The following is a 223,077-nucleotide window of genomic DNA, read 5'->3' as shown; positions in this document are numbered from 1 at the left end:
CCACCGCCCTGCCGGCCTCGGGCCGGGAGATCATGCTGGTGATGGACCTCTCGGGCTCGATGGAGCGGCGCGACTTCGCCCTCGACGGCCAGACCGTGACCCGGCTCGCCGCGGTCAAGCGCGTCGGCACCGACTTCATCCGCCGCCGGGCCGGCGACCGCATCGGCCTCGTCATCTTCGCCAACGAATCCTACGTCGCCGCGAGCCCGAGCTTCGACACCGCCACCGTCGCCCGCGCCCTCGACGAGGCGACCATCGGCCTCGTCGGCCGCTCCACCGGCATCGGCGACGGTCTCGGCCTCGCCCTCAAGCGCCTGACCCCGGCCGGGCCGGGGGCCGAGGGCGCGCCGGCCGCCACCGCCAAGGTGGTGATCCTGATGACCGACGGCGCCAACAATGCCGGCCAGACCACGCCCCGGGACGTGGCCGGTCTCGCCAAGGAGCTCGGCGTCCGCGTCCACACCATCGCGCTGGGCCCCCGCGACCTCTCCAACGCCGACGGCGAGCAGGACGTCGTCGACACCGAGACCCTGCGGGACATCGCCGACCTCACCGGCGGCCGGATGTTCCGCGTGAAGACCACCGACGACCTCGTCGCCATGGCGGAGGCCATCGACGCGATCGAGGGCGGGCGCGCCAAGGCGCCGCCGGTGCCCCTGCGCAAGGACCTCTGGCCCTGGCCCGCCGCCCTCGCCTTCCTGGCCGCGGCCGGCCTCCTCGCGTCGCGGCGGACCGCATGAGCTTCCTCGACACCCTCGCCGTCCTGCGGCCCTGGTGGCTGGTGGCGATCCCCCTCGTGGCCGCCCTGGCGCTGCGCGCCGCCTGGCGCTCGGCACCGCTCGGCGACTGGACCCGGGCCGTCGATCCCGGCCTGATGGCGCTGCTGGCCCGGCGCGGGGCGGTGCTCGGTGGACGCCGGCAGGCGAACCTCGCCGCGGCGATCGCGGCCGGGCTCGTCGCCCTGGCCCTGACCGGCCCGGCGGTGGAGCGCCCGGACGCCGCCACCTTCCGCAACCTCGACGCGACCGTGGTGGTGGTCGACCTGTCGCGCTCCATCGCGGAGGGCGGGCACCTCAAGGACGTGCGCCAGGTCGCGCAGGGGGCCGCCGAGGCCGCCGGCACCCGCAGCGTCGCGGTGGTGGTCTATGCCGGCGACGCCTATCTCGCCGCGCCGCCGACCACGGACCGGGACGCCCTGTCCTCGACCCTCTTCGCCCTCGACGGCGACACCGTGCCGGACCGGGGCACCCATCCCGAGCGCGGCCTCGCGCTCGCCCGCCGCACCCTGGAGGAGGCCGGCGTGATCGCGGGCGACGTGGTCCTCGTCACCGACGGCGACGGCATCGGCGACGCGGCCCTGCGCGAGGCCACCGCGATCCGGGCCAAGGGCTGGCACCTGCACGGCCTCTTCGTGCCCGACGGCCCCGGCCTGCCGGCGGGCTCGCCCAAGCCCGACCGGGGCGCCCTCGAGCGCCTGGCCGATGCCGGCGCGGGCCGCTTCGCCCTCCTGGACAGCCCGGCCGCGGTGCTCGACGCGGTGGGCGCCAGCACCGCCCAGCACCTCGCCGTCGGGGGCTACACCGTGCTGGCCTTCGCCGATCTCGGGCGCTGGCTCGTCCTGCTGGCCCTGCTGCCGGCCCTCGTCCTGTTCCGCAGGAGCGCCTGATGGCGACCGGTTCGTTGTCCGCCCGCCTGCCCGCCCTTCCCCGCGGCTGGACCCGCTGGGCGCGCCTCGCCGCCCTCGGGCTCGCCGGGGCCGGCATCCTCGGCCTGACCGCCACGGCGCAGCCGCGCACCAGCCTCGGCCGCGCCCTGATGGGGGCCGGCCTGCCCGGGGCCGCGGCCCGGGTGTTCGACGATCCGGCCTGGCGCGGCCCGGCCCTCTATCAGGCCGGGCGCTACACGGAAGCCGCCGCCCTGTTCCGCGCCGGCGGCCGGCGCAACAGCTACAACCTCGGCAATGCGCTGGCGAAGTCCGGCGACCTGCAGGGGGCGCTGGATGCCTACGACGCCGCGCTCCAGTACAACCCGCGCGATGCCGACGCGCAGGCCAACCGCTCGCTGATCGCCCGCCTCGTCGACGAGGGCGCCGGCGATCCCGGCAAGGGCGGGGGTGTCGCCAACGCCACCGCCACCGTGGGCGCGCGCTACAACAAGACCTCGAACCAGGATCCCAACGACGACACCCAGGCCACCTCCAGCGGCGAGGGCCTGGCCGGCAACAAGGAGGGCGGCACCACCTCCTCGACGCCGGGCAACAGCAAGGTCGCCCGGCGCGGCAAGGCCGAGCAGGTCTCGGTGGATTCCGGCAAGGGCGAGGCCCGGGGCTCCGCCAGCGACGCGGCCGGGCGCGGCCGCACGGGGGCGGGCTCGGCCATGGTCGCGGCGGCCCCCGAGCGCGAGGTGCGCCGGGTGACGAAGAGCTTCGAGGCCCACGAGATCCGCCCCGACCGCCTCTGGCTGCAGACCCTGCCGGACGATCCCGGACGGTATCTCAAGCTGCGCCTGAAGGCGGAGCAGGCGGCCCGCATCGAGGCCGGCACGGCGGTGCCGGGGGGAAGCAACCCATGGTGAATGTGATGCAGCCCCCCCGCTCCCCCGCGCGGGAGAGGGGTTTGACGGCGTGTCTCGCCCTGGTCCTCACCTGCCTCGCGCCCCTCCCCGCCCGGGCCGAGATCGGCCCCGGCGACCTCACCCTCACGGTGACCCCGGAGCGCAACGGCAACGCCGATCCGTTCTCCCGCGAGATGGTGCTGCTGCGCATCCACGGGGTCTACCGGCAGCCGATCCTGCTGGAGGAGGTGATCCAGCCGTCGCTGGCCAATTTCAGCTGGACGCAGCTCGGCCGCGACGCCTGGTCGAAGACCCGGCTGCCCGACGGGCAGGTGGCGATCGCCTTCGACCGGGTCGTGGCGATCTTCCCGCACCATCCGGGCGACTTCACCATCGATCCGTTCCTGCACCGCCTCACCGTCAACGACGGCGGCCAGCGGGTCGTCGTCGACGTGCCCTCGGCCCCGGTGACGCTGCCCGTCGCCACCTGGACGAAACCGGTCGGCGGCCCCGACGCCAAGGAGCCGTGGTGGCTGCCGGCCAAGGACGTCACGATCACCGATTCCTGGAGCCCCGATCCCGAGACGGTGAAGCTCGGCGAGACCACCCGGCGCATCGTCACCCTGGAGGCGCAGGGCATGGTCGCCGAGGGGCTGCCGCCCCGCCCGGTGATGCGCACCCGCGGCATCCTCACCTTCGCCGGGCCGGTGACCCGCGAGACCCTGATCACCCCCGCCGGACCCGTGGCCCGCGTGACCTACCAGTGGGACGTGCGCCCCGCGATCGAGGAGATCATTCCCCTCGACGCGATCGTCATCCCGTGGTTCGACACCGTCTCGCGCACCCTGCGCGAGGCCGAGATCCCGGCCCGCCAGATCGGCGGCGGCCTGCCCGACCGGGACGACGAGGCGAAACCCGTCCTGCCGGCCTCCCCCCTCGTGGTGGCGACGGCGGCCCTCGGCGCCTTCGGCCTCGGCCTCGCCCTGCTTGGCTTCGGCACCGGGAGCCGCCCCGGACGCCGGCGCCTCGACGCCCGGACGCGCCGGGCGCTGGGCCGCGCCGCCGCGGCCCGGGATGCCCGGGCCTTCCGCGCCCATCTCGATCCCGTGCTCCTGGAGCAGCCGGACCTCGCCCGCGCCTGGCGGGCCGAGCCGGAGATCGCCGCGGGCCTCGAGGCTCTCGATGCCAGGCTCTACGGGCCCGGCCCCGCGACCGCGCTGGACCTGCCGGACCTCGCCCGCGCCCTGGGACGTCCCGTCGTCGCGACCGCCCCGGCCGCGGCGGCACCCACCCGCCTCGCCCCCCTCGACGGACGGGCGCGGACCGCACCGTGACCTCGCCGCGACCGTTCTGGAATCCCATGCGCCTGACGCGACGGACCCTCCTCGGGGCGGGGACCCTCCTGCCCGCGCTGCCGCGGCCGGGGGCGGCGCAGGCCCGGCCGGATCGCGGAACCGCCGGCCGGTTCGCCGAGGCCGAGGCGGCGCTCGCGCGGATCGCCGGAGAACTCGGCGGCCGGGCCGGGATCGCCGTCCTCGACACGGGCGGCGGACCCGCCCTCCTGCACGACGCCGAGGCCGCCTTTCCGCTGTGCAGCACCTTCAAGCTGCTCCTCGCCGCGGCGATCCTGGCTCGTGTCGAGGCCGGCCGCGAACGGCTCGACCGGCGCCTCGCCTACGGCGCGGCCGACCTCGACGCCTACGCTCCCGTCACCGGGGGCGCGCTGAGGGCGGGCGGCCCGGAGGCCGGGGGGATGTCGGTGGAGGCCCTGTGCGCGGCCGCCATGGTCTGGAGCGACAACACCGCCGCCAACCTCCTGCTCGGCGCCCTCGGCGGGCCCGCGGCCCTGACCGCCTGGTGCCGGGACCTCGGCGACCCGGCGACCCGCCTCGACCGGACCGAGCCCGACCTGAATTCGGCCGTGCCCGGCGATCCCCGCGACACCACCCGGCCCGCCACGATGGCGGCGACCGTCGCGAAGATCCTCCTCGGCCCGACGCTGACGGAGGCCGGCCGTGCCCGCCTCGAGGGCTGGATGACGGCCTCCCGCACCGGGACGAAGCGCCTTCGGGCCGGGCTTCCGGCGTCGTGGGGCGTCGGCGACAAGACCGGCACCGGGTCCAACGGCACCGCCAACGTGGTGGCGCTCCTGCGCCCGCCGGCCCGGGCGCCCCTGGTGGCGGCGGTCTACCTGACGGGATCGGACGCCCCGAGCGAGGCCCGCGACGCCGCCCATGCGGCGATCGGCCGGGTCATCGCGGAGACGTATGGTTAACGCTCGGTTCACGCCTGCCTGCCACCCTCGTCCGGCGAGGAGTGGACCCGATGCGGCGTGGCTTTGTGGCGATCAGACGGGGCGGCCCGGTGCCGGCGCTCGTGCTCCTGGCCGGGCTGGTGGCGGTCCCCGCCGGTGCGGCGGATTTCGGCGGTCTCGCCTTCCCGACCCCCGGCCGCGCGGCCGAGGGCTACGCGGCGGAGCCCGAGGGCCTGCCGCGCTACTTCCCGCGGGCGGAGGAGGAGGGCGGGGTGGTCCACCGCGCACCGGTGCCGCGCCGGCGGCTGGCCGGCTGCATTCCCCGCCGGGTTCCGATCCCCACCGACGCCCCCGGCGACCCGAGCTACGTCGGCTCGGCCTACGGCCTCGGCAAGCCGAGCTATTACGGCTTCACCCCGCCCCTCGGAGTGGACGATCCCTACGGACGGCCGCTGCGGCCCTATTGTCCCTAAGGCGTCTGGCATCCCCGCGGCGGTGCGATTAGGTCTCGCGCCCGAGGCGCGATTCCCGCCGAAGTTCTGCCGAGGACGAGGTGCCGATGTCCGATCCCACTCCCCTGCTCCGGTTCACGGCCGTCGCTCCCTTGCGGGCGGAGGTCGCCGCCTGGCGGCTTGCCGGCGAGCGGGTGGTGCTGGTGCCGACGATGGGGGCGCTCCATGCCGGCCACGTCGCCCTGATGGCGCGGGCGCGCAGCCTCGGCCGGCGCGTGGTGGCGAGCATCTTCGTCAATCCGACCCAGTTCGGTCCGAACGAGGATTACTCGCGCTATCCCCGCGACACCGCGGCGGACCTCGCCCGGCTGGCGGAGGCGGGCGTCGATGCGGCCTATCTGCCGGAAGTCTCCGGCATGTATCCCGAGCATTTCGCGACCCGGATCGAGGTCGGCGGCCTCACGGAGGGTCTGTGCGGCGCCTACCGGCCCGGCCACTTCTCCGGCGTCGCCACGGTGGTGACCAAGCTCCTCAACCAGGTCCAGCCGGACTGCGCCCTCTTCGGCGAGAAGGACTACCAGCAGCTCCTGGTGATCCGCCGCGCCGTGCGCGACCTCGACCTGCCCGTGGAGATCCTGGGCGTCCCGACCCTGCGGGAGGCGGACGGCCTCGCCCTGTCCTCGCGCAACCGCTACCTCGCGCCCGAGGAGCGGTCCCGCGCGCCGCGCCTCCATGCCGTCCTGACCGAGATCGCCGCGGGCCTCGCGGCCGGCGCGGACGCCGGTCCCCTGATCGAACGGGGCCGGGCCGCGCTGGCGGCGGCGGGATTCGAGCCGGTGCAGTATCTCGAAGTCCGCGATGCCGAGACGCTGGCGCCGGTCGAGCGCGCGACCCGACCGGCCCGAGTGCTGGCGGCGGCCTATCTCGGCCGCACGCGCCTCATCGACAACGTGGCGGTGGGCTGACCCGCCGGACGCTCAGGCCCGGCCCGCCGCCAGGGGATTGGCCCGGAAGAAGTCGAGCATCGCCCGCGTGGCATCCGGTCCGCGCGGATCGGTGTAGCTGCCGGCCGGGCTGCCGCCGGACCAAGCATGGCCGAGGCCGCGCACGATCCAGCCCTCCACCGCGACCCGGCCGTCCGCGTCGGCGTAGCGGGTGCGGGTGTAGGGCAGGCCGCCCGGGCTCACCGCCTCGGCCGCCTCGGGCGTCAGCCCGTCGATGCCGGCCTGGGCCAGCGCCTGCTCGCCGTTGCGCGGGTTGACGGTGCCGTCGCTCTCGCCGTGGAACACGATGGTGGGCACCCGCACCGCGGACGCCGCACAGTCGGCGGCGGCCACGGGGCCCAGGCGCATCACCGTCAGCGCGGTCGAGACGTCGCGGGCACAGCCCGCCGCGAGGCCGGAATGGATCCCCACCGCCGCGTACAGGTCGGGATAGGCCCGGGCGATGTTCACCGCCGCGGCGGCACCCGCCGACAGGCCGGCGATGTAGACGCGCGCCGGGTCGACCCGGTGCTCGGCGATGATCGCGCGGGTGAGCCCGGCGATGATCCCGGCCTCGCCGGAATCCCGGCCCTGGTCGACGGGCTGAAACCAGTTCCAGCAGCGCTGGCCGTTGGCACGCCCGCTCTGCGCCGGATAGGCGACGAGGAAGCCCTCGGCCTCGGCGAGGGCGTTCATGCCGGTGCCGGCGGCAAAGTCGTCCGGCGATTGGGTGCAGCCGTGCAGCATCACCACCAGGGGCAGGTCGGGACGGACGTCGCTGGGAACGAAGAGCTTGTAGTCCCGCGCGCCGGCCGCATTGGCGAAGCTGTGCTCGGTGAAGCTGCCGCCCTCGGTAAGGGGCGCACGGGCCTGGTCAGTGCCCGACGAGCCGAGGCCGCCGGCAAGCCCCGAGACGAGGGTGCCGAGATTGCCGACGAAGCCTCCGCCCGGAAGTCCGGAGCCTGCGGGACCCGAGGCGCCCGGGTTCGGGATGCCGTGGCCAGCCTTCCCGAGGCCGCCGAGAACCGGGGCGATTCCCCGCGTCACCGTCTCGACGACCTTGCGCAGCCTCTCCGGCAGGATCGCGGCGAGACCGGCCTCCTCGCCGGCGGCCGAACCCGGTTTGGAGAAAGCAGCCTTGGAGGAACCCGGCTTGGAGGAAGGATTCGCGGCGGCCTTGACCGAGGCCCCGGACCGGTCGGGGGTGGTGCGCTGGACGGCGGGACCGGTCTCGATGCGCTCGGCCACTAGGTCGATGGTGTGGGGTTCGGCGGCCGGAGCGGTGTGCCCCGCCTGGGGCCGGGACGCGGGCGATGCGCCGGTGAAGCCGCGCTGCAGCAGGTCCGTCGCGTCCTGCAGGCGTCCGGCCGCAGTGAGGCGCGTCGCCTCCATCATGTCGGCGAGGCGGTTCTGCATCCGGTTCGAAGGGTCGGTCTTCGAAGAATCGGTCATGGGTTTCGCTTTCCGGCTCGACGGGGCGTCGAACCATGCGAGGTCGGGAACGCGGGTTGGGACGCAGTCTAGAGAAAGCGGTCGGCGAGGGCCGCCTTCACACCCGGGGTCGCCTGCAGGCTTCCCATGACCTCGATCGACGCGATGGCGTCGCGGGCCAGTTCCGGGCTGACGTCGGGCGCGATGCTGGCGAGCCCGAGGACGCGGATGTCGAGGCGGATGCCGCTGGCGCGGGCCGCCTCGAGTTCGGCCCGCTCGTAGCGGCGCAGGCCGAGTTCGACGCCCTTGCGGGCGACCGATTGTCGTGTGACGTCGCCGTGGCGGGCGATCTGGTTGCGCACGGCCGTGCGGATGAAGTCGCTCCGGTTGGCGTAGACGCTCTCGGACACGAGAAGGTCGATGTGGCCGAGGTCGACGTAGCCGAGATTGATCGTGATCTTCTCGGTGTCACCGACCCGGATCGGCGCCCTGGGCTTGTCCTCGAGATCGAGCATCGTACCTTCCCGCTACCATCCACCAGGATGGTATATGGGAGGTCTTCGCTGCGATGCAACATGGCGGCACGATGCATCGCAGCATCGTGGGACGCCGGATCCGCACCGGTGCGGGCAGGTTCGGCGGCCCCTAGGCCGTCTCCTCTCCGCCAAGGTAGTCGCTCCAGACCGCCCCGCCGCCGAGGGTGGCGATGAAGGTCGCGTGCCGGGCGCGCTCGGTCTCGCTGAGGCGGTGGCGCAGCTGGCGCGGGCCGACCGGCACGGCCTCGCCACCATCCCCGATCACCACCACCGCCTCGACCTCCGTCATGGCGAGCCCGAGACTGGTCTGCTTGCCGCCGAGGAGCTCAACATAGACCTCGGCCAGGATCTGCGCGTCGAGGAGCGCGCCGTGCTTGGTCCGCCGCGTGGTGTCGATGCCGTAGCGCGAGCACAGGGCGTCGAGGTTGTTGGCGGCCCCCGTGTGCTTGCGGCGGGCGAGCTGCAGGGTGTCGACGACGTCGGCGAGGTCGATGGGCGGAGGGGCGGCCGCGCCGAGGCGGGCATATTCCATGTTGAGGAAGCCGACGTCGAAGGGCGCGTTGTGGATCACCAGGGGCGAGTCGCCGCAGAAGTCGCGGAATTCGTCGACGATGTCGGCGAAGAGCGGCTTGTCGGCCAGCATGGCGTCCGAGATACCGTGCACCGCGAAGGCGCCCTGTGAGACCGGCCGGGTCGGATTCACGAGTTTGTGGAAGACTTTGCCGGTCTGGACGTGGTTGATCAGCTCGACGCAGCCGATCTCGATCAGGCGGTCGCCGTTCTTGGCGTCCGTGCCGGTGGTCTCGGTGTCGAGGACGATCTCGCGCAGCATCGAAGGATCCTGGAGGGTGGCGTTCGGCCACCGGACCATGCGCCCTCCCCAGGCCGCGTCAAGGCGCAACCGGCACCGGTCCCGCGGTGAGGTTCCGGATGATCGCCGCCACCTCGGCCTCGGCGTGGTCGAAGCCCAGGCTGGTGTCGAGGACGAAGTCGGCCCGGGCCCGCTTCTCGGCATCGGGCAGCTGCTTGGCGCGGATCGCCTCGAAGGTCGCCGCATCCATGCCGGGCCGGGCGAGCACCCGGGCGCGCTGCACGTCCAGGGGTGCCGTGACGACCAGCACCGCGTCACAGCGGGCATCGGCCCCGGTCTCGAACAGGAGCGGGATGTCGAGGAGTACCAGGGGCGCGTCCGCGTGGCGCGCGAGGAAGTCGCGGGCCGCGGCCTGGGCCAGGGGGTGGACCAGGGCCTCCAGGGCGGCGAGGCGGTCGGGCGCGCCGATCACGGCCTCGCGCAGGCGCGTCCGGTCGACGGCACCGTCCGCGTCCAGGGTGCCGGGGAAGGCCGCGCCGATGGCTGCGGCGGCCGCGCCGCCGACGCCGTAGAGGGCATGCACGGCCGCGTCCGCGTCGTGGACGGGCACTCCGTGGCGCGCGAAGATCGCCGCCGTGGCCGACTTGCCCATGCCGATCGAACCGGTGAGCCCGAGGATGACGGACCGGCTCACGCGGGTGCCAGGTCGGCGACGATGCGGGCGCGCAGGGCCGGCGTCACGCTCGGCGTCGTCCGGAACCAGCGCGCGAAGCCCGGCACCGCCTGGTGCAGCAGCATGCCGAGGCCGTCGACGGCGGGCAGTCCCCGCGCCCGAGCCGCGGCGAGGAGGGGCGTCTCCAGGGGCGCGTAGACGATGTCGGCCACCGTCGCGTCCTCGGGCAGAGGCAGGAGGTCGAGATCGAGGGGCGGGTGGCCGACCATGCCGAGGGAGGTGGTGTTCACGAGGAGTCCCGTCCGCGCCATGGCGTCGGGCAGGTCGTGCCAGGCCACGGCCTCGACCCGGGCGGGATCGAGCGCCGCGAGGGCCTCGGCCCGGGCCAGCGTCCGGTTGGCGACCCAGATCCGAGAGAGGCCGCGCTCGAGCAGGCCGACCACGATGGCGCGGGCGGCTCCGCCGGCACCGAGCACCAGGGCGGTGCCGGCGCCGCGCTCGGTCCAGCCGAGGCCGAGGCTCTGATCGAGATGGGCGATGAAGCCCGGGGCGTCGGTGTTGTCGCCGCAGAGGCGCTCGGACCCGTCGAAGAACAGCGTGTTGACCGCCCCGATCTTCTCCGCGCGCGGCGTCCGGGATTCGACGCGTTCGAACGCCGCCTCCTTGTGCGGGATGGTGACGTTGCCGCCCGCGAATCCCTTCTCGCGCAGGGACGCCAGGAAACTCGGAAAGGCCTCCGGCGCCACGTCGACCCGCTCGTAGCTGCCGTCGATGCCGTGCTCGCCGAGCCAATGGCCGTGGATCAGGGGCGAGCGCGAATGCGCGATGGGATGGCCGACGACGAAGGCGCGGATCATGCGGTGCAGTCTCCGGCGAGCGCGCAGGCGGGGCCGCCCGCCTCCTCGATCTGCAGGGTGGCGTGGCCGATGCCGAAGCGCGTTCTCAGCTCGGCGGCGGTGGCGATGAGGAAGCCGTTGCCCGGGTGTCCCTCCGCCATCACGAGATGGGCCGTCAGGGCGATCTCGGTGGTGCTCATCGGCCAGATGTGGAGGTCGTGCAGGTCCGAGACGCCGGCGCGGTCGCGCAGGTAGGCCCCCACCGCCGCCGGGTCGATGCCGGGCGGCACCGCCGAGAGGGACATCACCACGCTGTCGCGCAGGAGGCCCCAGGTCGCCCAGACGATGAGGCCGGCGATGACGAGGCTGACCAGGGGGTCGATCCAGGCCGCCCCCGTCAGCACGATGATGAGGCCAGTCACCACCACGCCGGCCGAGACGGCGGCATCCGCCACCATGTGCAGGTAGGCACCGCGGATGTTGATGTCGCTGCCCTTGCCGGACATGAAGAGCCAGGCGGTGGCGCCGTTGATGAGAATGCCGATGCCGGCCACCACCATCACGGTCAGGCCCGCCACCGGCTGCGGCTCGGGGGCGATCAGGCGGGCGACCGCCTCCCAGGCGATGGCGCCGGTGGCCACCAGCAGGAACACCGCGTTGAACAGGGCGGCCAGGATCGAGGAGCCGCGCAGGCCGTAGGTGAAGCGGGCGGTGGGCGCGCGCTTGACCAGCACCGAGGCGATCCAGGCGACGACGAGCCCGAGCACGTCCGAGAGGTTGTGGCCGGCATCCGCCACCAGGGCCATGGACTCGCTGGCGAAACCGTAGACCGCCTCGATGATCACGAAGACGATGTTCAGGCCGATGCCGATGGCGAAGGCCCGCCCGAAAGTGGCCGGCGCATGGGAATGGCCGCCATGCGAATGCCCACCCCCGTGGCCGTGCCCGGCATGGGCGGGTGCAGGCCCGTGATGCGCGTGGTCGTGTTCGTGGTGATCGTGCGTGTGCTCAGCCATCGGTCCTGCCTTCAGTCCCGCCTCGGGCCGTGGCGGCCCGTCGGTTCCCCCGTGCCCGGCCGGCCCTTCCTCCCGGGTTCACCGCATCCCGTCGTCCTGTGATCCCGGGAAGAAGGGCGACGGCCCTCATCCGAAACTCGGCTTCACGGCGGCCAGGATCACGATCAGGATCATGAGGAGCGTCGGCACCTCGTTGAGGATGCGGTAGAACTTGTGGCCGCGGGTGTTCCGGTCGGCGGCGAAGTCCTTGACCATCCGGGCGAGCCAGCCGTGGATGCCGCTCATGGCGAGCACCAGGACGACCTTCGCCTGGAGCCAGCCGGCGGCGTAGTAGCCGCTCATCCAGGCGAGGATCAGCCCGAAGATCCAGGTGGCGATCATCGCCGGGGTCATGATCGCCTTCAGCAGCCGCCGCTCCATGACCTTGAAGGTCTCGGACTGGGCCGCCGCGTGCGGCCCCGGCGCCAGGGAGGCGTGATAGACGAACAGGCGCGGCAGGTAGAGCATCGCCGCCATCCAGGAGATCAGCGCGACGAGGTGCCCGGCCTTGAGCCAGGGATAGAGGCTGTCCACCGCCGCCTCAGCCCCGCAGCCGGGCGAGCATGCGCTCGACATGGGCGATCGGGGTCTGCGGGGTGATGCCGTGGCCGAGGTTGAAGATATGCGGCAGGCCTTCGGTGGCGGCGAGCACCCCGTCCACCGCCGCGTCGAGGGCCGCCCCGCCCTCGATCAGCGTCTCGGGATGGACGTTGCCCTGGGTCACCGTCGTGGCGGGCACCCGGTCGCGCAGGGCCTTGAGGTCCACCGACCAGTCGACGCCGACCGCGTCGGCGGCGGTCTCGGGCACCACGCGGGCATGGCCGTCGAGGCCGGAACCGCGGGCGAACACGATGATCCTGGCCCCCGGCACCCGGGCGCGGACCCCGGCGATCATCCGGGCGATGGGCTGGAGCGACCAGCGGGTCAGGGCGTCGCGCTCCGCGGATTCGGGCAGCGCGCTCTCGGCGACCTCGTTGACGGCCGCCTCGCTGGTCTCGCCGGCGCCGCGCGCATCGGGCAGCGCGCCGGCATGGGACTCGAAGATCTGCACCGCGTCGGCCCCGGCCTTGAGCTGGCGCACGAGGTACTCGGTCTGCACCGTGACGAGGCGGTCGATCAGCGCCTCCACCAGGGCGGTGTCGTGCCGGGCCAGCGCGCGGGCGGGGGCGAGGTCCGGCGTGCCGCGACCGCCGATCATGTAGCTCGCCACCGTCCAGGGCGCGCCGCAGAAGCCCAGCAGCGTGGTCTCGTGGGGGAGCTCGGCGCGCAGGCGCCGCACCGTCTCGAAGACGGGTTCGAGATGCGCGAAGATCGCCGGATCGCCGGCCTCGCGCAGGCGCTCGAACTCGGCCCGGCCGGCCATGGCGTCGAGTCGCGGCCCCTCGCCCTCCACGAAGCGGACGTTCTGGCCCAGCGCGTCCGGGATCACCAGGATGTCGGAGAACAGGATCGAGGCCTCGAAGCCGAAGCGCCGGATCGGCTGCAGCGTGACCTCGGTGGCGAAGTCGGGATTGTAGCAGAGGTCGAGGAAGGAGCCGGCCTTCGCCCGAACCTCGCGATATTCCGGCAGGTAGCGCCCGGCTTGGCGCATCATCCAGGCGGGGGGACGGGGCAGGGCTTCGCCCGCGAGAACCCGCAGGACCGCTCGATCCCCTGGAACGCGGTCCCCTGCAACTGCCTGGCTCATCCGATCTCCGACGTCCCGTTCCCTGAGGGCCGGTATGTAGCACCGAAGCGTCGGATGTCCTCCTCTCGAAAACCCTTCCCTCCGAAATCCCTTTCGCTTGAAACCTCCTGCTCTCGCTCGGGTCCCGGAAGGGGGCTTCCGCACTCGTCCCCACACCGGCTCTCTAAAAGGAAAGAGAGATTCTAGGACTCTGTTTTTTCTTTTAGAGGGGCGGATGACGGGAGCGAGAAACCGTCCACAGGGCGTCCCCGCGGTCGCGGCGTTAATCAGGCTTTAACGGATTGGGTCCAATGTCCCGGATAGGTGATGGCCTACAGTGCCTTGCCCATGCCCGGCCGCTGGCGAGGGGGGCTCGGTCCCGGATTCTCCCAAAACCGCGCGGGAATCGCGCCGGTGTGATCGCGTGTTGACGCCGGAGTCGACAAGCCGGCTCGGTCAGCCGCTGGACCGTTCGGGCAAGCCGGCTTATCCACCCTTATCGACTCCCCTGACCGAGCCCGGTGGACAAGACCCTGCGGCGCGCCGTCATGGATCCTCTCCGCCGGGCCGGAGGAGACTGCCTCTCGATGAGCCGTAGCTATTTTCACCTGCACCTCGTCTCGGATTCCACCGGCGAGACGCTCATCAACGTGGGCCGCGCGGCCGCCGCCCAGTACGAGGGCGTCTCGGCGATCGAGCATGTCTATCCCCTGGTGCGCTCCGGCCCGCAGCTCGAGCGGGTGATCTCCGAGATCGAGGCCGCGCCGGGCCTCGTGCTCTACACCCTGGTCGGCCACGATCTCACCGAGCGGCTGGAGGCGGCCTGCCGCGAGACCGGCTCGCCCTGCCTCTCGGTGCTGCAGCCGGTGCACGCCCTGCTGCAATCCTATCTCGGGGCGGATTCGACGGCCCGGCCCGGCGCGCAGCACATGCTCAACGCCGAGTACTTCAAGCGCATCGACGCGATGAACTTCACGCTCCTGCACGACGACGGCAACCTGCCCCTCGACGTGGACGAGGCCGACGTGATCCTGATCGGCGTCAGCCGCACCTCGAAGACCCCGACGGCGATCTACCTCGCCAATCGCGGCCTGAAGACCGCGAACTTCCCCCTGGTGCCGGGCATGCCCCTGCCCGAGAGCCTGGAGACGGCGCGCAAGCCGCTCCTGGTCGGGCTCCTCGCCAGCCCGGAGCGCATCGTCCAGATCCGCCAGAACCGCCTCCTCAGCCTGAAGGCCGACGATTCCTCCCTCTACGTCGACCGCAGCGCCGTAGCCGACGAGATCGCCGCCTGCCGGCGGCTCTGCGCCAAGCACCGCTGGCCGACCATCGACGTGACCCGGCGCTCGATCGAGGAGACGGCCGCCGCCATCCTCGACCTGCACCGCGAGCACCGCCTGAAATTCATCGCCTCGTGAGTGGCCCGAGCCGCCCGATGCCCGCCTCGCCCTGGCGCGGAAGCCGGCCCCTCCTCCTCGCCTCCACCAGCGCCACCCGGCGCGCGCTTCTCGCGAGCGCGGGCCTTGCCGTCGACACCGAGAGCCCGGGCATCGACGAGCGGGCGGTGGAGGCGGCCTGCGCCGGTCTCCCGCCCGAGGCCCTGGCCCGCCGGCTGGCCGAGGCCAAGGCTTCGGCCGTGGCGGCCCGCCGGCCCGAGCGCGTGGTGGTCGGTGCGGATCAGGTCCTCGAATGCGACGGCACCCTGTTCCACAAGCCGGCGGACCTCGCCGCCGCCCGCGCCCAGATCGGCGCCCTCGCGGGCCGGACCCATGCGCTGCGCGCGGCGGTGGCCCTGGCCGTCGACGGCGCCGTGGTCGAGACCTTCGTCGAGACCGCGCAGCTGACCATGCGGCCCCTCGATGCCGCGGCGATCGCCGCCTATGTCGATCTCGCCGGACCCGAGCGGGTGTGCTCCAGCGTCGGCGGCTACCAGCTCGAGGGCCTCGGCATCCACCTGTTCGCGGCGGTCGCGGGCGAGCATTCCACCATCCTCGGCCTGCCGCTGCTGCCGCTCCTGGCCCGTCTGCGGGCGCGGGGCTGGCTCGGCATCTGACGTTCCTCCCGCCCTCGCGAGGCCTGATCCATGGTGACGTTTCTCCGCCCGCTGCTCGGTGTCGTGCTCCCCGTCCTCGCGGCCGGCTCGGCGCAGGCGGCGAGCTTCTCCTGCGAGAAGGCGGAGACCGCCGACGAGAAGGCGATCTGCGCCCACCTGTCCCTGAACGACCTCGACGTGGAGATGGCGACCCGTTTCGAGATCCTGCGGGCGATGCTGCCGATGGGCGGCAACGCGAAACTGCGCGAGGACCAGGAGACCTGGCTCACCGAGCGCCGCGCCTGCGCCGCCGACGTCGCCTGCCTGAGGCAATCCTACGAGGACCGGCTGAAGGTCCTGCGGGCGGTGTTCTCGGAATTCGCCAAGCAGGGTCCGCTCTGAGGCCGGGTCCGGACCGGACGTTCCCGGTCTCAGCCGAGCTGCCAGTCGATCGGAGTGACGCCGTGGGCGGACAGCCAGGCATCGGCCGCGTCGAAGGGGCGCGAGCCGGGAAAGTCCCGCGCCCGGTTGAGCGGCGAGGGATGGCCGCATGCCACGATGCCGTGGCGGCCGGCATCGACCAGGGCGGCGCGGGCGCGCGCCTGTGCGCCCCAGAGCAGGAACACCGCCGGCTGCGGACGGGCCGAGACCGCCGCCACCGCCTGGTCGGTCAGGGCCGACCAGCCGTAACGCAGGTGCGCCCCGGCCTTGCCGGCCTCCACCGTGAGGGCGGCGTTGAGCAGGAGCACGCCCTGCCCGGCCCAGGGCGTGAGATCGCCCGTCCGGGGTCTGGCCGGCGGCGCGCCCGGTTCGGCGAGCTCGGCCAGGATCACCTTGAGCGAGGCCGGAAGTCGGCGCGGGCCCACATACGAGAAGGCGAGGCCGTTGGCGTCGCCCGGCGTCGGATAGGGGTCCTGTCCGAGGATGACGACCTTCACCCGCTCGAGGGGTGTGAGCGCGAGGGCGTTGAAGATGTTCTCCGGGGCCGGCAGCACCGTGGCGCCGGCCGCGATGCGGGCATCGACCCGGGCGGCCACCGCCTCGGCGGCGCCGTCTTCGAAGAACGGCAGGGCGAGCCAGGACGAGCCGCATCTCCGGAAGCGGGCGAGGGCGTCGGCGACGGGCGTCTCGGGCATCAGCGGACCAGGATGCGGCCCTCCGCGGGGGCGGGGAGCGGGGCGTTGGCACGGATATAGGCCATCACCGCGTTGGCCACGAGCTGGCCGTCGGTCCGGCCGATCAGGGTCCGGCCGCGGGCGAGGTCGCCGTAGCCGTTGCCCCCGTCGTACAGGAAGTTGTTCGACGCCACCGTAAAGGTCGCGTCGGATTCGACGGGCACGCCGTCCGCGCTCAGCGCCAGGATCCGCTTGCCCACCGGCGCGGCGGGATCGAGGGTGACCACGAGGCCGGAGACCTGGGGGAAGCGCCCCGCCGGGCGCCCCCAGTCGGCGAGCGCCCCTTCGAGGAGGGCGCGGAGGCGCGCGCCCGTCAGCGACACCAGCACGATCGTGTTGCCGAAGGGCAGCTCGGTGAGGATGTCGCGCCGGGTCAGGGTCGTGCCGGCCGGATAGAGCCGGTTGCCCCGGATGCCGCCGCCGTTGGTGATCGCGACCTGCGCCCCGGTGGCGGCCCGCATGGCGTCCGCGACCAGGCTGCCGAAGCTCGCCTCGCGGACCCGCACCGTGGCGATGCGGCTGTCGAGGGGCGCGCGGGTCACGCCCACCGGCACGTCGAGCTCCCGCGACAGCTCGCTCTGCAGGCGCTGCACCACCGCCAGGGTCTCGGGGTCGGGGGTGACCTGGGCGGAGTCGTGGATGCGGAAGCTCGGGCGCCACGCCACCCGGCGGTCCCGCCCCGTCCCGGTCACCGTCGCGGTGACGTCGATGGCGGTGACGTAATGGGCGTCGAAGCTCGATTCCGCCATCACGGTCTGGCCGTCGTAGCGCACCACGAGATCGTGGTCGTGGCCCGAGAGCAGGATGTCGACGAGGCGGGCGGCCACGATGGCGTCGTCCGTCGGCCGGGCCGTGTGGCAGACGCCCACCACGAGGTCGACGCCCTCCTCCCGCAGGACCTGGACCTCGCGGGCCAGGGTCTCGATCTCGGGGAAAAAGCGCAGGTCGCCCGCCTGCGATTTCTCGGGCGTGCTCGCCAGGGCGATTCCCACCACGCCGACCCGGATGCCCCCGAGGGTCACCACCATCCGGTCGCGCAGGCCCGCCAGGGGCCGGCCGGCCCCGTCGCGCAGGTTGGCCGCCAGGACCGGGAAGCTCGCCTCGCCCATGCGCTGGGCGAAGGTCGCCGGGCCGAAATCGAACTCGTGGTTGCCCGGCACGAACACGTCGGGCGGCGCGCGGTTGAGGAGCTCGACGATGTGAGCGCCGCGGTCGAAGCCCGACAGCAGCGACGGCGAGAGGGTGTCGCCCGCATGGGCATAGAGCATCGGCACGCCCCGGGCGCGCTCGGCCTTCACGATGGCGGCGAGGCGCGCGAAGCCGCCCCGGCCGTCGACCTCGGCCATCTGGTAGAGGTCGTTGACGAGAAGGAGCGTGAAGGTCGGGTCGGGTGCCGTCGCGGGCGCGGCCTCGGCCGGGCTGCCCAGAGCGACGGCGAGACCCGCCCCGAGGGCGAGGGTCTGGCGCCGGTTCGGAACCGGTCCGGCAAGATTCGTTGTGCGAGGATTCGTTGTGTCAGGATTCGTCGAGGGAGCGTTCGTCACGGCGGCGTCTCAGGCGTCGGGCGGGCGGCCGGATGCCGCCGCCCGATCCCGTGTTCTAGGACGCCGTTCGCGAAGGGCCTACGACGGCCGGCCGCCGCCGTGCGAGGGTCCGGCCCCCGTGTCAGGGTTCCGCGGCCGCTTCAGCGCGACACGAAGGTATCGCGCACCGCCTTGGCGTTGCGGCGGACCATCGGCCAGAGCCAGGCGCCGGAGGCCAGGAAGACGGCGGGCGGCATCGGTTTCAGCTCCACGGCCAGACGCTCGGCGAGCCCGGGATTGGCCAGGGTCACGGGCGGGGCGTCGGTCTTGGCGTAGACCACCGCGGTGTTCTCGCGCGGATAGTCCGGATGCGGCACGAGGCCGGCCCGGCGGGCGGTGAGGTCGAAGGTCTCGCGCACGAAGCCGTGGACATGGGCGAAGTGGAAGCGCTCGTGCGCGGGCTTGCCGGTGGTGGCCATGTCGGGCACGGCGGCGAAGAGCACGCCGTCCGGCTTCAGCCAGCGCGACAGGCGCTCCATCACGTCGGCCGGATCGCGCAGGTGCTCCAGCACGTGCCGGGTGGTGATGACGTCGAAATGCGCCTCGGGGAAGCGCTCGTCATCGGCATCGTCCAGAACCTCGACGCCGTGGTGGGTGCGGGCATAGTTGGCGTAGTCCCGCCCCGGCTCGATGCCGATCGCCTCGCAACCCTTCGCGCGGACCTCGGCCAGGAACTCGCCCGAGCCCGAGCCGAAATCGAGCACCCGGGCGCCGGGCTTCAGCTTGGGTGCCAGGAGCCCGGTGCGGAAGGCGGCCTCGCGGGCCGAGCGCTTGAGGTGGACCCGCGGCGGGCCGCCCGCGAAGGCGAGCTGGTAGTCGGCCCGGTAGGCGGTGGCGTAGTAGTCCGCGAGCTCGGCCGGTGTCGGCATCGGATCGGTGCGGATGAGGCCGCACTGGCGGCAGGCGATCGAGCGCAGGGTCTTCAGCCGGCGGTCGCTCTCGGCCACCACCACGGATTCCGCCGAGCCGCAGAGATTGCAGGCGGTCGGCCCCCCCGTATAGGGATAGCCCGTGAAGGGCATGAAGTGGTTGAGGAAGTACCGGGGAGACGGCATGTCGCGCCTTCATCCATCGTGTGATCGCTGGAAGGCTCCGTGCTCTAGATAGATATCCCCCACGACACAACCTTTGTGAACCCGCCGCTCTCAAGCGCTCCCCTCCAGAGCGATACGGAAACCCGATGAACGAACGCGTCGCACCGCCGCTCCCGCAGGACGGCCTGTCGCTCCCGACCCAGGCGGGCGTGCCGCAGGGCGCGCCCCTGCCGTCCGAGCATCCGCCGGTGCGCTGGGGCCGGGTCGGCGTCCTCCTGATGAATCTCGGAACGCCGGAAGGTACGAGCTACTGGCCGATGCGCCGCTACCTCAAGGAGTTCCTCTCGGACCGCCGGGTGATCGAGGTCCCGCGCCTGATCTGGTGGCCGCTCCTCAACCTCGTCATCCTGACCAAGCGCCCGGGGCCGAAGGGCCGCGACTATGCCAGCGTGTGGAACAACGAGCGGGACGAGGGCCCTCTCAAGACCATCACCCGCGGCCAGGCCGAGCGCCTGCAGGCGGCCATGGGTGATTCGGTCGTGGTCGATTGGGCCATGCGCTACGGCAAGCCGGAGGTCTCCGTGCGGATCCAGGCCCTGCTCGACCAGGGCTGCGACCGCATCCTGCTGGTGCCGCTCTATCCCCAATACGCCGCCGCGACCTCGGCCACCGCCTGCGACCAGGCCTTCAAGGCCCTGATGCAGATGCGCTGGCAGCCGACCGTGCGCGTCTCGCCGCCCTATCACGACGACCCGGTCTACATCGAAGCGATGGCGACCTCGATCCGTGAGGGCCTGGCCAAGCTCGATTTCGAGCCCGAGGTGATCCTGACCTCGTTCCACGGGGTGCCCAAGAGCTACCTCCTGAAGGGCGACCCCTACCATTGCCAGTGCGTGAAGACCGGGCGCCTGATCCGCGAGGCGCTGGGCTTCTCGACCGAGCGGATGCGCACCACCTTCCAGTCGCGCTTCGGCAACGAGGAATGGCTGCGGCCCTACACCGACGAGACCGTGCAGACCCTCGCCAAGAGCGGCGTCAAGCGCATGGCGATCGTGGCGCCCGGCTTCACCGCCGACTGCCTCGAGACCCTGGAGGAGCTCGACGGCGAGAACCGCCACTACTTCGAGGACAATGGCGGCGAGCAATTCGCCTACATCCCCTGCCTGAACGACAGCGACCTCGGCATGACGGTGATCGAGACCGTGGTGCGGCGCGAATTGCAGGGCTGGGTCTAGGCGCCCCGGCCGGAGGCCGTCGCCAAAAGCCATCGCCAAGCGCAGGCCCGGTTGCTACTAGAGCCCGCGACGAGGCGGCAGGCGAGACGATGACGAGACCGGAGGCAGGCGCGGGCACCGCGGGGGAACGATCGCAGGACCACCTGCGCCTGCTCGCGCATTTCCAGGAGGCCGGCTACGGCGCGGTGACGCCGCCGGTGCTGCAGCCGGCGGAGCCGTTCCTCGAACTGTCGGGCGAGGACATCCGCCGGCGCATCTTCGTGACCCAGGACGCCTCGGGCAGCGAGCTCTGCCTGCGGCCGGAATTCACGATTCCGGTCTGCCGCCACCACCTCGCGCACGCCCCGAAATTCTCGGCGCCCTCGCCGTCCGCCCCGCAGGGCGCCGATTACAGCTATCTCGGGCCGGTCTTCCGGCTGGCCGGCGACGAGCCTGACGAGTTCCTCCAGGCCGGCATCGAGTCGGTCGGGCGCACCGACACGCCGGCCGCCGATGCCGAGGTGATCGGCCTCGCCCTGGAGGGCCTCGCCCTGCTCGGGCGCAGCGACGTCGCCGTCCGCCTCGGCGACATGGGCCTCGTCGACGCCCTGCTCGACGCCCTCGGCGTGCCCCCCACCGCCAAGCGCCGCACCCTGCGGGCGCTGGCCGCCGGCCGCTCCCTCGACGCGGTCACCAACGGCCTGCGCACCGAGGACCCGCATGCGGGGCTCCTCGCGGCGATCCAGGGCCAGAATCCCGGCGGCGTGCGCGCCTTCGTGGAGGACGTGCTGTCGATCGCCGGCATCTCGCGGGTCGGCGGCCGCAGCGCCGGCGAGATCGCCGAGCGCTTCCTCGCCAAGGCCGCCGCGCAGGCGAGCGGCGGCTCAGGCCTCAACCCCGAGAACCGCGCCATCGTCGACCGCTACCGCGCCATCGAGGGCGACCCCGACAGCGCCGCCGCCGCGGTGCGGGCCCTGGTACAGGAGGCCGGCCTCGACCACCCGCCCCTCGACGCGGCCCTCGACCTGTTCGAGGAGCGCACCGGCTTCATGGCCGCCCGGGGCCTCGCCGTGGAGCGCTTCCGCTTCTCCGGCGGCTTCGCGCGCAACCTCGACTACTACACCGGGTTCATCTTCGAGGGCACGGCGCCGGGTGCGCCGAAGCTGCCCCTGGTGGGCGGCGGCCGCTACGACGGCCTGCTCCAGCATCTCGGAAGCCCCGTGCCCGTGCCCGCCGTCGGCTGCGCCGTCTGGCTCTCGCGGGTCGCCGCGAACGCTCCCAGCGAGAAGGACGCGACCGTTGGCTGAACCGGATTCCCTCGTCCTCGCCGTTCCGTCCAAGGGCCGGCTGCAGGAGAACGCCGCCGCCTTCTTCGCCCGGGCCGGCCTCAAGCTCGCCCAGAACACCGGCGCCCGCGACTATCGCGGAAAACTCGTCGGCGTGCCCGGTGTCGAGGTGCGCTACCTCTCGGCCTCCGAGATCGCGGCGCAGCTCGCCAGCGGCACGGCCCATCTCGGCATCACCGGCGAGGACCTGATCCGCGAATCGCTGCCCGACGCCCGCGGCCAGGTCGAGCTCCTGACGCCGCTCGGTTTCGGTCAGGCCACCGTGGTCGTGGCCGTGCCCCAGGCCTGGATCGACGTCCGCGCCATGAGCGACCTCGACGAGGTCGCCGCCGAGATGCGGGTCCGCCACGGCAAGCGCCTGCGCATCGCCACGAAGTACGTCAATCTCACCCGCCGGTTCTTCGCCGAGCACGGGGTCGCGGATTACCGCATCGTCGAGAGCCTGGGCGCCACCGAGGGCGCGCCGGCCGCGGGCTCGGCCGAGATCATCGTCGACATCACCACCACGGGGGCGACGCTCGCCGCCAACGCCCTGAAGATCCTGGAGGACGGGATCATCCTGCGCTCGGAGGCGAACCTCGTCGCCTCCCTGAACGCGCCCTGGGGCGAGCCGCAGCGCCGGGCGCTGCGCGCCGTCCTCGGCCGCATCCAGGCGGAGGAGCGTGCGCGCACCACCCGCGAGGTCCGTGCCGCCATGCCGGACGACGGCGACATCGACCTGGCCGGCATCGCCGCCCTGCACGATGCCGCCCTGCCCTACGGCGCGCCCGAGGGCCGCGGCGAGATGGTGCTGCACTGCCCGGTCGACGCGGTGTTCGATCTGGCCGACGCCCTGGTCAAGGCCGGGGCGGGCGCCGTGAGCGTGCGCAAGGTCGACTACGCCTTCACGCCGGACAATCCGCTGATGGACCGGCTGCTGGGCCGGCTCGGCTGAGGCCGGGCGTTTGACGCCGGACGCCCGGGGCCTATCTCAGCGCGCAAGCGGAGCGTGAAGCCTCCGCGCCTGAGGAAACCCCACGCATGTCCGCTCGTCCCCCGCTGGCCGCAGGCCTCGCCGCTTGCCTCGCCACCTGTCTCGCGCTGCCGCCGGCCGCGCAGGCCCAGATCCGCAACGCGCCCTCGCCGCGGGCGCTCGAATTCGCCGCCTACATCTTCGCCGCCGCCAATGTCTGCGGCTACCGCATCGGCACGGAGGAGTTCGACGCCCTCCTCGAGAAGCAGAACGTGCGCGCCGCCGACGTCAGTCCGCGCGGGCCGTTCGGCGGACGGGTGCAGACCATGTTCGCCCTGATGTCGAACCAGATGCAGCTCAACCGCGAGCAGGCCTGCATCGCGGTGGCCGGGGAATACGGTCCGGAGGGCAGCATCAGCAAGAACGTCCTCCGGCCCGCGCCGCCCGCCGAAAATCCCGCTGCCGAGAATCCCGCTGCCGGCGCGCCGCCGAGCGAGGCCAAACCGGCGCAATAGGCGATCGCCGGCCGGGCGGTCCCCGCCGGCCGGCCCGTCGGGCGATCCGGGCGGAAGCCCGAAGCGGCGGCGCCGGATCGCATGAGTCCGGCGCAGCCCGTCCCGCATTCGCGTTTTGGACCCGAATCCCCTATACCGGACCCATTCCAAGTCCGAAGGTTCATCCAGATCATGGCGACGGCGTCGTTCGACACCGCCCGGCGCGACGCGAGCGCCGTTCCCGCAATCGAGAAGCTGCCGGAGTTCGAGCCGCAGGCCGGAAACCAGGCGCCGCCCCCCGGGCGCGCGTCCCTGGTGGGGCTCACCCGCGAGCAGCTGAAGGCCCGGCTCGGCGCCATCGGCGTCTCCGAGCGCGAGCAGCGCATGCGCTCCGGCCAGATCTGGCACTGGCTCAACGTGCGCGGCGCCAAGGCCTTCGACGAGATGACCAATGTCGGCAAGGGCCTGAAGGCTCAGCTCGCCGACGCCTACACCCTCGACCGGCCCGAGGTGATCACCGAGCAGGTGTCCCGCGACGGCACCCGCAAGTGGCTGATGCGCATGGCCCCCATGGGCAAGCACGACCACAACCGCGGCGCCGAGATCGAGTGCGTCTACATCCCGGGGCGCGGGCGCGGCACCCTCTGCGTCTCGAGCCAGGTCGGCTGCACCCTCACCTGCTCGTTCTGCCACACCGGCACCCAACGCCTCGTGCGCAACCTGACGGCGGCCGAGATCACGGCGCAGCTCGTCGTCGCCCGCGACCACCTCAACGACTGGGCCGGCCAGAACCCGACCGCCCCCGGCGAGGACGAGACCCGGCGCAAGGTCACCAACATCGTCTTCATGGGCATGGGCGAGCCCCTCTACAACCTCGACAACGTCGTCGACGCCGTCGGGGTCATGGCCGACCAGGAGGGCCTCGGCCTCTCGCGCCGGCGCATCACCGTCTCGACCTCCGGCGTGGTGCCGCAGATGCAGCGCCTCGGTGACGAGGCCCATGCCATGCTGGCGATCTCGCTCCACGCGGTGCGCGACGACCTGCGCGACACGCTGGTACCCCTGAACCGCAAGTATCCGCTCGCCGAGCTGCTGGCCGCCTGCCGGGCCTATCCGGGCCTGAACAACGCCCGGCGCATCACCTTCGAGTACGTGATGCTCAAGGGCATCAACGACACCGACGCCGACGCGCGCGAGCTGGTGCGCCTGCTCAAGGGAATCCCGGCCAAGATCAACCTGATCCCGTTCAATCCCTGGCCGGGCAGCGCCTACGAGTGCTCGGACTGGGAGCGCATCGAGCGCTTCTCGGAAATCGTCTACGAAGCCGGCTATGCGTCCCCGGTCCGGACGCCTCGCGGCCGGGACATCCTGGCCGCCTGCGGCCAGCTCAAGAGCGAGACCGAGAAGCTGCGCGCCCGCGCCCGGATGATGCTGGAGGACGGCATCGGCGCCGAGGGCGTCTATGCGGGCGCCGACGACGGCGACGAAGACTGACGGGTGCGTCTCCTCGGCGACCTGTTCATCGCGAGCCTCGCGCTGGTCCTGGCGATCCCCTGCGGGGCGGCCGTCCTGGCCCTCGGCGCGCTGCTCGACCCGGCCACCAGCGAGACCCTGTCCCGCCTCGGGCTCGTCGGGCTGTTCTCCGGGCTGACGGACCTCGCCTCCGGGATCGGCCCCGAGACCCTGCTGTTCGCCCTCGCCGCCATCGCCCGCGCACTGTTCGTGCTCCTGGTGGTGCCGCCCGTCCTGGTGGCCGTCCTCGGCGCCGTCCTGAACTGGCGCGCCGCCACCTGGTACGGTGCCGGGACGGGCCTCCTCACCGCCGCCGTGCCCTGGCTCGCCCGCGGCCTGTCGCGCACCGGGGCGAGTCCCGAGGCCCTGGCCCTGGAGGGGCGCATCACCGCGGTGCTGTTCCTCACCGGGGCGGCCTCGGGCCTCGTCTACTGGTCGATCGCCGGGCGTCATCACGGCGCGCCCGCTCTCCCGCCCCGCGGCAACGGACGCGCCTGACATGCGGCTGACCCCCTCGCGCATCGCCCTCGCCCTGGTCCTGGCCGCCACCGGGTCGGGTTTCGCGCAAGGGACCGCCGGCTCCACACCGGGCTCGCCCGAGCCGCCGCCGATCCAGTCCGACGATGCCCGCCTGCTGCCGGTGCTCGGCGCCCGGGGCATGGTCGCCTCGCAGGAGGCGCGCGCCACACGGGTCGGCGTCGCGATCCTGCGGGCCGGCGGCAACGCCATCGACGCCGCCGTGGCGGTGGGCTTCGCCCTCGCCGTGACCCTGCCGCGGGCCGGCAACCTCGGCGGTGGCGGCTTCATGATGATCCACCGGGCGGCGGGCGACGAGACGATCGCCCTCGATTACCGCGAGACCGCCCCGGCCGCCGCCCGCTCCGACATGTTCCTCGACCCCAAGGGCGAGCCCGACCGCGCCGCCTCGACCCGGACCGGCAAGGCGGTGGGCGTGCCCGGCACCGTGCGGGGCCTGGCCGAGGCGCATCGGCTCTACGGCTCGGGCCGCTTCACCCTGGCCGACCTGATCGCCCCGGCCGAGGCGCTGGCCCGCGAGGGCATCCCCGTGGAATCGGGCCTCGCCGATTCGCTGCCCCGGGCCGCCGGCCTGCTCGGCCGCTGGCCATCCTCGCGAAAGATCTTTTTTGCCGGCGACAGGCCCCTACAGCGCGGCGAACGGCTGATCCAGGCGGATCTCGCCGACACGCTGGCGGCCATCGCCAGATCCGGTCCCGACGCCTTCCACACGGGCGCCATCGCCGAGCGCATCGCCGCTGCCGTGCGCGCCGCGGGCGGGGTGATGACGGCCGAGGACCTGGCCGCCTATCGCCCGGTGCTCCGCGAGCCCGTGCGCGGCACCTACCGGGGCTACGCCATCGCCTCGATGCCGCCGCCGAGCTCCGGCGGCATCCACCTCATCGAGATCCTGAACGTGCTGGAAGGCTTCGACCTCGCCCGCATGGGCTCGGGAAGCGCCGATGCCCTCCACATCCTGGCCGAGGCGATGAAGCCGGCCTATGCCGACCGCGCGACCTGGCTCGGCGATCCCGCCCGCACGCAGGTGCCGATCGAGGGCCTGATCGCCAAGTCCTACGCGGCCACGGTGCGGGCCGGCATCGATCCCGCCCGCGCCCGGCCCGCCGCCGAGGTCAGGGCCGGCGATCCCCTCCCCTTCGAATCCGACCAGACCACGCATTTCTCGGTGGTCGACGGCGCCGGCAACGCGGTCTCGAACACCACGACCCTGAACTTCTCCTACGGGCTCGGCCTCGTGGCGGAGGGCACGGGCGTGCTCCTGAACAACGAGATGGACGATTTCTCGGCCAAGCCCGGCGCCCTCAACGCCTACGGCCTCGTCGGCAGCGTCGCCAACGCGGTCTCGCCCGGCGCCCGGCCGCTCTCCTCGATGACTCCCGCCTTCGTCTTCCGCGACGGGCGGCTCGTCCTGGTGACGGGCAGCCCCGGCGGCAGCCGCATCATCTCGACGGTGCTGCAGGTCATCGTCAACGTGCTCGACTTCCGCATGAACCTCGCCGAGGCCGTGGCCGCGCCGCGCATCCACCACCAGTGGCAGCCGGACGTGCTGATGGCCGAGGAAGGCCTCTCCCCCGACACCCTGGCCCTGCTCCGGGCCCGCGGCCACACGGTCCGCGTCGGGGCGACCTCCGGCTCGGCCAACTCCGTGCAGGCCGGCGACGGGCTGCTGGCGGGCGCCGCCGATCCGCGCCAGCGCGGGACCCTCGCGGCGGGCGACTGACGGTCCGGATCGTCCCGCGCCCGGATGGCCTGGGACGAGATCGCACGCTACACGGGAGCTGGGCCGCGCCCTGTTCCGGGCTGTCTCATCCAGGTTCCCGATGCTCCTCGTCCGTTCGCTCGCGTTCAATCTCGCTTTCTATGCCGCGACCACCCTGATCGCGATCGGCGGATTGCCGACCCTCGTCTCCCGGCGGGGCGTGATCCGGCTGGCACAGGCCTGGGGGCGCGTGACCCTGTGGCTCCTGCGGGTGGTGGGCGGCATCACGGTGGAGTTCCGGGGCGTGGAGAACATCCCGCCCGGTCCCCTCCTGGTGGCGGCCAAGCACCAGTCGGCCCTGGAGACCCTGGCCCTCGTCACGGCCTTTCCCGACTTCGCCTACATCCTCAAGCGCGAGCTGCTCTGGATCCCGCTGATCGGGTGGTTCCTCTCGCGCTCCGGCATGGTCGCCATCGACCGCAGCAAGGGCGCCCGGGCGATGGCCGCCATGAACGAGGCCGCGGCCCAGGCCATCCGGGACGGGCGCCAGCTCATCATCTTCCCCGAGGGCACTCGCCGCCCGCCCGGTGCGTCCCCCGCCTACAAGCTCGGCATCACCCACCTGTACGCGGCCCTCGGCGTGCCCTGCCTGCCGGTCGCCCTCAACACGGGCCTGCACTGGCCCCGCCGCAGCCTCGTGCGCCGGCCCGGCACCTCGGTGATCGAGTTCCTGGCGCCGATCCCGCCGGGCCTGGACCGGACCCGCTTCCTCGAGGTGGTCCAGGGGCGGATCGAGACCGCCTCGGACGCGCTGCTGGCCGCCGGCCGGAACGAGCTCGCGGCGGCGGGGCACGCCGTCCCCGATGCCGCTCCGGCGTCCCGGACCAAGGCCGAGCGGAACGGATCGCCCGTCGCCTGAGGGGGCCGCCGGACGCGGTTCGACCCTGTGCATGACTTGTGGATAACTCCCGTCGTCCCCATCTGATTGGAAGCCGGGGCGTCGTCCTTGACGCCAACGAAACGTTAAGATTAATGTGGAACAAATGGCGAACAAGAGAGCCCTGTCCTGGTCGGCCGCACTCCGCGACCTGAAGGACGATCGAGCACGGAGACAGGAAGTGCGCGAGGAACGTCTGAGGACGACGGCCGGCCTGCGCGGGACCCCCGCCCTGGTGCTCAGCGCCTGGCGCGGCCGGTCCGGCCGCCGCTACGTCGTCGGCATCCATGAGCTGGCCGAGCCCGAGCTCGACGACATGGGCGAGGCCGTGGTGATGGCCGTGCGTCGCGACGCGGCGGGCGTCGGCGAGCTGGTCTCGGTGGCCTCCGCCGGGCAGAGCCCGCGCGAGCGCCTGCACCGCAACTGGATCGCCCGTGCGCGGCACAAGGGCGCGACCGAGATGCATGTCCACCGGCTCGCCGAGGACGAGGCCGAGCGCGAGGCCATCGTGGCCGATCTCGGCAGCGCGCAGAACGCCGACGCCGCGAACTGATCGCGGCATCGCGCCCCGACGGGCCGCGGCGCCTGCGTTTTGCGGCGTGAGGGCGGCGCCCGCCATGCTTTCGCCGCCGAGACCCTGCCAAGCCTTGCATCCGGGCCGCCCCGACGACGGCTGCAGGTCCGTGACGCGAGCGCAGGATACAGAAGACGCGATGGCGCAGAGCCCGACTCCGACCCGTTCCCCCTCGCGCAAGGGGCTGTTCCTCCCCTACATCCTCCTCGCCATCCTCGTGATCGCCTGGTCGCTCGGCTGGTTCTACATCCGCCACCGGGCCGCTTCCGAGATGGATGGCTGGCTCGCCCAGGAAGTGGCCGCGGGCCGGACCTGGACCTGCGCCGACCGCAGCATCACCGGTTATCCGTTCCGGATCGAGCTGCGCTGCGCCTCCCTGGCCTTCAGCCGCTCCGACAGCCGCTTCACCCTCGGACCCGTGACGGCGGTGACCCAGGTCTACCAGCCGCGCCAGGGCATCCTCGAGGTCGGCGGACCGTTCCACGTCGAGCAGGGCGACCTGACGGCGGATGCGACCTGGACCTCCCTGGAGGGCAGCTTTCACGGCGCCTCCGACGGCTTCGTGCGGGCCTCCGTGGTGGCCAATGGCGCCAAGGGCGTCGTGCACGGCGCCGGTCCCGAGCCCATCGACTTCGATACCCAGCACCTCGAGCTTCATGCCCGCCCGACCCCCGGCCGCTTCGCGTCGGAGGGGGCCATCGACACCAGCCTCCGGGTGAACCGGATCCGCCTGCCCCTGGTCGATGCGGCTTTGGGCAACGCCGACCCGGCCGACCTCGCCCTCGATGCCACCGTGAGCCGCGCCACCGTCCTCGGCACCGGCACCGTGGCCAGGGAACTCGAGGATTGGCGCCAGGCCGGCGGCGGGCTCGACATCGCGCTCCTGTCCCTGGCCAAGGGCGAGCGCCGGATCCAGGCCAAGGGCCGCCTCGACCTCGATGCGGCGCACCGGCTCCAGGGTCAGCTCGACCTGTGGGCGGCCGGCGTCGAGGCCCTGGTCGGTCAGGTCATGGGCCAGCGCTTCGGCGCGGAGAAGGGGGCGCTGATCGGCAGCCTCGTCGGCCAGCTCCTCGGCCGCCGCAGCCAAGCCCAGACCGAGGCCGGCGTCGCGGCCCCGGCCGACGATGCCCTCAAGCCCCTGCCGCCCCTGCGGCTTGCCGAGGGCCGCCTGATGCTCGGGCCGTTCCCGATCCCCAACGTGCAGCTGCCGCCGCTCTACTGAGCAGCGGCGCGGCGTCAGGCCGCCGGGTCGCTCGGGCGGCCGCGCCCGAAATCGGCCTCGGCCGTCTCCTGCCCCATGGCGACGATGCCGCGGCGGATGGCGCGGGTGCGGGTGAAGAGGTCGTGCAGGGCCTCGCCGTCACCCCAGCGGATCGCCCGGGCGAGCGCCGCGAGGTCCTCGTTGAAGCGTCCCAGCATCTCCAGCACCGCGTCCTTGTTGGTCAGGAACACGTCCCGCCACATGGTCGGGTCGGAGGCGGCGATGCGGGTGAAATCGCGAAAGCCGCCGGCGGAGAACTTGATCACCTCGGACTGGGTCACGGCCTCCAGGTCGGCGGCGGTGCCGACGATGTTGTAGGCGATGAGGTGCGGCACGTGGCTGGTGATCGCCAAGACGAGGTCGTGATGCTCCGGCGTCATCGTCTCCACGATGGCGCGCAGGCCCTCCCAGAAGGCCTGGACCCGGGCGGTCGCCGCCGGGTCGGTGTCCTCGGCGGGGGTGAGGATGCACCAGCGTCCGGAGAACAGGGTCGAGAACCCGGCATCCGGCCCGGAATACTCGGTGCCGGCCACGGGATGCGCCGGCACGAAATGCACGCCGGCGGGCAGGTGCGGCGCGACGGCGGCGACCACCGAGGCCTTGACCGAGCCGACATCGGACACGATGGCCCCCGGCTTCAGGGCCGGACCCATGATTTCCGCCACCGCACCCACGGCGCCGACCGGCACGCACAGGATGACGAGGTCGGCCCCGGCCACGCCGGCGGCGAGGTCGTCCGTGGCCGCGTCGGCGAGGCCGAGCGCCCGCACCCGCTCCAGCACCGCGGCGTCGCGGTCGATGGCGACGATGCGGCGGGCGAGGCCGAACTGCCGGGCGCCGCGGGCGATCGACGAGCCGATCAGCCCGAGGCCGACGATGGCGAGGGTGTCGAGGGCGAGGGTGTCGATCTCAGGCACGGGTCTCGCCCTGCACGAAGGCGGTCAGGGCCTGGAGGAAGGCGGTGTTCGCCGCCTCGCCGCCGATGGTGACCCGCAGGGCCTGGGGCAGGCCGTAGGACGAGACCCGCCGGGTGATGACCCCCCGAGCCGAGAGGAACGCGTCGGCCTCGGCGGCCGTTCGGCCTGGCGCGTCGGGGAAGTGCACGAGGATGAAGTTCGCGACGCTCGGCGTCACGGTGAGGCCGAGCCCCTGCACCGCCCGCGTCATCGCGGCGAGCCAGTGGTCGTTGTGGGCGACCGCCGCGGCCACGTGAGCGTCGTCCGCGATGGCGGCCGCGCCCGCGGCGATGCCCGCTCCCGACAGGTTGAAGGGACCGCGGATGCGGTTGATCGCGTCGACCACCTCGGCGGGGCCGACCATCCAGCCGATCCGGAGCGCGGCCAGCCCGTGGATCTTCGAGAAGGTCCGGGTCATCACCACGTTGCCGGCCTCCAGCACGAGGTCGAGGCCGGCGCTGTAGTCGTTCGCCCGCACGTACTCGGCATAGGCTCCGTCGAGGACGAGGAGGACGTGGGGCGGCAGGCCCGCCTGCAGGCGCCGGACCTCGTCGAAGGGCAGGTAGGTGCCGGTCGGGTTGTTGGGGTTGGCGAGGTAGACGATCTTCGTGCGGGGCGTGACGGCGGCCAGCAGCGCGTCGACGTCGGCGCGCAGATCGCGCTCGGCCACCACCACGGGGGTGCCGCCGGCGGCCAGGATCGCGATCCGGTAGACCAGGAAGCCGTGCTCGGTGAAGATCCCCTCGTCGCCGGCGCCGAGATACGCATAGGCCAGGAAGGACAGGAGCTCGTCCGAGCCGGCGCCGCAGACGATCCGGTCCGGGTCAAGGCCGTAGCGGGTGGCGATCGCCTCGCGCAGCACCCGCGAGGTCCCCTCCGGGTAGAGCTCGAGCTTGGCCGCTTCCGCCCGCATCGCCGCCACCGCCTTCGGGCTCGGGCCCAGCGGCGTCTCGTTCGAGGAGAGCTTGTGCACCTTGGCATGGCCGGGCGCGCCGCTCTTGCCGGGCACGTAGGCCTCGATGGCGAGGACGCCGGGGCGGGGCACCGGGCGTGAGGGGGCGAGGGTGGCAGAGGACATGGGGAAGACCTGGCGGCCGCCGCTGGATCGGCGAAGCGCCCGTCTAACAAAGCTCGCCCGGCTTTGCGAGCGGGCCTCGTCGCCCAGGCCCTCTTGCTCAGGCCCTCTTGCTCAGGCCCTCTCGGCTCGGCTTCCCTCGCCTCAGACCCGGAAGCGGGCGGCGTGGCTGCCAATCTCGTCGAGGGTCCGAGGCGCGGCGCCGGCGCGGGTCAGCGCCTCGTGCAGCTGGCGGGCACTGACGCCACCGGGGACGGCGAGGAGCAGGCCGTGCCCGTCCGGTCCGGCCGCGCGGGCGACGACCTCGCCGTAGAGGTCCTGCAGGGCGCGCATGGCCTCCGGCTCCCAGGCGGCCACGCGGGTGGCGTGCAGGACCCAGTCGCGCTGGGCCGCGGCCGGGTCGTCCAGCGGGTTCGAGACCACGAGGACCGGGGTGCCGGCCGGATGGGTGGGCCGCTCGATGAAGGGCAGGCGCGCGATGACCTTGGGGCGTCCCTCGCCGACGAGCCCCTCCCACCAGGGCGCCGCGTCGGTGGCGGCGCCCGAGCCGTCGGGATCGAGGCGGAAGATGCCGAGGTCGCCGCGGGAGGCGGCCACCGCCGCGATCACCGCGAGGCAGGTGGGGTGGGGCCGGTAGGGCACCGTGAAGCCGAAGTGGAAGCGGGCGGAATCGCGCATCGGCGCATCCCCGCCCGAGATGTCGGCATGCACCGAGAACGGCGCCTGCACGTAGGTGAAGGTGGCGATGATGACCCGCCAGATGCCCTCCACGGTGTCGAGGGGCAGCAGCCCGCGATGGCGCTCGGCCACGCGCCGCATCATCGAGGCCTCGCGTCCGGGCCGGAAGGCTGACCCGCTGGCCGAGGTGCGCTTGACCGCGATCAGCCGGTCGATGATCGACCCGCGCTGGATCAGCAGCGCGTGCATCTCGGCGTCGATCCGGTCGATCTCGGCGCGCAGGTCGCCGAGGTTGTCGAGGGGCGGCGCGGGTCTCGTCGTGAAGCGCATCGGGGGCTCGCGAGGCTGCGGTGGGAACGGTCGGGAGAGCCGGCGCCGGGGTCTCGCCTCCCGGGCGCCGCCGCCCGGTCTACGATCGCGCGCGCCGGAGGGCCAGAGCCGTTTGCCCCGAAGCGGATCGACCGCGCGGTTCTGAAACTCCGCGCCGCGCGTGACTCCGGCGCCCTTTCGTTGACGCGTGAGGGAGCGCACACTACCTCAACGCCTCACGACGCATGGTCCGATCTCCGGACGGCGCGGCGAGCCGTCCCTTCCGTCCCGCCCCGACCGATGCGCCGTCTCCTCCAACCCGTTTCATGACCATGTCGCTGGATACCGCCCTCAAGCCAGGCACGCCCGAAGACGAATCGGCGCGCGCCGACGCGCCGGGCGCCGAGCTGTCGCAGGCCCGCGAGCCGAAGGGCCTCGTGGCGCAGTTCGGCCTGGACGAGCCCCTGGCGATGGATGCCGGCGTGCAGCTCGCGCCGTTCCAGATCGCCTACCAGACGGCGGGCACCCTCAACGCGGACCGCTCCAACGCCGTCCTGATCTGCCACGCGCTCACCGGCGACCAGCACTTCGCCCACACCCATCCGGTGACGGGCAAGCGCGGCTGGTGGGAGACCCTGGTGGGACCGGGCAAGCCCGTCGACACCGACCGCTACTTCGTCGTCTGCTCGAACGTCGTCGGCTCGTGCATGGGCTCCACCGGCCCGGCCTCGATCGACCCCTCCACGGGCCGCGCCTACGGGCTCGACTTCCCTCTGGTGACCATCCGCGACATGGTCCGGGCCCAGGCCATGCTCCTCGACCGGCTCGGCATCCGCGACCTGTTCCTCTGCATCGGCGGCTCCATGGGCGGCATGCAGGTGCTGCAATGGGCGGCGAGCTACCCCGAGCGGGTCTTCGCCGCGATGCCGATCGCCACCGGCCCGCGCCACTCGGCGCAGAACATCGCCTTCCACGAGGTCGGCCGGCAGGCGATCATGGCCGATCCGGCCTGGGCGGAGGGGCGCTACCTTGAGGCCGGTACCCGGCCGGCCAAGGGCCTCGGCGTCGCCCGCATGGGCGCGCACATCACCTACCTGTCGGAGCCGGCCCTGCACCGGAAGTTCGGGCGCCGCTTCCAGGGCGGCTCCGCGCCGACCTTCTCGTTCAACGCCGACTTTCAGATCGAGAGCTACCTGCGCCACCAGGGCCTCAGCTTCGTCGAGCGCTTCGACGCCAACGCCTATCTCTACCTCACCCGGGCGATGGATTACTTCGACCTCGCCGCCGACCAGGGCGGGGTTCTGGCCAACGCCTTCAAGGGCACCAGGACCCGATTCTGCGTGATGTCGTTCACCTCCGACTGGCTGTTCCCGACCTCGGAATCCCGCGCCATCGTCCATGCCCTGAACGCGGCCTCGGCCCCGGTCGCCTTCGTGGAGGTCGAGAGCGACAAGGGCCACGACGCCTTCCTCCTCGACGAGCCGGCGATGTTCGCCGCCGCGCGCGGCTATATCGACGCCGCCGCCCGGGACCGCGGCCTGTGACGGGATCGCAGATGTCCGCCCACCGGCCCTGGGAGGCGGCGGAGACCCTGCCGCGGGGCGAGGCCGGCAACACCCGCGTCGATCACCTCGTGGTGCTCGACCTCGTGCCGGCCAATGCCCGGGTCCTCGACATCGGCTGCGGCGACGGCGCCCTGCTCGCCCTGCTGCGGGACCGGCGCGGCGTCGACGGACGCGGCATCGAGCTGTCGCGGGAAGGCGTGAACGCCTGCCTCGCCCGCGGCCTGCCGGTGATCCAGGGCGACGCCGACACCGATCTGGCGAATTATCCCGACGATGCCTTCGACGTGGTCGTCCTGTCCCAGACCATCCAGGCGACGCGCAACCCGCGCATCGTGCTGGAGCACCTGCTGCGCATCGGCCGGCAGGTCATCATCTCGTTCCCGAATTTCGGCCACTGGCGCGTGCGCTCGGAGCTCGCCCTGCGCGGGCGCATGCCGGTCACGGCCCTGATGCCCGAGGAATGGTACGAGACCCAGAACATCCACCATTGCACGATCCGCGACTTCGTCGGGCTGTGCCGGACGGTGAACGCGGAGATCGAGAAGGCCACCGCCCTCGACGCCAGCGGCCGGCCGATGCGGTTCGCGATGCCCTGGTGGGTCTGGAACCTGATGGGCGCGCAGGGCGTGTTCCTGCTGCGCCGAGGCACGGGCGGCGCCCCCAGGCCCATGGCCCGAGACGCTGTTGCACGTGAAAACCCTTAACCCTGTCGGTCGCGTCGGATGAACAGGGTCACGACCTCGTAGGTGACCCGCGCGCCCGTCTCCTCGAAGCCCCGCAGCACCCGCCGCATCGCGCCGGGCGAGAGCGTTCCCGACTGGCCCGGCGTCCCGGCGCCGATCCTCCGCAGGGCGCCGAGGAAGGCGCGGCCATCGGCATGGGCCTCGACCAGGGGGTCGACCGAGACGGCGAGCGTGCAGCCGGGAAACGGCAGCGCGGCGAGGGCGTGCCGGGTCGGATAGAGGGGCGTCGCCGCTTCGAGGCCGAGCGCCGCATGCGCCGCCCGCCACTCGGCGAAGGTGCCCGCGCCCAGGGTCGCCACCGCCAGCAGGCCGCTGGGCGCTAGCAATGCGGCGAGGCGCGCGAGTGTTCCGGGCAGGTCCTCGAACCATTGCGCCGCGAGGCTCGACGCGATGAGGTCGAAGCCGGGCGTGAGGGCGGGCCGCTCGGCATCCATGACGACGACGGCGAGGTCCGGCGCGCGCGCGAAGCGGGCGCGGCAGCGCCGGACCATGGCGGGAGCGATGTCCGAGGCGACGAGGCGGCCGTCCGGCAGGCGCCGGCGCAATTCTGCGGTCAGCAGGCCGGTGCCGCAGCCGATCTCGAGGATGCGCGGCGCCGGCGCCAGGGGCTCGGCCCCGATGCGCTGCGCGAGACGCTGCGCGACCTCGGCCTGGATCGCAGCCGCGCCGTCATAGCCCTCGGCCCCGTCGAAGGCCCGGGCCACGGCCTGCTTCCAGGAATGCATCGGGGCGACCCTCGGTGGCACGGGCGGGAACGAGGGGGCGATAGACTTAGGGCAGTGTCGGCTCAAGGCGCCCGATGCTGAGCCGCCAGCGCCTGCTCGATCATCCGCGCGACGGCGAGGGCCCGGCCGTCGTCGCCGAAGCGGGCGACGACCTGCACGCCCAGCGGCAGGCCGTCGCCAGGAACCGGGACGGTGACGCAGGGCACGCCCATCAGGGTCCAGAGGCGGTTGAAGCGCGCATCGCCCGTGGTGCCGAGGCCGGCCGGTGCCCGGCCCGGGGCCGACAGGGTCAGGATCGCGTCGAAATCCCCGAACAGGTCCTTCAACACGCGCCGGGCCCTATGGGCGGCGCGGCGCGCCGCATCGTACTGGGCGGCGACGAGGCCCTGGGCGGCGTCGAGCTGCTCGCCGAGCTCCGGGCTGAGCTGCGCCCGGTGATGGGCGTATTCCCAGGCCAGCGCCTGGCGCGCCTCGTAATCCTGGATGACGGGGTGCTGGACCCAGGCCTCCGGCAGCGGCGCCGGCAGGACGAGATCGATGATCCGCGCGCCGGCGGCCTCGGCCGCGCGGGCGGCCCGCTGCAGGGCGGCGAGGGCGTCCGCATCGGGGGCGTCCGCGAAACCCTGGAGGCAGAGGCCGAGGCGTGGCGCCTGGGGCGGCGCGTCGAGATCGAGGCCGGGCCGGTCGGCGATCAGGCTCAGGCCCTGGGCGATGTCGCGGATGCCGGCCCCGAACAGGCCGACGGTGTCGAGCGCCCAGGAGAAGGTCTTCACGCCGACCGTCGGCAGCAGGCGGAAGGACGGCTTGATCGCCGCCACCCCGCAGAAGGCCGCCGGGCGGATCACCGAGCCGCCGGTCTGGGTGCCGAGCGCCAGGGGCACCATGCCGGCGGCGACGGCCGCGGCCGAGCCCGCCGAGGAGCCGCCGGGGGTATGGCCCGAATCGCGCGGGTTCACGGTCGCGGTCGGGTCGTGGCTGGCGAAGGGCGAGGTCGTGGTCTTGACCAGGGGCAGGGCGCCGAGCGTCCGCAGGCGCGCCACGATGGCGGCATCCGCCCTCGGCTGCCAGCCGGCATAGATCGGCGATCCCATCTGGGTCGGCAGGTCGGCGGTGTCGATGATGTCCTTGACCCCGACCGCGATGCCCGCCAGCGGCCCCGAGCCGGCGACGACCGGAGCGGGATTTCGGCTGACGATCGCCCCGATGCCGGGGTCGCGGGCGGCGATGGCGGCCTCGGCGAGGCGGATGGCGCCGGCGGGGTCGAGGGTGCCGGCGGCGATGCGGGTGCGGAGATCGACGAGGGAGAGCATGGGGCTTGGTCCGGCCTCGGCCGCCTCCTGTCAACACCCGTCCACAGGGACGCCGCCCGCACCGCATCGTTGACGCAACGTTTACGGAACCCGGCGCATCGTCCGCATCATGTGGCGTAGCGTATTCGCGTTCTCGGCCCTGACGCTGTTCGGCGCGGGCCTCACCGGCTGTGCACTCAACAAGTTTGAGCAGCGCGAGCCCTGGCGTGACCAGACCGAGCAGGCCTGCAACGCCAAGCGTCTCGTCGAGACGACGGAGTTCGTCACTCCCGTCAAGGAGATCAGCGGACCGGGCGTCTGCGGCATGCTGCAGCCCTACCGCGTCACGCGCCTCGGCAAGGGCACCGTCGCCCTGAAACAGCGGGTGACCCTGGCCTGCCCGGCGCTGACCGAGGCCGAGGCCTGGCTCGCCGACACGATCCAGCCGGCCGCGAACCTGTATTTCGGCCAGCCCGTGGCCGAGATCAACGCCGGCACCTATGCCTGCCGGGGCCGCAACAACCAGGCCGGCGCCAAGCTCTCCGAGCATTCCTTCGGCAACGCCCTCGACATCATGTCGTTCAAGCTCGCCGACGGCTACGTCATCACCGTGAAGGGCGGCTGGCGCGGCACCGAGGCCGAGCAGGGCTTCCTGCGCGAAGTCTTCCTCGGGGCCTGCGCCCGGTTCTCCACCGTGCTGGCGCCGGGCTCGAACGTGTTCCATTACGACCACATCCACGTCGACCTCGCCCGCCACGACCCGCGCGGCCTGCGCCGCATCTGCCAGCCGCTGATCAAGTTCACGCCGCAGCTCGGTGCCGACGGCGTGCCGCGCGCCACGGCCCGCCCGCGTCCGCCCGAGCGCCTGCCCGCCCCGCCGCAGGCCCCGATCGACGTCGAGGAGGACGATCCCTACGGCGTCACCCCGATGTCGGCGCGCCAGCCCGCCCGGCCGCCCGCCGCGCAGCTCGCGCACGGACCGGCTCCCGTTGGCCGGTCCGCGCCGCCGGTGGCCTATGCCGCCGCCCCGCGCGCGCCCGTCGCCCGATCCCCGGCGCCTCGGGTCGCGGCCGCCCTGCCCCCGGAGGACTTCGCCGCCGAACCGCTCTCGCTCACCGCGCCCGGTCTCGACGAACCGATCTACTGAGGCCGCGCCGAATCCCGCATCCGGGGTGTGCCCGGCGCACCCCAGGGAGCCCGGAAAGCGACGCCGCCCCCGGTCCCATGCTTGACAGGGCGGTCCGAGGCGCCATCGTTCCGGCACGCTTCACGGACTCCAGCGGAACAAAGACGCCGGCATGCGCCCGAATCCTCTCTCCACCGCCTTCGCCCTCGGCCTCGTCCTGGCGGGCGCCCTCCAGCCGGCGCTCGCCCGCTCCGGCCGCGAGGAGATCACGCCCGCCGAGGAGCGCGAGTTCAACTACGACGCCAACATCCCGGGCTGCCAGGCCCCCGAGGTGCTGGAGCGGCTTTCGACGCACTTCGCCGAGAAGGAGGCGAAGTTCTGGAACTCCTCCCTCACCATCCTGCGCTACGAGCATATCGAGCGCACGGCTTGGCGCCCCTGGGGCCTCGACTACGTGCCGCGCCGCTTCTGCAGCGCCGTGGCCACCACCTCGGACGGCATCCGCCGCAAGGTGGACTATTCGGTGCGCGACGGGCTCGGGATCATCGGGGCCGATTGGGGTATCGAGTTCTGCGTCCACGGCCTCGACCGCAACCTCGCCTACGCCTATTCCTCGGCCTGCCGCGAAGCCCGTCCGTGAGCCGCGCCTCCCGGCGCTCGCGGCGCCTCGCCGGTGCGGGTCTCGTCCTCGCGCTGACGGCGCCGGGCGCCCTGGCTCAGGGCTTCGAGCCCGGCGGCACGCCGGGATCGTTCGACTTCTACGTCCTGGCCCTGTCCTGGTCGCCGACCTACTGCGACGGCCCCGGCGCCCGGCGCGAGGCGGAGGGCCAGTGTCGGCCGGGGCGCGGCCTCGGCTTCGTCGTGCACGGGCTCTGGCCGCAATACAACCGCGGCTACCCTTCGAACTGCTCCTCCGTCGTGCGCGCGCCGACCCGGCAGGCGATCGAGGTGGCGGGCCAGGTCTATCCGAGCGAGGGACTGGCCCGGCACGAGTGGCGCAGCCATGGCACCTGCTCCGGCCTCGACCCGGTCGCGTACTTCCAGGCGGCCCGGGACGCCCGCGCGGCGGTGACCATCCCGGATGCCTTCAAGGGACTGGAGCGCGACACCCGGATGGCGCCGATCGAGGTGGCCCGGCAGTTCGTGGCGGCCAACCGGGGCCTGCGCCCCGACATGATGTCGGTGACCTGCCGGGCCGGCCAGCTCCAGGAGGTGCGGATCTGCTTCGCCAAGGACCTGCGCGGCTTCACCCCCTGCCCCGAAGTGGCGCGCCAGAACTGCCGCACCGGCGAAGTTGCCATCGACGCCGCGCGGTAGATGATGCCGCGCTCCGATCCCGGGCCCGATCGCCGGGGTCCGCGGTGAGACAGGCCCGGACGCCATGAATTACCGCCACGCCTTCCACGCCGGCAATTTCGCCGATGTCCTGAAGCACCTCGTGCTCAGCCGCGTGCTGGCCCATCTCTGCCTGAAGCCCACGGGGTTCCGGGCGATCGACACGCATGCGGGCCTCGGATTCTACGACCTCACCGCCGACGAGGCCGGGCGCACCGGCGAGTGCCACGAGGGCTGGGGCCGCCTCGCGACGCCGTTTCCCGAAGCGGTCGAGGCCCTGCTCGCCCCCTACCGGGCGGCGGTGGCGGCGGTGCAGGAGCGGCACGGGCCCGAGACCTATCCGGGCTCGCCCGCGATCATCCGCGAGTTCCTGCGCCCCAGCGACCAGGGTGTGTTCGTGGAGTTGCACCCGGCCGATGCCGAGACCCTGCGGGCGCGCTTCAACCAGGATTCCCTCTCGAAGGTGATGCATCTCGACGGCTGGACGGCGCTCAACGCGATGATCCCGCCGCCGGAGCGCCGCGGCCTCGTGCTGATCGACCCGCCCTACGAGGAACTCGGCGAGATCGACCGCCTCGGGGCGGCCTTGGCCCGGGCGGTGCGCAAGTGGCCGACGGGAATCTATCTCGGCTGGTACCCGATCAAGGACGTCGCCAAGGTCGACCACATGGTGGCCCAGCTCGACCGGGACCTCGCCCGCCCGGCCCTGCGCCTCGACCTGATGGTCTCCGAGCCCGACCCGACGCGCCTCAACGGCACCGGCCTCGTGGTCATCAACCCGCCCTGGCGCCTCGGCGAGGAGGCGATGCTGTTCCTGCCGGCGCTGGCCGAGCGCCTGGCCCGCACCGATTACGGTGCGTTCCGCTGTGAGGCCTTCGGCGCGGAGGCCTGAGGCCCAGGATCCCGAGGCCCGGAATCCCGAGGGCTCACGCGACCAGGCGCCCCTCCAGAGGGAACACCTTGGCGGGGTTCATCAGCCAGTTCGGGTCGAAGACGTTCTTCACGCGCATCTGCTGCTCGAGATCGGCCTGGGCGTACTGGAAGCGCATGAGTTCGCGCTTCTCGATGCCGACGCCGTGCTCGCCCGTGAGGCAGCCGCCGACCTCGACGCAGAGCTTGAGGATCTCGTCGCCGGCCGCCTCGGCCTTCTCCATCTCGCCGGGCTTGTTGATGTCGAACAGGATCAGCGGGTGCAGGTTGCCGTCGCCGGCATGGAACACGTTGGCGACGCGCAGGCCCTTCTCGGCGCAGATCGCGCCGATGCGCTCCAGCACCCCGGGGAGCTGGCCGGTGGGGATGGTGCCGTCCATGCAGATGTAGTCCGAGATCCGGCCGGTGGCGCCGAAGGCGGACTTGCGGCCCTTCCAGATCGCGGCGCTCTCGGCTTCCGATTTCGAGACCCGGATGCTCGTCGGGTTGAAGTCGCGGGCGATGGCCTCGATGCGGGCGAGCATCGCCGTGCACTCGGCGTCCGACCCTTCGACCTCGATGATCAGCATGGCCTCGGCGTCGCGCGGGTAGCCGGCCTGGGCGAAGTCCTCGGTGATCAGGATCGCCTCGCGGTCCATGTACTCGATCGCCACCGGGATGATGCCGGCGCCGATGATCGCCGCCGTGCAGGCGCCCGCATCCTCCACCGAGCCGAAGCCCACGAGGGCCGGACGCGCGCCCTCCGCCGCCCGCAGGATGCGCACGGTGGCCTCGGTGACGATGCCGAGCTGTCCCTCGGAGCCGCAGACGAGGCCGAGGAGGTCGTAGCCGGGCGCGTCGAGGTGCTCGCCCCCGATCTCCACCACGGTGCCGTCGTTCAGCACCAGGGTGACGCCCAGGAGATTGTTGGTGGTCACCCCGTATTTGAGGCAATGCGCGCCGCCGGAATTCATCGCGATGTTGCCCGCGATGGTGCAGGCGAGCTGGCTCGACGGGTCGGGCGCGTAGAAGAAGCCCTCGTGGCTGACCGCGCCCGAGATGGCGAGGTTGGTGATGCCGGCCTCGACCCGCGCGGTGCGGTTCTCGTAATCGACCTGCAGGATGCGGTTCATCTTGGCGACCCCGAGAATCACCGCGTCCTCCTGCGCGATCGCGCCGCCCGCCAGCGAGGTGCCGGCGCCCCGCGGCACCACGCGCACGCCGTTGGCGTGGCAATAGGCCATCACGGCCGAGACCTCGGCGGTGGTGGAGGGCAGCACCACGGCGAGGGGCATCCTGCGATAGGCGGTGAGCCCGTCCGTCTCGAAGGCACGGCGCTCGTCCTCGGTGATCACCAGGGCCTCCGGCGCGACCAGGGGGGCGAGGCCCGCGATGATGGCGTCGCGGCGGGCGACGATGGCGGCATCGGGCACGGGAAAGGCGATCGACATGGGCGTGTCCTCCGGGCGGCGCGACGCCTTCAGCATCCGCTCAGCCGCGACCGCCTATGCGTGATCGGCGGGGAGAGACTGGCGAACGGGGCGACGCCTTGATGGGAACCCTAGGACAAACCGCGGCGCGGTGCATCCGGTTCGTGGCGGCGAGTTCGTGGCGGCGGAACCGATCGGGTCCGCCGAAGCTTCCTTTGGCCGCAGCGCATCCCGGCGCGCCTCGCACGTTCCTGTCTCAATCTGTTCTAAACGGGTAAGCTCTGCCATAAGCTAGCGGCCTAGACCGCTTCCAAGGAGGAAACACACGATGCGTCACGTCCTGTTCGGCGCCGCCCTCGCCCTGCTGCTGCCCCTGTCCGCCCATGCCGAGGGCGATGCCGCCGCCGGCGAGAAGGCGTTCGCGCCCTGCAAGGCCTGTCACAACTTCGAGAAGAACGGCGTCGGCCCGACCCTGAAGGGTGTCGTCGGCGCGAAGGCCGGCGAAGGAGCCGACGGCTACGCCTTCTCGGCGGCCATGAAGAATTCCGGCATCACCTGGGACGAGGCCAACCTGCACGAGTGGCTGACGGATCCCAAGAAGAAGATCCCGGGCACCAAGATGGTGTTCCCGGGCGTCAAGGATCCCAAGAAGGTCGACGACATCATCGCCTACCTCAAGACCAAGTCCTGAGTCCCGTCAGGTCCCGCGTTCCATCGGGACCCCAGGTCGGCCCGTCCTCCGACGGGCCGACACCAACTCGGTCAGGACGCCGTTCCCGCCCGCGCGGGGACGGCTTTTTTCGTGGTCCGCCCCGCGTCGGGCGATTCCGGACCGGCCTCGCCCGTGCCCGCGTGCAGCGCGCCGCGCAGGTTCATCAGGATGTCGAGGAGCGCCCGGCGTCCGTCGAGATCTAGGCCGGTGAGGCCGCCGACCTCGTCGGGCACGCATTCCATCTGGCCCTTCAGCGCCCGGCTCTTCTCGGTCAGGAAGATGCTGACCTGACGCTCGTCGGCCCGGTCCCGGGCACGCCTGACATGGCCGGCCGCCTCGAGGCGCTTGAGCAGGGGCGTCAGGGTCCCGGAATCCAGGAACAGGCGCTGGCCGATCTCCTTGACCGCCAGCCCCTCCTCCTCCCACAGGACCAGGAGCACGAGGTATTGCGGGTAGGTCAGGTCGTGGGCGGCGAGGAGCGCGCGGTACGTCCGTCCGAAGGCGTGCGCCGCGGCGTAGACGGCAAAGCAGAGCTGGCTGTCCAGGCTCAGGGCGTCGGAGGAGTTCGACGCCGCCACCGGATCCTGGGGCGTGCGGGTCCGCCGTCCCGACATATCGAGCTATCCTTCACGATGCGCGTACGCCCGACAGCGGGCTTCGGCCGCGATCTTATGCAGATTTCATATTGCGCACAATCAAGTTCTGTGCGAGTGAAGAACTAGATTGCGCGCAATCGATATGATCCGGTCCTGGGCCGGGCCATGGCGCCCGATCCGTTCGTTCGACCAGCAGGAGAGACCGACATGAAGGCACTCTACACCGCCCATGCTCATGCCACCGGTGGCCGCGAGGGCTCCGCCGCGACCGACGATTCCAAGGTGGACGTCAAGCTGTCGACTCCGAAGGAACTCGGCGGCGGCGGTGGCGCCGGCACCAATCCGGAGCAGCTCTTCGCGGCCGGCTACGCCGCCTGCTTCCTCGGTGCGATCAAGTTCGTCGCCGGCAAGGACAAGATCCAGGTGTCGGAGGATTCGAAGATCGAGTCGAGCGTCGGCATCGGCCCCCGCGACGACGGTACCGGCTTCGGCCTCGTGGTCGCCCTCAAGGCGACCCTGCCGGGCCTCGACCGGGCGGTGGCCGAGGATCTCGTGAAGCGCGCCGACGTGGTGTGCCCCTACTCGCACGCCACCCGCGGCAACATCCAGGTCGACATCTCGGTCGCCTGATCCCGCGCCGGCCGTGGAGCCCGCCTCCACGGCCCTGAATCGCGCCTGGGACGTCAGAAGTGGCGTCCCAGGACCTCGCGCACCCGCTCGACCATCTCGGCCGTCGGCACCGAGAACTGGGCTGGGCGCGCGGCCTTCCACGCGGCGTTGCTGGTGATGGCGGCGGCCGCCTTGGCGCCCTCGATCAGGTCCTTGATCTGGACCTCGCCGGCCTCGCGCTCGTTCGAGCCCTGGATGATGGCGCAGGGGGATCCGCGCCGGTCGGCATACTTCATCTGTGCCTTCATGCCCGAACCGCCGAGATAGAGCTCGGCCCGGATGCCGGCCTCGCGCAGGCTCGAGACCAGCCGCTGGTAATCGGCGATGTTGTCCCGGTCGAGCACCAGCACCACCACGGGCCCGGGCTTGGCGATGCCCTCCAGGAGCGGGCTCTTCACGAGCTGCAGGGCGGAGAACAGGCGCGAGACGCCGATCGAGAAGCCGGTGGCCGGCACGGGCTCGGTGCGGAAGCGCCCGACCAGGCCGTCGTAGCGCCCGCCCCCCGACACCGCGCCGAAGCGCACGGTCTGGCCCTCCTCGTTGGTGACCGGGAAGGTCAGCTCCGCCTCGTAGACCGGGCCGGTGTAGTATTCGAGCCCGCGCACCACCGAGGGATCGATGCGGATGCGCGCATCGTAGCCGGCCGCCGCGAACAGGGCGGCCATCTCGGCGAGCTCGCGCACGCCCTCCAGGCCGACGGCGCTGCCCGCGAGCGACGTCTCGAAATTGGCCAGGGTGGTGGCGTTGTCGGCGGGGGCCGATCCGGTCCCGGTCCAGCCCGTGAAGGCCAGGACGCGCCCGATCGCCTCCTCCGCCAGGCCGGCGCCCTTGGTGAAGTCGCCGCTCTCGTCCTTGCGGCCGGTGCCGAGCAGCTCGCGCACGCCCGCATCGCCGAGGCGGTCGAGCTTGTCGATGGCGCGCAGCACGGTCAGGCGCTGGCCGGCCTTGTCGGGACCGCTGAGCCCGATCGACTCCATCAGGCCGTCGAGCACCTTCCGGTTGTTGACCTTCACCACGTACTGCCCGGTCAGCCCGAGCTTCTCCAGGGTGTCGGCCATCAGCATGCAGATCTCGGCATCGGCCGCCACCGAGCCGGCGCCCACGATGTCGGCGTCGAACTGCATGAACTGGCGGAAGCGGCCCGGCCCCGGCTTCTCGTTGCGGAAGACGTAGCCCGCGCGGAAGCTCCGGTAGGGCTTGGGGATCCCGTCGAAGTGCTCGGCCACGTGCCGGGCGAGCGGCGCGGTCAGGTCGTAGCGCAGCGAGAGCCAGGATTCGTCGTCGTCCTGGAACGAGAACACGCCTTCGTTCGGCCGGTCGAGATCGGGCAGGAATTTGCCCAGCGCCTCGGTGTATTCGACGAAGGGGGTCTCCAGCGCCTCGAAGCCGTAGAGCTCGAAGCTCTGCCGGATCGTCTCCAGCATGCGGTGCTGGGCGGCGATCTCGTCCGCGCGCCGGTCGACAAAACCGCGCGGCAGGCGCGGCTTCAGGGTGTCGGCCTTCGTTGAATCGGCCTTGGCCATGGTGATCTTCGCGTCCGTCGGGGCTGTTCGGGGTCCCGGGGGCTCTATCGCGGGTGGCCGGGGGCGGCAAGCGCGCCGGGAGCAAGCGCTCCGGGCCAACAGGCGCGCCGGGCCTCAGAGCGCCAGGGCGAGCAGCGCCGCGAGGCTCAGGATGGCGATCGGGATCTGCACCGGGCGCAGACGGGCGAAGAACAGCGGCGCCTCCCCGCGCCGGGCCGCGATCGGATCGAGGACGGCGATCGCGCTGAAGCCGAGGAGGAGCAGGACCAGGGCCGGTACGGCCCGGTCGAGGGTTGCCAGCACCAGGGCGGCGAAGCCGAGGCCGAAGAGCCCGATCATGGTGGCGATCTGGACGATGGTCGCCCCGCCCTCGGTGCGGAAGCTGACGCCCCGGCGCACGCCGGAGAGGAACAGCAGGATGGCGCAGCCCCACAGGACGGTCAGCGCGGCCGCGGCCTGTCCGAGAGGGGCGCCGCGCCAGCCCCAGGCGACGAGCGCACCGACCGCGAAGGGCAGCATGGGGCCGTAGCCGAACACGATGCTGAGCCAGGGCACGGCGCGCGGTTCGGTGACCCGCAGGGTCCGTCCGTCGGGTCGTTCGTCCATCGTCGGGGGCTCCGGTCGGTGAGGCTCTCTCGCCAAACCGGGGCGGCCGCCCGCTGTTCCGCGGGGCGTCGATCGGCCCTCAGGCCGTTTCCGGCCGCGTCTCGCGCCGGGACCGGCCGGGTCCGGTCGCGCGCTCCCGGGACGGCTCCGGCGGGGCCTTGCGCTTGCGCCCGCCGCGGCCCTCACTGGTGGTGTCGAGCCAGAGGACGAGGGCGAGGGCGAGGAGCGCTGGGGCACCCAGCGCCAGGAAGGCGCCGGTCCAGCCGAGCATCGCCTGGGCGAGGCCGCCGTACCAGGCCGAGAGCGCGCCGCCGATGCCCTGGATGGCGTTGAGGGAGCCCAAAGCCGTCTGGGTGCGGCCGGAGCCCCAGGTCAGGTCGGCCACCACCACCGGCACCGCGACGCCGATGATGCCGGAGGCGACGCCGTCGAGGATCTCGGCCGAGATCAGCCAGAGGGGATCGTCGATGAAGGCCGAGAGCGCGGCGCGCACCGGCAGCACCGCGCAGGCGGCGATGAGGAGCTGGCGCCGGCCGCGCCGGTCGGCCAGCGAGCCGGCGAACAGCGCCACCGGGATCATCACCAGCTGCGCCACCATGACGTAGCGCGCGGTCCAGCTCGTCGCGTCGACGGCGGTGGCCACCAGCTTCTGGCCCAGCAGCGAGAGCATGCCGCCGTTGCCGAGGTTGAACAGGGCCAGGGCCACGGCCAGCACGAGGAGCCGGCGGTCGCCGACGATGCTGCGCAGGCCGGCGCGCTCCGGCTTGTCGTCGGAATCCTCCTGCCAGCCCACGGCCCGGCGCTCGCTGTAGCAGTGTCCCGGCGTGGTGACGGTGGCGACGATGGCCAGGACCGCCATGCCGCCGAGCACCCAGAAGGCGATGGCCGGGCCGAACCAGCCGGTGCCGAGGCCGATGCCGCCGGCCGCGAGCAGGATGCCGAGATGGTTGAAGGCCTGGTTGCGGCCCTGCTGCCGGGGGAAGCGGTCCTTGCCGACGATGCCGAGGGTGAGCGCGGTGACCGCGGGCAGCAGCAGCGTGCCGCCCGCGGCGGCCATCATCTGCGCGGCGAAGACCGGGATCACGCCCCGGGCCGGCAGCAGCAGCAGGGTTCCGCACAGGATCGCCCCGCAGGCCAGGGCGATCAGCAGCCGGGGCCGGCCGAGGCGGTCGACCAGGGCGCCGAAGGGCCCGCTGAGGAGGAGGGAGCCGATGCCCACCAGGGTGGTGACGAAGCCCACTCGCGCGGGACTCCAGGAGGCGGCCTCGGCGAGCCAGGTGCCGAGGAACGGGCCGAGCCCGCCCTGGATGTCGCCCGTGAAGACGTTGATCAGGGCGAGGTGATGCGTAGCGAGCATGCGATCCAGGGGCTGGAGCGATCCGGCGACCGGCGGCGCACGGGCCGCGACCGGACGGGCTCCGAGTAACGGCCAAGTCCGGCCTTCGATCCTCCGGCCTTCGATCCTCCGGCTTGGGGTCGCACGGGCCTCCGGGCCCGCCCCGGGCGCGGGCGCGCGCCGGCGGGGCGGGCCCGGAGGGACGGGGCGCCCTTACGAGGCGAGCGGGCCGGTCTCGCCCTGGGCCTGGGCCTCCATGGCCTTCTGGCGGTAGAGGCCGACGAAGTCGATCGGGTCGATGTAGAGGGGCGGGAAGCCGCCGTTGCGGACGGCCTCGGCGACGATCTGGCGCGCGAAGGGGAAGAGCAGGCGCGGGCACTCGATCATCACGGCCGGATGGAGCTGATCCTGCGGGATGTTGCGCATCCGGAAGATGCCCGCATAGGTCAGCTCGAAGGCGAACAGCACCTCGTTGGCGATCTTGGCATCGCCTTCCAGGGTCAGGTCGACCTCGAAATCGAACTCGGCGATCTGCTTGGCGTTGACGTTCACCTGGATGTTGATCTGCGGCCCGCTCTCCTGCGGCTGCAGCGAGCGCGGCGCATTCGGATTCTCGAAGGAGAGATCCTTGGTGTACTGCGCGAGCGAGTTGATCGTCGGCGTCGCGTCGTCGGTCTGCGCCGTGGCGCCACCGTTGCCGTTCGGTGCCGGAGTATCGGCCATGGCGTTCTGTCCTCTTCCTGGGTCGTCGGGGCGCGGTGCGGCCTGGGTCTTCTGCGCTCGGATCCTGAGGGCGAGCCCGTGACAGGCGCCGGTCCCGGTCGCTCCGAGCCGGGCGGACCGGGCCGCACACCGACACGCCGTCACCGCTCGGTCGGCGCGATAGCGCGCTATCACGCTCGTCCGCACGGGACAAGGCGAGGCGGGTCAAGGCGGCGCAGGCGCACGTCCTCGCCTGGAATCGGCGTCCGCGATATCCATATCTCCGCACGACCCCGGAGGTTCGACCCCGATCGAGACTCCGCGCGTGAGGAGCCGGCCCGCGCCTTGCGCAGGAGCCGGCAACTGCGCGACATGGTCGGGACCATTTCGGCCGGGACCGGCTCGGCGGGGCTTGTCCGGGCCGGGCGTGTCTCGGCCACGCTTGTCGGCCGAGGACCCGGGCCGGGTTTCCAGAGCCCCGTGAAGTAACGTATTCGTGCCAAGGCCACGATCGGATCAGTGATGCAGGACTCCTTCGACTTGACGACCCTGATCTTCCTCGCCCTGGCGGTGTTCGTCATCTGGCGTCTGCGCTCGGTACTCGGGCAGAAGACCGGCACGGAGCGCTCGCCGTTCAAGCCGGTGGACCGCAGCCGCACCGAGCCGCCGGCCGCGCGCGGGGACGGCGACAACGTCGTGCGCCTGCCGGGTGCCGACCGGGTCCAGCCCCAGGCCGATCGCGGCCAGACCGCGGTGAAGACGGATGTGCGCGACTGGCGCGGCATCGCCGAGCCCGGCTCGGCCATCGCCCAGGGCCTCGAGGCCGTCGTCCAGGTCGAGCCCGCCTTCGATCCGCGCGCCTTCGTGGAGGGCGCCCGCAGCGCCTACGAGGCCATCGTGATCGCCTTCGCGAAGGGCGACCGCAAGACCCTGCGCAGCCTGCTCTCCCGCGAGGTCTGCGAGGGCTTCGAGCGCGAGATCGATGCCCGCGAGGCCCGCCGCGAGACCGTGGAGACCACCTTCGTCTCCCTCGACAAGGCCGAGATCGTGGCCGTCGACGTGAAGAACCGCGTCGCGCAGATCACCGTGCACTTCCTGTCCCACCTCATCACCGCCACGCGCAACGCGCAGGGCCAGGTGACGGACGGCAGCGCCGAGGCCGTGGTAGAGGTGCCCGACGTCTGGACCTTCGCCCGCACCCTGGGCACCCGCGACCCGAACTGGCAGCTCGTCGCCACGGAAGCTGGCGCCTGAGCCCGACGGTGCACAAGGTCGCGTGAACCGGTTCTCCCGTCCCGCGGCGGTCCTCCTCGCCGCCCGGCTCGGCCGCCCCCGCGGCCGAGCCGTTTCGCGTGGGCGAGGCGGTGCTGGAGCCCGTCGAGGCCGCGACCCTGCCGGGCTTTCCCGGCCCCGACGCCGCCGGGGCGCTCGCGGCCTTCCGCCGGACCTGCCGGACCCCGCCGGCGACGCCCCAGCCCCCCACCGTCACGGGGGCGCCCGAGGCGCTCCGGGCCGCCTGCGCCCGGGCCGAGACCGTGCCCGAGGCCGACGCGGCGCGCTTCTTCGCCGAGGCCTTCACGCCCTACCGGGTCGTGCGCCCCGCGGCCGGAGGCAACCCGGAGCGGCGCACGGGCTTCCTCACGGGTTACTTCGAGCCGGAGCTCGTCGGGTCCGCCACCCCGAATGCGGATTTCACCGCCGCGGTGCTCGCCCGCCCGGACGATCTCGTCGGCCTGGAGCCCGGCGAGACCCGGCCCGGCCTCGACCCGTCCTTGCGCGCCGCGCGCCGGGTCGGCGACGGGTTCGAGCCCTATCCCGACCGGGCCGCCATCGAGGACGGCGCCCTGGGCGCCCGCGCGCGGCCCCTCCTCTACCTGCGCGACGCGGTCGACCTGTTCGTGCTCCAGGTTCAGGGCTCCGGCCGGGTCCGCCTGATCGACGGGCGCTCGGTCCGAGTGCTCTATGACGGCCGCAACGGCCGGCCCTACACCTCCATCGGCAAGCTCATCGTGACGGAGGGGCACCTGCCCCTGGACGGCCTCACCCTGGCGCGCTGGACCGGCTGGCTGCGAGCGAACCCGCAGCATGCCACCCGGCTGATGCGGGCCAACGCCTCCTACATCTTCTTCCGCCTCGCCGAGATCGACGACCCGAATCTCGGGCCGCCCGGCGGCGCCGGCGTGCCCCTGAGCCCCGGCCGCAACCTCGCGGTGGACGCCACCCTCTGGCGCTACGGCCTGCCGTTCTGGCTCGAGGGCCGGATCGCCGGGTCCGCCGATCCAGGGCGGCTCGTCGTCGCCGCCGATACCGGCTCGGCCATCGTCGGCCCGGCGCGGGGCGACCTCTACCTCGGCACCGGCGCGCAGGCCGGGATCGCCGCCGGCAATCTGCGCGACGCCGTCGGCTTCGTCGTGCTGCTCCCGAGATCGGGGACCGGATCCGCCCCATGAAGACGCCCCGGCGCCCGCGCGGCCTCTCCGGCGAGGACGCCTACCTGTGGGGCGAGATCGCCCGGCTGATCACCCCCCTGCGCGGCCGCATCACGGGGCGGGGCGCGACGGGCAAGCCGCCCGCCGCCACGCCCGTTCCGGCGCCGACGCCCGCATCGACCAGGGGCGCGCCACTCAAGCCCGTCGCCGCGAAGCCGGTTCCGGCGAAGCCCGCACCGCCCAAGCCGATGCCGCGGACCCTCGCCAAGCGCGCAGCGCTGAAGCCGAGCCCGCCGTCGGCCCTTCCCGCGCCCGTCCCGGCACCGCCGCCGCCGATGGCGCCGGGCCTGGAGCGCCGCGCCCGCCTCGCCCTGCGCCGGGGCGCCCTCCAGGTGGATGCCCGGATCGACCTCCACGGGATGTACCAGGCGGAGGCGCACGGCGCGCTGGTCGGCTTCCTGATGCGGGCGCGCGCGGCCGGCCATACCCACGTCCTCGTGGTCACCGGCAAGGGCGGCCCGACCTACGACGACGCCTTCTCCGAGCGCGGCGTGCTCCGCCGCAGCGTGCCCCACTGGCTGCGCGCGCCGGAGCTGCGCACCGTGGTCCTCGGCTTCGAGGAGGCGGCCCGCCATCACGGCGGCGCCGGGGCTCTCTACGTCCGCCTGCGCCGCCGCTGAGAGGTGCCGGGCGGTCTCCGGCGGACGGACCTTGCGAAAAGCCGCGAAACGCGCTACCGCTGGGGCCTCTCCTCGTTACGCCGCGTTGCATCCGTGAGCCCCTGGCTCCGCCAAGACGATGCGCGGAGCCGTCTTTCCCCAAGGCGGACCGACTGATCGGCGCCGAAACGGCGCCCGGCGACCAAGCTCCCCGACTGCCATTTCCGACCCTCTGCCCCGCCTCGCCCTTCCCGCCGGTTCTGAATCCCCCATGACGTCACCGTACGAGACCCTCCCCGTGGAAAGCCCGGCCGAGGGCGGAATCGTCGCCGCCGATCTCGACGGCATGCGCGAGGTCAAGCTCCAGGACCTCAAGTCCAAGACGCCGACCGACCTGATCGCCTTCGCCGAAGAGGTCGAGGTCGAGAACGCCTCGACCATGCGCAAGCAGGAGCTGATGTTCGCGATCCTGAAGCAGCTCGCTGCCAAGGAGGTCGAGATCATCGGCGCGGGCACCGTCGAGGTGCTGCAGGACGGCTTCGGCTTCCTGCGCTCGTCCGATTCGAACTACCTGCCGGGTCCCGACGACATCTACATCTCGCCGACGCAGATCCGCCGCTTCGGCCTGCGCACCGGCGACACCGTCGAGGGACCGATCCGCGGCCCCAAGGACGGCGAGCGCTACTTCGCGCTGCTGAAGGTCAACACGATCAACTTCGAGAACCCGGAGAAGATCAAGCACAAGGTCCATTTCGACAACCTGACGCCGCTCTTCCCGACGCAGCGCTTCAAGCTCGAACTGGACAATCCGCCGAAGAAGGATTTCTCACCGCGGATCATCGACATCGTCGCCCCGATCGGCAAGGGCCAGCGCGCCCTGATCGTGGCGCCGCCGCGCACCGGCAAGACCGTGCTGATGCAGAACATCGCGCAGTCGATCACCATCAACCACCCGGAATGCTACCTCATCGTGCTGCTCATCGACGAGCGCCCCGAGGAAGTGACCGACATGATCCGCTCGGTGAAGGGCGAGGTCATCGCCTCGACCTTCGACGAGCCGGCCACCCGCCACGTGCAGGTCGCCGAGATGGTGATCGAGAAGGCCAAGCGCCTCGTCGAGCACGGCCGCGACGTGGTCATCCTGCTCGATTCGATCACCCGCCTCGGCCGCGCCTACAACACCGTGGTGCCGTCCTCCGGCAAGGTGCTGACCGGCGGCGTCGACGCCAACGCCCTGCAGCGCCCGAAGCGCTTCTTCGGTGCGGCCCGCAACATCGAGGAAGGCGGCTCGCTCTCGATCATCGCCACCGCGCTCATCGACACCGGCTCGCGCATGGACGAGGTGATCTTCGAGGAGTTCAAGGGCACCGGCAACTCGGAGATCATTCTCGACCGCAAGGTCTCCGACAAGCGCATCTTCCCGGCCATCGACATCACCCGCTCGGGCACCCGCAAGGAAGAGCTCCTGGTGCCGCCGGATGCGCTCAAGAAGACCTACGTCCTGCGCCGCATCCTCAACCCGATGGGCGTCACCGACGCGATCGAGTTCCTCATGGACAAGCTGCGCCAGACCAAGAGCAACAACGATTTCTTCGACTCGATGAACACCTGAGACCGACCCGGCCGACCCCGGGACCATCATGTCCCGGGTCCGCCAACCCTTTACTTTTGTTCAACGATTTCTGGCCGAAACCAGTTTATTAGCTGGTTAACGATAGATTGACGGCGACTGGTGTCGGCGTCCGGGGCGTCGCTCCCATGCCCGAACAGACCACCCTCTTCGCGCCCGCCACCGGCTCTGGCCGGTCGGCCGTCGGCGTCATCCGCATCAGCGGGCCGGCCTCGACCGCGGTGATCCGCTCCCTCGCCGGTCCCCTCCCCGCCCCCCGCCGCCTGTCCCTCCGCACCCTACGCGCGCCCGACGGCACGCAGCTCGACCAGGCCCTCATTGCCTGGATGCCGGCGCCCGCGAGCTTCACCGGCGAGGACATGGTGGAACTCCACCTGCATGGCGGCGTCGCGGTCCGTGGCGCGGTCCTGCGGGCGTTGGCCGAGATTCCCGGCTGCCGGCCGGCCGAGCCCGGGGCCTTCACCCGCCGCGCCTTCCTCAATGGCCGCCTGGACCTCACCGAGGCCGAGGGGATCGCCGACCTGATCGATGCCGAGACCGAGGCGCAGCGGCGCCAGGCCCTGCGCCAGCTCGACGGCGCGCTCGGCAAGACCGTGGCCGACTGGCGCCATCGCCTGGTCGACCTGCTCGCCGGCGTGGAGGCGGCCCTGGATTTCTCGGACGAGGGCGATGTCGACGACGCGGCCCTGGACGCCACCCTGGCCGACGCGGCGCGGACGATCCGGGACGAAATCTCGGCGGTGCTCGCCGATGCCCGGCGCGGCGAGCGCCTGCGCGACGGCTTCACCGTCGTCCTCGCCGGACCGCCCAATGCCGGCAAATCCACCCTGCTGAACGCGCTGAGTCGGCGGGAGGCGGCCATCGTTTCCCCGACGCCCGGGACGACGCGCGACGTCATCGAAATCCGCTGTGATCTCGGCGGCCTTCCGGTGATCCTCGTCGACACGGCGGGCCTGCGGGACGCGGGCGATGCCATTGAGGCGGAGGGCATCCGCCGGACCCGTATGCGCATGGAACAGGCCGACCTCGTCGTCCTGCTGGAAGGCCCGGAGGGGGAAGCGGGGGTGGACATGCCGCCGCTCGACGGGTCGGTCCTGCGCGTCCGCAGCAAGCGCGACCTCGTGCCGGCCGGAGCCGTCCCGGACACCCAGATCGGCATTTCCGCGTTGACGGGGTCGGGGCTCGATCGGCTGATGGCGGCGATCGAGGCGCGGGCCGCTGAGGCCGTCGGAAGCGGCGATGCCCTCATCACGCGCGAGCGTCACCGGCTCGGACTGACCCGCTGCCGCGCGCATCTCGACCGTCTCCTGGCCGGCGTCGCCTTGCCCGAGCTCGCCGCCGAAGACCTGCGGCTCGCCGTTCGGGCTCTCGGAGAGGTAGCCGGGCATGTGGGTGTCGAGGAGATGCTGGACCGGCTGTTCTCCGGCTTCTGCATCGGCAAATGAGCGAGCCATTCGGCGCCCTGTGACCGCGGGGGCACGAGGCTCCGGTTTCACGTGAAAACCACGCTGCGGCGCATCCATGCGTTGACCATCCGCACCCCAGCCGCTTAATCGATCCCATGCACCACATACCTGATTCCTACGACGTCATCGTCGTCGGTGGAGGCCATGCCGGCGTCGAGGCCGCGGCCGCCGCCGCACGGATCGGAGCCCGCACGGCCCTCGTCACCCATCGAGCCGCCACCATCGGCGCGATGTCCTGCAACCCGGCCATTGGGGGCTTGGGCAAGGGCCACCTCGTGCGCGAGGTCGATGCCCTGGACGGGCTGATGGGCCGCGCCGCCGATGCCGCCGGGATCCAGTTCCGCCTGCTCAATCGGCGCAAGGGGCCGGCCGTGCGCGGCCCGCGCACCCAGGCCGACCGTAAGCTCTATGCCCGCGCCATGCAGGCGGCCATCGCCGAGACCGCGAACCTGCGCGTGATCGAGGGGGAAGTGGCCGACCTCACCCTTGCCCAGGGGCGCGTCTCCGGCGTCATCCTCGCCGATGGGCGCACGCTCCCCTGTGCCGCCGTCGTCCTGACCACCGGCACCTTCCTGCGCGGCCTGATCCATATAGGCGAGACTCGGATCCCGGCCGGCCGCGTCGGCGAGGCCCCGTCCGTGGGCCTGGCCCAGACCCTCGACCGCACCGGTTTCGCCCTCGGCCGCCTCAAGACCGGAACGCCCGCACGCCTCGATGGCCGCACCATCGACTGGTCAGGCCTGGAGATGCAGTCGGCGGACGCGGACCCGGTCCCGTTCTCGACCCTGACGGAGCGGATCACCACCCCGCAGATCCAGTGCGGGATCACCCGCACCACCCAGGCGGTGCACGATCTCATCCGCGCCAACCTGCACCGCTCGCCGATGTATTCCGGCGGCATCGCCAGCCGCGGCCCGCGCTATTGCCCGTCCATCGAGGACAAGGTGGTGCGCTTCGGCGACCGCGAAGGCCACCAGATCTTCCTCGAACCCGAGGGCCTCGACGACCCGACGATCTACCCCAACGGCATCTCCACCGCGCTTCCCGAGAGCGTCCAGCGCGACGTCATCGCCCTGATCCCCGGCCTGGAGCGCGCCGCCATCCTGCGGCCGGGCTACGCCATCGAATACGACTACGTCGATCCCCGCGAGCTCGACGCCACCCTCCAGGCCAAACGCCTGCCGGGCCTGTTCCTGGCCGGACAGATCAACGGCACCACGGGCTACGAGGAGGCGGCGGGGCAGGGGCTGGTGGCCGGCATCAACGCGGCACGCCTCGCCGGCGGCTGGGCGCTCACCACCTTCGACCGGGCCGAGTCCTATCTCGGCGTGATGATCGACGACCTCGTCACCCACGGGGTGAGCGAGCCCTACCGCATGTTCACCTCGCGCTCGGAGTACCGGCTCTCCCTGCGCATCGACAATGCCGACGAGCGCCTGACGCCGAAGGGCGCGGCCCTCGGCTGCATCGGGCAAGATCGAGCCGCCCATTTCGCCGTGGCGCAGACGGCGCTCGACACCGCGCGCGCCCGGCTCGACAGCCTGAGCCTGACCCCGAACCAAGCGCGGGCCGCCGGGATCGAGCTCAACCAGGACGGCATCCGCCGCTCCGCCTTCCAGCTCCTGTCCCACCCCGACATCGACTGGGCGCGCCTCTGCGCGGTCTGGCCGGAACTGTCTCCGGTCCCACCCCGCGTGGCCGAGCGGCTCTGCACGGATGCGACCTACGCCGTCTATCTCGACCGGCAGCAGGCGGACATCGCCGCCTTCCGCCGCGACGAGGCGGTCGCCCTGCCGATCCGCCTGGATTATGCCGGCATCCCCGGGCTTTCGAACGAGATGCGTCTGAAGCTCGAAGCCGTACGGCCGGGGACGTTGGGGCAGGCGGCACGGATCGAGGGCGTCACGCCGGCCGCCCTCACCCTCCTGGCCGCCCATGCCCGCCGGGCGGAGCGCGGGGCCGGCCATGGCCTCTGATCGCGACCGCGACCGCGACCGAGATCGGGTCCTGGCGACCGCGGGTGTTTCACGTGAAACAGCACGGCGCCTCGACCTCTATGTCGAGCAGCTGCGGCGCTGGCAGAATGTGAAGAACCTCGTCGGGCCTGCGACCCTCTCCGAAGTCTGGACCCGCCACATCGCCGATGCGATCCAGCTCCTGGAGATCGCCCCGGAGGCGGAGACCTGGCTCGACCTTGGGGCCGGGGCCGGTCTGCCCGGCCTCGTCCTCGCCATCGCGGGTCACGATCGCCCCCGGTTTCAGGTCGATCTCGTGGAGAGCAACGCGCGCAAATGCGCCTTCCTCACCGAGACCGCCCGCCTCACCGGCGCACCGGCGAAAGTCCACAACGCCCGGATCGAGGGGGTCATCGACGCCCATCGCGGCGTCGCGGTGGTCTGCGCCCGGGCACTCGCGCCCCTCGCCCAGCTGCTCGCCTGGGCGGAGCCGCTGTTGACAACCGGCACGGTCGGCCTGTTTCCGAAAGGACGGGATGTCCAATCGGAATTGACCGAGGCCGCGCAACGGTGGAGATTCGTTTACGATCTCGTGCCGAGCCGAACCGAGTCGGAAGCGCGGATCGTCCGCGTCACGACCCTATCTCGCGTGGATTCATGACAAGCGATCCGACTCCCGTACCGACGACCGGAGGCCATCCGGATCGGCCGCTGCGCATCCTGGCCCTCGCCAACCAGAAGGGCGGCGTCGGCAAGACGACGACCGCGATCAACCTCGGCACGGCTCTGGCCGCCATCGGCGAGAGCGTCCTGGTGATCGATCTCGATCCGCAGGGCAACGCCTCGACGGGCCTCGGCATCGACCGGCGCCAGCGCAAGGTCTCGACCTACCACGTGCTGGCGGGCGAGGCGTCCCTGGGTCAAGCCTGCATCCCGACGGTGGTGCCGCGCCTGATGGTGGCGCCCTCCACCATGGACCTCCTCGGCCTGGAGCTGGAGATGGCGAGCGCGCCCGACCGGGCCCACCGCCTGCGCAACGTCCTGAAGGGCGTCGGCGAATCCGGTGCCACGGGGGGGGTCACCTACGTGCTGATCGACTGCCCGCCCTCCCTGAACCTCCTCACCATCAACGCCCTGGCCGCCTCCGACGCGGTGCTGGTGCCCCTGCAATGCGAGTTCTTCGCCCTGGAGGGACTGAGCCAGCTGCTGCGCACGGTCGAGCAGGTACGCGGCGCGCTCAATCCGCGCCTGACCATCCAGGGCATCGTCCTGACCATGTTCGATCCGCGCAACAACCTCTCGGCGCAGGTGGTGGCCGATGTGCGCAGCTTCATGGGCGAGAAGGTCTACGAGACCATGATCCCGCGCAACGTGCGCGTGTCCGAGGCGCCCTCGCACGGCAAGCCCGTGCTGCTCTACGATCTCAAATGCGCGGGCTCGCAGGCCTATCTGCGCCTCGCCTCCGAGATCATCCAGCGCGAGGGGCGCCTGCCCGTCGCCGCGTGACGATGCGGGGGCGCCCTGCCCCCTTGTGTGACGAGCGTTTCCCGAAGGTTCGGAGTTGAAGCAGGTGGCGATGGCGGATGATGTGGTGCGGCCCCGGCTCGGGCGCGGCCTCGCGGCCCTGATCGGCGATTTCGGCGACGACAACGCGGAGGCGAACAAGTCCCAGGCGCAGCGCAAGGTTGCGGTCGAGTTCCTGCGCCCGAACCCGCGCAATCCGCGCCGCCGCTTCAACGAGGCGGATCTCGAGGAGCTGTCGGCCTCAATCAGGCTGCGCGGAATCATCCAGCCGATCGTCGTTCGGGCCATGCCCGGCGTGCCCGACACCTACGAGATCGTGGCGGGCGAACGCCGCTGGCGCGCGGCCCAGCGGGCCGGGCTCCACGAGGTGCCGGTGGTCACCGTGGAGATCGACGACCGGACCTCGCTCGAATTCGCCATCCTGGAGAACGTCCAGCGCACCGACCTCAACGCCATCGAGGAGGCCGCCGGTTACGAGCGGCTGATGAGCGAGTTCCAGTACAGCCAGAGCGAGCTCGCCGAGATCCTCGGCAAGAGCCGGAGCCACCTCGCCAACACCCTGCGTCTGCTCCAGCTCGCCCCGGCCATCCAGGACCGCGTCGTGGCCGGCGAGATCACGGCCGGCCACGCCCGTGCCCTGCTGGCCGTGCGCGATGCCGAGGGCGTCGCCCGCCGGATCGTGGAGGAGGGCCTGTCCGTCCGCGAGGTCGAGGCGCTGGCCTCCGCCGAGGTGCCCGAGGGCGATGGCCCCCGCCCCGGCCGGCCCCGTCGCGCGGCCGAGAAGGACGCCGAGATCCGGACCCTGGAACAGGCCATGGCCCGGGCGCTGGGCATGACCGTCGCGGTGAAGTCCAAGGTGGCGGGAGCGGGCGAGATCCGCATCCGCTACGAGACCGCCGCCGAGCTCGAGGCCCTGTGCCGGCGCTTCGACGTCGGGCAGGCAGAGGCCTGACGGCCTGACCCCTATCGCCGCCGGGCGGCCTCGGTGGCGATGCGCAGGAGCGTGCTCGATGCGTGGGCGTGGGCCAGGTCCGGGTCCGCGCGGCGGCAGGCGAGCACGGAATCCTGCAGCAGCTGGATCGCGTGCCGCAGGGCCGGGGGCGACCAGCGGGCGAGCTGCGTCTCGACCAGCGCCTTGCGCCGGAAATGCAGGCCGCGCCAGTTGGCCACCATCACACCGGCGCTCTGCCCCTCCCCCGCGAGCCGCGTGGCCAGCAGCGTCAGGGCGTGCCGAAGGGCCGAGCCGAGCATGACGGAGGGGTCCATGCCTTCGTGGCGGAAGCGCCGGTAGTCGCGCTCGACCTCGCCGCTGCGCCCGGCGAAGGCGGCGTCGATCAGCGTATTGAGGACGCTGCCGGCGACGTCGCTGACCACCGCCTCGACGTCGTCGAGGCTGACGCTGCCCTGGCCCCGCGCGTAGAGGGCGAGCTTCTCGATCTCCGACAGGCTGGCGCCCCTGTCGCCGCCGAGGCTGGTGGCGAGGACGTCCCGGGCTTCGCGGGCGATGTGCAGGCCCTGGTCCTGCAGGGTGCGGTCGATGAGGTCGCCGAGCGCCCGTTCGTCGTCCGGGTAGCAGGGCAGGGCGAGGGCCTTCGGGGATTTCTCGCAGAGGGTCCGCAGGGGCGCGCTCTTGGCGAGGTCGCCGCCCTCCACCACGATGCGGGCGTTCCGGATCTCGGCCTTGAGGGCGGCCTCCACGGCGGGGGCGTAGTTGCGGCTCCCGGAGCGGACCCAGATCGTGCGGGTGCCGCCGAACAGCCCGACGGTGCCGGCTTCGTCCACGAGGCGGCCGGGATCCTGGGCCAGCACGTCGCCATCGATCTTCACCAGGGCGAAGGGATCGCCCGGATCGCTGACGAAGGCTTCCGCCAGCGCCTTGGCACGGGTGAAGACGAGGCCCGTATCCGGGCCGTAGACGAGCAGGATGGCGATGCGCGGGTCGGGCCCGCGGCGGATCAGGCCGTCGACGTCGCTGGCCTTGACGGCGGTCACGGGGCGGTCCGGCTCAGGGCTTGGTCACCAGCACGGAGGCGATGCGGGTCTTGATCTGCTCGGCCAGGACCTTGGCGAGGCGGATCTCGGCGTCGCGGGCGGCCCGCAGGCTGGCGAAGCGCTGGATCGAGCGGTCGTAGGTGGCGGTCGAGGTCGCCACGCCCTCGCTGATGATCTTCGTGCCGCTGAGGTCTTCCAGGGCGTACTTCACCGTTCCCACGATGGTGCCGGCCTCGGCGCGGCCGGTCTGCGAGGACACGATCGGGGTCTGCACCGATTCGCTGCCCTGCATCTTCAGGCGGTAGCGCTTGGTCGAGGGCTGGCCCGAGCCGTCGAGGTCGAAGATGAGCTCGCTGCGCAGGTAGTGCCCGAGGCGCTCCTGGCCCTGCGCCATCGCCACGTCGTCGACCTGGACGGAGGCGAGGAGGGCGGCCATCGGCTCGCCCGAGGCGGTGGGGCCGTAGAGGGGGCGGAAGCAGGCCGACAGGTTGAGCGCCAGGACGGCGACGGCGGCGACCCGCACGGCCCGGCCGACCGTGCCGGCCACCGCTGCCCGAACCGCCCCTGCCCCGTTTGCCAAGCGCATCATGCCCGCCGCCGTCCCGCTGTCTCGTCCCGCCCGTCTGTACGGCGAACCGAGGTCCGACGACAGCCTATTCGGCGCAAGCTTTACGTTTCCTATCCGGCAGGATCGTGGTCGCCGGATCGGGGGTGTGGACAGCGGGGGCGTCCCCCTCCCTCGTGGGGGAGGACAGGAACCCGCTCAGACCACGAGATTCACGATCCGGCCCGGGACCACGATGACCTTCTTCGGGTTGCGTCCCTCCAGGGCGCGCTGCACCGCCTCGTCGGCGAGCACCAGGGCCTGAACCGCCGCGACGTCGGCGCTGCGGGGCACGGTGACGTCCGCGCGCTTCTTGCCGTTGAGCTGGACGGGGAGGGTGACGCTGTCCTCCACCAGGAGCGCCCGTTCGACCTCCGGCCAGGCCGCCTGCGCCACCAAGCCGTCGCGGCCCAGCGCCCGCCAGCATTCCTCGGCGAGGTGCGGCATCATCGGGGCGATGAGCTGGGTGAGGATGCCGGCCGCCTCCCCGGCGACATTCCGCGAGACGCTGCCCCGCAGCGCCTCGTCGAGGGCATTGGCCAGGGTGTAGATATGTGCCACGCAGCGGTTGAAGCGCAGGCGCTCCACATCCTCCTCCACGGCGGCCAGGGCCTTGTGGGCGGCCTTGCGCAGGGCGGCGTCGCCCGCGCCCTCCGCCGTCTCCACGGCACTGGCCAGGGAGACGAGGCGCCAGACCCGCTGGACGAAGCGGGCCGCGCCCTGCACGCCGTCCTCGGTCCAGATCACGTCGCGCTCGGGCGGCGAGTCGGAGAGCATGAACCAGCGCGCGGTGTCGGCGCCGTAGCTGGCGATGATGTCGTCCGGATCGACGACGTTCTTCTTCGACTTCGACATCTTCTCGATGGCGCCGATGGAGATCGGCTCCGCCGTTTTCACGTGAAACGCTTCGCGCGTCCCGGATTCGGCCGAGATCCGAATGTCGGCGGGCGGCACCCAGGCCCCGGCGCCGTCCTTGTAGGTCTCGTGAACGACCATGCCCTGCGTGAACAGGCCGTCGAACGGCTCGGAGACCCCCGACCAGTCGGTGGCCTTCATCGCCCGCATGAAGAAGCGGGCATAGAGCAGGTGCAGGATCGCGTGCTCGATGCCGCCGATATACTGGTCGACGGCGAGCCACTGGTCGACCGCCTTGCGGTCGGTGGGCGCGTCCTGCAGCCAGGGCGCGGTGAAGCGGGCATAGTACCAGGACGAATCCACGAAGGTGTCCATGGTGTCGGTCTCGCGCCGCGCCGACTGCCCGCAGGTGGGGCAGGGGACGTTGCGCCAGGCGTGGTCCCGCTCCAGCGGGTTGCCGGGCACGTCGAAGGAGACCGCGTCGGGGAGCTTCACCGGCAGGTCGGCCACCGGCACGGACACGGGGCCGCAGGCCTCGCAATGGATGATCGGGATCGGGCAGCCCCAGTAGCGCTGGCGCGAGACGCCCCAGTCGCGCAGGCGGAACTGCACCTTGCGCTGCGCCACCGGCGCCCCGTCGAGGATCTCGGCCTCCAGGCGGTTGGCCACCGCGTGGAAGGCCTCGTCGGTGGTCATGTCGTCGAGGAAGCGCGAATGGATCATCCGGCCGTCGCCGTCATAGGCGGTGTCGGTGATGACGAAGCTGCCGGCATCCTGGTCCTCCGGGCAGACCACGGGCGTGTTGCCCAGCCCGTACTTGTTGGAAAAGTCGAGGTCGCGCTGGTCGTGGGCCGGACAGCCGAAGACGGCGCCGGTGCCGTATTCCATGAGCACGAAGTTCGCGACGTAGACCGGCAGCAGCCAGGACGGGTCGAGCGGATGGCGGACCGTCAGGCCGGTGTCGAAACCGAGCTTCTCCGCCGTGTCGATGGCCGCCTGGGCCGTGCCCGTGCGCCGGCATTCCTCGATGAAGGCCTGGAGGGCCGGGTGGGCCGGGGCCAGGGCCGCCGCGATCGGGTGGTCGGCGGCGATGGCCAGGAACTTCGCCCCGAACAGGGTGTCGGGCCGCGTGGTGTAGACCTTCACCTCGGGATCGACATGCGCGGGCGCCGCCGCCAGGGCAAAGCGGACCTCGAGTCCCTCCGAGCGGCCGATCCAGTTCTTCTGCATCACCCGGACCTTCTCGGGCCAGCGCTCCAGGCCGTCGAGGGCGTCGTAGAGGTCCTGGGCGAAGTCGGTGATCTTGAAGAACCACTGGGTCAGCTCGCGCTGCTCGACCAGGGCACCCGAGCGCCAGCCGCGCCCGTCGATCACCTGCTCGTTGGCCAGCACGGTGTGGTCCACCGGGTCCCAGTTCACCTTGGCGGTGCGGCGCGTCACCAGCCCCTTGGACAGGAAGTCGAGGAACATGCGCTGCTGGTGCTTGTAGTAGTCGGGGTCGCAGGTCGCGATCTCCCGGCTCCAGTCGAGCGACAGGCCCATGCTCTGGAGCTGCCCGCGCATCGTCGCGATGTTGGCGTAGGTCCAGTCGCGCGGGTTGACCTTGCGCTCCATGGCGGCGTTCTCGGCCGGCAGGCCGAAGGCGTCCCAGCCCATCGGATGCAGCACGTTGAAGCCGCGCGCCCGCTTGTAGCGCGCCACCACGTCGCCCATGGCGTAGTTGCGCACGTGGCCCATGTGGATGCGCCCCGACGGGTAGGGGAACATCTCCAGCACGTAGTATTTCGGACGGCCGTCGTCGTTCTTCGTGGCGTAGATGCCCGCCTCGGTCCAGGCCTGCTGCCAGCGCGGCTCGGTCTCCTTGGCGTTGTAGCGCTCGGGAGCGGGTTTGGGGGCGGGGGTGGTCGTCATGGGCCGGGCGCCGGGGTTCTGAGGGTGAGGGGCGGCCCGCGCGGCGCGAGCCCGCCCTGAGAGGCTGGGGGTCGGACTACCACGGAGAGGGGAGGGGTCAACACGGGCCGCGCGGGTCGCATGCGGGAGCCTCGTCCCGCCCTCCGCGTTCCTTCGCCGAACCGTGCCCCGATACGCGCGCCCCTGCCCGCGGGCCGCTTGCTGAGGCTCCCCTGCTCGCGGCGCCCTTGCGGCGCCCGTCCGGAATGGTAGTCCCCGGGCCGACCGCTTCACCGAACGCATCCCACCGAGGCAGCATGGCCGACACGATCTCCGACGCCGTCCCGACGCCCCCGAACGCCGCCGACGTCGTGGCCGGGCTGGCGGCGGTGCGCCACCAGATCGCCCAGGCGGCGGCGGATGCCGAGCGCGATCCCGCCGCGGTCGCCCTGGTGGCGGTCTCGAAGACGATCCCCGCCGAGGGCATCCTGCCGGCGCTGGAGGCCGGGCAGCGCCTGTTCGGCGAGAACTACGTGCAGGAATCGAAGGCCAAGTGGCCCGCCCTCCGCGAACGCTACCCGGACGTGGAACTCCACCTCGTCGGCCCGCTGCAATCCAACAAGGCCCGGGAGGCGGTCGAGCTGTTCGACGTCATCCATGGCCTCGACCGGCTCTCCCTGGCCGCGGCCCTGGCCAAGGAGATCGAGCGGGCAGGGCGGGCGCCGAAGCTCCTGATCCAGGTCAATACCGGCGACGAGCCGCAGAAGGGCGGCATCGCGCCGGCCCAGGTCGACACGCTCCTCTCCGAATGCCGCGAGACGCACGGCCTCGCGATCCAGGGGCTGATGTGCATCCCGCCGGCGGAAGCCCCGCCTTCGCCGCACTTCGCCCTGCTGGCCCGCATCGCCGAGCGCCACAACCTGCCGATCCTCTCGATGGGCATGAGCGCCGACTATCCCGCCGCCATCCAGATGGGGGCGACGCATGTCCGGGTCGGCACCGCGATCTTCGGCGCGCGCCCGCGCAAGGGATAGGACCCCGCCTCACACCCGCCGCACCACCCGTGCCAGGGCGGCGCGGAGGTCGCAGGCCGCCTCGGCGCCGTAGCGCGCCTCGAACCCCGCCTGGGCCACGCGCCAGAGGGGTTCGGCCTCGGCGATGCGCCGGTGGCCGGCCTCGGTGAGGTGGAGCGCGCGGGTCCGCCCGTTCGGCCCCGGCCCGATGGCGAGGAGGCCGTCGCGCTCCAGGGGCTTGAGCGCCCGTCCCATAGTGGTGCGGTCCATCGCCATGGCATCGGCGAAGGCGTTGATCGCGATCGGTCCGAGCCGGCGCAGGCCCACCAGCATCGAATATTGCGAGGTTCGCAGGCCCACCGCCGCCAGATGGCGGTCGTAGAACTGCGTCACCTGCCGGGCGCCCTGGCGGATCGCGTTGCAGTGGCAGAGCCCGACAGGGGGTGGAGGTTCGTCCATCGGTCCGTTCCCGCGATCGCGGCGCGTGCGATCCTGGCCCTTGTCCATCGTGGCCCTTGTCTATCCTGGCCCTTGTCTAAAGCGTGCATATGCGCCTATGCAAGTCCGGCACTCGCACGGCGAGGCTTCGGAGACGTGCCATGGCCACCGACCCCACCCTGCGGCTCTCCGATGCCGTCGCGACCGGCCTCGCCCGCCGCGGCATCCATTACGGCTGGGCCGTCGCCGCCGTGACCTTCCTGACCATGCTGGTGACGGCGGGCGCGGTCGGAGCCCCCGGTGTCCTGATCCTGCCGCTCCAGAAGGAGTTCGGCTGGGACACGGCGACGATCGGCTCGGCGCTCGCCGTGCGCCTCGTCCTGTTCGGCCTGATGGGTCCCTTCGCGGCCGCCCTGATGAACCGCTATGGCCCGCGCCGGATCGTGCTCATGGCCCTCGCGCTCATCGCGGGCGGGCTCCTCGCGTCCCTCGGGATGACCCGGGTCTGGCAGCTCGTCCTGCTCTGGGGCGTGGTGGTCGGCATCGGCACCGGGCTGACCGCCCTGGTGCTGGGCGCCACGGTGGCGACGCGCTGGTTCTCGCGGTCGCGCGGTCTCGTCGTCGGGCTGCTCACCGCCAGTTCCGCCACGGGGCAGCTCGTCGTCCTGCCGCTGCTCGCGGCCCTCACCGAGGCCCTGGGCTGGCGCGCGGCCCTCCTGGTGATCTGCGCGCTGCTCCTCACGGCGGGCCTCGGCGTCGTCGCCCTGATGCGCGACCGCCCGGAGGACCTCGGCCTGGCGCCCTACGGCGAGACGCGGCCGCCCGCCGCTCCGGCTGCTTCGGCCGCGCCGGGTCCGAGCGCCGGTGGCGCCCTCTCGGCCCTGCGCGAGGCCGCCGCCACCCGCGTGTTCTGGGTGCTGTTCGCCACGTTCTTCATCTGCGGGGCCAGCACCAACGGGCTGATCCAGACCCACTTCATCCCCCTCTGCGCCGATTACGGCATCGGGCCGGTGCAGGGCGCCAGCGTGCTCGCGGCGATGGGCGTGTTCGACTTCGTCGGCACCGTCGCCTCGGGCTGGCTCTCCGACCGCTACGACAACCGCTGGCTCCTGTTCTGGTACTACGGCCTGCGCGGCCTCTCGCTGATGTTCCTGCCGTTCTCGGACTTCTCCTTCGTGGGCCTGTCGCTGTTCGCGGTGTTCTACGGCCTCGACTGGATCGCCACGGTGCCGCCGACCGTGCGCCTGACCGCGGCGCGGTTCGGGCGCGAGCGCGCCAACCTGGTCTTCGGCTGGGTCTTCGCCGGCCACCAGCTCGGCGCGGCGACGATCGCCTACGGGGCCGGCCTCTCGCGCGCGGAGCTCGCGACCTACCTGCCGGCCTTCTTCGCCGCCGGGGCCCTCTGCCTCGCGGCCGCGCTGCTGATCCTCACCCTGGGCCGGCCGGCCGCGCCGGGTGTCCCCGCGGCCACACCGGCCCGCGCCTGAGCCGCGCAGCGGCCCGCCTGCCCGGGCTCTGGTCCGGATGATGCTAGGGGGCGGGCACCGATGTCCCGCCCAGGTTCCCCTTCGAATCGATCCGTGGCCGTCGGTCCGCCCAACCCGGGCGGGCCGGCGGCCTTTGCGCGCCGCAAGCCGGGATCTGCCCGGAAAAGCAGCAAATCTCTGGAAATGTCAGGGAGGGACCGGGGCGCGACCCTCCAGGCCCTGGACCTTCCGGCCAAGGTCTCGGCACTGTCCGACACAGCACCGCCACATTCACGGGCGCTCGCCCGCACCTTCGCCACGGGCGCTCGCCCGGATGCCCGATCACAGGGGACGACGACGCGATGAACTACAACTGGAACTGGGGCATCTTCCTCGAACCGTCCCCGGAAGGGACGGGCACCTACGCCGACATGCTGCTCTCGGGCCTCATGTGGACCGTGGTGACGGCGCTCTGCGCCTGGGTGATCGCCTTCTTCCTCGGCTCGGTCATCGGCGTCATGCGCACCCTGCCCTCGAAGCTCGCCAACGCCATCGGCACGACCTACGTCGAGCTGTTCCGCAACATCCCGCTCCTGGTGCAGATGTTCCTCTGGTACTTCGTGCTGCCGGAGGTGCTGCCGGAAACCTGGGGCGGCTGGATCAAGCAGCTGCCGAACGCCCCGTTCTACACGGCGGTGGTGTGCCTCGGGTTCTTCACCGCCTCCCGCGTCGCCGAGCAGGTGCGCGCGGGCATCCAGGCCCTGCCGCGCGGGCAGAAGATGGCCGGCACCGCCATGGGCCTGACCGTCTACCAGACCTACCGCTACGTGCTCCTGCCCAGCGCCTACCGGATGATCCTGCCGCCGCTGACCTCGGAATTCCTGAACAACCTCAAGAACACCTCGGTCGCCCTCACCATCGGCCTGCTCGAGCTCACCGCCCGCGCCCGCGCCATGCAGGAATTCTCGTTCCAGGTGTTCGAGGCCTTCACCGCCGCCACCGTGCTCTACGTCCTGATCAACGTCGTGGTGATCTTCACCTCCGGCTGGATCGAGCGCCGCGTCGCCGTCCCGGGCCATCGCTGAGGGCACGCCCTCCGCATTCTCTTCCTCAAGGATTGCTCCTCCTCAAGGATTGCCGCGATGCTCGCGAATTTCGACTTCTCCGTCATCACCTCCGCGCTGCCGTACCTGTTCCTGGACGGCATGCGCTTCACCCTGACGCTGACGGCCCTCGCCGCCCTCGGCGGCATCGTGCTCGGCACGCTCATCGCCATGATGCGGCTCTCCAGCATCCCGGTGATTCCGCAGGTGGCCAAGGGCTACGTCAACCTGATGCGGTCGCTGCCCCTCGTGCTGGTGATCTTCTGGTTCTACTTCCTGGTGCCGTATCTCGGGCAGTGGGTGACCGGGGCCGACCGGCCGATGACGGTGGGCGCCTTCACCTCGTCGCTGGTGACCTTCACGCTGTTCGAGGCGGCCTACTTCTCCGAGATCATGCGCGCGGGCATCCAGTCGATCCCCAAGGGCCAGGCGGCGGCGGCCTCGGCCCTCGGCCTGACCTACTTCGCCTCGATGCGCAGCGTGATCCTGCCCCAGGTCTTCCGCAACATGACGCCGATCCTGCTCACCCAGACCATCGTCCTGTTCCAGGACACCTCGCTGGTCTACGTCCTCTCGATCACCGACTTCCTCGGCGCGGCCTCGAAGATCGCCCAGCGCGACGGCCGCCTCGTGGAAATGTACCTGTTCGCGGCCGTGGTCTACTTCGCGGTCTGCTTCGTGGCCTCCATGGCGGTGCGCCACCTCCAGAAGAAGATCGCCATCATCCGCTGACGCTCCCTGCCGAGGCGTCGCCGCATCCCAGACGAGGATTTCCGCCATGACCACGTCGCTCAACACCGCCCAGGCCCCCGTGACCACGGGCCCGATGATCACCATGAAGTCCGTCAGCAAGTGGTACGGGGACTTCCAAGTCCTCACCGACTGCACCACCGCCGTGAACAAGGGCGAGGTCGTGGTGGTGTGCGGCCCCTCGGGCTCCGGCAAGTCGACCCTGATCAAGTGCGTCAACGCCCTCGAGCCCTTCCAGAAGGGCGAGATCGTCGTCGACGGCACCCCGGTCCACAGCAAGAAGACCGACCTGCCGAAGCTGCGCGCCCGGGTCGGCATGGTGTTCCAGCACTTCGAGCTGTTCCCGCACCTCTCCATCACCGAGAACCTGACCCTGGCGCAGAGGAAGGTGCTCAAGCGCGACGAGGACACCGCCCTCAAGACCGGGCTCGCCCTCCTCGACCGGGTCGGCCTCTCGGCCCATGCCAAGAAGTTCCCCGGCCAGCTCTCCGGCGGCCAGCAGCAGCGCGTGGCCATCGCCCGGGCGCTCGCCATGAATCCAGTGGTGATGCTGTTCGACGAGCCGACCTCGGCCCTCGACCCCGAGATGGTGGGCGAGGTGCTCGACGTCATGGTGCAGCTCGCCCGCGAGGGCATGACCATGATGTGCGTGACCCACGAGATGGGCTTCGCCCGCAAGGTCGCCAACCGGGTGATCTTCATGGACAAGGGCGAGATCGTCGAGGACGCCACCAAGGAGGACTTCTTCGCCAATGCCCGCTCCGAGCGGGCGCAGAACTTCCTCTCCAAGATTCTCGTGCATTGATCCGCGTTCCGGGATCCTCCGCACGGATCCCGCCGCAGCGAGGCGAACGGCCGCGAGAGCCGGTTCCGGTGAGACGGAACCGGCTCTCTGTCGTCACAACTCCCGGTTCCGCGCCCCGGTCCGACTCCCCGGATGCGCGAAACGGTCTATGCCGGAAGGGCCGGAATCGACCGGCGGGCGGCTCTCGCGACCCCGGGCAACGGGGCGGGGCGGGCACGCACCTTCAGGGAGAGACACGAACCATGCGGACACGCACGACGACCACCCTGGCCGCGCTCGCCGCGGCCGGCCTGCTGTCCGGCCCGGCCCGGGCCGAGACGCCGGCCTCCCTGAAAGGGCTCTGGAAGCTGGTCTCCTACGAGGTCGAGGCCCGGGCCGACGGGCGGACACGGCCGGTCATGGGCGAGCACCCCACCGGCTTCGCCTACTTCACGCCGGACGACCGCGTGTTCTTCCTGCTCACCGGGGAGGGCCGCAAGCCCGCCGAGACCGATGCCGAGCGCGCGGCCCTGATGAAGACCCTCGTCTCCTACACCGGCAAGATCACGCTGGCGGGCGACCAGTGGACCGCGAAGCTCGATGCGGCCTGGGACCCGAAATGGGTCGGGACCGAGCAGACCCGCAGCTTCACCATCGCGGGCGACCGCCTGCGCGTGCTGACCCCCTGGCGGGTGATGCCGAACTGGGCCGACCAGGGCGAGACCCGCAGCATCGTCACCTTCGAGCGCGCCCGGGACTGAGGGACGCCCTCGCCCGGAGCCCGAGGCCCCGGGCGCCGCTTCCCGGACGCTCCCCGCCGGGCCTGGACTGCCAAAGCCGGCCGGCCGCGTCCGGAAAGTCGGACAAAAAAATTGAAACCCGTAACAAACTTCGCAGACCAAAAACTTTCCGCTCTGCCGAAGCCATTGCCACATAAGACAAAAAGCGCTTGGTTGGCGTTGGCACGAACGCTGCTCAAGGGTGGCGAGTCAAAGAGCGGCCCGTGAGAGCCGCAAAATAATCCCAGGAGGATGCCCATGGAGCGTAGCCGCGACCTCGACCCCGTCGAGACTCAGGAATGGCTTGATTCGCTGGACGGCGTTCTCGACGTCGACGGGCCGGAACGGGCCCATTACCTGATCGAGCAGGTCATCGACGGCGCCCGCAAGAAGGGCGCCCCGGTCCCGTACTCGGCCAATACGGCCTACCTGAACACGATCCTGCCCGAGAAGCAGGATCCGCATCCCGGCGACCGGGCGATCGAGCACCGCATCCGCTCGGCCATCCGCTGGAACGCCATCGCGATCATCCTGCGGGCGAACAAGGATTCGTCCGAGCTCGGCGGCCACATCGCCAGCTTCCAGTCCGCCGCGACCCTCTACGACACCGGCTTCATGCATTTCTGGCGCGCGGCCGATGCCAGCCACGGCGGCGACCTCATCTACGTGCAGGGCCATTCCTCGCCCGGCGTCTATGCCCGCGCCTTCCTCGAGGGGCGCCTCACCGAGGAGCAGCTCCTCGGCTTCCGGCAGGAGGTCGGCGGCAAGGGCCTGTCGTCCTATCCCCATCCCTGGCTGATGCCGGATTTCTGGCAGTTCCCCACCGTCTCCATGGGCCTCGGCCCCCTGATGGCGATCTACCAGGCCCGCTTCCTGCGCTACCTGCACCACCGCAACCTCGCGCAGACCGACGGCCGCAAGGTCTGGGCCTTCATGGGCGACGGCGAGATGGACGAGCCGGAGAGCCTCGGCGCCATCGCGCTCGCGGCCCGTGAGAAGCTCGACAACCTCGTCTTCGTCATCAACTGCAACCTGCAGCGCCTCGACGGGCCGGTGCGCGGCAACGGCAAGATCGTCCAGGAGCTGGAGGCCGACTTCCGCGGCGCCGGCTGGAACGTCATCAAGGTGCTGTGGGGTTCGGGCTGGGACGCCCTGATCCAGCGCGACGGCTCCGGCATGCTGGCGCGCCTGATGGAGGAATGCGTCGACGGCGAGTACCAGGACTTCAAGTCGAAGAACGGCGCCTATATCCGCGAGCACTTCTTCGGGCGCTACCCCGAGACCGCGGCGCTGGTCGCCGACATGAGCGACGACGACATCTGGCGCCTCACCCGCGGCGGCCACGACCCGCGCAAGGTCTTCGCCGCCTACAGCGCCGCCTCCAAGCACAAGGGCCAGCCGACCCTCATCCTCGCCAAGACCGTCAAGGGCTACGGCATGGGCGAGTCCGGCGAGGGCCAGAACATTACCCACCAGCAGAAGAAGATGGGCGAGGCGGTCCTCAAGCAGTTCCGCGACCGCTTCCAGATCGACCTGACCGACGACCAGCTGAAGGAGATCCCCTTCATCAAGTTCCCCGAGGGCAGCCCCGAGCACCGCTACCTGATGGCGCGGCGGGAAGCGCTCGGCGGTCCCCTCCCGGCCCGGCGGCGCAAGTCGCAGGCCCTGGAGATCCCGCCGCTCTCGGCCTTCTCGGCCCAGCTCAAGGAGACCGCGGGCCGCGAGATCTCCACCACCATGGCCTTCGTGCGCATCCTCAACACGCTGCTGCGCGACAAGAACATCGGCAACCGCATCGTGCCGATCGTGCCCGACGAGAGCCGCACCTTCGGCATGGAGGGCATGTTCCGCCAGTTCGGCATCTTCTCCCAGGTCGGCCAGCTCTACCGGCCGGAGGATGCCAACCAGCTGATGTACTACAAGGAGGACAAGAACGGTCAGATGCTCCAGGAGGGCATCAACGAGCCGGGCGCGATGTCGTCCTGGATCGCGGCCGCGACCTCCTACTCGCATTCCGACGCGCCGACGATCCCGTTCTACGTCTACTACTCGATGTTCGGCTTCCAGCGGATCGGCGATCTCGCCTGGGCGGCGGGCGACATGCGGGCGCGCGGCTTCATGATCGGCGGCACCGCCGGGCGCACGACCCTGAACGGCGAGGGCCTGCAGCACGAGGACGGCCACAGCCACCTCATGTCGTCGACCATCCCGAACTGCGTCTCCTACGACCCGACCTTCTCGTACGAAGTGGCGGTGATCGTGCAGGACGGCCTGCGCCGGATGTATGCCGAGCAGGAGGACGTGTTCTACTACATCACCGTGATGAACGAGAACTACGAGCACCCCGGCATGCCGGAGGGCGCGGAGGCCGACATCATCAAGGGCATGTACCTCTTCAAGGAGGGTGCCAAGGAGAAGACCGAGGGTCACCGGGTCCAGCTCCTGGGCTCGGGCACCATCCTGCGCGAGGTCATCGCCGCGGCCGAGCTGCTGGAGCAGGATTTCGGCATCAGCGCCGACATCTGGAGCTGCCCGAGCTTCACGGAGCTGCGCCGCGACGCCATGGCGGCGGAGCGCTGGAACCTGCTGCATCCGCTGGAGGGCAAGCGCCTCTCCCACGTCGAGACCTGCCTGACCGGCCGCACCGGCCCGGTGATCGCCTCGACGGACTACATGCGCCTGTTCGCCGACCAGATCCGCACCTGGGTGCCCGGCCGCTACCGGGTGCTCGGCACCGACGGCTTCGGCCGGTCCGACTACCGGGTCCGCCTGCGCGACTTCTTCGAGGTCAACCGGCACTGGGTCGTGGTGGCGGCCCTGCACAGCCTCGCGGAGGACGGCGTGATCCCGGCCCAGACCGTGGCCGACGCCCTCGCCAAGTACGGCATCGACACGGACCGGCCGGCACCCTGGACCGTCTGATCCGACCCGGCGCCGGCCGCCTCCGCGGCGGCCGGCGCACCAGACTTCCCGACCTTTCACCGAACACACCACCGGACGAGGGAGCCCGCGAGAGGCTCCGACTCAGCCAGGGAGAACGCGCAGTGGGCATCGAGATCCAGATTCCGGACATCGGCGACTTCAAGGACATCCCGATCATCGAGATCCACGTGAAGGAGGGCGACACGATCGGGCCCGACGACCCGCTGGTCTCGCTGGAATCCGACAAGGCGACCATGGACGTGCCCTCGCCGAGCGCCGGCGTGGTCGAGAAGATCCTGGTCAAGCTCGGCGACAAGGTGAGCGAGGGCTCGCCGCTGCTCGTGTTCAAGGGCGAGGCGTCCCAGGGTGGCGCCAAGGCCGCCGAGAAGGCCGCCGACGCGCCCGCCGGCGCCGACAGCGCCGCGCTGCTGGCCAAGCAGGAGCCGGCCCCGAGCGCCGCCCCGGCCGCCCCTGCGCCCGCTCCGTCGGCCGCGCCCGCCGGCAACCTCCCCGACTTCTCCCAGGTCCATGCCAGCCCCGGCGTGCGGCGCCTCGCCCGCGAGCTCGGCCTCGACCTGACGGCGGTGAAGGGCACCGGCGAGAAGGGCCGGATCACCAAGGAGGACGTGAAGGGTCACCTCACCCGCTCGGCGGCCCCCGCCGCCGCCTCCGGCACGGCCGCCTTCTCGGGCGGCGGCATGGGCATCCCGGAGATCCCGGCCGTCGACTTCTCGAAGTTCGGCCCGATCGAGACCCAGCCCCTCTCGCGGATCAAGAAGATCTCCGGCGCGCACCTGCACCGGTCCTGGCTCAACGTGCCCCTGGTCACCCACCAGGACGAGTCGGACATCACCGAGACCGACGCCTATCGCAAGGAGCTCGACAACCAGGGCAAGGAGCTCAAGGACAAGGGCTACCGCGTCACCCTGCTGGCCTTCCTGATCAAGGCCGCGGTCTCGGCCCTGCGCAAGCACCCCGAGTTCAACGCCTCGCTCTCGCCCGAGAAGGACGCGCTGATCCTCAAGCGCTACTACAACATCGGCGTGGCGGTCGACACGCCGGACGGCCTCGTGGTGCCGGTGATCAAGGATGCCGACCGCAAGGGCATCATCGAGATCAGCCGCGACCTCGGGGCGATCTCGGCGAAAGCCCGCGACGGCAAGCTCGGGGCGGCCGACATGCAGGGCGCCACCTTCTCGATCTCCAGCCTCGGCGGCATCGGCGGCACCTCCTTCACGCCGCTGGTCAACGCGCCGGAAGTCGCGATCCTGGGCGTCGCCCGCGCGAAGATGAGCCCGGTCTGGAACGGCACCGAGTTCAAGCCGCGCCTGATCGTGCCGCTCTCCCTCTCCTACGACCACCGCGTCATCGATGGAGCGCTCGCCGCGCGCTTCGCCCGCCACCTCGCCCACGTCCTGGAGGACGTCCGGCGCCTCGTCGTCTGACGGGGCCCGGTTGCGCGGACAAACGAGTGAGGTGAAGCGATGAGCAGCAACGACGTCCACCTGCCGGATATCGGCGACTTCAAGAACGTGCCCGTGATCGAGGTCAGCGTCAGCCCCGGCGACGTGATCTCGGTCGACGACGTGATCATCGTGCTGGAATCCGACAAGGCCACCATGGACATCCCGTCCCCGGTGGCCGGCACGGTGGCCGAGGTGCGGATCAAGCCGGGCGACGCGGTGAGCCAGGGCGACCTGATCCTGGTGATGGCCGAGGCCGCCGGCGCCGGCGCGCCGAAGCCCGCCGTCACCGACACCACCAAGGCCGCCGCGGGTGCGCCCGCGAACGGCGCCGGTGCGCCCGTCCACGCCCCGGGCGAGGGCCAGGCCGGCTACGGCTCCTCGGCCACCGCCACCGGCGGGGCGGCGCCCGCGCCAGCCCCGAAGGGAGCGGCCCCCGTCTCCGGCGAGGAGATGCGGGCCCAGGTCCTCGTCATCGGCGCCGGCCCCGGCGGCTACACCGCCGCCTTCCGGGCGGCCGATCTCGGGCAGTCGGTGGTGCTGGTCGAGCGCTGGCCGAATCTGGGCGGCGTCTGCCTCAACGTCGGCTGCATCCCGTCCAAAGCCCTGCTGCACGCCGCCAAGGTCATCGACGAGAGCCACGCCATGGCGGCGCACGGCATCAGCTTCACCGCGCCGCAGATCGACATCGACAAGCTGCGCGACTGGAAGGACGGGGTGGTCAAGCGCCTGACCGGCGGCCTCAACGGGCTGGCCAAGCAGCGCAAGGTCACGGTGGTGACGGGCGAGGCCCGCTTCGTCAGCCCGAACCAGGTCGCGGTCGAGCACGAGGGCAAGACCCGGGTGATCGGCTTCGACCACGCCATCATCGCGGCCGGCTCCGAGCCGGTGCAGATGCCCTTCATCCCGCACGACGACCCGCGGGTCCTCGACTCGACCGGGGCGCTGGAACTCGACGGCGTGCCGGCCCGCCTCCTCGTGATCGGCGGCGGCATCATCGGGCTGGAGATGGCCACCGTCTACCACGCCCTCGGATCGAAGGTGACCATCGTCGAGCTGATGGACCAGATCATCCCCGGCGCCGACAAGGACATGGTCACGCCGCTGATGAAGCGGATCAGCAAGCAGTACGAGGCGATCCACCTCAAGGCCAAGGTCACCGCCGTGGAGGCGACGCCGGAGGGGCTGAAGGTCTCGTTCGAGGGCGGCACCGCGCCGGCCAGCGACACCTTCGACAAGGTGCTGGTCTCGGTGGGGCGGCGCCCGAACGGCAAGCGCATCGGCGCGGAGGCGGCCGGGGTCGCCGTGGACGAGCGCGGCTTCATCGCGGTGGACAAGCAGATGCGCACCAACGTGCCCCACATCTTCGCCATCGGCGACGTGGTCGGCCAGCCGATGCTGGCCCACAAGGCGACGCACGAGGGCAAGGTCGCGGCCGAGGTGGCCGCCGGCAAGGCCAGCGCCTTCGACGCCAAGGTCATCCCCTCGGTCGCCTATACCGACCCGGAGGTGGCCTGGGTCGGCCTGACGGAGAACGAGGCCAAGGGGAAGGGCATCAAGGTCGGCAAGGGCGTGTTCCCCTGGGCGGCCTCCGGGCGCTCCCTGGCGCTGGGGCGCGAGGAGGGCCTGACCAAGGTCCTGTTCGACCCCGAGACCGACCGCATCCTCGGCTGCGGCATCGTCGGCCCCTCGGCCGGTGACCTCATCGCCGAGGCCGCGCTCGCCATCGAGATGGGGGCGGATGCCGAGGATATCGGCCTGACCATCCACCCGCACCCGACCCTGTCGGAGACGATCGGACTGGCGGCCGAGGCCTTCGAGGGCACCATCACCGACCTCTACATGCCCCGGAAGGACGGTCCGAAGAAAGCCGGTCACTAGGCCGGTCATTCGGGACCGGTCTTCGAGGCCGACCCCCGCGGATCGCGGGCCGCATCGGGAAGACAGGACCGCGCCGAGGCCGGTGCGGTCCTCGCGGAGCCCATTCCGGCTCCGGCTTCGGGAGACGCGCTGATGTCATCGAACGAGCCCGCATCCGACCCGGCCCTCCGGCGCGCCGAGGCCGCCCGCGATGCCGTCACGGAGGCCGTCGAGAGCACCCTCGACCGTCTCGCCACGATGCGCCGCGCGGCGCGCGCCGACGTCGACGCCGACCTGCAGGCCGCGGGCCGGCTGATGGCCCGCAACATCCACCGGCAGATCGCCGCCAACCTCACCCTGGTGCACGGGCTGATGTCGGCGCGCAGCCTGCCGGCGATGCTGCGGCTCCAGCAGGATTACCTGCACCGCCAGATGAGCTGGGCCCGGCGCGACTGGGACCTGGCCCGGGCGCAGGTCCTCGACCTTCTCGCCGAGGGGCGCCGGGCGGCCGCGGGCGGACCCGATCCGGCCCCGCCGGCGGCGGGACCGCCGGAGCCGCCCGAGCCCGAGCCGCCCGAGCCGGAATCGCCGGCGGATCCCGGTCCGTCCTGAGCCGCCGACGCGCAGGACGCCTCCCCCGTCTCCACCCTCCCCATCCGGATGCCACCGTCCCCGCCCTCGGCGGGGCGGACGGCGCCTGTCACCCGAAACCGAAGGATCGCACCATGAGCAAAGACACCGACCTGCGCACCGCGGGCGCCGCCGCGAATGCCGATGCCGGCACCGAGGCCGCCCTGACCCGGGCCGCCCTCGACTATCACCGCTTCCCGACGCCGGGGAAGATCACGGTCCAGCCGACCAAGGACATGAGCACCCAGCGCGACCTCGCGCTCGCCTATTCCCCGGGCGTCGCCGCCGCCTGCATGGCCATCCACCACGATCCGGAGGAAGCCTACAGCCTGACCTCGCGCGGCAACCTCGTGGCCGTCATCACCAACGGCACGGCCGTGCTCGGCCTCGGAAACATCGGCGCATTGGCCGGCAAGCCCGTGATGGAGGGCAAGGGCTGCCTGTTCAAGAAGTTCGCCGGCATCGACGTGTTCGACATCGAGGTCGACGAGACCGACCCGGAGAAGTTCATCGAGACCGTCGCCCGGCTGGAGCCGACCTTCGGCGGCATCAACCTCGAGGACATCAAGGCCCCCGAGTGCTTCGTGATCGAGACGAAGCTGCGCGAGCGCATGAAGATCCCGGTCTTCCACGACGACCAGCACGGCACCGCCATCGTCGCCGCGGCCGCCCTGATCAACGCGCTCCAGGTGGTGGGCAAGCCGATCGAATCCGCCACCCTGGTCTGCTCGGGCGCGGGGGCGGCCGCCATCGCCTGCCTCAACATCCTGGTGGGCCTCGGCCTGAAGCGCGAGAACATCCTGGTCTGCGATTCCCGCGGCGTGGTCTCCACCGACCGGATGGCCTCCCTCGACGAGCAGAAGCGGGCCTATGCCCGGGACACCGCGGCGCGCACCCTCGGGGACGCCGTCAAGGGCGCCGACATCTTCCTCGGCGTCTCCCAGGGCGGCGTGCTCAAGCCCGAGATGGTCGCCGGCATGGCCGACAAGCCGATCATCCTGGCGCTCGCCAACCCCGACCCGGAGATCCTGCCGGCGCTGGCCAAGCAGGTCCGGCCGGACTGCCTCATCGCCACCGGCCGCTCGGACTACCCGAACCAGGTCAACAACGTCCTGTGCTTCCCCTTCATCTTCCGGGGCGCCCTCGACGTCGGCGCCACCGAGATCAACGAGGCGATGAAGCTCGCCGCCGTGCGCGCCATCGCCGACCTCGTCCATGCCGAGCAATCCGACGTGGTGGCCGCCGCCTACGGCGCCCACGACCTGCGCTTCGGCCCCGACTACCTGATCCCGCGCCCCTTCGACCCGCGCCTGATCACCACCGTCGCCCCGGCGGTGGCCCAGGCCGCCATCGACAGCGGCGTCGCCGCCCGGCCGTTCAAGGACATCGAATCCTACCGCCGCTCCCTGGAGCGCCTCGTCTACACCTCCGGCACGGTGATGCAGCCCGTCTTCGCCGCCGCCTCGGAGGCCGGCGCCAAGCGGATCGCCTATGCCGAGGGCGAGGAGGACCGCGTGCTGCGCGCCGCCCAGGTGGTGGTCGACGAGCGCCTCGCCACGCCGGTCCTGGTCGGCCGCGCCGAGGCCATCGCGAGCCGGATCGCCAGCCTCGGCCTGCGCCTGCGCATCGGCACGGACGTCCACGTCGCCGAGACCGGGCCGGAGACCGGCGCCACGGTGCGGGCCGCCCGGCTCCTCGCCGCCGGCGAGGTCGACGGCATGCTCTGCGGCACCACCGGCACCTACCCGGCCCACCTCGCCGAGGTGACCGGGGCGATCGGCCTGAAGCCCGGCGTCCCGGGCCTCGCCGCCATGGGCCTGCTGCAGCTGCCCCGGCACACGCTGTTCATCTGCGATCCCTACATCCACCGCGACCCGAGTGCCGCGGAGATCGCCGGGATGACGGTGCTGGCCGCCGAGGAGATGCGCCGCTTCGGCCAGACGCCCCGCGTCGCCCTGGTCTCGTCGGCGAATTTCGGCAGCGTCGACGATCCGGTGTCGCGCAAGATGCAGGAGGCCCTGCGCCTCATCCGCGCCCAGGCGCCGGATCTCGCGATCGACGGCGAGATGTCGGCCGACACGGCGCTGAGCCCGACGATCCTCGGCCGCCTGCGGCCGGACTCGGCCCTCACCGCCGAGGCCAACCTCCTGGTCATGCCGAACCTGGAGGCGGCCAACATCACCTTCAACGCCCTGAAGGTGGTGGCCGGCCAGAGCGTCTCCGTCGGCCCGATCCTGCTCGGCGCGGCCAGGCCCGTGCACATCCTCACCCCCACCGCCACCGTGCGCGGCATCGTCAACATGACGGCCCTGACGGCGGCCTCGGCCGAGGCGTCGGCCTGAGGGAAGGAGGGGAGGGACCTTCGCCTCTCCCCCTCGCGCCGGTCGCGTGTGCGGGCGCTCCATCCCGTCGGGTGGGGCGCTCGCCGATCGCGCCGCATCGTCGTTCCGGGGCGCCGCGGCAGGCTCCGATCCTGCGCCCCTCGCATGTCCGGATCCTGGGCTCCGCTGCGCGGCCCCGGGACGACGCGGTGCCGCGCGAGATTTCCTCGGATGCGGGCGCCGCACAGAGCCAATATTGCGAAGCCGGCTATTCCAAGTACTGAGCCGGCAACTCGATATAGGTCCGCCGCCGGATGGTCGAGCGGAGCACGCTCCGCCGCCCTGCGCGCCCGGGCGGCCCGAGGCGCTTCAGCCGATCCGCATCCGGGTGCCCGGGCCGACCCGGCGCAGCAGGCGCACGAGGTCGGCCCGGCGCAGGGCGACGCAGCCCTCCGTCGGCAGGAAGCCGCCCCGCGCCACGTGCAGGAAGATCGCCGAGCCGCGGCCGGGCCGGATCGGCCCGCGATTGTAGTCGAGGTCGACCACGAGGTCGTAGAGCCCGTCCTCCCGCCACATCCGCTCGTGCCCGACCCCCGGGGCGGGCAGGCGGATCGGCCGGTTGTAGCGCCGGTCCCGGGCGTCGTCGCACCAGCCGTCGCCGGGGGCGCTCGCCCGCAAGGGGAGGGGGCTCGCCGGCCGGCTCGCGAAATGGTCCGGCCGGTAGACCCCGCCGCGCAGGCGGAACGTGCCGCGCGGCGAGGCGCCGTCCCCCTCGCGCTTGTCCTGTGTGATCCCGCCCCGCCCGAGGGCGCAGGGGAGGACGGCCGTGCCGGCGAGGAGCTGGCCGCGGGTCCGGTCGGTCACGAGCGCGCGCACGCGCAGGCGGGGAAGGATGGTCCGCTTCATGAGGGCGCTTATCGCCCGGCCGCGCAAAGCTGCCAATCCGCTGGTCGACCTGAAACTTTTCGCAGGTCCCGGCCGTTTCGCGGGGGTTAGGCTGCGCACAACCGTATTGTGCGCGGCCGGAATTCTTGGTTTAATGTGCGCGATGCGATTTACATACGGCAAGATAGTGGCCCCGTGTCATCATGGTGCCGTCGAAAGTCGCCGCAACCGTTGATCCTGTTCGCCACCGCCCGCCGATGGTCCTCAGGGACCAGCGGCACGTCCTGCAAACTGCCTGAAAGTCCTTCGGTCGATGCCGAATACCCATCGCCTGCTGATCTGCGACGACGACGCCTCGCTGCGCGAGACGCTGATGGAGCAGCTCGATCTGTACGATGAATTCACCGTCCTGACGGCCCTCGACGGGCAGAGCGCGATCACGCGCGTCACCGAGGACCGGATCGACCTCGCGGTGATGGATGTCGGCCTGCCCGACATGGACGGGCGCGAGGCCGTGCGCGCCATGCGCCGCAGCGGCTATCGCGGACCGGTCATCATGCTGACGGCGCAGGATTCCGAGGACGACACGGTCGAGGGCCTGGAGGCCGGCGCCAACGACTACGTCACCAAGCCGTTCAAGTTCGCCGTCCTGCTGGCGCGCATCCGCGCCCACCTGCGCAGCCACGAGGCCAGCGAGGACGCCGTGTTCCAGATCGGCCCCTACACCTTCCGCCCCGGCGCCAAGCTGCTGGTGGGCGAGCGCGGCTCGAAGCTGAAGCTCACCGAGAAGGAGACCGCGATCCTGCGCTTCCTCTACCGGGCGGGCCGCGAGGTGGTCGGCCGCGACACCCTGCTCGCCGAGGTCTGGGGCTACAACGCGCAGGTCACCACCCACACCCTCGAGACCCACATCTACCGCCTGCGCCAGAAGATCGAGCCGAACCCAGCCCTGGCCGCGATCCTCGTCACCGAGGGCGGCGGCTACAAGCTGCTGCCCTAGGGCCGTGCCCGACCGGGTCTCGCGACCCGCGTCGTGACGCGCCCTCTTTCGGCAATCCGATCCGTCGACCGCGCTATTCGCGCGACGTCCGCGGCATCGGATCGTCGTCGACGGCCTCCGTCGCGTGCCGGATCAAGCGCGCAGGGGCGCGCCGCGGGGCGAACGCTCGGTTCCCGGCATCGGAAACCCCGCCGTTTCACGCGCCCGGCGCTTCGGCTAAGCTGGTCCGGCAGCGCGGCACTGGAAGGGCGGCAGGTGGGGCTCGACGACGACATCGCGATTCTGAGCGCCGCCCCGCTGTTCGGCTTCATGGGCCGGGACGCCCTGCGCCTGCTCTCCTTCGCCGCGGAGCGCCGCAGCCTGGCCGCGGGCGAGCGCCTGTTCGCGCAGGGGGAGCGCGGAGACGGCGGCTACGTGGTGATGTCGGGCAGCCTCACGCTGACCCCGCGGGGCGGACGCGCGGCCCCCGTCACCGTCGGCCGGTCGGGCCTGATCGGGCGCCTCGCCCTGTTCCAGCGCGGCGAGCGCCCCTGCGACGCCGACGCGGCGAGCCCCGCCGAGGTGGTCCGCATCACCCCGACCCTGATGCGCCGGGTGCTGGAGGAGTTTCCCGACGCCGCCCAGGCGATCCACGGCGAGCTCAGCGCCGACCTCGCCACCTTCGCGGGCGACCTCGCCGGGTTGAGCGACCGGTTCGACCGGATCGCGCCCTGAGGAGCAGGGACGGGCCTGCCGGACGCGTTCGGCCGGGAGATCCGAGCCCGCGGGCTTTCGAAAGCCCGGCGCCGTTCCCGATCTCCCGAACGCGACGAACCTCCCGATTTCCGAAACCATTTGTCATGATTTTCGGTGCAAGCTCGGCCCTGCGCGTCGTCCGGCGTGCGGGCGAAGCCATGTCCCGCGCCCTCCGGGCGGCGCCGGCCTGGCCCGCGGAGGTGTGTGACTGCGATGGCGCAAGCCGCTGAGGAGAAACCGAAGGGATGGGCCGCCCAGGCGGCGGTCATCACCTTCTTCGCGACGGCGGTCGCCGGCGGGGGCTACCTGCTCTACGAGCAGTCGACCCGGCTGCTGATCTGCTACGAGACCAACGCGACCCTGCCCGACGAGGCCTATGTCGACATCATGATCCGCGACATCGTCAAGAACGGCGATCACGGCGGGCGGGCCTATGCCAACCGGCTCGACTATCTCGGGGACAAGACCGAGTGCTGCACCATCGAGCGGGTGCCCAGCGCCATCACCGAGGGGCGGCCCGCCAAGCGCGAGGTCTCCGTCTCGGCCAAGTACTTCAACACCACCATGAAGGACTACTTCTTCATCGAGCGCCGCTACGACGCCTGCGGCCATGCCAGCTCCAAGCCCATGACCGCGGGGTGAGCCCGGCCGCCCGGCGCCGTCCCGACGCGCGCCGCCGCGAAGGTGACAGGCCGGACGGGCTTTTGTAAGCACGGGGCCCGTCCCGATCCGTTGCCGGAACCTGCCCCATGTCGCACCACGCGTCCCCCGCCGACCTCGCCGCCACCATCGAGACCGCCTGGGAGGAGCGCGCCGGCATCGACACCGGCACCAAGGGCGCCGTGCGCGAGGCCGTCGAGGAGGCCCTGACCCTGCTCGATTCCGGCAAGGCCCGGGTCGCCGAGAAGGTCGGCGACGACTGGCAGGTCAACCAGTGGCTCAAGAAGGCGGTGCTGCTCTCCTTCCGCCTCAACGACATGGAGATCATCCATGGCGGCCCCGACGGCGCCACCTGGTGGGACAAGGTGCCCTCGAAGTTCGAGGGCTGGAAGAAGAAGCATTTTCGCGAGGCCGGCTTCCGGGCGGTGCCCGGCTGCGTGGTGCGCCGCGGCTCCTACATCGCCCCCGGCGCGGTGCTGATGCCGAGCTTCATCAACCTCGGCGCCCATGTGGGCGAGGGCACCATGGTCGACACCTGGGTCACCATCGGCTCCTGCGCCCAGGTGGGGAAGAACTGCCACATCTCCGGCGGCGCCGGCATCGCGGGCGTGCTCGAGCCGCTCCAGGCCAACCCGGTCATCATCGAGGACAACTGCTTCATCGGCGCCCGCGCCGAGGTGGCCGAGGGCGTGATCGTCGGCGAGGGCAGCGTGCTCTCCATGGGCGTCTATATCGGCGCCTCCACCAAGATCATCGACCGGACCACCGGCGAGGTGATGTACGGCCGGGTGCCGCCCTACTCGGTGGTGGTCTCCGGCACCACGCCGGGCAAGGACCTGCCCGACGGCAGCCCCGGCCCGGGCCTCTACTGCGCGGTAATCGTCAAGCGCGTCGACGCCGGCACCCGCTCCAAGACCGCCATCAACGAGCTCCTCCGCACCTGATCCCGGGGCATCGCCGGATCGATCGACCCGGCTCCGGGCGAAGCCGCTTCCCGAGGCGTCGCCGGATCGCGTCACGAGTTTCCGAGCGAAGCCTCTTTCGGGGCGTCGCCGGATCGCGTCACGAGTTTCCGAGCGAAGCCCCTTTCGGGGCGTCGCTCGGTCGCGTGCCGGTGCGGCCGGCCATGCCCCATCTGGTGCCGGTGGAATCGTCCCGGAAGCGAGGAAGAGGCGTACGATGATCGACCCGGCCCATTCCGCCCGGAGCTTCGCGCTGAAATTCGCCGGGCGCCGCGTCCCGACCCCCTACGACGTCGTGGGCAGCGGCCCCGACGCTCTGCTGCTGCCGGCCCTGTCCTCGATCTCGGCCCGGGTCGAGATGCGGCCCCTGGCCAAGGATCTCGGCCACGCCTATCGCTGCCTCGTGCCGGACTGGCCGGGCTTCGGCGACCATGTCCGCGCCCGGGTGCCGATGAACCCGGAGACGATGCACGCCTTCCTCGACGCCCTGCTGGCGGAGGCCCCCGGGCCCTACGCCCTCGGCGTCGCGGCCGGCCACGCGGCCGGCTACCTCGTGGCCGCCGCCCGGCGCCACCCCCGGGCCTTCGCGCGCCTCGTCCTCGTCGCCCCGACCTGGCGCGGGCCCCTGCCCACCGCCCTCGGGCCGGAGCGCAAGGGCCTGTTCGCCGGCCTGCGCCGGGCCGTCGAGCTGCCGCTCCTGGGCGACGCCCTCTACCGCATCAACATCAGCCGCCCGGTCATCGGCCGGATGATGCGCGCCCACGTCTATGCCGACCCCGACCACGTCACCCCGGGCGTCATCGCCGACAAGCACGCCATCACCCGCCAGAACGGCGGCCGCTTCGGCACCGCCGCCTTCGTCACCGGCGGCCTCGACCCCTTCGCCAGCCGCCGGGACTTCCTCGACCTGTTCGACGCTCCCGGCCTGCCGCCGGTCCTGGTCCTGCGGCCGGAGCGGGCGCCGCGCCGCTCCGGCGCCGAGATGGACGCGCTGATCGCCACCGGCCGGGTCGCCCGGGCCTCGGTGCCGGGCGCGCTCAGCCCGCACGAGGAGTATCCGGGCGAGGTCGCGGCCGCGATCCGCGCCGCCTGAGCGGCGCGGGGCGAAAACCCCGCGACCTCGACACGACCCCGCCGGTATACCGGCGCGTCCGGAGCCTCACATCTGCTGGGTCTGCGCACCGCTGTCGGGCCGCGCCGGACCGAGATCGGGCACCTCGCCCATCGGCTCGTTCTGGACCACCGTGAACGTGCCCTTGCCGTCGAGGGACGGCCCGCTGGTCCAGCGCCCGGCCGGCGGCGGGGCGCCGTCGCGGGTGGTGGCGAAGAAGTTGTAATTGAACTTCTCGTGTTCCTTGCTCTGCGGGAAGCTGTTCGGGATCGGCAGGTTGCCTTCGTCGCCGCCGAGCTCCTCGATCACCGCGAGCCATTGCTGCTGGTGCATGGTGTCCCGCGCGATGAGAAAGTGCAGCATGTCCTTCATGCCGGCATCATGGGCGGCGTTGAACAGGCGAACCGCCAGGACACGGCCCGTCGTCTCGGCGGCGACGTTGCAATACATGTCCGCCGCGAGATTTCCACTGGCGTAGACATGGCTCATGTCGAAGGGCACGCCGTCGCAATTGGCCGGGTAGGCCGCCAGGCCGGTGGAGAGCACGTGCCGGTGCAGCATGCCCTCGATGGCGTGGCGCGGGTTCGCCCCGCCCATCACGGCTCCGACGACGCCATCGGCCGCCCCCTCCTCCTGCAGCGCCGTCGGCGCGGTCTCGAGATTCAGCGCCACCGCGGTGGCCAGCATCTCGATATGGCCGATCTCCTCCGTCGCGGTGTTGAGCAGCATGTCGCGGTACTTGGTCGTCGGTCCGCGCGCCCCCCAGCCCTGGAAGAAGTACTGCATGCAGACGCGGATCTCGCCCTCGATACCGCCGATGGCCTGCTGCAGCATCCGCGCGAAGATCGGGTCCGGACTGTCGACCTTCACGGGGTATTGGAGGCGCTTATCATAGTACAACATGCGGAGATCTCGCCATTCTCGAACAAGAAGAGCCCATTCGTCACGCTGGCGGCGGTGCGATGGGCGTGTACACGGAGACATCGGCCTCCGGATAACCCGAGAACCGACGGGCGCACGTCGTGTTCAGTTTTTGACGGAATGCATTTTATTTCGACAAAGGGAGCCTCTAGCCTCAGGCTCCGGGCATCATTTCACAGAACTCCGCTCCGCAATCGCGGTTGATCCAGACCGGCCCGTCCAGGGCCGGCGGTGGACAAGAGGGGAGGGGATCGTGAGCGAGTGGCGTGCGCGCCCCGGCGCGCCTCGGCGCGCACCAGCTTCACCGCTTCATCCTGGCCCAGCATCCGGGCGAAGGCCGCGGCACCCGAGGCGGCTAGCACCGGCACCGACCTCGATGCCCGCCCGCGGACGCGCGGCATCGACACCCTGGCGATGCCCGGACGAGGCGCACGACGCCCTGCCGACGACGTGTCATCGCCGCGACGGCCAGCAGGTCCACCCCGTGACCACCGAGGAGGTTCTCCTCGCCTGGACGTGACGCGGCTCAGCCCCGTCCGAGCAGGCGTCCGCCGGCGAGGCTGTTGCCCGCGATCACGAGGCCGACCACGAGCGCATGGAGGGCGAGGTCCGTCGCGGTGGCGTCGTGCGGGTGAAACGGCACGAGGAGTGCCGCCGCCGCCGCCGCCGCCGAGAGTCCTGCCAGGGCCGCCGTGAGGTTGGGACGCAGGGGGCAGGCCCGCCGCAGCATCCAGACGAGGACCAGCGACAGCGGGATCGAGACGGTGAGCAGGAAGGCGACGCATCCGCCGGTCTGGTGCATGTCGGCCGAATCGGCCCCGGGCACCACCCAGTCGCGCAGGCAGCCGGCACCGCTGGCGCCGATCCAGAGGGCGACCGGCGCCAGGGGCAGCAACGCCCAGGCGGAGGAGCGTCCCGGCACGCTGGTCTGGAACGCCGCGACGACCGCCGCGACGGCGGTCAGCACCGCGCCGAGGGCGGCGTAGCGCAGGTCGGCCACCGCCATGCGGGCGCGAAGAGCCTCGAGATCGGCGAACGGCATTAGCGCGAGGCCCAGCCCGAGAGCGGCCGCGCACCAGGCGAGCGCCCGCAACGACGGCGCAGGCAGGCGCCGGACCGGCCGCAGACCGCCGGCGAGGGTGTCCACGAGGCGGTCCTGCGCGGGCGTGCGGGGCGCATCAGGCATCGTGGTGTCCTCGCTCGTCCGTCCGGGGGCCACCGGCCGCGTCCTGATCGGTGGATCCCGGCCCGAGCGTCCGGCGCAGGGCCTTGAGCGCCCGGTGCAGGTTCACCTTCAGGGCGCCCTTGCTGCGTCCCGTCAACGCGGCCGTCTCGTCCAGGCTGCGCTCCTGCAGGGCGAGATGCTCCACCGCCTGGCGCTGTCCTTCGGGCAGGGCGGCGACCGCCCGGGCGAGGCTGCGCTGGCGGTCGCGCGCCTCCAGTCCGTGCTCCGGAGCGGGGCCGCGATCGACCTCCGCCTCGTAGGCGATGGGATCATGGACCTCCCGCGGGCGTCGGCCGGCCCGGCGCATCCGGTCGATGGCCCGCCGCTGGGTGATGGCGCGCAGCCAGGGCAGGAAAGGCCGGGCCGGGTCGTAGGTCGCCCGCGCCCGATGGATCGTCAGCAGCACGTCCTGAACGACGTCGTCCACCGCCTCCGGCCGGACGCCCTGTGCCCGCGCCATCCCGGCGATCACCGGCAGGCAGTCGCGCAACAGGCAGCGATAGGCCTCCGCGTCACCTGCCTGGGCGGCCGCCATGCCGGCCGCGAGAGCTTGGTCCGGGGTCATGCGCTCCAGCAGTCCACCACGCACCGCCGGGTGTCGGGGGCTTCGGGGCCAGCCGAAGGCATCGCGGGCACGCGGGGCGGGCAGGACGTGTCCGGCCGGGACGGCACAGGCCATCGGGTGTGCTCCATGATCCGGGGGGTCGGGCCTCCCGCATCACGCTTGTTCGCGCCGGCATCTCCGAAGGTTACGGAGCGCATGGGACCGACCCTCGCCCTGTCCGATGTCTCACGTGTCCATGTCTCACTCGGCAAGACGGAAGCGATCGACGTCGCGCAGGAGTTCGAGGAAGGCTTTTGCGCCATGGTCGAGGGCAAGGGTCCCCGCCTCCGCCGTACCGAGCCGGGCATCGCCGATGGCACCGGCCGGGTTGAGGTCTTCCGCCCGCCAGGCGAAGGCGGCGGGGCGACCGGCGCGCAGGTGCGTGAAGGTCCGCGTCATCGCCAGCGTGCGCGGTGTGAAATCCGTGATCTCCTGACGCCGCACCAGGTCCGGCCGCAGGGCCAGCATCAGGGCGGTCTCGATGCCGCCGCCATGGATGCCGTGAAGAATCTCCAATTCGGGAAACAGTTGATCCGGGTAGCCGAACCGACTCCAGGCGGTGGTCACCGCCACCATCGCGTGGCGCCCGCGCAAGTCCCCGGCCAACAGGTCGATCAGGCCGCTGTTGCCGCCATGCGAGGTGACGATGACGAGCTTGGAGCAGCCGGCCCGGCGGACGGCATCGCCGATCCCGGCCCAAGCCTGCAGGGCCGTCGCCGTGGTCAGCGACAGGGTGCCGGGAAAGCTCTCGTGCTCGTCGGATTTGCCGATCACCTGGATAGGCAGGAGCAGCACGTCGAGATCGTCGGCCGGCAGCGCCATCAGGCGCGCGAGATAGCCCTCGGCGATGATTGCGTCGGTGGCCAAGGGCAGGTGAGGGCCGTGCTGCTCGATGGCGGCGACGGGCAGCACGGCAATGGCGCAACCCATGTCACGATCCCGAATCTCGTCCGTCGTCAACTCGGCCCAGTGGCGTATCGGCATCCCCGCTCTCCTCGGGCGGAGCGATTGAATCGCCGCGCGTCGCCCTGCGTGCCACGGAAACCATCCCTCATCCAAGGGGCGCGATGCCGAACCGTTCGACACGAAGAAGGCCGGGACGCATGGGCGCCCCGGCCTTCGTCAGGTGGTGAATCGACGGCTCAGCGGGTGCGGCGCAGGAGCCATCCGGCGCTGAAGGCGGCAGCGGCCACGAGAAGAAGCGTGGTGGCCTTGTTCTCGTCGGCCCGGCGGGCAACGGCCCGCCCACGACGTATCGCCTCGTCCTGGTAGATCCGGCCGCGCTCCTGCAGGTCGCCGGCGATCGCTCGGCCCCGGTGACGCGCCTCGTCGACGAGGTGGGCTCCATCGCGCTGCAACTCGTCGGCGGTATCCCGGGCTCGGCCATAGGCGTACTGGACGGCGCCGGCAGCCTGATCGTAGGCGCCTTCGGCCTGCGGACGAACCCGCCCGGTCACGGCGCCGAGTGCGGAGCGCCCGCGGCCCCGAATGTTGCGAATTCCGCCCTCGATCTGATCGCGGTTCATGCTGAATCCTCTTCGTCTCGGCCTCTGCCGGAACGCCGAAGCTCTCGTGAGTGGTCGTTCCGGCCGGGCCTCTGTCCATGGCGCGGCAGAGTCAGCCGCGCCGCTCGATCCCCCATCCGTCAGCGGCTGAGGGCAGGGAGACGGATCGCTCAGATCTTCTTGACAGCGTCGGCAGCGCTCTGTGCCGCGCCCTTGATGCCGTCCTTGGCCTCACCGACGGTCTTCTGAGCTTCGCCCTTCAGTTCCTGGGCCTTGCCCTCGGCCTGAAGCTTCTCGTTGCCGGTCGCCGAACCGATGCCTTGCTTGATGTTGCCGACGGCCTCGTTGGCGAGACCCTTGATCTTGTCCGTCGTGCTGCTCATCAAACGCTCCATGAAGCTTGTGTCGGGTTGAACGCCGGGCCGCAGGCCGCAACCCGGCGTCGTCTGGCAAGCGTAACGGTGTGCACTGCCGTTGGTTCCATTCCCGACAGTTTCGCGACGGCCGGGAGACGGCCGGCGGCATGTCGCACCACTGCACCGCAGACGTCGCCTTCGCAGCGCAGCGGGAAATCCAGCTTCGACGCGCATCAGCGTAGCATCTCAAATTTTTTACGGGCTTAACCCAAAAATTTTGCAGAAGAAGTGCAGGTTTGGTCGAGGTGCAGATCCTTGAATTCAAAATAATTACCGATAAAACCAAAACTCGCAAACAAGAGTTGATCCGAGGAAGACGCCCATGACCGCGCGCACTGCTGCGCCCGCTACGCGCGGGGCACCATCGATCGCGCCTGCGGATGCCCACGCCGCCAGGGTCGATGCTCCCGTGAAGGTGGATACGCCGCCTCTCGGCCGCTGGGGACAGCTTGTCCTCGGCGTGCTGTGCATGTCGATGATCGCCAATCTACAATACGGCTGGACGTTGTTCGTCGATCCGATCCAGCAGAAATTCGGCTGGGAGCGCACCGCCATCCAATGGGCCTTCACCATCTTCGTCGTGATGGAGACTTGGCTGGTGCCGATCGAGGGGTGGTTCGTCGACAAGTACGGCCCGCGCCTCGTCACCATCTTCGGGGGCGCCCTCTGCGCCCTCGGATGGGTGATGAACTCCTACGCGGATTCCCTGGGCATGCTGTACGCGGCTGCCGCCATCAGCGGCGTCGGAGCGGGTGCGGTCTACGGCACCTGCGTCGGCAACGCCCTGAAGTGGTTTCCCGACCGTCGCGGCTTCGCGGCCGGCCTCACCGCTGCCGGTTTCGGCGCGGGCTCGGCTCTGACCGTGATCCCGATCGCCAACATGATCCGCGATTCCGGCTACCAGCACACCTTCTTCGTGTTCGGCCTCGGCCAAGGTCTGATCGTCATGCTGGCGGCCCTGCTCCTCGTCTCGCCGAGCGCCGCCTTCAAGGACCGGATGCTCGCCGGCCGCACGGCAATCGTGAACACCGTCACCCGGCGCCAGTACTCCACCGCCGAGATGGTCCGGACGCCGGTCTTCTGGCTGCTCTACCTCATGTTCGTGATGATGGCCGCCGGCGGCCTGATGGCCGCGGCCTCCCTCGCGCCCATCGCCAAAGACTTCAAGGTCGCGGGGGTCGAAGTCTCGCTCATCGGCATCACCCTGCCGGCCCTGACCTTCGCGCTCACCATCGACCGGGTGCTCAACGGTGTGACCCGACCGTTTTTCGGCTGGGTCTCGGACAAGATCGGCCGTGAGAACACCATGGTGATCGCCTTCATGATCGAGGGCGCCGGTATCCTGGCGCTCGGCATGTTCGCACACATCCCGATGGCCTTCGTGCTGCTCACCGGTCTCGTGTTCTTCGCCTGGGGCGAGATCTACTCGCTGTTTCCCGCCACCTGCAGCGACACCTACGGCGACAAGAACGCGGCGGCCAATGCCGGCCTCCTCTACACCGCCAAGGGCACCGCCGCCCTGCTGCTGCCGATCCTCCTGATGATCCAGGCCAAGACCGGCAGCTGGCAGAACGTGTTCTACGCCGCCTCCGGCATGGCCTTCCTGGCCGGGTTCCTCGCGCTCTTCGTCCTGAAGCCGATGCGCGCCCGGTTCATCGCGCGGAGCTGACCCGATGGCTCATTGGCTTCGCTATCTCCACGACGGCGCGAGCGGTTTCGGCCGTCTCGACGGCGAGACCATCGCGGTCCACGAGGGCGACCTCTTCGTCGACCCGGTGCCCACCGGGGCGACCCTGCCGTTGTCCGAGGTCATCCTCGACCTGCCGTGCCGGCCCTCGAAGTACATCGCCCTGTGGAACAACTTCCACGCCTCGGCCAAGAAGCAGGGCCTGACCCGGCCCGAGATGCCGCTCTATTTCGTGAAGCCGGCGAGCTGCTACCTCGCCAGCGGGCAGACCGTCACGGCGCCGGAGGGCGCCGGCCGGCTCCTGTTCGAAGGCGAACTCGGGATCGTGATCGGCCGGCGCGGCCGCGACCTGACCCCCGAGACGGCGGGCGCGCACATCTTCGGCTACACCTGCGTGAACGACGTCACCGCGCTGGAGGCCTTGAAGGCCGATCCGAGTTTCGTGCACTGGACGCGCTCCAAGGGATACGACGGGTTCGGCCCCTTCGGCCCGGTGATCGCCACCGATATCGATCCGGAGGCTCTCGAGGTCGCGGTGCGGGTCAACGGGCGCGAGCGCCAGCGCTATCCCCTCGCCGACATGATGCGCCGGCCCGCCGAACTCGTGGCGGAACTCTCCCGGAGCATGACCCTGGAGCCCGGCGACCTCATCGCCTGCGGCACCTCGGTCGGCGCCGGGCCGATCCCCAAGGGTGCTACGGTCGAGGTCGAGATCGACGGCATCGGCGTGTTGTCGAACGGGTTTTCGTGAGACACCCGAATCGCACGAAGCGGACGTGATCAGGACAGGTTTAGGGACACCCACATGAGCATCGCGATCGTCGGCGCCGGCGCCATCGGAGGATTTCTCGGCGTGCGCCTCGCCCATGCGGGCGAAGACGTCACCTTCATCGCGCGCGGCGCCAACCTCGACGCCATCCAGCGGAACGGCATGCGGCTGATCGAGGAAGACGGCTCCGAGATCCACGTCACGAACCTCAAGGCCACCAAATCCATGGCCGAGGCGGGCCAGCACGACATCGTGCTTCTCACCGTCAAGGCGCATCAGGTCGGGCCGATCGCGGCCGACCTCCACCACCTCATCGGACCCGACACGATGGTGGTGACGATGCAGAACGGCATTCCGTGGTGGTACTTCTCGCAAGGGCACGGCGGAGACCTGACGGGAACGCACCTGGAGACCGCCGATCCGGGCGGTCTCATCGCCAAGCACCTCGATCCCAAGCACGTGATCGGCTCGGTGGTGTACCCGGCCGCCGTACTCACCGAGCCCGGCGTGGTGCAGGTGGTCGAGGGCCACCGCTTCGGCCTCGGCGAACTCGACGGCTCCATGTCCGCGCGCGTGCAGTCCCTGGCCCAGACCTTGATCAAGGCGGGCTTCCGTGCGCCGGTGACCAGCGACATCCGGGCGGAGATCTGGCTCAAGCTCTGGGGCAATCTCAGCTTCAATCCCATCTCGGCCCTGGCCCACGCCACCCTGGTGGACATCTGCCAGTTCCCCGAGACCCGGGCGCTCGCCGCCGACATGATGCGCGAGGCCGAGACCATCGCCAACCGCCTCGGCGTCACCTTCAAGCTCGGCATCGAGCGCCGCATCGCGGGGGCCGAGAAGGTCGGCGCGCACAAGACCTCGATGCTGCAGGACGTGGAGGCCGGCCGGCCCATCGAGCTCGAGGCCCTGGTCGGCTCGATCATCGAACTCGGGCGCCTCACCGACACCCCGACACCGCATATCGACACCGTCTACGCCCTGATGCGCCTCCTCGCCCAGAGCCTGGAGCGGGCGCAGGGGCGCCTCTCCATCACACCGGCCTGAACCCCAGCCATTCGAGGACGATGACCATGGCCGAGACCGCCGCACCGACGACCGCCGCCACCACCCTCCACGCCCTGATCCGGGCCGGAGCCGAGGAGGCCACCGCCCTGTCGAGCCCCGGTGGCGTGCCGCTGACCTTCGGACAGCTCCGTGCGCTCACCGACCGGACGATCGCGGCCCTGAACGGGCAGGGCATCGGGCGGAACGACCGGGTCGGCATCGTCCTCGACAACGGACCCGAAATGGCGGCCGCCTTCATCGCCATCGGAGCGGGCACGACGGCCGCTCCCCTCAACCCGAGCTACAAGGCGGACGAGTTCACGTTCTATCTCTCCGACCTCAATGCCCGCCTGCTCGTGGTCGCGGAAGGCTCCGAGAGCCCGGCCGTGGCAGTCGCCGAGCGCCTCGGTGTCCCCGTGGTCCGCCTGACTCCGACTCCGGCGGAAGGGGCGGGCAGCTTCACCCTGTCCTTCGAGGGCTCCGCCGCAGCCCCGGCCGCCCAGGGCGGCCCGGCCCAACCCGACGACATCGGCCTCGTGCTGCACACCTCGGGCACCACTTCGCGCCCGAAGATCGTGCCGCTGAAGCAGTCGAACGTCTGCGCCTCCGCCCGCAACATCCGCACCACCGTGGCCTTCACGGCCGAGGATCGCGGCCTCAACATCATGCCGCTGTTCCACATCCACGGGCTGATCGCCGGCATCCTGGCTCCGCTCTCGGCCGGCGGCCAGGTCTGCTGCACCCCGGGCTTCAACGCCCTGAAGTTCTTCGGCTGGATGAGCGAGGTTCGCCCGACCTGGTACACGGCGGTGCCGACGATGCATCAGGCGATCCTCGGCCGCGCCTCGCGCAACCGGGAGATCATTGCGGCCAACCCGCTGCGCTTCATCCGCTCGTCCTCCTCCTCCATGCCGCCGCAGGTCATGAAGGAGATCGAGGAGGTCTTCGGTGCCCCCCTGATCGAGGCCTACGGCATGACGGAGGCGTCCCACCAGATGGCCTCGAACCCGCTGCCGCCGCGCCCGCACTACGCCGGTTCGGTCGGTCTCGCGGCCGGCCCCGAGATCGCGATCGTGGACGAGGACGGCGAGCCCCTGCCGGCCGGCGAGACCGGCGAGATCGTCATCCGCGGCGACAACGTGATGTCGGGCTACGAGAACAACGACAAGGCCAATGCCGAGGCCTTCACCAAGCAGGGCTGGTTCCGTACCGGCGACCAGGGATCGCTGTCACCCGAGGGCTACCTGACCATCACGGGGCGTCTCAAGGAGATCATCAACCGGGGCGGCGAGAAGATCTCGCCCCGCGAGGTCGACGAAATTCTGATGGACCATCCCGCGGTATCGCAATGCGTCACCTTCGCAATGCCGCACGACAAGCTCGGCGAAGATGTCTGCGCCGCGATCGTCCTGCGCGAGGGGCATCACCTCGTCGAGAAGGAACTGCGCGGCTTCGCCTCGGAGCGGCTGGCCGCCTTCAAGGTGCCGGCCAAGATCATGATCCTGGACGAGATCCCGAAGGGCGCCACCGGAAAGCTCCAACGGATCGGCCTCGCCCAGAAGCTCGGGCTGGTCTGACGCGGGAACGATCGCGGCGAGCTCTGGGGGGGGCGGGACCTGCTGCCCGAAGTCTCGGAGGATCGCGCCGATCAGGCCGACAGGACCCTGCCGACGCGGCCCTCGATCGCATCCCATACGGAGACCGCCAGGTCCGGGCCGCCGAGGCGTTTGATCGCCCGGATGCCGGTCGGCGAGGTCACGTTGATCTCCGTCAGGTTGCCGTCGATGACGTCGATACCGACGAGGATCAGGCCCCGGCGCTTCAGCTCCGGGCCGATGGTGGCGCAGATCGTGCGCTCGCGTTCGGTAAGATCCGATGCCGCGGCGGCCCCGCCCCGCACCATGTTCGAGCGGATGTCGTTGAGCGCAGGCACCCGGTTGATGGCGCCCATCGGCTCGCCGTCTACGAGGATGATGCGCTTGTCGCCTTCGGTGATGCGCGGCAGGAAGCGCTGCACCACCCATTGTTCGCGGAAGGTCACCGAGAACAGGTCGAACATCGAGCCGAAATTCGCGTCCTCCGGCAGGACCCGAAAGACTGCTGCCCCGCCATGCCCGTGCAGGGGCTTCATCACGATGGCGCCGTGCTCGGCACGGAATGCCTCGATCTCCGCCTTGTCGCGCGTGATCAGGGTCGGCGGCATCAATTCGGGGAAGTCGAGGACGAACAGCTTCTCCGGCGCGTTGCGAACCTCGACAGGGTTGTTCACCACCAGGGTTCGCGGATGGATCCGCTCCAGCATATGGGTCGCGGTGATGTAGGCCATGTCGAAGGGCGGGTCCTGGCGCATCAGGACCACGTCGACGCTCGACAGGTCGATGCGCTCGATCGGCCCGAGGCTGGCGTGCGCGCCCTCCACGTCTCGGACCGTGAGGGCCTCGACGCGCGCTGTCACGGCCTTACCCTGCATCGACAGTCGATCCGGCGTGTAGTGCAACAGGCGATGCCCGCGTGCCTGGGCCTCGAGCAGGAGCGCGAAGGTGGTGTCCCCGGCAATCCGGATCGCCTGGATCGGGTCCATCTGCACCGCGACGGTCAGGGTCATGCTGTCAAACCTCTGTCTTGAGACGGGCATTGTCGATGCCCGTCTCGACCGTGACGCGGTGTGCCGTGTGGCACCTTACTTCTGTGATTTTCCACCGGTGCGGCGGTCATAGTCGCCGATGGCGGCCTTGCACTCCGGTGAGAGGCGGGCGCGATTGCGGTCCATGCAGCGCTCCGCATCCTGGCTGTTGGGATCGACGCCGGCACAGAGGCGGAAATAGTCGTTGGCGCATCCCAGCTGAAGGCCCTGGTCCTCGCGCTGGGCCTGAGCCGGGCTGACCGCCACCATCAGGAGAGCGAATGGCGCGATCCTCAGGGCCTTGCTGAGCCCTTTGGCCGAGCTCAAGAGTCGGGAGATAACCACGCGCATCCGGCGGTGTCCTTCAATCGGAAGTGAGGTGTGCAAAAAGTAGAATGCCTAGGATGGAAGAGTGCGTTCGCGAAAAGGCTGGTCGTTCGATGGGAAGCGACACGGCATATCGGGCGCGACCGGCCCTTAGCAAGCGCTCCGGCCGCCGCGTGTTCCATGGTCGCGGTGCTGGATCCGGCAGCCGTATCAAGATCGCGCCAGCGTCCATCCCGCAAAAAAGCCCCGCTCGCCGGGCGAGCGGGGCCGAGTACAAGGGAGGAAATGCCCGCCATGGGCAGCCCACTGCGAAGCAAGTCGCGGGCCATGCCATGAGTCGCCGACCGTGGCAGGGAAGCCACGCACGCTGCATCCGCCATCGCGTGTTGAGGGAAGACGGGACCGGCCGCAGCATCGCAAGATTCCGTTAACCACCCCATGCTGATCTCTGCGGGCAACACCCCGACACCGGAACGGCCCGGAAGCGGCGGTGGCAGGCCGATAACGGCTCGCCTCAGAGATCGAATGGAATCGGAAATCAGCCGATGAACAGCCACAGGTTGCCCGATGCCGGCGGCATCGATCGCCGTCCCGAGCGTCCGACGGCCACGGTCGTCACGTTCCCGGCCACGGCACGCCGCTTCCGGCGGGCCGACGCGGATACGCCGCGGGGCGCGATCCTGCTCTTCACCGGGATCCGCTACGAGCGCATGCCCGAGCCCGAAGCGCCTGCGCAGCGCTTGCGCCGCCGCTCCTGAAGCCACGACCAGAGCGCGGTCCCGCATGGTGCCCTTCCCCCGGACCGGACGCCGGCACGCCGCGTGGCTGCGCCCGGTAGGCCTGATGCCGCTCGCGACCCTGGCACTCCTCGCCGGCTGCGCGCAGGAGGGCGATTTCGGACGGCCTAAGGCCGGCGCCTGGAACAGCCTGATCGAGACCACGGGAACCCTCGCCGCGCGGGAGCGCGAGGAGCCGGTTTCCACCTTCCCCTTCACGGACGAGGAACGCACCCTGCGCGACCGCGCCTGGCGCTTCCTGATGCCGGCGGCTGGCCATGATGCCTTCACGGACGTCCTCGCCAATCTCACGCGTACCCGCGTGCTGCCCGCCTCCTGGCGGATCGACGATCCGGCGGCCTATCACGACACCTTGATGGCAGAGCGCTTTCGGTCGCCGGTCTCCCGCTACCGGCGCCTGTCGGAGGATATCGCGACTGACGCCCGGCTCATCCCGCAATTCGCCGCCCTGGCTCTGCGGGTGAAGGAGGGCGATGCCCTGCGCCTGCGCAGCTTGCCCTTCGCCAAGAGTCTGGACGACCGCGACGTCCGCCAGGCCGCCATGCGGGTGGCCGAGAACCGCTGCCTCATCGCCTGGGTCCGCTTCGAGACCGGCCGCCGCTCTCATCGCTACCGCTACGCTCTCGAGCATCTGCTGATCGAGGCGCCGGGACCCGAGGCCGTGTCGGTGGAACGGACGCTGGCCGCCCTCGATGGGCGGCGTCCCATGCTCGATCCGCTGGTGCCTCCGGAGGCCGAGGCGCGGTGTGGGCTCCTGCCCGAGGCGGAGATCGCGGTCGCCGCGGCGAGGCCGATCGTCGTCAAGGATTGAGGGCGGCCTCCGGCCGCGAGGTCGACGACGAGTGGCGGCGTCAGCCGCCGGTCCTGTCATCACTGGGGCTGTCGACGGTGCAAGAGACCGCCTGCACCGCTGCATCGGCCGCTGCGCGCTGGCTCGGCAGGGCCGCGATCACACGCACGACCACGAATCCGCGGACCTCACCGGCGACGATGCGGACGTCGTGGCTGACCTCGTCCTCGTCGGCATTGGCGAGCGCCTCGTCATATTGTGCCCGTGTGAGCACCACGAGGTCTAGGGCGCCGCGGACTGCCGCTTGATCGGTCACCGCGTAGAAGGCGCCGCGCGGCCCGTGCACCGCGAGCGACAGCATCAGTGTGCCGGTGCGCGCCGAGACGCGCATGGGTCCCTCGCCGAGATTGTAGGCGCAGAGCCCGACCGCCACCGCAGGATCGGGAATCGGAAGCCAAGCCTCGATCGGCGGAGCGGTGTCGCCGGTGGCCACCGTGTTGACTGCCAAGGGGTGGTCGAGGCTCTCTCCGGAGCGCGCCCGCGACAAGGCGTCGGACTGCGCCAGACCCGGGATGAGCAGCACCGTGGCCACGTGCACCAGGCCAGCCAGCACCAGCCCCGACAGGGTGGCGACGAGAAAGCGTCCCCGCGGCGTCATGGGGTGCATCCGGTACGGGTGATGGCCGGCACCGAGGTGCGGTCGAGGTTTCCCGCGCTGGCCGCCACGGGCGTGTCGTAGAGGCGCAGGGCCAGGCGCACGGCCCCCTTGGCGCGCGGCATCGGCAGCCAATTGCCTGCCTGCACCTCGGGCGACAGGGTGATCACGAACTGCCCGTCGGTCTCGCGCAGGATCTCGGTGGCGGTGAAGCCCTCACGCATCGGCGCGGCCTCCGAATCGCGCGGGCCGCGCCCGGCCACCGTCACGGTCCAGGCGCGGGCCGGCGGTGTCACCCCCGCCACCCGGTAGGTGCAGGTGGCGTCGAGCCCGCGGCCGGACTCGTCCTGCTCCGCTGTGAGAAGCATGCCCTCGCCGACCGCGAGAGGGATTTCGCCCCGCCGGGCATTGACCGCCCGGCTGTAGGGGTCGGCGCCCACCGAGCCGACTTTCGGCCACGCTGTCCAAGCCCCGACCCTGACGCCGCCGAAGGGATAGCCGCCGCGCGTAGCATAATCGGCGGTGACAAGGCCGATCCCCGCGCCGAGGGCGAGGGCATAGAGCACCAGGGACAGGATCGAGGCCCGGTGCACTCCCTGCCGCAGCACGTGCATCGTGCGCTCGCCTGCCTTGGCATCGCCCCCCGGGCTCGTGGTTGCAGAGGAGGGCGTTCGGGTCTGGTCCGGGCGCAACCGCGCGACGACCGTCTCGGCCAATGTCATGCGCATGATCGCCGCTTACGGTGTGCCCATGCGGCCGCCGACGGCGCGGACCCCCTCGGCCACCGCGCCGGGCGCGTGCATCGGCTCGAGGGCCGAGGTCTTCTCGGGCGCCTTGGCGGAGGTTTTCTCCACTTGGCGGAACAGCCCGTTCATGCTGCCGATGACCTCGAAGGAGCGCCGGGAGAGCTTGCCGGCCGCACTCGCCGCCGCGTTGACCGGCGCCGCGCTCTGGCTCGACTGTGCCACCGCGCGCCCCGGATCCTTCAGACCGGGCATCGGCTTCAGCTCGATGCCCTGATGAGCGACTTCCATCACGTCGTGCCAGGTCATGGCGGGGAGCGAGCCGCCGGTCATCTTGTTGGTGGATGTGTGGTCGTCGTTGCCGAACCAGACGGCACCGACGTAATTGCCCGTGTAGCCGACGAACCAGGCGTCGCGATAGGCGTTCGTGGTGCCGGACTTGCCGGCGACCTTGATGCCCTCCAGCGCCGCGCGCTTGCCCGTACCCTCCTCCACCACCTTGGTCAGCATGTAATTCATGTCGGCGACCACCTGGGTGGAGAGGACCTGCTGCACCTGCTCGTCGGCGTGGCGGTAGATCAGATCGCCGGACGAGTTGCGCACCTCCATGGCCGCGTAGGGCTTGGCTCTGCGCCCGCCATTGGCGAACACGGCGTAGCCAGCGGCCTGATCAATCACGTTCACCTCCGCCGAACCGATGGGCAGGGAGACGGAGTCGGTCAACTGCGTGGTGATGCCCATGGCGTGGGCGGTCTCGATGATCTTCTTGCGTCCAGCGGCCGCCGCCCGCGCTTCGTGGGAGATGCCCATCGCTTTGCCCAAGGCGATCGAGACCTGGATCGGAATGGTGTTGATGGATTTCGCCACCGCGACCGTGAGCGTCGTAGCGCCCGAGAACGAGCGTCCGTAGTTCTGCGGGCACCAGTTGCCGATGCAGACGGGCCGGTCGACGACGCGGGTATCCGGGCGGTAGAGGCCTGCGGCTAGACCGGCGGCGTAGACGTAGGGCTTGAAGGACGAGCCGGGCTGGCGGAGCGCATCGGTGGCGCGGTTGAACTGGCTCTCGCCGTAATCGGCGCCGCCGACCATCGCTCGCAGGGCGCCGTCGGGATCGAGGATCACCATGGCGGCCTCGTCGACCTCGTACTGGTCGCCGAAGCGGCGCAGGGTGTTCTGCACCGCCTCGTCTGCCCGACGCTGAATGGTCAGGTCGAGGGGCGTCTTCACGGTGAGGACGCGGTCGTTGCGGAAGCGGCCGGCATCGGCCATCTGCTTGATCTCGCCGAACGCCCAATCGAGGTAGTAGTCAGCCGTGATGTCGCGCGTCCGGGTCACCGGCGTCGCCGGATTGCGCAGGGCGGTCTGGATCTGACCTTCCGTGAGGAAGCCGGCCTCGACCATGTTGTGCAGCACGTCGGCCGCGCGGGCGCGCGCCGCCGGCAGGTTCACGTGGGGCGCGTACTTCGTCGGCGCCTTGAACAGGCCGGCGAGCATCGCCGCCTCGGCCAGGGTGATGTCCTTGAGCGGCTTGCCGAAATAATAGTCCGCCGCCGCCACGGCGCCGAAGGTGCCGCCGCCCATGTAGGCCCGGTCGAGGTAGAGCTTCAGGATCTCGTTCTTGGAGAGGTGGCTCTCCAGCCAGAGCGCCAGGAAGGCCTCGTTGACCTTGCGCTCGAGGGAGCGCTCGTTGGTGAGGAACAGGTTCTTGGCGAGCTGCTGCGTGATCGACGAGCCGCCCTGGGTGTTGCCGCCGCCGCGCGAATTCGACACCAGGGCGCGGGCGGTGCCGATGGGATCGATGCCCCAGTGCTCGTAGAAGCGCCGGTCTTCCGTCGAGACCAGGGCCTTGATCATGATGTCGGGGAAGTCGTCGAGCTTCAGCGAGTCGTCGTGCTTGATGCCCCGCCGTCCGACCTCCGTGCCGTAGCGGTCGAGGAAGGTCACGGCGAGGTCCTGGGCCTTCAGCCAGTTGTCGCTGGTGAGGTTGAAGGCGGGCTGCGCCAGAGCCAGCATCAGCACGGCGCCGCCGGTACCGAGAGTCACCCCCTCGCTGGTCAGGTCGAGGGCGAACCGCTTCCAGCCCCGAACCGCGAAGACGTTCATGCGCTCCTGGAAGCGCTCGTAGGTCTCGCCGGCCGAGCGGCTGCCATCGTACAGGCTGGCGTTCACCCAGGCATCGAAGGCAAGGGCGGCGCGCTTGATCCGTGTCGTGAGGGACTTCGCTTTGGGCAGGCGCACCTGAGTTCCAGTCCTTCCGCACCCTGATCCGGCACGACGCCGATCCGCGCGATCCTACCAACACCTGCGACCCGCCGCGAGGCTTCGTTGACGGGAACGCTCGACAAGGGCAAGCGTCCCGCCGCCGCAGGCCATAACCTGTTCTTAGCCTTGATGCCGGAATGGGGCGGGCCAGTGGCGTGGGAAGTCCGACCCCGCGCGTGGCGTCATGCCCTGCGCCGGCAACGCTTGCTCCGGGCTCCGCGTTGCGGCACAGGGGCGGATCACCCGGATTCTCGCCGCTCCCAGCCCAAGGTGTTCCCCATGCGGGACCGCTCGGCCGCGCGTTCCCCAACGCCGCGGGCCTTTCCAGAAACCGCACCGTCCAAGAGCTCCGCTCCGGCCTCGGAGCCGTTCTGGCGGACCAAGAGCCTGGAGGCGATGTCGCCGGCTGAGTGGGAGAGCCTGTGCGACGGCTGCGGCCGCTGCTGCCTCCTCAAGCTCGAGGACGAGGACACGGCGGAAGTCTACCACACCGATGTCGGCTGCACCCTCCTCGACGGCCATGGCTGCCGCTGCCGGGACTATGCCCGGCGCCAGAAGCGGGTGCCCGACTGCGTGCGCCTGACGCCGGAAGCTGTCCGTACGATCCCGTGGCTGCCGCCGACCTGCGCCTATCGCCTGATCCGCGAGGGCCGCGACCTCTACGACTGGCATCCCCTCGTCTCCGGCCGCGCCGCCAGCGTGCACGAGGCCGGCATCTCCGTGCGGGGCCGTGTGTCGGGCAACGAGGAGGAGTTCACAGCCGACGAACTCCTCGACCGGATCGTGACCTGGCCCAATCGCACACCCGAGACCGAGGACGACGCGGACTGAACGCGCCGCAGGCCGGATCCGGGCGGTCCCGGTGATCGGACCACCATCGGATCAGGCGTCGAACATCGAGGGCACCACGTCCTCGGCGATGATCCGGCGGGCCTCCGCCGCGTCGCGATGCATCTGGGCGATCAGGGCCTCCGCTCCGTCGAAGCGGACCTCGCCACGGATGTAGCCCAGGAACTCCACCGCGATCGTCCGGCCATAGAGATCGCCGGAGAAGTCGAACAGGTTGACCTCCAGGAGCGGAGCGCCGTCATCGAAGGTCGGGCGCCGGCCGTAGCTGGCGACCCCGTCCGTCACCCGGCCGTCGGGCAGGCGCACGCGGACCGCATAGATGCCGTGGGCGAGATTGCAGGCGGTCAGCGCCACGTTGGCGGTGGGATAGCCGAGGGTGCGCCCGCGCTTGTCGCCGTGGCGGACCTTGCCGGAGACGAACCAGCGGTAGCCCAGGAGGGCATTGGCCCGGGCCACCACGCCCTCGGCCAGGGCCGCCCGGATCGCGCTCGACGAGACCGGCTCCGCCCCCGCGCTCAGGCCCACGGGCGGAATGATGCGGCAGCTCAGGCCCGCCTGCGCACAGAGGTCGGCGAGCAAGGCAGGCGTACCCTCGCGGCCTCGTCCGAAATGGAAGTCGTGGCCGATGACGACCCCGGCCACCCCGAGGTCGCGCACCAGCAATCTCTCGACGAACTCGCGCGCACTGGTCCCCGCCAAGCTCGCGTCGAAGCGGCGCACGATCAGCCCGTCGAGGCCGAGATGGGCGAAGACGATCTCCTTGGCGTCCGCGTCTGTGAGGCGGAACATGGGGAGATGTGGCGCGAAATAGGCGCGCGGATGCGGCTCGAAGGTGAGGGCGACCGCCGGGCGGGCGGCCGCCCGGGCAGTCTCGCGGACGGCGGCGATCAGGGCGCGGTGGCCGAGATGCACCCCGTCGAAATTGCCGATCGCCGCGATGGGGCCGGCGATCGCGGGCGGCACCGGCTCGTCCTCGCGGCAGATCGTGAAGCGTCGCTCGGGCGCGGATGCGGCGGGCGGAACGGTGGATTCGTCGCCAGACGACATCGGATCTCAGGAGTTGCAGCGGTCGGGGTCGGGAGCTGTGGCGGCGGAACCTGTCGAAAACCGGTCGGGGGGTCAAGCGCGCGGGCTGAGTGCGGAGCTCGCGGTGCGGCCCGTCCCCGCTTGCACGCGCCGCCGTGCCTTCGCCGCGCGGCGCCCGATGTAGAGCAGAAGTCCCGTCACCAGGAAGAGCGGCATCAGCAGGGCCGCGACGAGGAAGATCGGCGGCCCGAGGAGGCCGAAGATGCGCCCGCTGTGCACGTCGAGCATGTTGGCGGCGATGCGGACGCCGAGCGGGCGCTCCCCTCCGATCTCGCGCACGAGGATGCGCCCGCTGGATGCCTCGATCCGTGTGTCGTCGCGCCATCCGTTCCGATTCTCGGAGCGGATGCGCACCGGCCCGGTGAGGCCCGCGGGCAGGAGCAGGGTGGCACGGGTGAAGTGTCCGTCATCCGCCGTGCGGAAGGCCGACCAGGCGGCGTCGAGCGACGGCGCCCCTGCGCTGCCCAGCCCCTCATCCGTTCGACGGCCCCCACCTGCAACCTCTCCCTTCGCCGCGGCGTCCCTCCGACCGGCGGCCAGCCCGTTCGTCTTCTCTGCCGGCGGTTTGCCGTCCGCCATCCGGGTGATGGTCTCGCCGCGGGTGAGGAGGGCGGTGACGACCTCGCGATAGCCGTCGAAGGACCACCACAGCCCGCTCAGGGCAATGACGAGGTAGACCGGCAGCACCCAGGTTCCGGCCACCGAATGCAGCGACCAGTAGGTCGGCCGGCCCCATTGCCGGAGATGGGGCTTCAGCCAGATCCGCAGGGACATCACCTTCGGCCAGCGCAGGTAGAGACCGGTGCAGAGCAGCACGAGGAGCGCGATGACGCTCGCGCCGGTCAGGGTCCGGCCCCAGCCCTTGCCGTCGCCGGGCAGGAGCAGCCATCGGTGCAGGCGCCGGATGGTAACGAAGGTCTCCTCCATCCGCGCTGCGCCCCGTACGGTGCCGTCATACGGGTCGAGGTAGAGGGAGGGCGGCCGCTGGCCGGTGGCGGGATCGCGCCCGAGCCGCACCATCGCGGCGGTGCCGGGCTCGGCCGAGAGCGTGAGGTTCGCCACCGTGTCGGGACGCTGGGCATGGAAGCGGGCCAGGAGGGCATCCGGCGTGAGCGGATCCTCCGCCCGGGGGGCGACCCGGATCAGGTCCGCGTCGAAGGCTTCGCCGATGGCGTCCTCGTAGCTCAGGAGGGCGCCGGTGACGCCCGCCACGGCCAGGATCAACCCGGCCCCGAGCCCCAGCAGCCAGTGCAGCTGGAACAGGACGGCGCGCAGGTGCCTCACCACGCCACCCGTGCGGTCACCAGGGCCTGGAAGGGCTCGCCCACCGCCACCAGCAGGTTGCTGCCGCCCGAGGAGGGATAATAGGTGCGGTCGAACAGGTTCTTGAGATTGAGCTGGAGCGTGGTCGGCAAGCCGTTCACCTGGGTGTTGTAGGCGAGGAACGCGTCGCAGACGACGTATTCGGGCAGGGAGAAGCTGTTGGCGGCGTCCCCCGGTCGGGCGCCGACATAGCGTGCGCCGAAGCCCGCTTCCAGGAATCCCGCGCCGAGGCGCGTCGCGCCGAACTCGGTCGCCTCGGCGATCGCGCCGAACTGGTGCGTGAGAAAGGCCGAGGCGGTGACCCGCGGGGTGTTGAGGAGTTGCTTGCCCGCCAGCACCGGGTCCTGGGTGACTTCCGCCTGGGTGAAACCGTAGCTGGCGATCACCGCCCAGTCGGGCAGGATCTGGCCGGCGACGTCGAGCTCGAACCCGCGCGAGCGCACCTTGCCGGCGGTGGTCGCCACGGTGAGGCCCTGGCCGTTGACCTGCGTCACCAGCACGTTCGCCTTGTCGATGTCGAACATCGCGCCCGTCACCGTGAGTCCGGCGGCGACGTCCGCCTTCACGCCGACCTCGAAGGCCGCACCCTCCTCGGGCGGGAGGGCGCCGACGATGTTGGCCAGCGACGTGTTGGGTTTGAAGGATTGCGCGTAGCTGCCGTAGAGCGAAAGGTTGGGAGCGAGCTTGTAGACGAGGCCGACCCGCGGCAGGACCCGCACCCCGTCGATGTCGGTATAGGCCACCGCCGGCGTCCCCTTGGCGCCGAACTGGTCGAAGATCTGCGCGCTGACCCCGGCCACCAGGATCCACTGGTCGGTGAGGTGGAGCGAGTCCTGCAGATAGAGGCTGGTATTCACTAAGCGTTCGCGCAGGTTGCTGTCGGCGGGCGAGATCACCGACACCGCCGCGAGGCTGCCGTAGACCGGCCGGAACGGGTTGAACCCCGCCCGGTTCGGACCCCGGATGATGTCGGGCCGGCCGTAGTCGATGTTCTCGTAGGTCACCCCGGCCAGGAGGTCGTTGCGCAGGCCGAAGGCGTCGAAGCTGCCGGTCAGGTCGAGGCGGGCGACGTGGGCGTTGAAGTCCGCGTTGCGGGTGCCGTCGGCCCGGCGGGTGAGGAGGCCGGTGGCCGGGAAGTAGGTGACCGGCCGGATCTGGTCCTCGTCGTAGCCGAGATGGGAGTAGGTGTAGCCGAAATGGAGCTTCCAGGCGTTGTCGAAGCGGTGGTCGACGTCGAGGGTGGCGAGATGGCTGGTGGCCGCGTGCTCGCTCGAACGTTCGTCGAAGCGGCGGTCGCGCGCCACCCGCAAGGCGCGCCCGGTGCGGGGATCGAAGATCGTGCCGCGATCGTAGGGCACGCGGTAATGGCCGAACTCGTAGCCCACCGTCACGGTGGTGTCGTCGCCCTGCCAGGTCAGCGAGGGGGCCACGACCTGCCGGCTGAGATGGCCGAAATTGCGCCAGTAGGCGTAGCTCTGGATGTCGGCCACCATCCGGTAGGCGAGGTTGGTGCCCGCGATCGGTCCGGTGAGGTCGCCCTGCACGAGGCCGCCGTCGAAACTCGTCCCCGTGAGGTTGAGCGAGCCGTGCGCGGTGAACTCGGGCCGCTTCGAGACGAGGTTGATCAGGCCGCCCGGGTCGGTGATGCCGTAGAGGAGCGAGGCCGGGCCCTTGAGCACCTCCACGCGCTCGATGGCGTAGCTGAAGTTCTGCTGCAGGACGGTGCGGCGCCCGTCCCGCAGGATCGAGTCGTCGCGGAAGGTGCCGAAGCCGCGCCGCACCACCGCCTCCTGCGTGCCGCCGACGCTGTTGGTCTGGGCGATGCCGCTGACGTTGCGCAGGGCTTCGTCGAGCGAGATCACGCGCTGGTCGCGCAGCACCCCGGCGGAGACCACGGCGATGTTGGCCGGCGTGTCGAGGATCGCGGTGTCGGCGCCCGCCCCGAAGGTCGAGCGCCTGGGCTGGTAGCCGACGGTGGCGAGTCCGTTGCCCAGACCGGCCACGCTGAGTTCCTCGAGGGTGACGGCGGACGGCGACGCCGCCTGGTCCGAAGCGCCCTGGGCCTGCACGGCGGTCCCGGTGGCGAGGAGCAGGAGAAGGCCGGTCGGCAGGGGCCGCCGCGTGGCGGCGAACGGGCGGGGAGCGGAAGGCATGACGGGTCCGTGCGGAGAAGCCGGTACCTCTACCGGCTCCCCCGCGGAATTTCCATTGTGGATACCAAGATTAGAAACATTCAAAAACAGAAGAGAAGTTGAGCTCTGGAATGATTCTTGGATCTCGTGCAGTGAAAGCAAGATCAGCCCGGCCGGTTCGTCCCGGTATCAGAATCCGAGGTGACCCGGCATCCCGCCCGGCTTCGGCGCACCCGCTCACCAGGCGACGCGGGCGGTGACCAGGGCCTGGAAGGGCTCGCCCACCGCCACCAGCAGGTTGCTGGCGCCGGCGGAGGGATAATAGGTCTCGTCGAACAGGTTCTTCAGGTTGAGCTGCAGGGTGGTCGGCAGGCCGTTCACCTGGGTCCGGTAAGACAGGAACGCGTCGCAGACCACGTAGTCCGGCATGGTGAAGCTGTTGGCCGCGTCTCCGGGGCGGACCCCGACGTAGCGGCTGCCGAACCCGGCCTCCAGGAAGCCAGGGCCGAGGAGGGTCGAGCCGAACGCCGTCGCGTCGGCGACGGCGCCGAGCTGATGGGTGAGGAACAGCGAGGCCGTGACGCGCGGCGTGTTCTGGAGCTGCTTGCCGGCGAGCACCGGATCCTCGGTGACGACCGCCTGGGTGAAGCCGTAGCTGCCGATCACGGCCCAGTCGGGCAGGATCTGCCCCGCGAAATCGAGTTCGAAGCCACGCGAGCGCACCTTGCCCGCGGTCGAGCCGAAGCGGGTGCCGTCGATCACCTGGGTGATCAGAACGTTGCTCTTCTCGGCATCGAACATCGCGCCGGTGATCAGGAGGCCGTCGGCGACCTCCGCCTTGACCCCCACCTCGTAGGCCGTCCCCTCTTCCGGCAGCAGCGCCCCGGTCACATCGAGGTCGGTGACGTTGGGGCGAAAGGACTGCGTGTAGCTTCCATAGAGCGAGAGATTGGGCGCGAGCTTGTAGACGAGCCCGGCCCGCGGCACCGGCTTCACGCCGTCGATGGCGGTCGAGATCACGGCGGGGCGGCCCGCATAGGCGAGCTGGTCGTAGATCTGAGCGCTGATCCCGCCCACCAGGATGAGCCGGTCGGTGAGGTGGAGCGAATCCTGAAGATAGAGGCTGGTGTTGCTGAGTCGGTCGCGGTTGTTGCTGGCCGCCAGCGAGACCCGGTCGGAGGCGCCCATCAGGCCGTAGACGGGGTCGAACGGGTCGAACCCGCCGACGTTCGGTCCCCGCACGCTGGTCTTCCGATAATAGTCGATCCGCTCGACCATCGCCCCGGCGAGGAGATCGTTGCGCAGGCCGAAGGTCTCGAAGCGCCCCGTCAGGTCGAGGCGGGCCACGTGGGCCTCGAAATCCCCGCCGCGCGTCGCGTCCGCCCGGCGCGTCAGGAGGCGCGTGTCGGAATTGTAGGCGACGGGTCGGATCTGGTTGTCGTCGTAGCCGAGCCGCGAATAGCTGTAGCCGAAGTGAAGCCTCCAATCCGCGTCGAACCGGTGGTCGACATCGATCGTGGCGAGATGGCTCTCGGCGTCCACCTTGCTGACGCGCTCGTCGAAGCGGCGGTCGCGGGGCACGCGAAGGGCGCGCCCGGTGCGCGGGTCGAAGGTGGTGCCCCGGTCGAAGGGGATACTGTAATGCGTGAACTCGTAGCCCACCGTCACGGTGGTGTCGTCGCCGCGCCAGGTCAGCGACGGGGCGACGACCTGCCGGCGGATCTGCCCGAAATTGCGCCAGTAGGCATAGTCCTGAAAGTCGCCGACGACCCGGTAGGCGAGGTTGGTGTCCTGGATCGGGCCGGTGAGGTCGGCCTGGACGAGACCGCCGCCGAAGCTCGTCCCGGTCAGGTCGAGGGAGCCGCGAGGCGTGAAGTCCGGACGTTTCGAGACGAGGTTGATCAGGCCGCCGGGCTCCGAGATGCCGTAGAGGAGCGAGGCCGGACCCTTCAGGACCTCGACCCGCTCGATGGCATGGTTGAAGTTCTGCTGCAGAACCGTGCGGCGCCCGTCCCGCAGGATCGAGCTGTCGCGGGAGAAGCCGAAGCCGCGCCGGATGACGGCCTCCTGCGTTCCGCCGAGGCTGTTGGTCTGCACCACGCTGCTGACGTTGCGCAGGGCCTCGTCGAGGCTCAGCACCCGCTGATCGCGCAGCACGGCGTTCGGCACGATGGCGATGTTGGCCGGTGTGTCGAGGAGGGGCGTGTCGGACCCCGCTCCGAAGCTCGTGCGCCGGGGCTGGTAGCCGATCACCGCCCCGCCGTCGCCCGCGACCCGGATCTCATCAAGGGCGACGGACGAGAAATCGGGCTGCTGCGCGGCCGTCGGCCCGGCCTGAAGCAGGAGCGCGGCACCCGAGATCCATCCCGCCGAAATCCACCGCGTCGAGATCCATGGCGAGATCCATGCGGCCGGACCCGCAGGTTTCCGGACGCAGGACGAGATGCGGTGATGACGTCGGGCCTGACGGGACATGATCGCTCCTGGTCGGGGGTCGATCTGCCGTAGGATAGTCTTGATTTCATAACAATAGCCATCGCGTATATTGGAATATATCTAAGTCTGCTGTTATATATGTCAGGATATCAATATATTTCACAAACTAAACTTCATGCCGAATGATCCCGGGTCCCGTGCGGAGCATCGCGCCCCGCCTTGACCCGGGGTCTGCGCCGGCCCATCCCCTGCGGGTCATGGACAGCCCGCACATCCAACATCTCTGGCGGCCCTACACACAGATGCGGGGGGCGGCCCCGCCGCTGGAGGCCGTGCGCACGCACGGGTCGCGCATCGTGCTCTCCGACGGGCGCGAGCTGATCGACGGCATCGCCTCGTGGTGGACGGCGGCCCACGGCTACAACCATCCCCACATCCGCGCCGCCGTGGCGGCGCAGCTCGAAGCGATGCCGCACGTGATGTTCGGGGGATTCACCCATGCCCCCGCGGAGCGCCTGGCCGCGCGCCTCGCGGCCCTGCTTCCGGGCGATCTCGATCACGTCTTCTTCACGGATTCCGGCTCGGTGGCGGTCGAGGTCGCCCTGAAGATGGCGGTCCAGATGTGGATCAACCGGGGCGTCGCCGGCCGCACCCGCATCCTGGCCTTCCGGGAGGGCTATCACGGCGACACCCTGGGGGCGATGTCGGTCTGCGACCCCGACGAGGGCATGCACCGGCGCTTCGGCGCCTACCTGCCGACCCAGGTCTTCTGCGATCTGCCCCGGACGGCGGCGCAGGCCGCCGCCCTCGACGCGACCCTGGCGGCCGAGCGCGAGAGCCTGGCGGCGGTGATCGTGGAGCCCCTGGTCCAGGGCGCCGGTGGCATGCGGATGCACCCCCCCGAGGTGCTGGCGACGGTGGCGCGGCTGGCGGCACATCACGGATTGCCGCTCATCGCCGACGAGATCTTCACTGGTTTCGGGCGCACCGGGACCCTGTTCGCCTGCGAGCAGGCCGGCATCGTGCCGGACATCCTCTGCCTGTCGAAGGCGCTCACCGGCGGCACGATGGCGCTGGCCGCCACCGTGGCCACGCGGGCCGTGTTCGAGAGCTTCCTCTCCGACGATCCGGCCGCCGCCCTCATGCACGGACCGACCTTCATGGCGAATCCGCTCGCCTGCGCGGCGGCCGATGCCAGCCTCGACCTGTTCGCGCGCGAGCCGCGCCTCGCTCAGGCCGCCGCCCTCGCGGCGGCCCTCGCGGACGGGCTCGAACCCCTGCGGGGCCTGCCGCACGTGGCCGACATCCGGGTCCTCGGAGCGATCGGGGCGGTGCAGTTCCGCGAGGCTCCCGATCTCGCGGACTTGAAGCGCCGCTTCCTCGCGCGCGGCACCTGGGTGCGGCCCTTCGGCGACATCGTCTACCTGACGCCCGCGCTGACGATCGCACCGCAGGATCTGGCCGAACTCCTCGACGCCATGCGCGCGGTGGTGCGGGAGACCGCCGCCTGACGGCGAGACCCCGCGCCCGGTGCAACCCACGCCCCCGTCGCTCGTTGGGATGACGTTGCGCTGGCCCCATGTCCAGAATCTCCGGAATCCCCGATCGCGTCCTGCGAGCCTTCCGGCTCCACGCGAGGGGTCCGGTCCCGGGTGGGGCCCGCGGCCAGACAGGCTGGAGGGTGCATCGTGGTGGATGAGGCGAAGGCGAACGACGACCGGCCGGTGATCCTGCTGGTGGAGGACGAGGCCCTGACGATCATGGACCTCGGCGACGTTCTCGAGAATGGCGGCTACGAGACCGTGCAATGCGCCTCGGCCGAGCGGGCACTCGGCATCATCCAGTCTCGCCCCGACATCTGCGGCCTGGTCACGGATGTCGAACTGTCCGGCAAGACCAACGGCTTCGAACTCGCGACGGCGGTGTCCGAGGCCCGCCCGCAGCTGCCCATCGTCATCGTCTCGGGCCGTGCCGCTCCCGATCCCGAGCGCATGCCGAAGGGCGCCAAGTTCATCGCCCGGCCCTGCACCGGCGAGGACATCCTGTCCCAGCTCAAGGGCCTGCTGCCCTGCTGAGGGCATGACCCCTCAGCCTGGCGCGCTCCCCCGGGCGCGCCACCAGGCGACGGTATCGTCGAGGCCGCGCGGCAGATCGAAATGCGGCCGGAAACCGACGGCTTCCGTCAGGATGCGGGTCCCGGCCGCGATGATGGGCGGCTCCGTCGCGCTCAGGGGCCGGGCGCCGAAATCCAGGTGCTCGGCGCCGCCGAGCCGGGCGGCGAGCCCTTCGAGGAGCGCGCGCACCGGAATCGCCGTGCCCGAGCCGATGTTCACCGGTCCGCTCGCGTCGCCCGCCACCAGGGCGGCCAAGGCCTCGGCGGCATCCGCGACGTGCAGGAAGTCGCGGCACTGGCGCCCGTGCGAGGTCGGGAACGCGGTGCCGGCCATCAGCGCGTGGACCGCATCCGATACGAGCCGCCCGCGGCGCTCGCCGGGGCCGTAGAGGTAGAACAGCCGACCCCAGGCGAAGCTCAGGCCGTGCTGGGCGGCATGAGCCGCCAGGATGCGCCGGGTCCCGTCCTTCGCGGCGCCGTAGAGCGTCGCGGGCCGGCAGGGGGTCGTCGCCTCGTCGAAGCGGGGGGCGCCCCAGGCGTACTCGGCGCAGCTGCCGACGCCGACGAAGCGGCGGCCCCCGGCGGCCGTGAAGGCCTGTGCCAGGTCGAGGGTGGCCGCGACCCAGTCGAGGTTGCGGGCCGAGGTCCAGTAGCGGCCGGGCTCCGCGTCCCAGGCGAGGTGGAGGAGATGGCTCGGGCGGATCTCTGCGACCAGCGCGCGCCGGGCCTCGGGCACCAGCAGGTCGGCCGCGTGCCAGTGCGCCTCCGCCGAGGCCGCGCGCCCGACGCCGTGGACCTCGAAACCGCGCGCCCGCAGGGCCGGCACGGCGTGGCGCCCGACGAAGCCGGCCGCACCGGTGACGAGGACGCGCCCGCTCATCGCACCCAGTCGGGATAGGCGAGGTCGCGCTCGGCGATCACCGTGACGGGCTCCGGCCAGACGAGGTCGAGGCTCGGATCGTTCCAGCGCAGGCCCCGGGCGCTGCCGGCCACGTAGGGGCGGTCGATCATGTAGAGCACTTCCGCGCCGTCGCTGAGGGCCTGGAAGCCGTGGCCGAAGCCGGCCGGGATGTAGAGGGCGTGACGGTTCGCGGCGCTGAGCTCGGTCCCGTAGGCCCGGAGATAGGTGGCCGAATCCGGCCGCAGGTCGACGACGACGTCGTGGATCGCTCCGGCCGTGCAGCGCACCAGCTTGGTCTCCCCGTGGGGCTCGGCGGCGAAGTGCAGCCCGCGCACGGTGCCGCGCCGGGCGTTGTAGGAGATGCTGGATTGCGCGAAGGCGCCGATCAGCCCGCGCGCGGCGAAATCCTCCGCGCAGGCGGTGCGGGCGAAGAGGCCGCGCGCGTCGGCATGGGGTTCGGGGACGATCCGGTACGCGCCGGCGAGCGGCAGGGCCTCGAAGCGCATCGGTTCAGAACACGGCCAGATGCGGGATCGCGGTGACGAAGCGCCCGTCCCAGGCACGGATCGCGGCCATCTCGGCCGCGATCTCGTCGCGCAGGTTCCAGGGCAGGATCAGGACGGAATCCGGCCGCAGTCCGAGCAGCGCCTCCGGCGAGACCACTGGGATGCGGCTGCCGGGGAGCAGCATGCCCTGCTTGTGCGGCGAGCGGTCGGCCACCGCCCGCACCAGCTCGGGGCCGATGCCGCAATAATTGAGGAAGGTGTTGCCCTTGGCCGCCGCCCCGTAGGCGCAGACCGTCCGGCCCGCCTCCCGCTCCGCGATGAGGAAGCGGAGCGCCGCGCACTTGATGTCGGTCACCGCCCGCCCGAAGCCCGCATAGCCGGCGGGCTCGAACAGGCGGGCCGCCCGCTCGGTCCGCACCACGCGCTCCAGGGCCTCCGTCGGGGCGTGGGCGGCACCCTCGCGACAGGCGAAGACGCGCAGCGAGCCGCCATGGGTCGGCCATTCCTCGACGTCGAACACGCGCAGGCCGTGCCGGCCCAGGACGCCGATCACCACCCCGAGGGAGAGGTACGAGAAGTGCTCGTGGTAGATCGTGTCGAACTGACGCTGCTCGATCATGCGCAGGAGATGCGGGAACTCGAAGGTCGCGACACCCTCGGGCTTCAGGAGGATGGCGAAGCCGGCCACGAAGTCGTGGAGGTCGGGCACGTGGGCGAGCACGTTGTTGGCCGCCATCAGGTCGGCCGCGTGACCCGCGGCGCGAAGGCGCCCGGCGGTCTCGGCTCCGAAGAACGCGACCTCGGTCGGCACGCCCCGCGCGCGGGCCGCCGCCGCCACGTTGGCGGCGGGTTCCACCCCGAGGGCCGGGATGCCCCGCGCGACGACGTATTGCAGCAGGTAGCCGTCGTTGCTCGCCACCTCCACGACCTTGCTCCCGGCCCCGAGGCCGAAGCGCGCCTGCATGGCGGCGACATAGGCCTCCGCGTGGGCGAGCCAGCCCGCCGAGAAGCCCGAGAAGTAGGCGTAGTCCGAGAAGATCGCCTCCGGCGTCTCGAAGGCTTCGAGCTGCACCAGGAAGCAAGCGTCGCAGACATAGGCGTGGAGCGGGTGGAAGGTCTCGCCGCGGTTGGCCCGGTCCGCCGGCACGTAGGCGTTGGCGAGCGGCGACAGCCCGAGGTCGATCAGGCTCCGGTCGAGAGGCGCGCCACAGGCGCGGCAGGGACGATGTGCGCTCACGCCGGTCACGCTCCGAGAGCCTCGTAGGCGCCGATCTGCGCCAGGGTCAGGTCGCGGGCCGAGCCGCCGCCGGCCTGCGCCCGGTGCCAGGCCGCGGTCCAGGCGAGCGCCGCGTCGAGGCGCAGGCGCCGGTCCCAGCCGAGATGGGCGCGGGCCTTGGCCGAATCGACCTTGAGGAAGGTCGCCTCGTGCGGATGGATCGCCTCCGACAGGTGCCAGAGGGCATCCGACCCCCAGGCCTGGGCGAGCGCGTCGACGAGGTGGGCCACCGGCCGGCAATCCTCGTCGGCGGGGCCGAAGTTCCAGGCCTCGGCGTAGCGGGCTCCCGCCTCCCCGGACAGGCATTCGGCGAGGCGGAGATAGCCGCTCAAGGGCTCGAGCACGTGCTGCCAGGGCCGCGTGGCGTGGGGCGCGCGGATCTCCACGGATTCGCCCCGCGCGAAGGCGCGGACGATGTCGGGCACGAGCCGGTCCTCCGACCAGTCGCCGCCGCCGATGACGTTGCCCGCCCGGGCGGTGGCGACCCGGCAATCGCGCTCGGCGAGGAACGCGTCGCGATAGGCCGCCGCCACCAGCTCGGCGCAGGCCTTCGAGCTGCTGTAGGGGTCGTGCCCGCCGAGGGCCTCCTGCTCGCGGTAGCCCCAGGGCCATTCGCGGTTCGCGTAGGCCTTGTCGCTCGTCACCACCACGACGGCCCGGACGGAGGCGGTCGCCCGCACCGCATCCAGCACGTGGGCCGTGCCCATCACGTTGGTGGCGTAGGTGGCCAGCGGATCGCGGTAGGAGGCGCGCACCAGGGCCTGGGCCGCCATGTGGATGACGATCTCGGGCTCCGCGGCGGCGAGGCACGCGCGCACCGCCGCCGCGTCGCGGATGTCGCCGAGGTGCGAATCGAGGTCGGCACCGATGCCGGCCGCTTCGAACAGGCTCGGCGTGGCGTCGGGGGGCAGTGCCAGCCCGCTCACCCGCGCGCCCAGGCGCTCCAGCCACAGGCAGAGCCAGCCGCCCTTGAAGCCGGTATGGCCGGTGACGAGCACCCGCCGCCCGGCCCAGAAGGCGGGATCGGGATTCGGGTCGCGCGTGCGCGGCAGGGGGAAGGGCGAGGGCTGCACGCTCTGAAACGATCTCCGGTGGTGCGCCAGACTACCAGCACTTCCAGGGCGGCGCGTCCCCGGCCCACAGGGCTTCGAGGTGGTTCTTGTCCCGCAGGGTGTCCATGGCCTGCCAGAAGCCCGCATGGACGTAGGCCGCGAGCTGCCCGTCGGCGGCGAGGCCCTCCAGGGGCTCGGCCTCCCAGACCGTGGCGTCGCCCGCGATCCGGTCGAGCACGCGCGGCGAGAGCACGAAGAAGCCGCCGTTGATGGTCGCCCCGTCCCCGGCGGGCTTCTCGCGGAAGCGCCGCACGGTGCCGTCCTCCAGCTCCAGCGCCCCGAAGCGGCCCGGCGGCGTCACCGCCGTGAGGGTGGCGAGCTTGCCGTGCGCCCGGTGGAAGGCCGCCAGGGCCGTGAGGTCCACGTCGGCCACGCCGTCGCCGTAGGTCATGAAGAAGTCGTCGTCGCCGAGATAGTCGCGCACCCGCTTCAGGCGCCCGCCCGTCATCGTGGTCTCGCCGGTCTCGATCAGCGAGACGCGCCAGTCCTCGGCGGTGCTGCGGTGGAAGTCCACGTGGCCGCGCCCGATGTCGACGGTCACGTCGGACAGGTGCAGCCGGTAGTTCAGGAAGAACTCCTTGATGACGTAGCCCTTGTAGCCGAGGCAGATCACGAACTCGCGCACCCCGTGGGCGGCGAAGATCTGCATGATGTGCCAGAGGATCGGCCGGCCGCCGATCTCCAGCATGGGCTTGGGGCGGGTCACCGTCTCCTCGGAGAGGCGCGTGCCGAGACCGCCTGCGAGGATGACTGCCTTCATGGGGGCCTGCGGGGTCTTCGAATCCTGAGGAATCTCCGGGTCCCGAGAGGTCTTCGCAGATCCCGGGGAGCGTCGGCGGCGGTCCGCAACGCTTAATCGAGGGGTCGGGTTTCGTCCAGGCAGGCGCCCGAACGGACCCTTTAGCCGACTTTTCCCACCCGGACGGCCCCGATCCAGGGGCACTGTCATCGCAGCTTCATACGGCCCGGTCATGCCCCCATCGCGGGGAACGGTCACGGATGCCGGTGGATGCGCCGGGATGGACCGGCGCGGGCCAACCACCCGCGGGTTATCATGTCGGAGAGGATGAGCGATGCGGGCGGCTGACGAGCGCGGGATGGCCGAACCCGGCGAGGGCTCGGCCCGCGCGGCGATGGCCTCGCTCCCCGAGACGAGCGATGACAGGGATAGCGAGCGGAGCATGAGCAAGTCCGACAAGCGCCTGCGGCCTCCGGGCTCGAAGAGCGTCGGCTGGGCCCTGGTCCAGGCTGCCCGTCTGCATCGTTCCCGCGTCGGTGATCGCCTGGCCGCCCTCGACCTCTTCGCCGGGCAGGAACAGGTGGTGCAGGCGCTGGCTGCGGCCGGAACCATGACGATGGGCGACCTCGCCGCGACCCTGCGGGTGCGTCCGCCGACCGCCTCGAAGACCATCTCGCGCCTCGCTGCCCTCGGGTTCGTCGAGCGCCGCGCCGAGGCCGGCGACGGCCGGATCGTACGGGTGCGCCTCACCGAGACGGGCCTCGCCAAGGCCGCGGCCATCGAGCGGCTGTGGGACGATGTCGAGGCCGAACTCCTCGACGGCTTCGACGGCAAGGAGAAGCGCCGGCTGCGCAAGCTGCTGCGCAAGGCGGCGCGCAACCTCGCCGAGGTCTCGGGTGTCACCGGCCACGAGGTCGAGGGCGATTCCGAGATGGACGAGGACGAGCCGGACACCCTGGCGCTGCCGGGCGCCCTGTAGCGCGGCCCGTCGCCGGGGCGGCGACGCTCGATCGGGTGGCAGGCGAGAGCGCGGGGGCGTCTCGGCCTTAAGACGCCTTGGCTTTCGGCACCTTCGCCTTGCGCATCATGCCGGAACCCGCGTGCACGGCCTGCCGGCGCGTAAACAAACGTGCGCCACTCCGCTCCAGGAGAAAGGCCAGGCGTGTGGCGGCCCGGTCGAACAGCCAGATCGCCGCACAGAGCACGATGACGATCGCGCAGCCGAGGCCGATCAGCAGGCCCAGGATCCCCGGCGCGGGTAGAACCATCAGGCAGATCAGCCCGAAGGTGGCAAGCAACGGTATGGCCTTTGCCATGGATGGCCCTCCGCCAGCGACATTCCGGCGACGATGAACCGGACATCGATAAGAAAGCGTGCAGGTGGGGCGATTTCCCCGTGCGCTCGCAACCGGAGGTTCGCGCCGGCACGCGAAAGCGAGGGTCGATGCTTCCGGACCAGGGCGGACCCGAGCCCGACGCGGGTGTGCGCCGCCGCGGCCCTGCTCTAAAGCTTGCCCCTCTTCAGTTCAAACCGGGCGGAATGCCGCCCTGGATCGGGATCGGGTCGTTGGAGTCAGAAACAGGGGGCGCCGCGTCGAAGAACCGGCGCCTGGCCGGCATCGCGCTGATGTGCGGCACGCTGGCGTTCTTCGCCTGCCTCGACGCCTCGGCCAAGACTCTGGCCGGCCGCGGCGTCGATCCGCTGCTCTCGACCTTCATGCGCTACGCCGTCAACGTCACCCTGGTGCTGATGGTCCTCAATCCGATCCGAACCCCCGGGGTGGCGCGGACGAACCGGCTCACGCTTCAGGTCCTGCGCTCGCTGCTGCTGTTCGGCTCGACGGCCCTCAACTTCCTGGCCCTGCGCAAGCTCCAGCTCGCCGAGACCCTGTCGATCCAGTTCGCGACGCCCCTGATGGTGGCGCTGCTCGCGGGTCCGCTGCTGGGCGAATGGTCGTCGCCGCGGCGCCTCGTGGCGGTGGCGGTCGGCTTCCTCGGCGTGCTGGTCATCGTGCGGCCCGGCGTCGACGCATTCCAGCCCGCGGTGCTCCTCAGCATCGGCAACATGCTGTGCTACGCGTTCTACGTGCTGACCACGCGCAAGCTCGCGAGCGTCGATTCGACGGCCACGACGGTGTTCTACTCGGGGCTCGCCGGGCTCGCGGTGATGAGCCCGCTCCTGCCCTGGATCTGGACGACGCCGACGGCGTGGAGCACCTGGGCGCTGCTGGTCGGGGTCGGCCTGTTCGGCACTCTGGGACACTGGCTGCTGGTGCTCGCGCATGCCCGGGCACCCGCCAACGTGCTGGCGCCGTTCATCTATACCCAGCTGCTCTGGTCGGTGATGCTGGGCTACCTGATCTTCGGCGACGTGCCGAACCGATGGACGCTGATCGGCGCGTCCATCGTCATCGGGTCCGGGCTCTACCTCCTGACCCAGGAATCCACCCCCCGTGCGCGGCGCCGGCCGGACGCACGGCCCGCCACGCAGGATCCCGCATCCCCTCAGCGGTGACGGCGGTGATGGGAGTGGCGGCGGGACTTCATGCGGGTGCGGTAGGCGCGACGGCCCGGATCGATGCCGAGCGCCCCGTTCACGGTTCCCACCGCGCCGCCGACCGCGCCGCCGACGATGCCGCCCACCGGACCGGCGACCCGGTCACCCTCGGCCGCACCACGGCGGATGCCGCCCGGAAGGCCCTGCGCTTCGGCCGCGCCCGACAGGGCGAAGGCGGACAGGACGAGGCTGGCGGCGAGCAGAGTTTTTCTCATGATCGTATCTCCCAATGACGCCGCGTCTCGGTCACCCCTATCGGCGTGGTTCCCGGCGGACCGCCGGACGGCACCCGAACGCGTGCGGGACAACGGCCGAGCTTGAAAAAGGTCCCGAGGAAAATGCGCGGCGCGCGGAAGGCGGAAAGCTCGCTGGTCTCGCGCCTGCGCCGCTGCTAGAAGCCGGCGCATGTGCGTTGATGGTGATCCGCGCGGGCGGTTCGGCGTGCCGAGCGCGTCCCGGCCTCGAATTATGAGCCCGGCCTGCGCCTGAGGGCCGCCGCGGCGGACCGATGCGAAGGCCGGGAGGGCGACGACTCGCCTCCGTTCCGCCGGCCCCGGGGGCAGTCCTGCCCACCGACCGCCTCAATGACGACCTGCGCCGAAGACCCCACAGACATCCCATGAGCGACCAGACCTCCCCCGCCGCGGCCCCCGCCCGCGACTATTCGAAGACCCTGTTCCTGCCCCAGACCGAGTTCCCGATGCGGGCCGGCCTGCCGGTGCGCGAGCCCCTGCTGCTGGAGCGCTGGGCCGCCACCGACCTTTATGGGCAGATCCGCGCGCAGGCCGCCGGGCGGCCGAAATTCGTGCTGCACGACGGTCCGCCCTACGCCAACGGCAACATCCACATCGGCACGGCGCTCAACAAGATCCTGAAGGACGTGATCGTCCGCGCGCAGGGCACGCTCGGCTACGACGCCAACTACGTGCCGGGCTGGGACTGCCACGGCCTGCCCATCGAGTGGAAGATCGAGGAGCAGTACCGCGCCAAGGGCCGCAACAAGGACGACGTGCCGGTCATCGAGTTCCGCCAGGAGTGCCGGACCTTCGCGGCCCATTGGCTCGACGTGCAGCGCGGCGAGTTCAAGCGCCTCGGCGTGACCGGCGACTGGGACCATCCCTACGTCACCATGTCGTTCCCGGCCGAGGCCGCGATCGCCCGCGAGCTCATGACCTTCGCGATGACGGGCCAGCTCTATCGCGGCTCAAAGCCGGTGATGTGGTCGGTGGTGGAGAAGACCGCCCTGGCCGAGGCCGAAGTCGAGTACGAGGACGTCGTCAGCGACGCGATCTTCGCCGCCTTCCGGATCACCGAAGGGGCGACGGAAGATCTCGCGGCGGCACGGGTCGTCATCTGGACCACGACGCCCTGGACGATACCCGCCAACCGGGCGGTGGCCTATTCGCGCAAGGTCACCTACGGCCTCTATCGCGTCGTGGCGGCGGCCGAGGACAACTGGGCCAAGGTCGGTGACCGCTACGTCCTCGCCGACGCCCTGGCCGCTTCGGTCTTCGCGAGCGCCCGGGTCGAGGCCTTCGAGCGTCTGCGCGAGGTCGCGCCGGCCGAACTCGCCGGCCTGACCCTGAGCCATCCCCTCGCCGGCCACCTGTCCGGCTACGACTTCGCCGTTCCCCTCCTCGATGGCGAGCACGTTACCGACGAGGCCGGCACCGGCTTCGTCCATACGGCTCCGAGCCATGGCCGCGAGGATTTCGAGGTCTGGATGGCCAATGGACGCGCCCTCGCCCAGCGCGGCATCGAGACCCGCATTCCCTACACCGTGGATGCGGACGGCGCGCTGACCGAAGAGGCCCCCGGTTTCACGGGAAAACTCGTTCTTAACCACAAGGGCGAGAAGGGCGACGCCAACAAGGCGGTCATCGCCGCCCTCACGGAAGCCGGCACCCTGGTGGCGCGCGGCACGCTCAAGCACAGCTACCCGCATTCCTGGCGCTCGAAGAAGCCGGTCATCTTCCGCAACACCCCGCAATGGTTCATCGCCCTCGACAGGCCGGTCGAGTCCCTCGGCGAGAAGACCCTGCGCGACGTGGCGCTGAAAGCGATCGAGGAGACGCAGTGGGTCCCGCCCCAGGGCAGGAACCGCATCAACGGCATGGTCGCCAACCGGCCCGATTGGGTGGTCTCGCGCCAGCGCGCCTGGGGGGTGCCGATCACGGTCTTCGTCAAGCGCGGCACCCACGAGGTCCTGCGCGACGAGGCGGTGAACGCGCGCATCGCGGCGGCCTTCCGCGCGGAGGGCGCGGATGCCTGGTTCACCGATGCCGACGGCGCCCGGTTCCTCGCCCCCGACTACGATCCGGCCGCGTACGAGAAGGTCACGGACGTCCTCGACGTCTGGTTCGATTCCGGCTCGACCCACGCCTTCGTGCTGGACGATCCGGAGCAGTTCCCCGGCCTGTCCGGCGTCAGGCGCCGCCGCGACGGCGGCGCCGACACGGTGATGTACCTGGAGGGGTCGGACCAGCATCGCGGCTGGTTCCAGTCGTCCCTGCTCGAATCCGCCGGGACCCGCGGCCGTGCCCCCTACGACATCGTCCTGACCCACGGGTTCGTCCTCGACCCCAAGGGACTGAAGATGTCGAAGTCGAAGGGCAACGTCGTCGCGCCGCAGAACGTCATCAAGGATTCGGGCGCCGACATCCTGCGCCTGTGGGTGGCGGCCTCCGACTATGCCGACGACCTGCGCATCGGTCCGGAGATCATCAAGACCTTCGCCGAAACCTATCGGAAGCTGCGCAACTCGATCCGCTGGATGCTCGGATCGCTGGCGCATTTCGAGCCCGGTAGCGAGATCCCCCACGCGGAGCTGCCCGAACTGGAGCGCCTGATCCGGCACCGGCTGTCCGAGCTCGACGGCGAGATCCGCGAGGCCTACGCCACCTTCGACACCAAGCGGGTGGTGGCGCTCCTCAACGGCTTCATGACCGGCGACCTCTCGGCCTTCTACTTCGACGTGCGCAAGGACGTGCTCTACTGCGACCCGGCCTCGTCGCCGGTGCGCCGTGCCGCGCTCCAGGTGATCGACGAGACCTTCCGCCGGGTCACGATCTGGCTCGCGCCCGTGCTCGCCTTCACGGCCGAGGAGGCCTGGCTCGATCGCTACCCGTCGGAGACCGGTTCCGTCCATCTCCAGACGCTGCCGGAGACGCCGGCCGCCTGGCGGGACGACGCCCTCGCCACCCGCTGGCAGACCATCCGCCGGGTCCGCCGCGTCGTCACCGGGGCCCTGGAGATCGAGCGCACGGCCAAGCGCATCGGCGCCAGCCTCGAGGCGGCGCCCACCGTGTACGTCGCGGATGCCGAATTGCGCGCCGTGGTCGAGGGCGTCGACTTCGCCGATATCTGCATCACCTCCGCCATCCGCATCGTGGACGGCGAGGGGCCGGCCGAGGCCTTCCGCCTCGACGACGTGCGCGGCGTCGCCGTGGTGCCGGCCCTCGCCGAGGGCCGCAAATGCGCCCGCTCCTGGCGGGTGACGCCCGCGGTCGGCAGCGACCCGGACTATCCCGACGTGACGCCGCGCGATGCGCGCGCCCTGCGCGAGTGGGACGCCGCCCATGCCGGCACGAACGCCGCGTGACGCCCCCGCCGCGCCCTCCCTTCGCCCGCCTCGGGGGGAGGACCCGAGCTTGCGCATGACGCCCTTCCGCCTGGGGCTCGCGGCGCTCCTCGTCACCCTGGTCCTCGACCAGGCCTCGAAGCTCTGGCTCTACCTCGGCACCGACCTCGTGCTGACGCAGCCCTGGCGGATCGCGCCCTTCGCGGAGTTCCTCGTCGTGTGGAACCGGGGCGTGTCCTACGGGATGTTCCAGCAGGAGGGCGGCCTCGGCCGCTGGGTGCTGGTGGGCGTGTCCTGTCTCGCGGCCATCGGCCTGACGCTCTGGATGCGGCGGGCGGAATCGCGCCTGCTGGCGGTGGCCCTGGGCCTCGTCGCGGGTGGCGCCATCGGCAACGCCATCGACCGCGCCGCCTACGGGGCCGTGTTCGACTTCGTGCACCTGCACTGGCGCACCTGGTCCTGGTACGTCTTCAACATCGCCGATGCGGCGATCGTCGCGGGCGTCATCGGCCTCATCCTCGACAGCCTCCGGCCCGCACCCCGGAGCACCGGTTCCGGCTTCTGATCCGTCACCGGCATTTCCGCCCGACCTGTGATCCGTAAACCACAACGGGGATCGTTGTGCCGGCAAGGCTGGTGCACTGCGGTCAAGGCGCCATACGATCGCCCGAAACCGGGATCAGGCCGAGTGAGGTCGGATCAGGATCGCTGCACAAGGCGACCATCCGGGCTCGGGGAACCGGGACCCACAACCGGGCGGAGAGCGGGGATAGCATGATCGGGCATCGCGGTTTGCTGATGGTGGTGGCGGGCGTCCTGACCGCCGGGAGCGCTCAGGCGCAGCAGGGCGTGTTCATGCGCGACGCCCTCAGCAATATCGGCCTGATCGAGCCGGAGAAGCCCGCGATCACCTACCGCGAGCGTGCGCCCCTGGTGATGCCGCCCAAGCTCGACGGCAAGTCCCTGCCGCCGCCGCGCCAGCCGGAAGCCTCGGCGCAGTGGCCCAAGGATCCCGAGATCGTCCAGCGCGAGCGCGAGCGCGAGGAGGCCCGGAAGCCGATCGTGCGCGGCGCGCAGGGCCGGATGAACGACAACAACATGACCCTCTCCATCGACGAGATGCGTGGCGGGCGCCGCGCCGGCGCCCAGACCCGCACCGAGCCGGGCCGGCCCGAGGGCGAGAACGACGACCGCAACTCGTTCTGGGCGAACCCCTTCGGCCTGCGCGCAGCCGAAGTGGCGGAGCCTTCGGCGGTGGAGCCCGACCGCGACGTGCTCACCGATCCGCCGACCGGCTATCGCAAGCCGCCGCGCAAGGTCGCCAAGACCAACGGCGACCCCGTGAACAACCCGTACCGCGAGCGCGAAGAGTCCGATCCGGCCGCCTACATGCGGGCACGGTCCGCGAACTGAACCGCGGGTCCGGCTCGGCGCCGCGCGGGTCGCGTGCGCCGCGGGAAAACCCGTTTCCTGCCCCTCCGACGCACCCCAGTGGTACGGAGCCGGCGCAATGCCAACATGACGGATGGCCCTCGCAAGCGGCCGACCGCGGAAGGAAGAGCTTCGATGCACCTGTTCAGGAAGGACATGCCCCTCTTCGGACCGGCGCGCGGCCACGCGAGCGCGGGCCGGGCGGAAGCCGCGCCCTTCGGGCGCTCCGAGGCGGGCGGTCCCGAGGTCAGTGCGTTCGCGCTCGACAATGGCCTCGACGTCGTCGTCGTTCCCGATCACCGCGCCCCGGTCGTCACCCACATGGTGTGGTACCGCAACGGCTCGGCCGATGATCCGTTGGGCCAGTCGGGCATCGCCCACTTCCTCGAGCACCTGATGTTCAAGGGCACCGAGCAGCACCCGATCGGCGCCTTTTCGAAGGCCGTCTCGGGGCTCGGCGGCCAGGAGAACGCCTTCACCTCCTACGACTACACCGCCTATTTCCAGCGCGTCGCCCGCGACCACCTTCGGACCATGATGGAGTTCGAGGCCGATCGCATGACCGGCCTCGTCCTCGACGATGCCGTGGTGGCGCCCGAGCGCGACGTGGTGCTGGAGGAGCGCCGCATGCGGGTCGAGACCGACCCCTCGGCGCAGCTCTCCGAGGCGATGGCTGCCTCCCTGTTCGTGCACCACCCCTACGGCACGCCGATCATCGGCTGGATGCACGAGATCGAGGAGCTGAACCGCACCCACGCCCTCGATTACTACAAGCGCTTCTACACGCCGGAGAACGCCATCCTGGTGGTGGCCGGCGACGTGACGCCGGACGATGTCCGCCGCATGGCCGACGACACCTACGGCCGCGTCACCCCCCAGGGCACGCGGCCCGTGCGCATCCGCGCCAAGGAGCCGGAGCCCCGGGCGCTCCGCCGCCTCGCCGTGGCCGATCCGAAGGTCGAGCAGCCGACCCTGCAGCGCCTCTATCTCACCCCGTCCTGCATCACCGCGCGGGACGGCGAATGCCACGCCCTCGAGCTGCTGGCCGAGGTGATGGGCGGTGGCTCCACCTCCTACCTCTACCGCAAGCTGGTGATGGAGCTCGGCGTCGCCGTGAATGCCGGCGCCTGGTACATGGGCTCGGCCATCGACGACACCCGCTTCTCCGTCTACGCGATCCCCGCCGAGGGCGTCAGCCTGGAGAAGCTGGAGGAGGAGGTCGACCGCGTCCTGCGCCGCGTCCCCTCCGAGGCCCTGGAGCCCGAAGCGATCGAGCGGGCCAAGACCCGGCTCGTGGCCGAGACGGTCTATTCCTCCGACAGCCAATCCTCGCTGGCGCGCATCTACGGCTCGGCGCTGGCCATCGGCGAGAGCATCGAGGAGGTCCGTCGCTGGCCCTCCGACATCGAGGGCGTGACCAAGGCCCGGCTCGCGGCGGTGGCCGAGCGCTACCTGACGCCGTCCCGGTCCGTCACCGGCTACCTGACCAAGGCCCGCGAGGCCGACGCGGCCTGAGGCCGCTCCCGGCCTCGGGGCCGGGCCACGCAATTCGAGAGGCCGCGGCGCGCGTCGCCGCGCCCCGCGCACAGCATGAGGTTCCCATGAACGTGGCCACCACCGACCTGCTCGACACCTCCGCCACCCGGTCCGCGACCTCGCCGACGCAGGCGGTCCCCGTCGCGGCGGCGCCCGGCATCGAGGCGTGGCACGTCGAATCCCCGGTGGTCCCGCTGATCGCCCTGGCCTTCACCTTCGAGGGGGGCGCGGCGCAGGACCCCGAGGGCAAGGCCGGCGTGGCCCAGATGCTCGCCCGCCTCCTCGACGAGGGGGCCGGCGACCTGTCCTCCGACGCCTTCCAGGAGCGCCTCGCGGCCCGGGCCATCGAGCTCTCCTTCCATGCCGGCTCCGACGCGCTCGGCGGCTCCCTCAAGATGCTGGTCAAGCACGCCGACGAGGCCATCGACCTCCTGGCCCTGGCCCTGGCCAAGCCCCGCCTCGACCCCGACGCCATCGAGCGGGTCCGGGCCCAGACCCTGGCCGGCCTGCGTTACCAGCAGAACGATCCGGGCGTGATGGCCTCGCGCCGCTTCTTCGCCGAGGCCTATGCCGGCCATCCCTATGCCCGCCCATCCTCCGGGACGCCCGAGAGCATCGCGTCGATCACCCGCGACGACCTCGTGGCGATGCATCGCCAGATCATCGGCCGCGGCGGCGTGAAGGTCGCGGCGGTCGGCGCCATCGACGCGGCGCGCCTCGCGGAGAGCCTCGACCGGGCCTTCGGCAGGCTCGACATGGCGGCTCCCCTCAAGGCGGTGCCCCAGACCCGGATGCAGAACATCGGCGCGCGCCACGTGGTCGATCTCGACGTGCCGCAATCCGTGATCCGCTTCGGCATGAACGGCGTGCCGTGGTGCGACCCGGACTTCATCCCGGCCTACGTGCTGAACCACATCCTGGGTGGCGGCTCCTTCACCTCCCGCCTGTTCCAGGAGGTGCGCGAGAAGCGTGGCCTCGCCTACTCGGTCGGCACCTCCCTCGTCAGCCATCGCGCCGCTTCGATGACCTGGGGCTACACCGCCACCAAGAACGAGCGCGTCGGCGAGGCGCTGTCGGTGATCGGCGAGGAGATCGGTCGCCTCATCACGGACGGTCCCTCGGACGAGGAGCTGCAGAAGGCCAAGGACTACCTGACCGGCTCCTACGCACTCGGCTTCGACACCTCGACCAAGATCGCGCACCAACTCGTGCAGATCGCCTTCGAGGGCCTCGGCATGGACTACATCGCCCGCCGCAACGATCTCGTCGCCAACGTGACCCAGGCTGATATCCGCCGCGCCGGGGCCCGTACCTTCGCGGACGGAAAGATGCTCGTGGTCGCCGCCGGCCGGCCCACCGACTTCTGAGGTCTCGCGCGTTTCGGACGGCTCCCGGCCTTCCCGGGAGCCGCGGACGAACCGCCGCGCCGGGCGGCGGCTTCGCGGGACTGTACGCGGGCACGGCGGTTGCTAGTTTCCGCCGGGGCGGCGACGATGCTGCACCGCTGGTTTTCAAGCTCGGGACAGTCCGGATGACATCACGCCTCGCCTCCCTGCCGGCTCGCCTCGCCCTCGTCACGGCGATGGGCATCGCCGCGACGCCGGCCCTGGCCCATCCCGGCCATGAGGCCGCCGCCGGCCTGACGCAGGGCGTCCTCCATCCCCTGAGCGGCCTCGACCACGTCCTCGCCATGGTGGCGGTCGGGCTGATCGCGGCCCGCATCGGCGGTCGCGCCCTCATCCTCGTGCCCCTGTCCTTCCTCGGCATGATGGCCGTCGGCGGTGCCCTCGGGGTCGCGGGCATCGGCCTGCCCTTCGTCGAGATCGGGATCGCCCTCTCGGTAGTGGTGCTCGGTGCGTCCCTCGCCCTGCGCCCGGCCCTGCCGGTCGCCGGCGCCATGACCCTCGTGGGGGCCTTCGCGGTGTTCCATGGCCATGCCCACGGCGCCGAGATGCCGGAGAGCGGGTCGGGCCTCGCCTACGGCGTCGGCTTCCTCGGCGCGACGGCGCTCCTGCACGCGGTGGGCCTCGGTCTCGGCCTCTCGGCCGGCCGGTTCGTGCGGAGCCTCACCGCCCTGCGGGTGGCGGGTGCGGGCCTCGCCGTCGCGGGTCTCGGCCTCCTCGCCGGCGCTCTTTAGACCTCCCTCTGCCCCCGATCGTCGAACGGCCCCCGTGAGGGGGCCGTTCTGTTTTCGGGCATGCCGCCCCATCTGACGGGTCCGCCCGCCGTCCAGGGATCAGCCGATGCAGCTCACCGGAATCCATCACCTCACCGCCATCACCGCGCGGGCGGCCGACAACCTGGCCTTCTACACGCGGGTCCTCGGCCTCCGGCTGGTGAAGAAGACGGTGAACCAGGACGACGTCTCGGCCTACCACCTGTTCTACGCCGACGGCCTCGCCTCGCCCGGGACCGACGTCACCTTCTTCGACTGGCCGGCGCCGCCGGAGCGGCGCGGCACCAACAGCATCAGCCGCGCGGCCCTGCGGGTCGCGGGCGCCGACGCGATTGGCTGGTGGCGCGAGCACCTGGCCCGGCAGGGCGTCACCCATGCGGTGCCCGTGGAGCGCGACGGCCGCCTGACCCTCGATTTCGAGGATGGCGAGGGCCAGCGCCTGATGTTGGTGGATGATGGCGGCACCGGCGAGGCCCATGCCTGGGCGCAGAGCCCGGTGCCGACCCAGCACCAGATCCGCGGCCTCGGACCGATCCGCCTCAGCGTGGCCCAGATCGAACGGACCGAGGCGGTGCTCACCGAGATCCTCGGCATGAGCCACGACCGCAACTATGAGCTTCCCGAGGGCGAGGTCCGCGTCTATCGCATGGGTGCGGGCGGTCCCGCGACCGAACTCCACCTCTTGGCCGAACCGAACCTACCTCTCGCCCGCCAGGGCGCCGGGGCCGTGCACCACGTCGCCTTCCGCATCCCGGATGCCGATCATGCGGCCTGGGCCGACCGTTTGAAGCAGCGGCGCATGCCCTCCAGCGGACCGGTGGACCGCTACTATTTCCGCAGCCTGTACTTCCGCGAACCCAACGGAATCCTGTTCGAGATCGCCACCGACGGGCCGGGCTTCGCCACCGACGAGCCGATGGAGAGCCTGGGCGAACGCCTGGCCCTGCCCCCCTTCCTCGAGCCCCGCCGGGCGGAGATCGAGGCCGGGCTGAAGCCGATCTGACCGGCCCGGACGGAATTAAGAACGATTCCAGGCCGCTGCGCGGTCGTGCGCCTGCGTACGCACGCCGCCTTGACGGGCCTACCGCAGGTGCGAGAAGACCCCACCCAAAGCTTCGAGATTCGAGCGAAATTCGAGACGGACCGTCGATGAGCAAGTTCAACGAGGAGCGTGTGCTGAGCGTCCACCATTGGACCGACACGCTGTTCTCCTTCCGCACCACCCGGGATCCCGCCTTCCGCTTCCGCAACGGCGAGTTCGTGATGATGGGTCTCGAGGTCGAGGGCCGGCCGCTGCTGCGCGCCTACAGCGTCGTCTCGGCCAATTACGAGGAGGAACTGGAGTTCTTCTCGATCAAGGTTCCGAACGGCCCGCTCACCTCGAAGCTGCAGCATCTCAAGGTCGGCGACCCGATCATCGTCGGCAAGAAGCCCACCGGCACCCTGGTGCTCGACAACCTGATGCCGGGCAGGAACCTCTACCTCCTCGGCACCGGCACCGGCCTCGCGCCCTTCATGTCGATCATCAAGGACCCGGAGACCTACGAGCGCTTCGAGAAGGTCGTCCTCGTCCACGGCTGTCGTCAGGTGCAGGAACTCGCCTATGGCGAGACCATCACCCAGGACCTGCCGAACCACGAGTTCCTCGGCGAGGTGATCAGCGCCGGACTGATCTACTACCCGACCGTGACCCGCGAGCCCTTCCGAAATCGAGGCCGCATCACCGACCTCATGACCTCGGGCAAGCTGTTCGAGGATATCGGCCTGCCGCCGATGTCTGTGGAGAACGACCGCTTCATGCTCTGCGGCTCGCCCGACATGATCCGCGACACCCGCCAGCTGCTGACCGACGGCGGATACGAGGAGGGCAATCACGGCGAGGCCGGCCACTACGTGATCGAGAAGGCCTTCGTCGAGAAGTGAGCGACCCCCGCGCCGTCTTCATCGCCGGCGCCGGGACCGAGATCGGCAAGACCTACGTCACCGCCGCCTTGACGCGGCGGCTGTGCGCCCTGGGCCACGGCGTGCGCACCCTCAAGCCCCTGGCGAGCGGCGTTCCGCCCCTCGATGCCGCGGACTTCGCGCAGAGCGACACCGGGCGTCTGCTCGCGGCGCAGGGGCTGGCCGTGACGCCCGAGACGGTCGCCGCCTGCTCGCCCTGGCGCTTCGCCGCCCCGCTGAGCCCCGACCTTGCCGCTGAACGCGAGGGCCGGGCCCTGGCCTTCGACGACCTGGTCGGCTGGTGTCGGGCCGAGATCGCGGCCACGCCGCCTGACGCCACTCTGCTGATCGAGGGCGTCGGCGGCGTGATGAGCCCCGTGACCGGGGAGGCGACCGGCCTCGACTGGCTCAAGGCGCTCCGCCTGCCGGCACTCCTCGTCTCCGGGTCCTATCTCGGCGCGATCAGCCACGCGCTCACGGCCGCCGAGACCCTGCACGCGCACGGCGTCCCGCTGCTCGGGCTCGTCGTCTGCGCCAGCCCGGATGCCCCGGCGCCCCCCGGCTTCGTCGCGGCGGCGATCGCCCGCCACCAGGCCGCCCCGGTCGTCGTCATCGCCCGCGACGGCGATTGCCCGGCCGCACTCGTCGCTCTGGTGCGCCCGCCCTCCGCAGCCTGAACCGGCGTATCGCCTCACAGCACCCGAAGCGCGAGCGCTCCGGCCGGGCAGATCCGCAGCACGCGCGGGCGCTCCGGCAGCACGTCCCAGATCCGCGCCTCCGCGTAGCGAAGCAGCACCGCGCCCTCCGGTCCGGGCCCGTGGAAGCACTCCTCCAGGGCGACCACCAGGGTCGGGCGGGGCGGATGCGGACGCAGGGTGACGTCGACCGCGAGGGTGAAGGTGTCGGCCGCCGCAGCCGGGAAGGTGTCGAGGCTTTGGACCAGGCCGTCGATCTCGTTCCCGTCGAGGGTCAGCACGAGGCAGAGCCGGGGCAGGAAGTCGGGGCAAACCGGGACCGGCACGTCCCGCCGTAGGGTCAGGGCGAAGCGGGACGAGCCCTGCGCCGGATAGGCCCAGCGATGGGCCTCGCGCACGCCCTCGAAGGGCACCCACGCCTCGGGCTGCGAGGCGGACGGGGCGGCGACGCGGCCCTCCGCCCGGCCGTCCTGCCGGTAATGCACCAGGGGGTTGACCCCGGCGCGCCCGACATCGGGGTAGCGCGCCACGTACATCAGGGTGCTGAAGGCGGGGTTCGGGTCGAGGCCGGCCTTCGCCCCCACGCGCAGGTAGTGCCGCACCGGGTCGAGGCGGGTCGGGCCGCTCTGGCGCCTGTAGAAGGCGGTGTCGAAATCGGCGCTGGGATCGCGGTCCTGCGCCGCGCCGCGCCAGACGTAATGCAGGAACGGATCGATGCCGGAGCGGGCCACGTCCGGGTGGTTCGCCCGGTAATAGGCCGCGTCGAACAGGCGGGGGACGCGGCCGAGGATCGCCCGGCGAAGCAGGGTCGTGGCGATGCGGACGGCGCGGGAGGGGAGCGGAAGCGTCATGTGAAGGTCGGCGCCTCGCACAGGCGGCGCAGGACCGCGCGGTAGGCCTCGGCATCCTCGTCGCGGCCGACCTGGGCGAGGCCGGCGCGCTGCACCTGCGTCCAGGCCGCCTCGGTCTCGTGGAGATGGGCCAGAGCTTCGGCGAAGCCACCGGGATCGTGCCAGTCGCGGATCCGGTATCCGGTGCCGTCGGGCCAGCCCATCTGCCCGGCCAGGACGGGGGTGACGACGCTCGGCAGGCCGCGCGCCACGGTCTCCAGGACCTTGTGGGGAATGCCGGCGGCGAAGCGCGTCGGCGCGAGGGCGACGCGCGCGGCGTCGAGGGTCGGGCCGATCTCGTCGATGCGGCCCAGCACGGTGACGCCGGGGCGGGCCAGCCGCTCGGCGATGGAGGGGGCGACCGTGCCGACGATGGTGACGTGCGCCTCCGGCAGGATCGCCCGCAGGGCCTCCCAGGCCTGACCGAAGAACCAGTCGAGGGAGTCGATATTGGGCTCTCCCTCCCGGGCGAGGGAGCCGAGGAAGACGAACCCCCGGCGCTCCGCGAAGCCGGGCGGGTTCGGATGCGGCGTCTGGACGTGGCCGAGGACCACCGGATCGGCGACGCCGGCCCGTCGCAGCAGGCGCGCATCCGCGGGAGAGACGCAGACGACCCGGTCGGCCGCCGCGATCGACCGAAGCTCCAGGGCGGTGGCCCGGGCGAGGGCCGGCCCCGGTGCCGGCCGGCCCTTGAGGGCGTCGACGACGAACTCGCGCAGGGCATAGAGGGATTCGGAATCGAACACGACGCGGGAACGGCCGACATCCCGCGGGCTCAGGCCGAGATCCGCCAGGACCTCGCACACCATGCGGATGTGCGGCGGCCGGCTGACCCAGAGCACGTCGTAGGCGCCCGCGCGCTCGGTGATGAGCCGCCGGAAGCCCTCCCGACCGCAGGGCTCGATGATCTCGATGCGCTCCGAGAGGTCGCGGTAGGTCGCCGCCGGCTCCTCGCGCTCGCCGTAGACCGAGCACACCGTCACCGCGTAGCCGAGACCGGCCATCGCGTTGAGGATGGTGTTGGCCCGCGGCAGTCCGGCCCCGAGATCCTGATGGGGCGCCCGGTCGTCGACGTAGAGGACGCGCAGGGCGAAGGGGGAGTCGTCGCGGGGGCCGAAGCCCGTGCGCTGCGGCCCCTGCCCGAACAGCCAGGCTCCGTGCCGTTCGCGGAAGCGCACCCGGTTGCGGTCGAGGAGCGCCTCCACGTCGGCGCGCCGGACGCTGGTGGCGCTCTCCACGTGGATCGCGATGGCGCGCGGCTGGTAGACGACCCGCCGTCCCGCCTGATGGCAGCGCGCGCACAGGTCCGTGTCCTCGAAATAGGCCGGCGCGAAGAGGTCGTCGAAGCCGCCGAGCTCCGTGAACAGCCGCGCCTCGATCATCAGCAGGGCCCCGGAGACGTAGCCCGCGTCGCGGGTATAGGAGGCCTCCGGCGCGAAGGGATCGAGGCCACCGCGGCCGGCCGGATGGGTCAACTGCGGATCGTCCTGGAAACCCGCCCCGGCCTCCTGCAGGATGCCCCCGGGAAACACCAGGCGGCCGCCGACGATGCCGACGTCGTCGGGCTCCGTGAAGGTGCCGACGAGGGCCGCCAGGGCACCGGGCATCAGGGCGATATCCGGATTGAGGAAGAGCAGGTAGCGGCCGCGGGCTTCGGCGGCGCCCTGGTTGCAGGCGGGGCCGAAGCCGGTGTTCTCCGGGTTGAGGAGGATCCGGGCGCCGTCGAGCCGCCCGAAGAGCGTCCGGGTCTCGGCATCGGAGGCGTTGTCGACCAGGATCACCTCGAAGGACGGCCCGGCGAAGGCCTGCTGCCCGGCGAGCTTGGCCAGGGTCCAGGCGAGGAGGTGCCGGGCGCCGCGCGCGACGATCACGACGGAGATCAGGGGCTCGGCTTCCGCCCGGAACGCGATGCGGATGTCGTTGAGAAACAACGCGTTCCAGATCAGGGCGGCCTCGACCAGGGCGGCCTTCCGGCCCGCGGGGGCGTCGAGGATGTCGGGGGCCGCCATCATGGCAGGGGCTCCGGGATCGGCGCGGTGTCGGCCAGGACCGTGATGCGGCCGATGAGGTCGTCGTGCAGGAACAGGATCGTGGACGCCTCCGCGTGCGCCGCGAGGCCCGCGAAGGTGACGGCCGCCGGTGCGCCTGGGAGGTCCGCACGGGTCGTGGCATACATTAGACCCTGGCCGGTATTCAAAAGGGTGACGCGTCGGAGCGCGAGTTCCCGCGTCGGCGCGCCGATCTCGAAGGCGGCGTTGGGGTGGAGTCCGGATGCCAGGTGACGGGGCAACGTGAGAACCAGGATCGTCCCCTCCGGGGTCGCGCCGACGCGGCGCGCCTGCGCCTCCCAATCCGGCGCGACGGGCGCGAACCGGGTCGCGAGATCCGCCCGGAGGGGTGGGGGCAGGCGCCGGTCGCGGACCCATTCCGGCGACAGGGCGAGGCGGAGCCCGGCCAGGCCGGCCTCCGGGCCAGCGTCCGGCACGCCGTCCCCGGCCTTGGCGAACCAGCGCCGGCGCACGGGCGTATAGGGGGCGTTCCCCGGCGGGGCGACGCGCTCGGTGGCGACCAGGAGCCCGAGGTCGTCATCCGCGCGCAGGTTCGACCGCAGGGAGGTTTCGCAGGTGAGGCATCCGCTCGCGAGGGGCGTGCGTACGCGAATCGGCTCGGACGCCGGCAAAGGATTTTCGGCGGGGGAAGGGTCCGTTCCGGGTTCCGGAAGCATTGCCAGCAAAGCGGTCTCCGCGCACTCCGCGCGCTCGTTGTAGCCGGCAAATAGATCCGTGCAGGCGCGGGTGAGCGCCTCGAGACCGGCCGGATCCGCGGCCAGGGCGAGCACCCGATCCTTGACCGCTTCGGCATCGCGAAGGCAGTGGTCCGGGCACACCGGGTCGAAGCCCTCGAAGCCGAGGGCCGTGCCGATGACCGGCTTGCCGAAGGACAGGGCCTCGGCGACCTTCATCTTCAGGCCGCTGCCCATCAGGATCGGCGCCACCACGAGGTCGACGCCGTCGTAGAAATCCTCCAGCGCGGGCACGTAGCCGGCGAATTTCACGCCGGGCCGCGCGGCCGGGCCGAGGCTGTCGCCGATCTCGCCCGCGATCACGAGTTCGGGCCGGGCCGGGGTCCAATCCGTGCTCCAGGCGGCGGCGAAGCGCCGGATCGAGAACAGGTTCGGGTCGTTGCCGTGCCCGAGGAAGCCGATCCGCTCCACCCGGGCCGGGGCCGCGAAGGGCCGGCGCGCGGGAAAGCGCGGCGGCAGCAGGTGGACGCGCCGGTCGGTGATCGTCCGGAAATAGGCCGCCTCCTCGGACTGGATCGCCAGCACGATGTCGGCCCGGGCGAGGCCCGCCGCCTCGCCGGGGCGGTCGGTGTAGAAGAAGTTCGGCTCGGCCCGGAACGGCCGGTACTGCCGCTGCCGGTCGGCGAAGCGGTCGTGGGTGTCGATGAGCGTCAGCAGGCCCGGGGGCGCCGCCTCCAGCGCCCGCGACAGGAACACGTAGTTCATCAGGATCGCGCGGGTCTCGGGATAGGCTTGCCCGTACCAGGCCACGAAGGCCCCGACCTCCTCGGGACACCAGGCGTCGATGGGAAAGCACCGCGCCCGGGTGGTGAGCGGGATGGTCCCGCGTGGCTCGATCCGGAAGGTGTGCCGGAACAGGCCCGCCGCGGCGGCCTCGTCGGTGGGCGGGTGCTGCCCGAAGCGGCGGTAGATCTGGTCCTCGTGGGCGTAATAGGCGAGGTCGACGGCGTAGCCGCCGCGCTGCAGGGCGGCGCAGGTGGTGAGCAGCCGGCGCCGGTTGCCGGCGCTGGTCGGGAAGGCCGGCATCGGCGCCACCACGAGGATCGCGGGGCCGCTCACCGGCCGCCCTCGCGGCGCAGGGCGGCCGGCGTGACGCGGCCCGTGCCGAGAAGGAGCGCGGTCTCCACGGTGGCGCCGCGGGGATTGCCCCAGGCCGGCGCCAGGGTGAGGCCGATCTCGGGGGCCGGGCCGAAGCGGAGCTCGGCCGCCGCCACGCGGGCGCAGCTCCAGCTGGTCCCGGCCCGCAGCAGCAGGTAGTTCGGCACCGTGGAGCCGGAGAGCGTGGCGCGGTCCGCATCGTCGCCCGCGAGGCCGAGGCGCGGCGCCGCCTCCGGCAGCGCCGCGTCGGCGACGGCGGGCGCCAGCAGCGGGAACAGCGTCGCGAGGACGTCGAGCGTGTCCGGCGTCACGGCCGCCAGCACCGCTGCGCCGAGGGCGGCGCGGTCGGGCCGCGCCAGCTCCGCGACGGGCCGGGGCCTCGGGCCGACGAGCGCCTGATCGCGGAAATGCGTCTCCAGGGTCAGGGCACCGCCCTCCGCCAGCGCCGCCCGCGCATCGTGCAGGACGAGGAGCCCGGCGGGATCGGGCTCGGGGCCGCCGAAGCCGGTGAAGGCCCAGGTCAGGAGGCTCAGGCCGGGCGGCTCCGTGACCGCGAGGGGGATCGGCAGGTCGGTGCCCACCGGGTAGCGGCAGACCAGCACGCCGTGCCCGGCCGCGAACAGGCGGGCCTCGGTGGGCGTGGGATTGGCGGGGGTGGCGGTCATGCGGCCTTGGGACTCGGGCGGAGCGTGGATCCGCGGATCGCGGACGGTCGAAGGTCGCCCGATCCTCCCCGCTCGGCGGAGGCTCGCGCCCCGTCTCGCGCCGGTCGGCGACGGCGCGTCGTCTTGCGCGTCCCCAGGGGGGGCGGCCCCAAGCTCCAGGCTGGGACGCCGCGCGTCACGGGAGACGACGGGGCCGCTCAGCCGGCCCGCTGCCCGCCGAAGGCCGCCAGGATGCGGGCCCAGGAGCGGGTGCCCTTGTGGAAGCTGTTCAGGTCGTACTTCTCGTTGGGCGAGTGGATGCGGTCGTCGTCGAGGCCGAAGCCGATCAGGAGCGTGTTGCGATCCAGCAGGCGCTTGAAGTCGCCCACGATCGGGATCGAGCCGCCGGCGCCGATGGTCACGGCGGGCACGCCCCATTCCTCGGCCAGCGCCGCGCGGGCGGTCTCGAGCTCGGGCATGTCGAAGGGCAGGCTGATGGCGCGGCTGCCCTTGTAGCAGATCACCTCCACCGAGCAGTCGGCCGGGATTCTCTCGCGCACGAAGGCCTCGAAGGTGCGGGCGAGCCGCTCGGGATCCTGGTCGTCGACGAGGCGGAACGAGACCTTGGCGCTGGCTTCGGCAGCGATCACCGTCTTGGTGCCCTCGCCGGTATAGCCGCCGATGATGCCGTTGACGTCGCAGGCGGGGCGCGACTGGATCAGCTCGATCAGCATGCGGCCGCGCTCGCCGGCCGGCTCCGACAGGCCGATGGGCCCGAGGAACGTCTCGGCCGTGAAGTCGAGGCCGCGCCACTGCTCCAGCACCTCCGGCGGCGTCTCGCGCACGCCCTCGTAGAAGCCCGGCAGCGCGACCTTCCCGTCGGCATCGTGCAGGTCGGCGATGATCTTGGACAGGACGTGGATCGGGTTGCGCGCCGCACCGCCGAAGAAGCCCGAATGCAGGTCACGGTCGGCGCAGGTCACCTTCACCTCGAAATAGGCGAGGCCGCGCAGGGAGGTGGTGATGGCCGGCGTGGTCGGATTCCACATGCTGGTGTCGCACACGAGCACGATGTCGGCGGCGAGCTTGTCCCGGTTGGCCGCGACCCATTCGGGCAGGCCCTGCGAGCCGTTCTCCTCGGCGCCCTCGATCAGGATGGTGGCGCCGCAGGGCAGCTCGCCCGCCATCGCCAGATGCGCCCGGCAGGCCTCCACGAAGGTCATCACCTGACCCTTGTCGTCGGACGCGCCGCGCCCGACGATCTGCTTCTCGCCCTTGGCGTTCAGGGCGAGGCGCGGCTCGAAGGGCGGGGTCTCCCAGAGGGCCAGGGGGTCCACCGGCTGCACGTCGTAGTGCCCGTAGAACAGAACGTGCGGGGTGCCGGGCTTCGGCCGATGGGCCAGCACCACCGGGTGCAGGGAGGTCTCGTGGATGCCGGTCTCGAAGCCCAGGGCCGTCAGGGTGCCGGCGAGCCAGGTGGCGGCATCGCGGCACTGGGGCGCGAAGGCCGGATCGGTGGAGATCGAGGGGATGCGCAGGAAGGCGAAGAGCCGCTCCAGGGCGTTGTCGAGGTCGCGGTCGATGTCGTTGAGAACGGGAGCGAGCGCGGTCATCGGGCGTCCTTGATCGAAGGCGGGCGGCACCGGGTTAGCCCATGGGGGATGGGCCAAGCAACCGCTCCAGAGCACCGCTCCAGGCAACCGCCCGAGGCAAGCGCTCCAGGGCACCGCCTCGGGCCATGCGGCCGAGGGACCGGACCTGTCGAGCGGATCGGCGCGCCGGACACCTTAAGTCACCGGTGCGCGTCGACGCCACCCCGCAGCGTATCCGCCGGACCTGCGCGGCATCGGCCCGTGCACGCCCGGCGGGAACACCGGCTTTTTGGAACTGTTATCGAGTGGACCGGCCCGGGGCGGATGATTTTTCCCCGCCACGGCCCCTGCGACCCTGTCTCGAAATCCAGCGGTGCCGTGCCCGTCCCGGCCCGCAAGTCACGGATACCGCCATGCTCATCGAAAGCGGTTCGCCCTCCGCGGCGAACACCATCGGCATCACCCTGACGATCAACGGCGAGGCCCGTGCGCTGCAGGTCGCCCCCTGGACCACCCTCCTCGACCTCCTGCGCGAGGATCTCGACCTCACCGGCACCAAGAAGGGCTGCGACCACGGCCAGTGCGGCGCCTGCACGGTGCTGGTGAACGGCACCCGCATCAATTCCTGCCTGACGCTCGCGGTGATGAAGGACGGGGCCAGCATCACCACCGTCGAGGGATTGGCCGGGACTGAGGGGCTGCACCCGCTCCAGGCCGCCTTCGTCGAGCACGACGCCTTCCAGTGCGGCTACTGCACGCCCGGCCAGCTCTGCTCGGCCGTGGGCATGCTCGCCGAGGGCCACGCCCAGTCGCGGGACGAGATCCGGGAGGCGATGAGCGGCAACATCTGCCGCTGCGGCGCCTACACCAACATCGTCGACGCCATCGAAGACGTGATGCACGCGGGAGCCGCGAAATGAACCGCTTCGACTACGTCCGCCCGACCACCGTGGACGAGGCGGTTCGCGCGATCGCCTCCGGCGCCCAGGCCCGCTTCATCGCGGGCGGCACCAATCTCGTCGACCTGATGAAGTACAATGTCGAGCGCCCGGAGCGCCTCGTCGACATCACCCGCCTGCCCCTCGACCGGATCGAAGCGCGCGACGGCGGCCTCAGCCTCGGTGCCCTGGTGACGAATTCGACCGTGGCCTACGACGCGCAGGTGCAGGCCCGCTATCCGCTGCTGTCGAGCGCGATCCTGGCCGGCGCCTCGGGCCAGCTGCGCAACGCCGCCACCACTGGCGGCAACCTGCTGCAGCGTACCCGCTGCTACTATTTCTACGACGACGCCACGCCCTGCAACAAGCGCGAGCCCGGCACCGGCTGCGCCGCCATCGGCGGGGTCAACCGCATCCACGCCATTTTCGGGACGAGCCCGTCCTGCATCGCCACGCATCCCTCCGACATGTGCGTGGCGCTCGCCGCCCTCGAAGCCCAGGTCCGCGTCGCCGGGCCGGGGGGCGAGCGCACCATCCCGTTCGCGGAGTTCCACCGCCTGCCGGGCGACATGCCGGAGCGGGACACCACCCTGGCGGCCGACGAGATCGTGCTCTCGGTCGACCTGCCCGACGAGGAATTCGGCGCCCACCACACCTACCTGAAGCTGCGCGACCGGCTCTCCTACGCCTTCGCCCTGGTCTCGGTGGCGGCCGTGATCAAGCTCGACGGCGACACCATCCGGAGCGCGCGCTTCGCCCTCGGGGGCGTCGCCCACAAGCCCTGGCGCGATGCCCAGGCCGAGGCCTTCCTGGTCGGCAAGCCGGCCACCCACGAGACCTTCGCCGCCGCCGCCAACATCGTGGTGGCCGAGGCGCGACCCCAATCCGAGAACGGCTTCAAGATCGAACTCGCGCGGCGCGCGCTCATTCGCGGCCTCGCCCAGGCCGCCGCCGGCACGCCCCAGTCGCAGTCCGACAAGCGCATCGCCTGAAGGAACCCCCATGGCCCACAGCATCAGCACCTCAGGCACCGACACCTATGTCGGCACCGCGCAGAGCCGCGTCGACGGCCCGGCCAAGGTCACCGGCCAGGCGAAGTATGCCGGCGAATTCGCCGCCCCCGGCCTGACCCACGGCTACGTGGTCTCGAGCGGCATCGCCCGCGGCCGCATCCTCTCCATCGACACGGCCGCCGCCGAGGCGGTGCCCGGCGTCCTCAAGGTCTTCACCCACGCGAACCGGCCGCGCACCGCCTGGCTCGACTACAATTACCAGGACCAGGTCGCGCCCCCCGGCTCGCCCTTCCGGCCGCTCTACGACGACAAGGTCCATTACAGCGGCCAGCCCGTGGCCCTGGTGGTGGCGGAGGATTTCGGCACGGCCCGCTACGCCGCCTCGCTGGTGAAGCTCACCTACGAGGCCGATGCGCCGACCACCGACCTGCGGACCCTGGAGGACGTGGCCTACGTGCCGCCGAAGAAGCGCTCCGGCATCAAGCCGCCGCCGGCGCCCTGGGGCGATGCGGACGGCGCCTACGAGGCCGCCCCGGTCCGGCTCACCAACCACTACCACATGGCCGTGGAGCACCATAACCCGATGGAGCCCCACGCCTCGACCGTGGTCTGGGAGGGCGGCGGCAAGCTCACCGTCTACGACAAGATCCAGGGCGTCTCGAACAGCCTCGGCTACATCACCGGCGTGTTCGGGATGAAGAAGGACGACGTCCACGTCCTCAATCCCTATCTCGGCGGCGGTTTCGGCTCGGGGCTGCGCCCGCAATACCAGCTCTTCCTCGCCGTGATGGCCGCGCGGGAGCTGGAGCGCTCGGTGCGGGTGACCCTGACCCGCGACCAGATGTTCACCTTCGGCTACCGGCCCGACGTGCGCCAGACCATCGCCCTCGGCGCCGAATCCGATGGCGCGCTGACCTCCGTCCGGCACGAGGCGATCTCCGGCACCTCCGGCTTCGAGGATTACCAGGAGGTGGTCGTGAACTGGTCGGGCATCCTCTACGACTGCCCGAACGTCGCCCTCGACTACCGCCTCGCCAAGATCGACACCTACACCCCCTCCGACATGCGCGCGCCGGGGGCGGTGACGGGCGTGTTCGCCCTCGAGATCGCCATGGACGAGCTCGCCTACGAGACCGGCCAGGACCCGATCGACCTGCGCCTGCGGAATTACGCCGAGAAGGACCGGACCCAGGACAAGCCGTTCAGCTCCAAGTCCCTGCGCGCCGCCTATGCGCAGGGCGCCGAGCGCTTCGGCTGGTCGGCCCGCAACCCGGAGCCGCGCTCCATGAAGGAGGGCCGCGAGCTCGTGGGCTGGGGCATGGCCACCGGCATCTGGGAGGCCCTGATGCAGCAGTCGAGCGCCCAGGCGACCCTCACCGCGGACGGCAAGCTCGTGGTTGGCAACCAGACCGGCGACATCGGCACCGGCACCTACACCATCCTGACCCAGATCGCCGCCGACGCGCTCGGCCTGACGATGGCGGACGTGACGACGAAGCTCGGCGATTCGAAGCTCGCCGACGCGCCCATCGCCGGCGGGTCCTGGACCGCGGCCTCCTCCGGCACCGCGGTGATGCGGGCCTGCCGCGACATCGCCGCCCAGGTCTTCACCCTCGCCCGCGGCCTCGACGATTCGCCCCTGGCCAACGTCGATTTCGACCGCGCGGTCTTCAAGGCGGGGCGCATCTCCGTGGCGGGCGACCCGTCCCGCGGCATCGCGATCACGGAGGTGATGGCGAAGGCCGGGATGGACAGGATCGAGGCCACCGGCTCGGCCGGCCCGGATTCCAACCATTCCCAGGAATTCGCCGGCTACACCCACTCGGCGATCTTCGCCGAGGTGAAGGTCGACGAGGATCTCGGCGTGGTGCGCGTGACCCGCGTCGTCTCGGCGATCGCGGCGGGCAAGATCCTCAACACCAAGACGGCGCGCAGCCAGATCCTCGGCGGCGTGGTGATGGGCATCGGCTCGGCGCTGGAGGAGGAATCCATGCTCGACCACACCATCGGCCGGTTCATGAACCACAACCTCGGCGAGTACCACGTGCCGGTGCATGCCGACATCCACGACATCGACGTGATCTTCGTGGACGAGGACGACAAGGCCAACCCGATGGGGGTGAAGGGCCTCGGCGAGATCGGCATCGTCGGCACGGCGGCGGCGGTGGCCAACGCGGTCTTCCACGCCACCGGCAAGCGCATCCGCGAGCTGCCGATCACGATCGACAAGATCATCGGCTGACCCCGGACCACCCGACCCGACGAACGGGCGCCGCGTCCCCTCGGGGGCGCGGCGCTTTCTTATCGCGTGGCGCGGCCGAACAGGCGCTCGGCGAAGGTCGGGCCCGCATCGCCGCGGCCGGCGACCACGACGAGGCGGCGGACCTCGCCGCGGAGATAGGCCTGGAGGAAGCGGTTGTAGTCCTTGAACGAGACGCAGCCGTTCGAGGCGCCGCTGGGGCCGAGCATGTAGGTGTGGGCCAGGATGCCGTCGCGGCCGTGGATCGCCGCGCTGCCGCCCACCGGGTTGAGCCGGATCGCCCGCACGCCGTGGAACAGGGCCTCGCGCTCGGTGAGGTCGTAGGTGCCGGGCGGGGTCGAGCCGCGCATCCGGCGGTGGACGTGGCGCGGATTGTCCATGCTCTCGCCGAGGCCGGAATGGGCCTCGAGGCGCTCCCCGCTCGGCAGGGTCACGGTGCGGGCGGTGATGTCGTAGACGGCCGTGCCGGCGCCGACCGCGGGGCTGCTCTCGATCACCCGGCGCGGACCCGGATCGACGCTGGGGTCCACCGCCGCGTAGGCGAGGGTGGTCCGCGGCTGGGGCTCGGGGTCGGGACGCGTGCCGAACACCGTGTCGAAGAACGAGCGCTCGGCCGCGGCATCGGCGCTGGCGCGGGCGACCTGGGTCCGGCGGGCGGCGAGCGAGCGCAGGGCCGGGGCGGAGCGCAGGGCCAGGCGCGCCGGCTCGGCCTGCGCCACGAGGCCGGCCGGGCGTGGCACCGGCAGCGGGATGGTCTGGGGCAGCGCCTGCGCGATCCGGACCGGGGCTGCCGCCGGAGCGGGCGCCGGGCGCGGCGGCGCCATCGCCAGTATTGACCTGTCCGCACGGGCGGGCGGCACCAGGGCGGCGCTGAGCGGGGCGGCCCGGGTCAGGCCGCGCGCCGCGGTGCCGAGGGCCGGGGTCGGGTCGAGCATCCAGGCATAGGCGCCGGGCGCGGAGACGGTGGCCAGCGCCGGCCGGCCCGGTCCGGCCGGGACGGGACCGTCCGGCGCGGTCAGGTGCGGGAAGGCGGCGCAGAGGAGGGCCGCCGCGGAGGTCCGCAGGAGCCCCTGCCCGTGGGTCCGACGACGACGGCGGCGGAGGCGGCGGCCGAGCGGGTACACAGCGTCGTTCATGCGGGCGAACTCGGATACGCGGTTCCCGAACCGGCACCCCCTCCCGCCGCGCAGACCTCAAGAAAAGGTTAAGCGACGACGCGAAGTGCAGCAGGTGCCTGTTAGGAAAACATCAACCTTAACTGACGCTATTCAGCCGCAACTTGGTTAATCCGAGATAAACCGCGGCGCATCTTGTGGAGAATTCCTGTTTTCCGCTTCGTAACGCTGGGGGCGGCGCCCCGCCCACGCGATGACGCCGGGGGCGGCGGCCGAGGGCCGGCGCGCGGATCGGTGCGACCGCCGGGCCGTGCCCTGTGAACCTCGGGGGTAAGCCGCGCTCGGCCGGCGAACCGGATGCGTTCGAGGCGTATCCTGTGCGCAGGGCCGGGCCGGCGGCCGGCTTCAGGGAGAACATGCCCGCATGGGGTTTCTCATCGTCTTTCTCGGGGCCGGCCTCGGCGGCATGGCCCGGCACGGCGTCGGCCTCGCCGCCCTGCGCTTCGGCACCGCCTTTCCCTACGGCACGATGGGCATCAACATCCTCGGCTCGATCCTGATGGGGGTACTGGCGGGCTGGTACGCCATGCGCAGCGGCAGCCAGCCCGTGCGGCTGTTCCTGGCCACCGGCGTGCTCGGGGGCTTCACCACCTTCTCGTCCTATGCCCTCGACGGCATCCTCCTGCTGGAGCGCGGCGAGGTGGCGGCGGCCATCATCTACATCCTCGGCTCGGTGGTCCTCGGGTTCGCCGGCCTGCTTCTCGGCCTGATGGTCATGCGGATGATCCTGTGAGGCCGGCCGGACCCTCGTCATGCTGAGCGCGCTGCTGCAATCCTGGCGCTTCTGGGCCCTGCTCTCGGCCGTCTTCGCCGCCCTCACCGCCATCCTGGCGAAGGTCGGCGTCACCGGCGTGCAGCCCGACGTCGCGACCTTCGTGCGCACCGTGGTGATCCTCGCCCTCACGGGCGCGATCCTGGTCGGCACCGGGCAGGCGCCCGGCCTCACGGCGATCCCGGGCCGCAGCGTCGGCTTCCTCGTGGCCTCGGGCCTCGCCACCGGCGCTTCCTGGCTCTGCTACTTCCGCGCCCTCGCGCTCGGGGACGCGGCGCGGGTGGCGCCCCTCGACAAGCTCAGCGTCGTCCTGGTGGCGATCCTCGGGGTGATTCTGCTCGGCGAGAGCCTGACCCTGCCGAACTGGATCGGCGTCGCCCTGATCGCGGCCGGTGCGGTCCTGGTGGCCTATCGCGGCTGAAACTCGCTCCTGCCCGCCCCGTCGCACGGTCAAGCATCGGCCGGCACGCGGCTTTTCCCTTGCGGATGGAATTCTTCCAAATCGAGAACAATAGAAGGTTCGGATTACGGAAGATTCAATCGATTCCAATGTTTGGCGAATTGCTTGCCAAGCGGTGTTTAAGCTTTCAAACCCTCTCCACGGAGCGCCGATCGCAAGAGGAGAGCGGATGATGGAACGCACGCTGGATTGGCTGCGCGGCTACGCGCGGATCGCCTGGTGGGACGGCTCGGCCCTCGACCTGCGCCTGCACCGCTTCTCCGACCTCATCGATGTCCTGGCGGGGGCGCCCGAGACGGATCCCGCCCTGGTGCCCGCCCATTGGCGCGAACGCCTGTCCGACCGCTCCTCGGGATTCCGGGCATGAGCGGGCCGGACGAACGGATGGACGCCGCGTCCCGCGCCGCGCCGGCCTGCGCCGAGCCGGCCTCGCCCGAGGCCCATCTCGACGAGGCCCTGCGCCGCGCCTTCTGGCAGAGCCTGAACCGGGCGCCCCTGCCGGCCATGTCGGCGCTGGAGGTGGCGGCCCGGGTCGTCGGCGCCCTCTACCGGCAGGTGGCCCAGGCGCATGAGGGGCCGCAGGGCTGCCGCTGCGGCTGGGAGCCGGACCCCGATTGCGACCTGATCGTGCTGGAGGCCAACCTGGCGGCGGCCCTGATGCAGCCGCCGGAATCCGATCTCGCCCGCATGACGCCCCTCGGGCGGGCCTGAGCCCGCGCGGTTACGATTCCCTCATACTCCCGGGCCGAACATGCTCCCGGGCCGAACATGCGCCCAGCCGAACAGGGACGGCGCGACGCCGTCGGCGGCCTCGCGTCAGCGCGCCGGGAGTGTGAGATGGACGGGTTCTATCGCGGCATCGAGACGAGCCTCCTCGCCCTCAGCCTCGTCCTCGGGCTCGGCGCCCTGGTCCTGTCCGACCGGGCCCCGCCGCGCCCGGCCGCGACCCAGATCGCGGTCACGCTGCCGATGATCGCGGTCTCGGCGATGCCCTGAACGTTCATCCGGGCGGCCCGAGGATTCCCGATCGGCCGACCTCCTCGACTGCAACCCTTCCGACCTCTCGCGACTTAACAGTCCAAGACGCAGCGCATCCCGCTGCAACATCCTGACATGTTGAGGGCACGTCCGCCGAGGGATGTGCGAGCGAGACTTTCCGATGGTAGCGAATCGACTGCGCATGTCCGTCCTGGCGGGCACCGTTTTCTTGGCCGGCGCCGTTTCGGTCGCGGCCTTCGTTCCCGCTGTGGTGGCCGCCCCGGTCGCCAACCAGGGGCCGGACAAGGCCTCCGTCGCGGTGCCCGCCGTCACCCCCGTGGCGGCCGTCACCGAATCGGACGACGACGCCGTCAATTGCAGCCGCTCGCGCAAGCGCCTCTGGGTCGAGGGCGAGGGCTGGATCGTCCGTCGGGTCACCACCTGCCGCTGACGCCGAAGCCGAAGGTCGAGACGGCGACATTCGAAGCGGTGAAACCCGAACCGGCTCGGGCAGGTCGCCCGATCCCCGTGGCACCCGGCCCCCGCTCGCTTCTTGGAGGCCGGTCCGGACCCGCCGCGGCGCCCCGGTGGCGCGACCGACGGTCGGTGCGTCGGCCCCTTTCGTGGACGACCTACCTCCGGCGCGGACGGAGCGGACCGTAGAAGCCGCTCCATTCCATGCCCAGGGCCTGCGCGCGTTCGGCCAGCAGGCCGGGCACCGACAGCAGGCTCATCACCGGCGAAGCCACGATGTCCGGGTCGTTCAGGAGGCGCCCGACCTGCCGTCCCCGCCACCAGAACAGCCCGTACAGCAGGGCGAGCATCAGGAGCAGGCCCCAGGTCACGAGGCCCTGCCCGAACACATAGACGCCGTAGGGAGGCGCGAGGGCCGTACCGAGCCGGGACAGGCCGATGCAGACGATCGGCAACAGGATCAGGAAGCCCAGCAGCTCCAGCGGCAGCCGGCGAAACACCCGCAGGGCGGCGTTCAAATCCTCGACCGACACAGAGTCGAGCGACAGCTTCTCATCGTTCACACCCGGATTCATACGGCCTCCTGGCTTCGGTCCTGCCTTCGACCATGCCGCGCCCCCATTCCCGGAAGCAAGGCTCCCCGGGGTTTCCGGCCTCCCGGTCCGGATCCGATCGAGCGGGCTCGGACGAGACGGGCCGCAGTTCGATCAACCGGTCCCGGCCTCGGCCCCTTTCGCCGGCCTCCTCGCCCGACCCTTCCCCGCTTCTTGCCCGGCTCGGCGAGCCCCTAAGCAGTCTTCGAGGCTGGAAGCCGGCCGGATTTCTGGAACGACGGGTGTCTCCGCCGGTTCTCTCCCGAATCAGCCAGCGCGGGAGTCCGGCGTCGCATGACCACTCGATCCAAGGTGTCGCCCTCCGGGCTCGTCCCGCTCCGTCTGGCCGGCCTCGCCGGTACCCTGATCCTGTGCGGCCTCGCCGGCACGGCGCAGGGCCAGGATCCGACCTACGGCCGGCCGGTGGCCTACGAATCCGGTTACGCGGGCGGCTACGCCGGCCCGCTGATCCACGGCGACTATGTCGGTGCGCCGCTCACTCGCTTTCCCCGCCCGAGCGAGCTCGTGCCGAGCGCCTGGGGCTACGGCACCTACGGAATCCCCACGGTGGCGGGCATCCGCAGTGCCGCGGTCGGCACCCCGACGGTCTATGTCATCGACGCGCCGCCCTCCGCCCTCCGGGCGGCCGCCGCGGGCCGGTCCCGGGTCCTGACGCGCGGCCGGCAGGGGCGCTGGTCGGGCGCGCCGGAGCGCCCGGCGACCCGGGGCGAGGCCTTCCAGGCGGCGCCCCCGTCCGCCGAGATGAGCGGCGGCGCCCGCGTCGTTCCGGTGCGCGTCTCCCACCGCTGAGCCCCCGCGCCGCGGCCGATCCATCCGGGAGGGCTTTCGCAAGCGGTTAATCTGTTCGTGCCATCCTCACGTCAAGAACCGTGAAGGTGGTCAGGCCGCGCCATGCATATCGTCCTCGTCGATACCAGCCGGGTCGTCCTCAAGATGATCGCGGCGCTGCTCGAACCCAACGGTCATACCGTCTCGGCCTTCACCGACTCGGCGGAAGCGCTCGACTTCGTGGAGAACACCGGCTCGGTGCGGGTGCTGATCACCAGCCTCGAGGTGCGGCCCCTGGGCGGCCTCGAGCTGTGCTGGTCCGCCCGCCTCCTGGCGGAGGCCAACCGCCCCCTCTACGTCATCACCATGTCGTCGGCCAAGAACGCCCGGAACCTGGCCGAAGCCCTCGACAGCGGCGCCGACGACTTCATCGAGAAGCCGCCGGGACCGGAGGAACTGCATGCCCGCCTGCGGGCCGCGGAGCGCCTCACCACGATGCAGAGCGAGCTGATCCGCCTCGCCGACACGGATTCCCTGACGGGCCTGCTCAACCGGCGTGCCTTCCTGCAGAAGTCGCGCGATGCCGCCGAGCGCGTGGGCGACCACGGCAAGATGTCGGCCATCCTCCTCGACATCGATCACTTCAAGCGCATCAACGACGAGTACGGGCACGATGTCGGCGACGCGGCCATCCAGGCCGTGTGCCGCGAGCTGGCCGTCGACGGCATCGTCGGACGCCTCGGCGGCGAGGAGTTCGGCATCATCCTGCCCCACCGCTCCGGCACGGATGCCGAGGGCATGGCGACCCGCCTGCGCCGCTCGATGGAGGCCCTGCGCATCCGCGGGGGCCGGGTGCCGATCCGCCTCACCTGCAGCTTCGGCGTCAGCGAATGGTCCGAGGGCGACACCATCGAGGGGCTGCTCAAGCGGGCCGACATCGCCCTCTACGAGGCCAAGACCACGGGCCGCAACCGCGTCGTGAGCGCCGCCTCCGACCTCGTTCTCGCCCGGGCCGGCTGAGCCCGCGCCTGTCCCGAATCGAGGACGGCCGCAGCTTGGCCGTTGTACCGTAGCGGTACGCCGGGCCGGACGTTGCGCTCGCGCGTCCGTCGCGTTTACCAAAGTCTTGCCGAATTAACCGTGAGTCCTCTTCAGTCTTCGACCAATCCGGCCGGAATCGTCGCCGAGTCTTGGCGAGTAAAGCGCTGGAACGAAACTTGATCTGACTCTCCCAGGGATCGCTGCGGTGTGTCGCGGTGAGACAATGGGGAGTACAGCGGCATGAATGACGCCGTGGGAGTTTTGATCGTCGGCGAGCCCCTCGGAATCGAGCCGGCCTTTCGCGCCGTCATCGAGCACGAGCCGCGCCTGCACACCTTGAGCGAGACCGAACTCTCGCAGGGACCGGCGCGCAGGGTCGCCCTGGTCTTCGTCGGATCGGAGCCGGAGCCGGGTCTCGTCGGGCGGATCGCGGCCCTCAAGGCGCGCGCGCCGGACCTGCACGTCCTCGTCGGTTTCGATGTCCTGCGGGCCGACCTCCTGACCCGGCTGATCGAGGTCGGGGCCGAGGCCTTCATCGCCCGCACGGCGACGCCGCGCGACATGTGCGGCGCGCTCCTGAGCCTCGCCGCCGGCGCCGCCGAATCGGTCCCGGGCGAGGACGCCCCGGTTCCCGTCGCGCCCGTCGACGGCCTGACGCCGCGCGAGGCCGAGATCCTGCGCTTCCTCAGCGCCGGCTTCAGCAACAAGGAGGTGGCGCGCCGCCTGAACCTCAGCGTGCGCACCGTGGAGACCCACCGCCTGAACCTGCGCCGCAAGACCCAGACCGGGCGCCTGAAGGACCTCGTCGCCCTGGCTCGCCACCTCGGTCTCGCCCCGGTGGTCGATGCCGGTCCGGTCCGCGGCAGCGGCGGCGACCGCCCCCGGAGCCAGCTCACGAGCGCGTGCGCGGCCCGGCTCTGAGCCGGGCCGCGATGCCCCTCAGGCGGGGGTGAGGCTCTCGTCGACCGCGGACAGAGGGCGCTTGGGCTTCTGCGCCACGTCGCCGCCGCGGATGGCTTCCTCCAGGGGCTCCGGCCCTTTGCGCAGCAGCTTGGCGAGGTAGTAGCTGCCGAACCCGAAGATGAAGGTGTAGGCGATCAGGAAGGCGATGAGCGAGGTGGTCACCGCGTTGACCGTCAGGGGCGAGTGCGCGTCCGCCGTGCGCAGCTGCCCGTAGACGATGTAGGGCTGGCGCCCGATCTCGGCGGTGAACCAGCCGAACAGCACCGCGCCGAAGCCGGACGGCGTCATCAGCATCGCCGCGTTGAGGAACCAGCGGTTCGTGTAGAGCGTGCCGCGCCAGCGCAGGTAGAGGCTCCACAGGCTCAGGCCCAGCATGGCCATGCCGATCGCGACCATGATGCGGAAGGAATAGAACACCGGCCAGACCGGGGGGCGCTGGTCGCGGGGCACGTCCTTCAGGCCCGGCACCACGCCCGAGAAGTCGTGGGTGAGGATGAAGCTGCCGAGCCGCGGGATGCCGATCTCGAAGTCGTTCTTCTCGGCCTCCATGTTGGGGATCGCGAAGAGCAGCAGGGGCATGTTGTCCTGCCGGTCCCAGTTCGCCTCGATCGCGGCGAGCTTGGTCGGCTGCAGCTTGAGCACGGCGAGGCCGTGGGTGTCGCCGACGAAGATCTGGATCGGCGCGAAGATCACCGCGAACCAGAGCGCCATGGAGAGCGAGAGCCGGGCGCCCGCCACCTTCTCGGCCGGCTCCTTGCGCCCCCGCAGGATCATCCAGGCCGACATGCCCGCCACCGCGAAGGCGGTGGTGAGGAAGCAGCCCAGCACCATGTGGGCGTAGCGGATCGGGAAGGACGGGTTGAAGATCACCTTCCACCAGTCGGTGGCGATGGCCCGGCCGTTCTCGACGGTGAAGCCGTCCGGCGTCTGCATCCAGGAATTGGCCGACAGGATCCAGAAGGCCGAGATCAGGGTGCCGATCGCCACCATACAGGTCGAGACGAAGTGCAGCCGGTCGCCGACCCGGTCCCAGCCGAACAGCATGATCCCGAGGAACCCGGCCTCCAGGAAGAAGGCCGTGATGACCTCGTACTGGATCAGCGGCCCGAGCACGTTGCCGGTGAAGTCGGAGTAGCGCGACCAGTTGGTGCCGAGCTGATAGCTCATCACGATGCCGGAGACGACGCCGAGGCCGAACGAGACCGCGAACACCTTCACCCAGAACCGGTAGAGGTTCCGGTACATCGGGTCGCCGGTCCAGAGCCACTGCGCTTCCAGCCGGGCGAGGAAGCTCGCCAGCCCGATGGTGAAGGCCGGGAAGATGATGTGGAAGGCCATCGTGAAGCCGAACTGGATGCGTGAGAGCAGCAGCGCGTCGACTTCCATAGCGAACCTCGTTCGAAGCGGGACCAGAGAATCAGCGGCCCGCGGAGACAGCTATAGCGTGAAGGCGCCGGAGCTGCACCCGTTTCGCGAACGGCGCCGGCGTCGCATGATCCCCCGGCCGATCAGCGCCGCGGCAGCAGGCGGCGCGGGGCGCGCGCCAGGGTCGCCACCCCGACGAGACCCAGGGCCACCACCCCCGTGAGGCCGGCGACGAGCAGGTCGCGGTCGCGGCTCGTCCAGTAGGCGCTGCGCGTGGCCTTGGTCCGGTCCGAAAAGCGCCCGTCGATGCCGACATGTCCCGGGACCGGCGCGAACAGGTTGCCGGCCTTGTCGGGGGCGGGTTCGTCGGTGAGCTGGGCCGACCACATCGTGGCGGCCTTGGAATCGGCGTAGCCCGGCATCAGGGCCTGGGCGGCGGCCATCATCACCGTGCTGTGGCCGACCCAGACCTCGCGGCTCGGCCTCTCGGCCGTGGCGACGATGGCCTCGGCGCAGAGGCGCGGATCGTAGACCGGGTCGGGGGCGTACTGGCCGTGGCCGGTCCGGTTGCGGGCCCAGTTGAACTGCGGGGTGTTGACGGCGGGCAGGTAGACCACGCTGAGGGAGACGTCCACGCGATCGTGGATCAGCTCGGAGCGCAGGGCGTCAGTGAAGCCCGAGACCGCGAACTTGGCCGCGCAGTAGGGCGCCTGGAGCGGGGCCGCACGGATGCCGAGGCCCGACGAGACCTGGACGATGGCGCCGCGGTTGCGCGGCTTCATGTGGCGCAGGGCCGCCAGCGTGCCGTAGACCTGGCTGAGATAGGTCGTCTCGGTGACGCGCCGGTACTCCTCGGGCGTGATCCGGTCGGCCGGGTTCACGATGGTCGCCATGGCGTTGTTGACCCAAGCCCGGATCGGACCGAACGCGCGCTCGATCCGGGCGGCGGCGGCGTCGATCGCCTCCGCATCCGTGACGTCGGCCGAGATCGCCAGGACGCGACGGCCATAGGCCGTTAGGTCGGCCTCCGCGTCGCGCAGGCGGTCGACGTCGCGGGCGATGACCGCCACGGCCCAGCCCCGCCGGGCGAAGAGATGGGCGGTGGCGAGCCCGATTCCGGCGGTTCCTCCGGTGACGACCGCGACCTTCATGATGTTCCCGTTCCCGTTCCACGACACCTCGCGGCAACGGCCCAGGGGAGCGGCCGTTGCCGCGCGGCCCGCGTGCCCAATCGACACGGGGAGGGCGGTATCCGTGCGGAGGCGGATCCGGGCCTTCCCTCCGCCGGCGATCGGATCGCCACGACGGGGACAGAGCCGACCGCCCTCGGAAAACGGATCGCGAAGGCTCGTCGGCCACCCGCGCGAGGCACGACGGTGATCCCTCTCCTTCCAGGAGAGGGGACCTGCACCGCCCGCGCGATGCGTGAACAAGGCGGCCCGCAGAGGCGGGAGGGCGCCGCGCCGAGGCGGGCCTCCTCGGACCCTCGGATCAGGCGGCGCGGCCCTGCGGCGCGCCCGATGCCGTCGCGCCCGGCTTCCGGGACCGGGCGGACGCCGCCCGCTTCGCGCCCGTCTTCGCGACGGCCTTTCCAACATCCTTGGCAACATCCTTGGCGACCGCCTTGCCCGCCTTCGCGTCCGAAAGGTCGCGGCCCCTGCCGTTCTTCACCGCGGCGAGGCGTGCCTGGAGCAGGCCGAGCACGGCGGCCTCCTCGGGCTTGAGCCCGGTCAGGTCCGCGCGCAGCTCGTCCTCCACCGCGTCCTTGATCTGCAGGAGGAGGGCGCCCTCGAGGTAGCAGTCGAGCACCTCGGGGTGGATGTAGCACTTGCGGCAGATGGTCGGCGTGTTGCCGAGCCGGGCGGCGACGCCCTCGATGGCGGCGCGCAGGTTCTTCTTGGCCTTGGCCTCGCTGTCGAAGGCCTCGAATTCCTGCAGCGCCAGGGCCGCCAGCACCGTCCCGGCCCAGGTCCGGAAATCCTTGGCGGTGATGTCCTGGCCGGTGATCTCGCGCAGATAGGCGTTCACGTCGGCCGAGGTCACGTCGCGCACGGCCCCGTCGGCGTCGCGGTACTGGAACAGCTCCTGGCCCGGCAGGTCCTGGCAGGCCTTGACGATGCGGGCGACGCGCCGGTCCTTGAGGCCGAGATCCCAGGTCTTGCCGCTCTTGCCCTTGAACCGGAAGCTCAGCTCCGAGCCCGCGATCCGGGCGTGCCGGTCGCGCAGCGTCGTCAAACCGAAGCTCTTGTTGGTGCGGGCGTAATCGTCGTTGCCGACCCGGATCAGCGTGGTCTCCAGGAGGTGGACCACGGTGGCCAGCACCTTTTCACGGGGGAGGTCGCGCCGGCCCATGTCGGCATCGACCCGCGCGCGGATGGCCGGGAGCGCGTCGGCGAAGGCCATCACGTGCTCGAATTTGGTGAGGTCGCGGGCTGCCCGGAAATCCGGGTGGTAGCGGTACTGCTTGCGCCCCTTGGCGTCGCGGCCCGTCGCCTGGATGTGGCCGTTGGCCCGCGGGCAGATCCAGACGTCGGTATAGGCGGGCGGGATCGCCAGGGAGCGGATGCGCGCCAGGGTCTTGGCATCCCGCACCGGCTGGCCCCGGGCGTCGCGATAGGCGAAGCCCGTCCCGCTCTTCCGGCGCGTCAGGCCCGGCATGGTGTCGTCGACGTAGCGCAGGCCCGCCTCCTCGGCGGCGTCGCGCGGATCGGCGACCGTGCCCTCTTCGTCGCGCGCCGTGGCCATGCGGGTCCCGTCCCTGCGGTGTCTGGTTCGTCGTCAACGGGTGCGCGCCATGCCCTGTTCCGGACGGGGCATGCTACATCCCGTCCGATGGATACCCCCGCTTCCGGCGCCGCACCCCGCCGCCTCGTCCTCCTCGCCCCCGACGATGCGGGCTTCGCGGCCCGCTTCCTGCCCCTGGTCGCGGCGGCCCGGTCCGCCGGGATCACCGCCACGGTGGTGACGCGGGTGGACGCCCATCGCGGGGCGATCGAGGCGGCGGGCGCCCGGGTGGTGCCCTTCGCGCTGGGGACCTCCCGGCTCAACCCGATGGCGGCGGGCTATGCGGCGGGCCAGCTCGCCGGCATCCTCAAGGCCCTGGAGGCCGACCTCCTGCACGCCCTCGGCCTCCGGGCGATCGTGGTCGGCGGCACGGCGGCTGCGATGTCGGGCATCGCGGCGCGGATCTACCAGCCCGACGACCTCGCGGCCCTGACTGCCCGCACCGATGCCGGCGGGCGCCTGACGCGCTTCGGCCTGCGCAAGGCCCTGCGCGGCCCGCTCGCCACCCGGACCACCCGCTACCTCTGCGAGACCCCGGCCGAGGCCGCCGCCCTGGGCCTCGACCCGGCCGATACGGCCCTCGCGCTGGTGGGCGCCGACGGGCTCGGAGCCGCCGCCGGCACCCTCTACGGCGAGTTCGCCCGCGCATGACGCCCTCGGCCGATCCCCTCGCCTTCATCCGGGCCAACACCCGGCTGCGCCCGGTGCCGCACGCGCCCGAGATCGTCCTGCACGTGGCCGACGAGGCCACCGCGCTGTGGCAGAAGACCGAGGACGAGTTGGAGGCGATCGGCCTGCCGCCGCCCTTCTGGGCCTTCGCCTGGGCCGGCGGGCAGGCGCTCGCCCGCTACGTCCTGGACAATCCCGGCCTCGTGGCGGGACGCCGGGTGCTCGACTTCGCCTCGGGCTCGGGCCTCGTCGCCATCGCGGCGGCCCGGGCCGGCGCGGTCCACGTCACCGCCAGCGACCTCGACCCCTTCGCGATCCCGGCCATCGGCCTCAACGCCGAGGCCAACGGCGTCGCGGAGCGGATCGAGGCGGTGGCGCGGGACCTCATCGGCTCCGATCCGGGCTCGGCCGTGGTGCTCGCCGCCGACATCTTCTACGAGCGGGACCTCGCGGCCCGCGTCACCGGCTGGCTCTCCGGCCTGCACGCGCGGGGCGCCACCGTGCTGGTGGGCGATCCCGGCCGCTCCTACCTGCCCCGCGACCGGCTCACCGAACTCGCCACCTACACGGTGCCGGTGAGCCGCTCCCTGGAGGATGCCGAGATCAAGCGCAGCAGCGTCTGGCGCTTCGGCGCCTGAGCCGCCCCGGGGGAGGCCGGCTCAGAACCGGCCGCGGCGCTGCGCGTCGAGGCTCCAGGGGCCGGCGCCGGCGGCGGCGAGGTAGAGGAAGACGAAGCAGAACAGGATCGCGGCATCGCCGCCGTTGAGCGCCGGGAACGGGCTCTTGGGATGGTGGGCGATGAAGTACGCGAAGGCCATCTGCCCGGAGAGCAGGAACGCCACCGGCCGGGTGAACAGGCCGAGGATGACGAGCGCGCCGCCCAGGGTCTCCAGGACGGCGGCGAACCACAGCAGCGACAGCATCGCGGGGCCGGCCCCGCCGCCCATCCGCACGGGGAAGCCGAACAGCTTCTGGGTGCCGTGCTCGAGGAAGAGCAGGCCGGCCACGATGCGCAGGACGCTGAGGAGGCGCGGGGCCCAGGTCGTCGAGAGGCTGGCGAGGGACATGGGCGGGGGATCTCCGGCGGGGGGCGCGCCGTGCGGACGGCGCCCGCGCGAAGCCGTCGAGCCATAGCGCGCGGCACGGGACGGGGCGAGCCTCGGCGGGCAATCCCGCGGGGATATCCGGCTCCGCTTCCCGCCTACATCCCGTCGTCGAAGTCCGGCGGGCCGAGGCGGCGCCAGGCGGCGGCGATGCGCTCGGGCTTGACGTCGAGGGCCTCGGCGCAGGCGAGCAGCGTCGTCTCGTCGCCCATGATATGGTCGAGGATGCCCGCCAGGAATCCGGGGTCCTGCGCGCTGGCCCGCAGGGTCTCGGGCGTCGCCCCGGTGGCGTTGAGGAAGGCGAACAGGCGCTCGTCGTCGGTCGCCATCCAGGCGAGGGCCGCCAGGGCCAGGCCCTCGGCGGAATCGTCTGCGCTGTTGGGTTTGCGTTTCGTCAACATGTATCCGCTAAATCTCCTGGGGCGGGGCATGCGTCGAACGACAATGGGCCGTCCACGCACCGGGAACAACGGGCCATGAAGAAGACCGTGCTCATCGTCGAGGACAACGAACTCAATATGAAGCTCTTCAACGACCTGTTGGAGGGACATGGCTACGCCACGCTGAAGACGGCCAACGGCATCGAGGCGATCGAGCTCGCGCGGGCGCACCGCCCCGACCTCATCCTGATGGACATCCAGCTGCCCGAGGTCTCCGGCCTCGAAGTCACGAAGTGGCTCAAGGAGGACGACGACCTCAAGGCGATCCCGGTGATCGCCATCACGGCCTTCGCCATGAAGGGCGACGAGGAGCGCATCCGCGAGGGCGGCTGCGAGGCCTACCTGTCCAAGCCGATCTCGGTGGCGAAGTTCCTCGCCACCGTCCGCCAATACCTCGGCGACGCCAGGACCGCCTGAAGCCGCCGCCTCGCTGAGACCGTCCCCGACGGCCCAGTGGAACGACCCTGCGCGAGGAACGATGTCGGCCCGAATCCTGATCGTCGATGATCTCTTCCCGAACGTGAAGCTCCTGGAGGCGAAGCTCTCCCTGGAATACTTCGACGTCGTGGCGGCGATGAACGGCCCCGATGCGCTGACCATCTGCGAGAAGGGCCTCTGCGACCTCGTCCTCCTCGACGTGATGATGCCCGGCATGGACGGCTTCGAGGTCTGCCGCCGGCTCAAGAGCAACCCCAACACGGCCCACCTGCCCGTGGTGATGGTCACCGCCCTCGACCAGCCCTCCGACCGCCTGCGCGGGCTCGATGCGGGCGCCGACGACTTCCTGACGAAGCCCATCGACGACACGGCCCTGTTCGCCCGCGTGCGCAGCCTCGTGCGCCTCAAGGCGGTGACGGACGAGCTGCGCTCCCGCGCCATGGCCTCGCGGGATTTCGGAATCGGCGATCCTCTCGCCCTCGCCGCCGCCGAGACCGGCCTCGACGCCTCGATCCTCCTGGTCGAGGACCGCCCCGGCTCGGCCGACCGCCTCGGGGCGGCCCTGGGCCAGCACCACACGCTCACGGTGGAGGCCGACCCGCACAAGGCCCTGGTGCTGGCGGCGGAGGGCGCGTTCGACCTCGCCCTGGTCAGCCTCGACATCCAGGGCTTCGACGGCCTGCGCCTGTGCAGCCAGCTGCGCTCCCTCGACCGCACCCGCCTGATGCCCGTGATGATGATCGCCGAGGAGCACGACCGCGCCCGGGTGATCCGGGGCCTCGAATTCGGCGTGCACGACTACCTGATGCGGCCCGTCGACCGGAACGAGCTCGTGGCCCGGGTACGCACCCAGGTCCGCCGCCGCCGCTTCTCGGATGCCCTGCGCGGCGCCGTCCAGGCCTCGATGGAGCTCGCCGTCACCGACGGCCTCACGGGCCTGCACAACCGGCGCTACCTCGACAGCCATCTCGGCGCGCTGTTCGGCGAGGCGGCCCTGCGCAACCGCCCGGTGGCGGCCCTGATGCTCGACATCGACCGCTTCAAGACGATCAACGACACCTACGGCCACGAGGCCGGCGACGAGGTGCTGAAGGCCTTCGCCGAGCGCATCCGCACCCATACCCGCGGCATCGACATCGTGGCCCGCTACGGCGGCGAGGAGATCGTCATCATCCTGCCGGACGCCGAGGCCGAGGGCGCCTACGCCATCGCCGAGCGCATCCGCGAGCGCATCGAGGCGGTGCCGTTCGCGATCCACCGCGACACCCGCACGGTGCCGGTGACCGTCTCCATCGGCGTGGCCTGGCGCCGGGCCGAGGATGCCGGGCCGGCCGACATGCTCAAGCGCGCCGACCTCGCCCTGTACCGGGCCAAGAGCACCGGCCGGAACCGCGTCGAGGCGGCCGCGGCCTGACGGCCCGGCGTCCCCTCCCGGTCCCTCTACCCGCGTCCTGGCCGCGGGCCGCTACTGCAGCTGGTGGCCCTTCTTGGCCATCTCGGCGCGCACCCGGACCATGATGTATTCCGACACGTCCTGGGTCCAGGTCTGCATGGCCTGGACCATCTCGTCGAGCACCTGCGGCTGGGTCTCGACGTAGCGCTTGCCGGCGGGCGAGCGGAAGAAGGTCGCGATCTCGTTCAGCTCGGCCTCGGACAGGCGCGAGGCGTAGATCCGGGCGGCGATGTCGATCATCGACTGCTTCTGCATCTCCATCTCGGGCTCGAGGGCGGCCAGCACCCCGTCGAGGTCCTTGGTGAGCTCGGGCCGGGTCACGGAGCCCTGGCGGATGCGGTCGCTGAAGGCCGGGATGATCGAGTCGAAGGACCGGGCGATGCCGGAATTCAGCATGACCTCGCGGGCGAGGGCGAGGTGGTTCGCCGAGTAGGCCGGCGTCTGCGCGGCGGGGGTGCTCGGTGCCGGTGCGGCGGCGGGGGTCGGCGGCTTGGCGCCGGGCTTGGCCGCCGGCGGCTTCTGCGCCGGGGCTTGGGCCAGGGCGCTCAGGGGCGTGCTGGCGAGGACGAGGGCGGCCAGGGCGGCGAGGCGGGGGGACATGGCGGACGCTCCGGGATGGGTTCTAGGAAGGGGACGAGGTGGGGGAAGTGGGACGGCCACCCGCGTTCAGACGGTGCCGAGCCGGCTCACCACCGCCTGCCCGTCCCGCGCCTCGGCCAGGATGGCGCCGGTGGCGAGGCCGAGGAACAGGCCGTGCTCGACGACGCCCGGCACGGCCCAGAGGGCACCCGACAGGGCCTCGGGATCCGGGATGCGCCCGAGATGGGCGTCGAGGATGTGGTGGCCGCCATCGCTGACGAAGGGCGCGCCGTCCCGGGACCGCAGGACGAGTTCGCCGGTGCAGCCGCTCGCCCGCAGGGCGGCGGCGACCGCGCGCCGGGTGGCGCCGAGCCCGAAGGCGTTGACCTCGATCGGCAGGGGAAAGGCGCCCAGGGTCTCGACGCGCTTGGCGGCATCCGCGATCACGACCATACGCCGGCTGGCGAAGGCGACGATCTTCTCGCGCAGCAGCGCGCCGCCGCCGCCCTTCACGAGGCGCATCGCCCCGTCGATCTCGTCGGCCCCGTCGATGGTGAGGTCGAGCTCGGGCATCTCCTCCAGGGTGGCGAGGCGGATGCCGGCGGCCTCCGCCGCGACCCGGGTCGCTTCCGAGGTCGGCACGCCGACGACGTCGAGGCCGGCCCGGACGCGGGCGCCCAGCAATTCGACGAAGACGTTGGCGGTGGAGCCGGTGCCGATCCCGAGCCGCATCCCGGGGGTGACGAGCTCGACGGCGACCTCGGCCGCCGCGCGGCGCAGATCCGGGCCGCTCACGCGAAGGCTCCGGTGTCCGGGTAGGGAAGGGCGTGCGGCATGGGACGGCTCAGGCGTGGGACGAGGCGGCGGGAAACGGACCGAGCGGCGCGCCGCCGCTGGGCGGGCGCGACCGGGTGCCCCTAGCACGCCGGGCCGGCCGGTCCAACGCGGCGCGCGCCGGGATCGGGGGAGGGGGCGTCAGGGACGCGTGCCCTGGGGCGGCGTGGCGCTCGGGCCGGCCCGGCCCGGGGCGGCGCCGGTGGCCGGGGCCTCGTCGGCGCCCGGACCCGCCGGGTTCGCCTGCGCGGTGCAGACCACGGCCTCCTTCTGCAGCTGCACGTAGCAGATGCTCATCTCGCCCGTGCGGTAATTGACCCGGAACACCCCCGCCTCGCGGGTGTGGCGGGAGGCCACGAGGCCGTATTCCGAGGGCGCCTGCGCGCTCGCCCCCTCGCCGGCGCCGTAGCAGACGGTGACGCCGACGCTGCCCACCGCGCCCTCGCGCAGGCCGTACTGGCAGGATGTCACCTCTCCCGTGACCTTGTCGACCCGGTAGACGCGGTTGAGGTCGATCTGGGGCGCCGGCACGAACTCGAAGGAGGCGGCCCAGGCCGGTGCGGCGAGCACCGGGAACAGGCCGGCCGTCAGGGCGAGGACCCGGGCCGGGCGGGAGGACGGCGGACGCAGGAACGAACGCATGGGAATCGAACGCATCGGGGGCCTTCGTGAATGCTGGGGTGCGCGGGGCGGCGGGTTTGGGACGAAAGACGGTGCTGCGCTAGCGCGGCCTTGCGGCGCAACCGTGGCCCGCCGGATCGCCGCGCGCGCGAACGCGGATCGTCGCCGCGGCGGGGAAGCCGGTGAAAACGCGGTTCGATCCCGCACCCGTGCGGCGCCCGCGCGGCGAACCTGCTGGCGTCATTCCGCCAACATGCTAACGGGGTTGGCCATGTTCGACGCCGTCGCCGCCCTCAACGACATCCTCCAGAACCTCGACCGCGACGCCCGCGAGGCGACGCGCCTGCGGGCGGTGCTGGTGCCCGAGCTCAGGCGGGTGATCGAGCTCGGCCGCGCCGATGCCGAGGAACGCCTCCTGGAGGAGCGCGACGGCATCGCCTGCGCCCGGCGCCTGAGCCGGCTCACCGATGCGGTGATCCGCACCATCCACGACGCGGTGGTCTGGCGGCTCTATCCGAACGACAACCCCTCCACCGGCGAGCAGCTCGCCGTGGTGGCCACGGGCGGCTACGGCCGGGGCACCATGGCGCCGGGCTCGGACATCGATCTCCTGTTCCTGCTGCCCTACAAGCAGACCGCCTGGTCCGAGAGCGTCGTCGAGGCGATGCTCTACGTGCTGTGGGACCTCAAGCTCAAGGTCGGCCACGCCACCCGCTCGGTGGAAGAGTGCCTGCGCGAGGGCCGGGCCGACATGACCATCCGGACCTCGCTCCTCGAGGCCCGCTACCTGTTCGGCACCCGCGCCCTGTTCGAGGAGCTGGTCACCCGGTTCGACACCGAGCTGGTGATGTGGACCGCGCCCGAATTCGTCGAGGCCAAGCTGCGCGAGCGCGACGCCCGGGTCTCGAAGGCGGGCGCGTCGCGCTACCTCGTCGAGCCCAACGTGAAGGACGGCAAGGGGGGCCTGCGCGACCTCAACACCCTGTTCTGGATCGCCAAGTACACCTACCGGGTCCGCGACCAGAGCGAGCTCGTGGCCGCCGGCCTGTTCACGCCCGAGGAGTACCGGGTGTTCGAGCGCTGCGACGAACTCCTGTGGCGGGTGCGCTGCCACATGCACTTCGTCACCGGCCGGGCCGAGGAGCGCCTGTCCTTCGGCCTGCAGCCGCGGATCGCCGAGCGCTTCGGCTACGAGCCGCGCGGCGGCCTCTCCGGCGTCGAGCGCTTCATGAAGGCGTATTTCCTGATCGCCAAGGAGGTCGGCGACCTCACCGCCATCGTCTGCGCGGCCCTCGAGGCGCGCCACGCCAAGCGCACGCCGGTGCTGGACCGCTGGATCGGCCGGTTCCGGGACCGCTTCCGCGCCACCGCCATCGAGGCGGAGGACTTCGTCGACGACCACGGCCGCATCAACCTGCGCGACGCCGACGCCTTCAGCCGCGATCCCGTGAACCTGATCCGGCTGTTCTGGCTCGCCGACCGCCACAACCTGCCGATCCACCCCGACGCGACGCGGGCGGCCAACCGCGCCCTGCGCCTCATCGGCCATTCCCTGCGCGCGGACGAGGAGGCCAACCGGCTCTTCCTCGACATCCTGACCTCGAAGAACTCGCCCGAGACCATCCTGCGGCTGATGAACGAGGCGGGCGTGCTCGGCCGCTTCATTCCGGATTTCGGCCGCATCGTCGCGATGATGCAGTTCAACATGTACCACCACTTCACGGTGGACGAGCACCTGCTGCGCGCCATCGGCGTGCTCTCGGCGATCGAATCGGGCCGCGCCGAGGAGGAGCATCCGCTCGCGAGCCGGCTCATCGACACGATCAGCCACCGCAGGGCGCTCTACGTCACGGTGCTCCTGCACGACATCGCCAAGGGCCGGCCGGAGGACCATTCCATCGCGGGGGCGGCGATCGCCGAGAAGCTCGGACCCCGCTTCGGCCTCACGGCGGCCGAGACCGAGATGGTGGCCTGGCTGGTGGAGCACCACCTGCTGATGTCGATGACCGCCCAGAGCCGCGACCTCTCGGACCCCAAGACCATCGAGAAGTTCGCCGGCGTCGTGCAGACCCTGGAGCGCCTGAAGCTCCTCACCATCCTGACGGTGGCCGACATCAAGGCCGTGGGTCCCGGCGTCTGGACCGCCTGGAAGGGGACCCTGATCCGCACCCTCTACGACGAGACCGAGGTGGTGCTGTCCGGCGGCCATTCCGAGATCGCCCGCACCGACCGGGTGCGCCTGATCCAGATGGCCCTGCGCGAGCAGCTCAGCGACTGGCAGTCGGAGGCGTTCGACGCCTACGCGGCGCGGCACAACCAGGCCTACTGGCTCAAGGTCGACACCACGCGCCAGTTCAAGCACGCCGGCTTCGTCAAGGCGCTGACGGCGGAGGGACGCACCGTGGCGACCGTCGCGGAGACCGATCCGGTCCGCGGCGTCACCGAGCTGACGATCTACTCGCCCGACCATCCGCGCCTGCTCGCCATCGTCACGGGGGCCTGTGCGGCGTCCGGCGGCAACATCGTGGACGCGCAGATCTTCACGACCACGGACGGCTTCGCCCTCGACTCGATCTTCGTCTCGCGCGCCTTCGAGCGCGACGAGGACGAGCTGCGCCGGGCGAGCCGCATCACCACCGCCATCGAGAAGGCCCTGCGCGGCGAGATCCGCATCGCCGACCTCGTGGCCGACAAGCACCCCCCGAGCGAGCGGGCGCGGACCTTCCTGGTGCCGCCCGACATGGCGATCGACAACGCCCTCTCGAGCCGCGAGACCGTGATCGAGATCACCGGTCTCGACCGGCCCGGCCTTCTCTACGAGCTGACCACGGCGCTCAGCCGGCTCAGCCTCAACATCACCTCGGCCCACGTGGCCACCTTCGGCGAGCGGGCGGTGGACGTGTTCTACGTGACCGACCTCACCGGCACCCGGGTCACCCAGCCCGACCGCCAGGTGGCGATCCGGACAGCCGTGATGGAGGTCTTCGCCGGCGACGTTGCGGCCCTGCGCGCCGAGGGGCTCGACGCGCTGATCGACTCGCCGCCCCCGCGCGAGGCCTGAGCCGGCGCGGGGGCGGCGCGGTTCTCCGCGCCCGGGCGCCCCGCGCTTGATTTCACGGCGGCACAGCCTGATATCAGCGCGAACCCCGACATTCCCCGACGAACCCACATGATGGCGAACGACATGCACGACGAGCGGCGCGACCCGGCCCAGACGGTCGAGGAGACCCAAGGAGCCGCGCAAGCTGGGGCCGCGCAGGCCGAAGGTCCGGTCTCCGGCGAGGCGCCGCAGGCCGACGCCCTGGCGCCCCTCCTGGCCGAGCGCGACGAGCTGAAGGACCGCACGCTGCGCACCCTGGCCGAGATGGAGAACCTGCGCCGGCGCACCGAGCGCGAGGTCGCCGATGCCCGCGCCTACGCGGTGACGAACTTCGCCCGCGACCTCCTGAATTCCGCCGACAACATCCGGCGCGCCCTGGAGAGCATCCCCGAGGCGGACCGCGCCAGCGCCGACGGCGCCTTCAAGGCCCTGATCGACGGCATCGAGCTCACCGAGCGCGACCTCGCCAAGACCCTGGAGCGGCACGGCGTCAAGCCGATCGAGCCGAAGGGCCAGCGCTTCGACCCCAACCGCCACCAGGCGATGTTCGAGGTGCCCGATCCCGAGGTCCCCACCGGCACCGTCGTGCAGGTGATGCAGGCCGGCTACATCATCGGCGACCGGGTCCTGCGCCCGGCCCTCGTCGGCGTGGCCAAGGGCGGACCGAAGCCGTCCGCCGGCCCGGCCGACGCGGCCTGAGGGCGCGTCTGCGCCCGACCGTCTCGTCGGACGTTCGCGGTCGAACGGCGCCTTGCCGGAGGCCCGCCGCCAGCCCTGCGTCATCCCGGGGCCGCGCAGCGGAGCCCGGGATCCGGAAACGCAGGCGGTGCAGGACCCTACACCGTCGGCGGCGCTCGATCGCACGCCGCCGGCGCGCCCCTGCGGGTCCGGGCGCGCCCGCGGCGCTCCGGAATGACGGCGCGGCATCATCCGCAATCGGCCGCGCCCGCCTGAGGGATTGCGGGTGGAGGTAGGCTCACCTGCCTCCCTGCCGTGACGGACGATGCGACCGTCCCCGCCCGCGGGAGGGGACGCGTGCCCCTACCGCAGCTGCACGCTGTCGACGACCTCGCGGAACTTCGCCAGCACGCCCTCGCGATTCTCGGCCTTCACGACGCCGACGGCGCGCAGGTAGCCGTCGGGGGCGAAGCGGATCGTCTGCGAGATGACCACCGGCGTGCCCGAGGCCGAGTCCACCGCGCGGGCCACGATCTCGTGCCAGTCGACGCCGTTCTGGCGGTAGCTCTGGGCCCGCTCGATCACGAAGTCCTTCATGGTCTGGTTGGAATAGAGCGCGGCGCGCGCGAAGGCGTCGCGCTGCTCCGTGGCCGGCGGCGGCTGCACCGCCTGGGCCAGGACCAGGATCGGCTGCTCCAGGCCGAGCATCTCGTCCTTCGCCCCTTGCGTCAGCAGCACCGAATTGCCGGCCAGGACCCGCACCGGGCGGAAGCCCGCGTCGTTGCCGATCCGGAAGGGCAGCGCGGCGACCTGCTGCTCCAGGGTGAGGGCCGGGCGGATGTGGATGCCGGTCAGCAGCCGCTTCATCGTCTCCTCGGTCTCGGCATCGGGCGTCGCCTGCGCGATGATGATGCCGGTCACGGTCGGATCGCCGACGAGGAGCATCCACTTCTTGATCGCCGGGGTGCCGGCCGATTCCACCGCGGGCTGCTCGCCTGTGAACAGCACCGCGTCGACGTCGCCCGCCACCTTGATGGCCTGCCGGGTGGTGACGACGAAGCCCTGGGCCTTCAGGTTCTCGTCGGTGAAGTTGGTCTCGAGGTCGGCGAAGGCGTTGGCCGGCAGTTCCACCACCGAGACGGTCGCGCCGCCTTCCAGCCGCTCCAGGCCGGAGAAGCGCTTCGAGGAGACCATGTCGGAGGGCGGATCGAAGCCGAAGCGCGAGCTCGGCGGGAAGACCGGGTCGGCCGCCAGCGCAGGCCCCACCAGTCCCAGGGCGAGGACCAGGATGGAAACCGGACGGACGAGGTTACGCAGACGCATCGAATCGGTTCTCCGCAAGGCCCCGGTCTGGTGCCGGGCAGGTCCGCCGGGCCACCCCGCGCGGGGCAGGCCGCCGGTGAGGCTGACGATGGGTCGACCCACGCCCCGCCGCTGTCAAGCGTCCGGGGGCCGGGTCACGCGTCGCAGGGTCAGGTTGCAGCGCCCGCCCGGCGGAAGGAAATCCGGTAGTGGCCCGGGGGCGGCGCCCTGGAGCAGGTCCGGCACCTCCGCGACGAGGCGGTCGACCCCGTGATGGATCAGCCGGGCCGGGCCGCCGATCACGAGCGCGTCACCGGCCCGCAGGCGCAGCGAGCGGGTCGGGTCCGAGCGCTGCGGGCCGCCGTAGCGGAAGAGGGCGGTGGCGCCGAGGGACAGCGAGACGACGGGCGCGTCGCGGGCGTCCTCGTCCCGGTCCTGGTGCAGGCCCATGCGGGCGCCGGGCTCGTACAGGTTGACGAGGCAGGCCTCGGGCGGGGCGCGATAGCCCGACAGGGCCTCCCAGGCGGCGAGGGCCACGGGCGGGATGGCCGGCCAGGGCGCCGCCGTCACGGGGTGATGCGGCTGGTAGCGGTAGCCCGCCCGGTCGGAGACCCAGCCGAGCGGCCCACAATTCGACATCCGCACCGAGAAGGGCCGGTCGGTGCGGGGCATCCGCGGCGTGTAGGGCGGCGCGGCCGCGAGCGCGACCGCGAGTTCGGCGGCGAGGCGCGCCTGCGCCGCGCCGTCCAGGTAGCCGGGGACGTGGACCAGGCCGGGAACCAGGGCGATCCCGGCCGGCACGCGGGCGGCGACGGACGCCAGCGGTCAGACCTTGTGGTCGATGTCGTGCTCGAGCACCGTCTTGCTCTCCACCGTGGTGTCGGCCTTGAGCTGGTAGACGAGCGGGATGCCGGTGGCGATCTCGAGGCTGGCGATGGTCTTCGTGGTCATGCCGTCGAGCACCATCACGAGGGCGCGCAGCGAGTTGCCGTGGGCGGCCACCAGGACGCGCTCGCCCGCCATCACGCGGGGCAGGATGAACTGGATGTAGTAGGGCAGCACCCGGGCGGCGGTGTCCTTCAGGCTCTCGCCGCCGGGGGGCGGCACGTCGTAGGAGCGGCGCCACTGATGCACCTGGGCGTCGCCCCAGCGCTCGCGGGCATCGTCCTTGTTGAGGCCGGAGAGGTCGCCGTAGTCGCGCTCGTTCAGGGCCTCGTTGCGGATCGTCTCGATCCCGCCGAGATCCATCTCCTCCAAGATCAGCGCGCAGGTGCGCTGGGCGCGCTTCAGGTTGGAGGTGAAGGCCACGTCGAAGCCGTAGCCCTGCTCCTTGAGCCAGCGCCCGGCATTGCGGGCCTCCTCGACGCCGAGATCCGTCAGCTCGGGATCACGCCAGCCCGTGAACAGCTTCTTGAGGTTCCAGTCGCTCTGGCCATGGCGAGCGAGGACGAGAAGGCGATCCATCGGGGGATGATCCTCTTGGTCATTGAGACGGCACGGCCTCGGCGAAGGCCCGGGCGGCGGACGATGTTGCAGCGCAGCGAACGCGCATGCGCCGGCTCATGCGCGCGTCAATCTGAACGGCAGATGACGAAACCTACCTGCCGAACGTGGGCTCCGTATCAAAGCCCGAAGACGTCATCAAAGCCCAAGGATGTCATCAAAGCCCGAGGACGTCGTCCATCCCGTAGAGGCCGGGCGGCCGGGCAAAGGCCCAGAGCGCCGCCCGCACGGCGCCGCGGGCGAAGATCGCGCGGTCCTCGGCATGGTGGCCGACGGTGATCCGCTCGCCCGGGCCGGCGAAGACCACGCTGTGGTCGCCCACCACCGTGCCGCCCCGCAGGGTGGCGAAGCCGATGTCGCCGGGCCGGCGCGCCCCGGTATGCCCGTCGCGGGTGGAGACCCGGGAGTCGGCGAGCGAGACGCCGCGTCCCTCCGCCGCCGCCTCGCCGAGGAGGAGGGCGGTGCCGGAGGGCGCGTCGACCTTCATCCGGTGGTGCATCTCGACGATCTCGATGTCGAAATCCTCCCCGAGGGCCGCCGCCATCCGGCGCACGAGGCCGGCGACGAGGTTGACCCCGAGGGACATGTTGCCCGAGCGCACGATGCGGGCGTGGTGGGCGGCCGCGCCGAGCTTGGCGAGATCGGCCTCCTGCAGGCCCGTGGTGCCGACCACGTGGACGATGCGGGCCTGCGCGGCGAGCTCGGCGAAGAAGGTGGTGGCGGCGGGCGCCGTGAAGTCGAGGACCCCCTCGGCCGCCGCGAAGACCGGCAGGGGATCGTCCGTGACCGCGACGCCGAGGGGACCGAGGCCCGCCAGCGTGCCGGCATCCTGCCCCAGCGCGGGGGAGCCCGCGCGCTCGATGGCGCCCGACAGCGTGCAGCCCTCGGTCTCCGCCACCGCGCGGATCAGCATCCGCCCCATGCGCCCGTCGGCGCCGACCACCACGAGCCGCATGCTTGCCCTGCCTCCGTGTCCCTCGCGCGTTGCGGTACAGCCTCCGGCCGCACCGGACAAGGATCAGCGCCCCGCCTGCGCCAGCAGGGGGCCGAGCACGTCGGTGACGCCGTTCACGGTGATCTGGGTGCCGACGCAGAGCAGCAGGAAGGCGAAGAGGCGCCCGAGCACCCGCGCGCCCACGGGGCCGATCCAGGTCACCACCCGGTCGGCGGAGCCGTAGGTGAAGCGCACCAGCACGGCGATGGCCAGCGCCGCCAGCGACATGCCGATGTAGAAGCCGATCCGGTCCGGTCCCGGCGCGGGCCGGTTGGAGCCGAGCGCGATCGCCACCGCGATGGTGCCGGGACCGGTGGTGAAGGGCAGCGTCAGCGGGAAGAACGCGATCTCCGCGAGGTTGCCGGCGGGTTCCCGGGTCGCCTCCGCCTGCTTGCGCGCCTCGCGCGCCTCGGGCGCCGTGAGCAGCGTCCAGGCCGAGGCCGCCACCACGAGGCCCCCGGCGATGCGCAGGGCCGCCAGGGAGACGCCAAAGAAGTTGAGGATCGGCGCGCCCGCCCAGAGGGTCGAGAGCATGATCAGGGCAGCGTAGAAGCCGATGCGCTTGGCGAGCTCCAGCCGCTCGGCATGGGAGTTCAGGGCCGTCACCTGCGCGAAGATCAGCGACGAGCCCACCGGGTTCACGATGGAGAACAGCGAGGAGAAGGCGAGCACGAAGCTCTGGAGCGCCGCCTCGGGCGCGATGAGATCCAGCATCCGTTCAGCCCGGGGAGGGGGCGGGCACCAGCACGCGGGCCGGTGCGAGGCGGGTCGCCCGGCGCACCCGGCGCACGGCGACGGGGCGGTAGAGCTGCTTGGTGGCGTCGACCACGTGCAGGCCGGCGAAGGGCAGCGACAGGCTGGTGCCCATCCGCTCCCAGGCGCTCGCCGTGCGCAGCAGCAGCCGGTTCTCCACCGGCGGCATGTAGAGGGTCTCGGCCCAGCCCTCGGGGGAGAACTGGGTGGTGCGCATCAGGCGGGCGAGCTGCGAGCGGCTGTAGGGCTGGCCGTGGCCGAACGGCGTCGCGTCGCGCCGCGCCCAGACGCCGCGCCGGTTCGGCACCACCAGAATCATGCGCCCGCCCGGGGTCAGCACCCGCCAGACGTCCTGCAGGAGTTCCGTCGGGCTCTCGACGGATTCGAGGGCGTGGACGAGGATCACCCGGTCCACCGCCGCCTCGGGCAGGGGCATCATGGTCGGGTCGGCCAGCGCCGAGCAGGAGCGGCCGCTGCCGGGCCAGTTCACCACCCCCTGCGTCGCCGGCATGAAGGCCAGGGTGCGCTCGGCGATAACGTGGACGGGGCCGAGATAGGGCGTGGCGTAGCCGAGCCCGAGCACGCGCAGGCCGGAGACCGAGCCGAGGAAGCCGTGGATCGCGCGCGCCACGATGCGGTGCGTCACGCCCCCGAGGGGACTCGCGTAGAAGGCGCGCAGGTCGGTGACGTCGAGGCGCATGGATCGGGTTTCGGTACGGTCGCTCGGCGCGGGGAGCCGGCCGGGAGGCCCGCGTTGCGAGAAAGGCCCGCCCGCATCAATGGGGGCCGCGACCCGGCACGACAAGCCCGGATCGGCGGGGGTCCGCGAAGGACCGGGGGAAACGGCCCCTGGACCTGCCCGGTCCCGCACCCATTTCGCCTCGTACCGAACCTGTCCGCGCCGAGGGGCCGCCGCACGTCGCAGCCCCCGCGTCCCCGATCCGGAAGGAAGCCCCATGACCGCCCAGAGGCCCGAGATCCGCACCTTCCTGTGCCGCAGCGACAATATCGGCGTCCTGATCCGCGACCCCGCCACCGGCGCCTGCGCCGCCATCGACGTGCCGGAGGCCGGCCCCGTGCTGGCGGCCCTCGACGCGGCCGGCTGGACCCTCACCGACATCCTCGTCACGCACCGGCACGGCGACCATGTCGAGGGCATCCCGGAGGTGAAGCGCCGCACCGGCGCGCGGGTGACGGCGCCCCTGAAGGCGGGGGAGGCCGTGCCGGAGGTCGACGTCACGGTCTCGGAAGGGGACGTGGTCCGGGTCGGCGACCTCGCGGCGCAGGTCTGGGAGACGCCGGGGCACTGCGCCGACCACGTCACCTACTGGTTCGAGGGGGCCGGCGTGGTGTTCGCCGGCGACACCCTGTTCACCCTCGGCTGCGGCCGGGTGATGGAGGCCGAGCCCGCGACCCTGTGGCGTTCCCTGGAGCGCTTCCTGCCGCTGCCCGACGCGACCGCGGTCTATAGCGGGCACGACTACGTGCTCTCCAATGCCCGCTTCGCGCTGGCGGCCGAGCCCGGCAACGCGGCCCTCGCCGCCCGGGCGGCCGAGGCCGAGCGCGCCGCGGTGGAGGGCCGCTTCCTGATTCCCAGCACCCTGGGCGCGGAGCGCGCGACCAATCCGTTCCTGCGCGCCGGCGAGCCGAGCCTCGCTCAGGGAGTGGATCTGGCGCCCGGCACCCAGCCCTCGGTTGTCTTTGCTGCATTGAGGGCCTGGAAGAACCGGTTCTGACTCGCTAAAGGGGCGTTACAGCGAGGCTGGTGCTGTCATTGATATTGGCCGCGTTGGACTTTCGGACGAGAAACCCACTTCTCCCGAAGTGGACATGTCCGGGAGGTGTCGTCCCGTCCCTCCACGAGCCCTGGTGTCCGATTTGATGCAGCCGCCCGGCCCGCCCTTCGCCTTCGGGCACGAGATCGACCTCAGCGAGAGCCGGGGAAGCGAACCGTCCGAGGATCAGACGGCCCCGGAGAGCGCCGTCCGCATCACGGTGCCCCGCGTCGCCCGTCCGGCGCCGCGGACCACGGCACCCCTGGCGGTCGATGCGCGCCTGCTCGCCGTGGCCACCGAACACCTCCGCCGCCTCGGGCCGAAGCGGGTCACCGTGGTGGCCGTCGCCGCCGAGGCGGGCATGACGCACGCCAACGTCTACCGCTACTTCCCGTCCAAGGACGCCCTGCTCGACGCGGTGGCGGGGCGCTGGCTCCGCGACGTCGAGGCGGAACTCGCCCGCATCGCCGACGCGCCGGATCCCGCCGACGACAAGATCGAGCGCCTGCTCACCGCCCTGGCGAGCGTCCAGCGCGAGACCCTGGTCCACGAGCCGAACCTCTTCGCCGTTCACCTCGACGCCACGGTGGGGGCGCGCCCGATCGCCCGGCGCCACCGGGTGCGCCTGCGCAGCCTCGTCGAGCGCGTGGTCGAGGAGGGCATCGGCGCCGGCGCCTTCGTCGCCCGGGACCGCGAGCGGGCCATCGCGCACATCTTCGACGCCAGCTACCGCTTCACCCATCCGCTGGCGATCCAGCACGATGCCGACCTGCCGCGCGACCTCGTGGAGGCCCGCCTCGGCGCGGTGATTCTGGCCATCCAGAAGGTGTTGCGGACCGGCACCCTCTGAGCCTCCGTGACAGAATTTTGCCTCTGTCACTTGGCCTTGGCTGCAGCGCCGAATTTGAGCGCGCGCGCCTAAGGCACGGCAATGTCTCGGCTTTTCGCGGCGGGTCCCAGAAGCGGTCGCGGACCGGCCTGGCCCGAACCCTGCTTTGGCCTTCGTGTCTCGGTTGAAGCTCTGGGCCTTTTCGGCCACACACCGCGCAGCAACGCGCCGGTGGTTTTTCGAAGCCTCCCAGCGCCGCGACCGCTACGCAAGGACCGGAGGTTCGTTTCCCCCATGGCACGCAGCAAGATCGCGCTCATCGGCGCTGGACAGATCGGTGGAACCCTCGCGCACCTGGCGGGCCTGAAGGAACTCGGCGACGTCGTGCTGTTCGACATCGCCGACGGCGTCCCGCAGGGCAAGGGCCTCGACATCGCGGAATCCGCACCGGTCGACGGCTTCGACGCCACCTACACGGGGGCCAGCGACTACGCCGCGATCGCCGGCGCCGACGTGGTGATCGTCACCGCGGGCGTGCCGCGCAAGCCCGGCATGAGCCGCGACGACCTGATCGGGATCAACCTGAAGGTCATGGAGGCCGTCGGCACCGGCATCAAGCAGCACGCGCCGGACGCCTTTGTCATCTGCATCACCAATCCCCTCGACGCGATGGTCTGGGCCCTGCAGAAGTTCTCGGGGCTTCCCACCCACAAGGTGGTCGGCATGGCCGGCGTCCTCGATTCCGCCCGTTTCCGCCACTTCCTCGCCGACGAGTTCAAGGTCTCGGTGGAGGACGTGACCGCCTTCGTGCTCGGTGGCCACGGCGACGACATGGTCCCGCTGGTGCGCTACTCCACGGTGGCCGGCGTGCCGCTCCCCGACCTGGTCAAGCTCGGCTGGACCAGCCAGGAGAAGCTCGACGCCATGGTCGAGCGCACCCGCAAGGGCGGCGGCGAGATCGTCAACCTGCTCAAGACCGGCTCGGCCTTCTACGCCCCCGCCGCCTCCGCCATCGCCATGGCCGAGAGCTACCTGCGCGACAAGCGCCGCGTGCTGCCCTGCGCCGCCTACCTCAACGGCGAGTACGGCGTCTCCGACATGTATGTCGGCGTGCCGATCGTGATCGGCGCGAACGGCGTCGAGCGCGTCCTCGAAGTGGACTTCAACGGCGACGAGAAGGCGATGTTCGACAAGTCGGTCGGCGCCGTGAAGACCCTGATCGAGGCCTGCAAGGGCGTGAACCCCGCGCTCGCCTGACCACAGTGAGAAGCATCGCGCGCCGGCCGCCTGCGCGGCCGGCGCGACGATGCCGGTGTCGTGTCCTGAACTCCCGCGCCCGGCGCCGGGACGAGGCGGAGAAACGTTCATGAACATTCACGAATACCAGGCCAAGGCGGTGCTGAAGGAATTCGGCCTGCCCGTTTCCAAGGGCGTGGCGATCTTCAAGCCGGAGGAGGCCGAGGCCGCCGCCAAGGAACTCGGCGGTCCGGTCTGGGTGGTGAAGTCGCAGATCCACGCGGGCGGCCGCGGCAAGGGCACCTTCAAGGGCGCGCCCGCCGGCGCCAAGGGCGGCGTGCGCGTCACCAAGTCCCTCGACGAGGTCAAGCAGTTCGCCGGCGAGATGCTGGGCCAGACCCTGGTCACGATCCAGACCGGCGAGGCCGGCAAGCAGGTCAACCGCCTCTACATCGAGGAGGGCGCCCAGATCGAGGCGGAATTCTACCTCTCGATGCTGGTGGACCGCGAGACCGGCAAGGTCGCCTACGTCGTCTCGACGGAAGGCGGCATGGACATCGAGACGGTGGCGCACGACACGCCGGAGAAAATCGTCACCTTCTCGGTCGATCCCGCCACCGGCGTGATGCCCCATCACGGCCGCCTCGTCGCCAAGACGCTCGGCCTCACCGGCGCGCAGGCCAAGGAAGCCGGCGATCTCACCACGCGGCTCTACGAGGCGTTCACCGCCAAGGACATGAGCATGCTGGAGATCAACCCGCTGGTGCTCACCGGCGACGGCCACCTCAAGTGCCTCGACGCCAAGATCTCCTTCGACTCGAACGCCCTCTACCGGCACCCCGACATCGTGGCCCTGCGCGACGAGACCGAGGAGGACGCCAAGGAGATCGAGGCCTCGAAGTACGATCTCGCCTACATCGCGCTGGACGGCACCATCGGCTGCATGGTCAACGGCGCCGGCCTCGCGATGGCGACCCTCGACATCATCAAGCTCTACGGCGAGGAGCCGGCGAACTTCCTCGATGTCGGCGGCGGCGCGTCGGAGGAGAAGGTCACCGCGGCCTTCAAGATCATCACCGCCGACCCGCAGGTGAAGGGCATCCTGGTCAACATCTTCGGCGGCATCATGAAGTGCGACGTGATCGCCAACGGCGTGATCGCGGCGGTGAAGGCGGTCGGCCTGCAGGTGCCCCTGGTGGTGCGCCTCGAGGGCACCAACGTCGAGAAGGGCAAGGAGATCATCCGGAATTCCGGCCTGAACGTGATCCCCGCCGACGACCTCGACGATGCCGCGCAGAAGATCGTCGCCGCCGTGAAGAAGGGCTGAGAGTACCCATGTCCATCCTGATCGACGCGAACACCAAGGTCATCTGCCAGGGCTTCACCGGCAAGAACGGGACCTTCCACTCCGAGCAGGCCATCGCCTACGGCACCAAGATGGTCGGCGGCACCAGCCCCGGTAAGGGCGGTTCCAAGCACCTCAACCTGCCGGTCTTCGACACGGTGGCCGAGGCGCGCGAGGCCACGGGCGCGACGGCCTCGGTCGTCTACGTGCCGCCGCCGGGCGCCGCCGACGCGATCTGCGAGGCGATCCAGGCGGAAGTTCCGCTCATCGTCTGCATCACCGAGGGCATCCCGGTCCTCGACATGGTGCGGGTCAAGCGCGCGCTCGAAGGCTCGAAGTCCCGCCTCGTGGGACCGAACTGCCCCGGCATCGTCACCGCCGGCCAGTGCAAGATCGGCATCATGCCGGCCAACATCTTCAAGCCGGGCTCGGTGGGCATCGTCTCCCGCTCCGGCACGCTGACCTACGAGGCCGTGTTCCAGACCACCAATGCCGGTCTCGGCCAGACCACGGCGGTGGGCATCGGCGGCGACCCGGTGAAGGGCACCGAGTTCATCTCCATGCTCGAACTGTTCCTGGCCGACGACAAGACCGAGTCGATCGTGATGATCGGCGAGATCGGCGGCTCGGCCGAGGAGGAGGCGGCGCAGTTCCTGGCCGACGAGGCCAAGCGCGGCCGCAAGAAGCCCATGGTCGGCTTCATCGCCGGTCGCACGGCGCCTCCGGGCCGCCGCATGGGCCATGCGGGCGCCATCATCTCCGGCGGCAAGGGCGGCGCCGAGGACAAGATCGCCGCGATGGAAGCGGCCGGCATCCGGGTCTCGCCCTCGCCGGCCCGGCTCGGCAGCACCCTCGTCGAAGTCCTGCGCGGCTGACGCGCGGGGATCGCAGGCCTGCATTGCTCCGGCGTTCAGGTCCGCGACCCCATCTACGAACGAGCGACGCGAGCCCGACGGTGCCCGCGTCTTTCCCGATACATCCGATCCCCTCCGCGATCCGCGCCGAGGTGGGTCGGGCAGGGGGCCTCCCCGGCGGAGGACCCCGCACAGCGGCAGGATGACCCGAACGATGGCACGCCAGGACGCGCTCGAAACCTCGTTCCTCTACGGCGGCAACGCCGCCTATATCGAGGAGCTGCAGGCGGCTTACGCCCGTGATCCGAACTCGGTCGACCCCGAGTGGCAGACGTTCTTCCGGTCCCTGAACGAGGACAAGGGGCTCGCGGAGAAGAACGCGGCCGGCGCCTCCTGGGAGCGGCCGAACTGGCCGATCCACGCCAACGGCGAGATCGTCTCGGCCCTCGACGGCAACTGGGCCACCGTCGAGAAGGCGATGGGCGACAAGATCCGCGCCAAGTCCGACACCGCCTCGGCCCCGGCCAAGGGCGTCGTCATCGCCTCCGCCCCCGGCATCTCGGTGGAGCAGGCGACCAAGGATTCGGTCCGCGCGATCATGCTGATCCGCGCCTACCGCATGCGCGGCCACCTGCACGCCAAGCTCGACCCCCTCGGCCTCGCCCCCCGCGGCGACCACGAGGAACTGCACCCGCAGCATTACGGCTTCGAGGAGAAGGACTGGGACCGCCCGATCTTCCTCGACAACGTGCTCGGCCTGGAATTCTCGACCATCCGCGAGATCGTCGAGATCCTGGAGCGCACCTACTGCCAGACGCTCGGCGTCGAGTTCATGCACATCTCCAATCCGGAGGAGAAGGCCTGGATCCAGGAGCGCATCGAGGGCAAGGGCAAGGAGATCACCTTCACGCCCGAGGGTCGGCGCGCGATCCTGAACAAGCTGATCGAGGCCGAGGGCTTCGAGAAGTTCCTCGACCTCAAGTACACCGGCACCAAGCGCTTCGGCCTCGACGGCTCCGAGGCGATGATCCCGGCGCTCGAGCAGATCATCAAGCGCGGCGGCGCGCTGGGTGCGGAGGAGATCGTCGTGGGCATGGCCCATCGCGGCCGCCTCAACGTGCTCACCAACGTGATGGCCAAGCCCTTCCGGGCGGTGTTCAACGAGTTCAAGGGCGGCTCGGCCAACCCGGCCGAGGTTGAGGGCTCCGGCGACGTGAAGTACCATCTCGGTGCCTCGTCGGACCGCGCCTTCGACGGCAACAACGTCCACCTCTCGCTCACCGCCAACCCGTCGCATCTCGAGATCGTCGATCCCGTCGTGCTCGGCAAGGTGCGCGCCAAGCAGGACCAGCGGGCCAAGCCCACGGTGGAGCGCACCCGCGTGGTGCCGCTGCTCATCCACGGCGACGCCGCCTTCGCGGGCCAGGGCGTGGTGGCCGAGTGCCTCGGCCTGTCGGGCCTGAAGGGCCACCGCACCGGCGGCTCGATCCACTTCATCATCAACAACCAGATCGGCTTCACCACCGATCCGCGCTTCTCGCGCTCCTCGCCCTACCCGTCGGACGTGGCCAAGATGGTGGAGGCCCCGATCTTCCACTGCAACGGCGACGACCCGGAGGTCGTGACCTTCGCGGCCAAGATCGCCATCGAGTACCGCCAGAAGTTCGGCAAGCCCGTCGTCATCGACATGCTGTGCTACCGCCGCTTCGGCCACAACGAGGGCGACGAGCCGGCCTTCACCCAGCCGAAGATGTACCAGCGCATCCGCAAGCACCCGACCGCGCTGGAGACCTACGGCAAGAAGCTCGTCGCCGAGGGCGTGCTGAGCCAGGAGCAGCTCGACACCCGCAAGGCCGAGTTCCGCGCCATGCTCGACGCCGAGCTGGAGGTCGCCACGAACTACAAGGCCAACAAGGCCGACTGGCTCGACGGGCGCTGGGCCGGCTTCAAGGCGGTGCGCGAGGACGTGGACGATCCCCGCCGCGGCAAGACCGGCGTGGCCGCCGAGACCCTGCGCGAGATCGCCCAGCGCATCACCACGCCGCCGCCGGGCTTCCACCTGCACCGCACGATCCAGCGCTTCTTCGACAACCGCGCCAAGGCGGTGGAATCGGGCAAGGGCATCGACTGGGCGACGGCCGAGGCCCTGGCCTTCGGCTCGCTCCTCATCGAGGGCCACCGCGTCCGCCTCTCGGGCCAGGATGTCGAGCGCGGCACCTTCTCCCAGCGCCACGCCGTGGTGATCGACCAGGAGAACGAGCAGCGCTACACCTCGCTGAACTCGATCCGCGAGGGCCAGGCCAGCCTGGAGGTCATCAACTCGATGCTCTCCGAGGAGGCGGTGCTCGGCTTCGAGTACGGCTACTCGGCGGCCGAGCCCAACGCCCTGGTGCTGTGGGAGGCGCAGTTCGGCGACTTCGCCAACGGCGCCCAGGTGGTCATCGACCAGTTCATCTCCAGCGGCGAGCGCAAGTGGCTGCGCATGTCGGGCCTGACCCTGCTGCTGCCGCACGGCTACGAGGGCCAGGGGCCGGAGCACTCCTCCGCCCGCCTGGAGCGCTTCCTGCAGATGTGCGCCGAGGACAACATGCAGGTCGCCAACTGCACGACGCCGTCGAACTACTTCCACATCCTGCGCCGCCAGCTGCACCGCGAGTTCCGCAAGCCGCTGATCCTGATGACGCCGAAGTCGCTCCTGCGCCACAAGAAGGCGGTCTCGCCGATCGAGGCGATGGCGGAGGGCTCGAGCTTCCACCGCGTGCTCTGGGACGATGCCGAGCGCGACGAGGACGGCATCAAGCTCGTCAAGGACGACAAGGTCCGCCGCGTCGTGCTGTGCTCGGGCAAGGTCTATTACGACCTCTACGAGGAACGCGAGAAGCGCGGCGTCACCGACGTCTACCTGATGCGCGTCGAGCAGCTCTACCCGTTCCCCCTCAAGGCGCTCGCCAACGAGATGAGCCGGTTCCGCAACGCCGAGGTGGTGTGGTGCCAGGAGGAGCCGAAGAACATGGGCTCCTGGGCCTTCGTCGAGCCCTACCTCGAATGGGTGCTCGGCCAGGCCCAGTCGCCGGTGAAGCGCGCGCGCTACGTCGGCCGCCCGGCCTCCGCCTCCACGGCGGTGGGCATGCTCTCGAAGCACCAGGCCCAGCTCCAGGCCTTCCTCAACGAGGCGCTGGCGGTCTGACCGCCCGCCTTTCCCCCACGTTTCTCGATCCGAGGGCGCCGCGGAGCGGCGTCCCGAACCCTCCGGACGGACACTGAACCATGGCAACCGATATCGTCGTCCCGACCCTGGGCGAATCCGTGAGCGAGGCCACCATCGGCCGCTGGTTCAAGAAGCCGGGCGACACCGTGGCGGCCGACGAGCCTCTGGTCGAGCTCGAGACCGACAAGGTCACCCTGGAGGTGAACGCCCCGGCGGCGGGCCAGCTCGGCGAGATCCTGGCCAAGGACGGCGAGACGGTGGAGCCCGGCGCGCTCCTCGGCTCGATCGTCGAGGCCGGGGCCGGCGGCGGCAAGGCCGCGGCGCCGAAGAAGGCCGAAGCCAAGGCCGAGACCAAGGCCGAGGGCAAGCCCGCGGAGGCTCCGGCCCAGGATTCCTCGGCCGCCTACGGCAACCACGGCGACGCCGCCCCCGCGGCCGCCCGCGAGTCCGGCGACCACGGCCCCGCGGTCGCCAAGATGGCGCGCGAGTCCGGCATCGACCCCGCGACCCTGAACGGCAGCGGCAAGGACGGCCGCGTGACCAAGGGCGACATGCTGGAGGCGACCGCCAAGGGGCCGTCCGCCCCGGCGCCCGCGCCCGCCCGGGAGGCGAAGCCCGCCGCCCCGCGCGCGCCCTCGAAGCCCGACGATGCGGCGCGCGAGGAGCGCGTGCGCATGACCAAGCTGCGCCAGACCATCGCCCGCCGTCTCAAGGACGCGCAGGACACCGCCGCGATGCTGACGACGTTCAACGACGTCGACATGTCGGCCGTGATGGCGATGCGGAGCCAGTACAAGGACATCTTCGAGAAGAAGCACGGCACCAAGCTCGGCTTCATGGGCTTCTTCACCAAGGCGGTGATCGGCGCCCTCAAGGACGTGCCGGCGGTGAACGCCGAGATCGACGGGCAGGACCTCGTCTACAAGAACTACTACCACATCGGCATCGCCGTCGGCACCGACAAGGGCCTCGTGGTGCCGGTGGTGCGCGATGCCGACGACCTGTCGATCGCGGGCATCGAGAAGAAGATCGCCGGCTTCGGCAAGAAGGCCCGCGACGGCAAGCTCTCCATCGACGAGATGCAGGGCGGCACCTTCACGATCACCAACGGCGGCATCTACGGCTCGCTGATGTCGACCCCGATCCTCAACGCGCCGCAATCCGGCATCCTCGGCATGCACCGCATCGAGGAGCGCCCCGTCGTGCGCGCCGGCAAGATCGAGGCGCGGCCGATGATGTACCTCGCCCTGTCCTACGATCACCGCATCGTCGACGGGAAGGAGGCCGTGACCTTCCTCGTGCGCGTCAAGGAGGCGCTCGAGGATCCGGCACGCCTCGTGCTCGACCTCTAAGGCCCGGCAGCTGCCGTCCGCCGGCCGCGCTCCCGCGTGGCCGGACGCTTCCGCGCGCTTCGTCCATCGATGGTGGGGCATGACCCGCCGCCCAATCCAGCGAGTCAGATTCCTATGTCCTACGATCTCGTCGTCATCGGCACCGGCCCCGGCGGTTACGTCTGCGCCATCCGGGCCGCCCAGCTCGGCCTCAAGACGGCCGTGGTGGAGAAGCGGGCCAGCCATGGCGGCACCTGCCTCAACGTCGGCTGCATTCCCTCGAAGGCGCTGCTGCACGCCTCCGAGGCCTTCGAGGAGGCGGGCAAGCACTTCGCCGACATGGGCGTCATCGTGAACGCGCCCGAGCTCGACCTCGCCAAGATGATGACCTTCAAGCAGGACGGCGTCGACGGCAACACCAAGGGCGTCGAGTTCCTGCTCAAGAAGAACGGCATCGACGCCTATCGGGGCACCGCGCGGCTGGCCGGCGCGGGCCGCGTCGAGGTGCTGTCCGAGGACGGCGGCAACCAGCTCCTGGAGACGAAGAACGTTGTCATCGCCACGGGCTCGGACGTCACGAAGCTCCCCGGCGTCACCATCGACGAGAAGATCGTCGTCTCCTCCACCGGTGCCCTCGCCCTGGAGAAGGTCCCGGGCAAGCTCCTCATCATCGGTGCCGGCGTCATCGGCCTCGAGCTCGGCTCGGTCTGGCGTCGCCTCGGATCGGAAGTGACCGTGGTCGAGTATCTCGACCGGATCCTCCCGGGCATGGACGGCGAGGTCGGCAAGCAGTTCCAGCGCATCCTCGGCAAGCAGGGCGTGCAGTTCAAGCTCTCGTCCAAGGTCACGGGCGTCGAGGTCGGCGACGGCGCCGCCACCGTCACGGTGGAGCCCGCCGCCGGCGGCGAGGCCGAGAAGCTGCAGGCCGACGTGGTGCTCGTGGCCATCGGCCGGGTGCCCTACACCGAGGGCCTCGGCCTGGAGACGGTGGGCGTCGGCCTCGACAACAAGGGCCGCATCCAGACGGACAGCCACTACGCCACCAACGTCACCGGCATCTACGCGATCGGCGACGTCATCGCCGGGCCGATGCTGGCCCACAAGGCCGAGGACGAGGGGGTGGCCGTGGCCGAGCTGCTGGCCGGCCAGTCGGGCCACGTGAATTACGGCGTGATCCCGAACGTGGTCTACACCTATCCGGAGGTCGCCTCCGTCGGGAAGACGGAGGAAGAGCTGAAGAAGGACGGCATCGCCTACAACAGCGGGAAATTCCCCTTCACCGCCAATGGCCGCGCCAAGGTGAACCACACCACGGACGGCTTCGTGAAGATCCTGGCCGACGCGACCACCGACCGCGTCCTCGGCGTCCACATCGTGGGGGCCGATGCCGGCAACCTGATCGCGGAGGTCGCGGTGGCGATGGAGTTCGGCGCCTCGGCCGAGGACGTCGCCCGCACCTGCCACGCCCACCCGACCCTCACGGAGGCGGTCAAGGAAGCGGCCCTCGCGGTCGGCAAGCGCGCGATCCACATCTGATCCCCGCACGCTCTCGCGTCCCGGCGGCCGTCGCTCCCCCGAGCGGCGGCCGTTTTCCTGCGGGCGCGGGACCGTCGGGGCTCGCCGGTCCCGGAGACCCGATCAGGGCGCCTGGCAGGCCATCACGTCGGCCGCCTGGGCCACGCTGAGGGCCCGCTCGCGGACCTGGCGCGAGAGGCCGGGCCGCTCCGAGACGGCGGCCGCCTCCCGTTCGAGGGTGACGTTGCAGGCGCAGGAACGATGCCCGGCGGCGTCGAAGCAGGCGTCGTGGCGCATGCAGGCCGCGTCGAGGTCGTCGGTGGGCGGCAGGCCCTCGCCGCGCTGGCCGGCGCCGCAGTAATTGCCGTGAAACAGGGCCTTGCCCTCCAGCACCTGCGCGAGATCGGCCTTGGGCAGCGGCGGCTCGTCGGGCCGGTCGACCTGCGTCAGGTCGTTGGCCGGTCCGCCGGCCCGGTCAGCGGAGCCGCGAAGCGCCCTGGGGATGCCGGAGGCCGGGCCGGGCTGGTTCAGGGGCTCGCCCGCCCGCCCGTTGGAATCGGCCAGATCCGGCAGCGGAGGCGGCGGACCCGGCCGCACGTCCTCCTCCACCGGGACGGCCGGCGCCTCGGTGGCGGTCTGGGCCTGAACCGCCCCCGCCGTCAGCATCAGCAGCGCGGCGATCGCAGCGGCAAAGGCGCGAAACCTGTCGGTCAAGGCTGTCGTCTCCCGTCCAACCGACCGCTCCCCGAACGGGCTCGGAGCCAGGATGCATCCGGTCCCGGATGGGTCAGGGCCGCGGGCCGGGGAGGGGTCCCCAGTGATCAGCAGATACGGCGAAGGCGGCGATTCCGTTCCGCACGGGATGATCCGGCCCCCGGCCTGGCCGAGGGGCGATCACGGACACCGACGACTGGGAACCGGAGGGCCGCATTCCGCGATCCCCGTCCCTGCTTCGACGAAGACTGCCTCCGGCAAAGGACTCGCCGCCGATTTCAGTTTGGGGCGAGCGGGCGGTCCCCGGAGGTGATTGACAGGACAGGACACCTGCCACCTCTGGCAGGACCGTGAAGCGCAGGGAGAAGTATCATGAAGGTCGTGGCGGATCTGTGCATCGTCCCGATGGGCGTCGGACCATCGGTCTCGCCCTACGTGAAGGCGATCAAGGCGATCATCGACGCGAGTCCCCTCGATGCCGAGATGCATGCCAACGGGACGAATATCGAGGGCGAACTCGGCGAGATCTGCGCGCTCATCGAGGCCTGCGAGGCCAAGCTCAGCGAGATCGGCGTCCAGCGCGTCTTCTTCACGATGGCGTTCTCGTCCCGGCGCGACAAGGAGCAATCCATGGCGGACAAGCTGACGGCCGTGCTCTGAGCGACGGCCGCCGAACCGGTCACGGCTTCGACGGATCCGCCTTCGGCCGGTCCAGGGTCTCGCCGGCCAGGCATTCCCGCAGGAAGGTGTCGCGGCCGGCCCCCGTGAGGCCGTTCCTGTCGGCCTGCGCCGCGCACACCGCCGCGCCGCGCGCGTCCCCACTGGAAGCCGGCGGCGTCTGAGCCGCGGCCGGCGTCGCCAGCCCGAGGGCGAGGAGCAGGATGGGGCTGTGCCGGGATGCCATGGCGTGTCCTTCCGTCCGGTTCGGTCCGCTTCGACCGGGCAACGCCGCCGGACGGCCGCTTGATCCGCCCGCCGGGTCGTCCCGGACGGTCCGCCGTCGCGCGGGACGCGCCCGACGGGGGAAGAATTAACCGCTCCCGGGCGATGACTCGGTCCTGCCGGCTCTCGTCATCCTCCCGCCAACCCGTCCGCCGCCGGATCACCGATGGATGCCAGGATCCTGACGATGCCGACGCAACCCCTCCGGATGCGGCACTTTCAGTGGACGCACTCGGCCCGGTGGCTGAGCGCCATCAACCTGCTCTCGGTGGTCGGTCTCTGCGCCGTCTCGGCCTTCATGCTCTGGCAGATGCGCCTCGATGCGGCCCGGCGCTCGGAGATGACGTCGCGCAGCCTCGTGCAGGTCCTCGGGCGGGACATCGCCCGCAACATCGAGATCTACGACCTCTCCCTGCGGTCCGTGGTCGACGGCCTGAAGCTTCCCGAGCTCGCCGAGGCCGATCCCGAGCTCCGGCAGATGATCCTGTTCGACCGCGCCGCCACCGCCGAGAATTTCGGCCACACCCTCGTGTTCGACAGGACCGGCAAGCTCATCATCAGCTCGAAATCGCTCACGCCGGAGCCGCTGAACTACGCCGACCGCGAATACTTCCAGTATCACGTCAGCCATCCGGGAAACGCGCTGCACATCAGCCAGCCGCTGATCTCGCGCCTCACCGGCAGGCGGGTGCTGATCATCAGCCGGCGCCTGTCGGACCCGGACGGCAGCTTCGCCGGAGTGGTGCTCGGATCGATCTATCTCGACTATTTCCGCCAGCTCTTCGCCGCCGTCGGCGCCGATCACGCCGGCACCGTCACCCTTCACGGTCCGGGCGGTGCGATCATCATGCGCGAGCCCTACGACGAGGGCGTGATCGGCCGCAGCGTCTCGGCCACCGACAGCTACCGGCGGTTCCTCGATGCGCCGGAGGGCCGCTTCAGCGGCCCCGCGATGGTGGGCGAGGGCAACCGCGACTTCGTGTTCACCAAGGTCGGGGACCTTCCGCTCCATCTCAGCATCGCCGTGGCGCCCGCGGAGATCTACGCCGAGTGGTGGCACCGCGCCCTCGTTCTCGGCGCGGTGGTGCTCAGCCTGTGCGCCACCACCATCGTCCTGACCGGGCTGTTCCGGCGTGAGCTGCACCAGCGCAAGGCGGCGGAGCAGGCTGCCCTCGACCTCAACGTCCAGCTGGAGAAGCTGGCGACCACCGATGCCCTGACGGGCCTCGCCAACCGGCGGCGGTTCGACGACGTCCTGGGCCGCGAATGGCGCCGGGCTGTCCGCAACCAGCTGCCGCTCTCGCTCCTCGTTCTCGACGCGGACTACTTCAAGGGCTTCAACGATCGCTACGGGCATCAGCGGGGCGACGAGGCCCTGCGGCTGATCGCCCGCTCCATCGAGGTCGGCATCGCCAGCGTCTCCGACACGGCCTGCCGCATCGGCGGCGAGGAATTCGCCGTGATCCTGCCCGAGACCGATGCGGCGGGGGCGGAGACCGTCGCCCAGCGCATCCGCGAGGCCGTGGCGGGCTGGGCGCTGCCCCATGCCGGCAGCCCCCTCGGAATGCTCACGGTGAGCATCGGCCTGGCGCAGATTCCCGAGATCCGGGCGGTCGACCCCGTCGCCTTCGTCGAGGCGGCGGACCAGGCGCTCTACGCGGCCAAGGCGAACGGGCGCAATCAGGTGCAGGTCCGGCGCCCGGACAGGGCCGGCCTTCGCCTGGCGGCCGGCTGATCCCGCAGCGGCCGGTCGCAGACGACCTATCTCGGCCGGGCCGCCGGGGCGCCGAACTCCCGGGCGATGCCGTCGAGGCCCTGGTCGTAGACGCCCTCGATATCGGCCCGGGCCGCGACCTCGCTTAGGCCGGCCGGGTCGAAGGTCGCGCTCCAGACCACCGTCGCGCCGGTGCCGTTCGGCCGGACCTGAAGGGTGGCGTTGTAGGCCGCCACGGGCAGGGGACCCTCGACGAAGGCGTAGCTGTAGCTCATCCCGGCCTCGTCGCGCCGGGTCTCGGCCTCGACGAGGGTGCCGAGGCCCCCGGCGACGACGAGCCGGCGCATCGGCTCGTTGTCCTCCCGGTCCAGATCCTCCCGGGTTCCGGAGGACTCGCAGGCGGCGACCTGCGGATGCCACAGGGCGATGGAGCAGAAGCCGCCGATGAGCGCCCACACGGCGGCGGGCGGAGCCGGGATGTCGCGGCTGCGGGAGACCTCGATGGCGCCGGCCGGGCCGGCCAGGACCGCGAGGACGATCCCTGAGATGGCCTGCCGCATGGTCGTTCTCCCCGCTTCCGCTCAGCGCAACCGGGCGACGGGAGCGAAGGTTGCGCCTTTCCTCAGGGGAGGGCGCCGATGCCGCGCAGGTAGGCGGCGCTCGCCGGGTGCAGCCAGCCGTGGGGCACGGCGTCGACGAGGTTGCGCGGGTCGCTGTCGCCGCCCTGCGGATAGCTCTGCGCGAGGCGCGCCTGACTCCCGGCCAGAGCCGCGACGAAGCGGGCCACCAGCGCTCCGTCGACGTCCGGCCGGGCGAGGACGAAGCTCCACGAGCCCACCGTGTCGATGGGCGCCTGCTGGCCCTTGAGGGCGTTCGCCGGCACGGTGCGGCGGCGCAGCGAGGTCCCCAGCGCCAGGATGCGGTCGATCGCGTCCGGGGCGGGTCCGAAGAAGCGGGCGCCGCCCGGCGCCTCCGCCAGCGTCCGGAAGCCGGGCCAGCCGAGGCCCGCCCCCCAGAGCGCCGCGGCGCGCCCGTCCTGCACCATGACCGCCCCGTCGCCGGCCCGATCGAGGAGGATCGGCTCGATGTCGCGGTCGGGATCGATCCCCGAGCCGGCCAGGACGGTCCGGCCCATGACGGTGAGGCCGGAGGCGTGGGTGCCGAGGACGACGCGCCGGCCCCGGAGGTCCGGGACCCCGCGGATCCCGCTGGCAGCCGGGACGACGAAGAGGCCGGGCGAGGCGTTCACCGGCGCCACCACGGTGAGGCGCGCCCCCGCCGCGGGCTCGGCCCGGAGGGCGTCGGTGGCGTAATCGCCCTGGACCAGGGCGAGGTCGACGGTGCCGCCCTTCAGGAGGCCCACATTCTCGGCCGAGCCCTTGGACGGCCGCAGGGTGATGGACAGGGTCGGATCGGCGGCGCCCAGCGCCTCCACCAGCGCTTGACCGAAGGCCGGGAACGAGCCGCCCGGCGTCGCCGTCGCCAGCACGAGGCCGCCCGGCGCGCCGGCCGATCGCGCCCGCCCGGGCACGATCAGCGTCGCCGCCGTGACTCCGACGAGGAAGGAGCGCCTGAGCATGGGTCCACCCGGTGTTATCAGGGGCCGCGGCACCGCCGCCCCGGGCCGCAGGGTCGCGGACGGCATTCAAGCGGAAGCGGCCGGGCTCGCGCAAGGGTCTGCGGCACGCCGCGCGGGAGCCAAAACCGGTCTCGGAGGCTTGACCCGGTGAGACGTGGCCGCGCGGGCCGCGCACAACGTGCAAGCTGAAGTGATCGTCATGCGGACTCGATCGAAACTCGGCCTCGGCGCCCTGGCCGTCATCCTTCTCGGCGGCGCAGCCTTCGTGCGCTTCATCGTCTATCCGGAGAAGGCCACCCTCGAGGCCTCGGCCGGGCAGGGCGCCAGCCCGACCCTGCCGGCTCCGAACCCGACCCTGATGCCCACCGTGAACATCGCCCGTGTCGCCCGCTGGGAGAGCGGCGCCAAGCCCCAGGCCGCGGCCGGGCTGCAGGTCGCGGCCTACGCGGAGAACTTCGAGCATCCGCGCTGGATGTCCCTCCTGCCCAACGGCGACGTGCTCGTGGCCGAGGCCAACAAGCCGCAGACCGACGATCCCTCGACCGGCGTCGCCGACTGGGTCGCCGACAAGGTCAAGAGCCTGGCCGGCGCCGGGGTGAAGAGCCCCGACCGCATCGTTCTCCTGCGCGACGCGAACGGCGACGGCGTCGCCGAGGAGCGCCACGTGTTCCTCAAGGACCTGCACTCGCCCTTCGGCATGGCGCTGGTCGGCTCGGACCTCTACGTCGCCAATGCGGATTCGCTGGTGAAGGTGCCCTATCAGGCGGGCGAGACCGAGATCACGGCGACGCCGGAGAAGGTCGTCGACCTGCCGTCCGGCATCAATCACCACTGGACCAAGAACGTCATCGCCAGCCCCGACGGCCAGAAGCTCTACGTGACCGTCGGCTCGAACAGCAATGTCGGCGAGAACGGCCTCGACAAGGAGACCGGCCGCGCGGCGATCTGGGAATACACCATCGCCACCAAGCAGATGCGCGAATACGCCACCGGCCTGCGCAACCCGAACGGCCTCGGGTTCGAGCCAGTGACTGGCAAGCTCTGGACCGCGGTGAACGAGCGCGACGAGATCGGCAGCGACCTCGTGCCCGACTATGTCACCTCCGTGCAGGAGGGCGGCTTCTACGGCTGGCCCTACAGCTACTGGGGCAACCACGTGGACGAGCGCGTGCAGCCGCAGAAGCCCGACCTCGTCGCCAAGGCGATCGCGCCGGACTACGCGGTCGGCACCCACACCGCCTCCCTCGGCATCGCGTTCTCGCAGGCCAGCAGCCTCCCGGAGGCCTGGAAGAGCGGCCTGTTCGTCGCCCAGCACGGCTCGTGGAACCGCCGGCCGAAGAGCGGCTACAAGGTGATCTACGTGCCCTTCAAGGACGGCAAGCCCACTGGGCAGCCGGTCGACGCGCTGACCGGCTTCCTCAACGCCGACGAGAAGGCCCAGGGGCGCCCGGTGGGCGTCATCCTCGACAAGACCGGTGCGCTGCTGGTCTCGGACGATGTCGGCAAGACGATCTGGCGGGTGAGCGCCACCAGCCGGACCCAGTAGCGGCCTCCCAGCCGACCGCCGGGGCCGGGCTCGCCCGCATCGGCGTCCGGCTCGCCTCCGACGAGGCGAGCGACGCCCCGGGGCGGGACCCTCGGCGCCGCCGCGGGGGGACGGGGCGCGCCCCTCGGCCGCTGAGGCGGATCAGTGCAGGGTCGGCGGCGGCTCCAGGAACGCGCGCATGCCCCCGCCCTCCTCGACGGCGTCGGTGAAGGCGTCGAGCGCATCCTCGTCGGACTCGAAGGTATCGCTCCAGACCGTCGACCAACCCGCCTGGTCGATGACCTCCAGCGTCCACGGATCCTGCGTGCCCGCGAAGCGATAGACGTTCACGGTCACGGTGACGCCGTCCTGGGTCGCCCGCCCGGTCAGGTCGGAGAATTCCATGTTCGGCTTCTCATCGGTCATCGGTGTCTCTCTTCCCATGACGAGGTCACCGCAGGGATCCGGGTCCGTCCCTGTCTCATGAGCCGAAGGATGGAGCGTATCAGAGTTCTCGACGACGCGGTTCGGAATTGTTCGGGCGCGCTGCGAGCCGTGGCCTGCATCGATTTCACCAGAAGAGACCATCAGGCGGCGACGGGCGGGGGGGGCGGGCGGCTCGTCCGGGAAGCCGTCGCGTCAGAGGCGCGCCTGCTGGCTGAGCAGCAGCAGCAGCTCGCTCTGGCCGGAGGTTCCGGTCTTCGCGAAGATCCGTTTCAGGTGGCTCCGCACGGTGGCCATCGACATCTGGAGAAGGTCCGTACAATCCTGGGGGCCGTGTCCCGCGAGGAGGGCGTTGCAGAGCTCCGACTCCTTCGGCGTCAGGCCGTAGAGTTGCTTGAGAAGGCCCGGATCGGCCGGTGAGCGCGCATCGAGATCGACGATGGTCAGGATGGCCCGGCACCCGTCGAAGTATTCCAGGCCGGTCTTCCGCAGCGGCTGCGCCCGCAGGATCAGGGGCCTGCAGCCCTCACGCTCGACGATGACCGGCGCCAGGGCCGGACTGTCGGGCTTCAGGTCGGTCCAGACGGCGGCCGCGATGTGCCGGCGGATGGCCGCCGTGGCGCGGGCATCGGCCGGAACGACCAACTCGCCCGCCCGGATGTTCAGATCGCGGCCCAGCAGGCGTTCCGCGGCGGCGCTGACCCGCAGGACGCGCCCGGTCCGATCCAGCAGCAGGCTCGGATTGCGGATGGCGCCGAAGGCGTCCGCGAGCCCGTTCAGGCGGGCCTCGCCCATGCTGTGAGCGAGCTGGGCCGCGCGGTTCAGGGGGGCGATCATCCTCTTCAAGGCTTGCTGTTCCTCCGGCGTATAGGGACCCTGGTCGCCGGTCCGCTGCAGCATCATCACCCAGGCGTCGCCACCGACCTCGACCAGCAGGCCGGCGGACCATTGGAAGCCGTGCGGCCGAAGATAGCTCGCGTAGAACGGCTCCGTCCGCATGATGTCCGGCGTCGCGTAATCCTGGTCGACGAAGAGCCCGGTCCTGATCAGCTGGGGCAAGCCGTTGGTGCGGTAATCCCGCTCGGACCAGCCGCCGCGGAAGTAACCGTCGGCCACCGCCTCGAGGCTGTCGCTCATCGGGATGCCGGGAACGCGCCCCCTGAGCGGAAGCGCACCCGCGCCGCGAGCCCCCGTCGCGGCGACCAGCAGGGAAACGGCATCCGTCCACCGCTCCGGCTGAATCGCCGCCGAGATGATGCTGTCTTCGATCCTGCGCACAGCATCGTCGTCGAGGTGCATGGAGACCGTCCAACGGATTCGAGGCGTAAGGCCGGCCGAAACCTCCGGCTGCGCGCACGAATACCGTTACAGACCGCCGCGGACGACGCGTCAATTGCCCGAAGCCTTATCGCGTCGAACGGGACGCGCCGGCCTCGGGCTCACGCCCGGGCCGCCGACCCCCTCATCCGGCGCGCATGGCCTGCAGCCCCGGCACGGCGCCGAGAAGATCGCGTGTATAGGCGTGCTCAGGCGCGCGGAAGAGGTCGGCGGTGGGACGCATCTCCACGATGGCGCCGCGATGCATCACGGCGATGCGGTCGCAGATCTTGGCGGCGACGCGCAGGTCGTGGGTGATGAACAGCATCGCGAGGTTCAGGCGCCGCTTGAGGTCCTCCAGGAGGTCGAGCACCTGCGCCTGGACCGAGACGTCGAGGGCCGAGACCGCCTCGTCGGCCACGAGCACGTCGGGTTCCATGGCCAGCGCACGGGCGATGCCGATGCGCTGGCGCTGGCCGCCGGAGAAGGCGTTGGGGTAGCGCTCGGCCGCGCTCGCCGAGAGGCCGACGAGATCGAGGAGTTCGCGGGCCCGCGCGCGGGCCTCGCGGGCCGGCGTGCCGTGGGCGATCGGACCGGCGGTGATGATCTGCTCGACCGTGCGGCGCGGGTTCAGGGACGCGAAGGGGTCCTGGAAGATCATCTGGATGCGCTTGCGCTCGTCGCGCAGGGCGCGGGGGGCCAGCGCCGTGTAGTCGAGGCTGCCGAGGCGCACCGTACCTTGGTCGGGCTCGACCAGGCGGATCGCGAGCCGGGCGGTGGTGGACTTGCCCGAGCCGGATTCGCCGACGAGGCCGAGGGTCTCCCCGCGCCGGACGTCGAAGGCCACCGCCTTGACCGCCGCGACCACGCGCGGCTTGCCGAACAGGCCGGCTCGCGTGGTGTAGGTCTTGGTCAGGCCGATGGCCGAGAGGGCGAGGGGCTCGGCCTCGCGGGAGGCGCGCGCCGGGGGCACGAGGCTCGGCACGGCCGCGAGCAGGGCCTGGGTGTAGGGGTGCTGCGGGTTCTCCAGGACCGCCTCGGCGCTGCCCTGCTCCACGAGCCGGCCGCGCTGGAGCACGGCGACGTGGTCGGCGATGTCGGCCACCACGCCGAAATCGTGGGTGATGAACAGGACGCTCATGCCGCGCCGCCGCTGCAGGTCGCGGATGAGCTTGAGGATCTGGGCCTGGGTGGTGACGTCCAGCGCCGTGGTCGGCTCGTCGGCGACGAGGATCGAGGGTTCGAGGGCCAGCGCCATGGCGATCATGGCGCGCTGGCGCTGGCCGCCGGAGAGCTGGTGCGGGTAGGCCCGCACGATCTGCACCGGGTCGGGCAGGCCGACCTCGGTGGCGAGCGCCACCGCCCGCGCCCTGCGCTCGGCCGGGGTGAGGAGGTCGTGCGCCTCGAACATCTCGGCGATCTGGTCGCCGATGCGCATGACCGGGTTGAGGGCCGTCATCGGCTCCTGGAACACCATGGCGATGCGGCGCCCGCGCAAGGACCGCCAGCCGCGCTCGTCCAGGGTGAGGAGGTTCCGGCCCTCGAACAGGATCTCGCCGCCGACCGGCTCCAGCGCGCGGGGCAGGAGGCCGGTGAGCGCGTAGGCGCTCATCGACTTGCCCGAGCCCGATTCGCCGACGACGCAGAGGATCTTGCCGGGCATCAGGTCGAGGGAGAGGTCCTCGACGGCATGGGGCCGGTCCGAGCCCTTCGGCAGCGCCAGGGTGAGGTTCCGGATGCGGACGACGGGCTCGCTCATGCTCAGGCTCCCTTGAGGGCTTCGCGCCGGGCGAGCACCGCCGGCCCGGTCTCGGCCAGATCCCAGTACAGGCCCGCCATCAGCATCAGGGCCTCGCGCGAGGGCGGTCCGAGCAGGTGCTCGTCCGGGCCGTGCTGGAGGCAGGCCGGGTAGGAATGGGGCACCCACAGGGTGGGCAGGCCGAGGATTTCCGAGAAGGCGTCGTTGGGCAGGGAGCCGCCGAGGTTCGGCAGCAGCGCCGGCCGCTTGCCCGTGCTCTCGGCGATCGAGGCCAGCGCCCAGTCGACCCAGGGGTCCTCGACGGGGAGCCGGGTGGCGCGGAACACCTCCGTGCGGGCGGCGCGGACCTCGACCATCGGAAAGCCGTGCGCATCGAGGTGGGTGCGCAGCGCCGGCAGGATCGCCTCCCAGTCGGTGCCGACGACGAAGCGCAGCTGCAGGGTCGCCTTGGCGGTGGGCGGCACGGCGTTGAGGGGGCCATCCGGGTCGCCGGTCTTGAAGGCCAGCACCTCCAGGGTGTTCCAGGCGAAGACGCGCTCGGCGGCGCTGAGGCCGGGCTCGCCCCAATCCGCGTCGATCGTCGGCGCGGTCGGGTCGGTGCCGACGGTGATGTCGGCCAGCGCCGCGCGGACGCTGTCGGAGATCGCGGGCGGGCGCAGGGCGTCGAGGAGGATCCGGCCCCGGCCATCGACGAGGGTGGCGATGGCGTTGGCCAGCACCGTGCCCGGATTGCGCAGCAGGCCGCCCCAATTGCCGGAATGGTGGGCGCCCGCGCGCAGATCCAGCAGCATCTCGAAGGTGTAGCCGCCGCGCGAACCGAGGAAGACGGTCGGGCGCTCGGCGCTGACCCGCGGTCCGTCCGAGGCGATGAGCACGTCGGCCTTCAGGGCCTCGGCCTCGGCGCGGCAGAGCTCGCGCAGGCCGGGCGAGCCGGCCTCCTCGCCCATCTCGATCAGCAGCTTGGTGTTGAAGCCGAGGCGTCCGTCCCGCGCCGCCATCACCGCCGCCAGCGCGCCGAGGTTGAGGATGTGCTGGCCCTTATTGTCGGCGGTGCCGCGCCCGTACCAGCGCTCGCCCTCGATGGTGACGGTCCAGGGGTCGAGGCCGTCGCGCCATTGCTCGGGGTAGCCCCGCACGGTGTCGCCGTGGCCGTAGATCAACACGGTGGGAAGCGCATCGCCCTCGTGGCGCTCGGCGATGAGGAAGGGGCCGTGGGTGCCGTCCGGATTGTCGAGGATGCGGCTGGCGAAGCCGAGGGGCGCGATCAGCGGAACGAGGAAGTCGTCGAGGTAGGCGCGCAGCTTCGGCAATTGGCCGGAGGTCTGGCTCTCGGTGGGACGGGCGACGGCATCCTGAAGGACCTCGAGGAAAGCGCCCTCGTCGTAGTGGCGCGCGGCGCGCGCGATCGCATCGTGTCGGGACATGGACTCACTCGGTCTCGGTGACGGGTCGGTACAGGGGCTCAGCGCCGCCCCTCGGGGGCGGTGACGTCGCGGATGCCGTCGCCCAGCAGGTTGATCGCCAGGACGAGGACCAGGAGCGCGACGCCCGGGATGGTGATGACCCAGGGCTGGAAGAACATGTACGGCTTGCCCTCCGCGATCATCAGGCCCCAGGACGGCAGGGGCGGCTGGACGCCGAGGCCGAGGAAGGACAGGGCGGCCTCGAGCAGGATGGCGTGCGCCATCTCCAGGGTCGCCACCACGATCAGCGCGTTGAGGATGTTCGGCAGCACCTCCTGGAACAGGATGCGGGCCGGGGAGAACCCCGTGGCGCGCGCCGCCGCGATGAAGTCCTGGTCGCGGATCTGCCGGGTCGCCGCGCGGGTGACCACGGCGAAACGGTCCCAGAGCAGGAAGCCGAGCACCAGCACCACCACCTTCAGCGAGCCGCCGACCAGGGAGGCCATGGCGAGCGCCACCAGCACCACCGGCATGGCGAGCCGCGTGGTCACGACGTAGCTCACCACCGCGTCGACCTTGCCGCCGAAATAGCCGGCGCAGAGGCCGAGCGTCGTTCCGATCACCCCCGAGATGGCGGCGGCCGCGATCCCGATGAGGAGCGAGATCTGGCTGCCGTAGATCAGGCGGCTGAGGTAGTCGCGCCCGAGCTTGTCGGTGCCGAGCACGTGGTCCCAGGTGCCCTTCTGTTGCCAGATCGGCGGGATCAGGCGGCGGGAGACGTCCTGGGCGTAGGGATCGTGGGGCGCGATCAGCGGCGCGGCGAGGGCGCAGAGCAGGATGATCCCGAGGATGCCGGCGCCGATCAGGAAGCCGCCGTGATGCAGCCCGCGCCGGAGCGCCAGGACGGTGGGCGAGCGGGCGGTGGAGGGCGGCGCCGGGCCGTCGACCGGAAGGGTCGCTGGCGTCTCGGGCAGACCGGCTGCGAGGGGGGAGGCGGAGGGCTGGAGGGTCATTGGCGCAGCCGGGGGTCGAGGAGGGCGTTGAGGAGGTCGGCGGCCAGCGTCAGGGCGATGTAGATCATCGCCAGGACCAGCACGATCGCCTGCACCACGGGGAAGTCGTTGCGGGCGATGGATTCCCAGGCGAGCTGGCCGAGCCCCTGGAGCGAGAACACCGCCTCGATGACGATGGAGCCGCCGAGCATGAAGCCGAACTGGACGGCGGCGAGCGCGATCACCGGGATCACGGCGTTGCGCAGCGCGTGCCGGATCAGGATCTTGCGCGGGGGCAGGCCCTTGGCGCGGGCGGTGCGGACGTAGTCGGAGGCCAGCACTTCGAGCATGCCGTTGCGGGTGAGACGCATCACCGCCGGCATGGCGTAGTAGCCCAGCGCGACGGCCGGCAGCACGAAGTGCTTCCAGGTCGTGTTGCCGGAGACCGGCAGCCAGCGCAGGTTCACCGAGAAGATCATGATCAGGGTCAGGCCGAACCAGAAGCTCGGCATCGCCTGCCCCAGCACCGAGACCGAAAGGGCGGCCCGGTCGATCCAGGTGTCGCGCTTGACCGCGGCGAGCACCCCGAGGGGGATCGCCACGAACAGCGCGACGGCGAGCGCCACCACGCCGAGGAACAGGGTGATCGGCAGGCGGGCGGCCAGGAGGTCGATCACGCTCTCGCGGAAGTAGAACGAGTTGCCGAAATCGAGCCGGATCGCCTTGGCTCCCCAGGCGACGAACTGCGCCAGGAGCGGCTGGTCGAGCCCGTACTGGACCCGGATCGCCTCCACCTGCACGGAGGTCGCCTCCGGCCCGGCGATGGCGGTGGCGAGGTCGCCGGAGAGGTGCAGCAGCATGAAACTCGCCACCGACACCGTCACGGCGACCGCGACGGCCACCAGGCTTCGTTGGATCATGAACCTCAGCATGGTCCGGCTTCCTCGCTCGATGTGGGCGGTTGATCCGGCCTCAGGGACCGACCGTCACTTCCACTGGGCCGCGTAGAAGCGCGGCAGCTCGTCGGGCTGCGCCGTGAAGGCGAGGTCCGAGGTGAAGGCGTAGTTCGTGGAGTAGGAGAACATCGGCAGGGCATAGGCCTGGCCGGCGATGCGCTTGAGGGCTTCGGCGTACTTGACCTTGCGCACGGCCGGGTCGGTGGCGCCGTCCCCGGCCTGCAGCGCCGCGATGGTCTCCGGGTCCTTGGTCAGGTCCTCGTCGCCACCGCGGAAGTAGACGCCCGTGAAGGCCGAGACGTCGAGCACCGAGAACGAGCCCCAGGTCTGGAAGGCGATCGAGACCTTGCCGCCGCGGATCAGGTCGCGCAGGGCCGCGTAGCGCAGGTAGTTCAGGCGCACCTTGATGCCGACCGCGCGCAGGTAGCCGATCACCGCCTCCGCGTAGTCGCGCTCGCGGTAGGCACCCAGATCGATCTCGAAGCCGTCCGGATAGCCCGCCTCCTTCAGGAGCGCCTTGGCCTTGGCCGGGTCGTAGGCAAAGCGCGGCACACCCTCGTCGGTGCAGCCGAACTGGTCGATGAAGCAGGCCGCGTTCATCACCCGGCTGCCGCCGCGCACGAGGTTGTCCACCATGGCCTTGCGATCGATGGCGTAGGAGATCGCCTGGCGGACGCGTACGTCCTTGAGCGGCGAATTGGCGGTGGCGCGTCCCAGGGTGTCGAACTGCAGGAAGCCGACCCGCATGGTCTCGGCGCTGAGCACGGTGACGTTCGGGGCGGCCTTCAACTGGTCGGCCTGGTCGCTCGGCACGCGCCAGATCCAGTCGATGCCGCCGGTGACGAGTTCGGCCATGCGGCTGTCGGCGTCGGGGATGACGCGGAACTCGAGCTTGCCGATCTTTGGGGAACCGATCGGGCTGCCGGGCCAGTACTTGGCGAAGCGCTCCATCTTCACGCCGCGTCCGTTCTCCACCGCGGTGATGCGGTAGGGTCCGGTGCCGACGGGCGCCTTGGCGAAGCCGTCGAGGCCCACCGTCTTGAAATAGGCGGCCGGGAAGATCGGGGTCGGGCCGGCAAGGTATTCGAGGGCCGCCGGGAAGGCGGTCTTCAGGTGGATGCGAACCGTGCGGGCATCGACGACCTCGGTCGACTTCATCCAGTCGACGTTCTGCTTCGTCACCGTGCGGGCTTCCGGCGTCAGCACGTAGTTGAAGGTGAAGGCCACGTCGTCGGCACCGAACGCGTCGCCGTTGTGGAAGCTCACGCCCTCGCGAAGGGTGAGTTCGAGGGTGACGGGGTCGACCCATTTCCAGGCGGTGGCCAGCATCGGCTGGTAGGTGCCGGTCTTCGGGTCGCGGTAGATCAGGGTGTCCCAGACGTTGCGGGCCAGGATGACGCCCTCGCGGGCGCTGTTGTGATACGGGCTGACGTTCTCCGGCTCGGTGTCGGAGGCGTAGACCAGGGTGTCGTTGGCCTTTCCGGCCAGCGCCGGGACGCTGGTCGCCAGCATCAGCAGGGTGAGCGCGGCGCATGCCGCGGAGCTGTGTCTCGCCATGATCCCGGATCCTCTCGCCGCTGAGCCAGCCGGCAAAGCGTCCCACGCCTCGCTGTGCCGCTTTTTTCACCCTGCCATGGTGTTGTGCATTCCACATCGCAACAAGTAGAATTTCGCGATTGCTGCCGTGCCGATCCGGCAACGGAGAATGGATGTGCAGATCGCGAGCCTGCGTTACTTCCTGGCGGTCGCCCGTACCGGCTCGATCGCGGCGGCCTCCACGCAGTTGAACGTCGCCGCCTCGGCGATCAGCCGGCAGATCGCCAATCTCGAGGCCGAGCTCGACTGCGTCCTGTTCGAACGGCGCCCGCGCGGGATGGTGCCGAGCCCGGCGGGCGAACTGCTGGCCGCGCACGCGCACCAGACGCTGATGCGGGCCGAGCAGGTGGCGGCCGAGATTCAGGAATTGCAGGGCCTCGCCCGGGGGTTCATCCGCGTCGCCACCTCGGAGGGCTTCGCCCTCGACCTGCTGCCGAACGCCATCGCGGAGTTCCACGCGGCGCATCCCGGCATCCGTTTCGAGGTGCAGATGCTGCCGCCGGCCCAGGTCACGCACGTGGTGGCGGCGGGCGATGCCGATATCGGCATCACCTTCGCCATGGCGCCGTCGAGCCTCGTGGCGGTGGCCTACGACAACCTGGTGGAGATGGTCGCGCTCAGCGCTCCCGACCATCCCCTGGCGCGCCAGCCCTCGATCCAGCTCGCGGACCTGACGGCCTATCCGATCGCGGTGCCGACCCGCGACACCACGGCCCGCAGGGTCTTCGACGCGGCCTGCCTGGCGGAGGGGATCATCATCGAGCCGACGCTCACGGCCAACATCCTCTCGGCCCTGCTGCCCTTCGTCCGCCGCACCCGGGGATTGGCGCTGATGTCCGCCCTGTCCGTGCAGACGCCGGTGCGTCTCGGCGAACTCGTGTGCATCCCGGTGCGCTCCCGGGCCAGCCTGATGCGGGGCATCCAGGTCCAGGTCATGCGCGACCGCAAGCTGCCGCACGCCGTGCAGGCGTTCCTGCGCCAACTCATCGCGGCGCTGCCGGCCCCGGAGCCCGGCGGCGCGTGAGCCATCCGGCGCCAGCGGACTCGACCCGGAGCCCGGCACCTGAGGCGCGTCGCCGGGCGCCGACGGTTCCGGCGGAGGCTTGCGGGCTCTCTCTTCACGTTAACCAAGCGGCAGCCTCGGCCATCCCCCGCTCAGCGGCACGGCTCCGCCGCGACCGTGCCCCAGCCCGGCAGCGGGAAGGCCCGGTCGTAGGCCAGGTTGAAGACGAAGGCGTAGGCCACGTAGAAGGCCGCGATCGCGAGATCCATGAAGAAGGCCTCGACGAGGCCGATGCCGAGGTACCAGGCGATCGGCGGCAGCAGGATCACGAGCAGGCCGGCCTCGAACAGCACCGCATGCGCCGCCCGCAGCGGGAGGCTCTTGCGCGTATGGCCGGTCAGCCGCTGCATCGCACGGTCGAAGCCGAGATTGTAGACGTAGTTCCACGCCATCGCGATCAGGGCGCTGCCGACGCCGATGACGCCCATGGCGATGGCGTGCAGGCCGAACAGCACCGTCCCGAGCGGAATGATGAGCGCGAGCCCGAACATCTCGAACAGGATGGCGTGGCGGATACGGTCGCGCGTGCTTCGCATGGTCGGTCTCGGTGTGGTCGGATCGCGGAAAATCGCGTTGGTCCGCCGCCTTCTATCTGCGATACGAGGACCAGCAAGTTGGAACGTATCTCGAAAACAGATAGATGCCCGTCTCGCTCGATCAACTCGAGGCCTTCGTCGCAGCCGCCGAGGCCGGGTCCTTCTCCGGCGCCGCCCGCCTGCTGCGCAAGGCGCAGTCGGCGGTCAGCACGCAGGTGTCGAACCTCGAGGCGGATCTCGGGGTGGCCCTGTTCAGCCGGGCGGGCCGGAATCCCGTGCTCACCCCGGCGGGGGCCCGGCTGCTGCCGGAGGCGCGGGTGGTGCTCGATCGGCGGGAGCACCTCGTCGGCGTGGCGCGCAGCCTGGAGCAGCGGGTGGAGAACCGGCTGGTGGTCGCCATCGACGAACTCTATCCCGAGCACGCCCTCGGCGCCCTGTTCGCCGACTTCGCCCGGCGCTTCCCCTTCGTCGAGCTGGAACTGCTGTTCCCGCTGATGGAGGATGTGAGCCGCATGGTGCAGTCCGGAGCGGCCGACCTCGGGGTGATGTGGCGGCAGGAGGTGCTGCCCACGGAACTCGGCTTCCAGACCATCGGCTGGGTGCCCCTCAAGCTCGTGTGCGGGCGCGACCATCCGCTGGCCAAGGCGCGGGTGGAATGGGAGGAGCTGAAGCGCCACCGCCAGATCCTGGTCGCCGCGCGCAGCGACGGGCCGGAGAAGAGCCGCCTGCGGGTGGCCGCCGAGGTGTGGTGGGTGGAGAGCCACTGGGTGATCCTCGAGATGGTGAAGCATGGGATCGGCTGGGCCTTCGTCACCGACCACGTCATCGCCGCGTCCCAGACCGCGCCGCACCTCGTGACGCCGGACCTCCAGTTTGACCAGGGCGACTGGCCCATCGCCCTGGAGCTGGTCTGGCACAAGCAGCGGCCCTGCGGCCCCGCCTCGGCCTGGCTGCGCGAGCGCTTCGCGGCCGAGCGGATCGGGACCCTGGCGGGGAGTGGTCCGGCGGGCTGAGAGGCCGGCGCCGCGAGCCGGCGGCGCGCCTCCCGCGATCGTCCGTCCCGAAGCGGACGGGTCCGACCTGACCCTCCCGGCCCCCGGGCAAACCACCGGCTCCACGGTCCGGGACGGGCGTGGTCGGGGGCAGCGGTCCGGTCCGAGTCGTCGATGCGGCCCCGAACTGCGCGTCACGGGCGGCCTGCGACGACCGAGCGGGGCCGGCGAACCATCCGCCCCATGGGCCATTTTCCAAGGACAGGAGGTATGTCCATGACCGTCGTCGCTTCGAACGAGATCTGGCTCGAGGGCAGTACCGCGCGGACGGAGGGGCAGCCCGTCTCCGCCAACCCCTACCCGGCAGGATCGCAGGAAAGCGCGGATTGGCTGGCGGGTTACACGACCCTCGAGGCCGAGCAGCTCGTCGCCAGTCCGGATGCCGGCGAGACCCTGTAGATCAGCGGCCGGAGAGCCGGCGCCTCACCGGTTCGGGATCGCCCGCACCGATCCGGTCGAGACCGGTTCCGCCAGGGCCGCGGCGAAGGGGTTCAGGCCCTTCCGGTCGGCGATATCGGCCGAGTACAGGGACAGCGCAGCCAGAAGACCGATCGCCAGCGTGGCTTTCAGAACCGTCGCGAGTCGGCCGAGGGCGGATTGCATGGTTCATCCTTGAGACGGCGGTCCGGGTTCATCGGCCAAGTTCGTGGCGCCTTGATGGCCGATGACGGGATGGACCGCGCCGCGGGATCGCCCTGCGACTCCTTGCTTCGCACCCGGGAGGAACGTCGATCGCCGTGGGGCATTGCCTGCTCGCATCCCGACAGCCGTGGCATACCAGTAGGGTCTCCCGCATGCGCAACGCCATCACGCCCGCCCCGCGTCCCCCGGTGACCGCATCCGCGGCGGCGCGCCACGTATCCGGCGCCGCCGACCGCGACGGATGCCCGGACCGGGGCCGGGACGAGCGCCGCTTCGCGGTCGCCGAAGATCGGTCCGGACGGCCGATCCGGGGCGTTTCCCCGGTATCCGACTTCGAAGGCTTCGGCTCGTTCGCCTGATCGCGGCCGGCGGTGACCCGACCGCCTCCGCGACCCTGCCTTTCCCGCTCACCAGGACCTGCCGATGACCACGCTGACCCACCTCGACGCCAATCCGCGCCAGAATGCGGCCGACATTCCCGCTGCCGACCGGGCGGGCGCGGCGAGCCCCTCCATGAACCGCGAGCACCGCCTCGGGCTGACGGTGGACCAGGTGGACCAGGTCAGCAGCGTGACCCTGCTCGGCATGGCGGTTGCCGGCTCGATGGTGATGCTCGCGACCCATTGGCTGGTGGGCTGAGGCCGCACGGGGATCCGCCGGGACTCGCCGGCCCCCCTACGGACCGTGCTCTCGACGGTGCGGCGGGCTAGCGATCCTCGCGAGGGCCGTCGTGAGGCGAGGCGTCCATCGAACCCCGCACCTCGCTGCCGCCGAAGACCACCTGCCGGCGTAGCGGCGGTCGCGAGAGGCCGTAGATCAGGCGCGGTTCGGCAGGCGCACTCGCCGCGTCCAGGGCCGCGCGGTGCTCGGGCGACAGCGCGAGACCGAGGGCGGCCAGGTTGTCGTCCACCTGTGCGGGCCGGCTGACGCCCATCAGGGTCGAGGCCACACCGGGACGGCCCACGACCCATGCCAGGGCGACGCGCGCCACCGGTTGCCCGACCGCATCCGCCACCCGCCGCACCGCCTCCACGATGTCCCAGTTGCGCGGCGTGAACAGGCTGTCACCGAACGGATTGGCGCCGTCGAGGCGTCGGTCCGCGGCCGGCCGCTCGGCGCCCGCCTCCGCGGCCTCCCGCGGCAGACCGGCCCCGCGCGCAGGCGACGCCTCCACGGCCGCGCGCGCGTACTTCCCGGTGAGCAGCCCGGAGGCGAGCGGCGACCAGGGCACCAGGCCCAGGCCGAACTCGGCCGCGAGCGGGACGTGCTCGTCCTCCACCTCCCGGTTCACGAGGGAGTAGAAGTACTGCAGCCCGATCGGGCCGGGCAGCCCGCGCACGCAAGCCAGCGTCGCGAGCTGGGCCGCGTACCAGGCCGGCATGTTCGACAGGCCCCAGTAGCGGGTCTTCCCGGCCCGGACGAGGGCCGCCATCGTGTCGAGCAGTTCCTCCGCCGGCGTCACCCCGTCCCAGACGTGCAGCCAGTACAGGTCGATGCAATCCGTCCCGAGGCGGCGCAGCGAGCCCGCGATCGCCGCGTGGACGTGCTTGGCCCCGCACCCGCCCGCATGCGGACCGTTGCCCGTGGCGAAGCCCGCCTTGGTGGCGAGCACGATCCGGTCGCGCAGGCCGCGCTCGGCGACGAAGCGGCCAACCATGGTCTCGCTGGCTCCGTTGGCATAGACGTCGGCCGTGTCGACGAAGTTGCCGCCGCGCTCGACATAGGCATCGAACACGGCGCGGCTGCCGGCCTCGTCGAGCCCCCAGCGCGCCGTGCCGAAGGTCATGGTGCCCAGTGCGAGCGGGCTCACCGCGAGCCCCGAGCGGCCCAGCGTGCGGTACTGCGTCAGATCCATTGTTGCGCCCCGTCGATGACTGGACCAAGGATGGGGCGCTGTCGCCGGAACGAATAGCCGGGCCGAACCGCAAGGGCCTGTGAGCGGAATGCAGCAATGCGGCGCGGCGACCTCGACGATCTCTCCGCCTTCGCGGCGGTGGCACGGACCCGCAGCTTCACGCGGGCGGCGGCCGATCTCGGCCTGTCGCCCTCCGCCCTCAGCCACGCGATGCGCGGGCTGGAGACGCGCCTCGGCGTGCGCCTCCTCGCACGCACGACGCGCAGCGTCGCCCCGACGCCGGCCGGCGAGCGCCTGCTGCGCTCCCTCGATCCCGCGCTCGCGGAGGTCGCGCGCGGGCTCGCCTCCCTCGCGGAGTGGCGGGGCGCCCCCTCGGGGACCCTCCGCTTGACGACGTTCTCCTACGCGGCCCGCGCCATCCTCGAGCCGTCCCTACCCCGGTTTCTCCTCGACCATCCTGCGGTCTCGGTCGAGGTCGTCGTCGACGACCGCCTGACCGACATCGTCACGGCGGGCTTCGACGCCGGGATCCGCTTCGGCGAGACGGTGGAGCGCGACATGGTGGCGGTGCGCGTCGGCCCCGACCTGCGCACCGTCGTGGTGGGAACGCCGGCCTACTTCGCGCGACATCCCGAGCCGAAGGCGCCGGGCGACCTGGAGAGCCACAATTGCGTCAACTACCGCCTGGTCGGCGGGGGCGGCCTCCTCCCCTGGGAGTTCGCCCGCGAGGGGCGCGAGGTTCGGCTGCGTGCCGCCGGGCAACTGGTGGTGACCGATGGCGGCCTCATCGCCGCCGCGGTGAGGGCTGGGGCGGGGCTCGGCTACATGCTGGAGAGCGAGGTCGCGGCCGACCTCGCCGCCGGTCGGCTGGTGCAGGTGCTGGAGGATTGGTGCCCGCCCTTCCCGGGTTGCCACCTCTACTACCCCGGTCGACAGGTGACGCCGGCGCTGCGCGCGCTGATCGACGCCCTTCGTTGGACGGAGGGCCGCTCGACCTAGCCTCGGGGTCGCGGGCTGACGGAAGCTCAGCCTATCGGGACCGTGGGGCTGTCGTTCGGTTCATGCATCGCGGATCTCGCAGGACGAGGAAGCCATCCGATCCGCGGCGAAGAAGACGCCGTTCCGTTCGCTCAAGTGCAGCGGGCGATCGTGAACGGGCGAGTCGTTCGCCGAGTCTTTCTCTCCTCAAGAGATCGTCCGTCTTCGGAAATCCGAACCAATATTCATCGGCTTTTCCGCCAATCGGCTCGAACCGATGTCTTCCTGCCGAGTTGATCGCGAAAAGGAGTTGCTCATGCGCTTCCGGATCGCTCTTCTGGCCGTCATCGGTTTTGGTGCACCTGCATTTGCGCAATCCTCAGCGCCCGCGCCGGGCGGCGGGGGCAAGATCGACGCCGAACTGGGCGAACTTCGCGCTGCGCCCGTGCCGAGCCAGGCGAAAGACCTGGACACCTTGCAACTGGCATCGGCCCAGCGCGAACGGGCCGCCTCGATCGAGGAGAAGACGAACGGCCTGTGGCAGTCCTGGACCGTGTCGATCTGCGAGGGATGCGGAGCCACGCCATCCTACAGGAAGACGATCGACGACGACTTCGCCAATCGGAAGAGGCTCGCGGATCTCAAGTCCAAGACTGCGCCGTCCAAGACTGCGCCGGCGAAGAGCGCGCGGCAGGCGCCCGAGCCGCCAACCGCTCAGGCGCCGGGACGCAGCCTCTACGCCGATCTCTCGACGGAAAACATCAGCCAGATCCGGCGCATGCCGGGTCGGTGACGCTCCGGCCCGGTGGAATGGCCAAGGGGGACGGCCAAGGGGGACGGCCATGTGAGGCGGGCCTGTGGGGCGGCATCGCAGGTCGTCCGCCCCCTGCGATCCGCGACAGGCCTCCGTTCGATGCCCCGTCCGACCCTGCCGCGGCCTTCGACCTGCCCGACCGGTGACGGGTCGGAGCCGCGCTCGGACCGGGCCTTCCGGCCTCCGTCCTCGGGGACAGGACCTATATTCGTCTCAGGAGAACGTCCTTCATCTTCGTCGTGAGACGGGAGGGCAGCTTGCGCAGGAGAGGCTTGAAAGCGATCTGGCTGTAGGACGCGATGTCTTCGTATTTTTCGGGATGCACCAGGTTCAGGGGGTAGGTGTTCAAGGAATTTTCCCTGATATAGTTCTCGACCGTTTCTATGTGGTCCGATCTTTTTGTGTTGACGTAGAGCAATGCATTTTGCTTGTACCAGTAATGGACGTCGTTCCTGTGCCAGATCTGAGGTCTGACGACGTCGAAATACCGATACCCGCGCTCCGCGAATTTGTCGGCCCACCAGGATTGCCACATCTCGTTGATATGACGGAAGCCGCCTTGATAGGGGATGGCCGCGCCAAACAGCAATAAATCGCTGTGTTGCGTAAGATTGTCGACCATGATGTCCGACGATTCGTTCTTGATATGCTCCGCAACTTCGAGGCTGATCGCGAGATCGAACCGCCGGCCCATTTCAAACCTGTTTTCCAGGTTGCCGATCTTTATGTCCTCTTTCGGAATCTGTAGATCTTCCATTTTCGTCCAAGGGCCGTCGATGCCCTTGCAGACACTGAAGCCCAGGGTTCTGCTCGTCTTCAGCCAAATGCCGTCCCCACACCCGATGTCCAGAATGCTGTCGACGTCGAAGATGTCTCGAATGATCGATAGCGTGAGTTTCGCGGATCGTTCTGTCTTCTCACGGTGCATTCGATGCCAATCAAAATCGTACATTGATTGCATGCTCCTGCGGAGGCTGCCCAGCGCGCGAGACCGCATGGTAATGTCGTTTCGAAGCAGATCAACTGTCGCTCATCCGCTTTCTGCTTCGCCCGATCAGATCTTGGCGTGACACTTCACTGGGGATCTGGCTCCCGGAGACGGCCGCGAAACGTCCCGGGCCTGGGGCAAACGGGCCGGGATCCGTAGACGCCGCCGCGCGAGGGGACCGGTCGATCGCGTGTGGATACGTCGGTGCAATCCGGCGCGGCGCCGAGCGGCGATGCGGAGCACGACCTGCCCGCCGGTGTTCGGGCCGACCTGGAACGCCGTGGCTCACCGGTCCGGCCGCACGATCGTCCGGCGAGGCCGGTGCGGCAGCCACCACGGACGGTGACGCCGCCATGCCCCGATCCCGGGACGTCGCCGCCGCTCAGGTTCGCTCGGTCGGACTCCGCCGCCTGCCGTGAACGGCACGGCGCAGGACGCGTGAGACCTGATCCGCGGAGTAGGGCTTACTCAGGACCTCGAAGCCGTGGGTCCCATCGCGGGCCAGGACGTGGCTATAGCCCGAGGCCAGGACCACGGGCAGGTCGGGCAGGGTGCTCCGCAGAAGCGTGGCCAGCTTGATGCCGCCCATCCCCGGCATCACGACGTCCGAGAAGACGACATCGAAGTCGCCGCCGTGAGGTCCGAGCTTGTCCAGGGCCTCCTCGGCACTGGTCGCCCAGGTCGTCTCGTAGCCGAGGTCATGCAGGATCTGCGTCGCGAAGCGTCCGACCTCGATGTTGTCCTCGACCACCAGGACCCGGTGGCCGGCGCCGCCCGGCTCGACGGGGGCGGGTTCGATGTCCTGCGCCTCGGACGATCCCATCTCGGCGACCTGCGGCAGATAGAGGGTGAAGGTCGTCCCGCGGGACAATGTGCTCTCGAAGGTGACGTCCCCGCCGGACTGCTTGGCGAAACCGAAGACCTGGGACAGGCCGAGGCCCGTCCCCTTGCCGACGTCCTTGGTCGTGAAGAACGGCTCGAACACCCGCGCCTGCACGTCCGGAGCAATGCCGCAGCCGGTGTCCCGCAGCGAGATCGCCGCGAACGGACCGGGGGAGCCCGCATGGCCCCGTATGGCGGGCAGGGACGCGCCGCACGCGAGCCGCAGCGTCAGGGTTCCCTCGCCGTCCATCGCGTCCCGCGCATTCACGGCCATGTTCACCAGGGCGGTCTCGAACTGGCTGACATCCACCTCGATGAAGCAGGGCCGCTCCGGCAGTTCGGTCACGACCTTGATGCGGGCGCCCGTGATCGTATCCAGCAGATCGGCCAGGGCCTGCAGCCGCGCGCCGACGTCGATGGTCACGGGTTGAAGGGTCTGGCGACGGGCGAACGCGAGAAGCTGGCCGGTCAGCCGGGAGGCGCGCTCGACGGTGTCGGAGACCGCGTTCAGGTAGCGGCTTCGACGCGCCTCGGGCAGGTCGGGGCGCAGCAGGAAATCCACGGACGAGCGGATGATGGTCAGCAGATTGTTGAAGTCATGCGCCACGCCTCCGGTGAGCTGTCCGACGGCTTCGAGCTTCTGCGACTGCCTCAGCACCTCCTCCGTCTCGAGGAGCCGCGAGCTCCGTTCCTCGACCCGCTGCTCGAGCGTCGCATTCAAGGCTTCGAGGTCGCCGACCGCCTCGCGAAGCGCCGCCACCGCCCGGACGCGCTCGATATGCGCCCAGGAGCGCTCGGTCACCTCGCCGATGAGGGCCAGCTCGTGATCCGTCCACCTGCGGGGCACGCGATCATGGATGGCCATCAGCGCGGTCAGCCGGCCGTCCTTGACGAGGGGCATGCAGATCGTGGCCGCGATGCCGATGGCCTGGAACGTGGCTGCCTCCTCGGGCGCCAGCTCCGCCAGGTTGTCGTTGATGACGAGCGGCCTGCCGGCGCCGAGATCCTCGACGGCCCGCCGGCCGAAATCCGCGAGGCTGTAATGCCCCACGATGCTCGGGGATCCTTCGGCCGCCCAATCCCCCCGGATGGTGAAGCCGTCCTCGTCCGGGTCCATGTCCGCGTAGGCGCAATTGGACAGTCCGAGATGCTCGGCCACCATGCGGGTGGTCGTCGCGAGAATGTCGTCGGCATCGGTGCTGTTGGCCGCTTCTCGTCCGAGACGGTCGAGGAACCTCAGGCGCGCCTCGTTCTCCCGGAGGGCCGCCTCGGCCAGGACGCGCCCGGTCGTCTCGGTGCAGGCGCAAAACATGCCCGCGACCCTGTCCTGCTCGTCGCGCACCGGGGAATAGGAGAAGGTGAACCAGGTCGGCTCGTCGTAGCCGTGTCGATTCATGGTGAGCGGCATGTTCTCGGACCACGTCGCCTCGCCCGACATCGCCCGCTCGACCAGGGGGATGATGTCGGGCCAGATCTCCGACCAGATGTCCTGGAAGTGCCCTCCGAGTGCGGCCGGATGCTTGTCGCCGAGGATCTCCACGTAGGCATCGTTGTAGAGAAAGCCGAGCTCGGGCCCGAAGGCCACGAACATCGGAAATCGGGATCCCAGCAGAAGGCTCACGGTCGACCGGAGGCAGGGCGGCCAGGTATCGGGGGATCCGAGCGGCGAGCCGGCCCAGTCGTGAATGCGCATGAGCGCGCCCATCCGACCGCCGCCCGCGAGGAAAAGTAGGAATCCGTCGGAGGCGTTCTCAGGCATGGGGCGGCAGCGAGCTCGGATGCCGACGTTCCGCAACGTCGTGGGCGCTGGTCATTCGGTTCACGTTCCGGTTACCGTCCGGCTACCTGAGGGTAGAACATCGAAGGGCGCAAGGTGGCCGAGGCTCCGCGTCCGGCGATCCCGTCCGCGGCATCGCCATGGATCGTTGCGGCGACCGCGGCCGGAGACGGTCGGGCGGAAGAAGACGAGCGCAGGCGGAACGGTGGCAGGTTCGGCAAGCTGCGTGGCGCGGCACCGTCCGTGATCGTGGACGCCTGCCGATCACCGGACGGGATTCGACCTCGTCCAGGCCTTGGCCCGAGCGCCTGCCGGGGCGCGGCAACGGTCTCTCCCGGAGAGCCCGTGGCGCTGCGGCAAGGTTCCGATCCGATACCTGCAACGTCTCGTGCTCTCCATGGTCCCGATGGACCAGGTTCCGGAACGGGCCGAGCAGGGAAGTCTGCAGGATCGCTTCGCTCTATGTCCTGTAGGCTAGGTGTTGGCGAAGCATACCACTATTTTGCATCCATTTGCCTGATTTTTAATCTATCCGGCTCGGATTGTGCGCAATAATCTTTTTGACAATGTTTCGAATGTGCGCGCGGATCACCTCCGCGTGCTGATCTTCGTTCTGAGGTGGTGAGGGTTTTTCGGGATCTGTCACGGCGTGCACGATTATGCCCTCGTCCCTGGTCGGCCAACACAGTTGCATCAATTATCAGTGAATGGGACAATATTCAACGATATCGCCCGCTGCCGAGTTCCTTATTTGATGCGCCCAAGCTGGGCGATCAAGTGATTTTTTAATCCCTGCAGACTTGAAATTACTTAAGTCCCAGAGTTTGACCGTCGCACATGAACCATCCTGGGAGGCTTACGTTGTTACCGCACTTCTTCTTCGATCTCACAGACGGGCAGTCGTTGTTGCGTGACGACTTGGGAATCGAGGTCGAAGACGTGGATACGGCCGTAGAACAGGCCCTCATCGTGATCGACGAAATGCATGCGGATGGCAGCTTGACGGAGGCGGGGGCTGATTGGGATCTGAATATCAGAAATCAAAGTGGCATCATTCTCAAGAAGATCAAGGTTACGTAATCAGAATTGAGGCGTTCCATGTCCTGATGGTCGAATCGTCTCTTGCGATCGACCGGTATTCCGGAGCGGAGCGCGGAATTCCGAGTGTGCTCGGAGACGTCACCCGGACCGTCCCCGGTTCGAGGCGGGCTCTCGAAGACCAGGAAGGATCGGAGAGGCAGGCCGCCCGCTATGCGCGCCAAGGGCCTTTGGTGCATCGGGGCGGCGGTCCCGGCTGGCTCGACGAGGGCAGGGCCTTCACCGTGCGCATCCCGGCCGGCGGCCTGCTGACCGCCTGACCGTCTGCGCAATCCGCGGCTTGCGGCGAGGCCCGCGTCGCGAGCCCACGGAACGCGCCGCCTGTGTCCGAGGTCGTGCCCGGCCCTATTGGGGGGCGAAGAGCGTGATGTTGCTGTTGATCTGGTAGGCGGGCTCGGGGGGCGTGTTGGCCAGGCGCAGCCTCACCGGGCTCTCGCCGAGGATGGCGCCGAAGGCGGGTGTCACAGCCATCGGCAGACATCGAGCGAGCGCGTCGAAGGCGGCGGCCTCGAAGCGCGTCCGGGTCTCCCGATCGCCCGTCAACTGTCGGGCCGTGACGAGCGGGCGGCCGCGCAGGCGACCCGTCTTGTCCAGGCCGAAACGAAGGGCGATCGAGGAGCCCCTCGTCTCCATCGGTACGATCCAGCAGGAGGCCAGTGCCGCCCGGAACGCGGCCCAGTCGTTGACACCGGTGGCGGGCTGCGGCGACTGGGCACGGGACGGCGCGGCGAGTGCCACCGAAGCGCAGAGCGCGAACATCGCGACGACCGGGTGCCGCCCCATGGCGATCTCACCTCTTCGTTTCCCGGAACGGCCAGGCCAGGCCAGGCCAAGCCAGGCCAGGCCGGCCGACCGGCCTCGTCATCCGCGCCGTCGCCGATCCGATCGAGGGGCGACGGCGAGGCGACCGCGTCCTTGGTTCGACGAACGGAAGGCCGGTGCCTATGGGGTGCAGCCCAGGCTCCGCTCCGAGGTGCGGATCCGGGCGACCTGCTCACGCTGGCGCGCCGAGAGAGGCACCTCGGCCTCGTCGTCGTACTGGCAACCGGCATTGCCGAACGCCCGAATGGCCTGCGGGGTGCGAAAGCAGTAGCCGCCCGCTTTGAAGATCGCGTTCCGTTCGGTCCATAGCGCCTCGCACGACGGGGCGGCCGCTCCGCTCGGCGCGCTCGGGCTCATCGCGACGGTACGGCAGCAGCCGACGTGGCGGGCGCTGACCCATCCTGTCTGTCCGGACGGAAGCCGGATGTTGACCCATCCGTCTCGGCGGCCAACCTCGGTGAACAGCGTGTCGGGTCCGAGTCTGGCGATGCGCACGCCTTCGGTACTGCTCGGGAGGCTGCGCAAGGCCAGAAAGTTGTCGCCGTAAGGATCGAGACCGACTGGGTAGCTGAGGGGCTCAGGCTGAACCTGAGCGGCGGTCGGTGCGCAAAGAGCAAGGGCCGCCGCCACAGAGGCAACGCTCGTCCGCGCGAGAACAGAAGGCGTCATTCCAGGTAACCTTTTGCCTTTGGATGCATGGCAGGCCGATTGGGATCGGCGTCATTCTGCACCAAAAGCCCGGCCATGCGCCACTCCGGCCCGCTCGGGCTGACCGCGCGTCCGCGCCGCTGACGGGCGCCTCGGCGTCCGGATGGGCTGGCGCTGCCCCTTCGCAACGGCCACCTCGGCTGAGTTCCGCTCCTCGCTCGGAGGCTCGGACAGGGCGTGCTCCTCGGGTCCGGGTCTGCCACGCCGCCGCGATCGCAGCTCCTGCAGGACCCTGGCAGGGAGGCCTCGCCGAATCGGTTGCGCCTTCCGACGGGATGAGATCGAGCGTATGGCCACACGCCGACTTCTTGCCGCGCGCTTCCGCAGGCCCTCGACGGCCGCGGTGGAAATCAGCTGCGTGATTGGAAGAATTGGCGCACCCGACACGATTCGAACGTGTGACCTTTGCCTTCGGAGGGCAACGCTCTATCCAGCTGAGCTACGGGTGCTGACCGTGTCGCTCTGGTAGCCCATGCGGGGGCTCCGTGCAACGGGTCTGTGGCGGGCCTCGGGACGCGAGGGGGCGTGGTGCCTTCGGTCGTCAGGGGGCGTCACGATGGCGGGTGCGATCCGCCCGGTCGTCCGGGGAGCTGGCGCGCCGGCGGAGGGCGAGCGCGTCGCCGGTCGCCGCGAAGGCGGCGGTGTTGTCGAAGATGCACCAGCTCTCGCATCCCTGCGCGGCCTCCGCCGCCAGGCGGCCGGCCAGCGCGTCGAGAATCCGCGTCGTATAGGCGGAAACGTAGATCTTCGGCGAACCGTGGAGGCGATGGTAGCGCAGTCCGGGCCAGCCGCCAGGCTCCCCCGCGCCGGGCACCGGGGCCGGATCGGCCGCCACGCGCGCGATCCGCAGCTCCGACAGCAGCGCATCGACCTGCGGCGCGAACCAGCTGGCATGCCGCGGCTCGCAGACGATGCTGCCGGCATGGGCGTCCCGAAAGCGCCGCAGGAACCCGGCGCTCACCTGAGGGTCGAAGCGCAGGCTCGGCGGCGTCTGCAGCAGGAGCGGGCCGAGCTTCGGGCCGAGCCCGGCGACCTCGCTCAGGACGCGCCGCAGGGGCGCCTCCACGTGCTGAAGGCGCTGCTCGTGGGTGATCGTGCGCGGGAGTTTGACGGCGAAGCGGAAATGCTCCGGTGTGGCGCCGGCCCACCGCGCATAGGTCTCGACCCGGTGAGGGCGATGGAACGAGGTGTTGATCTCCACCACGTCGAGCCGTCGGGCGTACCGTTCCAGATGGCTGCCGTCGGCGGGAAACGCCTCCGCACAGCCCTTCGGCACGCTCCACCCGGCCGTTCCGATCGCGATCACGCCCTGCCCTCCGTCCGCGCCTTCGCCTCGCGGCCGGCACTGGAGCCCGTCCACGGGGCCGGACGAGGGATCCCCGTCGCTCGCCCGGCGACGCCGTCGGCCGGCGGCACGCCGCCCGCCCCGGCCGCATGCCCGCCCCACACCGGCGCAGGCCGCCGGATGTGATCGAATGCACGGGCCGACCGGACGTTCCGCCTCGCACCCAGGCCGATCCCACGCATCTCGACCAGCGCCGGTCCGGCCTCGTCGCGGCGGTCGAGGGTTTCCGCGCGCATGCCGACGCCCTGAAGGGCGGCGCGCGTCACGCCGCCGCGACGCCCGGATCCGGAGCGGGCCTGCGGCGCCGGTGGAGGCCGCTTCAGGCCAGGCGCAGGTGCCGGATCCGCCGGCCGGGGGCGATCGCCTGGGCCGCCGTGGCGATGCCGCGCGCGTCGATGCCGAAGTGGCGGTAGAGGTCGGCGATCGTGCCGGTCTGTCCGAATTGCGAGACGCCGAGCGCCCGGGTGCGGTGGCCCTGCACCGAGCCGAGCCAGCCGAGGGTCGCCGGATGCCCGTCGAGGACGGTGACGAGGCCGCAAGGGGCGGGCACCTCGGCGAGCAGGCGCTCGATGTGGCTCGAGGCCTCCGGCGATCCCTGCTCGCGCAGGCCCTGGGCGGCATTCCAGCCGGCGTGGAGCCGGTCGGCGGAGGTGACGGCGAGGAGGCCGACGTCGCGCCGGTCCTCGGCCATCAGGCCGGTGGCGGCGATCGCCTCGGGGGCGATGGCCCCCTGGTAGGCGACAACCACTTCCGCGTTCGGGCCGGGCCGGCGCAGCCAGTAGGCGCCCGCCACCATGTCGGCGGCCAGCTCCGGGCCGATCTCCCGGGCCGGCTGCTCCAGGCTCCGCGTGGAGAGCCGGAAATAGGCCGAGCCGCCGGCCGCGTCGGGCAGGCAGGTCACCGGGTCCGGCTCGGCGGGGCCGGAGCGCTGCATGTGCGCGAAGGCGAAGCGCAGCAGCACCGCGAGCTCGTCCACGAAGGCGGGCTCGAAGGCCGAGAGGCCGTCCTGCCCGATGCCGATCAGCGGCGTCTTGATCGACTGGTGCGCCCCGCCCTCGGGCGCGAGGGTGACGCCCGCCGGCGTCGCCACCAGGAGGAAGCGGGCATCCTGGTAGCAGGCGTAGTTCAGGGCATCGAGGCCGCGCTCGATGAAGGGATCGTAGAGCGTGCCCACCGGCAGCAGGCGCTCGCCGAAGACCGAATGCGACAGGCCCAGCGCCGAGAGGGCGGTGAACAGGTTCGACTCGGCGATGCCGAGCTCGAGGTGCTGGCCGGAGGGCGCGAAGGTCCAGTTGAAGGTCGAGGGAATGCGCTCCTTGCGGAAGGTGTCGGCCATCGCCTCCTTGGCGAAGAGGCCGCGCCGGTTCACCCAGGCGCCGAGATTGGTCGAGACCGTGACGTCGGGGGCGGTGGTGACGATGCGGGCGGCGAAGGCCGAGTCGGACTTGGCGATCTCGTGCAGGATCAGGCCGAACCCTCCTTGCGTCGAGAGCGCGGCCTGCTTCGGAGCCGCGAGGCGCTCGGGGACGGGGATCGCCGGCGCCGCGTAGCGGCGGCGGCCCCGCTGCACGAAGGGCACTTCGGAAAGGAAGCGGCGCATGGCGTCGGGGGCGACGGCGAGGCCCTCGAAGGGCTCCCATTCGTGGCCCGGCCGGATCGCCATCTCGGCCCGGAACGCTTCGATCTGGGTCGGCGTCAGCAGGCCCGCATGGTTGTCCTTGTGGCCGGCCAGCGGCAGGCCGTGGCCCTTGATGGTGTAGGCGATGAAGCAGACCGGGCGGTCATGGCTGCGGGCGGCCTCGAAGGCCTCGAGCAGCATGGCTAGGTCGTGGCCGCCGAGATTGCCCATCAGGGCGGCGAGCTCGGCGTCCGAGCGCCGGTCGATCAGGGCCGAGACCTCGCCCTGGTCGCCGAGCTCCTCCGTCAGGCGCCGGCGCCAGGCCGCGCCGCCCTGAAAGGCCAGCGCCGAGTAGATCGGGTTCGGGCAGGCCTCGATCCAGGCCTTGAGGCGCGAACCGCCCGGCTCCGCGAAGGCCGCCTGCTGGAGCGAGCCGTGGCGCAGCACCACCACGTCCCAGCCGAAATTGGCGAACATCGCCTCGAACTTCGCCCACAGCCCCTCGCGCACCACCGCGTCGAGGCTCTGGCGGTTGTAGTCGACGATCCACCAGGTGTTGCGCAGGCCGTGCTTCCAGCCCTCCAGGAGGGCCTCGAAGATGTTGCCCTCGTCCATCTCGGCGTCGCCGATCAGCGCCACCATCTTGCCCTCGGGCCGGTCGCCGCCCCAGCCCTTGGCCCGGACGTAGTCCTGGGTCAGCGACGCGAACAGTGTCTGCGCCACGCCGAGGCCGACCGAGCCGGTGGAGAAGTCGACGTCGTCCACGTCCTTCGTGCGTGAGGGATAGGACTGGGCGCCGCCGAAGCCGCGAAAGGTCTCCAGCTTCTCCCGGGTCTGGTGGCCGAACAGGTATTGCAGGGCGTGGAAGACCGGGCTCGCATGCGGCTTGACCGCGACCCGGTCCTCGGGACGCAGCACGGCTCCGTAGAGCGCCGTCATGATCGCGCACAGGGAGGCCGAGGAGGCCTGGTGCCCGCCCACCTTCAGCCCGTCGGCGGAGGCGCGCAGGTGGTTGGCGTTGTGGATGGTCCAGGTCGAGAGCCAGAGGCTCTTGCGGGCCAGGGCGGCGAGGTAGGGCAGTCGCGGATCGCTCATGACACGATCCTAGGCGCCTTCCCGCGGTGAAACTGGCCAAATCAGCTTGTCGAAACGCCGTTCTCTGGCTCAGATAGCCTGCCCAGGCCGTCTAGAGGCGCCGTTCATGCCAAAACCGGTTCTCGACGCCATCGATCGCCGCATTCTCGCCTGTCTCCAGGAGGATGCCCGCCTGACGGTGCAGCAGATCGGCGACCGCGTCGGCCTCTCCGCCTCGCCCTGCGCCCGGCGGGTGCGCCTGCTGGAAGCGGCGGGCGTGATCAAGGGCTACGTCGCCGTCGTCGATCAGGTCGCGGTCGGCCTGCCGGTCAGCGTCTTCGCCTCGGTTCGGCTCGAGCGCCAGCGCGAGGAGGAACTCGACCGCTTCGCGGTGGCGGTCGCCCGCTGGCCCGAGGTGGTCGATTGCTACCTGATGACGGGGCAGCGCGATTACCTGCTCCGGATCGTGGTCGAGGACCTCGCGGCCTACGAGCGCTTCCTCAAGGAGAAGCTGACCCGCCTCGACGGCGTCGCGGCGATCGAGTCGAGCTTCGCGCTGGGCCAGGTCAAGCGCGCGAACGCGCTGCCGATCCCGCTGATCGAACGGGGCTGAGCGGCCCGGTGCGGGCGTTTTCCGGCGATGCGCGGCCGGTCGGGAGGCGGGAGCAAACGACGCCGGCCGACGTTGTCCATCCTCTCCCCTGCGAGGCCGCGACCATGCACACGAACCGACTCGCCGAGACCGAAGCGGGCCTGGCGCGCGCCGACCAGGCCTGGCGGTTCGAGGTGACCCGTCTGCACGGTCCCGATGGTGTCCTGCACTTCGGCTACAGCCCCGAGGGGCGCGGCGAAGAGGGCTCGCCCATGCGCCGGGCCTACGAGGCGCGCCGACACGCCGTGGCGCTCTGGCGGCACGAGCGGCGGGCCGGGGTCTGAGCGGCCGGACCGTGCGGCACCTCGCGCGAGACCCGGAGGCGGACGCTGGGTCCGAATTCAAAGGTCCGTCGTCGAACGTCCTGCCGTCGGCCTGCACCGACACGCTGTCCCGCAGCGCTCGGCATGCCCGCATCCTCGGAGCGGCGCCGGGCGGCGACCGTTCCGGTCCGAAGCGTCACGCCCGCGCAGCCAGTGCCCGTCGAAAGGGCGAGGCTCCTTACGGCTTGCGGGTGCGGGAGGCTTCCTCGATGGCGGCCTGGTGGTACCAGCTGTCCTGGTAGGCCACCTGAGGCAGGGTCTGCGCCTTCGTCTCGGCATTCGACTTGCCGACCAGGCTCGATCCGAGGGTCGACGATCCTTGCCGCGCGCGGAAGGGCAGGATGGTGGCGGTGTGCTGATGATGTCCCATAGTCATGGATCGTGCGGTCCTTTCGTGCGCTGCCTTCGCAACGCCCTGAACGACGAGTATAGGCACGACCGATACATTTTGCATCACGAAGGACTCGCGAAATCATCAGGATGCGAGAAATATAGGCGTGCCGCATATTCTTTCAGGATCGGTCAATAGGTCTGACCGTTCCAGGCGCGAAAGCGAGCATGATCGTTTCCTGGCCTGTTCGGCTCCACGCCGTGCCGGTTCCGGCACGGGTGCCGCCGGGCGGGACCCGTCGCCGGGAGTGTCCCAGCGGACCATGTGACCCCCGACCCGATTGTCCACACGATCGGCCGCGTCCGGCTCCGCCGCTGCCGGCTCCGGTTTGACGCCTGCGGGAGGGGGCCATACCGTTCCGCCGGGCGAACGGAAGGGGTGTCGTCTCCGCAGCGAAGCCTTCGCCGGGGACGAATGGTCGAGCCCTCGTCATGCCCGGGCGCCGCGAGGGCGCGACGCAGAGTTGTGGGACGGGCGAGATGGCTGGGCAGAAAACCGACGGACGGGACGTGCACGTGGGACAGCGGCTCGCCGAGCAGCGCAAGAAGGCGTCCCTCACCCAGAAGCGCGTCGCCCAGAGCTTCGGGATGTCGGCCGCGCAACTGCAGAAATACGAGAAGGGGACCAACCGAATCAGCGCGATCCATCTCGACACCTTCAGCCGCCTGACGGGGGTGCCGATCGCCTACTTCTTCGACGGCATGGATCGCGGCGACGAGCCGATGTCTCCCGAGGCCGCGCCGCCGGGATTCTCCGAATCGAGTCAGCAGGTCTATGCCGCCGACAATCCATGGCTCGGGCTGGCCGACGTCGTCGTGAAGCACGTGAACAGTCATTTCCCCGAGCAGGACCGGCATCGGTTCGCCGCGATCCTGCACGCGATCGGCGGCCAGCTTCGCGGCTGATTTATCGGTCGGTTCGTTCGCTTTGACGGATTTATCCGGTCTTCCGGCTTGACCCTGCCCGGCCTGCCTGCCAGACACTCGCGCCTGAACAAAAAGGAACGGCGCCGCGACAGCTTGGGCGCTCACAGCATCGGGGGCCTTCAATGCCGCGTTCGAACTACCTGTTCACGAGTGAGTCGGTCTCCGAGGGCCATCCCGACAAGGTCTGCGACCGGATCTCCGACACCGTCGTGGACGCCTATCTCGCGGCGATGCCCGAGGCGCGCCTCGGCGTCGAGACCCTGGCCACCACCAACCGCATCGTCATCGCGGGCGAGGTGCGCGGCCCGGATTCGGTGACCTTCGACCATCTCACCGAGCTGACCCGCGCGGCGGTGAAGGACATCGGCTACGAGCAGTCGGGCTTCCACTGGAAGAACAACGACATCGCGATCCACCTGCACGCCCAGTCCGCCGACATCGCGCAGGGCGTGGATTCGTCCGGCAACAAGGACGAGGGCGCGGGCGACCAGGGCATCATGTTCGGCTACGCCTCCGACGAGACGCCCGAGCTGATGCCGGCGCCGATCTACTACGCCCACAAGATCCTCAAGGACCTCGCCGACGCCCGCAAGGCGAAGCAGGGCGACGCCGCCAAGCTCGGCCCCGACGCCAAGAGCCAGGTCACCGTCCGCTACGAGAACGGCCGCCCGGTCGGCGTGACCCAGATCGTGCTCTCGACCCAGCACCTCGACGAGTCCCTCGACTCGGCCGACGTGCGCGCCATCGTCGAGCCCTACATCCTGGCCGCCCTGCCGCAGAACTGGGTCTCCGAGGAGACCGTCTGGCACGTGAACCCCACGGGCAAGTTCGTGATCGGCGGTCCCGACGGCGATGCCGGCCTCACCGGCCGCAAGATCATCGTCGACACCTACGGCGGCGCGGCGCCCCACGGCGGCGGCGCCTTCTCGGGCAAGGATCCGACGAAGGTCGACCGCTCGGCGGCCTACGCGGCCCGCTACCTCGCCAAGAACGTGGTGGCGGCCGGCCTCGCCACCCGCGCGACGATCCAGCTCGCCTACGCCATCGGCGTCGCCAAGCCGCTGTCGATCTACGTCGACCTGCACGGCACCGGTCAGGTCGACGAGGCCCGGCTCGAGGACGTGCTGATGAACGCCCTCGACCTGTCGCCCCGCGGCATCCGCACGAAGCTCGGCCTCAACAAGCCGATCTACGCCCGCACCTCCGCCTACGGCCATTTCGGCCGCGCGCCGGAGGCCGATGGCGGCTTCTCGTGGGAGCGCACCGACCTCGCCGACAGCCTCAAGTCGGCCCTGGCCTGACCCCATGAGCCTGGGGCGGGACCATCTCCCGCCCCAACCGGGCGGACACGGCTCGGAGAGCCACGACGGGGACGGCGCCGATCGTGCCTTCTACGGCCGCCGCAAGGGCAAGCGCCTGCGCGCCGGCCAGGAGCAGCGCCTGGCCGAGCTGCTGCCGAGGCTTCGCCTGGGCCTGCCGCCGGCCGGCCGGCACCTCGATCCGCCGAGCCTGTTTCCGGTGCCGGTCGACGAGGTCTGGCTCGAGATCGGGTTCGGCGGCGGCGAGCACCTCGCCGCCCAGGCGACCGCCCGTCCCCGCACCGGCATCATCGGCGCCGAGCCCTTCGTGAACGGCGTGGTCAAGCTCCTGCGCGCGGTGGACGAGGCCGCCCTCCGCAACGTCCGGGTCTGGGACGAGGACGCCACGGCCCTGCTCGCCGCCCTGCCGGACGCCAGCCTCGCCCGGGTCTACCTCCTCTACCCCGACCCCTGGCCGAAGCGCCGGCAGCGCAAGCGCCGCTTCGTCTCCGACGCCGCCCTGGCCGAGATCGCCCGCGTGCTCCGGCCCGGCGGCGTGTTCCGCTTTGCCAGCGACATCGACGACTACGCGGGCTGGACCCTCGTGCGCGCCGCGCGCTGTCCCGGCCTCGCCTGGACCGCCGAGGCGGCGCCCGACTGGACGCGGCCCTGGTCCGACTGGCCCGGCACCCGCTACGAGGCCAAGGCCCTGGCGGCGGGGCGTCCGCCGAGCTACCTCGAGTTCCGCCGCGTCGCGCCCTAGCGCCGCGGCTCCCGGGCCGGCGTCATTCTTTTGATGGGGTTGTTCGGGAAACACGCATTCCCCATCTCAGCCCGGCCTTGTCCCGCTCGGTCTTCGGTTGTCAGATGGACGCCGATCGCGTCCGAGCCTGTCGGCGGAGCGCGGCCGCGAGTCCATGACACGACGTCGGACCCGCTGAGCGAGGATGTGGCGTGCACGACGCTTCGGACCAATCTTCCACTGCGGGCGTCGGAGCGGACCCGGCCTCGGAGCCCGATCCGGGACCGGATGCCGGGCCGGGTCGGGACCTGCACGGCACCGCCTTCGCGCAGGCCCCGATCGGCATCCTCGTCGTCGATGGGGCCGGGCTCATCCGCGAGGCCAACCCCCATCTCTGCGAACTCCTCGGCTACGCGCCCGGCGCGCTCGACGGGCGCGCCCTCTCGGTCCTCGGCGCGGTGGCCCAGCGCGTCTGCATCCGGCGCTGGCTGCGCGCGGACGGCACCGGCCTCGACATGCGCATCCGTCCCTCGGCAAGGCGCGACGACCTGCAGGTCCTCGTCGTCGAGGCGGTCGATCCCGACGAGGTCGTGCGGGCCGAGGAGAACCGCGCCGCCCTGACGGCGGCGGGGCTCGGCGAGTGGCGCTACGATTACGCCGACGGCCGGGTCGTCCTGTCGCGCCGGGCCGCCCATCTCCTCGGCCATGCCGCCGACGGCCCCGTCACCTGGGGCCTCCTCCAGGCCGCCATGGAGGGCGGCGAAGTCGCCCGCATCCGCGCCCAGGTCCGCGCCGCCCTGCGCGAGGCCCGGCCCTTCGCCTTCGAGTGCCGCCTGCGCCGCGCCCGCGACGGCGCCGCGATCGACGTCGAGGTCCGGGGGCAGGCCGTCCCGGCGAGCGAGGGGGCCGCGCGGCCGGCGACGCTGGTCGGCGTGGTGGAGGACGTCACCACCCGCGTCGAGGCCCGCGAGGCCCTGCGCGCCGGCGAGCAGCGCCTGCGCATCGCCACCTCGCTCGCCGCCCTCGGGATCTTCGACTGGCACATGCTGGACGACCAAGCCGTCTGGGAGAACGAACGCATGTTCGCGATCTTCGGGCGCAGTCCCGCCGACGGGGCCGTGGGAAAGCGCGAATTCCTGGAGACCCTGCTCCACCCGGAGGACCGCCCCGGCTTCCGGGCCGCCATCACGCGGGCCCTGCGCGAGGACAGCATCCTGTCCGTCTCGGGCCGCATCCGCCGCAGTGACGGCGCCTGGCGGACCCTGGATTTCGCCGGACGCTTCGAGCGCGACGCCCCCGACCGCCTGCCGCGCCGCCTGATCGGGGTCGTGGCCGACGTCACGGAGCGCCGGCTCGCGGAGGAGCGGCAGACCCTGCTGATCCGCGAACTGCACCACCGGGTGAAGAACACCCTGGCCACGGTGCAGGCCATCGTCGGATCGACGGCCCGCACCGCGTCCAGCATCGAGAGCTTCTACGAGGCCTTCGTCGGCCGGATCATGTCGCTGGCCCACACCCATTCGGTCCTCACCGAGGACACCTGGCAGACGGCATCCCTGCGGACCCTGCTCGCCAACGAGCTCAAGCCCTACGCGGAGGGCGCCCTGGACAACACGGCGGAGCGGGACGCCCGGATCCAGCTGTCGGGGCCGCCCGTCGACATGTCGTCCGAGATCGCGGTGCCGATCGGCATGGCGATCCACGAGCTGACCACGAACGCCGCCAAGTACGGGGCGCTGTCGACCCGCGACGGCCGGGTCGCGATCACCTGGGCCCTGGAGGCCGGCGGTCCGGCCGGCACCCTGCACTTCACCTGGGTCGAGAGCGGCGGCCCGGCGGTCAGCCCGCCCAAGCGCCAGGGCTTCGGCTCACGGCTGCTCCAGCGCGTGCTGACGGCGCAGGTGCGGGCGGAGGTCTCGATGGACTACCCGCCGGAAGGCTTTGCCCTGACGATGCGGGCGCCCCTGCCGATCCGCAACGCGGCGCTCAATCCGCTCGCGTGAGGGCGCCGGGGCGCCCGGCCCCTGCCGTTCAGGCCGCGCCGCGGCTGTCGCTCTCCCCGCCCGCCTCGACGAACGCCTTCAGCTCGTCGAGGGAGCCGAAGGTGAATCGGCCGCGCGGCGTCTCCGCCTCGATCACGCCGGTGGAATACATCACGTAGGTGTTGCCGCCCGAGGCGTAGGTGCCCACGACCTGCGGCTCTTCCTCGATGGCGGGCGCAGCCTCCGCGGGCGGCGGCTCCGGGGCCGGTTCCGGCTCGTCGGCCGGCCCCGCCACCGGCTCGCCGGTCTCGACGAGGGACGGGCGCAGGGCGACGGGTTCGGGCGCAGGACGGGGTGCAGGCACGGGCTCCGGCTCGGGTTCCACGAACAGGGGCGCGCTCGCCGGCGGGACCGCCGGCTCGGGCGCCGGGCGCTCGAACAGGTCGTCCTCGGTCGCGCGCAGCTCCGGTTCCGGTGCGGACCCGGCAGCGTGCGGACGATCCAGCGGCTCCTCCGCGGGCAGCAGGTTCGGCAGCAAAGGCTCGGCGGCGGACGGCTCGGGCGGCTTCGGGGCCGGATCGAGGAAGGTCGGTTCCAGGCCGGGGCGGGTGGAGGCGGCGCCCAGGCTCGCACCCAGGCCTGCACCGGCGCCCAGGCTCGCGGCGGTGGCGGCCAGGCTCGGCCGGGCACGGTGGGGGACGCCCGAGCCGTCCGCCGCCGAGCCGGTGGTCCCCGGCTCGAACGGAGCGACCTGGGGCGGCGCGGCGCGCGCCTCGCCGAGGGACTGGGCCAGGCTGCGCAGGCGGGCCGCGACCACCGCCAGGCCCAGCACCACGGCGCCGGCCGAGGCCGTCGTGGCGCCCGCGATGGTCATGGCGAGGCCGCTCTCCAGCCGGACGAAGGGGAAACCCTGGATGACCGATACGATGCCGCCGACGATCATGACGGCGGCCAGCGCGAACAGCGCGATGCTCATGGACTTCTCGACAAACGCCTGCACCTTCAGGTGCGGGGCGCACACTAAAGGCCTGGGAGGCATTTGCAAAATGCGCGGCCGGCCGCCCGGCGCGGTCGCGCGGGCCGCCGTCCCGTCGATGGTGGTCGACTTCGCGCCGGCATCGACTTACGTAACGGCGCGTTGGTGCGAGGGTCGCGCGCAGGTCGCGCGACGTCCCCCGTCCGATGTCTCACGAGCCGGAGAGTTGCCCATGACCTTCACCCTGCCCGAACTGCCCTACGCCTACGACGCGCTCGGCCCCTACATGTCGAAGGAAACCCTCGAGTTTCACCACGACAAGCACCACAAGGCCTATGTCGACACCGGCAACAAGCTGCTCGAGGGCACGGGGCTCGAGGGCAAGAGCGTCGAGGAGGTCCTGACCTCGGCCTACGGCAACAACCAGCCGCTCTTCAACAATGCCGGCCAGCACTACAACCACATCCACTTCTGGCAGTGGATGAAGCCCAATGGCGGCGGCGCCGCCCCGGGTGCGCTGGCCAAGAAGATCGACGAGGACCTCGGCGGCTTCGAGAAGTTCAAGGCCGACTTCATCCAGGCCGGTATCGGCCAGTTCGGCTCGGGCTGGGCCTGGCTCGCCGTCAAGGACGGCAAGCTCGCCATCATGAAGACCCCGAACGGCGAGAATCCCCTCGTGCACGGCGCCAAGCCGATCCTCGGCGTCGACGTCTGGGAGCACTCCTACTACATCGACTACCGCAACCGCCGGCCCGACTACCTCAAGGCGTTCATCGAGAACCTGGTGAACTGGGAGCACGTCGAGAAGATGTACGGCGAAGCCACCGCGTAAGATCTCACGGCCTCGCCGCGAGGCTCGGGACAGGCCCGTCCTCTCGACGGACAGGGCTATCGCCGACGGAGACCGGCTGACCGGTTTTCGCCGGCGGCACGCCGGCATCCCGGCGCCGCGCAGCGGAGTCCGGGATCCAAAAACGCAGGTGGTGCGAGGGTTCGCACGGTCGGCGGCTCTGGATTCCGGGCTCGCCGCCGGCGGCCCGGAATGGCGGCGCGGCGTCCTGGGCGATTGCCCCGTCGAAGGCGCGGGGACCCGCTTCGCAGAGGCGGATTCGCCCGGTCCGGCGATCGCCGGCGGCGGACCGTCCGTCCATCGAAGGCGCAAGGCGCCCGTCCATCGAACGGTTCCGCGTTTGCGCCACGCGCGGCGGCATGGTCTAGGGCTCGCCCGACACTCCCAAGCCCCGCGTCCCGGCAGTCCTGATCCATGATCCGCAGCATCCTCTCCGTCGGCGGCTGGACGCTGGTCTCCCGCGTCACCGGCTTTGCCCGCGACGTGGTCATGGCCGCGATCCTGGGGGCGGGGCCGCTCGCCGACGCCTTCGTGGTGGCGTTCCGCCTGCCGAACCACTTCCGGGCGATCTTCGGCGAGGGCGCCTTCAACACCGCCTTCGTGCCGAGCTATGCGAGCCTCTCGGAGCGGGAGGCGGCCGACCCCGAGGCCGGTGCGGCCCGGCGCTTCGCGGACCGCATCTTCACCCTGATGCTCCTCGTCCAGATCGCCTTCCTGGCCCTCGCCATGCCGGCGATGCCCTGGGTGGTGCGGGCCCTGGCCCCCGGCTTCTCCGAGGACCCGGAGCGCTTCGCGCTCGCCGTGTCGCTGACCCGGATCACCTTCCCCTACCTCCTGTTCATGACGCTGGTGACCCTGTTCTCCGGCATCCTCAACGCCCACCGGCGCTTCGCCGTGGCGGCCGGCGCGCCGGTGCTGCTGAACCTGTCGATGCTGGTCGCCCTGGGGCTCGCCGCGCTCTTCCCCAACGCCGCCTACGCCGCCGCCTGGGGCGTCACCGTCTCGGGCGTGCTGCAGTTCGCCCTGGTCTGGTGGGATTGCCGGCGGGCGGGCATCGCCCCGACCCTGACGTCCCCGACCCTGCGCGACCCGGCGATGCGGCGCTTCTTCACGGTGCTCGGGCCGGCGGTGATCGGCTCGGCCGGCTTCCAGATCGCCTCCTTCGCCGACACCATCATCGCGAGCTTCCTGCCCACCGGCGCGGTCTCGGCCCTGTACTACGCCGACCGGCTCTACCAGCTGCCCTTCGGCGTCATCGCCATCGCGGCCGGCACGGTGCTCCTTCCGGAGATGAGCCGGCGCATCGCCGGGGGCGACGTCGCCGGGGCGCACGCGGCCCAGAACCGGGCGGCGGGCTTCTCCCTCGCCCTCTCGGCGCCCTTCACGGTGGCCTTCCTCACCCTGCCGGCCCTGGTCATGACGGCCTTGTTCCAGCGCGGCGCCTTCGGGGCGGAGGACGCGGCCCGGGCCGCCTCGGTCCTCGCCGCCTACGGCCTGGCGCTGCCGGCCGTGGTGCTCCTGCGCAGCGCGCTCCCGAGCTTCTATGCCCGGCAGGACACGATGACCCCGCTCATCGCCTCCCTCACCGCCATCGCCATCAACGTCGCCCTCAAGGTGGTGCTGACCGGACCCTACGGCGTCACCGGCCTCGCGATGGCCACCGCCATCGGCCAGTGGGTCAATCTCGGCCTGCTCGTGGCCCTGGCCTGGGGACGGGGCTGGATGGCGCCGAGCCGCACCCTCGGGGTCACCGCCCTCGGCGTGGTGGCGGCCTGCCTCGCCCTCGCCGCCACCGCCCGCTACGGCCTGCCCCTGGCCGAGGCCCTGGTGCCGGCCCTGCCGCACCTGCGCGAGATCGCGGTGCTGGGCCTGCTCGGGCTCGCCGGAACGCTGGTCTACGCGGGATTGTTGTTGGCGACGCTGCGCCTGTTCGGGGTCCGCCTGCGGCGCGCCTGAGGAGCCCGCATGGCCGAATCCCCCCGCATCGCCGTCTTCGACGCCTACGGCACCCTGTTCGACGTCCATGCGGCGGTGGCGCGCCATGCGGACGCGATCGGGCCGGACGCCGCGGCCCTGTCCGAGGCCTGGCGCGCCAAGCAGCTCGAATATTCCTGGGTGCTCGGCCTGACGGGGCGGCACGCCCCGTTCTGGGGCCTGACCGAGCAGGCCCTGGACTACGCCCTGGCGCGCCATCCGGCGGTCGACCGGGCGCTGCGGCCCCGGCTCCTCGACGCCTATCGCGATCTCGACGCCTATCCGGAGGTGCCCGGCACGCTCCGGGCCCTGCGCGCGGCGGGCTGGCAGACCGCGATCCTCTCCAACGGCGACGCCTCGATGCTGGAGCGGGCGGTGGCCTCCGCCGGGCTGGCGGACGCGCTCGACGCGGTGCTCTCGGTGGAGACGGCCCGGACCTTCAAGACCGCTCCGGCCGCCTACCGCATCGCCACGGACCGGTTCGGGGTCGAGCCCGGCGCCGTGCTGTTCTGCTCCTCGAACCGCTGGGACGTGGCCGGCGCGGCCGCCTTCGGCCTCCGGCCGGTCTGGGTCAACCGCAAGGGCCTGCCCGACGAGTACCCGGATCATCCGCCCGATCGGGTGATCGGAGACCTCGAGGCCCTGCTCTGAGGATGTGCCCCGGGCGGCGTTCGGGCCGCCCGATCGCGGCTTTCGGGCCGCCCGGATCGCGGCGTTCGGGCCGCCCGGATCGCGGCGTTCGGGCCGCCCGATCGCGGCGTTCAGGCCGCCCGGATCGTCGCGAGGAACTGCGCGACCTGCCCGCCGAGGGCGTCGGACTGGCGCGCGAGGGCGGAGGCCGAGGCCAGCACCTGGGCGGCGGCGACCCCCGTCTGCTCGGCGGCCCCGGCGACGCCCGCGACGTTCTGGGTGACCTCTCCGGTCCCGACCGAGGCCTGGGCGACGTTGCGGACGATCTCCTGGGTCGCCGCGCCCTGCTCCTCCACCGCCGTCGCGATCGAGGTCGCCACCTCGCTGATCTCCCGGATGCGTCCGGTGATGCCACCGATCGCCTCCACCGCCTGGCCCGTGGAGGCCTGGATGCGGGCGATCTGGCCGGTGATCTCGTCGGTGGCCCGGGCCGTCTGGTTGGCGAGTTCCTTGACCTCCGCCGCCACCACGGCGAAGCCGCGGCCCGCCTCGCCGGCCCGCGCGGCCTCGATGGTGGCGTTGAGGGCCAGCAGGTTGGTCTGGCCCGCGATCGTGCTGATCATCGCCACGACGTCGCCGATGCGCTGGGCCGCCTCGCTGAGGTCGCGCACGAAGGTCGCGGTCTGGCCGGCCTCGGACACCGCCTCGCGGGCGAGGGTGGCCGAGCCCTGGACCTGGCGGCCGATCTCGTCCACCGAGGAGCCGAGCTCCTCGGCCGCCGCCGCCACCGTGGTGACGTTGGAGGAGGCTTCCTCGGCCGCCGCCGCCACCGTGACCGAGCGGTGAGCGGTCTCGCCGGCATTGGCCGACATGCTGCCGGCGGTGGTCTGCAGCTGCGTCGCCGCCGTGCCCACCTGGGCCACGACACCGCCCACCGCCGCCTCGAACTGGTCGGCGAGGTCGCGCATGGTCTGCCGGCGCAGGGCCTCGGCCCCGGCCCGGGCCGCCTCGGTCTCGGCTTCGAGCGCGCGGGTGCGGATGATGTTGTCCTTGAAGACCTGGACGGCCCCCGCCATCGCGCCGATCTCATCGCGGCTCCCGGTGCCCGGCACGACGATCGTCGCGTCGCCGTCGGCGAGGCGGCCCATGGCGTCGGTCATCCGGCGCAGGGGGCGGCTGACGCCGAGGGCGAGGCCGATGGCGGCGCCGGCCGCGATCAGCAGGGCGACGCCGACCAGGATCGCGGTGGTGAGGAGGGCGGTGTCGTAGGTGGTCTGAGCCTGCGCGCCGCTGGCGGCGGCGCTGCGTTCCTCGTACTCGACGAGCTTCTGGAGCGGGCCGAGCACCGCGTTCACCCCCGTCGACATCTCGGTGTTGTAGATGCGCTGGCCCGCCGCGCCGTTGCCGGCCTTCACCAGCGCGATCACGGATTCCTGCAACGCCTTGTAGGCGGCCCAGTTCGTCTGGAAGCTGTCGTAGAGGGCGGCGGCCTCCGGCGATTTCGGCCGCGCGGCGAAGGCCTGCAGGTGGCCGTTCATCTCGGCCTCGCGCTTGGCCAGGGTCGCCGAGACCTCGTTGCGCAGCTCCGGCGTATCGGCGGTGATCAGGCGCGCGCCGTTGGTCCGGGTGCGCAGCACCAGCACCTGGATCTTGCCCAGCAGCTGCACGTTCGGGAGACGTTCGTCGCGCATCTCCCGCGCCACCGCGTTCACGGCCCGCAGCTGCATCAGCGCCGATCCTCCGATCACCGCCACGAGACCGAAGACGAGGCCGAAGCTGAGGAACAGCTTGGTGCGGATGGAGAGCGCGCGGAGGGACATGCGGCGAGGAGCCCGTCTGGAGGAAGGCCTCGCATCATTCTTCAGAGGCGTTAAAAATTTCCCCGGATCCGCCTGACGAGGGCGAAGTTCACCGCGAGTGACCATCCTGCGCGGGCATCTTAGATTGAATAGTCAAGGTGATAGTTTCCCGTTCGACTGATGAATGACCAGCGTCATTCCCCGTCCGTCCGGACTCGTCACCGACTGGCTCGTATCATCCGCCGTGCCCGAAATCCCGGCGTACTTGCCCGTGCCGCCGATGAAGACATGCGTGCCCTTGGTGCCCTTGGCCTCGTAGCTGGAGAAGATCTGATCGCCGTCGGCGTCGCCGTCGATGCAGGAGCCGCGGTTCAGCGCCTCGCTGCCGACGACCGCGCGCATCCCGATGCAGCGGGTGCCCATGTTGTCGAACATCGGGCCGCCGGCGTCGTTCCGGGTGATCCCGGAGCTGTCGTAGGTCGTCACCGTGCGCTCCCCGAGCTTCATCGTGACGAAGGAGGAGGTGACGTAGGCGGTCGAGGAGCTGTCGGTGCCGCTGCGGGGCAATTCGGCGGCGTGCGCGAAGGGCGCGGCCAGCTAGGGCGCGGACAGCACGGCC

At 71.1% G+C, this 223,077-nt stretch carries 212 protein-coding genes, 1 tRNA gene and 1 pseudogene (1 of these 214 running past the window's edge); 118 read left to right on the top strand and 96 right to left on the bottom strand.

The genetic code is table 11. The annotated features are described in order from the left end of the window. From ASF49_RS11525 to panC, 7 genes are all read left to right on the top strand, one after another. Nucleotides 1-740 carry the 3' portion of a VWA domain-containing protein gene (locus tag ASF49_RS11525; RefSeq protein ID WP_056472794.1) on the top strand. The gene continues 271 nt to the left of window position 1, outside the view, so 740 of the gene's 1,011 nt are visible here — the last part of the coding sequence; its start codon lies off the left edge, out of view; its stop codon occupies nt 738-740. Next, on the top strand, nt 737-1,666 hold the full coding sequence (locus ASF49_RS11520) for a vWA domain-containing protein (protein ID WP_056472444.1): 930 nt from the start codon (nt 737-739) through the stop codon (nt 1,664-1,666). The genes ASF49_RS11525 and ASF49_RS11520 overlap by 4 nt, the downstream gene beginning before the upstream one ends. After that, complete coding sequence (locus ASF49_RS11515) at nt 1,666-2,574, top strand: tetratricopeptide repeat protein (protein ID WP_056472440.1); 909 nt, start codon at nt 1,666-1,668, stop codon at nt 2,572-2,574. The genes ASF49_RS11520 and ASF49_RS11515 overlap by 1 nt, the downstream gene beginning before the upstream one ends. Nucleotides 2,575-2,579: 5 nt before the next feature. Further along, nucleotides 2,580-3,887 carry a BatD family protein gene (locus tag ASF49_RS11510; protein ID WP_056472791.1) on the top strand — a complete coding sequence of 436 codons (1,308 nt, stop codon included), beginning with the start codon at nt 2,580-2,582 and terminating at the stop codon, nt 3,885-3,887. Nucleotides 3,888-3,913: 26 nt separating this feature from the next. Continuing rightward, the gene (bla, locus tag ASF49_RS11505; protein WP_056472437.1) at nt 3,914-4,828 is read left to right on the top strand and encodes a class A beta-lactamase; all 915 of its coding nucleotides are present in this window, start codon (nt 3,914-3,916) and stop codon (nt 4,826-4,828) included. A 50-nt stretch (nt 4,829-4,878) separates the two neighbouring features. Next, complete coding sequence (locus tag ASF49_RS11500) at nt 4,879-5,280, top strand: hypothetical protein (protein ID WP_056472433.1); 402 nt, start codon at nt 4,879-4,881, stop codon at nt 5,278-5,280. Between the two features lie 86 nt (nt 5,281-5,366). Next, a complete protein-coding gene (panC, locus tag ASF49_RS11495) occupies nt 5,367-6,224 on the top strand; it encodes a pantoate--beta-alanine ligase (RefSeq protein WP_056472429.1) in 858 nt (285 codons plus the stop codon). A 12-nt stretch (nt 6,225-6,236) separates the two neighbouring features. Here panC and ASF49_RS11490 read toward each other — a convergent pair whose 3' ends face one another. From ASF49_RS11490 to ASF49_RS11455, 8 genes are all read right to left on the bottom strand, one after another. Beyond that, the gene (locus ASF49_RS11490) at nt 6,237-7,694 is read right to left on the bottom strand and encodes an extracellular catalytic domain type 1 short-chain-length polyhydroxyalkanoate depolymerase (RefSeq protein WP_243214517.1); all 1,458 of its coding nucleotides are present in this window, start codon (nt 7,692-7,694) and stop codon (nt 6,237-6,239) included. Nucleotides 7,695-7,762: 68 nt separating this feature from the next. Then, nucleotides 7,763-8,188: a hypothetical protein gene (locus tag ASF49_RS11485; protein WP_056472427.1), complete on the bottom strand. Its 426-nt coding sequence runs from the start codon at nt 8,186-8,188 to the stop codon at nt 7,763-7,765. A gap of 130 nt (nt 8,189-8,318) precedes the next feature. Then, nucleotides 8,319-9,041, bottom strand: a complete 723-nt coding sequence (gene dnaQ, locus ASF49_RS11480; RefSeq protein ID WP_056472785.1) for a DNA polymerase III subunit epsilon — start codon at nt 9,039-9,041, stop codon at nt 8,319-8,321. 58 nt (nt 9,042-9,099) lie between these two features. Next, a complete protein-coding gene (gene coaE / locus ASF49_RS11475) occupies nt 9,100-9,714 on the bottom strand; it encodes a dephospho-CoA kinase (protein WP_082511150.1) in 615 nt (204 codons plus the stop codon). After that, nucleotides 9,711-10,550, bottom strand: coding sequence for a shikimate dehydrogenase (locus tag ASF49_RS11470; protein WP_056472415.1), 840 nt, complete (start codon nt 10,548-10,550; stop codon nt 9,711-9,713). The genes coaE and ASF49_RS11470 overlap by 4 nt, the downstream gene beginning before the upstream one ends. Continuing rightward, nucleotides 10,547-11,545 carry a cation diffusion facilitator family transporter gene (locus tag ASF49_RS11465; protein WP_056472412.1) on the bottom strand — a complete coding sequence of 333 codons (999 nt, stop codon included), beginning with the start codon at nt 11,543-11,545 and terminating at the stop codon, nt 10,547-10,549. The genes ASF49_RS11470 and ASF49_RS11465 overlap by 4 nt, the downstream gene beginning before the upstream one ends. A 126-nt stretch (nt 11,546-11,671) precedes the next feature. Continuing rightward, the gene (gene hemJ, locus ASF49_RS11460) at nt 11,672-12,118 is read right to left on the bottom strand and encodes a protoporphyrinogen oxidase HemJ (RefSeq protein ID WP_272481502.1); all 447 of its coding nucleotides are present in this window, start codon (nt 12,116-12,118) and stop codon (nt 11,672-11,674) included. Between the two features lie 7 nt (nt 12,119-12,125). Next, complete coding sequence (locus ASF49_RS11455; protein ID WP_056472407.1) at nt 12,126-13,271, bottom strand: uroporphyrinogen decarboxylase family protein; 1,146 nt, start codon at nt 13,269-13,271, stop codon at nt 12,126-12,128. 566 nt (nt 13,272-13,837) lie between these two features. Between ASF49_RS11455 and ASF49_RS11450 the strand changes: the two genes are divergently transcribed. From ASF49_RS11450 to ASF49_RS11440, 3 genes are read left to right on the top strand one after another with little or no spacing between them, the layout of a single operon-like run. Beyond that, nucleotides 13,838-14,668, top strand: a complete 831-nt coding sequence (locus ASF49_RS11450) for a pyruvate, water dikinase regulatory protein (RefSeq protein WP_056472779.1) — start codon at nt 13,838-13,840, stop codon at nt 14,666-14,668. A gap of 17 nt (nt 14,669-14,685) precedes the next feature. Next, nucleotides 14,686-15,303 carry a Maf family protein gene (locus ASF49_RS11445; RefSeq protein WP_056472404.1) on the top strand — a complete coding sequence of 206 codons (618 nt, stop codon included), beginning with the start codon at nt 14,686-14,688 and terminating at the stop codon, nt 15,301-15,303. 30 nt (nt 15,304-15,333) lie between these two features. Then, complete coding sequence (locus ASF49_RS11440; protein ID WP_056472400.1) at nt 15,334-15,684, top strand: lysozyme inhibitor LprI family protein; 351 nt, start codon at nt 15,334-15,336, stop codon at nt 15,682-15,684. A 29-nt stretch (nt 15,685-15,713) separates the two neighbouring features. Here ASF49_RS11440 and ASF49_RS11435 read toward each other — a convergent pair whose 3' ends face one another. The 3 genes from ASF49_RS11435 to ASF49_RS11425 all read right to left on the bottom strand — a co-directional run bounded on the left by ASF49_RS11435 (nt 15,714) and on the right by ASF49_RS11425 (nt 19,095). Continuing rightward, on the bottom strand, nt 15,714-16,418 hold the full coding sequence (locus tag ASF49_RS11435) for a uracil-DNA glycosylase (RefSeq protein WP_056472397.1): 705 nt from the start codon (nt 16,416-16,418) through the stop codon (nt 15,714-15,716). Further along, complete coding sequence (locus tag ASF49_RS11430) at nt 16,418-17,884, bottom strand: bifunctional metallophosphatase/5'-nucleotidase (RefSeq protein ID WP_056472774.1); 1,467 nt, start codon at nt 17,882-17,884, stop codon at nt 16,418-16,420. Before ASF49_RS11430 ends, ASF49_RS11435 begins: the two co-directional genes overlap by 1 nt. A gap of 257 nt (nt 17,885-18,141) precedes the next feature. Continuing rightward, nucleotides 18,142-19,095, bottom strand: coding sequence for a class I SAM-dependent methyltransferase (locus tag ASF49_RS11425; protein ID WP_056472395.1), 954 nt, complete (start codon nt 19,093-19,095; stop codon nt 18,142-18,144). A 125-nt stretch (nt 19,096-19,220) separates the two neighbouring features. On the opposite strand from ASF49_RS11425, the gene hemH reads away from it, so the two are divergent. From hemH to ASF49_RS11375, 10 genes are all read left to right on the top strand, one after another. Next, nucleotides 19,221-20,309: a ferrochelatase gene (hemH, locus tag ASF49_RS11420; RefSeq protein ID WP_056472392.1), complete on the top strand. Its 1,089-nt coding sequence runs from the start codon at nt 19,221-19,223 to the stop codon at nt 20,307-20,309. Between the two features lie 89 nt (nt 20,310-20,398). After that, nucleotides 20,399-21,595: an ATP phosphoribosyltransferase regulatory subunit gene (locus tag ASF49_RS11415; protein WP_056472389.1), complete on the top strand. Its 1,197-nt coding sequence runs from the start codon at nt 20,399-20,401 to the stop codon at nt 21,593-21,595. Beyond that, on the top strand, nt 21,588-22,568 hold the full coding sequence (gene hisG / locus ASF49_RS11410) for an ATP phosphoribosyltransferase (RefSeq protein WP_056472386.1): 981 nt from the start codon (nt 21,588-21,590) through the stop codon (nt 22,566-22,568). The genes ASF49_RS11415 and hisG overlap by 8 nt, the downstream gene beginning before the upstream one ends. A gap of 86 nt (nt 22,569-22,654) precedes the next feature. Then, entirely contained in the window at nt 22,655-23,101 is a 447-nt protein-coding gene (locus tag ASF49_RS11405; RefSeq protein WP_056472383.1) for a hypothetical protein, read from the top strand. A gap of 171 nt (nt 23,102-23,272) precedes the next feature. Further along, nucleotides 23,273-24,574, top strand: coding sequence for a 23S rRNA (adenine(2503)-C(2))-methyltransferase RlmN (rlmN, locus tag ASF49_RS11400; RefSeq protein WP_056472381.1), 1,302 nt, complete (start codon nt 23,273-23,275; stop codon nt 24,572-24,574). Nucleotides 24,575-24,577: 3 nt separating this feature from the next. Then, nucleotides 24,578-25,090, top strand: a complete 513-nt coding sequence (locus ASF49_RS11395; protein ID WP_056472379.1) for a hypothetical protein — start codon at nt 24,578-24,580, stop codon at nt 25,088-25,090. Nucleotide 25,091: 1 nt separating this feature from the next. After that, nucleotides 25,092-26,849 (top strand): gamma-glutamyltransferase, encoded by a 1,758-nt coding sequence (gene ggt / locus ASF49_RS11390; protein WP_082511146.1) that lies wholly within the window; start codon nt 25,092-25,094, stop codon nt 26,847-26,849. Nucleotides 26,850-26,949: 100 nt separating this feature from the next. After that, the gene (locus ASF49_RS11385) at nt 26,950-27,747 is read left to right on the top strand and encodes a lysophospholipid acyltransferase family protein (protein WP_056472376.1); all 798 of its coding nucleotides are present in this window, start codon (nt 26,950-26,952) and stop codon (nt 27,745-27,747) included. A gap of 199 nt (nt 27,748-27,946) precedes the next feature. After that, entirely contained in the window at nt 27,947-28,318 is a 372-nt protein-coding gene (locus tag ASF49_RS11380) for a hypothetical protein (protein WP_335338461.1), read from the top strand. Nucleotides 28,319-28,478: 160 nt separating this feature from the next. After that, nucleotides 28,479-29,561: a DUF2125 domain-containing protein gene (locus ASF49_RS11375; protein ID WP_056472367.1), complete on the top strand. Its 1,083-nt coding sequence runs from the start codon at nt 28,479-28,481 to the stop codon at nt 29,559-29,561. 14 nt (nt 29,562-29,575) lie between these two features. Here ASF49_RS11375 and ASF49_RS11370 read toward each other — a convergent pair whose 3' ends face one another. From ASF49_RS11370 to ASF49_RS11360, 3 genes are all read right to left on the bottom strand, one after another. Then, entirely contained in the window at nt 29,576-30,508 is a 933-nt protein-coding gene (locus tag ASF49_RS11370; RefSeq protein WP_056472769.1) for a prephenate/arogenate dehydrogenase family protein, read from the bottom strand. Between the two features lies 1 nt (nt 30,509). Beyond that, complete coding sequence (locus ASF49_RS11365; RefSeq protein WP_056472364.1) at nt 30,510-31,634, bottom strand: pyridoxal phosphate-dependent aminotransferase; 1,125 nt, start codon at nt 31,632-31,634, stop codon at nt 30,510-30,512. A gap of 141 nt (nt 31,635-31,775) precedes the next feature. Beyond that, complete coding sequence (locus ASF49_RS11360; RefSeq protein ID WP_056472361.1) at nt 31,776-32,639, bottom strand: chorismate mutase; 864 nt, start codon at nt 32,637-32,639, stop codon at nt 31,776-31,778. Nucleotides 32,640-32,956: 317 nt separating this feature from the next. Between ASF49_RS11360 and metX the strand changes: the two genes are divergently transcribed. Together metX and metW are read left to right on the top strand one after the other, a co-directional pair. Continuing rightward, entirely contained in the window at nt 32,957-34,162 is a 1,206-nt protein-coding gene (gene metX, locus ASF49_RS11355; protein WP_431739896.1) for a homoserine O-acetyltransferase MetX, read from the top strand. 11 nt (nt 34,163-34,173) lie between these two features. Continuing rightward, nucleotides 34,174-34,887 (top strand): methionine biosynthesis protein MetW, encoded by a 714-nt coding sequence (gene metW / locus ASF49_RS11350; RefSeq protein ID WP_056472354.1) that lies wholly within the window; start codon nt 34,174-34,176, stop codon nt 34,885-34,887. Here metW and ASF49_RS11345 read toward each other — a convergent pair. Then, on the bottom strand, nt 34,884-35,651 hold the full coding sequence (locus tag ASF49_RS11345; protein WP_056472350.1) for a methyltransferase domain-containing protein: 768 nt from the start codon (nt 35,649-35,651) through the stop codon (nt 34,884-34,886). The genes metW and ASF49_RS11345 overlap by 4 nt on opposite strands. A 62-nt stretch (nt 35,652-35,713) precedes the next feature. Further along, on the bottom strand, nt 35,714-36,961 hold the full coding sequence (locus ASF49_RS11340) for an amidase (RefSeq protein WP_056472346.1): 1,248 nt from the start codon (nt 36,959-36,961) through the stop codon (nt 35,714-35,716). Nucleotides 36,962-37,070: 109 nt separating this feature from the next. Here ASF49_RS11340 and ASF49_RS11335 point away from each other — a divergent pair, with 109 nt between their 5' ends. The 4 genes from ASF49_RS11335 to ASF49_RS11320 all read left to right on the top strand — a co-directional run bounded on the left by ASF49_RS11335 (nt 37,071) and on the right by ASF49_RS11320 (nt 40,293). Beyond that, on the top strand, nt 37,071-38,087 hold the full coding sequence (locus tag ASF49_RS11335; RefSeq protein WP_056472342.1) for an extensin-like domain-containing protein: 1,017 nt from the start codon (nt 37,071-37,073) through the stop codon (nt 38,085-38,087). A gap of 151 nt (nt 38,088-38,238) precedes the next feature. Further along, nucleotides 38,239-38,706: a hypothetical protein gene (locus tag ASF49_RS11330; RefSeq protein ID WP_056472339.1), complete on the top strand. Its 468-nt coding sequence runs from the start codon at nt 38,239-38,241 to the stop codon at nt 38,704-38,706. Further along, a complete protein-coding gene (locus ASF49_RS11325) occupies nt 38,703-39,383 on the top strand; it encodes a ribonuclease T2 family protein (protein ID WP_156652960.1) in 681 nt (226 codons plus the stop codon). The genes ASF49_RS11330 and ASF49_RS11325 overlap by 4 nt, the downstream gene beginning before the upstream one ends. A gap of 64 nt (nt 39,384-39,447) precedes the next feature. Next, a complete protein-coding gene (locus ASF49_RS11320; RefSeq protein WP_056472336.1) occupies nt 39,448-40,293 on the top strand; it encodes a 23S rRNA (adenine(2030)-N(6))-methyltransferase RlmJ in 846 nt (281 codons plus the stop codon). A 34-nt stretch (nt 40,294-40,327) separates the two neighbouring features. Here ASF49_RS11320 and ASF49_RS11315 read toward each other — a convergent pair whose 3' ends face one another. Further along, on the bottom strand, nt 40,328-41,761 hold the full coding sequence (locus tag ASF49_RS11315) for an FAD-linked oxidase C-terminal domain-containing protein (RefSeq protein WP_056472761.1): 1,434 nt from the start codon (nt 41,759-41,761) through the stop codon (nt 40,328-40,330). 307 nt (nt 41,762-42,068) lie between these two features. Between ASF49_RS11315 and ASF49_RS11310 the strand changes: the two genes are divergently transcribed. Then, nucleotides 42,069-42,431 (top strand): c-type cytochrome, encoded by a 363-nt coding sequence (locus ASF49_RS11310; protein ID WP_056472331.1) that lies wholly within the window; start codon nt 42,069-42,071, stop codon nt 42,429-42,431. Between the two features lie 71 nt (nt 42,432-42,502). Here the strand turns inward: ASF49_RS11310 and ASF49_RS11305 are convergent, their stop codons facing one another. Continuing rightward, nucleotides 42,503-43,066 (bottom strand): MarR family winged helix-turn-helix transcriptional regulator, encoded by a 564-nt coding sequence (locus ASF49_RS11305; RefSeq protein ID WP_156652959.1) that lies wholly within the window; start codon nt 43,064-43,066, stop codon nt 42,503-42,505. 189 nt (nt 43,067-43,255) lie between these two features. On the opposite strand from ASF49_RS11305, the gene ASF49_RS11300 reads away from it, so the two are divergent. After that, on the top strand, nt 43,256-43,678 hold the full coding sequence (locus tag ASF49_RS11300; RefSeq protein ID WP_056472317.1) for an organic hydroperoxide resistance protein: 423 nt from the start codon (nt 43,256-43,258) through the stop codon (nt 43,676-43,678). A gap of 53 nt (nt 43,679-43,731) precedes the next feature. Here ASF49_RS11300 and hisS read toward each other — a convergent pair whose 3' ends face one another. From hisS to secB, 4 genes are all read right to left on the bottom strand, one after another. Then, nucleotides 43,732-45,240, bottom strand: coding sequence for a histidine--tRNA ligase (gene hisS / locus ASF49_RS11295; RefSeq protein WP_056472312.1), 1,509 nt, complete (start codon nt 45,238-45,240; stop codon nt 43,732-43,734). A 114-nt stretch (nt 45,241-45,354) separates the two neighbouring features. Continuing rightward, nucleotides 45,355-45,846: a DUF3429 domain-containing protein gene (locus ASF49_RS11290; protein WP_056472309.1), complete on the bottom strand. Its 492-nt coding sequence runs from the start codon at nt 45,844-45,846 to the stop codon at nt 45,355-45,357. Nucleotides 45,847-45,925: 79 nt separating this feature from the next. Further along, nucleotides 45,926-47,203: an MFS transporter gene (locus tag ASF49_RS11285; protein ID WP_056472307.1), complete on the bottom strand. Its 1,278-nt coding sequence runs from the start codon at nt 47,201-47,203 to the stop codon at nt 45,926-45,928. Between the two features lie 192 nt (nt 47,204-47,395). Further along, nucleotides 47,396-47,905 carry a protein-export chaperone SecB gene (secB, locus tag ASF49_RS11280; RefSeq protein ID WP_056472304.1) on the bottom strand — a complete coding sequence of 170 codons (510 nt, stop codon included), beginning with the start codon at nt 47,903-47,905 and terminating at the stop codon, nt 47,396-47,398. Nucleotides 47,906-48,406: 501 nt separating this feature from the next. Between secB and ASF49_RS11275 the strand changes: the two genes are divergently transcribed. From ASF49_RS11275 to ASF49_RS11235, 9 genes are all read left to right on the top strand, one after another. Then, a complete protein-coding gene (locus tag ASF49_RS11275) occupies nt 48,407-49,138 on the top strand; it encodes a Tim44/TimA family putative adaptor protein (protein WP_056472300.1) in 732 nt (243 codons plus the stop codon). A gap of 98 nt (nt 49,139-49,236) precedes the next feature. Next, nucleotides 49,237-50,334 (top strand): murein transglycosylase A, encoded by a 1,098-nt coding sequence (gene mltA, locus ASF49_RS11270; RefSeq protein WP_056472296.1) that lies wholly within the window; start codon nt 49,237-49,239, stop codon nt 50,332-50,334. Further along, nucleotides 50,331-50,993, top strand: a complete 663-nt coding sequence (locus ASF49_RS11265) for a Smr/MutS family protein (protein ID WP_056472292.1) — start codon at nt 50,331-50,333, stop codon at nt 50,991-50,993. Before mltA ends, ASF49_RS11265 begins: the two co-directional genes overlap by 4 nt. Nucleotides 50,994-51,318: 325 nt before the next feature. Beyond that, nucleotides 51,319-52,584, top strand: a complete 1,266-nt coding sequence (rho, locus tag ASF49_RS11260) for a transcription termination factor Rho (protein WP_431739897.1) — start codon at nt 51,319-51,321, stop codon at nt 52,582-52,584. A 146-nt stretch (nt 52,585-52,730) separates the two neighbouring features. Then, on the top strand, nt 52,731-54,047 hold the full coding sequence (gene mnmE, locus ASF49_RS11255) for a tRNA uridine-5-carboxymethylaminomethyl(34) synthesis GTPase MnmE (protein ID WP_056472288.1): 1,317 nt from the start codon (nt 52,731-52,733) through the stop codon (nt 54,045-54,047). 116 nt (nt 54,048-54,163) lie between these two features. Next, the gene (gene mnmG / locus ASF49_RS11250; RefSeq protein WP_056472285.1) at nt 54,164-56,044 is read left to right on the top strand and encodes a tRNA uridine-5-carboxymethylaminomethyl(34) synthesis enzyme MnmG; all 1,881 of its coding nucleotides are present in this window, start codon (nt 54,164-54,166) and stop codon (nt 56,042-56,044) included. Beyond that, complete coding sequence (gene rsmG, locus ASF49_RS11245) at nt 56,034-56,684, top strand: 16S rRNA (guanine(527)-N(7))-methyltransferase RsmG (RefSeq protein WP_056472281.1); 651 nt, start codon at nt 56,034-56,036, stop codon at nt 56,682-56,684. The genes mnmG and rsmG overlap by 11 nt, the downstream gene beginning before the upstream one ends. After that, a complete protein-coding gene (locus ASF49_RS11240) occupies nt 56,681-57,529 on the top strand; it encodes a ParA family protein (RefSeq protein ID WP_056472277.1) in 849 nt (282 codons plus the stop codon). Before rsmG ends, ASF49_RS11240 begins: the two co-directional genes overlap by 4 nt. A 70-nt stretch (nt 57,530-57,599) precedes the next feature. Next, nucleotides 57,600-58,499, top strand: a complete 900-nt coding sequence (locus ASF49_RS11235; RefSeq protein WP_056472759.1) for a ParB/RepB/Spo0J family partition protein — start codon at nt 57,600-57,602, stop codon at nt 58,497-58,499. 11 nt (nt 58,500-58,510) lie between these two features. On the opposite strand, the gene holA is transcribed toward ASF49_RS11235, so the two are convergent. The 3 genes from holA to leuS all read right to left on the bottom strand — a co-directional run bounded on the left by holA (nt 58,511) and on the right by leuS (nt 62,909). Beyond that, nucleotides 58,511-59,539, bottom strand: a complete 1,029-nt coding sequence (holA, locus tag ASF49_RS11230) for a DNA polymerase III subunit delta (protein ID WP_056472273.1) — start codon at nt 59,537-59,539, stop codon at nt 58,511-58,513. 13 nt (nt 59,540-59,552) lie between these two features. Further along, nucleotides 59,553-60,128, bottom strand: coding sequence for an LPS assembly lipoprotein LptE (lptE, locus tag ASF49_RS11225; RefSeq protein WP_243214519.1), 576 nt, complete (start codon nt 60,126-60,128; stop codon nt 59,553-59,555). Nucleotides 60,129-60,302: 174 nt separating this feature from the next. Then, nucleotides 60,303-62,909 (bottom strand): leucine--tRNA ligase, encoded by a 2,607-nt coding sequence (gene leuS / locus ASF49_RS11220; RefSeq protein WP_056472270.1) that lies wholly within the window; start codon nt 62,907-62,909, stop codon nt 60,303-60,305. A 296-nt stretch (nt 62,910-63,205) separates the two neighbouring features. Here leuS and ASF49_RS11215 point away from each other — a divergent pair, with 296 nt between their 5' ends. Further along, entirely contained in the window at nt 63,206-63,922 is a 717-nt protein-coding gene (locus tag ASF49_RS11215; RefSeq protein WP_056472266.1) for a YggS family pyridoxal phosphate-dependent enzyme, read from the top strand. 9 nt (nt 63,923-63,931) lie between these two features. Here ASF49_RS11215 and ASF49_RS11210 read toward each other — a convergent pair whose 3' ends face one another. Further along, a complete protein-coding gene (locus tag ASF49_RS11210) occupies nt 63,932-64,360 on the bottom strand; it encodes a MarR family winged helix-turn-helix transcriptional regulator (protein ID WP_056472751.1) in 429 nt (142 codons plus the stop codon). Nucleotides 64,361-64,500: 140 nt separating this feature from the next. Here ASF49_RS11210 and ASF49_RS11205 point away from each other — a divergent pair, with 140 nt between their 5' ends. The 10 genes from ASF49_RS11205 to ASF49_RS11160 all read left to right on the top strand — a co-directional run bounded on the left by ASF49_RS11205 (nt 64,501) and on the right by ASF49_RS11160 (nt 78,438). After that, on the top strand, nt 64,501-65,826 hold the full coding sequence (locus ASF49_RS11205) for an MFS transporter (protein ID WP_056472257.1): 1,326 nt from the start codon (nt 64,501-64,503) through the stop codon (nt 65,824-65,826). Between the two features lie 341 nt (nt 65,827-66,167). Then, nucleotides 66,168-66,890: an amino acid ABC transporter permease gene (locus ASF49_RS11200; RefSeq protein WP_056472253.1), complete on the top strand. Its 723-nt coding sequence runs from the start codon at nt 66,168-66,170 to the stop codon at nt 66,888-66,890. 57 nt (nt 66,891-66,947) lie between these two features. Further along, nucleotides 66,948-67,640: an amino acid ABC transporter permease gene (locus ASF49_RS11195; protein WP_056472249.1), complete on the top strand. Its 693-nt coding sequence runs from the start codon at nt 66,948-66,950 to the stop codon at nt 67,638-67,640. Between the two features lie 94 nt (nt 67,641-67,734). Continuing rightward, on the top strand, nt 67,735-68,463 hold the full coding sequence (locus ASF49_RS11190; protein ID WP_056472749.1) for an amino acid ABC transporter ATP-binding protein: 729 nt from the start codon (nt 67,735-67,737) through the stop codon (nt 68,461-68,463). A 242-nt stretch (nt 68,464-68,705) separates the two neighbouring features. Continuing rightward, complete coding sequence (locus ASF49_RS11185; RefSeq protein WP_056472246.1) at nt 68,706-69,203, top strand: lipocalin-like domain-containing protein; 498 nt, start codon at nt 68,706-68,708, stop codon at nt 69,201-69,203. A gap of 276 nt (nt 69,204-69,479) precedes the next feature. Next, nucleotides 69,480-72,143: a pyruvate dehydrogenase (acetyl-transferring), homodimeric type gene (gene aceE, locus ASF49_RS11180; protein ID WP_056472243.1), complete on the top strand. Its 2,664-nt coding sequence runs from the start codon at nt 69,480-69,482 to the stop codon at nt 72,141-72,143. Between the two features lie 122 nt (nt 72,144-72,265). Continuing rightward, nucleotides 72,266-73,588, top strand: a complete 1,323-nt coding sequence (gene aceF / locus ASF49_RS11175; protein ID WP_056472240.1) for a dihydrolipoyllysine-residue acetyltransferase — start codon at nt 72,266-72,268, stop codon at nt 73,586-73,588. A gap of 39 nt (nt 73,589-73,627) precedes the next feature. Continuing rightward, nucleotides 73,628-75,487 (top strand): dihydrolipoyl dehydrogenase, encoded by a 1,860-nt coding sequence (lpdA, locus tag ASF49_RS11170; RefSeq protein WP_056472236.1) that lies wholly within the window; start codon nt 73,628-73,630, stop codon nt 75,485-75,487. Between the two features lie 132 nt (nt 75,488-75,619). Further along, a complete protein-coding gene (locus tag ASF49_RS11165; protein WP_056472233.1) occupies nt 75,620-76,078 on the top strand; it encodes a hypothetical protein in 459 nt (152 codons plus the stop codon). A gap of 113 nt (nt 76,079-76,191) precedes the next feature. Beyond that, nucleotides 76,192-78,438 carry an NADP-dependent malic enzyme gene (locus tag ASF49_RS11160; RefSeq protein WP_082511142.1) on the top strand — a complete coding sequence of 749 codons (2,247 nt, stop codon included), beginning with the start codon at nt 76,192-76,194 and terminating at the stop codon, nt 78,436-78,438. Nucleotides 78,439-78,786: 348 nt separating this feature from the next. Here the strand turns inward: ASF49_RS11160 and ASF49_RS11155 are convergent, their stop codons facing one another. Beyond that, nucleotides 78,787-79,323, bottom strand: coding sequence for a L,D-transpeptidase family protein (locus ASF49_RS11155; protein WP_056472232.1), 537 nt, complete (start codon nt 79,321-79,323; stop codon nt 78,787-78,789). Between the two features lie 292 nt (nt 79,324-79,615). Here ASF49_RS11155 and ASF49_RS11150 point away from each other — a divergent pair, with 292 nt between their 5' ends. The 5 genes from ASF49_RS11150 (at nt 79,616) to ASF49_RS11130 (ending at nt 83,752) form a co-directional block, all read left to right on the top strand. Beyond that, nucleotides 79,616-80,302 (top strand): response regulator transcription factor, encoded by a 687-nt coding sequence (locus tag ASF49_RS11150; RefSeq protein ID WP_056472226.1) that lies wholly within the window; start codon nt 79,616-79,618, stop codon nt 80,300-80,302. 255 nt (nt 80,303-80,557) lie between these two features. After that, entirely contained in the window at nt 80,558-81,016 is a 459-nt protein-coding gene (locus ASF49_RS11145; RefSeq protein WP_056472222.1) for a cyclic nucleotide-binding domain-containing protein, read from the top strand. 234 nt (nt 81,017-81,250) lie between these two features. Continuing rightward, complete coding sequence (locus ASF49_RS11140) at nt 81,251-81,679, top strand: hypothetical protein (RefSeq protein WP_056472218.1); 429 nt, start codon at nt 81,251-81,253, stop codon at nt 81,677-81,679. Nucleotides 81,680-81,786: 107 nt separating this feature from the next. After that, nucleotides 81,787-82,641: a 2,3,4,5-tetrahydropyridine-2,6-dicarboxylate N-succinyltransferase gene (gene dapD / locus ASF49_RS11135; protein ID WP_056472214.1), complete on the top strand. Its 855-nt coding sequence runs from the start codon at nt 81,787-81,789 to the stop codon at nt 82,639-82,641. Between the two features lie 235 nt (nt 82,642-82,876). Further along, the gene (locus ASF49_RS11130; RefSeq protein ID WP_082511140.1) at nt 82,877-83,752 is read left to right on the top strand and encodes an alpha/beta fold hydrolase; all 876 of its coding nucleotides are present in this window, start codon (nt 82,877-82,879) and stop codon (nt 83,750-83,752) included. Nucleotides 83,753-83,818: 66 nt separating this feature from the next. Here the strand turns inward: ASF49_RS11130 and ASF49_RS11125 are convergent, their stop codons facing one another. From ASF49_RS11125 to ASF49_RS11100, 6 genes are all read right to left on the bottom strand, one after another. Next, nucleotides 83,819-84,673, bottom strand: coding sequence for a manganese catalase family protein (locus ASF49_RS11125; RefSeq protein ID WP_056472211.1), 855 nt, complete (start codon nt 84,671-84,673; stop codon nt 83,819-83,821). Between the two features lie 544 nt (nt 84,674-85,217). Further along, complete coding sequence (locus ASF49_RS11120; RefSeq protein WP_056472207.1) at nt 85,218-85,877, bottom strand: NrsF family protein; 660 nt, start codon at nt 85,875-85,877, stop codon at nt 85,218-85,220. Further along, entirely contained in the window at nt 85,870-86,481 is a 612-nt protein-coding gene (locus ASF49_RS11115; protein ID WP_056472202.1) for an RNA polymerase sigma factor, read from the bottom strand. Before ASF49_RS11115 ends, ASF49_RS11120 begins: the two co-directional genes overlap by 8 nt. 240 nt (nt 86,482-86,721) lie before the next feature. Continuing rightward, on the bottom strand, nt 86,722-87,504 hold the full coding sequence (locus ASF49_RS11110) for a creatininase family protein (protein ID WP_056472199.1): 783 nt from the start codon (nt 87,502-87,504) through the stop codon (nt 86,722-86,724). A 158-nt stretch (nt 87,505-87,662) separates the two neighbouring features. Beyond that, on the bottom strand, nt 87,663-88,046 hold the full coding sequence (locus ASF49_RS11105) for a CsbD family protein (RefSeq protein ID WP_056472196.1): 384 nt from the start codon (nt 88,044-88,046) through the stop codon (nt 87,663-87,665). Nucleotides 88,047-88,195: 149 nt separating this feature from the next. Beyond that, on the bottom strand, nt 88,196-88,408 hold the full coding sequence (locus tag ASF49_RS11100) for a CsbD family protein (RefSeq protein ID WP_056472194.1): 213 nt from the start codon (nt 88,406-88,408) through the stop codon (nt 88,196-88,198). Nucleotides 88,409-88,763: 355 nt separating this feature from the next. Here ASF49_RS11100 and oxlT point away from each other — a divergent pair, with 355 nt between their 5' ends. Genes oxlT through ASF49_RS11080 form a run of 4 tightly spaced genes read left to right on the top strand, consistent with a single transcriptional unit; the run spans nt 88,764 to nt 93,521 of the window. Beyond that, a complete protein-coding gene (gene oxlT / locus ASF49_RS11095) occupies nt 88,764-90,110 on the top strand; it encodes an oxalate/formate MFS antiporter (RefSeq protein WP_082511138.1) in 1,347 nt (448 codons plus the stop codon). 4 nt (nt 90,111-90,114) lie between these two features. Beyond that, complete coding sequence (locus ASF49_RS11090) at nt 90,115-90,879, top strand: fumarylacetoacetate hydrolase family protein (protein ID WP_056472186.1); 765 nt, start codon at nt 90,115-90,117, stop codon at nt 90,877-90,879. A gap of 54 nt (nt 90,880-90,933) precedes the next feature. Continuing rightward, a complete protein-coding gene (locus ASF49_RS11085; protein WP_056472183.1) occupies nt 90,934-91,944 on the top strand; it encodes a ketopantoate reductase family protein in 1,011 nt (336 codons plus the stop codon). Between the two features lie 20 nt (nt 91,945-91,964). Next, nucleotides 91,965-93,521 (top strand): acyl--CoA ligase, encoded by a 1,557-nt coding sequence (locus ASF49_RS11080; protein ID WP_056472179.1) that lies wholly within the window; start codon nt 91,965-91,967, stop codon nt 93,519-93,521. A gap of 71 nt (nt 93,522-93,592) precedes the next feature. Here ASF49_RS11080 and gshB read toward each other — a convergent pair whose 3' ends face one another. Both gshB and ASF49_RS11070 read right to left on the bottom strand, forming a co-directional pair. Continuing rightward, nucleotides 93,593-94,549: a glutathione synthase gene (gene gshB / locus ASF49_RS11075; protein WP_056472175.1), complete on the bottom strand. Its 957-nt coding sequence runs from the start codon at nt 94,547-94,549 to the stop codon at nt 93,593-93,595. Between the two features lie 75 nt (nt 94,550-94,624). Beyond that, a complete protein-coding gene (locus ASF49_RS11070; protein WP_056472173.1) occupies nt 94,625-94,918 on the bottom strand; it encodes a hypothetical protein in 294 nt (97 codons plus the stop codon). A gap of 521 nt (nt 94,919-95,439) precedes the next feature. Between ASF49_RS11070 and ASF49_RS11065 the strand changes: the two genes are divergently transcribed. Together ASF49_RS11065 and ASF49_RS11060 are read left to right on the top strand one after the other, a co-directional pair. Next, nucleotides 95,440-95,652 carry a hypothetical protein gene (locus ASF49_RS11065; RefSeq protein ID WP_056472170.1) on the top strand — a complete coding sequence of 71 codons (213 nt, stop codon included), beginning with the start codon at nt 95,440-95,442 and terminating at the stop codon, nt 95,650-95,652. A gap of 85 nt (nt 95,653-95,737) precedes the next feature. Next, entirely contained in the window at nt 95,738-96,502 is a 765-nt protein-coding gene (locus ASF49_RS11060; protein WP_156652958.1) for a hypothetical protein, read from the top strand. A gap of 40 nt (nt 96,503-96,542) precedes the next feature. On the opposite strand, the gene ASF49_RS11055 is transcribed toward ASF49_RS11060, so the two are convergent. From ASF49_RS11055 to ASF49_RS11045, 3 genes are read right to left on the bottom strand one after another with little or no spacing between them, the layout of a single operon-like run. Then, complete coding sequence (locus ASF49_RS11055) at nt 96,543-97,139, bottom strand: DUF1254 domain-containing protein (RefSeq protein WP_056472163.1); 597 nt, start codon at nt 97,137-97,139, stop codon at nt 96,543-96,545. Next, entirely contained in the window at nt 97,136-97,858 is a 723-nt protein-coding gene (locus ASF49_RS11050; RefSeq protein WP_082511133.1) for a DUF1214 domain-containing protein, read from the bottom strand. Before ASF49_RS11050 ends, ASF49_RS11055 begins: the two co-directional genes overlap by 4 nt. A 15-nt stretch (nt 97,859-97,873) precedes the next feature. Beyond that, complete coding sequence (locus ASF49_RS11045) at nt 97,874-100,117, bottom strand: transglycosylase domain-containing protein (protein ID WP_056472159.1); 2,244 nt, start codon at nt 100,115-100,117, stop codon at nt 97,874-97,876. A gap of 303 nt (nt 100,118-100,420) precedes the next feature. On the opposite strand from ASF49_RS11045, the gene ASF49_RS11040 reads away from it, so the two are divergent. Then, nucleotides 100,421-100,972, top strand: a complete 552-nt coding sequence (locus tag ASF49_RS11040) for a YcgN family cysteine cluster protein (RefSeq protein ID WP_082511132.1) — start codon at nt 100,421-100,423, stop codon at nt 100,970-100,972. Nucleotides 100,973-101,023: 51 nt separating this feature from the next. Here the strand turns inward: ASF49_RS11040 and ASF49_RS11035 are convergent, their stop codons facing one another. The 4 genes from ASF49_RS11035 to ASF49_RS11020 form a co-directional block, all read right to left on the bottom strand. Further along, nucleotides 101,024-102,037, bottom strand: coding sequence for a bifunctional riboflavin kinase/FAD synthetase (locus tag ASF49_RS11035; protein WP_056472151.1), 1,014 nt, complete (start codon nt 102,035-102,037; stop codon nt 101,024-101,026). Nucleotides 102,038-102,109: 72 nt separating this feature from the next. Next, nucleotides 102,110-103,360 (bottom strand): PepSY-associated TM helix domain-containing protein, encoded by a 1,251-nt coding sequence (locus tag ASF49_RS11030; protein ID WP_243214520.1) that lies wholly within the window; start codon nt 103,358-103,360, stop codon nt 102,110-102,112. Then, a complete protein-coding gene (locus ASF49_RS11025) occupies nt 103,357-105,552 on the bottom strand; it encodes a TonB-dependent siderophore receptor (RefSeq protein WP_056472143.1) in 2,196 nt (731 codons plus the stop codon). The genes ASF49_RS11030 and ASF49_RS11025 overlap by 4 nt, the downstream gene beginning before the upstream one ends. 216 nt (nt 105,553-105,768) lie before the next feature. Further along, nucleotides 105,769-108,006 (bottom strand): TonB-dependent siderophore receptor, encoded by a 2,238-nt coding sequence (locus ASF49_RS11020; RefSeq protein WP_082511131.1) that lies wholly within the window; start codon nt 108,004-108,006, stop codon nt 105,769-105,771. Between the two features lie 218 nt (nt 108,007-108,224). Between ASF49_RS11020 and ASF49_RS11015 the strand changes: the two genes are divergently transcribed. Together ASF49_RS11015 and ASF49_RS11010 are read left to right on the top strand one after the other, a co-directional pair. Next, on the top strand, nt 108,225-109,478 hold the full coding sequence (locus ASF49_RS11015) for an adenosylmethionine--8-amino-7-oxononanoate transaminase (RefSeq protein ID WP_056472735.1): 1,254 nt from the start codon (nt 108,225-108,227) through the stop codon (nt 109,476-109,478). A gap of 177 nt (nt 109,479-109,655) precedes the next feature. After that, the gene (locus tag ASF49_RS11010) at nt 109,656-110,042 is read left to right on the top strand and encodes a response regulator (protein WP_243214521.1); all 387 of its coding nucleotides are present in this window, start codon (nt 109,656-109,658) and stop codon (nt 110,040-110,042) included. Between the two features lie 12 nt (nt 110,043-110,054). On the opposite strand, the gene ASF49_RS11005 is transcribed toward ASF49_RS11010, so the two are convergent. Genes ASF49_RS11005 through rfbF form a run of 5 tightly spaced genes read right to left on the bottom strand, consistent with a single transcriptional unit; the run spans nt 110,055 to nt 114,635 of the window. Continuing rightward, the gene (locus ASF49_RS11005) at nt 110,055-110,960 is read right to left on the bottom strand and encodes an NAD-dependent epimerase/dehydratase family protein (RefSeq protein ID WP_056472140.1); all 906 of its coding nucleotides are present in this window, start codon (nt 110,958-110,960) and stop codon (nt 110,055-110,057) included. Then, nucleotides 110,957-111,487 (bottom strand): dTDP-4-dehydrorhamnose 3,5-epimerase family protein, encoded by a 531-nt coding sequence (locus ASF49_RS11000; RefSeq protein WP_056472137.1) that lies wholly within the window; start codon nt 111,485-111,487, stop codon nt 110,957-110,959. The genes ASF49_RS11005 and ASF49_RS11000 overlap by 4 nt, the downstream gene beginning before the upstream one ends. Nucleotides 111,488-111,491: 4 nt before the next feature. Continuing rightward, nucleotides 111,492-112,724, bottom strand: a complete 1,233-nt coding sequence (locus ASF49_RS10995) for a class I SAM-dependent methyltransferase (RefSeq protein ID WP_056472730.1) — start codon at nt 112,722-112,724, stop codon at nt 111,492-111,494. A 5-nt stretch (nt 112,725-112,729) separates the two neighbouring features. Further along, nucleotides 112,730-113,836 carry a CDP-glucose 4,6-dehydratase gene (gene rfbG / locus ASF49_RS10990; RefSeq protein WP_243214522.1) on the bottom strand — a complete coding sequence of 369 codons (1,107 nt, stop codon included), beginning with the start codon at nt 113,834-113,836 and terminating at the stop codon, nt 112,730-112,732. 31 nt (nt 113,837-113,867) lie between these two features. Continuing rightward, nucleotides 113,868-114,635, bottom strand: coding sequence for a glucose-1-phosphate cytidylyltransferase (gene rfbF / locus ASF49_RS10985; RefSeq protein ID WP_055946355.1), 768 nt, complete (start codon nt 114,633-114,635; stop codon nt 113,868-113,870). A gap of 337 nt (nt 114,636-114,972) precedes the next feature. Between rfbF and ASF49_RS10980 the strand changes: the two genes are divergently transcribed. Further along, complete coding sequence (locus ASF49_RS10980; RefSeq protein WP_431739898.1) at nt 114,973-115,593, top strand: MarR family winged helix-turn-helix transcriptional regulator; 621 nt, start codon at nt 114,973-114,975, stop codon at nt 115,591-115,593. A gap of 67 nt (nt 115,594-115,660) precedes the next feature. On the opposite strand, the gene ASF49_RS10975 is transcribed toward ASF49_RS10980, so the two are convergent. Beyond that, nucleotides 115,661-115,930, bottom strand: coding sequence for a hypothetical protein (locus tag ASF49_RS10975; RefSeq protein ID WP_056472134.1), 270 nt, complete (start codon nt 115,928-115,930; stop codon nt 115,661-115,663). Between the two features lie 251 nt (nt 115,931-116,181). Between ASF49_RS10975 and ASF49_RS10970 the strand changes: the two genes are divergently transcribed. Further along, complete coding sequence (locus tag ASF49_RS10970; RefSeq protein ID WP_442919038.1) at nt 116,182-117,129, top strand: DMT family transporter; 948 nt, start codon at nt 116,182-116,184, stop codon at nt 117,127-117,129. Here the strand turns inward: ASF49_RS10970 and ASF49_RS10965 are convergent. Continuing rightward, nucleotides 117,120-117,386 carry a hypothetical protein gene (locus ASF49_RS10965; protein WP_056472129.1) on the bottom strand — a complete coding sequence of 89 codons (267 nt, stop codon included), beginning with the start codon at nt 117,384-117,386 and terminating at the stop codon, nt 117,120-117,122. The genes ASF49_RS10970 and ASF49_RS10965 overlap by 10 nt on opposite strands. A gap of 404 nt (nt 117,387-117,790) precedes the next feature. Between ASF49_RS10965 and ileS the strand changes: the two genes are divergently transcribed. From ileS to bioD, 9 genes are all read left to right on the top strand, one after another. Further along, nucleotides 117,791-120,772, top strand: a complete 2,982-nt coding sequence (gene ileS / locus ASF49_RS10960; RefSeq protein WP_056472125.1) for an isoleucine--tRNA ligase — start codon at nt 117,791-117,793, stop codon at nt 120,770-120,772. 55 nt (nt 120,773-120,827) lie between these two features. Continuing rightward, nucleotides 120,828-121,316, top strand: coding sequence for a signal peptidase II (gene lspA, locus ASF49_RS10955; RefSeq protein WP_056472122.1), 489 nt, complete (start codon nt 120,828-120,830; stop codon nt 121,314-121,316). Nucleotides 121,317-121,525: 209 nt separating this feature from the next. Next, entirely contained in the window at nt 121,526-122,164 is a 639-nt protein-coding gene (locus ASF49_RS10950; RefSeq protein ID WP_056472117.1) for a hypothetical protein, read from the top strand. A 153-nt stretch (nt 122,165-122,317) separates the two neighbouring features. Further along, nucleotides 122,318-123,697, top strand: coding sequence for a M16 family metallopeptidase (locus tag ASF49_RS10945; protein ID WP_056472112.1), 1,380 nt, complete (start codon nt 122,318-122,320; stop codon nt 123,695-123,697). Nucleotides 123,698-123,783: 86 nt separating this feature from the next. Continuing rightward, nucleotides 123,784-125,085 carry a M16 family metallopeptidase gene (locus ASF49_RS10940; RefSeq protein ID WP_056472109.1) on the top strand — a complete coding sequence of 434 codons (1,302 nt, stop codon included), beginning with the start codon at nt 123,784-123,786 and terminating at the stop codon, nt 125,083-125,085. A gap of 164 nt (nt 125,086-125,249) precedes the next feature. Continuing rightward, nucleotides 125,250-125,855 carry a HupE/UreJ family protein gene (locus ASF49_RS10935; RefSeq protein WP_056472104.1) on the top strand — a complete coding sequence of 202 codons (606 nt, stop codon included), beginning with the start codon at nt 125,250-125,252 and terminating at the stop codon, nt 125,853-125,855. 106 nt (nt 125,856-125,961) lie between these two features. Further along, the gene (locus ASF49_RS10930; RefSeq protein WP_056472100.1) at nt 125,962-126,897 is read left to right on the top strand and encodes a ring-cleaving dioxygenase; all 936 of its coding nucleotides are present in this window, start codon (nt 125,962-125,964) and stop codon (nt 126,895-126,897) included. A gap of 146 nt (nt 126,898-127,043) precedes the next feature. Then, the gene (locus ASF49_RS10925) at nt 127,044-127,817 is read left to right on the top strand and encodes a ferredoxin--NADP reductase (RefSeq protein WP_056472097.1); all 774 of its coding nucleotides are present in this window, start codon (nt 127,044-127,046) and stop codon (nt 127,815-127,817) included. Beyond that, nucleotides 127,814-128,512, top strand: a complete 699-nt coding sequence (gene bioD, locus ASF49_RS10920) for a dethiobiotin synthase (RefSeq protein ID WP_056472093.1) — start codon at nt 127,814-127,816, stop codon at nt 128,510-128,512. Before ASF49_RS10925 ends, bioD begins: the two co-directional genes overlap by 4 nt. Nucleotides 128,513-128,526: 14 nt before the next feature. Here the strand turns inward: bioD and ASF49_RS10915 are convergent, their stop codons facing one another. The 5 genes from ASF49_RS10915 to ASF49_RS10895 form a co-directional block, all read right to left on the bottom strand. After that, entirely contained in the window at nt 128,527-129,381 is an 855-nt protein-coding gene (locus tag ASF49_RS10915; protein ID WP_056472090.1) for a hypothetical protein, read from the bottom strand. After that, nucleotides 129,378-131,432 carry a glycosyltransferase gene (locus ASF49_RS10910; RefSeq protein WP_056472087.1) on the bottom strand — a complete coding sequence of 685 codons (2,055 nt, stop codon included), beginning with the start codon at nt 131,430-131,432 and terminating at the stop codon, nt 129,378-129,380. The genes ASF49_RS10915 and ASF49_RS10910 overlap by 4 nt, the downstream gene beginning before the upstream one ends. Beyond that, nucleotides 131,429-133,282: a glycosyltransferase gene (locus tag ASF49_RS10905; RefSeq protein ID WP_335338460.1), complete on the bottom strand. Its 1,854-nt coding sequence runs from the start codon at nt 133,280-133,282 to the stop codon at nt 131,429-131,431. The genes ASF49_RS10910 and ASF49_RS10905 overlap by 4 nt, the downstream gene beginning before the upstream one ends. Continuing rightward, nucleotides 133,279-133,986, bottom strand: coding sequence for a hypothetical protein (locus ASF49_RS10900; RefSeq protein ID WP_056472084.1), 708 nt, complete (start codon nt 133,984-133,986; stop codon nt 133,279-133,281). Before ASF49_RS10900 ends, ASF49_RS10905 begins: the two co-directional genes overlap by 4 nt. 197 nt (nt 133,987-134,183) lie before the next feature. Then, entirely contained in the window at nt 134,184-135,578 is a 1,395-nt protein-coding gene (locus ASF49_RS10895; protein ID WP_056472081.1) for a M20/M25/M40 family metallo-hydrolase, read from the bottom strand. Nucleotides 135,579-135,970: 392 nt separating this feature from the next. On the opposite strand from ASF49_RS10895, the gene ASF49_RS10890 reads away from it, so the two are divergent. Genes ASF49_RS10890 through ASF49_RS10880 form a run of 3 tightly spaced genes read left to right on the top strand, consistent with a single transcriptional unit; the run spans nt 135,971 to nt 139,750 of the window. Continuing rightward, nucleotides 135,971-136,477 (top strand): (2Fe-2S)-binding protein, encoded by a 507-nt coding sequence (locus ASF49_RS10890; RefSeq protein WP_056472077.1) that lies wholly within the window; start codon nt 135,971-135,973, stop codon nt 136,475-136,477. Beyond that, a complete protein-coding gene (locus ASF49_RS10885) occupies nt 136,474-137,487 on the top strand; it encodes an FAD binding domain-containing protein (protein ID WP_056472074.1) in 1,014 nt (337 codons plus the stop codon). Before ASF49_RS10890 ends, ASF49_RS10885 begins: the two co-directional genes overlap by 4 nt. Nucleotides 137,488-137,497: 10 nt before the next feature. Further along, nucleotides 137,498-139,750 (top strand): xanthine dehydrogenase family protein molybdopterin-binding subunit, encoded by a 2,253-nt coding sequence (locus ASF49_RS10880; RefSeq protein WP_056472072.1) that lies wholly within the window; start codon nt 137,498-137,500, stop codon nt 139,748-139,750. Between the two features lie 59 nt (nt 139,751-139,809). Here the strand turns inward: ASF49_RS10880 and ASF49_RS10875 are convergent, their stop codons facing one another. Next, on the bottom strand, nt 139,810-140,904 hold the full coding sequence (locus tag ASF49_RS10875) for a DUF2778 domain-containing protein (RefSeq protein ID WP_056472062.1): 1,095 nt from the start codon (nt 140,902-140,904) through the stop codon (nt 139,810-139,812). A gap of 403 nt (nt 140,905-141,307) precedes the next feature. On the opposite strand from ASF49_RS10875, the gene crcB reads away from it, so the two are divergent. From crcB to ASF49_RS10850, 6 genes are all read left to right on the top strand, one after another. Further along, nucleotides 141,308-141,676 carry a fluoride efflux transporter CrcB gene (crcB, locus tag ASF49_RS10870; RefSeq protein ID WP_056472059.1) on the top strand — a complete coding sequence of 123 codons (369 nt, stop codon included), beginning with the start codon at nt 141,308-141,310 and terminating at the stop codon, nt 141,674-141,676. A gap of 22 nt (nt 141,677-141,698) precedes the next feature. Next, on the top strand, nt 141,699-142,136 hold the full coding sequence (locus ASF49_RS10865; RefSeq protein ID WP_056472718.1) for an EamA family transporter: 438 nt from the start codon (nt 141,699-141,701) through the stop codon (nt 142,134-142,136). Nucleotides 142,137-142,344: 208 nt separating this feature from the next. Next, nucleotides 142,345-142,542: a hypothetical protein gene (locus ASF49_RS10860; protein WP_056472057.1), complete on the top strand. Its 198-nt coding sequence runs from the start codon at nt 142,345-142,347 to the stop codon at nt 142,540-142,542. Further along, nucleotides 142,539-142,886, top strand: coding sequence for a hypothetical protein (locus ASF49_RS10855; RefSeq protein ID WP_431739892.1), 348 nt, complete (start codon nt 142,539-142,541; stop codon nt 142,884-142,886). The genes ASF49_RS10860 and ASF49_RS10855 overlap by 4 nt, the downstream gene beginning before the upstream one ends. A gap of 126 nt (nt 142,887-143,012) precedes the next feature. Next, nucleotides 143,013-143,171, top strand: coding sequence for a hypothetical protein (locus tag ASF49_RS24185; protein WP_200930036.1), 159 nt, complete (start codon nt 143,013-143,015; stop codon nt 143,169-143,171). A gap of 163 nt (nt 143,172-143,334) precedes the next feature. After that, a complete protein-coding gene (locus ASF49_RS10850; protein WP_243214523.1) occupies nt 143,335-143,604 on the top strand; it encodes a hypothetical protein in 270 nt (89 codons plus the stop codon). Nucleotides 143,605-143,785: 181 nt separating this feature from the next. On the opposite strand, the gene ASF49_RS10845 is transcribed toward ASF49_RS10850, so the two are convergent. Further along, a complete protein-coding gene (locus tag ASF49_RS10845; protein ID WP_335338459.1) occupies nt 143,786-144,190 on the bottom strand; it encodes an ABC transporter ATP-binding protein in 405 nt (134 codons plus the stop codon). Between the two features lie 324 nt (nt 144,191-144,514). On the opposite strand from ASF49_RS10845, the gene ASF49_RS10840 reads away from it, so the two are divergent. The 3 genes from ASF49_RS10840 to ASF49_RS10830 all read left to right on the top strand — a co-directional run bounded on the left by ASF49_RS10840 (nt 144,515) and on the right by ASF49_RS10830 (nt 146,971). Beyond that, on the top strand, nt 144,515-145,030 hold the full coding sequence (locus ASF49_RS10840; RefSeq protein ID WP_082511128.1) for a hypothetical protein: 516 nt from the start codon (nt 144,515-144,517) through the stop codon (nt 145,028-145,030). A 102-nt stretch (nt 145,031-145,132) separates the two neighbouring features. Next, entirely contained in the window at nt 145,133-146,029 is an 897-nt protein-coding gene (locus tag ASF49_RS10835; RefSeq protein ID WP_056472045.1) for a diguanylate cyclase domain-containing protein, read from the top strand. A 261-nt stretch (nt 146,030-146,290) separates the two neighbouring features. Next, a complete protein-coding gene (locus ASF49_RS10830; protein WP_056472042.1) occupies nt 146,291-146,971 on the top strand; it encodes a helix-turn-helix transcriptional regulator in 681 nt (226 codons plus the stop codon). Nucleotides 146,972-146,989: 18 nt separating this feature from the next. Here the strand turns inward: ASF49_RS10830 and ASF49_RS10825 are convergent, their stop codons facing one another. From ASF49_RS10825 to ASF49_RS10815, 3 genes are all read right to left on the bottom strand, one after another. After that, nucleotides 146,990-148,399 (bottom strand): cytochrome ubiquinol oxidase subunit I, encoded by a 1,410-nt coding sequence (locus ASF49_RS10825; RefSeq protein ID WP_056472039.1) that lies wholly within the window; start codon nt 148,397-148,399, stop codon nt 146,990-146,992. A 122-nt stretch (nt 148,400-148,521) separates the two neighbouring features. After that, nucleotides 148,522-149,529: an SDR family oxidoreductase gene (locus ASF49_RS10820; RefSeq protein ID WP_056472028.1), complete on the bottom strand. Its 1,008-nt coding sequence runs from the start codon at nt 149,527-149,529 to the stop codon at nt 148,522-148,524. A gap of 340 nt (nt 149,530-149,869) precedes the next feature. Further along, entirely contained in the window at nt 149,870-151,123 is a 1,254-nt protein-coding gene (locus ASF49_RS10815; RefSeq protein ID WP_056472024.1) for a DNA topoisomerase IB, read from the bottom strand. An 87-nt stretch (nt 151,124-151,210) separates the two neighbouring features. Between ASF49_RS10815 and ASF49_RS10810 the strand changes: the two genes are divergently transcribed. Then, complete coding sequence (locus ASF49_RS10810; protein ID WP_056472020.1) at nt 151,211-151,813, top strand: glycosyltransferase; 603 nt, start codon at nt 151,211-151,213, stop codon at nt 151,811-151,813. Continuing rightward, nucleotides 151,810-152,469, top strand: a complete 660-nt coding sequence (locus tag ASF49_RS10805) for a class I SAM-dependent methyltransferase (protein WP_056472019.1) — start codon at nt 151,810-151,812, stop codon at nt 152,467-152,469. The genes ASF49_RS10810 and ASF49_RS10805 overlap by 4 nt, the downstream gene beginning before the upstream one ends. A gap of 21 nt (nt 152,470-152,490) precedes the next feature. Here the strand turns inward: ASF49_RS10805 and ASF49_RS10800 are convergent, their stop codons facing one another. Together ASF49_RS10800 and ASF49_RS10795 are read right to left on the bottom strand one after the other, a co-directional pair. Beyond that, the gene (locus tag ASF49_RS10800) at nt 152,491-152,898 is read right to left on the bottom strand and encodes a DoxX family protein (protein WP_056472017.1); all 408 of its coding nucleotides are present in this window, start codon (nt 152,896-152,898) and stop codon (nt 152,491-152,493) included. A 134-nt stretch (nt 152,899-153,032) separates the two neighbouring features. After that, a complete protein-coding gene (locus ASF49_RS10795) occupies nt 153,033-153,335 on the bottom strand; it encodes a DUF3572 domain-containing protein (protein ID WP_056472013.1) in 303 nt (100 codons plus the stop codon). Between the two features lie 75 nt (nt 153,336-153,410). Between ASF49_RS10795 and ASF49_RS10790 the strand changes: the two genes are divergently transcribed. Both ASF49_RS10790 and ASF49_RS10785 read left to right on the top strand, forming a co-directional pair. Next, nucleotides 153,411-153,791, top strand: a complete 381-nt coding sequence (locus ASF49_RS10790; protein WP_055946254.1) for a response regulator — start codon at nt 153,411-153,413, stop codon at nt 153,789-153,791. A 61-nt stretch (nt 153,792-153,852) separates the two neighbouring features. Beyond that, nucleotides 153,853-155,226 (top strand): PleD family two-component system response regulator, encoded by a 1,374-nt coding sequence (locus ASF49_RS10785; RefSeq protein ID WP_056472010.1) that lies wholly within the window; start codon nt 153,853-153,855, stop codon nt 155,224-155,226. 51 nt (nt 155,227-155,277) lie between these two features. Here the strand turns inward: ASF49_RS10785 and ASF49_RS10780 are convergent, their stop codons facing one another. The 3 genes from ASF49_RS10780 to ASF49_RS10770 all read right to left on the bottom strand — a co-directional run bounded on the left by ASF49_RS10780 (nt 155,278) and on the right by ASF49_RS10770 (nt 157,335). Beyond that, nucleotides 155,278-155,865: a DUF2059 domain-containing protein gene (locus ASF49_RS10780; RefSeq protein WP_056472005.1), complete on the bottom strand. Its 588-nt coding sequence runs from the start codon at nt 155,863-155,865 to the stop codon at nt 155,278-155,280. Nucleotides 155,866-155,931: 66 nt separating this feature from the next. Further along, entirely contained in the window at nt 155,932-156,639 is a 708-nt protein-coding gene (gene rpiA, locus ASF49_RS10775) for a ribose-5-phosphate isomerase RpiA (RefSeq protein ID WP_056471998.1), read from the bottom strand. A 180-nt stretch (nt 156,640-156,819) separates the two neighbouring features. Further along, nucleotides 156,820-157,335, bottom strand: a complete 516-nt coding sequence (locus ASF49_RS10770; RefSeq protein WP_056471994.1) for a hypothetical protein — start codon at nt 157,333-157,335, stop codon at nt 156,820-156,822. Between the two features lie 235 nt (nt 157,336-157,570). Between ASF49_RS10770 and ASF49_RS10765 the strand changes: the two genes are divergently transcribed. Both ASF49_RS10765 and grpE read left to right on the top strand, forming a co-directional pair. Continuing rightward, nucleotides 157,571-160,360: a [protein-PII] uridylyltransferase gene (locus ASF49_RS10765; protein WP_056472705.1), complete on the top strand. Its 2,790-nt coding sequence runs from the start codon at nt 157,571-157,573 to the stop codon at nt 160,358-160,360. Between the two features lie 108 nt (nt 160,361-160,468). Beyond that, on the top strand, nt 160,469-161,098 hold the full coding sequence (gene grpE, locus ASF49_RS10760) for a nucleotide exchange factor GrpE (RefSeq protein ID WP_056471989.1): 630 nt from the start codon (nt 160,469-160,471) through the stop codon (nt 161,096-161,098). A gap of 342 nt (nt 161,099-161,440) precedes the next feature. On the opposite strand, the gene ASF49_RS10755 is transcribed toward grpE, so the two are convergent. The 6 genes from ASF49_RS10755 to ASF49_RS10730 all read right to left on the bottom strand — a co-directional run bounded on the left by ASF49_RS10755 (nt 161,441) and on the right by ASF49_RS10730 (nt 166,329). Continuing rightward, nucleotides 161,441-162,400, bottom strand: a complete 960-nt coding sequence (locus ASF49_RS10755; RefSeq protein WP_056471984.1) for a hypothetical protein — start codon at nt 162,398-162,400, stop codon at nt 161,441-161,443. A gap of 114 nt (nt 162,401-162,514) precedes the next feature. Further along, nucleotides 162,515-163,180, bottom strand: coding sequence for an alpha-ketoglutarate-dependent dioxygenase AlkB (locus ASF49_RS10750; RefSeq protein ID WP_082511125.1), 666 nt, complete (start codon nt 163,178-163,180; stop codon nt 162,515-162,517). A gap of 24 nt (nt 163,181-163,204) precedes the next feature. Next, the gene (locus tag ASF49_RS10745) at nt 163,205-163,843 is read right to left on the bottom strand and encodes a 2,3-bisphosphoglycerate-dependent phosphoglycerate mutase (protein WP_056471981.1); all 639 of its coding nucleotides are present in this window, start codon (nt 163,841-163,843) and stop codon (nt 163,205-163,207) included. A 196-nt stretch (nt 163,844-164,039) separates the two neighbouring features. Continuing rightward, nucleotides 164,040-164,837 (bottom strand): 4-hydroxy-tetrahydrodipicolinate reductase, encoded by a 798-nt coding sequence (gene dapB / locus ASF49_RS10740; RefSeq protein WP_056471977.1) that lies wholly within the window; start codon nt 164,835-164,837, stop codon nt 164,040-164,042. 63 nt (nt 164,838-164,900) lie between these two features. Further along, on the bottom strand, nt 164,901-165,590 hold the full coding sequence (locus ASF49_RS10735; RefSeq protein WP_056471974.1) for a MarC family protein: 690 nt from the start codon (nt 165,588-165,590) through the stop codon (nt 164,901-164,903). Nucleotides 165,591-165,594: 4 nt separating this feature from the next. Further along, nucleotides 165,595-166,329, bottom strand: a complete 735-nt coding sequence (locus tag ASF49_RS10730) for a class I SAM-dependent methyltransferase (protein WP_056471971.1) — start codon at nt 166,327-166,329, stop codon at nt 165,595-165,597. Between the two features lie 256 nt (nt 166,330-166,585). Between ASF49_RS10730 and gloB the strand changes: the two genes are divergently transcribed. The 8 genes from gloB (at nt 166,586) to lpdA (ASF49_RS10690) (ending at nt 177,743) form a co-directional block, all read left to right on the top strand. Next, nucleotides 166,586-167,365: a hydroxyacylglutathione hydrolase gene (gene gloB / locus ASF49_RS10725; RefSeq protein ID WP_056471967.1), complete on the top strand. Its 780-nt coding sequence runs from the start codon at nt 166,586-166,588 to the stop codon at nt 167,363-167,365. Nucleotides 167,366-167,498: 133 nt separating this feature from the next. Then, nucleotides 167,499-168,254: a TetR family transcriptional regulator gene (locus ASF49_RS10720; RefSeq protein WP_243214524.1), complete on the top strand. Its 756-nt coding sequence runs from the start codon at nt 167,499-167,501 to the stop codon at nt 168,252-168,254. 273 nt (nt 168,255-168,527) lie between these two features. After that, nucleotides 168,528-169,490 (top strand): malate dehydrogenase, encoded by a 963-nt coding sequence (mdh, locus tag ASF49_RS10715; RefSeq protein WP_056471962.1) that lies wholly within the window; start codon nt 168,528-168,530, stop codon nt 169,488-169,490. A gap of 109 nt (nt 169,491-169,599) precedes the next feature. Further along, nucleotides 169,600-170,796 carry an ADP-forming succinate--CoA ligase subunit beta gene (sucC, locus tag ASF49_RS10710; RefSeq protein ID WP_056471959.1) on the top strand — a complete coding sequence of 399 codons (1,197 nt, stop codon included), beginning with the start codon at nt 169,600-169,602 and terminating at the stop codon, nt 170,794-170,796. An 8-nt stretch (nt 170,797-170,804) separates the two neighbouring features. Next, nucleotides 170,805-171,689, top strand: coding sequence for a succinate--CoA ligase subunit alpha (gene sucD / locus ASF49_RS10705; RefSeq protein WP_056471956.1), 885 nt, complete (start codon nt 170,805-170,807; stop codon nt 171,687-171,689). Nucleotides 171,690-171,882: 193 nt separating this feature from the next. Continuing rightward, nucleotides 171,883-174,855 (top strand): 2-oxoglutarate dehydrogenase E1 component, encoded by a 2,973-nt coding sequence (locus tag ASF49_RS10700; protein ID WP_056471950.1) that lies wholly within the window; start codon nt 171,883-171,885, stop codon nt 174,853-174,855. Nucleotides 174,856-174,935: 80 nt separating this feature from the next. Further along, nucleotides 174,936-176,228, top strand: a complete 1,293-nt coding sequence (odhB, locus tag ASF49_RS10695) for a 2-oxoglutarate dehydrogenase complex dihydrolipoyllysine-residue succinyltransferase (protein ID WP_056471946.1) — start codon at nt 174,936-174,938, stop codon at nt 176,226-176,228. Between the two features lie 114 nt (nt 176,229-176,342). Further along, the gene (lpdA, locus tag ASF49_RS10690; RefSeq protein WP_056471944.1) at nt 176,343-177,743 is read left to right on the top strand and encodes a dihydrolipoyl dehydrogenase; all 1,401 of its coding nucleotides are present in this window, start codon (nt 176,343-176,345) and stop codon (nt 177,741-177,743) included. Nucleotides 177,744-177,845: 102 nt separating this feature from the next. On the opposite strand, the gene ASF49_RS10685 is transcribed toward lpdA (ASF49_RS10690), so the two are convergent. Beyond that, nucleotides 177,846-178,388: a phospholipase A2 family protein gene (locus ASF49_RS10685; RefSeq protein WP_056472698.1), complete on the bottom strand. Its 543-nt coding sequence runs from the start codon at nt 178,386-178,388 to the stop codon at nt 177,846-177,848. A 420-nt stretch (nt 178,389-178,808) separates the two neighbouring features. Here ASF49_RS10685 and ASF49_RS10680 point away from each other — a divergent pair, with 420 nt between their 5' ends. Next, nucleotides 178,809-179,096 carry an MTH1187 family thiamine-binding protein gene (locus tag ASF49_RS10680; protein ID WP_056471941.1) on the top strand — a complete coding sequence of 96 codons (288 nt, stop codon included), beginning with the start codon at nt 178,809-178,811 and terminating at the stop codon, nt 179,094-179,096. A 19-nt stretch (nt 179,097-179,115) separates the two neighbouring features. Here the strand turns inward: ASF49_RS10680 and ASF49_RS10675 are convergent, their stop codons facing one another. After that, nucleotides 179,116-179,340, bottom strand: coding sequence for a hypothetical protein (locus ASF49_RS10675; protein WP_056471938.1), 225 nt, complete (start codon nt 179,338-179,340; stop codon nt 179,116-179,118). Between the two features lie 225 nt (nt 179,341-179,565). Here ASF49_RS10675 and ASF49_RS10670 point away from each other — a divergent pair, with 225 nt between their 5' ends. Next, nucleotides 179,566-181,113: a sensor domain-containing diguanylate cyclase gene (locus ASF49_RS10670; RefSeq protein WP_162240972.1), complete on the top strand. Its 1,548-nt coding sequence runs from the start codon at nt 179,566-179,568 to the stop codon at nt 181,111-181,113. Nucleotides 181,114-181,139: 26 nt separating this feature from the next. Here ASF49_RS10670 and ASF49_RS10665 read toward each other — a convergent pair whose 3' ends face one another. Further along, on the bottom strand, nt 181,140-181,652 hold the full coding sequence (locus ASF49_RS10665) for an SRPBCC family protein (RefSeq protein ID WP_056471933.1): 513 nt from the start codon (nt 181,650-181,652) through the stop codon (nt 181,140-181,142). Between the two features lie 62 nt (nt 181,653-181,714). Then, nucleotides 181,715-182,671, bottom strand: coding sequence for a TAXI family TRAP transporter solute-binding subunit (locus ASF49_RS10660; protein ID WP_056471930.1), 957 nt, complete (start codon nt 182,669-182,671; stop codon nt 181,715-181,717). A 199-nt stretch (nt 182,672-182,870) separates the two neighbouring features. Here ASF49_RS10660 and ASF49_RS10655 point away from each other — a divergent pair, with 199 nt between their 5' ends. Further along, the gene (locus ASF49_RS10655) at nt 182,871-184,217 is read left to right on the top strand and encodes a PQQ-dependent sugar dehydrogenase (protein WP_056471927.1); all 1,347 of its coding nucleotides are present in this window, start codon (nt 182,871-182,873) and stop codon (nt 184,215-184,217) included. A gap of 141 nt (nt 184,218-184,358) precedes the next feature. On the opposite strand, the gene ASF49_RS10650 is transcribed toward ASF49_RS10655, so the two are convergent. The 7 genes from ASF49_RS10650 to ASF49_RS10620 form a co-directional block, all read right to left on the bottom strand. After that, complete coding sequence (locus ASF49_RS10650; RefSeq protein ID WP_056471924.1) at nt 184,359-184,622, bottom strand: hypothetical protein; 264 nt, start codon at nt 184,620-184,622, stop codon at nt 184,359-184,361. 213 nt (nt 184,623-184,835) lie between these two features. Continuing rightward, nucleotides 184,836-185,939, bottom strand: coding sequence for a helix-turn-helix transcriptional regulator (locus ASF49_RS10645; protein ID WP_056471920.1), 1,104 nt, complete (start codon nt 185,937-185,939; stop codon nt 184,836-184,838). A gap of 163 nt (nt 185,940-186,102) precedes the next feature. Then, nucleotides 186,103-187,716, bottom strand: a complete 1,614-nt coding sequence (locus ASF49_RS10640; RefSeq protein WP_056471918.1) for an ABC transporter ATP-binding protein — start codon at nt 187,714-187,716, stop codon at nt 186,103-186,105. Between the two features lie 2 nt (nt 187,717-187,718). After that, entirely contained in the window at nt 187,719-189,140 is a 1,422-nt protein-coding gene (locus tag ASF49_RS10635) for a M20 family metallopeptidase (RefSeq protein WP_056471914.1), read from the bottom strand. A gap of 38 nt (nt 189,141-189,178) precedes the next feature. Next, nucleotides 189,179-190,132 (bottom strand): ABC transporter permease, encoded by a 954-nt coding sequence (locus ASF49_RS10630; protein ID WP_156652957.1) that lies wholly within the window; start codon nt 190,130-190,132, stop codon nt 189,179-189,181. Continuing rightward, a complete protein-coding gene (locus ASF49_RS10625) occupies nt 190,129-191,043 on the bottom strand; it encodes an ABC transporter permease (RefSeq protein ID WP_056471911.1) in 915 nt (304 codons plus the stop codon). The genes ASF49_RS10630 and ASF49_RS10625 overlap by 4 nt, the downstream gene beginning before the upstream one ends. A gap of 54 nt (nt 191,044-191,097) precedes the next feature. Then, nucleotides 191,098-192,624 (bottom strand): ABC transporter substrate-binding protein, encoded by a 1,527-nt coding sequence (locus ASF49_RS10620; RefSeq protein ID WP_056471907.1) that lies wholly within the window; start codon nt 192,622-192,624, stop codon nt 191,098-191,100. A 154-nt stretch (nt 192,625-192,778) separates the two neighbouring features. On the opposite strand from ASF49_RS10620, the gene ASF49_RS10615 reads away from it, so the two are divergent. Next, nucleotides 192,779-193,687 (top strand): LysR family transcriptional regulator, encoded by a 909-nt coding sequence (locus ASF49_RS10615; RefSeq protein ID WP_056472691.1) that lies wholly within the window; start codon nt 192,779-192,781, stop codon nt 193,685-193,687. A 131-nt stretch (nt 193,688-193,818) separates the two neighbouring features. Here ASF49_RS10615 and ASF49_RS10610 read toward each other — a convergent pair whose 3' ends face one another. After that, the gene (locus ASF49_RS10610; protein WP_056471905.1) at nt 193,819-194,262 is read right to left on the bottom strand and encodes a PACE efflux transporter; all 444 of its coding nucleotides are present in this window, start codon (nt 194,260-194,262) and stop codon (nt 193,819-193,821) included. A 104-nt stretch (nt 194,263-194,366) separates the two neighbouring features. Between ASF49_RS10610 and ASF49_RS10605 the strand changes: the two genes are divergently transcribed. Together ASF49_RS10605 and ASF49_RS10600 are read left to right on the top strand one after the other, a co-directional pair. Further along, on the top strand, nt 194,367-195,275 hold the full coding sequence (locus ASF49_RS10605; RefSeq protein ID WP_056471901.1) for a LysR family transcriptional regulator: 909 nt from the start codon (nt 194,367-194,369) through the stop codon (nt 195,273-195,275). A gap of 255 nt (nt 195,276-195,530) precedes the next feature. Beyond that, entirely contained in the window at nt 195,531-195,713 is a 183-nt protein-coding gene (locus ASF49_RS10600) for a hypothetical protein (RefSeq protein ID WP_156652956.1), read from the top strand. Nucleotides 195,714-195,737: 24 nt separating this feature from the next. On the opposite strand, the gene ASF49_RS10595 is transcribed toward ASF49_RS10600, so the two are convergent. After that, complete coding sequence (locus ASF49_RS10595) at nt 195,738-195,917, bottom strand: hypothetical protein (protein ID WP_056471896.1); 180 nt, start codon at nt 195,915-195,917, stop codon at nt 195,738-195,740. A gap of 462 nt (nt 195,918-196,379) precedes the next feature. On the opposite strand from ASF49_RS10595, the gene ASF49_RS10585 reads away from it, so the two are divergent. Continuing rightward, entirely contained in the window at nt 196,380-196,595 is a 216-nt protein-coding gene (locus ASF49_RS10585) for a hypothetical protein (protein WP_056471890.1), read from the top strand. A gap of 67 nt (nt 196,596-196,662) precedes the next feature. On the opposite strand, the gene ASF49_RS10580 is transcribed toward ASF49_RS10585, so the two are convergent. Continuing rightward, nucleotides 196,663-197,811 (bottom strand): aldo/keto reductase, encoded by a 1,149-nt coding sequence (locus ASF49_RS10580; protein WP_056471887.1) that lies wholly within the window; start codon nt 197,809-197,811, stop codon nt 196,663-196,665. 96 nt (nt 197,812-197,907) lie between these two features. On the opposite strand from ASF49_RS10580, the gene ASF49_RS10575 reads away from it, so the two are divergent. After that, the gene (locus ASF49_RS10575; RefSeq protein ID WP_056471884.1) at nt 197,908-198,810 is read left to right on the top strand and encodes a LysR family transcriptional regulator; all 903 of its coding nucleotides are present in this window, start codon (nt 197,908-197,910) and stop codon (nt 198,808-198,810) included. A gap of 295 nt (nt 198,811-199,105) precedes the next feature. After that, nucleotides 199,106-199,582 (top strand): hypothetical protein, encoded by a 477-nt coding sequence (locus tag ASF49_RS10570; RefSeq protein WP_056471881.1) that lies wholly within the window; start codon nt 199,106-199,108, stop codon nt 199,580-199,582. A 223-nt stretch (nt 199,583-199,805) separates the two neighbouring features. Here the strand turns inward: ASF49_RS10570 and ASF49_RS10565 are convergent, their stop codons facing one another. Further along, on the bottom strand, nt 199,806-200,555 hold the full coding sequence (locus ASF49_RS10565; RefSeq protein WP_162240971.1) for a methyltransferase domain-containing protein: 750 nt from the start codon (nt 200,553-200,555) through the stop codon (nt 199,806-199,808). Between the two features lie 418 nt (nt 200,556-200,973). Continuing rightward, entirely contained in the window at nt 200,974-203,178 is a 2,205-nt protein-coding gene (locus tag ASF49_RS10560; protein ID WP_056471874.1) for a GAF domain-containing protein, read from the bottom strand. 933 nt (nt 203,179-204,111) lie between these two features. Here ASF49_RS10560 and ASF49_RS10555 point away from each other — a divergent pair. Further along, a complete protein-coding gene (locus tag ASF49_RS10555) occupies nt 204,112-204,330 on the top strand; it encodes a DUF6894 family protein (RefSeq protein WP_156652955.1) in 219 nt (72 codons plus the stop codon). 363 nt (nt 204,331-204,693) lie between these two features. On the opposite strand, the gene ASF49_RS10550 is transcribed toward ASF49_RS10555, so the two are convergent. From ASF49_RS10550 to ASF49_RS10525, 6 genes and pseudogenes are all read right to left on the bottom strand, one after another. Next, nucleotides 204,694-205,131 carry a hypothetical protein gene (locus ASF49_RS10550; protein ID WP_056471868.1) on the bottom strand — a complete coding sequence of 146 codons (438 nt, stop codon included), beginning with the start codon at nt 205,129-205,131 and terminating at the stop codon, nt 204,694-204,696. 159 nt (nt 205,132-205,290) lie between these two features. Beyond that, nucleotides 205,291-205,527 carry a YARHG domain-containing protein gene (locus ASF49_RS10545; RefSeq protein ID WP_056472686.1) on the bottom strand — a complete coding sequence of 79 codons (237 nt, stop codon included), beginning with the start codon at nt 205,525-205,527 and terminating at the stop codon, nt 205,291-205,293. 36 nt (nt 205,528-205,563) lie between these two features. Then, nucleotides 205,564-205,839: pseudogene (locus ASF49_RS23050) on the bottom strand (SH3 domain-containing protein); the annotation flags it as partial. A 411-nt stretch (nt 205,840-206,250) separates the two neighbouring features. Beyond that, nucleotides 206,251-206,327, bottom strand: a tRNA-Arg gene (locus ASF49_RS10540). A 92-nt stretch (nt 206,328-206,419) separates the two neighbouring features. Continuing rightward, nucleotides 206,420-207,184 (bottom strand): DUF72 domain-containing protein, encoded by a 765-nt coding sequence (locus tag ASF49_RS10535; protein WP_056471867.1) that lies wholly within the window; start codon nt 207,182-207,184, stop codon nt 206,420-206,422. 358 nt (nt 207,185-207,542) lie between these two features. Continuing rightward, nucleotides 207,543-209,936: a transketolase gene (locus tag ASF49_RS10525; RefSeq protein WP_056471854.1), complete on the bottom strand. Its 2,394-nt coding sequence runs from the start codon at nt 209,934-209,936 to the stop codon at nt 207,543-207,545. A gap of 106 nt (nt 209,937-210,042) precedes the next feature. Between ASF49_RS10525 and ASF49_RS10520 the strand changes: the two genes are divergently transcribed. Continuing rightward, entirely contained in the window at nt 210,043-210,528 is a 486-nt protein-coding gene (locus ASF49_RS10520; RefSeq protein ID WP_056471852.1) for an Lrp/AsnC family transcriptional regulator, read from the top strand. Nucleotides 210,529-210,632: 104 nt separating this feature from the next. Beyond that, a complete protein-coding gene (locus tag ASF49_RS10515) occupies nt 210,633-210,851 on the top strand; it encodes a hypothetical protein (RefSeq protein ID WP_056471848.1) in 219 nt (72 codons plus the stop codon). A 217-nt stretch (nt 210,852-211,068) separates the two neighbouring features. On the opposite strand, the gene ASF49_RS10510 is transcribed toward ASF49_RS10515, so the two are convergent. Further along, entirely contained in the window at nt 211,069-211,266 is a 198-nt protein-coding gene (locus tag ASF49_RS10510; RefSeq protein ID WP_162240970.1) for a DUF2735 domain-containing protein, read from the bottom strand. A 494-nt stretch (nt 211,267-211,760) separates the two neighbouring features. Here ASF49_RS10510 and ASF49_RS10505 point away from each other — a divergent pair, with 494 nt between their 5' ends. From ASF49_RS10505 to ASF49_RS10490, 4 genes are all read left to right on the top strand, one after another. Beyond that, nucleotides 211,761-212,186: a helix-turn-helix domain-containing protein gene (locus ASF49_RS10505; protein ID WP_056471841.1), complete on the top strand. Its 426-nt coding sequence runs from the start codon at nt 211,761-211,763 to the stop codon at nt 212,184-212,186. Between the two features lie 143 nt (nt 212,187-212,329). After that, nucleotides 212,330-213,508 carry a methionine adenosyltransferase gene (metK, locus tag ASF49_RS10500; protein ID WP_056471838.1) on the top strand — a complete coding sequence of 393 codons (1,179 nt, stop codon included), beginning with the start codon at nt 212,330-212,332 and terminating at the stop codon, nt 213,506-213,508. A 4-nt stretch (nt 213,509-213,512) separates the two neighbouring features. Beyond that, nucleotides 213,513-214,268 carry a tRNA (guanine(46)-N(7))-methyltransferase TrmB gene (gene trmB / locus ASF49_RS10495; protein ID WP_056471835.1) on the top strand — a complete coding sequence of 252 codons (756 nt, stop codon included), beginning with the start codon at nt 213,513-213,515 and terminating at the stop codon, nt 214,266-214,268. A gap of 191 nt (nt 214,269-214,459) precedes the next feature. Beyond that, entirely contained in the window at nt 214,460-216,250 is a 1,791-nt protein-coding gene (locus ASF49_RS10490) for an HWE histidine kinase domain-containing protein (RefSeq protein ID WP_056471832.1), read from the top strand. A gap of 28 nt (nt 216,251-216,278) precedes the next feature. On the opposite strand, the gene ASF49_RS10485 is transcribed toward ASF49_RS10490, so the two are convergent. Beyond that, complete coding sequence (locus tag ASF49_RS10485) at nt 216,279-217,205, bottom strand: hypothetical protein (protein ID WP_056471829.1); 927 nt, start codon at nt 217,203-217,205, stop codon at nt 216,279-216,281. Between the two features lie 232 nt (nt 217,206-217,437). Here ASF49_RS10485 and ASF49_RS10480 point away from each other — a divergent pair, with 232 nt between their 5' ends. The 3 genes from ASF49_RS10480 to ASF49_RS10470 all read left to right on the top strand — a co-directional run bounded on the left by ASF49_RS10480 (nt 217,438) and on the right by ASF49_RS10470 (nt 220,680). Beyond that, nucleotides 217,438-218,037: a superoxide dismutase gene (locus tag ASF49_RS10480; RefSeq protein ID WP_056471824.1), complete on the top strand. Its 600-nt coding sequence runs from the start codon at nt 217,438-217,440 to the stop codon at nt 218,035-218,037. Between the two features lie 432 nt (nt 218,038-218,469). Beyond that, complete coding sequence (gene murJ / locus ASF49_RS10475) at nt 218,470-220,011, top strand: murein biosynthesis integral membrane protein MurJ (RefSeq protein WP_056471823.1); 1,542 nt, start codon at nt 218,470-218,472, stop codon at nt 220,009-220,011. A gap of 9 nt (nt 220,012-220,020) precedes the next feature. Then, complete coding sequence (locus ASF49_RS10470) at nt 220,021-220,680, top strand: haloacid dehalogenase type II (protein WP_056471820.1); 660 nt, start codon at nt 220,021-220,023, stop codon at nt 220,678-220,680. Between the two features lie 110 nt (nt 220,681-220,790). On the opposite strand, the gene ASF49_RS10465 is transcribed toward ASF49_RS10470, so the two are convergent. Then, entirely contained in the window at nt 220,791-222,479 is a 1,689-nt protein-coding gene (locus ASF49_RS10465) for a methyl-accepting chemotaxis protein (RefSeq protein ID WP_056471817.1), read from the bottom strand. A gap of 132 nt (nt 222,480-222,611) precedes the next feature. Beyond that, nucleotides 222,612-222,944 (bottom strand): hypothetical protein, encoded by a 333-nt coding sequence (locus ASF49_RS10460; protein WP_156652954.1) that lies wholly within the window; start codon nt 222,942-222,944, stop codon nt 222,612-222,614. Nucleotides 222,945-223,077 lie beyond the last annotated feature (133 nt).

Origin of the sequence: Methylobacterium sp. Leaf104, from assembly GCF_001422885.1 — a bacterium.
Taxonomy (GTDB): Bacteria; Pseudomonadota; Alphaproteobacteria; order Rhizobiales; family Beijerinckiaceae; genus Methylobacterium.
Note: the sequence above shows the minus strand (reverse complement) of the source record. Positions and strands in the feature narration are given on the sequence as shown.

Bases quoted from the DNA above. Each gene is read 5' to 3' on its own strand.
- ASF49_RS11520 (WP_056472444.1), top strand. From the start codon at position 737: ATGAGCTTCCTCGACACCCTCGCCGTCCTGCGGCCCTGGTGGCTGGTG.
- ASF49_RS11515 (WP_056472440.1), top strand. From the start codon at position 1,666: ATGGCGACCGGTTCGTTGTCCGCCCGCCTGCCCGCCCTTCCCCGCGGC.
- ASF49_RS11510 (WP_056472791.1), top strand. From the start codon at position 2,580: ATGCAGCCCCCCCGCTCCCCCGCGCGGGAGAGGGGTTTGACGGCGTGT.
- bla (WP_056472437.1), top strand. From the start codon at position 3,914: ATGCGCCTGACGCGACGGACCCTCCTCGGGGCGGGGACCCTCCTGCCC.
- ASF49_RS11500 (WP_056472433.1), top strand. From the start codon at position 4,879: ATGCGGCGTGGCTTTGTGGCGATCAGACGGGGCGGCCCGGTGCCGGCG.
- panC (WP_056472429.1), top strand. From the start codon at position 5,367: ATGTCCGATCCCACTCCCCTGCTCCGGTTCACGGCCGTCGCTCCCTTG.
- ASF49_RS11490 (WP_243214517.1), bottom strand. From the start codon at position 7,694: ATGACCGATTCTTCGAAGACCGACCCTTCGAACCGGATGCAGAACCGC.
- ASF49_RS11485 (WP_056472427.1), bottom strand. From the start codon at position 8,188: ATGCTCGATCTCGAGGACAAGCCCAGGGCGCCGATCCGGGTCGGTGAC.
- dnaQ (WP_056472785.1), bottom strand. From the start codon at position 9,041: ATGCTGCGCGAGATCGTCCTCGACACCGAGACCACCGGCACGGACGCC.
- ASF49_RS11470 (WP_056472415.1), bottom strand. From the start codon at position 10,550: ATGATCCGCGCCTTCGTCGTCGGCCATCCCATCGCGCATTCGCGCTCG.
- ASF49_RS11465 (WP_056472412.1), bottom strand. From the start codon at position 11,545: ATGGCTGAGCACACGCACGATCACCACGAACACGACCACGCGCATCAC.
- ASF49_RS11455 (WP_056472407.1), bottom strand. From the start codon at position 13,271: ATGAGCCAGGCAGTTGCAGGGGACCGCGTTCCAGGGGATCGAGCGGTC.
- ASF49_RS11450 (WP_056472779.1), top strand. From the start codon at position 13,838: ATGAGCCGTAGCTATTTTCACCTGCACCTCGTCTCGGATTCCACCGGC.
- ASF49_RS11445 (WP_056472404.1), top strand. From the start codon at position 14,686: ATGCCCGCCTCGCCCTGGCGCGGAAGCCGGCCCCTCCTCCTCGCCTCC.
- ASF49_RS11440 (WP_056472400.1), top strand. From the start codon at position 15,334: ATGGTGACGTTTCTCCGCCCGCTGCTCGGTGTCGTGCTCCCCGTCCTC.
- ASF49_RS11435 (WP_056472397.1), bottom strand. From the start codon at position 16,418: ATGCCCGAGACGCCCGTCGCCGACGCCCTCGCCCGCTTCCGGAGATGC.
- ASF49_RS11425 (WP_056472395.1), bottom strand. From the start codon at position 19,095: ATGCCGTCTCCCCGGTACTTCCTCAACCACTTCATGCCCTTCACGGGC.
- hemH (WP_056472392.1), top strand. From the start codon at position 19,221: ATGAACGAACGCGTCGCACCGCCGCTCCCGCAGGACGGCCTGTCGCTC.
- ASF49_RS11415 (WP_056472389.1), top strand. From the start codon at position 20,399: ATGACGAGACCGGAGGCAGGCGCGGGCACCGCGGGGGAACGATCGCAG.
- ASF49_RS11405 (WP_056472383.1), top strand. From the start codon at position 22,655: ATGTCCGCTCGTCCCCCGCTGGCCGCAGGCCTCGCCGCTTGCCTCGCC.
- rlmN (WP_056472381.1), top strand. From the start codon at position 23,273: ATGGCGACGGCGTCGTTCGACACCGCCCGGCGCGACGCGAGCGCCGTT.
- ggt (WP_082511146.1), top strand. From the start codon at position 25,092: ATGCGGCTGACCCCCTCGCGCATCGCCCTCGCCCTGGTCCTGGCCGCC.
- ASF49_RS11385 (WP_056472376.1), top strand. From the start codon at position 26,950: ATGCTCCTCGTCCGTTCGCTCGCGTTCAATCTCGCTTTCTATGCCGCG.
- ASF49_RS11375 (WP_056472367.1), top strand. From the start codon at position 28,479: ATGGCGCAGAGCCCGACTCCGACCCGTTCCCCCTCGCGCAAGGGGCTG.
- ASF49_RS11365 (WP_056472364.1), bottom strand. From the start codon at position 31,634: ATGTCCTCTGCCACCCTCGCCCCCTCACGCCCGGTGCCCCGCCCCGGC.
- ASF49_RS11360 (WP_056472361.1), bottom strand. From the start codon at position 32,639: ATGCGCTTCACGACGAGACCCGCGCCGCCCCTCGACAACCTCGGCGAC.
- metW (WP_056472354.1), top strand. From the start codon at position 34,174: ATGTCCGCCCACCGGCCCTGGGAGGCGGCGGAGACCCTGCCGCGGGGC.
- ASF49_RS11345 (WP_056472350.1), bottom strand. From the start codon at position 35,651: ATGCATTCCTGGAAGCAGGCCGTGGCCCGGGCCTTCGACGGGGCCGAG.
- ASF49_RS11340 (WP_056472346.1), bottom strand. From the start codon at position 36,961: ATGCTCTCCCTCGTCGATCTCCGCACCCGCATCGCCGCCGGCACCCTC.
- ASF49_RS11335 (WP_056472342.1), top strand. From the start codon at position 37,071: ATGTGGCGTAGCGTATTCGCGTTCTCGGCCCTGACGCTGTTCGGCGCG.
- ASF49_RS11330 (WP_056472339.1), top strand. From the start codon at position 38,239: ATGCGCCCGAATCCTCTCTCCACCGCCTTCGCCCTCGGCCTCGTCCTG.
- ASF49_RS11320 (WP_056472336.1), top strand. From the start codon at position 39,448: ATGAATTACCGCCACGCCTTCCACGCCGGCAATTTCGCCGATGTCCTG.
- ASF49_RS11315 (WP_056472761.1), bottom strand. From the start codon at position 41,761: ATGTCGATCGCCTTTCCCGTGCCCGATGCCGCCATCGTCGCCCGCCGC.
- ASF49_RS11310 (WP_056472331.1), top strand. From the start codon at position 42,069: ATGCGTCACGTCCTGTTCGGCGCCGCCCTCGCCCTGCTGCTGCCCCTG.
- ASF49_RS11305 (WP_156652959.1), bottom strand. From the start codon at position 43,066: ATGTCGGGACGGCGGACCCGCACGCCCCAGGATCCGGTGGCGGCGTCG.
- ASF49_RS11300 (WP_056472317.1), top strand. From the start codon at position 43,256: ATGAAGGCACTCTACACCGCCCATGCTCATGCCACCGGTGGCCGCGAG.
- hisS (WP_056472312.1), bottom strand. From the start codon at position 45,240: ATGGCCAAGGCCGATTCAACGAAGGCCGACACCCTGAAGCCGCGCCTG.
- ASF49_RS11290 (WP_056472309.1), bottom strand. From the start codon at position 45,846: ATGGACGAACGACCCGACGGACGGACCCTGCGGGTCACCGAACCGCGC.
- ASF49_RS11285 (WP_056472307.1), bottom strand. From the start codon at position 47,203: ATGCTCGCTACGCATCACCTCGCCCTGATCAACGTCTTCACGGGCGAC.
- secB (WP_056472304.1), bottom strand. From the start codon at position 47,905: ATGGCCGATACTCCGGCACCGAACGGCAACGGTGGCGCCACGGCGCAG.
- ASF49_RS11275 (WP_056472300.1), top strand. From the start codon at position 48,407: ATGCAGGACTCCTTCGACTTGACGACCCTGATCTTCCTCGCCCTGGCG.
- ASF49_RS11265 (WP_056472292.1), top strand. From the start codon at position 50,331: ATGAAGACGCCCCGGCGCCCGCGCGGCCTCTCCGGCGAGGACGCCTAC.
- rho (WP_431739897.1), top strand. From the start codon at position 51,319: ATGCGCGAGGTCAAGCTCCAGGACCTCAAGTCCAAGACGCCGACCGAC.
- mnmE (WP_056472288.1), top strand. From the start codon at position 52,731: ATGCCCGAACAGACCACCCTCTTCGCGCCCGCCACCGGCTCTGGCCGG.
- mnmG (WP_056472285.1), top strand. From the start codon at position 54,164: ATGCACCACATACCTGATTCCTACGACGTCATCGTCGTCGGTGGAGGC.
- rsmG (WP_056472281.1), top strand. From the start codon at position 56,034: ATGGCCTCTGATCGCGACCGCGACCGCGACCGAGATCGGGTCCTGGCG.
- ASF49_RS11240 (WP_056472277.1), top strand. From the start codon at position 56,681: ATGACAAGCGATCCGACTCCCGTACCGACGACCGGAGGCCATCCGGAT.
- ASF49_RS11235 (WP_056472759.1), top strand. From the start codon at position 57,600: ATGGCGGATGATGTGGTGCGGCCCCGGCTCGGGCGCGGCCTCGCGGCC.
- lptE (WP_243214519.1), bottom strand. From the start codon at position 60,128: ATGATGCGCTTGGCAAACGGGGCAGGGGCGGTTCGGGCAGCGGTGGCC.
- leuS (WP_056472270.1), bottom strand. From the start codon at position 62,909: ATGACGACCACCCCCGCCCCCAAACCCGCTCCCGAGCGCTACAACGCC.
- ASF49_RS11215 (WP_056472266.1), top strand. From the start codon at position 63,206: ATGGCCGACACGATCTCCGACGCCGTCCCGACGCCCCCGAACGCCGCC.
- ASF49_RS11210 (WP_056472751.1), bottom strand. From the start codon at position 64,360: ATGGACGAACCTCCACCCCCTGTCGGGCTCTGCCACTGCAACGCGATC.
- ASF49_RS11205 (WP_056472257.1), top strand. From the start codon at position 64,501: ATGGCCACCGACCCCACCCTGCGGCTCTCCGATGCCGTCGCGACCGGC.
- ASF49_RS11200 (WP_056472253.1), top strand. From the start codon at position 66,168: ATGAACTACAACTGGAACTGGGGCATCTTCCTCGAACCGTCCCCGGAA.
- ASF49_RS11195 (WP_056472249.1), top strand. From the start codon at position 66,948: ATGCTCGCGAATTTCGACTTCTCCGTCATCACCTCCGCGCTGCCGTAC.
- ASF49_RS11190 (WP_056472749.1), top strand. From the start codon at position 67,735: ATGATCACCATGAAGTCCGTCAGCAAGTGGTACGGGGACTTCCAAGTC.
- ASF49_RS11185 (WP_056472246.1), top strand. From the start codon at position 68,706: ATGCGGACACGCACGACGACCACCCTGGCCGCGCTCGCCGCGGCCGGC.
- aceE (WP_056472243.1), top strand. From the start codon at position 69,480: ATGGAGCGTAGCCGCGACCTCGACCCCGTCGAGACTCAGGAATGGCTT.
- lpdA (WP_056472236.1), top strand. From the start codon at position 73,628: ATGAGCAGCAACGACGTCCACCTGCCGGATATCGGCGACTTCAAGAAC.
- ASF49_RS11165 (WP_056472233.1), top strand. From the start codon at position 75,620: ATGTCATCGAACGAGCCCGCATCCGACCCGGCCCTCCGGCGCGCCGAG.
- ASF49_RS11160 (WP_082511142.1), top strand. From the start codon at position 76,192: ATGAGCAAAGACACCGACCTGCGCACCGCGGGCGCCGCCGCGAATGCC.
- ASF49_RS11155 (WP_056472232.1), bottom strand. From the start codon at position 79,323: ATGAAGCGGACCATCCTTCCCCGCCTGCGCGTGCGCGCGCTCGTGACC.
- ASF49_RS11150 (WP_056472226.1), top strand. From the start codon at position 79,616: ATGCCGAATACCCATCGCCTGCTGATCTGCGACGACGACGCCTCGCTG.
- ASF49_RS11140 (WP_056472218.1), top strand. From the start codon at position 81,251: ATGGCGCAAGCCGCTGAGGAGAAACCGAAGGGATGGGCCGCCCAGGCG.
- dapD (WP_056472214.1), top strand. From the start codon at position 81,787: ATGTCGCACCACGCGTCCCCCGCCGACCTCGCCGCCACCATCGAGACC.
- ASF49_RS11130 (WP_082511140.1), top strand. From the start codon at position 82,877: ATGATCGACCCGGCCCATTCCGCCCGGAGCTTCGCGCTGAAATTCGCC.
- ASF49_RS11125 (WP_056472211.1), bottom strand. From the start codon at position 84,673: ATGTTGTACTATGATAAGCGCCTCCAATACCCCGTGAAGGTCGACAGT.
- ASF49_RS11120 (WP_056472207.1), bottom strand. From the start codon at position 85,877: ATGCCTGATGCGCCCCGCACGCCCGCGCAGGACCGCCTCGTGGACACC.
- ASF49_RS11115 (WP_056472202.1), bottom strand. From the start codon at position 86,481: ATGACCCCGGACCAAGCTCTCGCGGCCGGCATGGCGGCCGCCCAGGCA.
- ASF49_RS11110 (WP_056472199.1), bottom strand. From the start codon at position 87,504: ATGCCGATACGCCACTGGGCCGAGTTGACGACGGACGAGATTCGGGAT.
- ASF49_RS11105 (WP_056472196.1), bottom strand. From the start codon at position 88,046: ATGAACCGCGATCAGATCGAGGGCGGAATTCGCAACATTCGGGGCCGC.
- ASF49_RS11100 (WP_056472194.1), bottom strand. From the start codon at position 88,408: ATGAGCAGCACGACGGACAAGATCAAGGGTCTCGCCAACGAGGCCGTC.
- oxlT (WP_082511138.1), top strand. From the start codon at position 88,764: ATGACCGCGCGCACTGCTGCGCCCGCTACGCGCGGGGCACCATCGATC.
- ASF49_RS11090 (WP_056472186.1), top strand. From the start codon at position 90,115: ATGGCTCATTGGCTTCGCTATCTCCACGACGGCGCGAGCGGTTTCGGC.
- ASF49_RS11085 (WP_056472183.1), top strand. From the start codon at position 90,934: ATGAGCATCGCGATCGTCGGCGCCGGCGCCATCGGAGGATTTCTCGGC.
- ASF49_RS11080 (WP_056472179.1), top strand. From the start codon at position 91,965: ATGACCATGGCCGAGACCGCCGCACCGACGACCGCCGCCACCACCCTC.
- gshB (WP_056472175.1), bottom strand. From the start codon at position 94,549: ATGACCCTGACCGTCGCGGTGCAGATGGACCCGATCCAGGCGATCCGG.
- ASF49_RS11070 (WP_056472173.1), bottom strand. From the start codon at position 94,918: ATGCGCGTGGTTATCTCCCGACTCTTGAGCTCGGCCAAAGGGCTCAGC.
- ASF49_RS11065 (WP_056472170.1), top strand. From the start codon at position 95,440: ATGAACAGCCACAGGTTGCCCGATGCCGGCGGCATCGATCGCCGTCCC.
- ASF49_RS11060 (WP_156652958.1), top strand. From the start codon at position 95,738: ATGCCGCTCGCGACCCTGGCACTCCTCGCCGGCTGCGCGCAGGAGGGC.
- ASF49_RS11055 (WP_056472163.1), bottom strand. From the start codon at position 97,139: ATGACGCCGCGGGGACGCTTTCTCGTCGCCACCCTGTCGGGGCTGGTG.
- ASF49_RS11050 (WP_082511133.1), bottom strand. From the start codon at position 97,858: ATGACATTGGCCGAGACGGTCGTCGCGCGGTTGCGCCCGGACCAGACC.
- ASF49_RS11040 (WP_082511132.1), top strand. From the start codon at position 100,421: ATGCGGGACCGCTCGGCCGCGCGTTCCCCAACGCCGCGGGCCTTTCCA.
- ASF49_RS11035 (WP_056472151.1), bottom strand. From the start codon at position 102,037: ATGTCGTCTGGCGACGAATCCACCGTTCCGCCCGCCGCATCCGCGCCC.
- ASF49_RS11025 (WP_056472143.1), bottom strand. From the start codon at position 105,552: ATGCCTTCCGCTCCCCGCCCGTTCGCCGCCACGCGGCGGCCCCTGCCG.
- ASF49_RS11020 (WP_082511131.1), bottom strand. From the start codon at position 108,006: ATGTCCCGTCAGGCCCGACGTCATCACCGCATCTCGTCCTGCGTCCGG.
- ASF49_RS11015 (WP_056472735.1), top strand. From the start codon at position 108,225: ATGGACAGCCCGCACATCCAACATCTCTGGCGGCCCTACACACAGATG.
- ASF49_RS11005 (WP_056472140.1), bottom strand. From the start codon at position 110,960: ATGAGCGGGCGCGTCCTCGTCACCGGTGCGGCCGGCTTCGTCGGGCGC.
- ASF49_RS11000 (WP_056472137.1), bottom strand. From the start codon at position 111,487: ATGCGCTTCGAGGCCCTGCCGCTCGCCGGCGCGTACCGGATCGTCCCC.
- rfbF (WP_055946355.1), bottom strand. From the start codon at position 114,635: ATGAAGGCAGTCATCCTCGCAGGCGGTCTCGGCACGCGCCTCTCCGAG.
- ASF49_RS10980 (WP_431739898.1), top strand. From the start codon at position 114,973: ATGGCCGAACCCGGCGAGGGCTCGGCCCGCGCGGCGATGGCCTCGCTC.
- ASF49_RS10975 (WP_056472134.1), bottom strand. From the start codon at position 115,930: ATGGCAAAGGCCATACCGTTGCTTGCCACCTTCGGGCTGATCTGCCTG.
- ASF49_RS10965 (WP_056472129.1), bottom strand. From the start codon at position 117,386: ATGAGAAAAACTCTGCTCGCCGCCAGCCTCGTCCTGTCCGCCTTCGCC.
- ileS (WP_056472125.1), top strand. From the start codon at position 117,791: ATGAGCGACCAGACCTCCCCCGCCGCGGCCCCCGCCCGCGACTATTCG.
- lspA (WP_056472122.1), top strand. From the start codon at position 120,828: ATGACGCCCTTCCGCCTGGGGCTCGCGGCGCTCCTCGTCACCCTGGTC.
- ASF49_RS10950 (WP_056472117.1), top strand. From the start codon at position 121,526: ATGATCGGGCATCGCGGTTTGCTGATGGTGGTGGCGGGCGTCCTGACC.
- ASF49_RS10945 (WP_056472112.1), top strand. From the start codon at position 122,318: ATGCACCTGTTCAGGAAGGACATGCCCCTCTTCGGACCGGCGCGCGGC.
- ASF49_RS10940 (WP_056472109.1), top strand. From the start codon at position 123,784: ATGAACGTGGCCACCACCGACCTGCTCGACACCTCCGCCACCCGGTCC.
- ASF49_RS10935 (WP_056472104.1), top strand. From the start codon at position 125,250: ATGACATCACGCCTCGCCTCCCTGCCGGCTCGCCTCGCCCTCGTCACG.
- ASF49_RS10930 (WP_056472100.1), top strand. From the start codon at position 125,962: ATGCAGCTCACCGGAATCCATCACCTCACCGCCATCACCGCGCGGGCG.
- ASF49_RS10925 (WP_056472097.1), top strand. From the start codon at position 127,044: ATGAGCAAGTTCAACGAGGAGCGTGTGCTGAGCGTCCACCATTGGACC.
- ASF49_RS10915 (WP_056472090.1), bottom strand. From the start codon at position 129,381: ATGACGCTTCCGCTCCCCTCCCGCGCCGTCCGCATCGCCACGACCCTG.
- ASF49_RS10910 (WP_056472087.1), bottom strand. From the start codon at position 131,432: ATGATGGCGGCCCCCGACATCCTCGACGCCCCCGCGGGCCGGAAGGCC.
- ASF49_RS10900 (WP_056472084.1), bottom strand. From the start codon at position 133,986: ATGACCGCCACCCCCGCCAATCCCACGCCCACCGAGGCCCGCCTGTTC.
- ASF49_RS10895 (WP_056472081.1), bottom strand. From the start codon at position 135,578: ATGACCGCGCTCGCTCCCGTTCTCAACGACATCGACCGCGACCTCGAC.
- ASF49_RS10890 (WP_056472077.1), top strand. From the start codon at position 135,971: ATGCTCATCGAAAGCGGTTCGCCCTCCGCGGCGAACACCATCGGCATC.
- ASF49_RS10885 (WP_056472074.1), top strand. From the start codon at position 136,474: ATGAACCGCTTCGACTACGTCCGCCCGACCACCGTGGACGAGGCGGTT.
- ASF49_RS10880 (WP_056472072.1), top strand. From the start codon at position 137,498: ATGGCCCACAGCATCAGCACCTCAGGCACCGACACCTATGTCGGCACC.
- ASF49_RS10875 (WP_056472062.1), bottom strand. From the start codon at position 140,904: ATGAACGACGCTGTGTACCCGCTCGGCCGCCGCCTCCGCCGCCGTCGT.
- crcB (WP_056472059.1), top strand. From the start codon at position 141,308: ATGGGGTTTCTCATCGTCTTTCTCGGGGCCGGCCTCGGCGGCATGGCC.
- ASF49_RS10860 (WP_056472057.1), top strand. From the start codon at position 142,345: ATGATGGAACGCACGCTGGATTGGCTGCGCGGCTACGCGCGGATCGCC.
- ASF49_RS10855 (WP_431739892.1), top strand. From the start codon at position 142,539: ATGAGCGGGCCGGACGAACGGATGGACGCCGCGTCCCGCGCCGCGCCG.
- ASF49_RS24185 (WP_200930036.1), top strand. From the start codon at position 143,013: ATGGACGGGTTCTATCGCGGCATCGAGACGAGCCTCCTCGCCCTCAGC.
- ASF49_RS10850 (WP_243214523.1), top strand. From the start codon at position 143,335: ATGGTAGCGAATCGACTGCGCATGTCCGTCCTGGCGGGCACCGTTTTC.
- ASF49_RS10840 (WP_082511128.1), top strand. From the start codon at position 144,515: ATGACCACTCGATCCAAGGTGTCGCCCTCCGGGCTCGTCCCGCTCCGT.
- ASF49_RS10835 (WP_056472045.1), top strand. From the start codon at position 145,133: ATGCATATCGTCCTCGTCGATACCAGCCGGGTCGTCCTCAAGATGATC.
- ASF49_RS10830 (WP_056472042.1), top strand. From the start codon at position 146,291: ATGAATGACGCCGTGGGAGTTTTGATCGTCGGCGAGCCCCTCGGAATC.
- ASF49_RS10825 (WP_056472039.1), bottom strand. From the start codon at position 148,399: ATGGAAGTCGACGCGCTGCTGCTCTCACGCATCCAGTTCGGCTTCACG.
- ASF49_RS10820 (WP_056472028.1), bottom strand. From the start codon at position 149,529: ATGAAGGTCGCGGTCGTCACCGGAGGAACCGCCGGAATCGGGCTCGCC.
- ASF49_RS10815 (WP_056472024.1), bottom strand. From the start codon at position 151,123: ATGGCCACGGCGCGCGACGAAGAGGGCACGGTCGCCGATCCGCGCGAC.
- ASF49_RS10810 (WP_056472020.1), top strand. From the start codon at position 151,211: ATGGATACCCCCGCTTCCGGCGCCGCACCCCGCCGCCTCGTCCTCCTC.
- ASF49_RS10805 (WP_056472019.1), top strand. From the start codon at position 151,810: ATGACGCCCTCGGCCGATCCCCTCGCCTTCATCCGGGCCAACACCCGG.
- ASF49_RS10800 (WP_056472017.1), bottom strand. From the start codon at position 152,898: ATGTCCCTCGCCAGCCTCTCGACGACCTGGGCCCCGCGCCTCCTCAGC.
- ASF49_RS10795 (WP_056472013.1), bottom strand. From the start codon at position 153,335: ATGTTGACGAAACGCAAACCCAACAGCGCAGACGATTCCGCCGAGGGC.
- ASF49_RS10790 (WP_055946254.1), top strand. From the start codon at position 153,411: ATGAAGAAGACCGTGCTCATCGTCGAGGACAACGAACTCAATATGAAG.
- ASF49_RS10785 (WP_056472010.1), top strand. From the start codon at position 153,853: ATGTCGGCCCGAATCCTGATCGTCGATGATCTCTTCCCGAACGTGAAG.
- ASF49_RS10780 (WP_056472005.1), bottom strand. From the start codon at position 155,865: ATGTCCCCCCGCCTCGCCGCCCTGGCCGCCCTCGTCCTCGCCAGCACG.
- ASF49_RS10770 (WP_056471994.1), bottom strand. From the start codon at position 157,335: ATGCGTTCGATTCCCATGCGTTCGTTCCTGCGTCCGCCGTCCTCCCGC.
- ASF49_RS10765 (WP_056472705.1), top strand. From the start codon at position 157,571: ATGTTCGACGCCGTCGCCGCCCTCAACGACATCCTCCAGAACCTCGAC.
- grpE (WP_056471989.1), top strand. From the start codon at position 160,469: ATGATGGCGAACGACATGCACGACGAGCGGCGCGACCCGGCCCAGACG.
- ASF49_RS10755 (WP_056471984.1), bottom strand. From the start codon at position 162,400: ATGCGTCTGCGTAACCTCGTCCGTCCGGTTTCCATCCTGGTCCTCGCC.
- ASF49_RS10745 (WP_056471981.1), bottom strand. From the start codon at position 163,843: ATGGATCGCCTTCTCGTCCTCGCTCGCCATGGCCAGAGCGACTGGAAC.
- dapB (WP_056471977.1), bottom strand. From the start codon at position 164,837: ATGCGGCTCGTGGTGGTCGGCGCCGACGGGCGCATGGGGCGGATGCTG.
- ASF49_RS10735 (WP_056471974.1), bottom strand. From the start codon at position 165,590: ATGCTGGATCTCATCGCGCCCGAGGCGGCGCTCCAGAGCTTCGTGCTC.
- ASF49_RS10730 (WP_056471971.1), bottom strand. From the start codon at position 166,329: ATGCGCCTCGACGTCACCGACCTGCGCGCCTTCTACGCGAGTCCCCTC.
- gloB (WP_056471967.1), top strand. From the start codon at position 166,586: ATGACCGCCCAGAGGCCCGAGATCCGCACCTTCCTGTGCCGCAGCGAC.
- mdh (WP_056471962.1), top strand. From the start codon at position 168,528: ATGGCACGCAGCAAGATCGCGCTCATCGGCGCTGGACAGATCGGTGGA.
- sucC (WP_056471959.1), top strand. From the start codon at position 169,600: ATGAACATTCACGAATACCAGGCCAAGGCGGTGCTGAAGGAATTCGGC.
- sucD (WP_056471956.1), top strand. From the start codon at position 170,805: ATGTCCATCCTGATCGACGCGAACACCAAGGTCATCTGCCAGGGCTTC.
- ASF49_RS10700 (WP_056471950.1), top strand. From the start codon at position 171,883: ATGGCACGCCAGGACGCGCTCGAAACCTCGTTCCTCTACGGCGGCAAC.
- odhB (WP_056471946.1), top strand. From the start codon at position 174,936: ATGGCAACCGATATCGTCGTCCCGACCCTGGGCGAATCCGTGAGCGAG.
- lpdA (WP_056471944.1), top strand. From the start codon at position 176,343: ATGTCCTACGATCTCGTCGTCATCGGCACCGGCCCCGGCGGTTACGTC.
- ASF49_RS10685 (WP_056472698.1), bottom strand. From the start codon at position 178,388: ATGCTGACGGCGGGGGCGGTTCAGGCCCAGACCGCCACCGAGGCGCCG.
- ASF49_RS10680 (WP_056471941.1), top strand. From the start codon at position 178,809: ATGAAGGTCGTGGCGGATCTGTGCATCGTCCCGATGGGCGTCGGACCA.
- ASF49_RS10675 (WP_056471938.1), bottom strand. From the start codon at position 179,340: ATGGCATCCCGGCACAGCCCCATCCTGCTCCTCGCCCTCGGGCTGGCG.
- ASF49_RS10670 (WP_162240972.1), top strand. From the start codon at position 179,566: ATGCCGACGCAACCCCTCCGGATGCGGCACTTTCAGTGGACGCACTCG.
- ASF49_RS10665 (WP_056471933.1), bottom strand. From the start codon at position 181,652: ATGCGGCAGGCCATCTCAGGGATCGTCCTCGCGGTCCTGGCCGGCCCG.
- ASF49_RS10660 (WP_056471930.1), bottom strand. From the start codon at position 182,671: ATGCTCAGGCGCTCCTTCCTCGTCGGAGTCACGGCGGCGACGCTGATC.
- ASF49_RS10655 (WP_056471927.1), top strand. From the start codon at position 182,871: ATGCGGACTCGATCGAAACTCGGCCTCGGCGCCCTGGCCGTCATCCTT.
- ASF49_RS10650 (WP_056471924.1), bottom strand. From the start codon at position 184,622: ATGACCGATGAGAAGCCGAACATGGAATTCTCCGACCTGACCGGGCGG.
- ASF49_RS10645 (WP_056471920.1), bottom strand. From the start codon at position 185,939: ATGCACCTCGACGACGATGCTGTGCGCAGGATCGAAGACAGCATCATC.
- ASF49_RS10640 (WP_056471918.1), bottom strand. From the start codon at position 187,716: ATGAGCGAGCCCGTCGTCCGCATCCGGAACCTCACCCTGGCGCTGCCG.
- ASF49_RS10635 (WP_056471914.1), bottom strand. From the start codon at position 189,140: ATGTCCCGACACGATGCGATCGCGCGCGCCGCGCGCCACTACGACGAG.
- ASF49_RS10630 (WP_156652957.1), bottom strand. From the start codon at position 190,132: ATGACCCTCCAGCCCTCCGCCTCCCCCCTCGCAGCCGGTCTGCCCGAG.
- ASF49_RS10625 (WP_056471911.1), bottom strand. From the start codon at position 191,043: ATGCTGAGGTTCATGATCCAACGAAGCCTGGTGGCCGTCGCGGTCGCC.
- ASF49_RS10620 (WP_056471907.1), bottom strand. From the start codon at position 192,624: ATGGCGAGACACAGCTCCGCGGCATGCGCCGCGCTCACCCTGCTGATG.
- ASF49_RS10610 (WP_056471905.1), bottom strand. From the start codon at position 194,262: ATGCGAAGCACGCGCGACCGTATCCGCCACGCCATCCTGTTCGAGATG.
- ASF49_RS10605 (WP_056471901.1), top strand. From the start codon at position 194,367: ATGCCCGTCTCGCTCGATCAACTCGAGGCCTTCGTCGCAGCCGCCGAG.
- ASF49_RS10600 (WP_156652956.1), top strand. From the start codon at position 195,531: ATGACCGTCGTCGCTTCGAACGAGATCTGGCTCGAGGGCAGTACCGCG.
- ASF49_RS10595 (WP_056471896.1), bottom strand. From the start codon at position 195,917: ATGCAATCCGCCCTCGGCCGACTCGCGACGGTTCTGAAAGCCACGCTG.
- ASF49_RS10585 (WP_056471890.1), top strand. From the start codon at position 196,380: ATGACCACGCTGACCCACCTCGACGCCAATCCGCGCCAGAATGCGGCC.
- ASF49_RS10580 (WP_056471887.1), bottom strand. From the start codon at position 197,811: ATGGATCTGACGCAGTACCGCACGCTGGGCCGCTCGGGGCTCGCGGTG.
- ASF49_RS10575 (WP_056471884.1), top strand. From the start codon at position 197,908: ATGCGGCGCGGCGACCTCGACGATCTCTCCGCCTTCGCGGCGGTGGCA.
- ASF49_RS10570 (WP_056471881.1), top strand. From the start codon at position 199,106: ATGCGCTTCCGGATCGCTCTTCTGGCCGTCATCGGTTTTGGTGCACCT.
- ASF49_RS10565 (WP_162240971.1), bottom strand. From the start codon at position 200,555: ATGTACGATTTTGATTGGCATCGAATGCACCGTGAGAAGACAGAACGA.
- ASF49_RS10560 (WP_056471874.1), bottom strand. From the start codon at position 203,178: ATGGGCGCGCTCATGCGCATTCACGACTGGGCCGGCTCGCCGCTCGGA.
- ASF49_RS10550 (WP_056471868.1), bottom strand. From the start codon at position 205,131: ATGGGGCGGCACCCGGTCGTCGCGATGTTCGCGCTCTGCGCTTCGGTG.
- ASF49_RS10545 (WP_056472686.1), bottom strand. From the start codon at position 205,527: ATGAGCCCGAGCGCGCCGAGCGGAGCGGCCGCCCCGTCGTGCGAGGCG.
- ASF49_RS10525 (WP_056471854.1), bottom strand. From the start codon at position 209,936: ATGAGCGATCCGCGACTGCCCTACCTCGCCGCCCTGGCCCGCAAGAGC.
- ASF49_RS10520 (WP_056471852.1), top strand. From the start codon at position 210,043: ATGCCAAAACCGGTTCTCGACGCCATCGATCGCCGCATTCTCGCCTGT.
- ASF49_RS10515 (WP_056471848.1), top strand. From the start codon at position 210,633: ATGCACACGAACCGACTCGCCGAGACCGAAGCGGGCCTGGCGCGCGCC.
- ASF49_RS10510 (WP_162240970.1), bottom strand. From the start codon at position 211,266: ATGACTATGGGACATCATCAGCACACCGCCACCATCCTGCCCTTCCGC.
- ASF49_RS10505 (WP_056471841.1), top strand. From the start codon at position 211,761: ATGGCTGGGCAGAAAACCGACGGACGGGACGTGCACGTGGGACAGCGG.
- metK (WP_056471838.1), top strand. From the start codon at position 212,330: ATGCCGCGTTCGAACTACCTGTTCACGAGTGAGTCGGTCTCCGAGGGC.
- trmB (WP_056471835.1), top strand. From the start codon at position 213,513: ATGAGCCTGGGGCGGGACCATCTCCCGCCCCAACCGGGCGGACACGGC.
- ASF49_RS10485 (WP_056471829.1), bottom strand. From the start codon at position 217,205: ATGAGCATCGCGCTGTTCGCGCTGGCCGCCGTCATGATCGTCGGCGGC.
- ASF49_RS10480 (WP_056471824.1), top strand. From the start codon at position 217,438: ATGACCTTCACCCTGCCCGAACTGCCCTACGCCTACGACGCGCTCGGC.
- murJ (WP_056471823.1), top strand. From the start codon at position 218,470: ATGATCCGCAGCATCCTCTCCGTCGGCGGCTGGACGCTGGTCTCCCGC.
- ASF49_RS10470 (WP_056471820.1), top strand. From the start codon at position 220,021: ATGGCCGAATCCCCCCGCATCGCCGTCTTCGACGCCTACGGCACCCTG.
- ASF49_RS10465 (WP_056471817.1), bottom strand. From the start codon at position 222,479: ATGTCCCTCCGCGCGCTCTCCATCCGCACCAAGCTGTTCCTCAGCTTC.